This window comes from Hahella sp. HN01, assembly GCF_018986435.1.
Lineage (GTDB): Bacteria > Pseudomonadota > Gammaproteobacteria > Pseudomonadales > Oleiphilaceae > Hahella.
In genome coordinates this window covers 57,672-276,193 of the sequence record NZ_JAHMIN010000003.1, presented here as the reverse complement: position 1 = coordinate 276,193, position 218,522 = coordinate 57,672, and the positions used below count along the sequence as shown (strand labels likewise).

Sequence of the window (218,522 nt, the reverse complement as noted above, 5' to 3'; positions counted from 1 at the left end):
AAATAAATAACCGCAATTACCCTAATCCACTTTTAATTGGCCTCGTGTCTCGTGTCTCGTGTCTCGTGTCTCGTGTCTCGTGTCTCGTAATAACGACTATACTTAACGCCACAATGAAAACGCTTTCACAAAATTCATGAAAATCAGATTGCTTGAACAGAGAGTTAATAACGGATTAACAAGGAGGCAAGATGGAGATAACTATTTGAAAATAAATATCAAAAAAGAAAAACACCGCCAGTTCCGTCAACGCTTCCATTTGGCATGAAGGGAAATGCTAGTCCGGATTACCGATTCATCTCACCGCCTGAGCGTTGTATAAGCCTGAACTGGCCAATACCAAACAGGGATAGCTTTAGATGTATGCGCTTTCCTTAAGATAAAAATGGTAACGCTTTCATAAAGAGACCGCCTATGAAAACTAAAGACTCCGTCATGGACAAGCTGCTGACCACTCTACTGCTGCTTTCAGGAACCGCCTACGCCGCTGATCCCGGCGACCCTCGCGAGTTCACGCAAACACTACAGATGAATGGCGGCTCAGCCATGCTGCGCTTCCACTCCCCCCAAGCTCTCAATCTGCGCTCCCCCACGGAACGGGTATATATCAACTACCGCATCAATGGCTCGCAAATACAGGTTGAAGAGTTGACGGAAACTGCCTCGCAAACCGATTTTGAAGCCCAGATTTCCGGATTAAACGATGGCGACCGCATTGAGTATTACTACACCCAGGTGCTGGACGCCCAGTTCGCAGAACTGCCAGTGGATAGCGGCTGGTTCAAATACAGAGTCGGCGAAGGTTTCTCAAAGCCCGCCTACCCTCTTACCTTTACCTTCGGCGGTCGTTTTCGCGATCGACACGAGGGCGAAGGCCGCTTTGATCACTATGTCGCCGGCTACACCAGCGGCACCAGTTATATCGCCACCTTCAAAGACTGGGGCGACCGCCTGGAAATGACAGTCGTGACCGACGATCCTACCGATAACGGCGATATTCGTTGGAGCGACCACATCGGCGTACCTGATCCGCTGAACAAGCAGGATGTGTGCTACCGCGCGGAGTTCGATAAAGGCGGCGACATGGAGCAGGTCAACGCCAACACCTGGCGCTATGTCATTAATGACGTCACAGAGGGCCAACTGATTGATCTGGAGTGGACCTTCAAGCGCGCCAGCACGGATCAGCAGTACTACAACGATATATTCCGCATCCGCATTGGCGAGGGACGTCTCTCTCAGGAGCGCCAGCATCCTTATTTCTCACCCGGCGGCTCCACCACGCCGAACATCATTCAGGACAAACAGTTTCTGTTCGCCCAGCACCTGGTCAATATCGGCGGCCAGGAAATGAAAAACTTCCTGGCGGGGAAAACGCTGTTTGACACCGACTTCGGCGAGAGCAATCCAGATATCGCCTTGCATGCGCCTCAGACCAAATACGATTGCATCGGCGACCAGCCCTCTCCCAAGCAATATATCGACTTCCCTCAACGGGCGCGCACGCCAGTCACACTGGCGAACCAACTGGGACCTCAGTTCAACAACAGCTCCTGTTTCGCCTGCCACACCAATGACGGCCGCGGAACGCCGCCAGAGCCCGGCCAGCCGATGCAGTCCATGCTATTAGCGCTCAGCATTGAGGGAACCGACGCTCACGGCGGCCCCGTTCCGCATCCTACTTACGGTGGGCAGCTACAGGATAAAAGCGTAAATGGCGGAGCCGGCGAAGGCCAGGCGACCGTGACGTACCAAAACATTGTCCGCAACCATATTGGCGGCGGCGCTTATACCCTGCACAAACCTGTTTACGATTGGACGCTGGACTCTCCCATCAATAGCGGCGACATTCTGTTCTCACCGCGCATTGCGCCGCAGCTGACCGGCATGGGTTTGATCGACGCCATCTCCGACGCCACCCTACTCACTTTCGCCGATCCCGATGACGCCAATGGCGACGGTATTTCCGGCAAAGCCAACTATGTGTGGGACAGGCGGTCGCAAACCATGCGCCTGGGCAAATATGGCTGGAAGGCCGGACAACCCAGCGTCTTACAACAGACCGCCAAGGCGGCCCATGAAGACATGGGAATCACCAACCCCATCTTCGGAAACGGCGCCGAGTTCTCCATGGAGGATTTACATAAGATCGAATCCTACGTACGTCATCTCGCCGTGCCGCCCAACCTGGAGTTTTTCGCCGACGAGGCGTCACAAGCCAGCAAGCTAAGGGGTAAAGAGCTGTTCAAGGAAGCTAACTGCAGCGGCTGCCATATTCCCACCATGACCACTTCACCGGACTTTGAAGTCGTCTCGCTCCGTAATCAGGTTATCCAACCCTTCTCCGATTTCCTGTTGCACGACATGGGACCAGAACTCGCCGACAAGCGCCCGGAATACGCCGCTACCGGTTACGAGTGGAGAACGCCGCCGCTATGGGCCATCGGGCACTTCGCGGAAGTTAACGGCGCCGCCCGTTATCTGCATGATGGTCGCGCCACCTCCATAGAAGAAGCAATCATGTGGCATGGTGGCGAAGCCGCCGCCTCTCGCGACGCCTTCTCAGCCATGTCGCCCGCGGAACGCGAAGACCTCCTCGCCTACACCCGCTTCCCGTTTGTTGACCCTGTCGCAGACGGCGGACCTGCCGTGAAAACGCCATCCGCGTCAATTGTCTCCCCGGCCCAGGGTAGCCAGGTAGAGAGTAATTTCGATCTGGCGTTCACGTTACGCAACTGGGAAATGAACGTTGACGGTCGTCATCTGCATTGGTTCGTGGATGGCGTCGACCAGGGTGAACGCTATGACGCCTCCCCTATCGCGATCTCAGGGCTCTCCGACGGAGAACACACTATCGCCGTGAAGCTGGCGAACGCCGACCATCAGTTTGTAGGCGGAGCGCAGGTCAATGTAAAAGTGGGCGGCGACGCGCCCGGACCAGATCCGCAGCCGCAAGGCATCACAAAGAACGCGGATGGCAGCGTCACCTACTCCATCACGCTTACGAACAGGATGGAGCGCGTGCAGTTATTTGTGGAGAAAAACGGCGGCCCCGGTTATTTCTGGGCGCCCTTGTTGAAGGCGGATGGCGGCTTACAGAACGGCGCACAGGAGACCGCTAACAGCGATGGCTCGTACCGTTACAGCATCACTCATCCGGCATCGCATTATGCGCAAGTACAAACGTTGCGCCATCGTTTCTACGCTTACAGTCCTGCGGCGGGACAGCTGTTTCAGCCAGGCCCCGGCGACGCGCTGGGTGAGGTGTTCAACTACTGAAGCCAAGCATGAAACGCTCAGTATAAAACTGTCGCAGACATTGCAGACAATAAAGGGGCGCTAGCGCCCCTTTTTACGTTCTACGTTTTTTATAGCCCTCAGGCCAATAAGGCGAGAATCTCCGTGACAGCCTCGTCAATTCCCGTCAAAGCTGGAGGCTTCATAGGCGGCGCGGCGCAGATCTGATTCAGCTCATCGACAATCGCGCCACTGAACAGTTGCTTCTGATCGATTTCCTGGCATGGGACATGTTGTTGCAGCCATTCAATCTGATAAGGCTCTTCCGGCCAATCCCGCCGCGGCAGATACAGCACCGGCGTCTGATTCACCGCCGCTTCCGCCAGCGTGCCGTAGCCGGGCTTGGTGACGACGGCGTCGCAGCTGGCGAGAAGATCGATATGCGGTATTGGGAAATCTTTATAGCAGATAAAGTCACCCCGGCCGTTTACCGGCTCCCCTGTCAACCAGACCAGCCCCGGTGTGGTTGGCCAGTCGTGAAAAGGAATGGCGTAAGGCATGCCGCCCATAGACACCAACACGAATCTGTCCGCGTCCGGGCGCTGCAACGCCTCACGCAAATCGCTTCGGACACCGGACCGCGATATCGGCCCGATTGGCTTCACATGGGCCATGCCCGTCATCGGCATCCCAGGAGTCACCCGCAAAAACGCCTGGGCCTGATTATAGGAAGCGCATAACCACGCGTATATTTCCTGACTCCTGGGCCTGTCGCCACAGTAGGAAAGAAATATATCGGCCCAGTTCAGCGAACAGAAGTGCATGGAGGGAATACCCAGCTCTCCCGCTGCGGCGGATAATCGATAGCTGATATTGGTCAGCACCAAATCCGGCTTCTGCTCACGCAAGTGCGCGGTTTCCGTCGCCAGCGTCTCCGCCCACGTCTCATATTCATTCAGGTACGCATCATAAGTGGCCTGAACATTGACCTTGAGAGCGTCGAACATGGGCATGCCCAAATCCGTTTGCCTGATGACATGACGAAACGGACACTGCAGCCAGGTTTGCAGGATCGACAGCGGCGCTTCGCTTTGGATGATCAATTCGATATCCGACCGCTCACGCATCAGGCGATTCAGCACCGGCGCTACTTGCGCCAGATGCCCGAAACCATGAAAGGAAATCGCGCAATAGACGGTTTTCATCACGCTCCCGCTTCGCCCAAACTCAGTTCAACGCCCAATAGCCGACCGGCTTCAGGTGCTTGGTGAAAAACGCCTTGGTCAGCTCGACCACTTTTGCGTCATTGAAACGACCATGTTGTCCGCCTTTTACCGTATAAAAGGACACCGGCACTTCCGCCGCTTTCAACGCCGCCTCCAACAGTTGGCTTTGATGATGAGGAACGATGGGATCAGCGTCGCCATGCACAATCAGGAAAGGCGCGTCGCCTTCGTTAACATAGGTGATGGGATTCGCCCGCTCAACTTTGTCTTTGTTGTCCTGTATTGCGCCGCCAATCAAACGGGATTCGGGAGAGCCCGCTTTGTCGTGAGACTCGCTGGCGGGCAGACGGTTCTCATCTATTTGAAGAAAATCCGTGGGGCCAAAGTAATCCACCACCGCCTGCACCCGGCTGGAAACATTCAGATTTTCACCCACGTCAAAATCCTCCACGTCCCCCGTCGTTCCCAGCAACGCGGCGAGATGACCACCGGCGGAAGCGCCCCACACGCCAATACGCTCAGGGTCAATGTCATATTGCCCTGCGTTGGCGCGCAACCAGCGCACCGCCGCCTTAGCGTCTTCTAACTGCGCGGGAAATTTGGCCACATTACTGAGCCGATAGTTGATGCTGGCGACAGCATAGCCTTCATCCACGTAGTCGATGGGAACGCCCTGGGTTTTATCGCCATTCATCCAACCTCCGCCGTGAATCCAGATAATCAGCGGGATATTTTTACCGGCGGAAGGAAGGTGCAGGTCCAACTTCTGTTGCGCATGGCCGTTACTCACGTACGCCATGTCTCGGTGCGAAATAACGCCCTGTTCCGCAGGAGGGATAAATCCGGAGTCCGGGGGCGGCGCCGACTTTTCCTGCGCGGGCGACTGCGCAGGCGCGGGCGTCGCCTCAGGGGCACTCTCGGTCGCCGCCACTGAAACACTTACCATAAAAAAGGAAGCAATGAATGCTTGAAGCCGCATCTGACTATCTCCTTTCGATGCAGTGACCACGCGCCGGTTTTAAGCACATCCTTTTTCCATGCGCGCTAAAAGCATAGGCCCGCGCAGAAAAAGCGCCAGAAAATCCGACGACGCCAAATGGCGCTGAACATAACATGCGGAAGAACGCAGTGACAACCGAGCTGGTTTGTCGCTGAACGAGGAGAGAAAGAGGGGAAGCAAAGGGCCGGGTATGCGCCCGGCCCTGTTCAGCAGAATAAAGAAAGTAGCGTTATTGCAGCGTTACCGTTGCGCTATCTGAAGGCGACACTGGGGCGGAACCATCGTCATCCACAACGGTTGCGGTGACGGTATTGGTATGAGTCGCACTGTTCACCCAGGCCTCGAAGCTACAGGTGTAACTGTCTCCAGGTTGCGCGGCGGGCTGCAGTTCCTGCGGCGTCACACAGGTCGTGTTGTAGAGATCGCCCTGAACCACCGTGACGTCGCCGAACATATCATCCACCAGAGCCGTGACCGTCAGCGCTTCAGCATCGGAGGTATTGGTCACTGTCACTTCAAACGTCACCAGCGCCCGCGTCGCGGTTTTGGTGAGCGTCGCCGCCGGCGGCGCATTGATGATGTCGACAGTGGCGTCGCTCATGGCGCTGAGCACCTGTCCATCATCATCCACGCCAAGCGCCAGCACCACGTTGGTGACCGAGGTATTGCCATTGCCGCTGACAAAGGTGGTCACTGAACAGGTGAAAGATTGTGAGGAGTACAGGATTTGCGGCAGCGCGCAGTCGCCCATGCCGTTCAAATCGCCCAGCTTGTCGTCGTCCAGGTTTTCAATGGTCACTGCATCGACGGTGGACAGGTTGGTCACGGTATAGGTATAGGTGACATTGCCTCCCGGCTCATCGACCTGCTCTGGATCGGCGGTTTTGGTCACCGAAATTTCCGAAGGAACGTTAACGATCACCACCGTTGCGGAGTCGCTGGCGCTCACCATATTGCCCTCGTCATCCGCGCCGGAAGCGGTGACAGTATCCGTCTCCGATTTGCCCGCGTTGCCCATGACATTGGTGGTGAAGGAGCACAGATACTCCTGCCCCGGCGCAATGACAAGCCCGGACTGGCAGTCGCCTTGACCATTCAGGTCGCCATGGATGTTATCCACTAATGAACTCAGCGTAATGGGATCGCTGGACGCCGGACTGGTGTTTTTCACGGAGACGGTGAAAGTGACAGGACCGCCGGGCTCCAACAACTGTGTGGGCGAAGCGGTTTTGACCACTTCCAGCACCGGAGGCGAATCCAGAATGGTGACGCTCGCGCTATCCTGCCCCGACAGTGAGTAACCATTGTTATCCACGCCGCTGGCGGTGACCGTATCGGTCTCCACAGTGTTGGCGTTCGCATTGATCTGCGCGGTGAACTGACAGCTATAGGTGTCCACGCCGCCAGGATTGCGATCATCCGCCGGGATAGTCTGCGGCGTCGCGCAAGTGGTGCTGATTATGCCGTCATGTCCCGCCATGGTGATGTCACCGTAGATATCGTCGGTCAACGTATTCATCGTCACCGAGTTAGACGGATCGACTCCCACGTTAGTGATAGAAATGGAGAACGTCACCGTCCCGCCCGGCTCCGTCAGCGTAGTCGGTGAGGCGGATTTAGACACCAGCAGTTCCGCTGGCGGCACATCGATTGGCACATTGAACCCTTCGTCACACTTACACTTCGACGGCGATCCTGGGAAAGCATCCGTGGGAGTCACGCAAAGCTCATTAGCCCCCGCCTGCCGCCAGCTGGTGCAATAAGGCAGGTTCAACTTACCATCGGCATCCGGGTCAATACACACTGCAGTGATAGTGATGGTCGGATACAACGGATTATGCCCGGGCTTGTCGATATCGCCACAGGTATCCTGCACCCCTGACGGCCCTGATGTGCCAGGAAAAGGATCGTTAGTTCCGTCCAAGTCCAGCCAGGGAGGGTCTGGTTGAAACGGCAATGTGGAAATTGCGCATGAACCACTGACGGCACCGTCCCCTTCCGGGTCTCCGTCAGTGACGAAGTAGATGCCGATATCGTGTCGCTCTTTCGCCGACGACACCAACTCAAACGTAGCGGTGAACTCAACCGTATCTCCCTGATAAGCGCAACCGTCATCCAGTATTTCAAGTTGCGGCGTTCCATCCGGGTTCGTGGCGACGCCGGCTATCTGAATATCGTTAGCCGAACATTGCACATTGAAACCCGCGGTTTCCTCCATACAGCCCGCTTCCACCAAGTTCTGCGCAAACACTGGCGAGCTTATAAGCATGGCCGCGGCCAGCGCCGCCATGCCACTCACCTTTCGGCGCTCCTTTCTCGTACCTGATAATTTCGCGTTAACTGACTGCATATCCTTTTTTTCCTTTGTGATTGATTTTCACTCTGGCCCCGCGCAAACCGACAAACCACAGGGCCTCCAGCAGGATAAAGACTAGTCCATTACGCATAGTTCATATTTTTAATTTAACGTCCGCATGTAACCCAACGTTTGAGGGGCGGGGAAGTTCACCGGTTATAGAGAGAGTGTGTATGCCCTCGGTGACATACTTTTGGAGATCAGGGGCGGAAATCGAACACAAAAGACAAGAACACTGCCATTTGTCACTAGAACCAGACACATGAAAGAGTGATATATCGCATCGTTTTTCTTGTCTTATGTTCTGCTAAAAGAGGTAAAACATTGTTAGGAACGCAAGTAGCAATCATTGTCATAAAGAGCGTTCTAATTTTTGCTGTCGATGGTTTCATACAATTCGCGAGCGGCCTCGCCAAGAGCGCGAGAGAACAGGTTGAATACGGCGGAACGAGGCTCTGAGCGTTCAATCACGCCAATACGCCGATAAAAAACATCACCCTTTAATTCAAAAACACGCACTTGGCTGACATCCAATCCCGGCGAGATCGGCAACAAGGCGACGCCCAATCCTTCCTCCACCATTTTGACGATCCCTGTGAGCTCATCCATCTCGGCGCAGTCATTCACATGCAGACGATGCCGGCGTAGAAAGCGTTCCACCAGGCGACCGCCAAATGCGCCGCGGTCATAGCGGATAAAACGATACGCCGTCAGTAGCGCGCGCCAGTCGCTTTCCTGCGCGTCATGGGGCGCGACCAACGCGTAACGCTCATTCGCCAGGGGCGACCAGTTCAACTCACGAGGCAAGGCAAAAGGCGGCTCTACTAATATGGCCGCATCAATTTCGCCGCTATCGACCAGCGCCAGCAGCTGCAACGATGAGCCGGGGATAATCCGCAGCGATATCTCGCTTCCCGCGCGACGCAGATGAGACATCGTTACCGGCAGCAGACCAGCCTGCGCAGTGGAAACCGCCCCAAGCCGAACCTCGCCGCGCACAGGTCTTGGCTCCGCCCCCTCGCACATGCCGCCGAACAGGTCGAGAATCTGTTCCGCTCTACCAATCGCCGCCCGGCCCTCCGGCGTCAGTTGCGCCGACCTCCCTGCGCGTTCAAACAATGAGTAGCCCAATGCCTCTTCCAGACGCTGCATCTGCGCGCTGACCGCAGACTGGGTCAAACCGATGCGATCGCCGGCGGCGGCGAATGTGCCGCACTTAGTGACTTCCAGAAAGGTTTTAAGCTCTCTCAACATCGTCGATTGGCCCTCTGTAGCTATGTAGATAGACAGCGTCGGATAAACGAATTAATCAATAAAATTTGATAATAGGCTAAAAATTTATTGTTTTAAATTCCAAAAATTAATCAATAAAGTGACTCCGCTGATGTCCAGAAACATACGGAGAAATACGGTGTCCCTACCTTTAACCAACGATGGCGCGCAATGGGTGAAATCCATTCAGGGCGGCGAATGCACAGCGGAAGAAGTATGTGAAACATTGATCGCTCAGGTTACTCGCTATGAGCCGGACATCCGCGCCTTTGCTGCATTCGATCCACACAGAGTTTTACAACAGGCTCAGGCGATAGACTCCAGCCCCAACAAAGGAAAACTGAGCGGGCTCCCCATCGGCGTAAAAGACATCTTCGACACGGTCGATTTCGCTACGGAATATTTCTCACCTATCTATCGGGATCACCGCCCCTCGCGAGACTGCTCCGTGGTGGCGCGACTACGGCGAGAAGACGCTATCGTCATGGGTAAAACGGAGACTACAGAGTTCGCCTTTATGCATACCGGACCGACCCGCAACCCACATGCGCTGGATCACACGCCAGGCAGCTCCAGCGCTGGTTCCGCCGCGGGGTTGGCGGCGGGCTTCTTCCCGGTGGCGTTGGGTTCGCAAACGGCGGGCTCCTTGCTCAAGCCCGCGTCCTATTGCGGTCTGTTCGCTTTCAAACCGACTCGCGGAATTGTCTCTCTGGAAGGCGTCAAACCCCTGGCGCCCAGCTTCGACACCGTCGGCTGGTACGGACGCAGCATGGATGATTTGCAGTTACTCGCGGAGGTCCTGCTGGAGCCTTACTTATCGCTGCAGACGCCTCCTATCAACAGACCTCTTCGACTGGCCTGCGTCATTGACGAGTTTTGGTCTACAGTGGAAACGCCGGTCAAGGAGGCATTGCTCACCAGCCTTTTAACGCTGCGCTCCCAAGGACATCACATTCAAAATACCTCCACGCCGTTCAGCCTGAAGCAGTTGGCCGACAGTCATAAAATCGTGAACGACAGGGAGGGCAGCCGCGCGCTGGCTTACGAATACGCCAGCCACCGCAACCAGCTCAGCGCCTCAACGCTGGAAATGATTGAGAACGGCTTACGCCTGACCTTCGCCGAAGAACTCGCGGCTAAAACCACAATCACCGCCGCCGCAAACGCCTACTCTCAATTCATGGCCGGATACGACGCCATTATCACTCTCAGCACGCCCCACTCCGCCCCGGAGGGCCTTCTCAACACAGGCACATCCGATCTGATCAAAGTCTGGAACGCCCTGGGCGTCCCTCAACTCAACCTCCCTCTCACCCTTCCCGGACGCCTGCCAGTAGGACTACAAATCGTCGGTATACAAGGCGGTGACGGATGGTTGTTGGAGGTAGGCAGAGTGATCGCTAGCGCGTTAGGGGTACGATCCTCGATGGTGACCAGTAAGCCCGGTGAAAAGTAGAGATTAGATATTCATCGGAATGCTATCTAACTATTTTCACATTAGAATTTTCGCCACTCTACTCACTGATGCCGAGAAACAACTAAATTGCGAAAAATTCTTATTCCTCTGACATTGCTCCTGACCGCCTGCTCGCAGGCTCAAAATCAGCCGGTGCCGAAGGCCTCGCCAGTGATTTGCGCATTTGAGTCTGAGCAGATAGATACCTGTCACTTTGAAGACGGCGGCGATGAAATATCCGCAACGCTGCCCCCCATCTCAGTGATGACGGCGAGCTTCATATCTCTGCGATCAACATTTCTCGGGGCAAGCGCCGGCAAACTCTGACCCTGTCGCCGGATGCATTACTATTGCCGGGAGACAGAGGGTATATCTCGTTCGAAGATATTAACTTTGATAACCATGCAGATATCGCCGTCACTACCAGCTTAGGGGCCGCCAATCTTTATCTGGATTACTGGGTCTACTCGGAGGAGCAGAAGCGTTATGTGAAGGTTGGAAACTACCCTGTATTCAAACTCCAACCCGATACGCAAACGCTCACCACAGAAGTCCGCCTCAACGCCGCGCAATACGATAGAAAAGCTTACCAATGGCGCGGATTAGAACTTGTGGTGGTTGAATAGTTGATTAAACGCCAAACGCCTTAGCCCTTACAGACGAATTGCCGTTGCGGCGTCTCGCGCTTAGCATAAATGCGCCCGGGAAACGGGGAGTCATTAATGTGAGTACGACTCCTCTATGTGACATCAGACGCTTAGGGCGTCTGACTCTTGCTTCGACGAGAAGGACTTTTTATGCGACGCGTTGCGCTTCTTCTATTTCCCATCATTACGTCATGCGGCGTTTCGCCGCTTCAATCCATATCTAAAGACGGAGACGCCTGTCTGTTTGGCGTCGGCCGCATTCCAACCTGTGAGCATGCGTCTGCGGCGCTTCAGATCAAGGCTTCGCCGATGCTCGCGCCGCTCGCGGATGATCAGGTATTGCTGCAGGCCGTGGCGGCTTCCATCAATGGTCAGGAGCAACGTCTGGAGATCGCCCCCGACACGGTGTTCTTCGCTGGCGACATCGGCCATATCGCCTTCGACGATATCAACTTCGACGGTTTCCCCGATTTGGCTATCACCACCTCGGCAGGCGCCAAGCATGTTTTTCTGGATTATTGGCTGTACTCCCAGAACGCCAAGCGCTTCGTGAGGCTGGGCAATCTGCCGGAGCTGACCGCCGATCCTGCGACTCAAACTCTCAGCTTGCAAGTTCAAGTCAGCGAAACGCAGTATGAGAGAAAGCGGTTGAAGTGGGATGGCTCAAACTTGATTCCTATCGACTAGGAAATCAGCTCAGAACAAGCCGATCTGTCCGCCGGCGATATCCTGAAAGGACGCATTCATAAAACGAAGGATGCCGTCGGCGATAGGCTCGATCTGTCGCTCCACGTAGAGGTCATAATCCAGCGCGGAGCGTCGGTACTCCAGAGGCTCCGGCCCATTTACCGTCACCACGTATTCAATCCATCCTCCGCGCTGATAACGGGGCGCCAGCCCCTGCTCTTCGCGAATGCGATCCGCCGTACGCGCCGCCTGCACATGCGGCGGCACATTGCGTTGATACTCATCGAGCCGGCGACGCAGACGCTTACGGTAGTAGAGCTGATCGTCTTTTTTGCCTGCGCGAATATCACTGACCAGGTCGCGCACGTAATCCTCGTAGGGCTCGTTATGAAAAATGCGACGATAAAGTTCTTTCTGGAAAGTACGCGCCAGAGGCGTCCAATCGGTGCGCACCGTTTCCAACCCTTTGAACACCATTTCCGGCTCGCCTTCGCCTCTGGCGGCCAAGCCGGCGTACCGCTTCTTGCTGCCCTTTTCGGAACCGCGAATGGTCGGCATCACAAAGCGCAAAAAGTGAGTCTCAAACTGTATTTCTAGAAAGCTCTCAATGCCGTATTCCTGCATCAGATAATCCCGCCACCACTGATTCAGCGTTGCAGCCAGTTGCTTTCCAACGCTATCAATCTCCGCCGCCGCGCTTTGCCTGTACTCTTTCAACCAGACAAACACCGAGTCGGTATCGCCATAGATGACCTGATGGCCCTGTTGTTCAATCAGCTCCTTGGTGCGGTACAGAATCCGGTGCCCGCGTAATGTGATAGAGCTGGGCAAGCGATGGTCAAAGAAGCGGCATCCTGGTGTGCCCAGCACGCCATAGAATGAGTTCATCAGAATTTTTATCGCCTGCGACATCGCCGCATTTTTGTGGCGTTTCGCTTCATCCCGCGCCGCCCACAGCTCACCGATTATATCCGGCAGGATATTATGTTCTTTGGAAAATACCGCGCCGTTAAAGCCAGGAACCAGTTGCTTGCAGTCCGCTTTTACCGTTTCCTGCTGATCCCACAGATCCTCACGCAGCACGTCCTGCCCGCGTTCAATTTCAATGCCCTTGATACGCGCCAGCGGATCAATTTTGAAGGTGCGGATGATACTGGGATACAGGCTTTTAAAATCCAGCACCAGCACGTTGCGGTAAAAGCCCGGGATTGAATCCATCACATAACCGCCGGGACTGCCCACGCCGACCGGATTCTGCGACAGCATCGGCGCCACGTACCCTGCCCGATGTAAACGCGGCAAATAGCGGTTATCAAAAGAGGCGACCGAGCCGCCGAAACGGTCCAGCGCCAGCCCGGTCAATTGCGCCCGCTCTACGGCGAACTCAATCAACAGGGCGTGTTGAAACACCTCCCACACCAATTGGCAGTCTTCCAGATTGTATGCGGCCAGCCTGGGCTTATCGTGTAGAAACAAATGCGTGATCTCATCGCCCCGGTTATCCGGGTCATGAATCAGCTTGCCTCGCCCCAACAAATGCTGGGCGACATACTCCAGAGAAAAACTTTCAAAGTTGTAGGTGGCGGATTTGAGCGTATCAATGCCATCCAGCACCACACGGCCAGGAATGCATAAAGTGAAATGCTGGTCGTCGCTGCGCGACTGGCGCCAGTCCATGGGCGTCCCGCCTCGTCCCGGGTGAAAGGAGAGGTTCAGATCATCGGCTTTCTTTTGCAAGAAACGCAGATCGAAATTGATAACATTCCAACCGATCAGAATGTCCGGGTCAAACTCGTCAAACCACGCGATAAAGCGCCGAAAAACTTCCGTTTCGTCAGCGCAGTAAACCAAGTATTCCGGGCTGTCTTCCGCATTATCACCCACCATGAACACGCGCCGCTGCACGGCGCCTGCGCCGACATCCGCGCCATAAGAAGTCGCCACCAAACCGATGGAGTATAACTGCGCCCCATCCATGGACGTCTCAATATCCAGCGACAGTACCTTGAAATAAGGCGCATAGGGCGCGGGCTTGATGCGTGGATTGTGGAATTCCAGCACCCCATCCTTTTCCACCGCCTCGCCATGAACCGCCAACGAGCCGGTCACAAAGCGCTCCATCAGGAAACGGTCTGTAGGATGAATATCCGCCTCCATTGGCGTGAGGCCCGCCTGCGTCAGCAAGTCACGCACGCGATAAAGGTTGCGTTGCTCGCGCAGATACACCCCATGCACCTGCTGCCCGCCAAAATCCTTCAGCTCAAGCTCTTTTTCATACCAGGGAGGGCGCTCGCCGCCTCTGTCGCCGAGCAAGTTGGTCAGAATGCGGCGCGCCACAGGCATCGCCGAACTCTCAAGAAAGCACACCGCGTATTGGTCACTGACAGTCAGTCGCGCCGGACCGCGATCCGTTAATATCCAGTACTGCAGCGCCAATGATTTGGTGAGTCCGCCCCGCGCCTTGTCCTGCTCAGGGACGAGATCATCCCATTGTCGGGTCAGCAGAAACCCTCTCAGCGGCGCGGACATCGATATTATTCAGCCTCAGTTTTGCGATCGCGACAGGCGAACAACGCCACACAACCGACTATTTCCATTTCGACGCGATTAAAATACCGTCGTAAAACGTCATGAAGCGCCGTTGCGCAATCCTCTTCGTTACAGAAAACGCCGGCTTTGTTCAGGCTGCTCATACAAAGTCGGGTGAACATATCTTTCTCTACCCCGACGCTCAGCACCGTAGAGCCGAACAGGACGCCGTCATCATTCAACAATTGACTCAAATGCCCGAACGCCTCGCCTTTGCGTTCGAAGTGCCCGGGCACGCAATGCATGACATAGTTCACTGCGATGGAATCAAAGCCCGGGGCGTCAATCTCGACAGGTTGCAGTATATTGCGACGATAGCATTGTGGGTGATAACGGGTGAGCCTGCGTGAGGTTTTCTGGAGGCAGCTTTCACTCAGATCCATCAACGCCAGCCTCGGCTCCTTGGCGGGGAAAGTTGAGTGATCCAGCAAATAGCCCGAGCCAACGCCGACTTCAAGATGATTGGCGCTGAGATGATCGCGATAATGGCGCAATACCCGCTCAGTTGGACAACCCCAGGCGTACTTATCGATGAAACCAAACAGCGCCAAGTCATAGACCGCCAATGTCAGCGGGTTAAAGTAGCGTTGCGACAGCTTTACTCTGCTGTCTACAGGTCGGGAAACTGTTTCCATCTATAACATCTCCTGGAGGCCGACCGTCGTTTCATCCCTTTCCCTGCGCGGGCATCCACAAAACCCGGGCGCGCCCGGCAAGACAAAACAACATGTCTGAATTGAGTTTTAAGGCATCCTAACACCGAAACTCTGTTTTCGCCGCTACTATTTGCTTTATAAAAGACTGATTGATTTATAACTAACAGCTTGATTTATAACTAACAGCTTGATTTATAAATGACAGGCTGATTTATGACTGACAGATTGACTTATAACTAGCGGATCAAATATTTGACGAGAATCTCTATGTCCCTTCAAACGCTGCAGTTTTCCAATATCATTGACTTAAGCCACCCCATTGACGCCAATATCCCCCTGTGGCCGGGAGACCCGACGGTTCATTTCACCGACGAGGCCAGCATCGCAAAAGACGGTTACTTCCTGCGCAGTTTCCAGATCGGCGAGCACAGCGGCACTCATATGAACGCCCCCGCCAGTTTTTTTGAAAATGGGATGACTATCGACGAATACTCCCCTCAGCAACTAACGCCGGAGGCGGTGGTGATTGATGTCAGCGCCCAGGCGCAGGAGCAACCGGACTACGCCGTCACCATGCAGGACATACATCACTGGGAGCAAAATCATGGCGCCATACCCACCGGGTGCGTAGTTCTGTTCTATACCGGCTACCAGCATTACTGGAACACGCCAGAGCGCTTTTTTAATATGGACGCGCAGGGCGTCATGCGCTTTCCCGGTCTGGCGGCGGAGACAGCCAAATACTTGCTGGAAGAAAGACAGGTCGGAGGATTTGGGATAGACACCCACGGCGTCGATCCTGGGGCCAGTGTGGAACACCAGGTCAATCGCCTGACGCTGGCGCAATCCGGCATTGTGCTGGAGTGTCTGACCAACCTGGACCGCCTGCCGCCAAAAGGCGTCACATTGGTGATCGGCCTGCTGCGACTACGGGGCGGTTCAGGATCGCCAGTCTCTGTTCTGGCGCTCATACCCTGAGCGCCGGGGGCGTTACCACATCAGATCGTCGGGAATCTGGTAAGCGGCGTAAGGATCATCTTCGTCGGGCTCAGCGTTTTTGTTATCGTTGAGCACCACAACAAACTCAGGCGCGCGCTCGCGGATTTTCTCCGCCACTTTCCTGCTGATCACTTCGTAAGCGTCCCCCATTCTGGCGATGGCGAAACGACCAGAGGCCAAACCATCCTGCAGCTCCTGGGTGACGTAGATTTTCTTGACCTTGCCTTCATCCGCAAACTGATAGCCAACCTCGCCTTTATTGCGGTTGATGCGATTCATCTCGATCAACTGCTTAACCTGCGCCTTCAGCGCTTTACGGTCGGCCTCTTCCTGGCGCTGACGGTTCATCTCACGATCCCGCTGCGCTTTTTCCTCACGCGCCTGCTGCGCGCGCACCTTGGCCTCGTCCTCGACCTGATGACCTTTCGGCGTCTGTTTCGCCTGCTTGCGCTTTTCCTGCTTTATCTGTTTCGCTTTTTTCTGATCAACCAGCCCTGCCTTGAGGAGCTGCTCTTGAAGAGACTTAGCCATTATTCGCGTTCCAAACCATTAGTTAACTGAAATGGATTTTAACAAATCCCGCGCCAAGGTTTCAGCGCTCTTTTGCGCCCGTCTGCGCGTTCTCAATCCTGGCGATCGCCGCCGCCAGGTCCTGTTGCCCCTCGTAAACCGGCCGCTCAGGATCAGGAGATACTTTGCGTATATACACTGCCGCAATCCTATCAGCAAAACGCGCCTGAATATCCCGGTAAATCTCCGGGTCGCGCTCGCCGTCATCACCGAGCAAAACAAAATTCACCCTTGGAAAACGCCGCAGCAAATCTTCAATGTGGGCGGTTTTGTAGGCGGCCTGATCCAGCCAGGGCTCGCTGTCGGACTCATTCGACACTTTCTTGGCGACCACCACGCCGCGAGGAAAACCATTGTGCTCCAAGAACAGCGTAATATTACCGTACAACTGCCGTGGCGACGCGGACAAATAGAAGACCGGCGACGCATCCCATTGCGCATTATCGGCGATAACACTGGCGATAAATGCGGAAGCGCCCGGAACCGCCTCACGCTGAAGCGGATTCTTCAAAAATGTATTTTTCAACAATGAGGTCTTCGCCGTCACCTCACTGATCATGAGTGTATCGTCCAGGTCGGAAATCACCCCCAAGCGATTTTCAGAAGGCGCCATATAAACCCCGCCTTCGACAGCTTTCGCGCTTTCCGCATGCGCTGTCACCGTCAGCCAGCCCGACTGTTTTGCGTCCGCCAGTTCACCGTCGAGCCGAAAGTAGCCTTCCTCGTCCGTCTTCACTCGCCAATGCTGGGCGTCAAGCTGAACGCGCACCTCAACATTTTCCTGCTCGGCGTTGAACAGTTGCGCCAGATTGCGGCGTAGATTGGTCGCACCGCCGTCTTCCGGCGCTGCGCCCGTCGCATCTTCGTCCAGCTCAATGACGCGCCCCTCCAGAGTGAATTTACCTGCGGAGCCGTAGCCAGCGTAGAGGATCACCGCCAGCGAATCCTCTTCTTCCGCGCTGGCGAAGCCACAAAAACATAGCCATCCCAAAAAAACGACAGTCCAACGCATAAAAAGCTCCAAAGCCTCACATATCACACCGGAGGTATCGTCAAACAATACTCCCCGCAAAAAAGTTCAATACGTTTAACGCCTGAGTGAGCATGCCTCCAGGCAGCCGCCAAAATCTAACAACTCATCACATTAATCTTCGGCGGCGTTCTTCCCAATAGCAAAGGTGATTGCATATGTTAAATGGAAAGGCCGGACTAGCATCTCTCTCCGCCTGCGTCTTAATGTTATCCCTATCCAATCCTGACGCGGCGCAAGCGGCGGGATTACTCAAACCCCACGGCGGCAGTTTACCAGACCTGGATTTACGCTCCCAAGACGTCAACGTCACCATCGAAGGCGAATACGCCATCACCACCGTCGACCAGGTTTTCTATAATCCCAACGCCCAGCCTCTGGAAGCTATCTACTCATTTCCAGTACCGGAAAAAGCCGCCGTCTCCCAGTTCACTTATTGGATCAACGGCGCGCCGGTTCATGGCGAAGTCGTCGCGAAAAAACAGGCCAGAGAAATCTATGAGCAGGAAAAATCGGAAGGTCGCAATGCAGGTCTGACCGAACAGGACGCCTATAAAACGTTCGACATCTCCATCAGCCAGGTCTTACCGCAACAGGAAACCAAAATACGCCTGGTGTATTTGCAGCCAGTGCATGTGGACACCGGAATCGGCCGTTACGTCTACCCACTGGAAGAAGGCGGTGTGGATGAGGAAAAACTGGCTTTCTGGACCGCCAACGAGACAGTGAAAGAACGCTTCAGCTTCAATCTTGATTTACGCAGCGGCTATCCGGTGGAAGCCTTGCGTTTACCCGAGCATCCACAGGCGCAGATCGCGCGAATGGACGAGCAGCGCTGGACAGTTTCCCTGCAGTCAGACGCTCAAAGCCAGGCAGCCGTACAGGAAGACGCCGCCAATGCGCCCGCTTCCGCTCCCAGCGCTTACAAGCTGGATAAGGACATCGTGGTCTACTGGCGGCAACAACAGAATCTGCCAGGCTCCGTCGACTTGATCACCTATAAAGAACCCGGCAAAGACAAAGGGACCTTCATGCTCACCGTGGCGCCCGGAGACGATCTGCCTGCCATCACCGAAGGGCGCGACTGGACGCTGGTGCTGGACCGCTCCGGCTCCATGTCAGGCAAGTTCTCCACCTTGTTGGAAGGGCTGCGTAAAGGGTTCGCCAAGTTCAACAGCAATGATCGCGTTCGCGTCATCATGTTCAATGACAACGCGACTGACATCACCAACGGATGGGTGCAGGCGACACAGGAGAATCTGCAGCAGGTAGTCAGCGCCGTTGAGAATGCGGGTCCCAACGGAGGCACCAACCTCATGTCAGCCATTCAAGGTGCGCTCACCGGACTCGATGCAGAGCGCACCAACGCTATCTGGCTAGTCACCGACGGCGAAGCCAATGTCGGCGAAACCAAACAAAAGGCGTTTATTGAACTATTGGAGAAAAAGGATATTCGCCTGTTCACGTTCATTATGGGCAATTCCGCCAACCGTCCTCTGCTGGAAGCGATCACCAAGCATAGTAACGGCTTCGCCATTAGCGTCAGCAATAGCGACGACATTATCGGTCAGCTCATGCTGGCCGCCAGTAAAGTCGACCACGCCGCCCTGCATGGCGCCAACTTGAAGATTTCCGGCATCAAAACCGCAGATGTCTTCCCCAAACAAATCGGCAGCGTTTATCGCGGCCAGCAATTGGTGATGTTCGGTCATTACTACGGTTCCGGGCAGGCGAAAGTGGAGCTGACAGGCAAAGTCTCAGGGTCGCCTATCCGCTATCAGACCCAGTTCGAAGTCAAAGACGGAACCCTGCATCCTGAACTGGAGCGTCTCTGGGCCTTCGCACAGATCGAAGATCTGATGGATCAGCAGCAGGATTATGGCGAGGATGCAGACCGTAAACAGGCTGTCACGGATTTAGCCGTCGAGTACGGTCTGGTGACCGACTACACCTCGATGCTGGTGCTCGATGAGGGACGCTTTGAACATTATGGGGTGGACCGCCGCATCGGAGATCGCATCCAACGCGAAGAGTCCGCCCGCGAAGTACGAGCGCAGCAGCCTGCGCAATCTCACCGGGTGGACTCGCAACAGCCGATGTACACCAAGAGCCGTCCATCATTTGGCGGAGGCGGCGGTGGCGGGGCCATCGACGGATTCATGCTGGCGCTGCTGGGTGCACTGGCCATCGCCGGACGTTGCTTCCGACCTCGTAAGCGCTAACTTCGGGAAACAGCAAGAGACGGAACCTTCCGTCTCTTTTTCTTTTTAAGACAATGACATAAATGTCTACTGCCCAGCTTGATCGGCTCAACGGCGCTGGTATAGCATGGCCGGCCAATCGCGCCATATCCCATAGAAGGAAAACCGACGCTAAATGGCTAATTTTAATACACATCTGCTCGGCGGAGCCGCCGCATCCGGCGTACTGACCTCTACCCTGCTGTTGACCGGATTATTCACCCCCGGGCAAGGCATGGCGCTGTGGGTAGCGGGAACTCTGGCGGGCTTGGCGCCAGACCTGGATGCAGACACCACCGCCATATTAAAAGGACTGTTCAGCGCTCTGGGCGTGATGGCTTCCTTTGTCGTACTGTTTACGTTCCCCGACCTGCCTCTGTTGCCGCTATGGGGCGCCATGCTGGTGGCGTTTCTTACCGTTCGTATCGGCGTGTTGCAGGTGTTCGCTCACCTCACTGAGCATCGAGGGTCTTTCCACTCACTGTTGGCCGCCGCCAGCTTTGGGCTGGGTTCCGCGTTTTTATGCTGGCGCTTCATCGATCAAGGCGTGGACTTCGCCTGGGCATTGGGAGCCATGGTGTTCGCTGGCTATATCGTCCACCTTATTCTTGACGAGTGTTACGCGGTTAATCTGGCGGATATGGAGTTCAAGCGCTCATTTGGAACCGCGTTGAAGCCGGTGAGCATCGATAACTGGTGGGCCAGCGGACTCTTTCTCGCCATCGCCATCTATTGCGCCATACAACTGCCACCGCCGCACAAGTTGCATCTTGAGGTAGTCAGGCTGGCCACTCTGGATCATATATGGCTGTCGCGCTCCTAAAGGCCGTTTAAAATTTATGCCAGTAGGACTCTGCAATAGCTTTGACCTTATCGCTTAGATAGGGATTATCGATATAGAAGGTCTGCCGCTGTTCGGGATGGATAGCGGCGACCATCTCCTTAATGGCCGGATGGGAGTTAAAATTCTTTATAAAAGCGCCGTTCTCATAGGCTCGCCGCAACCCCAGAGTAAGGATGCGATAACGCTCGACATCGTCTTTCCCCAGATAAAGGAAATAGTCGAACTTGTACGCAACCATCAAGCGCGACTCGATCATCAATCCTTCCCCCGCATGCTCACCGAGTTCAATAACCGCCTCGTGAACGCCGCGATTAAAGCCGTCAAAACGCCCCCGTTTTAACATCAACCAGAGGCTGGCGTAAGTGGACTCAGTCACCGTAAAGCCTGCGGAGCGCAATATGTCCGTATCCGGCCAATTCACGCCCGACCCTATCGTCAGCGCCTGTAGATCCGCCAGCGAGCTGACTTGGGAGAACTTTTCCGCATGATCTTCACGGATCATGAACACCCGATGCCCCAACAGTCCTCTCGTCAGGGGCACATCGACCTGTAAGAAGCGCTCTTCCCGAGTGCGGCTATATCCAGTGAAGAACACATTGAGAATGTCTGAACGCCGATGCAGTAGATTTAGGATACGTTCCTGAGTGGCGTCCCCCATAGACACCACTTCCAGGGTATGCTCACCCGGCGCATAGTTAAGCGCCAACTGCACGACACTGATTTCGTAGCTGAAAATTTCAGCGTCGCCATGCAGCAGGCCCAGCTTGAAATCCGCCGCCTCTGATCGGCTGCATAGGGTGACAAATATAAAAAGCAAAAAGATACGAATCGCCATAACGCGGGTTGTCCCAGCATGGGGGCGGATATCTGCAACCTAATCACAAACGGCTTTATAAATAGTAGACCAGTTCGGACTTGATATAGCTTCAGTTCAAACTGCTCTATGCGGAGCCCTATTGCGACATGGATTTTAACGTGACCAGGGAAATTTCTGGAGGAACCCGAAAGCGCACAGGAAGAATACTGGTCCCTACTCCCGGGGTTACAAACATCTGGCGACCGTCCTCATCAATATGCCCAATGGCGAATCGCTCGTCGTATTGAGAAGGCACAATGGGCCGACCAATCAATGGCAGGTTAACCTGACCGCCATGGGTATGACCGGCGAAAGTCAGGGATACGTGGCGAGGAATGTCGTAGAACACATCAGGGTTGTGAGTGAACGCCAGTACAGGCGCCTCCGCGGGGATGTCGCCAAGGGCTTTGCCGATATCATGCGCGCCTTCCCAATAATCGCTGATTCCAGCCAACCAGAACTGGCAATCCCCCTGGGTCAGCTCTTTGGACGCGTCTTCCAAAAACTCGATATGGGTTCCCGTAAAGGCGTCGAGGATCAATTGTGGGCCATGCCACCAGTCATGATTACCCATGACGGCGTACACGCCCAGGCTGGCTTGCAGCCGGTCCAGCTCAGTGGCGATGTCGCGCGGCTCCGCAAACTCGCCGCCAATCACGCCCTGAATTACAAAATCTCCCGCCAGCAACACCAGGTCCGGCTTCAACGCATTGGTTGCGTCAACCAGCTCCCTCAGCCGGGATAGACTATTGTGCGGCGACCCTACATGCAGATCGGCCATCACCGCCACCTGTAACCCATCGCAGGACTGCGGCCAGGGATGAATGGCGATACTGACTTCATTTTCAACCAACGACGCAGGCTCGATCCAAAACGCCCAGACGCCGAGCGTGATGCTCAACACAGCCAGGCCCATCATAATACGACGAAAAATTATCACTGCTTTGGGCTCCCGACCGCCTCTCGTTTATTCAACTTTCCACGCTGGATTTTTTGCGCAAGTGGTAGGTCAACGTCATGGCGATACAATGACGCAACGCCTCCACGGGAATATCGTCCGCCATATCAAACAGAATGCTGCGATTTCCCTCAAACCGAAACTCATCGCCATAGATGCGCCGAAACGTCTCCACCAAGTTGGTCTGGCAGTGGAAATAAACCGCATATCCAGAGGACGGGGACTTTAAGCGATCGATTCTGAGGGTACTGCCGCTTTTCGTCTTTGCGGTCAGGTAGCTGGGCTGCCCCCATTTGAGCGTTTCTTCCAGCTCGCCCACGCCTTCAGTGCTTCTCGCCACATCAAAAATCAAATCACGCAGGAACAACAACTTTGCTCTCACTTCATCCGGGTATGCGGCGAATGTCGCCTGTACGCGCGCATCAGCGAATTCAATATTGGCGTCGCTCATTTGGCTTCCTTCAATCAGAACCGGCGAGAGAAGAAAACTCGCCGTGTTTAAGTTGGGGTCAGCGTCTCAGCGTAGGGCGCTTGCAACGCCCTGACAACGCACCGTTAACAATTTATTGCAACACAGCCTTTAAAGCGCGCTGCGCGGGCGGTTTATAATCGGTCTTTTGGCTCTCCAGCGCACTTTACGAGGACGTAATTTTTAGATGAAAAGATGGTTGCTGCAATTATTGGTGGTTGTCGCGCTGGTTCCCGCAGTCTGGTTTATCTCTACGCCGGATCAACGCAGAACCTATCTGAACGCCCTGAATCTGCCGCAAGATCCCTCATGGCTGCACGAAGCTAATTTACTTGCCCTGCTGGGTAAAACACCGCAGCAACCGCCCGAAGCAGAATCGTTGACGGATAAGACACCCATGCCTGACGCGCCAGCATCATCGCCTACTTCATCAAAAGACGCAGCGCCCAATGTCATGAGCGCTTTGCGGCAAATGGCGCACAGCGCTCTGCCTCAAACCATGTGCGRAAAAACCGCCACTCGCGACATCCGGGACGTGGAAACCCCACAGATTTACAAATGGACTGACGCCAATGGACGCGTCCATTTTTCTGACAGCGCCCAGAACAAAAGCGCGCAGTTCGTGGGCGAAAGCTACGCCTCACAGAAGAAGTATTTCGATTTCAAGTTGACCAGCAAAGGCATGCCCCGCAACGGCCTGGTGGAAGACAAGATCCGAGCCGCCGCCCAACAGGTTTATACACAACTGGAAGCGTATCTCGCGCCTGAACGCCGCAGACAGATCATTCTTAACCTGGAGCTTTACGGCGATCGCGCAGAGTACGAAGCTCTGCGCAAAAAAGTGTTCCCCGGTTTCAACGCCGCCGCGTTCTTCTCCCACGGGGCCAACACCATTTATATGGTTAACGAGGACCAGCTGGAGACCACGGTCGCTATCGCCAAGCACGAAGTGGTTCACGCTGTTCTGGCGGGCCTGGTCGGCCCCATGCCTACATGGCTCAACGAAGGCATGGCGGAATACCTGGAACACGGCGGACTGCCCTACAAGGCGCTCCCCATTGATTTGAGCGAAAACGCCATTAACCAGCTGCTCGCTACGGAGCATCAGGACTTTTATAACGCCAGCGCGGAAAGCAACTATATGGCGTCACATAAATTGGTCGCGTACCTGAACAGCTCTGGCGAAGGTCGTCGCGTGATTGCAGACATTTTTAATGGCCTTGCCGAATCGCCCTGCAGTCAGGTCGATAGTCTCGGAGCCGTCACCAGCGCGATGGGGGATGTGGGGCATCTGGCCAAATTGCTCTGATCTCAGGCTCGTCGCTATTGTGCGCCGCTCCCATCAAGGGACCATTGCCAGAACCGCTCCCTGGCGTTGCCGGGGCGGCTATTAGTCATAAATAAGCCGACAGTCCGGTATCGCGGCTCCACCTCAATGTCCCCATGCAGACAAGCGGCGGAGCGTGGCGGATTGACCAGTGCAGAGGCCGCCTGCATCCAAACAGGATTCTTTGCTTCACCAGCCTTCTGACTGAAGCGAAGCATGTTATAGGGCGTCGGGAATGGCAGCGTCAACCTGCCCTGCTCTTCGTCCAGCCTGTAGTCGCTGGACAGGGGAGCGTCCGTGTCGACGCGAATGGCGCTTTCATTGCTGCTGTATGGGTCAGAACTCCAGATATAACCGATGGCGACCTCCGACTCCGCTGGAGTAACGATATGCAGCTCGTCATCCAGCCAGCATGCATAGGTCACCGCCAGATGCTCAATATCCTCATAGCGCTTGCCATCCAACTCCAGGTTCAAGCGCAGCACCTCTGTTCCAGCAGGCTTTTGTAAAACGGCATGCCTGATCATCTCGCCATCAGGCATGCGCCATACTTCATTTCCCACCCATTCAATAACGCCGTCAGCCGCCTTTGGGGAAGCGGTCAAACTCCGCCTCGCATCCCACTCTCCCTGAATAAAAATACCGGACGTCCCCTCCACTAACCAGACTGGCGTCGCCCCCAATATCAGCATACGAAACAGCAACAAAGCGATATGCGCCATGGAAACGCGATAAGCGGCGGAGAGGCCCCATACAAACAGGGTCAATATGGCGGGCGCCAGCACCAACACGCACAGATAGAAGACGCCCAATCCCTCCATACCAGAAACAGTGGAAGGAAGCAGAATCGTCGCACCGACGGCGCCCGCGAGGCCAATAGCCAGGATCAGGTGCACGCCAATGGCGCTGAACCAGTCCAGAGGATAGTCTGGCCTACGACGAAGCCCGTTGCGGCAGGCGAATAAAAGAAGGACGGCTAAAGCCAATACAAAAAGGATTTTCAGGCTGGGCAGGATATATAAGTAAAAAATCGCCGTCACGGTACGTCTCCAGAAAGGGAAAGGTATCTGAAAGCCTAGCTTTCACAGTAACCCATAACCACATCAGCGATAAAAGTATCGCATAGCGAGACGACAAGACGTAACGACGCCCATACACGCTCAGACAAGCACCCCGACTCAGTTAACGCTGCAATAAGTTCTCGCAGCGTTAACTGTAGTCCGCCGTCGTCACTGACGAGAGGCTTCGTACTCTTGAATCGCCCACAGAATTCTACGCGCCCCTTTCATCACTGTTTCTTCATCAGGATGAATGCCATCGCCGCGATGTTCGAACGTACGCCAGGGATTCACCAGCAGTGCGCCTTCAAGCTCATCATGAATCCGGCGGGCATATAAGCGGCCAAAGAATTTAAAATCGTCATTGCTCATCGCCCAGGTCAGTCCGGATAAATTGGCGAAAAGAGACAGATCAAGATCATCCGGATTCGGATAAAGGGGATATACAGGGGTGAGGCCCAAGTCCAGTACTTGTTGGCCAATAGCAATCAGGCGACCCACCGCCGCATTCATTTCCGCATTGCTGCACAGGACAGTTTTAGACTGTTCGATACCGAATGAATCGGAATGCAGGCAGTCGTTGCCAATACTAATAATCACATAATCCGCGTTGTATCCAGCAAAACCAGATGGGTCATATTGCGCCACCCGCATTAACGCTTTTTTCAGTTGCGTCTCGTAACTGTCCCAGCGCGCAGAGCCGCACTCCGGATTACAACTGATACGGCTGAATGTGGTGGCCCCCGCTTGCGCCTCGCTTTTGACTTTCACCCCATATCGCATCAATGCGTTACCCAGGTCGACATAATCTCCTGAACCAACCGATATCCCCGACAATGGTCCCTGCAGGTCGGAGTTTAGAGGCGTATCGCCACTGGCGTAGGAAGCGCCTATCAGCAACACGGGCTTATCGATCGCTGCGACGGAAGTGGTCAGGAAAATTCCTGTGGCGAGCAGTAGTCTCACAATCAGTTGTAATGCGTTCACTATTCTTGATCTCCATGTGGTTTAACCAGTACCTCACCCTCTAGCCATCCGGGACACCTGCCGCCGGGACAAACTTGGCGACAGTTCGCTATCAGGATGTAACGCATTTATAACAACTCCGAGCACATTGAAAAACGCACGATTGTTACATGGCGGAACGTAACAAAGCATATATGCTGAATAATGTTTGTTTTCAGAACATTTCAAAAAGCAGAGCGGTAGAATCATGAATGCGGAATTTTTCCACCAGCCCCGCCAATTTCGAAAAAGCGACTTTGCCCTGCGCCTGAAAGAGCTGCGCAGTCATTTCGGCTACACCCAGCAAAAGGTGGTGGATGGCGTCAATGAGCTTCTGCCCTTAATACAGCACCGCCCCCACCCGCTTTGTCGCAGCCGATACGCCAAGTGGGAATTGAACAACCGCACAGAAATGCCGGACTATCCAGAGCTGCTCGCCTTGTGTCACTACTTCGAGCAGGAACCCTACTACCTGCTCACTGGCGTCAACGGGCCTCGCAAGTCCCGCAATAGTCAGCATGCGCTGGACACCCTTTATAGCCGCTGGGAAGAAGACATTCACTTCAAGTACGTCGTAAAAATGTTGCTGGAGCGCACTCCCGAAGCCACTCGAAGATTAGCGGAATTAATCGACGTGCTGACGTTAGGCGACCGCAGCCTGCTCAATAATCACAAAAACAGGGCGAACTGATATCCCGCAGAGCGAAGCAACTTTTTCCTAACTTCCAACCTTAGGGTAAACCCCATATTGCCCCTCTGCTACGGAGCCTGCACACTGCTTACTACCCTAAGCATCAGAAACAAAAGGATATTTTATGAAGTCCGCACTAGGAGCCCTGTTTGGGTGCGCGCTTTCCAGCGCCTGTTTCGCCACCAATTTGAACATCGTCGACTACGGCGCCACGCCGGATGACTACAACGATGATGACGCCATCGCTATCAACGCCGCCATCAACGCCGCCCGCGAAGGGGACGTCGTCATCGTTCCTGAAGGGACATTCCATATTCGCGAAACGATCAACCTGAAAAGTAACGTCAGCCTGAAAGGAGAGGGCTACGCCAAGTCAGGCATTGCAGCGTTATTTGAGGGGGATGATCCAGAAGATATCGTCCTTAAAGGTAAGAACGTCACTAAAGTCACCATTTCCGGCTTGCGGCTTAAAACCAACTTGAGCGGCGGCGTTAAAGCGCTGGTTTATATCAAGAACTCTTCCGACGTCACTATCGACGACGCCAGCTTCCACCGATTCAAACGCCACGGCGTTTACTTCAGTAACACCGTGAACGGAAAGGTTCTGAACTCCAAGTTTCAGGAAGCCACCGAAATTAATACTGGCGGTTATGGCTATGGCGTGGTTTACACCGATGGATGTGAAGGCGGCCGAGTAGAAAACAGCGACTTTAATGGCCCGGATATCCGTCACGGCGTCGTCGTGCAAGGCGGAGACGCCAACGGTCCCAGCCACGGCGTCGTGATCAGGGACAACCGCTTTGTGCATACCGCTCAAGACGCCATCGACCTGCATGGTTACGGCGAGTACGGCAACTATGTCATGTACAACACCATCCAAGGCGACCCGGACAGTGACACTATTGGACGCGGAATTGGCGTCGGCGAAGACGTTCACGGCCCCTCAGGAAGCGGTAACGTCATCAAATACAACGTTATCCGCGATACCCGTTACGGCATTCATGTACTGACCGGCTCCCCCAGCGTCACCATCCGATACAACGAAATTTACGACTGCAAGCGCTACGGTATTTACATCCAGAATGGTCCCGATGCGGATATTCGCGACAATAAAGTCGAGGGCTGTGAAAAATGGGGCATTTACGTAGAAAAAGGCGACAACACCGTCATCCGTAAAGCGGAGACAGGCAACCAGGTCCATAACAACGGACTGGGCGGCTCAAGCTTTGGGGGCGTGCGCGTTGATGCAGACAATTCAGGTCTGGATATTCAGGACAACGATTTCTGCAACAACGAAAGCAAAGGCGGCGTAAACCTCTCATTTGAAGGCCAGGGCACAGTAAAAAACAACCTTTGCCAATAGCTTTCTTTGGGTCCTTGAAATTGCAGGACTACAGCCTGCCGCCCCACCAAGGTCAGGCAGGCTGAACTCGCGTCAACTTTGACCGTCATATGCCTGGCGTCAAACCCCAGACTTCCAAATTGCGCTTCCGCTCTGCGGAGTCAGACGCACTAACCACCCTAAACATCAGAAACAAAGGATATTTTATGAAATCAGCACTAGGAGCCCTGTTTGGGTGCGCGCTCTCCAGCGCCTGTTTCGCCAACAACTTGAACATCATCGACTACGGCGCCACGCCAGACGACCACAGCGACGATGACTCCATCGCCATCAACGCCGCCATTAACGCCGCTCGTGATGGCGATACGGTCATCATCCCTGAAGGAACCTTTCACACCCGCGAGGAAATCATACTGAAGAGTCGCGTTAACTTGAAAGGCGCCGGGTACGCCAAATCGACGATTACTGCGGTATACACCAGTAAGGACAATGACGACGAACATAAAACCTTAATTAAAGGCAGGTACCTGTTTTCGGTCACCATATCCGGGCTGAGACTGAAAACCATCCATCCAGAGGGAGTCAATAAGCTGATTTCCATCATAGATTCTGAAAACGTCAGCGTTAATGAAAGCAGTTTTCACCGATTTGAAGAGCATGCCGTTTATTTTTATAACACCGTCAACGGCAGAGTCGCCAACTCCCGGTTTCAGGATGCAACGAATACGATCGATGGAGGACATGGCTATGGCGTGGTCTACACAAGCGGGTGTAATGGAGGCAGAGTGGATAACAGTTACTTCTATGGCCCCGATATTCGTCACGGTGTAGTGATTCAAGGGGACAAAAAAATAAACCGCCCCAGCCACGGTATCACTGTAAACAGCAATTACTTCAAAGACACAAAACAAGACGCCATTGATCTACATGGGTCAGGCGAGTACGACAACCTCGTCATAAACAATACAATCGTGGGCAATCCCAACGACAAGGCGTTAGGCCGAGGAATTGGCGTTGGCGAAAACAGGCACGGACCTTCTGGCAGCGGAAATGTCATCAAAAACAACGTCATTCGTAATACTCTGTACGGCATACATGTCCAAAAAGGTTCCCCTGACGTTAAGATTAAAGGGAATAAAATCTACGATTGCGATCGCATGGGTATATTCATTGAGGGAGGACAAAATGTGGATATAGAGGCCAACACAATAGAAGGGTGTGAATGGTGGGGGATTTATGTGGAAGACGGCGACAATACCACCATTTCTTCAGGAAGCGAGGCTACAAACGAAGTGCACGGCAACGGCTGGGGCTCCAGTGGAACTTGGCGTGAACCCAAAGTCTATGGCAACGGCGGCGTACGCGTAGAGAGTCAAAATACTGGGATGAATGTGCGAAATAATAACTTTTGCGATAACGAGAGCAATGGCGGCCCCAACTTCCAGTTTGAAGGGCAAGGTACAGTCCGGAATAATCAATGTCAGTGAGGCGAACTAACTCCTCTCACATATGATTAATGCGTCACCAGGGCAGCTACAAACTGCCCTGGCCGCTTCCCTCTTCTTCAGTCCTAGCCCAAACATCGCTAATACTCCGTCTTGGGAAACTCATTTTTCGATAACCAGTAATAGAAGATAGAGTAAATGGTGTCGTAAAAGTCCTGTATTCCATATTCCATTCTTTTGCTGATCAAGCTGGATGCGCCCGATTTATAACACTCAATCGCTGTACGTTCATGGGTGGATTCCGTCAGAACGACAATGGGCGTAAAACGATTATGATCCGATTTACGGATCGCCTGCATGACTTCATAGCCGCTGGCGATTGGCAGCCCCAGATCCACCAATATGAGATCAAAGTGGGCGTTGTGAACCTTGAACATCGCCTTGGCGCCGTTATCCACAAACTCGCACTGGCATCGAACCTCCCGACGCTCCAGAACCCTGCGCATGAGGTCCACCGTGTCCTGATCGTCCTCAATCACCAGAACCCTGCGATTATGCGATGTGCTGCTTTCCATTAAACGGTAATCTGCATAAGACACGTTTTTCCGCTCCTTATGAAACCTGCTATTCAACGGTTCGCTCAGAGATTGACGGCGGGAAGGTCGCGTTTCTGCGAGACGCGGACAATGGGTAAACATAAACGGACATCGGGCTGATCATAACCCGCCAGATGGACCGCTCCCTGGCGATTAGTCGATTTAAGCATAGTTTAAATCGAGAGCTAAGATCGAGCTTGCCCCTGAAACGAAAAAAGCCAGCCTTCACAGGCTGGCTTTTTCAGCAAATGCAGCTGGCGATTAGCCTTGCATTGGCACCAGTTTCAGCTCAACGCGACGGTTGGCTGCGCGGCCTTCAGTCGTGCTGTTAGTGGCCACAGGATAACGCGGACCGTAACCGATAGTTTGCACACGTGAACTCAACACGCCCTGGGAGATCAGGTAACGACCAACGCTGCCGGCGCGCTGCTCGCTCAGACGCTGGTTCAGGTCCAGGCTGCCGGTAGAGTCGGTATGGCCGCTAACCTGAATGATAGTCTTATCGAACTCTTTCAATACCAGACCAACTGAGTCCAGCGTGTCGTAGAAGTTCGCCTTCACTTCCGCACGACCGGTATCGAAGGTGATGTTGCCAGGCATAACCAGGGTAATCTCGTCGCCGTTACGCACTACGCGCACGCCAGTGCCTTCCAGACGGTGACGCAGCTCAGACTCTTGCTTGTCCATGTAGTAGCCGATGCCGCCGCCTACAGCGCCACCCGCAGCTGCGCCGATCAGAGCGCCCTTGCCGCGATCTTTCTTACTGGAAGTGGCCGCGCCAATTGCTGCTCCAGCAACCGCGCCGATCACAGCGCCGGTAGTTGCGTTAGCGGTTTTCTTTTCCCCAGTGTAGGGATCGTAGGTTTGGCATCCAGCGGCCAGGGAACCCGCTACTACAAGAGCACAAAGCTTAAATTTCATTCTCTATCTCCAGATTTATCAGAGTTGGCGGTAATTGTAGTTTCATTTTTCTTAACAGAAGCTGAACGCTGACCAGCGATAGCTCTGTCAAAAGCTTCACTGATCCAGCCAAAGACCCTTGCCCGGATCTCTGGCGACTCGTTTACCAGTTGATGACGTCCCGTCTCCAGATATTGCACTTCCGCATTCGGCAACAGGCGCTGTAATTGCGGAACATTATGGCGCCAGTCCACGGTAGTGTCTTCCTTACCTTGCACAATGGTGACAGGTTGCTCCAGCGGGTCCGTGCTTTCAATACGTTTTACCCACCGTCGCAACGCGCCCACCCAGTCAATGGACACCGCCCTCGACTGCAAAGGATCTTTGTCTTTGAGAAACTTAATAAATTCGGGGTCGTTGGAATTGACCATAAATACCCGACGCCAAGTACGGATAAAAGGTCCAAACAAGGTATGCAGCATCACCACGGAGCGCCACCCCTGCGGACGCACCAACGGCGCCAAAAACGCCCAATGCAGGAACGGGCTGCTTTCAGGCGTGAACCGGTTACTGAACAGATACTCTATTAAAACCGCCCCGCCCGTGCTTTGCCCCACGGACATCCAGGGTTTCGGCATATGGCCGTCGCACAGCATCAGACAGGCTTCCAAAATAGACTGATATTGAGCGAAGTTCTTGATCGAAACGGTCTCTCCGCTGGACAGTCCGTGACCGGGCAAGTCATATGCGACCACCGCGTAGCCATCGCGTAACAAATGCTCAACCAAATGCCCAAACAGTCCCACATGGTCAAAGTAGCCATGAAACACAAATACCGTACCGCGCGGCCGGGGAGGCGTATACATATGGCAGGCCAGTCGATAACCAATGGCCTCAAAGTATCCCAGTCGATGCGCTACGCCAGTAATGCGGGTTTCTTTATCGATGCGATAGTAACTGCAGTAGTGTTTTTCTATCTCAGTCAGATGGGGCGCGTCTTTAAATGAAATCGGACGCAGTTGCTTGCGCAGGAGTTCTCTGTCCCAGAATGGCGTCATGAAAAAATCAAACCTTAATTTCAGGTCGGGCCGGCCCGCCCCAGATTCCTTTTGGCGAAGCACTCATTGCCGCCGCTATCTTCGCGCCGGATATCACACCGACGTCTGTTCAGCATAGACCAATCACGGGCTCGCGGTCGGGGCTAATTTAGCATGATCCGACTTGCGCCAAGATTAACAATAAAAAAGGGAACACCCGTCGCATTATCTGCGGCGGGTCATTCCCTTCCTTAAGGTCTTAAGCGGTCAGCGGATCAATTGATCTTCTGATCAAGTTCGCCACGAGAGTAGCGCTGGAACATGGCTTCCAGCGACATCGTCTTGATCTTGCTGGCCTGACCGGCGGCATTGAACGCTTCATAACGCGCCACGCAGATTTCCTTCATAGCCTTGGTGGCTACAGCCAGGTATTTGCGAGGATCGAATTCAGACTTGTTCTGCCCCATGAAACGACGGATCGCGCCGGTGCTGGCCAGTCGCAAATCGGTGTCGATGTTCACTTTACGCACGCCGTACTTGATGCCTTCCTGAATTTCTTCAACCGGCACGCCATAGGTTTCCGCAATCTCACCGCCGAACTCGTTGATGATCGCCAACCAGTCCTGAGGAACGGAGGATGAGCCGTGCATAACCAAGTGCGTGGTGGGAATACGTTCGTGAATCGCTTTGATGCGATCAATCGCCAGAATGTCGCCTGTAGGCGGACGGCTGAATTTGTAGGCGCCGTGGCTGGTGCCGATAGCAATAGCCAGCGCGTCCACCTGGGTCTTCTTGACGAAGTCAGCCGCTTCATCAGGATCAGTCAGCATCTGATCGTGGCTGAGAACGCCCTCAGCGCCAATGCCGTCTTCTTCGCCCGCCGTGCCGGTCTCCAAAGAGCCCAGACAGCCCAACTCGCCTTCCACGGAAACGCCGCAAGCATGGGCCATTTCCACAGTGCGACGAGTGACGTCGACGTTGTATTCATAGGTAGTCGGGGTCTTGCCGTCTTCCCCGAGGGAGCCGTCCATCATGACGGAGGAAAAGCCCAGCTGAATGGAACGCTGGCATACTGCCGGCGAAGTGCCGTGATCCTGGTGCATCACTACCGGAATATGAGGAAACTCCTCAATCGCCGCCAGAATCAAGTGACGCAGGAACGGAGCCCCGGCGTATTTGCGGGCGCCCGCAGACGCCTGCACGATCACAGGGCTGTCGGTTTGGTCCGCAGCTTCCATAATGGCCCGCATCTGCTCCAGGTTATTGACGTTAAATGCAGGAACGCCGTAACCGTGTTCAGCCGCATGGTCCAGAAGCTGGCGCATGGTAATCAGTGCCATTTCTCTTCCCCTTAGTGTTCAATTTTTAGTTAATTAATCTCTCGCATCGACCATCGCGACGGATACTTGGCCCGTCGCGTTTTCTGAGCCGACAATCTGACTACAGTCTGTCCCCAAAACTTACTCGGCGGCCCGCTTTTGCAGCATGGCCACAGCCGGCAGGGTCTTACCTTCCACAAATTCGAGGAACGCGCCGCCGCCGGTGGAAATGTACGAAATCTTATCAGATACGCCATATTTATCGATCGCCGCCAGGGTGTCCCCGCCGCCGGCGATGGAAAACGCATCCGATTCAGCAATGGCTTTGGCCAGGGTTTTGGTGCCTTCGCCAAACTGGTCGAATTCAAACACGCCGACCGGACCATTCCACAGAATCGTCTTAGCTGACTTAAGCAGCTCCGCCAAGGCGGCCGCAGACTGAGGTCCGATATCCAGAATCATATCATCGTCCGCCACCTCGGCAATCGGCTTAACGGATGCTTCGGCGCTCTCGCTGAACGCTTTCGCCGTGACAACGTCGGTCGGCAACGGAATTTGCACCTTGGCCGCAATGCTGCGAGCGGTATCCAGCAGATCCATTTCGCACAGAGATTTGCCGACTTTGTGATCGGCCGCCGCCAGGAAGGTGTTGGCGATGCCGCCGCCAACGATCAATTGATCGCAGACTTCCGACAAAGAGTTCAACACGTCCAGCTTAGTCGATACTTTGGAGCCCGCCACGATAGCGACCATGGGTCTTTGTGGTTTATCCAAAGCCTGACCCAGCGCTTCCAGCTCCGCCGCCAGCAAAGGCCCGGCGCTGGCGACTGGCGCGAATTGGGCGACGCCATGGGTGGAAGCCTGCGCACGGTGCGCGGTGCCGAAGGCGTCCATGACAAAAATATCGCACAACGCCGCGTACTTCTTGGACAGCTCTTCGTTATCCTTGCCTTCGCCGACGTTGAAGCGCACGTTCTCAAACAGAACCAGACCGCCCTCTTCCACCTCGAAATCGCCGTCCAGATAATCACGCAAGACTGGCGTTTCGCGTCCTAACAGGCTGGAAAGATGAGCGCCCACGGGCTGCATGGAGTTTTCTTCGGAGAACTGTCCTTCTTCCGGACGCCCCAGATGAGACATCACCATCACTTTGGCGCCCTGCTCCATCGCCAGTTTGATAGTGGGAAGCGCCGCCTGGATACGCGCGTCGGACGTCACTTTGCCGTTTTTGACCGGCACGTTCAGGTCTTCACGGATCAACACTCGCTTGCCGCGCAAATCCAGATCCGTCATTTTAATCACAGACATAACAGTTCCTCATTTCAACAAAACAGTTGTTATCGTTTAAAACCCTTCCCTATGGCGTCGGCAGGAAAATCCCGGCGAGCGCCGCGGCGGCCGGGATCTGGCGCTATAGACTCAGCCAATGCGCGGACGTATCCAGCATGCGATTGGCGAAGCCCCATTCGTTATCGAACCAGGCCATTATTTTTATCAGTCGTCCGCCGCTGACTTTGGTTTGATTGGCGTCCACCACCCCACTGCGAGGATCGTGGTTGAAATCACAGGAAGCCAGCGGCTCTTCGGAAAAGCCAAGGATTCCAGTGTAAGCGTTCTGTGAGGCGGCCTTGAGCAAGCCGTTAACTTCCTCCATATCCGTCTCACGGGATACGCACACCGTGAGGTCCATCATGGATACGTTGATAATCGGCACCCGCACCGCGTTCGCTTCAAATTTACCGACCATGGACGGCAACAGTCTTTCGATGCCTTTCGCCAACCCCGTGTTCACCGGAATGATGGACGCCATCGCGCTGCGCGTGCGGCGCAGGTCATGATGGTGGTAGGCGTCGATGACCGGCTGGTCGTTCATGGCGGAATGGATAGTGGTGATCACCCCACGCTCCACGCCAAGATTATCGTCCAGCACTTTGATGATGGGGACGATGCAATTGGTGGTGCAGGAGGCGTTGGAAACGATGCGATGACTTTGCCGCAGTCCGTCGTGATTGATGCCGTATACCACGGTGTAATCCACGTCGGCTTCGGCCGGTTGAGAAAACAGCACGCGGCTGGAGCCGCTGCGCAGATGTTTTTCTGCGGTCATGCGGTCAGAAAAGGCCCCGGTGCATTCCAGCACCAGGTCCACTCCGATATCCGCCCAGGGAGCCCTGGCCGGATCTTCTTCACGCAGGATGCGGATTCTGTCGCCATTGACCATCAGTTGCCCGTCCCGTAAAGACACCTCCCCACGGAAACGACCGTGGGTGGTGTCATAACGCGTCAGGTAAGCGATGGTTTCCGCGTCCGCCAGTTCATTGACGGCGACAATTTCCATGGATTGGCGATAGCCGGATTCGTACAACGCGCGCAACACGCTTTGCCCGATCCGGCCATACCCATTAATGGCAATACGATGGGTCATACCGCTAAGGCGTTCTTCTGTTAGTAAGTGGATTTATGCATCCAGCGAGTCTAACAGATCTTGCGCCTGGGCCACCACGTTATCCACGGTGAAGCCGAACTCTTCGAACAGCAGGTTCGCAGGCGCGGACTCGCCGAAAGTGCTCATGCCCACGATGCGTCCGTCCAGGCCAACGTACTTGTACCAGAAGTCCTGGTGCGCCGCTTCGATTGCGATGCGAGCGCTTACTTCCAACGGCAGCACTTGCTGGCGGTAATGGAAGTCCTGCTTGTCGAAAACGTCAGTGGCCGGCATAGACACAACGCGCACTTTGTGGCCCTGCGCAGTCAACGCTTCAGCAGAGGCGACAGCGAGGCCGACTTCAGAACCGGTCGCGATCAGAATCAGGTCAGGCTGGCCTGCGCAATCCTTCAGGATGTAGCCGCCTTTCTCGATATTCGCTACCTGCTCAGCGTCACGGGGCTGATGCGGCAAATTCTGACGCGAGAAAATCAACGCGCTTGGGCCATCTTCACGGGTGATCGCGCTCTTCCAGGCGACAGCGGATTCAACCGCGTCACAAGGACGCCATGTGCTCATGTTTGGCGTGGTGCGCAGGTTGGCCAGCTGCTCGATCGGCTGGTGAGTCGGACCGTCTTCGCCCAGACCGATGGAGTCGTGGGTGTAAACCAGGATGGAGCGCTGCTTCATCAGCGCAGCCATACGCACCGCATTGCGCGCGTATTCCATAAACACCAGGAAGGTGGCGCCGTAAGGAATGAAGCCGCCGTGCAACGCCACGCCGTTCATGATGGCGGACATGCCGAATTCACGTACGCCGTAATAAATGTAGTTGCCGTCAGCGTCGTCTTTGCTAACGCCTTTGCTGCCTTTCCAGATAGTCAGGTTGGAGCCCGCCAGGTCAGCGGAGCCGCCCAACAGTTCCGGCAGCAGCGGAGCGTATGCGTTGATGCTGTTCTGAGAGGCTTTACGGCTGGCGATGGTTTCGCCTTTGGCCTGACACTCGGCGATATAAGCGTCCGCTTTGGCGGCGAAGTCTTCCGGCAGTTTGCCGGCGCTACGACGCAGCAGTTCTCCCGCCAATTCAGGATGCGCTTGCTGGTATGCAGCGAATTTCTCGGACCAGGCTTGTTGCAGCGCTGCGCCTTTTTCTTTCGCGCTCCAGGCGGCGTAAATATCTTCGGGAACCACGAAAGGCTCGTGGGTCCAGCCCAGCGCCTGACGCGCGCCAGCGATTTCATCATCGCCCAGAGGCGCGCCGTGACACTCTTCTTTACCTTGCTTGTTGGGAGCGCCGTAACCAATGATGGTTTTGCAGCAGATCAGCGTCGGCTGCGAGGTATTGCCGCGCGCTTGCTCAATCGCTTGCTTGATGGCGTCGGAGTTGTGTCCGTCCACCCCTGGAATTACTTGCCAGCCGTAAGCTTCGAAACGCTTGGGCGTATTGTCGGTGAACCAGCCTTCCACTTCGCCATCAATGGAGATGCCGTTGTCATCGTAGAAACAGATCAGTTTGCCCAACCCCAGGGTGCCCGCCAAAGAACACACTTCGTGGGAGATGCCTTCCATCAGACAGCCGTCGCCCAGGAATACATATGTGTAGTGGTCAATAACGTCATGGCCGTCGCGATTGAACTGGCCCGCCAGCGCTTTTTCCGCCAGAGCCATACCCACGGCGTTGGCGATGCCCTGACCCAGAGGACCCGTGGTGGTTTCTACGCCAGGGGCGTAGCCGTATTCAGGGTGACCTGGCGTTCTGGAGTGCAGCTGACGGAAGTTTTTCAGGTCTTCGATGCCCAGATCGTATCCGGACAGGTGCAGAAGGGAGTACAACAACATAGAGCCGTGACCGTTGGACAGAACAAAGCGGTCGCGGTTAATCCAGGAGGGATCGGTCGGGTTGTGGTTCAGATAATCGCGCCACAGCACTTCCGCAATGTCCGCCATACCCATCGGGGCTCCGGGATGTCCTGACTTGGCTTTTTGCACAGCATCCATACTCAACGCGCGAATCGCGTTGGCGAGTTCTTTACGAGATGGCATTCAGCTCACTCCCTCTCAGATCGAGTTTTGGTTTGTGATTAGGGGGGTCAAAAACGAGAGCGTATTTTCATACATTAAAGAGGTATGAGCAAATTTCATCGCCCCAATCCCCATGTTTACCGCCCGTTCACCCCTCAAGCCCGTCTCCAAGGCGGTGACGCCGCCTTGTCCTACTGTCATTCACTGCAAAAAACAGCCCATTTTTTGCGCCAGAGAAACTATATCAAAATTTTTTGATATAGTTCTTGTGCGCATTTTTTGATGTTGCTAAACTTTCGGCCTATGAATGATTCCATGCTCCCACACAGCGACGGCGCGGATACTGAAGCCGCTGCGGACTACGCAGAACTGGCTGGCGTTTATAAGGCCTGCGGCGATGCGTTGCGTCTGGAGATATTGCGTGTCCTGGAACGGAACGCCTACGGGGTGCTGGAATTGTGTTCGATATTCGACGTCAAGCAATCCGCCATGAGCCATCACCTGAAAGTGTTGGCCAAGGCCAGGATGGTGGAAGCCCAGCGGGAGGGCAACAGTATTTTCTACCGACGTCCTATTCTGGCCGGCGACGACAGCGCCGAGCTGGCGCGGCTGCAGTTGTACAGCAATCTGGACCTGATGCCGTTGACCACGGACACCCGCGACCGTATTGGCAATGTAGGAGAGCAACGCGCGCAGCAAAGTCAGGCGTTTTTCTCCCGGTACGCCGAGCATTTCCAGGCGCACCAGGAGTTGATTGCGGAATATCCGTTATACGCCACGCCTGTGCGGGATATGTTGCAACAACAGTTGGCCGGCGAGAAGGTCAGCACGCTTCTGGAAATCGGCCCCGGCGAAGGCGCCTTTCTGGAAGATCTGTCGACGATGGCGGATTCCGTCATCGCCTTGGATAACTCCGAGGAAATGTTGCAAAAAGCACGCGATTTTGCGGACGCCAGACAGTTGTCGAACGTGCGCTTTATCGTAGGAGATACGCGAGGCGCCCTCGAACAGGGCGTCAGCGTTGATGTGATTGTGATGAACATGGTGTTGCACCATGTGGCGTCGCCGGCGGACATGATTCGCGATTGCGCGGCCTTGTTGCGCCCCGGCGGCATGTTGATTTTGAGCGACTTGAGCCGCCACGATCAGTCCTGGGCCAGAGAGTCCTGCGGCGATTTGTGGCTGGGCTTCGACAGCACTGAAATCTCCCGCTGGGGAGCGCAGTCGGGCCTGGCGGAAGGCGAAAGCATTTATATAGGCGTGCGCAATGGGTTTCAGATCCAGGTGCGCCAATTTTTATTGCCCAAAAACGGGAGCCGAACGCTGACCGACGCAACCGCATGTCAGTCCGAAGGTTCCGCAACATCAACCCACCCCAGTCATTGTAATCTTTAACCATAAGGACGCATGCGATGAGCGAATATTCCATTTTTACTTCCGAGTCAGTATCTGAGGGCCATCCAGACAAGATGGCGGATCAGATTTCTGACGCTATCCTTGACGCCATCATTAAAGATGATCCGAACGCGCGAGTGGCGGTTGAAACTTTAGTGAAGACGGGCATGGCGGTTATCGCCGGCGAAGTGCGCACCAACACTTACGTGGACCTGGAAGACATCGTCCGCGGCGTCATTCTGGATATCGGTTACAACAGCTCAGACGTTGGCTTTGACGGCGCGTCCTGCGCAGTACTGAACGCCATCGGCAAGCAGTCTGGCGACATCGCCATGGGCGTGGACGAAGCCAGCGAAAAAGATTTGGGCGCCGGGGACCAAGGGTTGATGTTCGGTTACGCGACCAATGAAACTGACGTGCTGATGCCCGCTCCGATTTATTACTCCCACCGTCTGGTGGAAAGACAGGCTTACCTGCGCAAAAACAGCATCCTGCCCTGGCTGCGTCCAGACGCCAAGAGCCAGGTGACTCTGCGTTACGAAAACGGCAAGCCGGTAGCGGTAGAAGCGGTGGTGCTGTCCACTCAGCATACCCCTGGCGTGAAGCAGTCCGACATTCGCGAAGCGGTGATGGAAGAGATCATCAAGCACGTGTTGCCGGAAGAATGGCTGCACAGCGACACCCAATACCACATCAACCCAACCGGCCAGTTCATCATCGGCGGCCCTGTGGGCGACTGCGGTCTGACCGGTCGTAAGATCATCGTCGACACCTACGGCGGCATGGCTCGTCACGGCGGCGGCGCGTTCTCCGGTAAAGATCCGTCCAAGGTTGACCGCTCCGCAGCCTACGCAGGCCGCTACGTAGCCAAAAACATCGTCGCTTCCGGTCTGGCGGCCAAGTGTGAAATTCAGGTGTCCTACGCAATCGGCGTATCGGAGCCCACCTCTATTTCCGTGAACACGTTCGGCACTGGCAAGATCAGCGACGACAAAATCGCCACTTTGGTGCGCGAGCACTTCGATCTGCGTCCACGCGGCCTGATCGACATGCTGGACCTGAAACGTCCGATCTATCGTCCGACTGCGTCTTACGGACACTTCGGCCGCACTGGCGACAGCTTCAGCTGGGAAAGAACCGACAAAGCCGACGCACTGCGCGCCGCAGCCGGTATCTGATTCCCATAGCAAAGAGCCTCCCCTGAGGCTCTTTTTGCAACAGACCGAGACTTCCGGCGGGCTCGCCCCGCCCCCCTCATTAGGATCAGCAATAGGACACCAAACATGGCTCAGTTACAATCTGTAGATAACTTCAGCGACTACAAGGTCAAGGACATCAGCCTGGCGGCATGGGGACGTAAAGAAATCAACATCGCCGAAGGCGAAATGCCTGCGCTGATGACGCTGCGTGAAAAATACCGCGCGCAACAGCCCCTGGCCGGCGCCCGCATCCTGGGATGCATTCACATGACCATCCAGACTGCGGTTTTGATCGAAACCCTGGTGGCGTTGGGCGCAGAGGTGCGCTGGTCCTCCTGTAACATTTTCTCCACTCAGGATCACGCAGCGGCGGCGATCGCAGCGGCGGGCATTCCCGTATTCGCCTGGAAAGGAGAAACCGAAGAAGAGTACGTCTGGTGCATCAAGCAGACCATCACCAAAGACGGTCAGCCCTGGAACGCCAACATGGTGTTGGATGACGGCGGCGACCTGACTGAAATTCTGCACAACGAATTCCCGCAAATGTTGGATCACATCCACGGCATTTCCGAAGAGACCACTACTGGCGTTCACCGTCTGCTCGACATGATGAAGAAAGGCGAGCTGAAAGTGCCTGCGGTCAACGTCAACGACTCCGTCACCAAGAGCAAGAACGACAACAAATACGGTTGCCGTCACTCATTGAACGACGCGATCAAGCGCGCCACCGACCACCTGCTGGCGGGCAAAAAAGCCCTGGTCATCGGCTACGGCGATGTGGGTAAAGGCTCCGCAGCGTCCCTGCGTCAGGAAGGCATGATCGTCAAGATCAGCGAAGTCGACCCGATCTGCGCCATGCAGGCCTGCATGGACGGCTATGAAGTCGTGTCTCCCTACATCGATGGCGTCAACACCGGCAGCGCAGAAGGCGTTAACCGTGACCTGCTGGGCCACACCGACCTGCTGGTCACCACCACCGGCAACGTCAATGTGTGCGACAAGTATATGCTGCAAGCGCTGAAATCCGGCGCGGTCGTGTGCAACATCGGTCACTTCGACAACGAAATCGACACCCGTTTCATGCGCGACAACTGGGAATGGGAAGAAGTGAAGCCACAGGTGCATATCGTGCACCGCAACAAAGATCAAAACGATCACCTGTTGCTGCTTTCCGAAGGTCGTCTGGTAAACCTGGGCAACGCCACGGGCCACCCTTCCCGCATCATGGACGGCTCTTTCGCCAACCAGGTGCTGGCGCAGATGTACCTGTTCGAACGCAAGTTCGCAGAGTTGCCTGCGGATGAGAAGCCCAAGAACCTGTACGTACGCGTTCTGCCCAAGCAATTGGACGAAGAAGTCGCGCGCTACATGGTGCAAGGCTTCGGCGGCGTCATCACCAAGCTGACGCAACCGCAAGCCGAATACATCGGCGTGGAAGTGGAAGGTCCGTACAAACCAGCGGACTACAAGTACTGATCGACCGCCGGTCTGGCGCGGTTCGCCGCGCCGCCGGTTGTCCAGAGAGATTCCCTAAACCGGAGGCAATACGCTAATGGAATCCCAAACTCAGTTTAAACGGCGTTTCAGTTTTGAATTCTTCCCTCCCAAAACCCCTGAGGGAATGGAAAAACTGCAGGCTGTGCGAGACAAGCTGGCCAAGCGCAAGCCGGATTTCTTTTCCGTGACCTACGGCGCAGGCGGCTCCACCCGCGAGCGCACTATCGACACCGTGCTGACGCTGCACAGACAGGGCATTTCCACCGCGCCCCACTTATCTTGTATCGGCGCCACCAAGGAATCCATCGGCGAATTGCTGGACCTGTACCGCTCCAACGGCATTCAACGCATCGTTGCGCTGCGTGGCGACCTGCCTTCCGGCATGGGCGCGCCCGGCGAACTGCGCTACGCCAACGAGCTGGTCAGCTATATTCGCGAGCGCACCGGCGATCACTTCTCCATCGAAGTAGCGGCTTATCCTGAGTTTCACCCCCAGGCGCAAAGCGCCGAAGCGGACCTGAACAACTTCCGCCGTAAGGTCGAAGCCGGCGCCACCAGCGCCATCACTCAGTATTTCTTCAACGCCGACTCCTATTTCTATTTCGTGGAGCGGTGCGAAAAAGCAGGCCTGAACCTGCCTATCGTGCCCGGCATCATGCCGATCACCAACTACAGCAATCTGGCGCGTTTCAGCGATATGTGCGGCGCGGAAATTCCGCGTTGGGTGCGCAAACAGTTGGAAGCCTATGGCGACGACTCAGCCAGCATTCGCAAGTTCGGCGAGGAAGTGGTCACGCGTCTGTGCGAACGTCTGCTCGCCGCAGGCGCTCCCGGCATCCACTTCTACACATTGAATCAGGCCGAGCCAAGTCTGGCGGTCTGGGACAATCTGAATCTGGGCGACAAGATTTCTTTCTGACCCGGACTCAAACGTCGACGCAATAAAAGGGCCTGCCTGGACTATCCGGCAGGCCCTTCGTTTATCCTGCCGCGCCCCTGTTCCCATACTATTTTTCAACGCGCCTTCCTGCTCTCCGGCATTTTCCACGTCGATAAGCCTCCGTGTTTTTAGTTATTCTCTTATCTGCTTCGCAGGGGTTGCGCCGCAACGCTTGGTGCTTCGCCAAATACCCGGCCATTACCTATACTGAATCCATAAACCAGGGGGCAGGCTAATAATGAAGTTGGGGGCTACCGCGGGCAGACTCGCAGCGCTGCTGATTATTCTCATAGCCTGCGTTGTACTGATCCTGCTTGATTACCGCGAACGCACGCGCAATTACTACCAATCCATGCAAGTGGAGCTGCAGCAGACGCAAAAGAACGTCAGCGCCTCCACCCGTCGCATCATGGAGCATATCGCCATTCTGCGCCGCGCAGCGGAAAGTTATTTTCTGAACCATCACGAGGATCATCTATACAGCGAGCTGTCCGCCAATATCGCCTATGACTCCACGCGCAGTCTCTTCGCCATGGATACCCTGCAACCGCCATTCTCCACGGATCAGGTAGGCAACCTCACCGGGCTGGGAGACATACAGGGACGCCAGCCAGACTACTACCGCGAGATGGAAATGGCGCTGTCGTTGACGCCGATCTTCCGCGCCACCAAAGAGAATCTGCCGGAGTCCAACTGGGTCTACTACATCTCCCAGAATCGCTTTCTTTATATCGCGCCCTGGATTGGTTCCGATAAGTTCGCTTATACCAATGAATCCCTGTCGCTGGAATTCTTTACCATGGCCCTGCCCTATCACAATCCCGAACGCACGCCGTTCTGGACCCGGGTGTACGTAGATGAGTTTGGGGAGGGACTGATGGTCACCGCCGCCGCCCCCATCTACGCAAACGAGGTTTTTCACGGAGCGGTGGCCATTGATATTACTCTTGATGTGCTTAAAGGGTTTGTGCGCAGTCCCAACTTGTCAGCGGGAGAGCTGTTTATCGTCAATCAGTCGCACCAGTTGCTGGCGCATCCGACTTTGACCTCATCCCATGCGAAAACCGCGGCCACTTTTCCTGAGGCATTACCCAAAGGCGTCGACAATTTTATTTCTCATCCCAAGGACATCCCCACCGATACCTTCCTGGAGATAAAAGGCTACGCTCTCATTCGCACCAATATAGATGAAACGCCCTGGTATTTGCTGCTGAGCGTGGAGCAGTCCGCCATCCGCAGCGCCATCATTGAGCAAATGACGCCGGAAATGGCGCTGGCGGCGCTAATCGTTCTTTTTGCCGCACTCATACAACGTTATTTTCTCACCGCCGGACAACTGGAAAGCAGCCAGCGCCGCTATCGGCAAATGTTTGAGCACTGCGACGCCGTGCAGATCATTCTCGACCCTCTGAACAACAAGGTCATCGACGCCAATCCCGCCGCCTGCGACTTCTTCGGTTTTTCCAGCGAAATGATGGGAAATATCTCCGCCTCGCGTTTATTTCTCTCTGAAAACAATGAAATGCTGGATGAGAGCTGGCTGCCTTCCCTGCAATCCGGCAAGACAGTCATCGCCGCCCGCCGCGGCGACAACCGCTCCAGTCTGGTGGAAATGTACGTTTCCGAAGTCAAAGACAGGGCCAGCTCCTATCTGTATTTGATCGTCCATGACATCACTGATCGTAAACGCAGCGAGGAGCAGATCCGCCTGCAGGCCTACTATGACCCTCTCACCCGACTGCCCAACCGCAGCTATCTGTTTGAACACCTCAATTCCCTGATCGCCAGTCATAAGCGGGAACATGCGCGTCTAGCGGTGCTGTTCATCGACCTGGATCGCTTCAAACAAGTGAACGACAACCTGGGACATGGGGTGGGAGACAAGCTGTTGCAGCAGGTGTCCAACCGGCTCAAGTCGCGGCTCAGAGAGAGCGACATGCTGGCGCGCCTGGGGGGAGACGAGTTCACCGTCGTCCTGCCTCACTTGCGGGAAGAAACCGACGCTATCCATGTCGCCAAAATATTGCTGCAGCAACTGGCGGAATCCTTCAGCGTCGGCGACTACGAACTGAACATCGGCGCCAGCATCGGCGTGACCCTGTTCCCCAAAGACGGCGAAGACGCCTCCACTCTGATCAAAAACGCCGACATCGCCATGTACAAGGCCAAGGACAACGGCCGCAATCAGTATCGTTTCTTTGAAGAACGCATGAACGAAGCGGCCGCCAGTCGCCTGATGCTGGAGGGCGATATCCGAGAAGCCACGCAAAATGAACAATTCCATTTAGAGTTCCAGCCCATCATCGACCTGAAGAACATGCGCCTGGCCGGCGCGGAAGCGCTGCTACGCTGGCTGCACCCCCGCTTCGGCGAGCTGCATCCCAGGGAGTTCATGTCCATCGCGGAAGAAACCGGCAATATTGTCCAGATCAGCGAATGGCTGCTGAAAAATGCGCTCAACCTGGCGGCGGAGTGGCAGTACTCCCGCCCCGCCGATCAACAGCCGTTCATCGCCGTCAATATGTCCCGGCGCCAGTTGATCAATTCGCAACATATCAAACGCTGGCGCGACATCATCCGTCAAAGCGAAGTGCCCCCTGGTTCGCTAGTGCTGGAGTTGACCGAGCATAATCTGCTCAATGAATTTGAAGAGAGCCGCCGCAGTTTGATGGAATTGCATCATATGGGCGTCAGATTATCTCTCGACGACTACGGCCACGGCGCGTCTTCCCTCACCTTGCTTAAAGAGCTGCCCATCTCCATGCTGAAGCTGGACGGCTTGCTGATCCGTAATCTCGGCCGCAAAACCAAGGAAGAAGTATTAATGGACGCGCTGGTGAAAATGGGGCGCGCCATGGATATGAAAATCGTCGCCGAGGGCGTGGAAACCCCACAGCAACTCGCCGTACTCAGGGAGTCCGGCTGCGATTACGGCCAGGGGTATTTGTTCAGCCCGCCGGCGCAGCCCCGCGAACTTTCCATGATGCTGGAAAAAGTGTTCAGCGTGCAGACCCAGGACGATTAAGCCTTTGGTCGACCTGCCGCCGGGCTCCACCCGGGCGCCGCCCTATGTCACAATAGGCGGCGAATTTACCGGACATAATTAGGAGCCTGGAATTGACTACCAACGCAGAACTGCGGGAACGCGATCTCAAGCGTGTGTGGCACCCCTGCACCCAGATGAAGGACCATGAGTTTCTCCCCCTGATTCCGATCAAAAGCGGCAAGGGCGTCTGGCTGGAGGATTTCGATGGCAATCGCTACATCGACGCCGTCAGTTCCTGGTGGGTGAACCTGTTCGGCCACAGTCATCCCTATATCAATGACGCCATCAAGTCCCAGTTGGAGCAATTGGAGCACGTCATTCTGGCCGGCTTTACCCATGAACCAGTGGTGAGACTGTCAGAACGTCTGGCGGAAGTGACGCCCGCCGGCCTCAACAAATGTTTCTATGCCGACAACGGCTCCTCCGCGGTGGAAGTGGCGCTGAAAATGAGCTTCCACTACTGGCGCAACAGCGGCAAGCCGAACAAAACCCGCTTCATCAATCTCAGCAACAGCTACCATGGCGAAACCCTGGGCGCACTCGCCGTCGGCGACGTCGCCTTATACAAGGAAACCTACAACGAGCTTCTCAATCCCGTCATCAATGTTCCCGGCCCGGATTGCTTTCACCGCGAAGCTGGCGAATCCTGGGAAGCGTATTGCCGTCGCCAGTTCGCGCATATGGAGGAGACGCTGCAGAAGCACGCCCATGAAACTGCAGCGGTGATCATCGAGCCGTTGGTGCAGTGCGCCGGCTCCATGCGCATGCATCACCCGGTGTATCTGAAGTTATTGCGGGAGGCCTGCGACCGCCATGGCGTGCATTTGATCGCGGATGAGATCGCCGTTGGCTTCGGCCGCACCGGCACGATGTTCGCCTGTGAGCAGGCGGATATCTCGCCCGACTTCCTGTGTCTGTCGAAAGGCCTGACCGCCGGCTATCTGCCCTTGTCCGTGGTCATGACTCACGACTTCATTTATGACGCTTTCTACGACGACTACGCCACCATGCGCGCCTTCCTGCACTCGCACAGTTACACCGGCAACCCGATCGGCTGCAGTGTGGCGCTGGCGACCCTGGACATCTTCCAAAATCAGCCCGTGATCGAGCAAAATAAGCGCCTTGCCGCCTGCATGCGCGAGCATACCGCGCATTTTGAGGACCACCCCAACGTGGCGGAAGTCCGCCAGACGGGAATGATCCTGGCGATTGAAATGGTGCAGGACAAGGCCTCGCGCACGCCCTTCCCCTGGCAGGAGCGGCGCGGCATACGGGTCTATGAGCATGCGTTGAAGAACCAGGCGCTGCTGCGTCCTCTGGGCAATGTTATCTACTTCATGCCGCCTTATGTGATCAGCGAAGACGAGATCGCTCATCTGGCCAAAGTGGCCTGGGATGGGCTGCATCTGGCGGTTAAGGACTGAACTTGAGAAACAATCGAATCTTTATCGACCAGCCTCTTGATGGCCTCAGCCAACTGACGCTGACCGGCGATCAGGCCAATTACGTTGGGCGCGTGTTGCGCATGCGCCCCGGCGACGCTTTTCATCTATTCAGTGGAGACGGCCGCGACTTTCCCGCCAAAGTCCTGGCGGTGAGTCGCAGGGATGTGGAAGTGGCGCTGTCAGAACCGCTGACGATCGACGCGGAGTCTTCCCTTAATGTGCATCTGGGACAAGTCGTGTCCCGGGGCGAACGCATGGACTACGCCGTGCAAAAAGCCACGGAAATGGGCGTTACGGCGCTCACGCCGCTGCTGAGCGAGCGTTGCGAAGTACGCTTGGATGGAGAGCGCCAGGACAAACGCTGGCGTCATTGGCGACAAGTGTCGATCAGCGCCTGCGAGCAATGCGGACGCGCCCGCGTTCCCGACATCGGCGACGTAACGCCGTTGGAAAGCTGGCTGCAAAACGTGACGGCGGACCTGAAGCTGATCCTGCATCCCGGCGATGCGCGCGCCTGGAGCCCGGCGCAGCGTCCCGCCAGCGTCTGTCTGCTGATTGGCCCCGAAGGCGGCTTTACGGATGAGGAAGTGGCTCTGGCGGAGCGTCATGGCTTTGTGCATGCGCCGCTCGGCCCACGCATTCTACGCACCGAAACCGCCCCCGTGGCGGCGCTGGCGTTGATGCAATGGCTATGGGGCGACTTTGGCGATTCTACGCCAACGTAAATCCAACTCCCTTTACAGCAAAACGCTAAAGAGAAAGCGGGCGCTTACATACACTTCTTCAAGCGCCCCTGAGCACGCCGATATTTCGTCCTAAAACGCCGCACAAAAAATGGGCGCCCTGTGGATAACTTTGTGGAAAAGCGGCTTGACCGAGCCGCTTTTCGCCGCCATTTCGACAAATGTGCAGCGGTCCGTATTTTAGGGCTTTCTTTTTCTTTTATTTTTCAGTCTATTATTGACTGCCTCCGAAAACGGCGGGCATGTTTCAAAACTTTGACGCTTCAACGCCACGTTCAATTAGTGTGCATAACCTATGACATTTTAATGACAATAGCGCGCCCACCTTTGCAGAGAGAGTGAAACGATGGATTGGCAGTGGTTACAGAACCCCGAGTTTTGGAAGTACCTGAGCATCCCCCTGGTCGCCGCGCTGATCGGTTGGAGCACCAACTGGCTGGCGATCAAACTGACCTTTTATCCCCTTGAATTCATTGGCTTTCGTCCCTTCCTCGGATGGCAGGGCATCATTCCTTCGAAAGCCGAAAAAATGGCGGTTATCAGCGTGGACTCCACCATCTCCAAGCTGGGAGCGGTGGATGAGCTGTTCGAGCAGATCGACCCGCAAGCGCTGGCCGGCCACATTGTCGCCGGCATATTGCCCCGGGTGGAGGAATACGTTGACGAAATCATGCTTTCAGAACACCGCACGCTGTGGGAAAACCTGCCGCAAGCCGTGAAAAACAAGGTCTACGAGCGCGTCCGCAAGAATGCGCCGCGCCTGATCGACAATCTGGTGAGCGACATTGGCCGCCAGATTGAGGAACTGCTGGACCTCAAGCACATGGTGACGGAGCGGCTGGTGGCGGATAAAGAGCTGCTGAATCGCATCTTTCTGGAATGCGGCGCCGCCGAGTTTCGCTTTCTGATCTACAGCGGCCTCTGGCTGGGGTTCGGCTTCGGCGTCCTGCAAATGGCGCTGTGGTACTTCTATTCCGTTGACTGGGTGTTGCCGGTATGCGGCTTTCTGGTGGGCTGGGCCACCAACTGGATCGCACTCAACCTCATCTTCCGTCCTCTCAACCCCGCCAAGGTCGGTCCAGTGACCATTCAGGGCCTGTTCCTGAAAAGGCAGCCACAGGTGGCGGCGACCTTCTGTCGTATCGTCACCCACGATATTCTGACCGTAGGCAACATCGTCAACGCCATGCTCAACGGCCCCAACGGCGCACGCACCCGCGCCCTGGTGAAGAAACACGTCAAACCTCTCGTAGACGTGACGACCGGCGTCGCCAAACCCATTACTCAAATCGCTTTCGGGCCTACCGCGTTCGCCGAACTAAAAAAGAAAGTCGGCGAAAAGGCCCTGGAGATATCCAAAACGGCTTTCAAAGACCCGCTTTTCAACGAAGAGCGCGCCATCGTGGTGGAAAACATCATGCGCACCCGCATGGAGGCGTTATCCCCGGAAGAGTTTCAGGACCTGTTGCGTCCCTGCTTCCAGGAAGATGAGATCAAATTAATCGCCATTGGCGGCGTATTAGGAGCGTTAGCCGGGCTGGCGCAGGTATTTTTTGTGTTCACTTGATCAAATTAACGCCAAAAACGAGAGGCGCACCACAAATTTATTAATACTTTTGGCCTATTACTTTTGACAAGTAATGTTATTTATCTACAATTACGCAAAAAGTAACAGAGTGTGACATTCATGGCGATCAATAACATTCCAACAAAGTTATCGCACAACGCCAGCTCAAAGGACCGACTGGAAAGACAGCTGTTCAGAGACGTACAGCGACTCATCCGGTACCTGGACAGCCGGAAGTCGTGCGGCTCCAGCAATCCTGCAATGGTCGAATCCTATGAAAGGATGATCCTTGAGCGTTGCGACGTGCTGGGCCAAATCTCGCGCATGTAAGCGCGCAAAAGGCTCAATGCCAACGGATGGCGTATTTCCCCTTGGATAGCCGCGCAGGACTGGCTAAACTTTCCGTAACCTTCTGACACGACTCGGCTTTCGGCGTTTACCCGCCTGCAGGTCGAAGACGGCGGGCGACGATTAAGAAAGACTCCGCTATTGCGCGGGAAGCCACGAAAAAATACCAAGGGCGCCGATATGCAGCGAATCATCCGCAGAACGTTAATTGCTCTGTTGAGCATTCTTTGTCTGTTGATTCTGGGGATATGGGGGCTCGGCCCCTACGTCGCCAAAGACGCGCTCACCAAATACTTCGCTGAGCACAACGCAGAGTTTTCTGCGGAATCCCTCTCCATCAATCCCTTCACTTCCGAGATCAACGGCCGTGGCGTCAAAGTCACGACCCCACGAGGATTAGAACTCAAGTTCGAAGCCCTGCAGGTCTCCGCGCAGTTGACGCCTTTGTTTGAAAATACCGTGGTCGTCGACAAAATCGCGCTGGACGGCCTGCATCTGAATATCGCCCAGGAGCAGGAAGGCTGGCGCGTCGCCGGAGTGCTGTTCCCAACGGGAGCCGAAGAGTCTCCGGCCCCTGCCCAGGAATCAGCCGGGGAAGACTGGACGATCAGCCTGCCCTCTATTCAGTTGCGCAATTGCACACTCAATATCAGCCGACTGCCGCCAGCGGGCGCCGCCGATCAAGCCCCCTTACAAGACGAGATTCGCCTGTTCAGCCTCAACCTGAAAAACATCAAAGGCAAAGGCGCGGAGTGGAACGGTTTCGCTGATGTGATGACTCAGGTGAACGGCGCCGATATCGTTCTCGCCACCGAGTTTCGCGTCGGCCCGGACAAGTTCGTGCAGTGGCTGGACATCAGTTCGCTCAAGGCCAGAATGCAGCAGTTCGCCCATTATCTCCCCGCCGATCTGCGCGACAGCAACGCCAGCCTGGACCTGAATGCGGAAATCGTGGTGGATTGGCGCAACGGCGCTCTGACCCTGACCACAACCACCAAAAAGCTGGATATATCTCAGGTCGACGTGAAGCTTAAAGATATGACCATCGAAAGCGACATCACCAGCATCGATCTGAACCCACTACAAATCAGCATCGCGCCGGAAGGCGAACCGGAAATCGCCTTCAACGGTAAGATCCACAGCGGTAAAACCCGCGTCAACGACAGCGCCGGACGCTATATCCTGGCGGGCTGGGACAAACTGGATCTAACGCCGGTCTCCTTCAGCATGGACGAGGCGCTTAACGTCAAGGTGGATCAGATCAGCTCACAGAATCTGGTGCTGTCGCGCTCCGCCCTCGACAACGAAAAGCTGCCGCCGCTATTGCAGGCGGGCACCCTGTTTGTGTCGAATGTGGAAGCCAGCGACAAACGGGCGTTTATCGAAATGGTGGAGTTGAGCGACATCCGCTCCAATGTGCATCTGGATAAAGAACGCAATCTGATTACCCTGGCGCCGCTTTCGGCGAACGCTCCTGCAGAAGAAGAGGCGTCGCAAACGCCGCAAACCGAGGCACAAGCCACCGCTGAAGCGCCCCCTGCCCCTGCGGACGATGCGCCGGAAAGTTCGCCATTCAATCTGGTGATCAATCAAATCTCCGTCAAAGGCGACTCCTTGCTCAGCTTCACCGATGAAGGCGTGAAGCCGCCTTTTCAGCAGGATATCCGCATCAACTCTCTGGTCGCTGAAAGCCTGACCACCGAGAACCCGGAACAGGCGTTCCATATCACCATGGAGGCGCAGACTGACCAATACTCCAAAATTCAGTCCGACACGCGCATCTGGCCATTCGCACCCAAGCTGTCCCTCGACACCCGCACCAATATTGCGGAAATAAACCTGCCGCCGGTATCGCCTTACCTGAGCGACGCCTTGGGTTATGACATCAACAACGGACAGTTTGATATGAACCTCGCCATGACCATTGATGAGGGACGCATCAGCGGCGACACCAAAATCATGCTGCGCGGCATGGATCTGGGGGCGGACAAAAACCCTGACGCCAGCACCGTTCAACAAGGCGGAGCCATACCCTTAAACGTGGCGCTGGGAATGCTGAAGGATGGTAATGGCAACGTGGAACTCGCCATGCCGCTGTCCGGGGACGTTGACAGCCCCAGCTTCGGCTGGAGCGGATTTGTCGCTCTGCTTGCGCAGAAAGCGATATTCGAAGCCGCCAGCGGCTATCTCATCAAAACCTTCGTGCCCTACGCCAATGTCGTCACGGTAGTGAAGTTCGCGGGCGAGCAGGCGCTGAAAGTCCGTATTGAGCCACTGCCCTATCAGGCTGGCCAGTCTGACGTCGGCCCAGAGCAACAGGCGTTCGTCAACGAATTCCGCCAATTGCTGCTGGACAAAGAGGACATGCAAGTGAAAACCTGCGCCATCGTCGCCCCCGCAGAACTGAACTATCCGTCCGACACGAAAGCCCTGACGGTAGAACAACTGAAGACGTTAAAACAGTTGGCGGAGGATCGAGGCCAGAAGTTCAAAGCGAAGGTGCTGGAAGGCGGAAAGATCGCCTCCTCCCGCATCCTGCTGTGTAATCCTGAAGTGGAAAAAGACAGCGACGGCAAAGGCCGCATCGAATTCGAAATCTAAGGGAGCCTCAGGTTGTTTTCAGAGATCCCCTAAGGTAAAGGGCGCTAACGCGCCCTGGCTTAACTCGCCGCTCTCTCCGGCGGCGTCGCCTCTCTGACGACAGTTTCCTCTCCCCGCACCCAGGACGCCAGGGTCATCTGTCCAAGCGATGCTTCCATCGCCGCCGTCACGCCCTTGGCGATAGCGTCCACGGACTTATCCGAATAGAGTGAAGCAGGCAGACTGTGCTCCGGCGAACGCAGCACGTGCATCAATTCCGCCAGGGTAATGCGGTCCAAAGGCCGGGCGGGAATCAGAGAATCCGCTTCGTCTCCCATAATGGCCAATACGCCCTTCTTCAACAGTTTGTCGATGATGCGCTGAATAGTCTCAGGGCCTACCGATAAGGTGTCCTCCAGGTCAGAGATGCTCTCGCCTCCTCCCTGCTGATCGAACTTTTTCGCCACCTTATAAACCAGCGCCAGTCCCGTACGCTCGTCAATCACCGCACAGGGACGCACCCTGCGCTGCCGGGTAATCTGATGAGAATGCTGGGCGTAAAACGCCACCGCCGCCCCCATCAACAGGATCAGCCAGGAGATGTACAGCCAGATCAGGACCAGAATGCCCACCGCAAATCCCGAGTAGATCGCTTCATAGTTGGAGGTGCCGACCACAAACTTGGCGAACACATAGCCCGTCGTCTGCCAGGCGATCCCCGCGCCTAACCCACCAATAAACGCATACCGGGTGCGCACTTTGGTATTGGGGATAAAGCGGTACATAAAAGTGAACAGCGCCACGATGATGACATAAGGCGCCATCCGGGTGGCGAGAGAGAACAAACGCCCAAAAGGTTCGATGCTCAGGACGGTTTGCGCCACGTCCGTGCCCACCAAAGTCGCCGTGGCGCCCATGGCGGAAAACGCCAGCAACGGACCGACGACGATGACGCTGAGGTAAGAACTGAAGCGCTGCGCCAAAGAGCGGATCTGCGACACTCGCCAGATTTCGTTAAAGGAACGCTCCACTTTCTGCACCAGAGAGATGACCGTGTAGATCAACAACCCCAGGCCTACCGACCCCAGCACGCCGACTTTGACGTTATCGACGAACGCGAGCACGTTCTGCACCAGTTCCGGGCCTTTTTCCCCAAACGCCTGGAAAACATTCTCCAGCAACGGCTCCAGCTGATTATGGACGCCAAATCCTTTCAATACGGAAAAGCTCAGCGCCAGCAACGGCACAATGGAGAGCAACGTCGTGTACACCAGTCCCATGGCGTGCAGCGTGATATGGCCGAATAACACATCGCGCACCACCGCAAACAAGACGCGCGCACTGTGCCACAACACTCGCATCATGCCGCCTGCGGCGCCGCCGGTTTCATTTTCCCAAAGCCAGCGATCCAATCGCGACACCCAGGTTTCTATCGTCGCTTTACTCATAGTTGTTCTCATTTTGCGCCGAATTCAGACATATCAGGTTGTTCAAAAGCAGCCATCCTGTGTTTGTTCTCTCCAAATTGTAGCCGCCGCCCCGCGCACGCCGCCATGCAGGCGCCGCTCGCCATTGCATGGCGTACGTATGACATAAAAATGGACGTCTTGAAAGGCTTGTCGGAAAAGCCCGGTAAAAACATTGTATATCAATGAGCTGGTTCGTATGTACGCCAAATGTCCTGCTTTCAATGCCAGGATGTTCGCGACGTGATAGGGATGGGATAAGGTTGTGTGGCGCAGGCTAAAACAGGAAAAGGGCGCTTTCTGGTAGCGCCCAATTTTCAAATCACAGTTGCGGATGAAACGGCCGGATTAAAACTGTTTCGCAGCCTCCGCTTCGATTTCCACCCGCCAACGTTCATCGAACAACCCTTGCACAAACAACAGGGTGGTCGGTAAACCGCCAACATCGAAAGGCAGTCTTTGCTTGGCCTTCTGATAGTCCGCCAGGTCCTCGCGGCGGATCAGGTAGAGTCTCACGCTCACCAGATCCTCCATATCCATGTGGTTGGCCTGCAAAACACCCCGCAGATTTCGCCACGCCAACACAATCTGCTCCTCCGCGCTCTCAGGGACCTCTCCCTTTGCGTCAATGCCCAGCTGCCCCGCGATATGCAGATGCGTCGAGCCTCGGGGAACCACTGCGCACTGGTGATAGTTGGCGGCGGGAGGAGGAACCGAATCCGGGCTCCAGATAATGTTCATCAGACTTCCCTCGTCAGCATGGTTATGGCGGGGGATTCCGTCAGCATGGCGTTCAGACGGCCAAAGTCGCCGATGTCCTTACGCCACAAAATGTAGGCGTCAAAACGTTCTGGGTGCGTCCACTCCTCCAATAGAATCAACGTAGTCTGAGTCTGATCTTTTTCATACAGATGCGTGGACAGATTACCTGCAAACGTACGCGTGGCGGGAAGAATCTCTGCAAAGAAGTCCTTTACCTTCCGGGCATTTCCGTCTGCCGGCCGCAATTCAAACTGCACTAATATCGCCACTTTTTTCTCCTCGTTTTATGCACTCACACTGGTTGGGAGAAAAGTTTAATTACTTTATAAAATCGATAAATAAACTAATATTTCAAAGATAGTCTTATAAAAAAGAACAATTAAGTCATGAAAACAGAATTTCACCGCATGCAGGTCTTCGCTCAAATTGTTGAATCCGGCTCCATCACCAAAGCCGCTGAGCAACTGGATGTTTCAAAATCTGTGATCAGTCACCACCTGCTGGGATTGGAGCAACATCTGGGCGTCAAACTACTGACCCGAACCACCCGCAGGCAGTCTCTTACGGAGGCGGGAAAGCGCTTCTACCAACGCTGCCTGGAAATGAAAAAGCTGATGTCCCTCGCCGAGGAAGAAGTGCGCGAATCCAGCGCGGACCTTGCGGGAGTGATCACCGTTACGTCGCCCCACACTCTTATGACTCACTTAATTGGGCCCGCCATGTGCGAGTTCATGCAACGCCATCCGCGCATCGAGCCCCATTTGCTGGCCAGCGATATGCGCCTCAACCTGATCGAGAAATATATCGACTTGTCAGTGACTGTCGGCGAATTACCCGACTCCAGCGCCAGAGCCGTAAAAATCGGCGAACTGGAGCAAGTGCTATGCTGCGCGCCGGCGTATATGCAACGCCAACGGATATCTCCTCCAATTGCGTCAATGGAGTTTCAAAATTTCGACTACATCGCCAATCAATGGGAGGGCGTCAATGTAGAGCGCAGATTCTTTGTCGGTAAAGAACAGAACCTGACTTATCGTTTCCGCTCCACTCGGGTCGGCGACAGCGTTCCCACTATTCGCATGATGACGCTGGCCGGACTCGGCGTCGCCTGCCTGCCCAGGCTGGCTATTGAGGAGGAATTAAAAAGCGGACGACTGACTCGCCTGACGCCGGAAGGCATGACATTGAAAGCTCCGCTATGGATTGTTCATAACTATGGTTTACAGATGCCGACGCGAATCAGGGCTTTCATTGATTTCGTGAAAGCCAAAGCGGAGACACAGACTTTCTGACATGAAGGATACGGCCGTTATATAAAGCAGGCGCACTTAATAGAGCGACTATTGTCTATTACGCTCTATTCGCCCCAAATAGTCGCCACCACTTTCCTCACTCCGCCATGATTACGGTGTTCACATAGATATATACCTTGCCATGTTCCGAGATTAAAACGTCCATCGGTGATCGGCAAACTAACGCTGCACCCCAACAGGCTGGATTTAAGATGAGCCGGCATATCATCGGAACCTTCATCGAGATGACGGTAATAGGGTTCATTTTCTGGAACTGCGTGATTGAAGTAGCTTTCAAAGTCCTGGCGAACGGTTGGGTCCGCATTTTCATTTATCGTCAATGACGCGGATGTATGCTTTATAAAGAGCTGCATCATCCCAACTCTGAATGTCTTGAGTTCTGGAAGTTCTCGCGTAACTTCATCAGTGATCAAATGAAATCCCCGTTGTCTGGGCTTCAAGCGTATTTCTTTCTGCAGCCACATATATCCGCCATCTCAACTCGAATTGCTTCAAATGGGAACTTTACCACAGGCCAACAGCGAACGCCTGAGGTTCCTTGAGCATTACCGTATTGCGTTTTTTACAAGCTCCAGTTCTGCTACATATACGGTTCCTTCTATATCAGAAGCAGTCTTCAGCGGTATGCTGGTTGGATTCAGGATCAAGATATTGGGGGAAACAAGCTTTCCGGTTTTCAACTTGGATAGATTAATCCAATTCGCCTTTTTCTACGTAAGCTGACGCCCGGTGTAAATGGCGTATTGCAACGCCCCTACATAAATTTGAAATCTCACTGAAGGCTTCTCTCAACAATACAGTCCATATAAATCTCAGAGATTATCTGCGCACACCGTCCTTCGCCACCTGCGCTATCATCCGACACAATGACGCCTCTAACCTAATGCCACGCCTGGATTTTTTTAGCGCCACAATAGAGAGATCACTCTAATTTAAAACCACCTGAACATGAAAATCAGAGCCCCGACAGCAGCGCTTTGCGACGAAAGAATGAGACAGTGGTCATGTACTTTTAATATTTACGACGAAAGTTATTTGCCTCTTATTAACATTCGATAATAATATTTCTTATAATTTTCTGGAAATTTAAACTGTTAACGACTATAAAAACCAGAACGCCGTTGTTGCATTAACCAGAGGAGATAAGAATGAAAAAACTAAACGCTTATAATTCCGCAAAAGCTGAGCTTGAGGCGCTGCAAAAAAGGATCGAAAGCCTGGAAAAAGACGAAGGCCTTAAGAAAGAGCTGGAGTTTAAAAAGAAGCTTGAAGATCTGATGGCCAAATACGACGTCAACTTGGACGATGTATTGAAGATGTACGGCAAAGAAAAGACTTCGCCGAAGCAAGACAAGCGTCGTGGCAGCCGTCCTTTAAAAGTGTATAAAAACCCAAAAACCGGTGAAGTTGTTGAAACCAGAGGCGGCAATCACAAGTTGCTGAACGAGTGGAAACAAAAGTTCGGTAAAGAGAAAGTTGAAAGCTGGCTGGTCGCATAATTAACGCCAGTTATATTGCCGGCCCTAAGCGTCGCGCAACAGCGTAATAACAATAAGGACGTACTATTTACCGCTAATCAGAATGATTGAAGTCGCTAGCCCGGAATGCGCTGGCGATTTCTGACGTCGCAACTTTTATAAAGCTGCGACGTATCCTTCCAGAGCTGTATCTCTACTTGCTATAAACGCACTTGCCGTTCTTCACGATGGGCGAATGCCGCAATATTGTCTCCCGTTTTATCCACCAGTCGTTGTCTCGCTTCCCGACTGGCCCAGGCGCAATGCGGCGTAATAATCAGATTGGGAATATCCTGCGCCAATAATAGATTGCCATTAACCGGCGGCTCTTCCGTCAGCACATCAAACCCGGCGCCGCCAAGACGACCGTTACGCAGCGCATCCGCCAGCGCCGCCTCGTCCACCAGGCCGCCACGAGCCGTGTTAATCAACAGAGCGTCAGACTTCATCAAAGCCAACTCCACAGCGCCAATCATATTGCGCGTATCTTCGGACAACAGGCAGTGAAGACTGAGCACATCCGACTGAGACAACAGTTCCGCCATCGGCAGATATTTCACGCCATCCCTGACGCCAGGCTCAGTTCCCGGACGGGCGCCGACTTTGACTTCCATGCCGAAGGCTTGCGCCACCGCGCCGGCGGCCCGCCCCAGGTCGCCGTATCCGACAACGCCGAATACTTTGCCGCTTAGCTCGCGAATAGGGTAATCCATCAGACAAAATTGTCGGGCTCGCCCCCAATCTCCCCGCTCCACCGCGGCAGTGTAGCGCAGCAGGTTATTCGACAGCGCCAGCACCATGGAGAACACATGTTGAACAATGGTGGCGGTTCCATAATGAGCGACATTCCTGACTTCCACGCCATGCTTCTTCGCCGCCGCCATGTCTATGTTGTTCACACCAGTGGCGGTGACGGCGATCAGCTTTAATTCAGGGCTGCCAACCATGTGCGCTTCATTCAAAACCACTTTGTTGACAATAACGATATCCTTGCCGGCAATGCGTTCAGCCACTTGCTCCGGGGTGGTCGCCGCGTAGCTGTCAAAGGTGGTCACATGTTCTTTTAATGAGTCCAGACTGACGTCCGCGCCCAGACTTTCGGCATCCAATATCACAGCTTTCATGAAGATAAGTCTCCCCTTTCCGTATTCCGGCTCTACAGGATTCGATAACATCGGCTATAAATTGTAAGAACAATGACAACAATACCCATCGAGCGCGGGAACTTTTCAAAATCGTGAACTTTATACGCTCTTTTCGGGGGCTTATTCAATGCGCCCGCCAGCGCCGCCAGCATGGAGCGGCTTCACCCCTTCTTCGCAGCGCAGCCATGTGCGGATTATTCCTGCTGTGCGCGCAGGCTTTTGCTTCGACCTATAACTCCATTCAACTCACTTCCCGCCAAGAACGTCTGGAGGTCGCCCCTTATCTCTGGTGGGTGGCGGAAACCCATGGGGTAATTAAAATCCAGGATATTCTGGAGCGCAAAACCGCCCCGATGGGATGGCGGCAAAACAGCCGCTTCGATCCTAACTTCGGTCTCGATGTATCGCCGCACTGGTTTCGCTTCAGCGTCACCAACGCCGGCGCCGAACCCGTGGAGCGCTGGCTGGAAATCAGTTATCCGGTGTTGGACGACATCAAGGTCTATCTGACGGAAGAAGAAAAAATCGTCGAAGCCTATCACAGCGGCGACACGCTCAATTTCAGCGAGCGCCCCGTGTTTCACCGCAACTTTATTTTCCCGTTCAAATTCAAGCCGCACAGCAAGTCGACGGTTTATATCCGCATCGACACTCAGGGCGCGCTGGAATTACCGGCGGATCTCTGGTCTCCTACCGCCTTTGTACAGGCGGACCAGTGGAAGCTCGCCGCCCAGTTCCTCTTCAGCGGCATCATGCTGGCCATGGCCGCTTACAATCTCGCCCTGGGATTCGTTATCCGCGATCTGACCTTCGTCCATTACGTGGGTTATGTTGTGTCCATCGCGATTGTGCAACTGGCGCTGCATGGCACGCCGTTTCAATTTATCTGGCCGCATTCGCCGCAATGGAATCAGATCAGTCTGGTATTTTTCATAGGCTGTAGCGTCACCTTCGCTTCATTGTTCGGCTATCGATTTCTCAATCTCAACGTGCGCGGGGGAGTCCTGCCGTACATCGGCATCAGTTGCGCCTTTTTCGGTCTGGTCTGCTGTGCGCTTGCGTTCTCCGCCAGTTACGCCACCGGCATCAAAATAGCCGTGCTGGCCACCGGGGTGGTGTCGATAACCTGGCTGGTCATCGGCCTTCTGCAATGGTCGCGCCGCGAGCCCACCGCCGCCTACTTCACCTTAGCCTGGGCTGTCTTCCTGTTTGGCAATATCGCTATTTCTCTGGAGAAAATCGGGCTGATTCCGAATCTGACGATTATTGGATTCATGCCACAGATAGGCGCCTGCCTGGAAGTGATGATTTTCTCCCTGGCTTTGGCGCAACGCATCAATATTGAACGCCGTCGCCACATCTCCATGCGCGAGCTGGCGCTGCATCGCGAACGCAGCGCCCGGGAGGCGGAGCAGTCAATGCTGATGGCGCAGCAGCAAGCCAACGACGAGTTGGAGCGCCGCGTCGCCATCCGCACGGAAGAACTCAATGAGGCGATGAAAAAGCTGTCTGTCGCTCATGAGCAGCTCAATGAAATCGCCACGTTCGATCAGCTCACCCAGTTGAAGAACAAGGCCAGTTTTGAACGCGTGCTGATGCAGGAGTGGAGCCGCTGCTCCCGCTCTATCTCCGCGCTGTCACTGGTATTTATAGATATCGATCGCTTTCAGAGAGTTAATCAGCAGTTCGGGCAATTCGCCGCCGACACCTGTCTGCAGGTTATCGCCAAGTTGATCAGTTCGATGGCGCGCCGCGCCGGAGACAGCATTTTCCGCTATGAAGGGGATTGTTACGTGCTGGTGCTGGCGCATTGCTCCGCTGAGGGCGCCCTGCAACTGGCGGAGCTGATTCGCTCACGCACGGAAGCCACCTTGATACAGGTGGATGAAGCCCGCTTCAGCGTCACTATCAGTATCGGCCTGTCCAGTGACATTCCCAGCCAGGGCTGGGAGCCGCAGGACTTGATGGAACGCGCCCGGGAAGCTTTGGCCGAAGCAAAAATGAACGGCGGCAACGGCGTCAGCTTCCGCATGTGACTAGCGCAGGCGGATCAGCGCTCCTGTAGCGCCTGCAACAACAGTTCGCCAACATCAATGCCATTGGTGGCGTGAATCACGGTATTACAACTGACCGTCCGTTCGATAGGCGCCGCCTGGATCGCGTGATAAGCGTCGTCCGCGAACACGGCGTGTACGCCAATGCAGACAGGGCGATGCAGACCCGCCGCCACCAGTTCCGCAGCGGCTTCAATCATAGTGCGCCCGGTGGAAATGATATCGTCCACCATCACCGGCGAATACTCCCGGTACTTCTCCGCATTCGTGGCGTCGATAATGACGTCTTTGTCGCCCAGGCGGGTTTTGCTGAACACCAGACGGTCACACCCCGCCAACTCCGCCACATGGCTGACCCACTGATCGCTTTCGCTGTCCGGCCCGACGATGACCGGCTTGTCCAGATGCGTGCGAATCCAGTCCGCAATCGCCGGCGCCGCCGCCAATGAGCGGGCGGGAATCGTGTAAAGATCGTCCAGTGAGTGATAACGATGCAGATGAGGGTCAATCGTCAGCAGGCGATCAAAGTGGGCGGAAATCATGCGGGCGAAATAGCGCGAGGTCACGCCCTCGCCGGGATGAAAGCGAATATCCTGACGCATGTAGGGCAGATAAGGCGCCACCAGGGTGATATGCTCCACGCCCAGATCCCTCAGGGTGGCGGCGAATAACAAAACGGGCAGAATTTTCTGATCCGGGTTGGAAAGATCAGCGCACACAATCGCCTTTCTCGGTGTTTCCCCTTCGATGCGAATATAGGTTTCGCCATCGGGAAACTGTCGCATTTGGTAGTTACCGACGTCCATCCCGGGGGCGGCGGCGAGTCTCTCAGCCACCGGATGCCCCGGCGCCAGGTTGTAAAGCAACATTATAGACTTTCCTCTTCTATACGGATTTCATTGGGGTGATCGCGCAAAAAGTCCAGTGCGTACGCCAGTTCGCCAGGCGCTTCCGCATAGATGCTGAACAGCGGGTCTCCCACCCTCACCTTTTGCCCCAATTTAACATGGAAGTCCACACCCGCAGACGGGTTTGAGGGCGCTCCCGCAAGTTTCGCCAACTTGGACACGAAACGGTTATTTACGAAGGAAACCACTCCAACCCGATCGGCGGTGGCTTCATAACAGTGCGGCGCCAGCGCTGGCTCATGGAATCCCCCCTGCGCTTCGCAAATAGCCATGAATTTGTTTAACGCTGCGCCGGACTCCAGTGTTTCTCTGGCGCGAGCGACGCCGGCGCCATGGCTGGCGACGCCGCCTATCTCCAGCAAACGTCCGGCCAGCGTCAACGCCCGTTCGCGCAAATCAGACGGCGCTTCCGCCTGATTACGCAGCACCGCCAATATGTCCCGCGCCTCCAGGGCCGGCCCAATGCCTCGGCCGACCGGCTGCGCGCCGTCAGTGAACATCGCCTCTACCTGAATGCCCAGCTTCTCTCCGGTATAACGCATATGGGAGGCAAGACGCTCCGCATATTCCGGGCTGCGCACTTTGGCGGTCATGCCGATAGGAATATCTATCAACACATGGGTGGAGCCCGCCGCCACTTTTTTGGAAATGACCGAGGCCACCAGCTGCCCTTCGCTATCCAGATCCAGCGCCCGTTCGATGCGAATCAGCACGTCGTCCGCCGGACTCAGACTCACTGATCCGCCCCAGGCGATGCAGCCGCCTTCCTGCTCCACCACTTTCTTCATTTGCGCCAGAGAAAGGTTCACCGGCGCCATCGTCTCCATGGTGTCGGCGGTGCCCGCTGGCGACGTAATGGCGCGGGAAGATGTCTTCGGCATGCGCAGGCCGCAGGCGGTGACAATGGCGACCACAATCGGCGTGGTGCGGTTGCCCGGCAGACCGCCGACGCAATGCTTGTCCATGATCGGCGAGGTTCCCCAGTCGATGCGCTGGCCCACCTTCACCATGGCGCTGGTGAGCGCCGCCACTTCATCCTGGTTCAAACGACTACCGGCGCAGGCGGTGACAAACGCCGCCAACTGTACGTCTGAATACAGTCCGCCGGCGATATCTCTCACCACCTCGTCAGCGCTTTCCTGAGTCAGCGAGGCGCCATACAGTTTGCCGCGCACATGGCTCATCGAGTCCACCGCTTTGGTGTGACTGAAATAAGCCACCTCGCCGTCCTCCGCATCCAGCAGGCGCCAGGCGGCGTCGGACAAACCCGCCTCCTGGTGCGACAACCAGCCGTCGGTGACCTGATTAACCGTCGCAATGATGCTGCGCTTGTTAGTGGTCACCCGTACCCGAGAGTGCGCGTTGAAGCCTTCCGACCGACATACGTGGCAATCCTGCCGCATATACACCACCGGTTCCTGATGGGTGTTAATGCCGATCCGCTTAAGAAATAAATAATTAAGTTCGCGTTGCTGCATAGTGTTTTCCGCAAATTGTTCGAACTTCGCCCCGACAGGTCCGCGCTGGCTCCGCCAACTGTTTCATTGTCGATGGACTAAGATAATAACAGGCTACATCAGGGCGCATCTAAGACCAGTGTAATAAACACGAGTACGGCTTATCTGCGTTAAGTCAAAAACCCAAGCTCACTCCGCCATTACAGTAGACGGAATGCTTCTTTAATTCCTCTGGGAGTCTCACAATGCATCTAAAATTTCTCGGCGCGGCGGGTACGGTGACAGGGTCTAAGTATTTACTTAGTGAGGGCTCCGGAAAATTTTTGCTGGATTGCGGTCTGTATCAGGGAGTGAAAGCCCTGCGTGAGCGCAACTGGAAACCCTTTCCCGCCAAAGCGTCGGAAATCAAGTCGGTAGTGCTCAGCCACGCCCATCTGGATCACAGCGGCTACATCCCCGCACTGATGAAACACGGTTTCAAAGGCAAAGTCTTTTGCACTCCCGCCACCTACGCGCTGGCGAAGGTACTTCTGCCGGACTCCGGTTTTCTACAAGAAGAAGACGCCCGTTACGCCAACAAGCGCAAATTTTCCAAGCACAGCCCCGCATTACCTTTGTACACAGAGAAAGACGCCTGGGAAGCACTGAAGCATTTTGAAACCGTGGACTTCCATGAGAAGTTTTCCCCTATCCACGGCGTTACTGCGGAAATACATCGAGCCGGACATATCCTGGGCGCAGGTAGCGTACAACTGAGCGGCGCCAAAGGCTCTATCGTATTTTCCGGCGATCTGGGACGGCAGGAAGACCGCATCATGTATCCGCCGGAAACCATTGCGGCGGCGGACTATCTGGTGGTGGAGTCGACATACGGCGACCGTCTGCATGACAAAGTCGATGTGCGCGCGCAGCTCAGCGAGGCGATCAACGCTACCGCCAAACGCGGCGGCATCGTTTTGATCCCCTCCTTCGCCGTGGGCCGCGCCCAACATCTGCTTTACTTAATCCAGTTACTCAAGGCCGACAACAGCATCCCCGACCTGCCAGTATTCCTCAATAGCCCGATGGCGATAAGCGCCACCGAGATTTTCTGCCACTACCACAAAGAACACCGCCTTACTGCGGAGGACTGCGCCCTGATCGACCAGGGCACGCACTTTGTCCGCACCGTAGAGGAATCGATAGAACTCAATCGCAAGAAGTTTCCCTGCATCATCGTGTCAGCCAGCGGCATGGCCAGCGGCGGTCGGGTGCTGCACCACCTTAAGACCCTGTTACCCGACCATCGCAACACAATTGTGTTCGCCGGATTCCAGGCGCCGGGCACACGGGGAGACGCCCTCACCCATGGCGCAGAAAGAGTCAAAATTCATGGTGAATATTTCCCGGTGAAAGCGGAGGTGATCAACCTGGAAAGCCTCTCCGCGCACGCGGACTATGCGGAGATTCTGAGTTGGTTAAGAGGCTTCAAGCAGCCTCCCCGCCACACTTATGTCACCCATGGCGAAAGCGTGGCGTCGGATACGTTACGCTTACGCATCGCGGATGAGTTGGGCTGGCGCGCCTCAGCCCCGGAATATCTGGATGAGGCGCAACTGGAGATCTAGTCTTCAATCGTCCATGCGTCGCTTTACTCGCGTGGGCCTTCCGGCAGCGGAAGCAGTTTCGCCTCTTCCGAGGACACTATAGCGATGGCGACAACGTCATTGCTCTGCTCAGGGTGAAAACGACTCCAGTTATCCTGCGCCCTGGCGATGGCGATAATCTGCGACGGCGGCGTCTCTCGCGCATATTTGCGATTGAAGCTTTTCAGCGAATCGCAAAAGTAGCCGTTACAGATATCCGAACGCATTTCCCGTGGGAGACTGCAGCCTTTGTTTGTGTGATTGATGCATGAGCCGCGTATGGACTTGCCGGATAGTTTATCCAGATAAAGCTGTAGCACATGGCGAGGTCGCAGCTCGGGATTTTCCCGCATAAAACGCCGAATAACGCTGGCCGACAGATAAGCGTGCTCACGCCCACTGGTGCAACAGCCACCTTTGCACATGGTGCACAGATGCATGTTCATATTGGCCAGAGTTTCAGAGTGCTCCAAAGGCTTATTGTTGGCTTTAGAGCGCGCGCGGCTGGCGAGATCGTCGTCCGTATCCTTAAAGCCGTGCATGCAGGCTTCACTGATGATTTGCGTCAGGAAATCGCGGTACTGCCGAATACGATGTTTCGGCAACGTAGTGAGACGGGTCGGCGCAGTGGGAATAGTGACCGGGGCGCCTTCGGGGTCCAGGCCTTCCGACTTGGCGAGCTGGGCGTATAGCGCCTGATTCTGCTTCGCTTCCTCCGCGCTTTGCGTTTCTATCCGCCGTTGCTCAGCTTCTGCGATGACTTTTCTTTCCTGCATCCGCTGACGGTGAAATTTCACTTGTGCGTCAAACAAGGCTGGTGGGGTGGCCGCCCGGCGCTCAGCCAGACGTCGACATTCCGGGTTATCGCAAGTGAGTTCCGATGACGTCGCCGCGCCTATCACAACGCGCTGCACAGCCAGACCGCAAATAAAGCAACTCTTGGCGCCATGGCTATTTACGACGCCATGACTGTTTATGACGCCACAGTTGTTGGCGCCACCAGATTTGTTGGCGCCGCCATGCGTATTTACAAACGCAGCGCTGGGCAATGAAGACACGAACCACCTCCTACCGTCACACCGGGCGAATGCGACACCGGCCTGACATGATTATTGTGAAAATCCTCTAACAGTTTCGCGTTCAAATGCTGACGTCGCCGACAGCCGCGTCGATGCAAAACTGCACATTTGCGAAAACGCCTGAACTACATCTATACGCGGCAAAATAATGAATATCCAGTCACGGGCACAGTATTAAATCCGCGTTAGAGTCACCTTTATCGATATAGCGCCCCAGAGTACGCCTCCCTCGGAAAGTTATTGACCCGGGTCATACGCGCAAACACGGCATAAGTTATGCTCGGAAAGACAGGGATAGATACAGCGGAGTATGGAATATGAAGCTCATGATATGCAGCGCACGCCAACTATTGCGCGCACTGGTTAACTATCGCCAGGGGACGGATATTGCGCTGGAGCAAATTGACGCAGACGAAGGCGCAGTCAATAACGCAATCGCCGCATCACTGAAAAATGATCACGACCAAAGTCGCGTTTACCGATCCGCTGAACCCACCGCCGACCTCCTGTGCAAACGTAAACGGCGTCCACCCGGGCTGCGGTTAAAAATCAGGCTGGTTCGCTTCAGTTTATGCAGCGGCGTATCCCGCGCCGAGCAAGGCGTCAATGAGCTGTCTCGCGCCCAAAACACCCTCTCTGACTACCTCCGCGGGCTATAAAATGAAATGCAAACCCTGTCACAAAAAATTAATGGGAGCGTTTCCATGACAGGTTGGTGACAGCTTAGCTCTCTATATTCGGGAAGAAGCATCGCCCCTGCTTTTTTATTGATCAAAAAACAGGCGAAAAAGCGAGTTCGTGTTTACAGAAATCTCGTTTTTTCTCAGGCGCTTATACGTTATGCTCGATAAAAATAACAGGAGCAGACCATGAAAGCAGTATCTTCAAAATCTTCCACTCCCTGCGTATTTCCGCACGTTGCAAACACGCGTAACGGACAATACTCGCCACCGCGCGACTTACTCCTGTAATCCAGTTCAAATCTTACCTAGAATTTCAAGCACAGGAGGTAGACGCATATGCCAATATTTTTCAGGAATGTGAAAACGTTTTTACAAGCCGCCGCCCTTACGCTGGCGCTGGCTCCGACCGCTCATGCAGACGTGCAGAAGTTTCTCATCCCCGCTGGCGAAGGCGGCGGCTGGGACACCACCGCCAGAGAGACCGGCGCAGCGCTCACTAAAATGGGGCTCATCGGCGGCGCCAAGTATGTGAATTATTCCGGTGAAGGCGGCGGACGCGCATTGAACGCGCTGGCGACATCCAAAGATTATAAGGACGCCCTGATGGTGCAGTCGCTGCCGCTGATTCTGCGCAGCCTGTCGGGCGTTTACGAACGCTCGTTTCGGGACGTCACGCCCGTCGCCATGCTGATCGCTGAATATCAGGTCGTCGTGGTGAACAAAGACTCTCCCTACCAAAACATGAATGACCTGCTGGCGGCCATCAAAGAAATTGGCAAGCGCAAGCCTATCGTAGGCGGCTCCGCCAAAGGCAGCCTGGACCACATTACCGCGCTGGCGGTATTGGAAGCGGCCAACATGTCCTCTAAAAAGCTGCGTTACTCCGCCAGCGACGGCGGCGGCGACGCCATGCGTAAATTCTCCAACGGTTACGCCCTTGCGATGGTGACCGGCATGGGGGAAGTCGTAAAACAGATCAAGTCCGGCGAGCTGCGCGCACTGGGCGTCACCAGCGCCGAGCGTCTGGAAGGGTTTGATATTCCGACAATGAAAGAACAAGGCCTGGACGTCGTTCTCGCCAACTGGCGCGGCTTCTTCGTCGCTCCCGGCACCCCGGACAAAACCGTCACCAAATATGCGGACATGCTCGCCGCGCTGGACAAGTCTCCAGACTGGAAAACCGTCAGACTGAAATACGGCTGGGAATCTCTATACATCCCGACACAGGACGCCAAAGGCTTCCTGGAAGAGCAAGAAGTCACCATCCGCAGACTGCTTAACAGCATCTAAGCGCACTCGAGCAGATTTCAAACATCTGAACTTAACAAGGGGCTTCAATTTGGCGGCCCCTTTTTATTTCTACTCCCAACTTATTCATTTCAACTCCAAATTCCCAGACTCCAGCGCTGCGCCTCCTCCTAGAGCAATTTAGCGCAATATCCTGACGTTATTTTCATTCCGCGCCGACCTGGTCATATTTCAACCTCTCCGCCTGTAACGCTTATAGAACCCGGCGTACACGCATCCAGGCCTCTCAAATTATTACTTCTTACTGTAACTTATTTTTAACATTTACACGCCACAAGTGCCGCAAAATAGCGCGATTTTGTGGATACGACTGAAACACGCAAGAAATATTTAGTTTGTATTCTAAGTATCAACTGTATAGAATCCTCCACCCCATGAGAAACGAAATTACTGCTATGCACATTCCAGACAGGCGTCAGTCAGAGATTATTCTGCGTGCGCCCACCGCTGAAGACGGCCCTTCCGTTCACCAACTCATCTCACGCTGTCCCCCACTGGACGAAAATTCGGTTTACTGCAACTTGCTGCAATGCACGCATTGGGCGAATACCTGCGTCATAGCGACAAGCGTTGATGAAAGTGAAAATCAAAAACCAGGAGGATTTATTTCCGGATACCTCCTGCCGGAAGACGCCAACACCCTGTTCATCTGGCAGGTGGCGGTTGATAGATCCATGCGCGGAAAAGGACTGGCGGGACAGATGTTGCGCGCCATTCTTGCGCGGGACGCCTGTCGAAACGTATCGCACCTGCAAACGACCATTAATCCCAGCAACCAGGCCTCCTGGAAACTGTTCGAGAAACTAGCCCAGGAATTGGGAGCGGAGATGCAACGGCGCACTCTGTTCGATGCGTCGCAGTTTACTGACGATCACGAAGAAGAAGTTTTATTGACGATAGGCCCGTTCGACCCATCCTGTCTGCGCGATTGACGCGGACTTAAGCGATCCGGTCTCAGGACCTGTATCCGGAGCAAGGGAGTGCATCCGGATTTAAATCAGACGGCGGAGCATTTCGCTGTCGCGGGCTCACCGCACCATGCTTGACATTCATCAGCTACGACAAGGAGAAACCATGAATATTTTCCAAGAAGTAGAATCCGGCGTACAAAGTTACGCCCGCTCATTTCCTAAAATTTTCAACAAGGCCAAAGGCGTTCATCTGTATGACGTTGACGGCGAGAAGCATCTCGACTTTCTGGCTGGCGCCGGCACTTTGAACTACGGCCATAACAACCCTGCGCTAAAAGAAGCGTTGCTTGAATACATCAGCCAGGACGGCGTCGCTCACGGTCTCGATATGCATACCGACGCCAAAGCGCGTTTTCTGACTGAATTCAAAGAGCGCATCCTGACCCCACGTAAGCTGGAGTATGTGGTTCAGTTCACTGGCCCCACCGGCGCCAATGCCGTGGAAGCCGCACTCAAAGTCGCCCGCAACGTTACCGGACGGCACAATGTTGTGGCCTTTACCAATGGCTTTCACGGAGTCACTCTGGGCTCTCTGGCGGCCACTGGTAACAGCCACCACCGCGATGCTGCGGGCGTGCCGTTGAACAGTGTCACACACCTACCCTACGACGGCTATCTGGGCAAGGACGTGGACACCAGCAAACTCCTCGACAAGATGATCTCTGATAACAGCAGCGGCCTGGACCTGCCTGCGGCGGTCATTCTGGAAACGGTGCAGGGCGAAGGCGGCCTGAACGTAGCCAGTGAGCGCTGGTTGCGCAATGTTGAGGCGATCTGCCGCAAGCACGGCATTCTGCTGATCGTAGATGACATCCAGGCAGGCTGTGGACGCACGGGGACCTTTTTCAGTTTCGAAAAAGCCGGCATCAAACCGGATATCGTGACGTTGTCGAAATCCCTCAGTGGATTCGGTCTTCCCTTCGCCGTCACCCTGATCAAGCCTGAGTATGACCAGTGGAAACCCGGCGAACATAACGGCACTTTCCGTGGCAACAACCACGCCTTCATTACCGCCGCCGCCGCGATTCGTCACTACTGGTCCACCCCGGACTTCGCCGCAGAGATCGAACGCAAAAGCGAAGTTCTGCGCACCGAGTTGAACAAGATCGCCGATAAGCACGGCAAGACGCTCATGCAGGCGAGAGGCCGCGGCATGATGCGCGGGCTGAATTGTCGCGACGGAGAACTGGCCGCCGCTATCTGTAAGCGCGCGTTCCAGAAAGGCCTGATCATCGAGACCAGCGGTTCCGAATCCCAGGTAGTGAAATGCCTGTGTCCGCTGGTGATCTCAGAGCAGGAACTCAAAGAGGGACTGGCGACGCTGGCGCAGTGCGTGGAAGACGCATTGGTCCATGAAATCAGCAAAGCCAGCTGATAGACCTCTTGCGCCTTTTATCTTTGTACACAGGTATACCTTTATACATCCGTCACGAATTCAGACTTATTGCAGGAGTCAATTGCAATGATCGTTAGAACACTGGAACAAGCTCGTCAATCCGATTGCAGAGTGAAAGCGGACAACTGGGAAAGCGTCCGTATGCTGTTGAAAGACGACAACATGGGCTTTTCCTTCCATATCACCACCTTATACGCCAACAAGGAAACGCCGATTCATTATCAGAACCATCTGGAATCGGTGTATTGCATCTCCGGTGAAGGCGAGGTGGAAACCGTCGCCGATGGCGAAGTCTACGCCATCAAACCCGGCACCCTTTACGTGTTGGATAAACACGACAAACACCTGCTGCGCGCCTTTAGCGAAATGACCGTCGCCTGTGTCTTCAATCCGCCGCTTAACGGCAAAGAGACCCACGACGAGAATGGCGTGTACCCCCTGGAAGCAGAAACCATAATGGAGTAGAGCAAAACCATGAACATGATTCTTGATAAAGCCCACCTCACCCCACCGGACCCCTATCCTTCGCGAAAAAGTTCGGAAGTCTGCATTCTCAAGCGCTGCGACCCGGTGGTTTACAGTGAGTACGACGCCGACTGCCCTCTGACTCAAGAGCAGGTGGAAAGCTACGACAAAAACGGCTTCCTGATGCTGCCCGAACTGTTCACTCAGGAAGAAGTCGCGCTGCTAACCGAAGAAATGGAGAGAATGCGCCGCAATCCCATGATCGCCAAGCGCAAGGAAACCATTACAGAGCCGGAAAGCCAGTCGGTGCGCTCCATATTCAGCGTACACCAACTTAGTCCCCTGTTTTCCAGACTCGCCACCGACCAGAGACTGATGAACATCATTCGTTTCATCCTCGGCGACGACCTGTATATTCACCAGTCCCGTCTGAACTACAAGCCCGGATTCCGCGGCAAGGAGTTCAACTGGCACTCCGACTTCGAGACCTGGCACGTGGAAGACGGCATGCCGCGCATGCGCGCCCTCAGCGCCTCCATTACCTTGACCGAGAACTTCGAGTACAACGGTCCATTGATGCTGGTGCCCGGCTCGCATCAATACTACATCGCCTGCGTCGACGGCACGCCGGAGGATAACTACAAGACATCGCTGAAGCGCCAGGAGTATGGCGTTCCCGACGAGATCGCCCTGAGCACGCTGGTCAACGAAGGCGGTATCGCTACCGCCACCGGCAAACCCGGCTCCGTGATATTGTTCGACTGCAACACCATGCATGGCTCCAACAGCAATATCTCGCCTTTCCCGCGCTCCAACGCCTTCTTTGTTTATAACGCCTGGAGCAATCGCCTGGAGACGCCTTTCAGCGACCACCAGCCGCGCCCGGAATATATCGCTTCCCGGCAAGCGACTGCGCCGCTTAAGGCCGGATCACTAACCGATCCCTCCTGAGCCAGATCAGGTCTCGGCGCCCGACGACGGGCGCCGGCCTTATCCTTCAGACATTTCGCGCATCGCCCCGCGCAGCTCCGCCATCACCCTGTCCACCAACTTCGCCTTTACCGGTCGCTCACACAGACCGACGCCAAGCCTTAACAAGGTTCCCCGCCATCCAGCGGAAACGCCGCGCATTTCCGCCAGCGCCTGCGGCCACACTGCGTCGAGGCGATCCCGAATCCATCCTTCCGCCAGCGTCATTTCAGCGCGACTTAACGCGCCAGGCCACCTGGGCATGGCGCTTTCCATCGCCTCGCCTTCAAAAGGCTTACCTACGCTCGCCATTAAAGGCGCGATCTGGTAATGATCCCGACGAATGCGGGAGGTGAAACGTTCCCGCTCCACATCGCTGAGCGAAGCGTATCCATGCTGGATGATGGGGTTGGCGGCGGGTAAAACAAACCAGTCACGCAGGAACTTATAGCCGTTCAGCCGCCCAAGAAAGAAGTCATGGTGACGATAGGACTCTGAAAAGAAACCAAGAAAACCCTGTAATCCGCCGGCGGCGATATCTAACCCTCCCTTTTTACCTGGACGCCGAGGGGCCACCAGAAAACGGGAATAAATATCGCCAGCGTCCGCCAGTCGAATATCCTGGCAGTCAAACCGGGTCTGGTTTTTCAGGCCGCTCAGCAATCCCAGCAGGATGTGAGCCAGAGAGTCCTGACCCGCCAGTCCCGGCGCGGGCGCTTCAGGGAACGGGTCCAGCATGATAACCGCCCGATTCGCCGCAACGCCGGTGCGGGGATTACGCCCCTCCAAGCCCGACAACGTCCGCCGCGCCAACTGAAACGGCTCATTGTTCATCACGCCGCCATCCACATTGAGAAAGCAATAGGTCTCCTCTTGCTCCTCTTCCCGCCCCCACGCCGGCGTGACAAACCGATATACCCCTTCGTCATCACAGCGAATAAAACGCCAGTCGTAATCACGACGAGGCCTTCGCAAAGTTCTCGCCTGTAACGCAACGGGAAAGGCTCCCGCCGCCAGCGCTCCCTGAATCAGGTCACGCCAGGATTCATTTAAGAAATCCAACGGCAATGCGCGGTGATCCGGTGGAAAGTCCAACACCTGAACAGCTGCGCCAACCGGGACGGCGAAGCTCAGATGATCCTGATGCAGCCGCGAAAGGTGCCCGGTCAGGTCACGCGCCCCCGGCCCCTCTCCCTTTGCCGTGGAGAAAGCGAATGCGTAAGGAACGCCACGTAAGTTGGATACCGTAAAGTGCAGACTGAAGGCGTCTCCCATCCAGGGCCGTTGATATCCATCAGACGACTCAGCGGTGGCGTCCAGGCGTCGCAACAGCGATTCCGCCACTTGATCCAGGTGCGCGGAATTCAAGAGCGATCGTAACGCAGAGTCCTTGCCCAGACCGTCAGGACGCAGCAGGCGTTGGGCGTCAATATCTCGAACCCAAACCTGGTAAAAAGGATTGTTGAATAGATAGCCGGGCTCTTCCCTGGGGTGACGCCCATGTTTAAAATCCCGTCTGGCGAACAACGCCGCCAAGGCGCCGTTCATCGCTCCTGCGGAAGCGCCGGATACCGTTTTTAAGCGCACGCGATGGACGGGAACGCCAGTCTGTCCCCTCGTCGCCTCCCATGCATCCAGAGCCTCAAACAATACATCCATGAAACCCGCTGCGTAGGCGCCGCCGGACACCGCGCCCGCCAACGCCAGGGCGAATTCAAATGTATGGGAAGGCACGGGATTTTCCTGGGAAACGGAGCGGTCTTGCGGAAACCACCGTTTCAATTCGCTGACGTAGTCCGAATATTCATGGCGCTGAGAAATTGATTGCATAACAGACCTCCTTATCATCCGATGAAAAAGCGCGCATGGCGTCCGTCGGGAAGAGCGAAGACGTCATGCGCGAACTTAAATCAGGCCTTACTGCGCTATCCAGATTACTCATCAAAACGACCAACTTGGGCTCCATTTCCTCGCTGCGGCGGATCACTGCGCGCCCCATTTAAGGGCATATATGTACTTCAGGAAAGTAAAGGTTCAATATCGGTGCTTGGGTGAATCGCCGGTGACGCAGCCCGTCGCGGAATACGGCGGAAGTTTCCGAAACCTGTCCGGCTGGTCATAAAATTGCTTCTGCATCAGCGGCGGCCGCTGAGCATGAGGCTACCCGCCGTCAATAAACAAAAAAACACGATCCGGGAGCATACATTACGATGTTGAATGTCAGCATGACTGCGTTACTCAAAAAAGCCCGTCAACCTCTGATCGCCCTACTCGGCGCCGTGGCGCTGCTGGCGTCGTTCATCAGCCACGCGGAGGCGCCCTTTAAGGTCGGGTTTGTCTATGTCGGCCCTATCGGCGATCACGGCTGGTCCTATCAACACGATCAGGGACGCCAGGCGCTGGAGAAGCATTTCGGCGACAAAGTCAAAACCACCTATGTAGAAAATGTGCCGGAAGGCGCCGACGCGGAGCGGGTCATCCGTAATCTGGCCAAGTCCGGCCACAAGGTGATCTTCACCACCTCCTTCGGTTTCATGAACCCCACCTTAAAAGTGGCGGCCCAGTTCCCCAACGTTGTGTTCGAACACGCCACCGGCTACAAACGCACCAAAAACGTCAGCACCTATATCTCCAACACTTATGAAGGACGCTACGTATCTGGCTATGTGGCGGCGAAAATGAGCAAGACCGGCAAGCTCGGTTACATCGCCTCCTTTCCCATTCCTGAAGTCATTCGTGACATCAACGCCGTGCGTCTCGCCATGAACAAGGTCAATCCGGATTATGAGCTGAAGATTCTCTGGGTCAGCAGCTGGTTCGACCCGGCGAAAGAAGCGGAGGCGGCTAATGTCATGATTGATCAGGGCGTCGACGTCATTCTGCAGCACACAGACAGCCCCGCCGCCATGCAAGTAGCTGAACAGCGCGGCGTGTACGCCGTCGGGCAATCTTCCGATATGTCCCGTTTCGGCCCCAAAGCGCACTTGGTGTCGGTCGTGGATGACTGGTCCTATCACTACATTCACACCGTGCAAAGCGTCATGGACGGGACCTGGAAACCTCGTGATTATTGGGGCGGCATGGCGGAAGACATGATCCTGTTGCCAGAGTTCAACAAAGCCATTCCCGCTGACGTGGTGAAAGAAGCGGAATCCATGATCGCCGACATCAAGTCCGGCAAACTGAAACCCTTCACCGGTCCTATCTATAACCAGAAAGGCGAGTTAAAAGTCCCTGCCGGTGAAGAGCTCGCTCACGAAGAAGTCGCCGGCATGAATTGGTATGTACAGGGAATCAAAGGCGAAATTCCCCATTAAGAGATCGCATCAGGTAAGCGCGACGGGCCGCAAAATGCTATGTTTAAGGCATTAGCGGCCTACGGCCGAATCTCAAAAAAGATCGCAGGAATTTGATATGCAAGACTTTCTGAAAGGACTTCCCAAGGCGGAGCTACATTTGCACATTGAGGGCTCGCTGGAGCCGGAGTTGATGTTCGAAATCGGACGCCGCAACGGCGTCGCCTTGCCTTTCGCCAATGTGGAAGAAGTCCGTGCGGCTTATGAGTTCAACAACCTGCAGGAGTTTCTGGATATCTATTACCAGGGCGCCCAGGTGTTGCTGCATGAGCAGGACTTTTACGATATGACATTCGCCTATCTGCAGCGATGTCGTGAGCAGAACGTCATCCATACGGAAATGTTTTTTGATCCGCAAACCCATACAGATCGCGGCGTGGACATTGGCGTGGTGATACGCGGCCTGACCCGCGCTATGGAGGATGCGGAAGCGCAGTGGGGCCAATCCAGCAAGCTGATTCTCTGTTTCCTGCGCCATCTGAGTGAAGAAGCGGCGATGGAAACGCTGCGCCAGGCGTTACCTTATAAGCAGCACTTTGTCGGCGTTGGGCTCGACAGCTCTGAAGTCGGTCATCCCCCAGAGAAGTTCCAGCGCGTGTTCGAGCAAGCGCTGAACGCCGGCTTATTGAGCGTGGCTCATGCCGGTGAAGAAGGACCGCCTGAGTATATCTGGCAGGCGCTGGATTTGCTGAAGGTCAAACGCATCGATCATGGCGTGCGTTGCATTGAAGACGCGGCGCTGATGCAGCGATTGATCGACGAACAAATTCCGCTGACCGTCTGCCCGCTCTCTAATATCAAGCTATGCGTGTTCGACTCCATGTCAGAACACAACATTTTGCGTCTGCTGGAAAAAGGTCTGAAGGTAACAGTGAACTCGGATGACCCGGCGTATTTCGGCGGCTATATGAATGAGAACTTCATCGCCATGCAGGAAGCGCTACCCATGAGCAAAGAGCAGGCGGCGCAATTGGCGAGAAACAGCTTTGAGGCCAGTTTTCTGACCTCAGAGGAGAAAGTGCGTTTACTTGCCCGCCTGGACCAATATCTGCAAAATCACTGAGACAGAGCTCACTCGCAGCATTTTTTATTTTTCTTACCGCTGCCGCAGGGACATGGATCGTTCCTGCCGACGCTTAATGCCGTCCAGGTGGCGTCCCCATCCACATACAACCAGCGCCCCTGCTCTTTAGTGAAACGGGAGCGTTCCTGCAACTGCATCCATTTGTCCCCTTCCTGAAACGTGGCCCGAAAATTTACCCAGCCTTGTTCGCCTTCCGAGCCGCTATCCAGCACTTCCAAACGCTTCCACTGGATGCTTTCGTTCGGCTGTAAATCAGCCGGGCGATGCTGCGCGCACCACGTCTGCTGCAGGTACTCCATCAACCCCATCGCAAAGGCGGTATACCGGGATCTCATCAGCTGTTCCGGCGTCTCCGCCGCCTTACCGGAATGCAGCGGCTGGCAGCATTCTTCATAAGGCGAACCGGAATTACAGGGGCACAGGTTATTCATAACTACTCTCATTCAGTCAACAAAGGTTCGGATGCCCGCCCTTTTTTAGCGGAGCGCGCCTGAATCGCCAGACCGGCGACAATAAAACCAAGACCCACCAGGGTCAGCATGTGAATTTTCTCGCCCAGAATAAAGTGGATCAGCAGCAGAGAAATAAACGGCGATATAAATATTAGATTACTGATGCGACTGGCGTGGCGCGTATATTTCATCGCCATCAGCCACAACATAAAAGTCACGCCCATTTCAAACAGACCGACATAGACTGCGCCGCCCAACGCGGCGGGCGCCAGATTCAAAGGCCAGGCCAGCACGGCGGCGCAGGGCGTGGCGAATAAGAAGTTTTGAAACAACCCGATCACCGGATCGCGCTTGTCTCTGGAGTTCAAAATCCAATAGGCCGCCCAGACCAGGGTGCTGACCAAAGCCAGCGCAATCCCTATAAGATTTAAAGATTGTCCGCTGTCATCGCCGCCAAAGGAGATCACCACCACGCCGCTGTAACTCACCAACATGGCGATCACATCCGTACGCGTGAGCTTGTGGCCGAGAAAAGGCACAGCAAGAAACGCCAGCATCAACGCCCAGGTGTAGTTAATGGGCTGCGCTACCTGGGCAGGAAGCAGATCGTAGGCATAAAACAGAATGTGGTAGTACAGCAGCGGATTCAGTAGACCGAAACACAGCGCCCGCCAGCCGTTTTCCCGCAAAGAACGCATCGCCTCCGCCAGACGCCCCTGCCAGAGCAGCGCCGCCCCCAGGGCCAATACGGATGTCAGACTGGCGAAAAACACCAGCTGACTGACACTTTGCTGCGCCAGCGCCAATTTGAACGCGGTGGCCACGGTGGACCACAGCAAGACGGCGGACAAACCATAGCGCAACGCCAGCGACTCGTTAGTATTGCGCGAAACTTCCTGAGACATAGCTGCGTCCTGTACTTCTATCCTGACGACAAATATTGAAGATTTCGCCAATCCGCAATATTTGGACTATGTTTAAATTATGCCGCTGACGATGTCGTTAAAGCGACCCAACCCACATATCGCCACATCTCAGCGGCATTCCTTCATGCACTGCTGACGGGCGACCACAATGCGAGTCCATCCTCCGACTCTATTAATCCTTAGCATATCCGCCCTTGCGCTGATGACGGAACGGGGCGCTGCGACGGAGCTGTCCGCCTGTGAATCCGAAAGGGAAAAAATGACGCAAACATTAGGCGCCGTTTTCAAACCTTATCTAAGAAAGCACGAATCCCTGGCCAGCCAACGCGGCAATATAATCGACTTGAAAGTCAGCCTCAACGGCTGGGTGGAAGACATCGCGCAATGTTATCGCAATGTCTACGCAGAACGGGGCGCCCCGGAAGACGATAATGTTCTGAATAATGGTTTGCACTGGGCGGGAACCCTGACCGAATTTCATGAACTGGTGAAAACCCTGAACCGCCAGATTCAAACCGAAGCCCAGAAAAAAGCCGAATCTCTAAGCGAAAAAGATCCCGCCTTCCGCCACCTCCTGCAACAGGTCCTTCTCCCCAACTTCCCGCTACAAGCGGAAAGATCGGGGGGAGAGTTTATTTGAGCCAGGTTCCCGCCAACCTAGATAATGTTCTGGCGACCTCGGCAGAAGTCGAGTTAATCTGCTAATACTGATATCAATTAATGGCGCAGCAAGAGCACCAACGCCATGACCAAGGATATGCGATTAAGTTCGCTTGCAATCCGGCGTAGGACGCCGACTGCTTCGGGGTTGCGTTTTTGCATGCAGCTTCCCGCAAGATTGTTGTGGCTGCTCTATTTCGCTTTCTCCGTGTCTTTCCTCTTTTCGTCTTTCACCACAGAAACCCTTGCCGCAGAAACAAGCGGGGGGAATTCATCTCCCAAACATCCGCCACAGGTATGGACCCTTGATATACAGGGAGCTATCGGACCCGCCAGTGCGGATTTGTTCATGCGCGCTTTAGAGGAAGCGAATGAAGCCGGGGCGTCTCTTTTTCTATTGCGACTGGATACTCCTGGCGGCTTGGACAAGTCCATGCGCGACATGATTCAGGCGATTCTGGCTTCCTCAACTCCAGTCGCCGCCTACGTTTACCCCAAAGGAGCCAGAGCAGCCAGCGCCGGCACATATATTCTGTATAGCTCTCATATCGCCGCCATGTCTCACGCCACCAATCTGGGAGCCGCCACGCCGATATCAATCGCAGCTCCTTCATCCTCGCCAACAAAGCCTGACGACGACGCAGAAAACAACGAGAAAGGACTAAGCACACTGGAGCACAAGCAGATCAATGACGCCGTCGCTTATATTCAGGGCTTGGCGAAACTGCGAGGCCGAAACGCAGACTGGGCGGAACGGGCCGTGCGCGACGCCGCCAGTCTGAGCGCGGAAGAGGCGTTGCAAATGAACGTCATTGATATGATGGCGGATTCAACAGAGCAACTGCTGGCCCAACTGGAAGGAAGGCAGGTCAACCTTGATAACGGGGCGGTAACCTTAAAACTGTCTGGATATGAGTTGCATCCTGTCGAACCAGATTGGCGCAACCGCTTTCTGGCTGTCATCACCGATCCCAGCGTCGCTTATATCCTGCTGCTGATCGGTATCTATGGACTGCTGCTGGAAGCCTACAATCCCGGCGCCACCCTGCCTGGCATCCTCGGCACCATATGCCTGTTGATCGGCCTGTATGCATTACAGCTGCTGCCTATCAGCTACGCGGGATTGGGACTCTTGTTGCTGGGCGTCGCACTGATGACGGCGGAAAGCTTTGCTCCCAGCTTCGGCGCGTTGGGTTTAGGCGGAGTGGCCGCATTTATTCTTGGCTCCGTCATGCTGATGGACACGAAATCGCCCGCTTACCAGATCGCTCTGCCCGTTATCATTGCCGTCGCCGCCTTATCCGTCCTGGTGCTCAGCGTGCTACTGCATTTCGCCTTCAAATCCCGAAAACAGGCGGTGGTGTCCGGTGTGGAAACCCTTATCGGATCGCAGGCGGAAGCAATCGCCGATTTTGAAGGGAGCGGCCGGGTCGCCGCACAAGGACAACTATGGATGGCTTATTGCGATACGCCAGTAACGCAAGGCCAAAAACTCAGAATCACAGGAATACAGGGACTGACCCTGCAAGTGGAGGCTATCCCATGATCGCTTACGTTGTTTTGGCGCTGGTTATTATTGCGCTCGCCCTGCTGCTGACGATGTTTCGCGTCATGCGCGAGTATGAGCGCGCCGTGGTGTTCTTGCTTGGCCGCTTCTACAAGGTGAAAGGGCCTGGACTGATCGTTATCGTTCCCATCATTCAACAAATGGTGCGCGTCGATCTGAGAATCGTGGTCATGGATGTGCCGACGCAGGACGTAATATCCAGGGATAACGTATCGGTTAAGGTCAACGCTGTGGTGTACTACCGGGTGCTGGACCCGCAGAAAAGCGTGATTAATGTGGAGAATTACAACGAGGCCACCAGTCAACTCGCGCAAACCACATTGCGTTCAGTGCTTGGTCAGCATGAGCTGGATGAAATGCTTGCGTCGCGGGAGGAGCTGAATGAGGATATCCAGCGCATCCTTGACGTCCAGACCGACGGCTGGGGCATCAAAGTCTCCAACGTGGAAATCAAACATGTGGATCTGGATGAGCGCATGATTCGCGCCATCGCCAAACAGGCGGAAGCGGAGCGTATCCGGCGCGCCAAGGTGATTCACGCCACTGGGGAGCTGGAAGCATCGGAAAAATTGCGCGAGGCCGCCTCAATTCTCGCCAAACAACCGCAGGCGATTCAGCTACGCTACCTGCAGACGCTCACGGAGATCGCCAGCGATAAAACCAACACCATCGCGTTTCCACTGCCGCTGGAAATTCTCAAGGCCTTCGGCATCCAGGAAAGTGAGTCCAGCTGACCTCACCGTCAAGCTTAACTCGCCTCGGAAAACCGACTCAGGGCATGGATTCCGCACAGGGGTAGTCGGACAACTTCTGCAATACGCTGAGTTGCGCCGCTGTAGCGGTTTTTATCTGATAAGTCACTTGCAGGCCGCCAAAGTCAAACTGGGCATGGCCGGAGGTGTCCGACTCGGGCGTAATCCGCGCTTGCTCAAGGAACCGAAACAACGCCCACTCTCCAAAGAAGTCATACCGTTTACGGTCGCCGTTCAACGTTTCTACTTCCACGTATGCGTCCGGGTGGCTCGCCGGCCAGGCGAACTCGGACCAAAATCTCGGTCCGGGCACGGAAGCCGCCTCTACTTCACCGATTACCATTCGAATCCGTCGAATTGTTGATGGCATCGTCAAAGGCTTAAAACTCACTCTAAAACCAGCCTTTGGTGCGGTCTCCGAAGAATGGGCCGCTGGGCTCGCTATCGGGGATGTGGACAACGCCGCCACGACTTCGTCTCGATAGCATCCAACTTCTGCCGCCATCGCGTTCAAACAGCTTCCTGCAATCAGCGCAGCCCACGCAAACGCCTTCAACAGGAACCTCATTGACGCCCGCTTCTTACGCTAAAAAAGAGACAAAAAATCACCTATAAACCTCCCCATTGCCAAGCCCTCCGCAGGATAGCATTATTGGCGAATCGATTTCAGAAGCGGCGAAAATCGCCTCAAACAAAAAGCAGGGAAGCCCGTCACCACTACCTTCCCTGCCGTCATTCCTACAAAAAGTTATAACGAGAAAATTGCAATAATGACTACGAAAAAAACAGTTCTACTAAGCATGAGAATGCTTGTGGATATCGATAACAACGCTAAAGAAGAACAGGCGCTCAACGCTATTGAAGAAAAAGCTCAAGAGCTGTTTGGTGAAGCCAATTTCGAATTATTATTTAAAAACTCAAGCACATTGAACGAGAGAATCGATTGCGATAAATGCTGTGTCTGCGGCATTTGGGTTTATGACAAAAATGTACAATGGTCCGCCGGGGACCTTTATGATCTTTCTCCTGGCATCAAAATTCACTCGGATATGTTCTGCTCATTTTGTGAACCGCCACGTCCCCCGATGATTTCCGATGAAGGCGCCAATGAATGGACCTCAGAGCCTATAAGCATAGAGTGGGAAAATAGCTGGGGAAGACCCGTAAGAAATTCGCACAGCAGAGGCTGGGACAACGATGCAGACGGCGGGGGCTGGTAGAAAGTTGGCGTAGTGTGACGCTGAGGGGCGATTCGCCTCTCAGCGCTCAAACTTCGTCGATAACACAATCGACGACATGGTTTTTTCGATGCCTTCTATCTCACCAATGTGATCCAGCACTTCATCGATCTGTTCCGTGGTTTCCGCGCGGATCAGGGCGATGAAGTCGTACTGTCCATTGATCGTGTACAGCGACCGCACTTCGTCTATGCGTCGCAGCGCCGTTTCCACCTGCTTGTTCAGCTTCGGATTGATTTCAATCATCACCTGGGCGCTGATGCGCTTTTTCTCATATTCCTTGTCCAGACGGATGGTATAGCCGCGAATGACCCCTTCCGCCTCCAGCTTGGCGATGCGTTCATGCACTGCGGTGCGGGACAGGTTGAGTTTTCTCGCCAGTGACGAAGTGGCTTCTCGCGCGTTCGCCTGCAATAGGTCGAGCAAACGTTGATTTTTTTCATCCATATGACGATTTCACTACATATGTAGATATTTCGTCTAAATTTATCAGTAAATTCGTCACTATGACAGTTACAATCCGACATCTGCGCCTCCTATTATAGATTTATTCATCCAATAACAATTAGGAGAGGCACATATGAAACCCATCGTTGTTGTAGGCGCTGGTAAAATCGGCTCAATGATCACGGATTTCCTGAACAGCACTGGCGACTACAAAGTCACGCTGGTGGATCAGAATCAGGACGCGCTGGACCGCATCGCCGAAGAAATTCCCGGCATCTCAACTGTGAAGGCGAACGCCTCTAACCAGCAGGAAATGGAAGCCGCCTTCAAAGGCCACTTCGCCGTTATCAACTCCTGCCCTTTCGATATCAGCGCATCCATCGCTCACGCAGCCGCAGCGCAGCAGGTTCACTACCTTGACCTGACTGAAGACGTCGCCAGCACTCGTTTGATCAAGTCCCTGGCGAAAGACGCCAAATCCGCCTTCATCCCGCAGTGCGGCCTGGCTCCTGGTTTCATTTCCATCGTGGCTTATGATCTGGCGCGTAAATTCGACTCCCTGCACAATGTTCACATGCGTGTCGGCGCACTGCCCAAGTTCCCCTCCAATGCGTTGAAATACAACCTGACCTGGAGCACCGACGGCCTGATTAACGAATACCTGAACCCTTGCGAAGCCATCGTTAACGGTCAATTGCGTGAAGTGCCTCCCATGGAAGAGCTGGAGCATTTCTCCCTGGACGGCGACGATTACGAAGCTTTCAACACTTCTGGCGGCCTGGGCACCCTGTGCGAAACGCTGGAAGGCAAAGTGTCCAACCTGAACTACCGCACAGTGCGTTACCCTGGTCACCGCGACGTCATGAAGCTGTTGCTGAACGACCTGCGTCTGGGCGAGCGTCGCGACCTGTTGAAAGAAATCATGGAGTCCGCCATCCCTGTCACCATGCAGGACGTTGTATTGGTATTCGCCAACGTCAGCGGCGTGAAGAACGGCCTGTTCCTGCAGGAAACCTTCGCACGTAAGATTTACAGCCGAGAAATCAACGGTAAACTGCGTAGCGCCATCCAGATCACCACCGCATCCGGCATCTGCGCTGCGCTGGACCTGCTGGCGGAAGGCAAACTGCCGAACCAAGGCTTCGTACGTCAGGAAGATATCCGCTTCGAAGACTTTATAAACAACCGTTTCGGCCGCAACTATATGGAAGACGACGGGAAAAACCCTTCGGCTTCAGTGCGTCGCGTAGCCTGATCAAATATGGGCGCGGCGACCCCGCGCCCCGACATCAGGACAGGTAGCGAACCAGAAGCTCGCTACAAGGACAAGCAAACGCACTTACGACTCTTTACGGGAGGACCGCTATGAATATCCAAGAGATTTTTTCAGCCCTGGGCATGGACCAGGGCATTCTTGCTTCAGGGGACTACAAAATCAGCTCCCCGGTTGACGGCAAAGTGATCGCCAACCTGAAACTGGACAGCAAAGACGAAGTAGAAAAGAAAATCGCCGCCGCCGCAGACGCCTTCAAAGCCTGGCGTCGACTGCCCGCTCCTCAGCGCGGCGAGCTGGTGCGTCTTTACGGCGAAGAACTGCGCAAGCACAAAGAAACCCTGGGCGCCTTGATCACGCTGGAATGCGGCAAGATTATTTCTGAAGGCCAAGGCGAAGTACAGGAAATGATCGACATCTGCGATTTCGCCGTCGGTCTGTCCCGTCAACTGTACGGTCTGACTATCGCTTCCGAGCGCCCCAATCACGCACTGCGCGAATCCTGGCACCCAATTGGCCCAGTCGGCGTTATTTCCGCGTTCAACTTCCCCATGGCGGTTTGGGCATGGAACAGCGCACTGGCGCTGGTGTGCGGCGATCCGGTAATCTGGAAACCTTCCGAGAAAACGCCTCTGTGCGCCCTGGCCTGTCAACATCTGCTGGATAAAGCCATCGCTCGCTTCGGCGAAGCGCCAGAAGGCCTGTCCAGCGTCATCATCGGTGAACGTGAAGTCGGCGAACTATTGGTTGACGACAAGCGCGTACCTTTGATCAGCGCCACTGGCAGCTGCGCCATGGGCCGCGTAGTCGGTCAGCGCGTCGCGGCTCGCTTCGGCAAATCCATTCTGGAACTGGGCGGCAACAACGCCATCATCGTGGCGGAATCCGCTGATCTGGACATGGCAACTCGCGCCATCGTTTTCGGCGCAGTCGGCACCGCTGGCCAACGCTGCACCACCACTCGCCGCGTCTTCGCTCATGATTCCGTATATGACGAATTACTGGGCCGTCTGAAAGCCGCCTACAAGCAACTGCCTATCGGCAACCCACAGGAAGCCGGCACGTTGATCGGTCCGCTCATCGACGGACGCTCTTACGAACAAATGGAGCAGGCGCTGGCTGACGCCAAAGCGAAAGGCTGCGACGTATACGGCGGCGGACGCGCGCTGGAAAAAGAGTTCCCACAGGCTTACTACGTGAACCCCGCCATTGTGGAAGGCGGCAACGCGCTGACCAACAACGCTCACGAAACCTTCGCGCCGATTCTGTACTTCTTCCGCTATTCCGACCTGGAAGAAGCGATTGAACGTCAGAACGACGTGCCGCAGGGTCTGTCTTCCGCCATCTTCACTCTGAACATGCGTGAAGCGGAACTGTTCACCTCCGCGGTGGGCAGCGACTGTGGCATCGCCAACGTCAACGTCGGCACCAGTGGCGCTGAAATCGGCGGCGCATTCGGCGGCGAGAAAGAGACTGGCGGCGGTCGCGAGTCCGGCTCCGACTCCTGGAAGGCGTACATGCGCCGCTCCACCGCGACAGTGAACTATTCTTCCGAGCTGCCGCTGGCGCAAGGTATTAAGTTCGATCTCAACTAAGCCTTTGCTGAGTTGACTTGAAAGGAGAGCTTCGGCTCTCCTTTTAACATCCGCGCCAGGACGCGCGGTTCGACAGGTCAGGATTTTCCTTATTGGTTTAACACTTTATTGACATGGCAATAATATTGGCATGTTGATAAACAGGCGCATGGATGCGCCTGCGCGGCGGCCAGCCGCGGGAGACAGGGTCTGACATGTGCAGGCCCTGTCGTGGCGGACACAAATAGAAGGAAGCTATTTGTGTCCGCCTGATTAATATATACCGATGATGTACGGGAAGCTGTTTCCGACTGTGCGCCTGTAACCGGACTTCGACCGAAGCCGGATCTCCTCCTCTTCTTCCAGAACGCCTCAGGCGTCTGGACGCACGCCGGTCAGACGAACGTCAGTATTATTTTCAGGATTACGAGCCGTACCATGCAAACTACTGCGCTTTTCAAACTGTTGTCTTCGCTGACTGACGCCGCCAAGGCTCAGCAATTGCTTGATTCCGTTCAATTGCACCCCATTTTCGCCCAGCCTCACCATGACGACGAGCAGCTCAACCGCGCCGTCATCGCCCAGGCGATGAACATGATGCTGTTTGACGACCTGCTGGAGCGGGTGCCGGAAGGCAAGCAATACGTGGCTGAAAAACTGGCGTCTGGAGAAAAGGTCGTGTTCGACCATGGCGCGCTGCGCACTGTGGCCTGGGAAAATCAGGCGCTGCCGATGGGTTATAAAGCGTTTGCGCGCATCCTGGAGCCTCTCGGCTTCACCGTGGCCGGACAGTATCCGTTGCCCAAGCTGAAAATGTGCGGCTTCGTCTACACGCATGCGGACCTGCCCCACGATATCGCCCAGTACTTCGTCAGTGAGCTGTACCCGGAGCAATTCACCAAATCTTTCCAGGACGCCGTTGACCGAGTGGTTTCCGTGTCTTCCGATCCATTGACGCCGCGCTCTGCGGAGCTGTTGCAGAAGCTGGCCGCAAACGGCGCTCTGCCTCTGGCGGACGCGGCGGAATTGCTGCCTAACCTGCTGCAGTGTTTTGACCGTCAGCACGGCGTGCCCCACTTGCACGACTATCTGGCGTTGCGGGAAGAGTCCGCGGAAATGGCCTGGATCTCCACCGAAGGCAACGCTTTTAACCACGCAACCGATCGCGTGGGCGACATTCGTCAGCTGGACGCTCATCAGCGTGAGCTGGGCCGTCCGATGAAGGACGAAATTGAAGTGGCGCGCAACGCCAACATCATGCAGACCGCTTATCGCGCCACCAAAGTAAAACGCCAGTTCAAAACGGATCAAGGCGTCGAAACCCATGAGGTTCCCGGCTCCTTCTTTGAATTCATTCAGCGCAACGATATCGACGAGAGCGCTGAAAAGGGCATGGACCTGCGCTTTGACAGCAGCAACGCCCAAGGCATCTTCACCATGACTCGCGCCGTTGAGCAAACGGCCGAGACAGCGGAATGCTAACTCCAGCATATTGAAGAATTAGCGCACATCGTCGCTCCGGCCAGGCTTTGCAAGCCAGCGGCCTGGACCGAGGTTGGCCATGTGCGCATTTTTTCGCTTCTTTTCGGCCGGTCAGGCTATACTCCCCTCCTCGATTAACCCCGACAACGCCACGTTCACAGACTTCGCCATGCACGCAACAGGAATCGGCGACTCACGCCCATTGCTAATTCTCTACACCCCTCACCGTCCGCCCATGCCTCAGTATGAGCAGATGGAGGACTATCGTTGCGGCATTTCTGGAGAGACGGAAGTCATCATCAAAGAGACAGGCAATCATTGGCGCAAGATTTTTTCCATCTTCGCCAAGATAACGCAGGGACTGTTGTTTCCAGAGGAAGACTGGCGCGCGGTGCGGGACAGGCGTTTATTCACGGAAGGCGGCGCGACGGCGTTGTTGTTTCAACAACACCTGCAGGAGACGCCAACAGACCATCAGCCTCCTGTGCACGTTATAGGGGGACAGCAATTCGCGGAAGGGTTCTTAACGCTTCCCCAGACACCTCAAGAGTTGCAGGAAGACTGTCGCATCTTGCGAGCGGGAAACGTTTACCTGACGCCCTATCTGGACTACAGGCAGTTTCCCAACGCGTTGATAGCAACATTGCTCGCCGACATAGAGCGTCAGGGGCTTGTGACGACTAGGCCGTCGCCGCTTTAAGCTCCACTTTCAGGGGAGGAACTCCCAGCTTTTCTTCCTCCTGCAGACACTGCAGCGCCAGCTCTGAGATAGTGCGGCGATAAGCGTAACGCATCACCCGCAGACAGCGGTCGCTGATCTGGAAGATCGCGCCGGCGTTCAGCTCATCCAGCTTCTCCTCTGGATTCACGCCCCAATTCACGGCGAATTCCGCCAGAGTCTGCTCTTTGCTGGTGGAAAAACGCAGGTCGATATTGGCGGAGATCTGATGGAATTGACGCAGATATTCCCTCGCCAACTGCACATGTCGCGCCGCCGCCTGAGCGAAAAATTTAGGGCGCTCTTCTTCGTCCTGGCGATACAGGGCGTTAAGCCCCGCCATGCATAATGGCAGGCTGTCCCAGATATCCCGTAATAAGAACAGCTGACGGAAAGTGTTGTACAACGACTCCGCCCGCGCTTTGTCATCGGCGGACATCTGCGCCATCGCCAGATGCATGCGCTGCGCCACATAGGCGTCCAGACAGCGACTTAACTCGCCCGCCATCCGTTTCACTTCCGTACGTCGATCATCCAGACTGCGTTGCACAGAACTAATATCGCCAGCCTTCACGCCAAAATCAGCGGCGTCGATGTTATACCCCGCCTCCACATACGCCAGCCCGACCTGAGCCGCCTCCATATGCTGATAGGCTTCCCAATACAGCTCCATTTGCGCCGTCGCGCGCGGAATCTGGCCGCGCAGTTCAGTCACGGCCCCAGCCAGATCCACCTCCGTCGGCGTGGCGTTAAACGGCTTCATCAGGCGCATAGAGAACAGGTCGGCGAAGTAGCGCTTCAAGGCTTCTTCCGACTCATTCATTTTGGAGTGAACGTCTCTTATTTCCTCGAAGGAGCACAGGTACTGCTCGGGCTTCTCCAGCCCCATTGAGTTGTATATGCGCAGCGTGACGATTTTGCACAAAGCGTCAAAATCCGGCATCAACTCAGTGGCGGGAAATTCATCGGTCCAAACCGGCTCGTAACCCAGAGATTCTGCATGGGCGATGCGGTCGTTATCCGCCGGATGGGTATCCCAAACATTGGTCTGGCGCTCATCCATTTTCGCCCGCACTGCGTCGATTTCTTCCTGGGACAGTTCCGCCGCCAGCTGCGCAATGGTTTGCGGCAGGTTGTCGATCAGGCGGTCTTCGTTCCAGGCGGATTGCCAGATCTCGTCTCTGCGCTGCTGCGACATGGACATATTCCACAACGCCACCGCCGTACTCTGAAAGGTTTCGCTGCCCGCGACCCAGCTTTCGTATCGATCGGCGTCGTACTCCATCTCCCGGGACATCCAACGGGTGACGCGCAGATTGAATAAGAACAGGTATTTCAGAATCAGGCGCGTGCCTTTGATCATGCCCTGCGCGGCGATCAGCGCCACATCCAGCGCAAAAATCGGGGAATACTCACGCCATTTGCTCAAGCGACGATCCCAGGCGTCGGGATAGAAGGCCCGGCTCGCCATCCAGGCATTGGCGGTGTTGACGATATAGTTGGCGATCATGGCGTTGCGTTGCGCAAAGTGCCCGAACTCATGCCCCAATACGCCAATGAATTGCCGACTGTTCATGCCCGCCAGCAGAGGCAGGCCGACCGTCAGGGTCAAACGTCCCTGAAACAGGCTCAGCAGTCCTTTTTCCGGGGCGACGTGAGCATTGACCTCGCCATCCACGTAGATCTTCACCGGAGCAGGCAAGCCCATGCGTTCGGTGAGCAGCTGCACCAGCTGATAAAAGCGGCGATACTTTTTCGGATTCAGTTCCAAGGTGCGGTTTTCATGGTCGCGGCCAAAGAACGGCTTCAGCAGGAACAGCGCGAATACGGTTCCCAGTAGAACCGGCACGAACACCATCAATGTCCCCATCGCGTTGGTTTTACGCACCGCCAGAATATCCGGGATACTCATCCCGTACCAAATCGTTCCCACTATCGCGCAGATTGTCAGGCTGATGTAAATCAAAGGCGCTATCAGACTCAACAGGGTCACGCTGAACAGCCCCAGTTTATAGGCTGTGGTTACCGGTAATTTGGGAATAGGTTGATGCAGACGCTCCTTCGCCAGGGCAAGCACGTCTCTTTGTATGTCGGCGTCTTTGGCTGGCTTGGCGCGACTGGCTGTCGATGGGGCTGAGCTTTTGGCGGGCTGTGCGGCTTCTGTCGACGCAGGTTGCACAGGCTTCGTCGCCACCTCCTCGGAGGGACAAGGCTGCAACGTCACCGCCAGTCCCAGGCGAACAAATAAGGCCTGATATTTTCTGGCGTCAGAAGAAGACAAGGATTTCTTGATCACCACCGCCCCCGTCAACAGACGCTCGACTTGCGCGTTCGATAACTTCAAACGCGCAACGAGATTATCTCGCACCTGACGCTCTTCGAAACCGGAAAGAATTTTACCCTGGCTGATAACATTGAACTGGGGGGAAGCAGGTGCGCTCAAATCGACATCCTTTGTGGAGGCAGCAAAAGGCGGCAATTTTATGCGCCGAAGCTGATATTTTCTAATCTTTTTAGTTGTTTTTACGCGACGAAGTGTAACTGGCGCAGCCGGATTTATGAACACTAAGCCGGGTATTTCAGACAAGCATCGCTTGAGCTCTGATAACTGCGTCAAATCGACTATTTTTTCTTTAAGTCCTATTCATTGCGAACCATGCGGAAATTGTTCATGAAAACACCAGCGGCTTTCAGCGCTCTCTTAACATTACCTTTCTTGCTGACCGGCTGCACCGCTTCTCTGGAGGATGTCCGCGAGGCGCCCGCCAGCCTGCAGCTCTCTCCGTTTACGGAGGTTAAAACGGATTTCGTCCACCACTGGACGCAAAAGGTTCATCCTTTTAGCGGCGCGGCAGTGCTGGATGTTGATGGCGACGGCAAGGAAGAGATTTTTGTGGGCGGTGGCGAAGGACAGGACGACGCCTTGTTAAGCCTCAGGGATGGCGAATTACGCAATATTATTCAGAACACCGGATTATCCGCCTCAGCGGCCACCTATGGCGCGACTGCGATGGATATGAACGCCGATGGCGAAGTGGACCTTATCATCGCCCGCAACGACGGCGTCTATTTGTACTTAAACAACGGCGGGCGCTTCACGGCGCAAAAGCTGCCGGTTCAATTGCCGGACAATACGGTCTCTTTCGCCGTCACTGTCTCCGACATTGACCAGGATGGCGACGGCGACCTTTACATCAGCAACTTTATCTCCTTTGACGCCTTCAAAAGCGCCACCTTCAACGACCCCGCCCACGCCCGCGCCAACATTCTGCTGCGCAACGACGGCAATCTGCAGTTCACCGATATTACCACGCAGTCCGGAACCGCATCGCTGCAAAATACCTTTTTATCTGTCTTTGTCGACCTCAACGGCGATCGTCTGCAAGACTTGGTTGTGGCGCAAAACACAGGAGAGGTGGAGATATTCAAAAACCTGGGAGACGGTCGCTTTGAATCCGTTCCCACCCACTCCGGGTTTGGCTTCTGGATGGGGTTGGCGGTGGGAGACATTGACCGCGACGGCGACCAGGACCTGTTTTTCACCAATATCGGCAACTCCATCCCGGAGTTTCTCACCAGCGGCGACCTGCGCGATGACCAGCGTCAGGACAGCGAATGGTTGCTATTGCGAAACGAAGGCGACTTTCGCTTCACCGACATGACCGAACCGTACCAGTTAACCGGCTACGGCTTCGGCTGGGGCGGCGTGTTTGAAGACATCAACCTGGACGGCGAAATGGACCTGCTGGTGGCGCAGAACTACATTAAATGGCCGATTCACAAGGTCAGCAAACTGGCGGGCAAGGCATTTTTGCAACTGCCTACTGGAATGGGCCACGCCACCGGCTTTTTTCAGGCTGACGACCTGGAACTGGACAACCCCTGGTTCGGCCAGTCCCCCGTTATCATGGACCTGAATGGCGACGGCCGTCCGGATATCGTCTGGTTAAATATGGACGGGCCCGTACGGGCTTTTCTGAACACTACAGAGGCCAACTTCATCGCTCTGCAGCTGCCTGATTCACCGGAATGGTCTGGCGCCGAAGTCACAATCGAAATGGAGGATGCGCGCAGCTATACCCGACAAGCGACATCCGCCGTGGGCCTGATGACAGACCAAAGCCCCCGTCTTGTTTTCGGAATCGGCGCCAGAGAATCCGTCACCCGCATAGTGGCGTTGAAGCCCGACGGTAAGCGCCTGGAGTTGGTGGACCCGAAGATCAATACCGTGCTCTCTCTGAGCGAATAGCAATGCTTAACAGGCGGTCAGGCGCGGTATCTTCTCCGGGCCGCCAAACTCTTCCGCTATTCCTCCACTCTCAACTGTTGCCTTTTTGCAACTCGTAACTTATTGATATTTATGACATTGCCTGCATAGTCGTCGCCGCCGTCTCTTTTCTGCGACTTTCAGCCACCCTTTCACCGACCGCAAAATTCACCGAACAAAACTAATCTATTGTTTTTAAAGGAAATTTAAAAACTGGCGCCGAACTTGATATACCTAGGGCGAAACACGCTGAGGCTAAGCAGCCCGGCTACCTCACGAAGGGAGAGGTTAACAGGAGGAGTCTTGAATCCGCACATTCAGACCCGCCTCCTTAGAAATGGAAACAAGGACACCAACTTAGTAGGTATTAGAGTATGAATAAAGCACTCGCAATCGTAACCGCGTCATTCCTGGCAGCACTGACTGCTTGCTCTGACGAAACCAGCGTTCAAACCGAACAACCTGTGGCGGAGCAACAGCCTCAAACTGAAATGAGCGCCCCAGTGCAAATCACTGAAGCGCCTGCCAGCTCCGACCAATACGCAGGTCCAGCGGTAGAGCAGGTGTTTTCATACCTGGACACTGACCGCAACAGCGTCATCAACAAAGAAGAAGCCGCTGCAGACTCCAGCATCAATGAGTCATTCGCCCAGATCGATATCGATCAGAACGGCGAAATCAGCCGCGACGAATTCGTTGTGTACAGCGGTGAAGCCACTGCAGCCGGCTCCAGAGCTGGCCAGCTGTACCAAGCGGACCCTCAGCCTGAAATGGCTGTAGATCCAGCAGCGCCGGTAGATCTGGAAACCGCTCCAGCCGAATAATCGGCGACAGTTTCAGCCAAAGCGTGCGTCTATAAGTTAAATCCGGGCGCTACTTGACGCACGCTTTGGCTCCTTATCCCAGCCTCTTACCCTCTTCGTCCTCAATTTCCTGATTCAACCGCCCTGCTCACTTCTGAGCCTCTAACTCCACCACGACTTCCGTTTTCACTGAATTAGCGATAAAGCAGCTTTCATGCGCGCGATGATGCAATGCTTCCAGCTCCTCATGCGTCGGTCTGGCTGAGCCGGAAAATTCAACGCGGGGACGCAGCCTTACCTGAGTCATCATCATGACGCCCTGCTCATTTTTGGCCAGTACGCCGATGGCGGAGTCCTCATAGCTGTCCACCACGAATTTGCGCTTCGCGGCGTACGCCAGAAAAAACAACATATGGCAGCTGGAGAGTGACGCGACGAACGCTTCTTCAGGATCGACGTTTTCAGCTACAGAAAAAGGTAAGGGGACAATATGCGGAGACGCGGAAGCGGGAACTCGAACGCCGCCGTCAAACTCCCACTCATGCCCACGACTATATTGATTGGAGACAAAATCCTGTGCGCCTCTAAGCCAGCGCACAGTGGCGAAATACTCGGACATCCACACCTCCTTGAATCAGCCAAATGAAACGCGCGCCGAAACAACGGCGCGCATATGCCGTGAAGGAGAATGTTAACAGACTTTTTTCGATCGGCCGCTCTCTGGTCGCCACCACACATCAGCCTCCTCAAATATAGAGCACTTTTTATACGCCAATACGGCCAAACGAGACAATTAACTGGCGAAATACGCCATTCACCTCCTGATTTTTCAGGCTTTTTCTTTTTAGATACGTTAGTTACGTTCATTTGCAAAATGTGAGCAGAAATACACCATCCCCCTGCTATAACTGGGCTATATTTGAGCAATATTCGATCATCTCGCACGCGCCCCACACTTCTCAATCTCGTCCTGATGGCATGACGTCACATTCTGATTTCGGCAGGAAAACTGAAATGAAGCAATACGACCCGACAACGCCCGATCACTACACAAATCATCTAGCGGAGGTGAACGAGACCAATGCGGTAATCGCTACTGAGGACATATACAACAAGGACGGGATGCTGCTGGTTAAAAAAGGGCTGGCTATCAAGCCGGAGGTCGCGCGCAGACTGCTTAACCATAAACTGGTGAAGCCGCTTGAGGTGTCCGTCAATGTGGATGACGCCCTCTATGGGAAAGAAATTCACCGCGACATTCATCAAATGTTCGATCGTTTCGAAGGACTGCTGGAGATTCATTCGTCCATGCGTCTGGAAGCCAGCCTTATCGAAGTGTGCGAGAAGTATGGCGGCTACGATCTGCTGGTGCAGAAAGTCACCGTTCTGTGCAAGCGATTGCCGAAAGAGTATCAAAAGGGCCTGTTCTGCGCGTGGTTAAGCTTCGCCATGGCGACACGGCTGAACCTGAGCTTAGAAGAACGCGAAGCGGCGTTTATGGCGGGACTGGCTCACGACGCCGGCATGCTCCATATCGATCCGCAGATTGTCGCAAAAACCGGCGAATACACGCCGGAAGAATGGCGCGCCATGCAGAGCCATACTCTTATCGGCGACCTGTTTCTGTCCTATATCAAAGAGATTCCTGACGTCACCCGTCGCGCAGTCAAAGAGCATCACGAACGCGCTGACGGCAGCGGCTATCCCGCCGGTCTGTTTGAAGACAGCCTGTGCATCGTCGGACAGGTTGTGGCGATGGCGGATGAAACCTACGCCATCTGCGAGAAGCGCCGTTTCAATGACAAAATTCATCTCGGCGAAGTCATGCCGGTTTTTCAGATCGACAGTTCTTTCTTCCCTAATCAGGTGCACATGGCGCTCATGTCCGTGCTGCGTCAGGTGAATCACGCCGCCACCCAGCTGGCCATTTCCGGCGACCTGAGCAGCATGTCGACGCAGCTTATGGAGAAGCGTCAGATGCTGGAGAATGTAGTGGAAAGCATCTATGCGCTGCGGGAAACCCTGGCGGAGAGAGAGCATATTAAACGCATGCGCGTCGCCAAAGTGAAGATAGATCGTCTGTGGACCCTGGTCACGCGCTCCGGCATGCTGAGCGCGCCCCTGGGCCGCTGGTTGCAGCATGTGGTGGAGAATCAGATCATTCAGACCGTCAGCCGTGAAATCGTGGAAATGGACCTGATGTATCAGGAACTGCAGTGGCAGCTGAAACAATTGGGAAGAGTGTTGTATCTCTACCTGGAGGAAGAGAAGAAAATTACGCCCGAGCTCAAAAAAGCTCTGACTAACTCCATTAAGGTTCTCGACATGGGCGCGCCCAAGCCCATGGAAAAACAGGAAAAAGTCGCCTGACCCTGCTCCGTGGCGGGCGCCGCTTTAGCGTGCGTCCGCTGCGTCAATTTGAATCACCGCCCTGCTCCTTTGTCGCCCTCTTTTCGTTCCCTTTTTGCCCTCTTTTCACCCTCAGGCCGTTTTTGGGGCGCTGCCTCGCCAATATTCCTAGCGTTCCGCTAACACGCCCCAAACAGGCGCAAGGTCTGAAGAGTTGAGTGTCTAACGCGCATGACTAGGCGCAAAAAATCACCCGATAATCTCGATCAGATTAATGTGTCACCTAACGTAACAGAATGATATATAAAAAATTTTAATGAAACTAAGAAAATTAATTCCTATCCAATTGTATAGATCTGAACTATGCTAATTCATAAGCGGAATACTTCATGCAAGTGGTGTTGGGGCGCATTCAGAAACGTTTTCTCACATCTGTTCAGCGGAGACGCCCGCGGGCGCGCTGAAAAAATGTCAGGAAACTTGTCTGCAGGCCAGACGCAGCCGAAAGGGGCGCATATAAAGCTCCAAAGAGGCGCATGATGACCCTGTCTGAGCAAGGCGAAGCCGCCAGTCCACGATAGCCGGTCACTGATCATGTCGACGTTTTAGCGCCACTAAGCGAGCTATTCATCACAAGAGGGGGCCTATATGAGCATCTTCAGTCAATTCGCCAGTCGATACGACTCACGCAAGGAAGAAGAGTACACGTTGGAGGAGTATTTGGAGATCTGCAAAAAGGATCGCACCGCTTATGCGTCCGCTGCAGAGAGAATGCTTCTCGCCATCGGCGAACCGGAACTGGTCGACACATCCCGCGATCAACGGTTAAGCCGCATCTTCTCCAATAAAGTCATCAAACGTTACCCCGAATTTGAAGAGTTCTACGGCATGGAAGAGTGCGTGGAACAGATAGTGTCGTTTTTCAAACATGCAGCCCAGGGTCTGGAAGAGAAGAAACAGATTCTCTATCTGCTTGGTCCGGTCGGCGGCGGTAAGTCTTCCCTGGCGGAAAAATTGAAGAGCCTGTTTCAGAAACAACCCTTCTACGCCATCAAGGATTCCCCTGTTTTTGAATCGCCGTTAGGCCTGTTCGATCCGGCTGAAGACGGCAAGATCCTGGAAGAGGAATACGGCATTCCCAACCGCTACCTGCGCTTTATCATGTCGCCCTGGGCGGTGAAACGCCTGCATGAATTCAACGGCGACATCAGCAAGTTCAAAGTGGTCAAGCTGTATCCGTCCATTCTTAATCAGGTCGCCGTCTCCAAAACCGAGCCCGGCGATGAAAACAACCAGGATATTTCCGCGCTGGTCGGCAAGGTCAACATTCGCATGTTGGAGGATTTCCCTCAGCACGATCCTGACGCGTACTCTTTCTCCGGCGGACTCTCTAAAGCCAACCAGGGCATGCTGGAATTCGTAGAGATGTTCAAAGCGCCGATCAAGGTGTTGCACCCCTTGCTGACCGCCACGCAGGAAGGCAACTACAACACCACAGAAGGTATGGGCGCGGTGCCGTTTGAAGGCATCATCATGGCTCACTCCAACGAATCAGAGTGGCAGACCTTCCGCAACAACAAAAACAATGAGGCGTTCCTCGACCGGATTTACATCGTCAAAGTGCCTTATTGTCTGCGGGTGTCCGAAGAAGTCAAAATCTACAAAAAACTGCTCAAGCATAGTTCTTTAGCCGGTTCGCCCTGCGCGCCCGACACCTTGAACATGCTGGCGCAGTTCTCCTGTCTGTCCCGTATCAAAGAGCCGGAAAACTCCAGCATTTACTCGAAAATGAAGGTGTACGACGGTCAGAACATCAAAGACACCGACCCCAAAGCGAAATCGATTCAGGAGTACAAAGACTCCGCCGGCGTCGACGAGGGTATGGACGGCCTTTCCACCCGTTTCGCCTTCAAGATACTGTCCAAGGTGTTCAACTTCGACACGACCGAGGTGGCCGCCAATCCGGTGCACCTGCTGTATGTGCTTGAGAAGCAGATCGAACAGGAGCAGTTCCAGCAGGAGACTCACGACCGCTACCTGCGCTTCATCAAAGAGTCTCTGGCGCCCCATTATGTCGAGTTTATCGGTAAAGAAATTCAGACCGCGTATCTGGAGTCTTACTCCGAGTACGGCCAAAACATCTTCGACCGTTATGTCACCTACGCCGACTTCTGGATTCAGGACCAGGAATACCGCGACCCTGAAACCGGCGAAATCTTTGACCGCGCGGCCATCAACGACGAACTGGAAAAAATTGAGAAACCCGCCGGCATCAGCAATCCGAAAGACTTCCGCAACGAGGTGGTCAATTTCGTTCTGCGGGCGCGGGCCAGCAATAACGGCAAAAACCCGTCCTGGCTCAGTTATGAAAAACTGCGCACCGTGATTGAGAAGAAAATGTTCTCCAACACGGAAGACCTGTTGCCGGTCATCTCGTTCAACCCGAAAGCGTCCCAGGAGGACCAGAAGAAACACCAGGAATTTGTGCGGCGCATGATCGAGCGTGGCTATACTGAAAAACAAGTGCGTTTACTTTGCGAGTGGTATCTACGGGTTCGCAAGTCGCAATAAAGTGAGGGTCCATTATGGGTATGACCCACATCATCGACCGTCGACTCAATGGCAAGAACAAGAGCGCTATCAATAGACAGCGCTTCCTGCGCCGCTATCGCGAGCATATCAAGAAAGCGGTGGCGGATGCGGTCAATAAAAGGTCCATCACCGACATTGACCGCGGGGAGAGCATTTCGATCCCCAGCAAGGATATCGGCGAGCCGACGTTCCGACACGGTAAGGGTGGCCGACGTTCCGTCACCCATCCCGGCAATAAAGAGTTCGTCACCGGAGACAGCATCCCACGGCCGCCAGGAGGCGGCGGTGGAGGCGGCTCCGGTCAAGGTAAAGCCAGCAACCAGGGCGAAGGCATTGACGACTTTGTTTTTCAGATCTCCCAGGAAGAATTTCTGGACTTCATGTTTGAGGATCTGGCCCTGCCCAATCTGGTGCAGAAGCAACTGAAAGACACCTCCAACTACAAATTCGTCCGCGCCGGTTACACCACTCACGGCACGCCGGCCAAAATCAACGTCATTCGCAGTATGCGCGGCGCCTACGCCCGCCGTCTGGCCCTGTCCGGCAACACCCGCAAGAAAATTTCCGACATGCAGGAGCAACTGGAAGCGCTGAAACGCACGCCGGAAACCCCGGACCCCGTATTCAGCAAAGAAGACCAGATCCGCGCGCTGGAAGAAGAGATCAAACGCCTGAAAGGCCGCGTACAGCGGATTCCTTTCATTGATGAGATCGATATTCGCTATAACCAGCACGTCAAACAACCACAACCCGCCACTGCGGCGGTGATGTTCTGCCTGATGGACGTGTCCGGCTCCATGAGCCAGACCCACAAGGATATCGCCAAGCGTTTTTTCATCCTGTTGTACCTGTTCCTGAAGCGCAATTACGAGAAGATCGAAGTGGTGTTTATCCGTCACCACACCAGCGCCAAAGAGGTGGACGAAGAAGAGTTTTTCTATTCACGGGAAACCGGCGGCACCATCGTCTCCAGCGCATTGCAGATGATGCGGGAGATCATGGAGGCGCGCTATCCCACTGACGACTGGAATATCTACGCCGCGCAAGCCTCCGACGGCGACAACTGGAACGACGACTCCCCCCGCTGTAGCAAACTGCTGGCGGAGTCCATCCTTCCCTACGTGCAATATTATTCTTACATCGAAATAACGCCCCATGAGCATCAGATGCTCTGGCATGAGTATGAAAAGCTCACCGAAGCCTTCCGGGAACGCTTCTCCATGCAGCAAATCATGGATGTAGGCGATATTTACCCGGTATTCCGCAAGCTGTTCCAAAAGCAGGTGGACTATGCCTGAAGCGATTGAACATACCGAAGCCGCACCGCCTGCGGGTCGCAGGCCTATATCCGAAGGTTCCGAGTGGACCTTTGAGCTGATCAACCGTTATGACGAAGAAATTCGCAAATGCGCGGAAGAGTTCGGGTTGGACACCTATCCCAACCAAGTGGAGATCATCAGCGCCGAACAGATGATGGACGCTTACTCTTCCGTGGGCATGCCAGTGGGATATCACCACTGGTCGTTCGGCAAGCAGTTCCTGCAAACAGAGAAACTCTACAAACGGGGCCAGATGGGTCTGGCCTACGAGATTGTCATCAACTCCAACCCCTGCATCGCTTATCTCATGGAGGAAAACACCGTGATGATGCAGGCGCTGGTTATCGCCCACGCCTGTTATGGGCACAACTCCTTTTTCAAGGGCAATTACCTGTTCCGCACCTGGACTGACGCCAGCGCGATCATCGATTACCTGATCTTCGCCAAGAATTACATCGCCCAGTGCGAGCAGCGGCATGGCGTCGAAGCGGTGGAGCAGATTCTGGACTCCTGCCACGCCATCATGAACCATGGAGTAGACCGCTATAAACGCCCGGCGCCTATTTCCGCCGCGGAGGAAGAGCGTCGGCAACGGGATCGGGAAGAGTACATGCAGAAACAGGTCAACGACCTGTGGCGCACCATTCCTTCCAAACAGGGAGAAAAAGAAGCCCAAAAGACACGTCGTTTTCCCTCCGAGCCCCAGGAAAACATCCTTTATTTCATTGAGAAGAACGCCCCTCTGCTGGAGCCCTGGCAACGGGAGATCGTGCGCATCGTGCGCAAGATCGCGCAGTATTTCTATCCACAACGCCAAACTCAGGTTATGAACGAAGGGTGGGCCACTTTCTGGCACTACACCCTGCTTAACACGCTGTACGACAAAGGACTGGTGACCGACGGCTTTATGCTGGAGTTCCTGCAAAGCCACACGTCCGTGGTGTATCAGCCGCCTTTCGACAGTCCCTGGTACAGCGGTCTCAACCCCTATGCGCTGGGCTTCGCCATGTTCCAGGACATTAAGCGAATTTGTCAGGAGCCCACGGAAGAAGACAAAGCCTGGTTCCCGGATATCGCCGGTTCAGACTGGCTGGAGACGCTGCACTTCGCGATGCGCAACTTCAAGGATGAGAGCTTCATCCTGCAGTTCCTGTCGCCGAAAGTGATTCGCGACTTCAAGTTCTTCAATATTCTGGATGACGAGATGGACAGCGAGTACCACGTCACCGCCATTCATGACGACAACGGCTATCGCGCCGTACGCGAACAATTGGCGCGGCAGTACAACCTGAGCTATCGCGACCCGAATATCCAGGTGTGGGATGTAGACGTGCGCGGCGATCGTTCGTTGACGCTGCGGCATACGCCCTTTGATCGCGTTCCTCTGTACGAGAAGGACGTGTATGAAGTGCTGCGTCATGTCCACCGCCTATGGGGCTTCGACATCCACCTGCATTCCGTGGACGGCGAAGTCACACTGCGCAGCTTCAGTTGCCCACAACATGGCGAAGATGACGAGGACGATTCTCATGACTGACGCCGCCGACAGGCCAGCCTGGAGCCGGCGGCCATGAACTTCCATTTCTGTCCCCTCTGCGGCGAAAACCTCACTACCCGCCAGATAGACGGCAAAGCGCGGCGTTGCTGCGCTTCCGACGGCTGCGACTATGTGCACTGGGATAACCCCACGCCGGTCGTGGCGATGCTGGTGGAGCACGAAGGCGACATCATCCTCGCCCGCAATAAAACCTGGCCGCAAGGCATGCTGTCCATTCAAACCGGTTTTCTGGAGTCCGGGGAGTCGCCCGAGCGCTGCGCCTTGCGTGAAGTCTCCGAAGAACTTGGTTTGACCGGAGAAAGCGCCAACTTTATCGGCTATTACGCCTTCCATGAGCAAAACCAACTGATCCTGGCGTTCCATGTACGCTGCAACGGAGAAATCCAACTGGGCGACGAACTCGCCGAGTACAAGCGCATCCCGCCGGAAAAACTCAAACCCTGGAATTTCGGCGCCGGACTCGCAGTGCGCGACTGGTTAAGCAAGCAGGGATTGCTGGCGCTCTAACCCCCCTCTTTCTCATCACTCTTTTTGAACACTCGGTATCGGCGGGCCTTAAGCCCGCCTTTTGTGCGCTATGTATCACTGACCAGTCACTAACGTCATATTTTTACAATCCCGCCGTTCTCGCCCTCCCTATCATTGGAAGCGCTGAAACCCAATCGAGAGATCGTTCACTAGCCGGCGGCGACCGGCTGAGACATCGACGATTGATATCTTCATTGCTTAATTTAGGGAATCATTATGCAAGCACGCTCTTATAAAAACGCGGTTGGACTACCGCTGAAAATACTTGTTTCATCCATGCTCCTTGTCGGCCAGGCTAGCGCAGACCAGCTGACCGACTTCTCCATTCCTGTGGGAGAGGGCTTCTATAAAGACGTCCTGATCGACGGCGGTCCCGGTATAACCGCGTCCCCCACCAGACACTTCGAGTCTCTGGGATTGTCCTATGAAAGGCTCAGTTATAACGCCTACGACATTTTGACCGGTGAAGTGGACGAGGAAGACAGACAAGAGTTCTTAGAAAAATTCACCGGCTCGGATATCGACCTTAACGGCCGTCTTCTGTATCCCGATGGAGCTCCCCGTTATCGCATGTTGAATATCGGCGCGGCCTCGTTCTTGCGCACCTCAACAACACCGAGCGGCGGTAGCGTGCACATGGGCATACTCAACGAAATCTGGAATCCCGCTCAACGTAGCGGCGCCCAGAATATCCGGGACTTTGTGAAAAACGGCGGCGGGTATGTCGGCTTTTGCGCCGGCGCCAGTATGGCGGGATCTTCCGTACACGGACTGCACTTATATCCTGGTCAAACCTTGCCTTTGCCTGACTCCTCGGAGACGGTATACCTGACGAGCAGCCTTACCGATGTTCTCGGATTTAGGGAGGTTCCGTATGTTATGAGCAAAGGCGGTGGTTACATATATAAATCACAGTCCAACCAGTATCCTGAAGGTGTAGAAATCCTGGGGCGGACCGACCGATATCCAGCAGTCTGGAGCTGGCATGACCCAAGCAATCCTCATAGTGGAACCTTGGTGCTGAGCGGCCGACATCCTGAACTTAGCCTTGAAGAAAAAGCCGAGGAATTGACGAAAGCCATGTATGCGCTGGCGATCAAAGGCAGTCTGGACGGGAGCTATACGCCCCAAGTGCGCATCAAAGGCGATCTGGAAAACGGTCGCACCCGCTATATGGATGAGAACACCGGGTACTACGACGCCAGCCATATCAAGATCGGCGACAAGCAGTATCACCACTTCAAGATCAACGTTGAAGATCCGCGTAAGAAGTACCTGACCATTGAGCTGAACGGCGAGTATGGCTACGACTTTAACCTGTACCTGAAGAAAGGCGAGCCCGCCTTCGCCAGCAACGCCGATGTGGCGCTCACTGACGTCGGGAACTACAAGACGCTGCAGATCGATAATCTGACTTACGGGGAGTGGTACGTCAGCGTTGAAAACGCCACTTCTGTCACGGCGGACCGTTCCACTAACTCGGAATATTCCGGTCAGTTGGACGTGCTCAATGGCGTCGCCTACGACATTACCGCCACCTGGGACAGAGAACCGCCCTGCCCCACCAGCATCAGTGACGTCAGTGCGGCGAATCCGGCTTTCGTTGGACAAAAGCTGCCGATCAGCTGGCGCGCCGAGTGCTTTGACGCAGGCAGCTACGCTACCGTAGATCTGGTCAAAGCCAGCAGTGAAGCCAAAATTAAGACGATCACGTCCAGTGGCGGCCTTAACAACGGCGTCAACACCCTGGTCTGGAACGCGACCTACAACCAGGTGGGCGAGTACAAAATCCGCGTCAGCGACAACCTGAACCCGGGTAAAAAGAGCCTGAGTCCTGCTTTTGAGCTGAAAAAGCCAGAAATGCTGATCGTCCCTCCCGTCTCTTTCGGAGAGAAGCTGAGCGTGATCTGGCGTTGGACTGGCGAGAGCAGTCATGTAAGCCTGGATTTATACCAGGGCAATACTCTGGTCACCAATCTGACGCCCAGCTACGCTCAGAAGAGTGGAACCAACTCGCTGGAGTTCGCCGCGACCTGGACCTGGAAGCCGGATGTAACCTACAAAGTTCGCATCAGAACCCGGGATCGCGCCAGCAACCTGGCGCTGTTCAGCCCTGAATTCAAACCGACTCTTAGCTCGAAAGTGACGGTTGATGGATTAGACGTAAACAGCGCCGGCGTAGGTGAAGTCATGCTGGACGGGTGCAATCCCGGTATGAAATGCAGCCGCACGCTGACGTTCGCCAACCAGGGCGGCAAGAGCGCCAACCTCGCGCTGCAACTCAGCTATGTGGATGAGATTATCGGTAAAAGAAGCTGGGGGACTTACGGCCTGTCGTCGACTTGCATCAGCAACGCGAGTAACGGCCAATACGCCATGCAGTTGCCTCCCGGCGGCGCTTGCGACGTCGACCTGACCTACTCCTGGCCGACAGGCATTTCCAACGCCAGAGGCGGATACTTATCCATGAGTTCTTCCGACAGCGATATTGAGCTGCCCTCTCCAGGACAGAAAGGCGTGCTGCTCTGCGCGGACTGTCGCTAAGCTTACTGACACGCGGCGCCTAAGGCGCCGCTTTTAACAACTCGTCCGTCGGCATCTGAGTATGATGCTTGTCGTAAATTTTCCTGATCGCCCCTTCCTTCCACATCTCCGACAGGTTTTTGTTGAAGTTCGTCATAATGCTCTCCGCATCAGGACGTCGGCGGGAAATGATGAGATGCAGCCCGTTGACCTGCAAAGGCTTGGACAGCACCCGAAAATGCTCCGGGTCTCCAAACAGACGCTCAATGGTGGAGCGCCCCACTCTCACTCCAATCGGCACCAGGTGCACCCGCTTGCTTTCCAGCAATTGAAAGCAGGTTTCCAGATCATTGGGAGTCCAGAGTCTGACGACGTCCTTATCCAACAACGGTTGTACGCTCTCCAGGCTGTAACCCAGGGGACGGCATAGCACCAGTCCTGCAAGATCCTCATCGCTCGTATACTTGATTTCCTCGTCGCGACGAACGAAGAACAGCTCCACTGTCACATACAAAGGGGAAGAAAAGTAAAACGCGTCCACACGGTCGCGGTCTTTGACATAGGGGAATGTGCCCAGCACGTCGCCGGCTTCCGCCAGGCGAAACCCCCGGTTCCAGGGCAGGTACTCTATTTTAACGCCTGCGCCGCTGCGCTCCAGAACGGCTTGAATAATCTCCGTCACCAGTCCGCCATTAGGCAGGTCTTCCCCACTGAAAGGGGGATAAGAGTCCTTTCCCGTCACCAGGGTATATTCCACCGCCTCGGCCCAGCCGCTGAGCAGAATCAGGCATAAGGCGCATCCTAAAGCTTGGCGCGCCCTTGTCAAATACAACGACATTTAGCCGGCTCCGTTGGTCGGTCTCAGGGTCTGAGAAGAAATACCTTAAGTATAGTCTCATGCAGACAGCCCGCCACGCAGGGTGCTATCGTTGCCTTGGGGACGCTTTTAGGGACTATTCGTTTAACTCTGGAAATCAAACTCTTATGCGTTATCAGACGCGTTTCGACAAGCCGCTGGAACAGGAGTTACAGCGCTATCTGGAGAGCCTGATCAATGACCTGGCGCTGGAACTGATCAGAACCCGTTTCGACTTTGACTCCGCCGTGCACAACGCCCGCAAGCTGATCAAGGAGCTGCGCGCACTGTTGCGACTGCTCAAGCCCGCCTGCCACGAAGCCCACGACAACCTGCTGCAAACCCTGAGGACTACTGCTCACGCCCTCGCGCCCTATCGCGATTGCTTCGTTATGCTCAATGCCTGGACGCGCTTCGCCGCCGCTCTGCCTTCGCACCCGGATATCGACAAAATCAGCGCCTTCATTCAGGAAGAGGCCGAGCGGGCTCCAGCGCCCGATCGAGAGCACACCCAGAAGCTACTGCAAGAAACCAACTGTGAGCTTTTGAAGCACAAAGACCTGCTGCAACAGCGTCCCTGGTCCGCCGAGATTGACGCCGACTGGCTCAGCTCGCGTCTGGCGCGCCTCTACAGGCGAGGACAAAACGAGTTCCAGCGTGTGCAGGGCGGCATCGACGCAGAAGATCGCCACGAGCTGCGCAAACGCCTGAAAGATCTGATGTACGCACTACGCGTGATCAAGCCCGCATGGAACAAATCCCTGCGCCGTCTTCACAATGGCCTGAAGAAAGTCACCGAAGGCCTGGGCGACGCCAACGACCTGAATCTGCTGGAGCATGCCGTTGCGGATACAGACGTCAGCGGTCGCGAACAGATACGCCTGGAATTGTGCGCCGTACAGCAGGCGTTATGGGAAAAAGCGGACCAGCAGGCGGCCCGACGTTTCGCCGACACCGACGCAAAATTCAAAGACTTGATACACAAGCGGGTTTCCTGAGCTGTCACATCCCTGCAACGATCACCGCCTACACTGACTCCAACAGTGGCCGGAAAGGAATTCCACGCGGTTCGGCCACTGAGAAGAAGGCTCTGTAAAACATTCGGCTTCCTTAAACAGCGATCACCAAGTTTTAGAGCGACATTCAGGCTGCCTTTGCAGCCTTTTTTTATGCCTTTGACCCGTCCTGAATAGAGTTGACACATTCCAGCCCTAACTTTGGGAGAATGTGATGAATCAGCGAGTTAAGCGAACACAACGGGACTACACTCTGACTTTTAAACAGGCAGTGGTGGATCAGGTCGAAGGCGGAGAGCTGACTTATAAACAGGCTCAGGCCCGCTACGGTATCCAAGGCCGTTCGACGGTGCTAACGTGGTTGCGTCGATATGGCAGCCAGGACTGGAGTCCTGGCGTCACCTCCCACCGTGTGAACAGGAGTCCCACCATGCCGAAGTCCCCACCTACCCCGGAACAGCGGATCAAGGAGCTTGAGGAGAAGCTGCGTCTGGCCGAACAGAAAGCTGAGTTCTTCGAAGCGATTGTCGATGTGATGGAGAAGGATTACGGGGTGTGCGTAAAAAAGCGGCCCGGCAAGTCCTCACGCAAGAACGCGGAGCCGGATTGACCGTCAGCAGGGCGTGTCGTCTCTTGGGGATTAGCCGGCAAGCTTGGTATCAGGCGGAACGAGCRCAGCGAGCCAGGGAGGATCGTGAGCAGCGGGTGGTGGACTTTGTCCGGACTGTTCGTCTCCGTCAGCCCCGGATCGGCGCTCGCAAGCTCCGGCATCTTCTCCATGAGCAGTCGGATCACACCCTTCATCTGGGGCGGGATCAACTGCTTCAGGTGCTGCGTAGCCGGCGCCTGTTGGTTCCCYKACGCCGGCTTACCACAAGACCACGCACAGTCATCACCGCTTCCGACGTCACCCAAACCTGCTCAAGCCGGGTCCAGAGCAAGTCGTGGCCTGCCGGCCTAACCAGGTCTGGGTGGCGGATATCACCTATCTGCCGACACGCTCTGGCATGAGCTACGTGAGTCTGGTGACCGATGCTTACTCCCGTAAGATCGTGGGTCATCATGTACATGAAAGCTTGCGCAGCGAGGATGTGGAACAGGCCTTGCGCAAGGCCCTGCGTGAACGGCCGGGGCGGCAGCCATTGACCCACCACTCCGACCGAGGTGTCCAATACTGTTGCGACAGCTACCAGAAGCTGCACCGTCAACACGGCATTCAATGTTCGATGACCGACGGGTATGACTGCTATCAGAATGCGTTGGCGGAACGGGATCTTGAAAACGGAGTTCCTGCTGATGCGACCGGGGAATCTAGGGCAGGCTCGAACGATGGTTGATGAATTTGTGGATATTTATAACCGAGAGCGGCCTCATCTGGCCCTGAAATACAAAACGCCCGACGCAGTGCATCGGGCGTTTGAGACGAAATAGGTGTCAACCTATATCAGGACTAGACAACTATATAAGAATCAGCATCCCAGCTTTGCCACCGTTTTCACCACGCCAACAACCTCATCGATTTCACTGGCAGTTATTCCCTCATGGCATGGTAAAGTTAATAATCTATCCGCAAACGCCTCTGCTACCGGAAAATCATCCTCGCCATTTTTTACTCGCGCCTTAACCCCTTCAATTTGCGGCAAAGGGACCCGATAAAACGCATTGGCGCCATACCCAAGCCTATTCAGCTCCAACTCCACATGATCACGCATCGCTCGGGAAGGAGCCAGAATTGGAAACCTCAGCAAGCCCTTTCGTGAAGCATTATCTGCCTCTCCACCCAGCAAAAGCTTCCAACCAGCATCCCGAAGCTCCGCCAGCCCTCTGGCATATGCTGTCACTTGAGCTTCACGAATAGCGTAGAAATGCTTAAGCCCTACTGAGACAAGCTGATCCATCCCATCCCTCACTTCAATGTACTGAAGAGGATGATAGGTCGTGGCGCCAATATTCAGGAAAGGCATACGCTCCAGCAAGCCATACGGATAGCGCATTATCAGAGTATTCACGATGAGCGCTTTTAGCTTCCACGCCCAGTTAACGACAAGCTGCGAACGTACAAGAGTTTTCGTAATACTCGAAATAAGCCCGGCATGTGCGGGCTTAAACAATAGTGCACCACCGCCCATCAGGTTTACAGGCTTTCCCCTACCGTAACTGAGTATGGCGAAGTCCGCATATGCTGCTTTAGCGGACAGAGGAATAGGAGTCTGAGCTGAATCTTCAATTAACATAACGCCTTCGGCGTCAGCAATCTCTCTCAACTCGGGCAACCGCTCATACATGCCCAGAAAATTAACAGCAATGATAGCAACCGTATTACTAGTCACCGCCTCCTGAAGCTGCTCAAGATTCAGGAAGAAAGAGCTCTCTTCCAAATCAACCAAAACGGGAGACGCCCCCTGAGCAATTATCGCCGCCACCAAATCCGGGCAGGCATAAGCTGGCAGAATAACCTCAGGAGCGCCAACAACTGATGACGCTTTTGCCTGCATCGCAGCAGCAACCGCCAGAGATAAAGCTGCAGTGCCGCTATTGGTATAGATATGCTGATAGTTTGCTTTCCATGGAATATCAACTGGCGCATTTTGCGACAAATAAACCTTGCCACCTACAGGTCTTACTTTAGCTAACACGTCCGCCTCCTATCGCTTGGATGGCGTCCACACGGTCATTCTTGTCCCCTTGAAGAAATCAATGGTAGCTTTGGCGATCGCCAAATTTACCTGGACAAAGAAGTAAGGAATCTTCACGTATACTTTTTCGCGCAAGTCCGGCTTGAAATGGCCAGTCAAGACCAGCAAGTAAAATGCAATCTGCCCCAGCAGCACCAAAGAATAGATTCCTCCCTGATAATTCAGCAGTAAGCTAAATACAAGCAACGCCGCCAAAAACCAGGGCACTGCCCAGCGCATTACCTTATGACTCAATATCTGAACTGCAAACCAGCCAAACTGGACAGGACTTAGTACTTGAGGATGACGCGACAAGGCGGTAATTCCTCTGATAATTGTCCGCACCTTGCGCTGATACTCTTTCTGCGGATCAGCAACATCTTTATAAAAGCCCAAGACATCAGGCGCTGTCACAGCAACCAGATCTTTTTTCGCGCAGTTAAGGGCGGTATTAAAATCACTAGGAGAGTAGATATCCCATTCTTCGCATACCTTCTTTCTCGCAGCGAAGAAAGAACCGCTCAATCCAACCAAACCAAAACGCTCAGATTCCAAGCGGCGCAACCACATCTCATATTTGACATAAGCGCCCTCTCCTGCAACCTGATCATCGTTAGTAATGAAACGATCCTCACTAGACACAGCACCGACTCTTTCATCTGCGAAATAGCTTTCCAACTTTTTAATCGCATCCGCTGGAATCTTGGTCGCAACATCCGAAAACACAAGTATCTCTCCAACGGCAATAGTAATTGCCTGCAGCTGAGCGTACTCTTTGCCTTTACGTTCATCGGCCCTGGCCAACCGAACCCCTTTATCCGCATACTCTCTGACAATATCGTCCGTTTCATCAGTAGAGCAGTCCGACGCCACAATAATCTCCATATCCGGATAGTCCAGCTCCAAACTGTTCTCTATCTTCTCCCTAATTCGATCTCTCTCATTATGAGCCGTTATGATGAGCGAAACTTTTCTTGCGGCCGATCCATCCGCCCTAACCATTCTTCTTTTGGGCAGCAGCTTCAAAATCAAAGGATATAAAAAGTAGCTATATACTGCGCCAAACAACGCCACCCAGAATAGTATCTTGAGCATGGGTCACCTATTCAAAATTAAGCAGAAATTCTTCTCAAATCCCGTCCACATACATTAACGCCACCTCATAATAACTGAGCATCGCGTCAACACTGCATTTGGCGCAGGATATTAGCATATCGCCGACTTCAAGTTGGAAATTTTAGCTTTGGATTCAACCGTTAAAAAGGGAAAAACAATGGCGTAAGCAAGACCACCATGACACCGTATACCAACGCCACAGGAGCCCCCGCTTTGATGTAGTCCAAAAACCGGTAGTTACCAGCGGAATAAACCATCAAGTTTGTTTGGTAGCCATAAGGCGAGAGAAAGCTTGCACTCGCAGCGTAAGCAACCACCATAAAAAATGGTTTTGGATCGACATTCATACTCTGCGCCGCCGCCAAGGCAATAGGAAAAGCCAGCGCAGCGGCGGCATTATTTGTTATTAGCTCAGTTAACAACCAAGTCGCCAAATATATACCCACCAAGGCCCCCCAAGGACCTAGCCCACCAAAAACAGACATAATTCCAGTAGCGACAACATCAGCCAAACCGCTATGCGTCATAGCCTGAGCGATGCCCAGCGCAGCGCCGATTATCAAAATCAGCTCTATTGGCAACTTCCTGAACAACTCATTTAGACTGATGAAGCGCATCGATATATAGAAGAGGAGCAGAAACAAGGCGCCATCAAAGAGTGAATAGGCTCCCATTGCGCTTCCAAGCAGCATCCCCAAAAAACCCAGAACAATTAAGGCGCTATTAAGTCCTGAAAACTTTTGATTAGTGCGCAAACCTCTAACTACTAACAAATTAGAGGCCAAGTTAGGCATATTCATAAAGTCGTCGCCCACAGCCAAAACCAGCGCATCTCCCGGGAAAATCCGGATTTTTCCCAACCCTCCCTTTAAGCGCTCATCTCCCCGACGGATTGCAACGACCCCTGCATCAAACATCGCCCGAAAGTTAACCTCTTTCAGAGTCTTCCCTTTCAGTTGCGACGACTGAGTTACAACAACCTCAACTAAATTTCTTTCAACCAAATCCTGCTTATCATCAAATGGCTCCAACCCTGGAAAGTGACTAAGCAACTGGACCTGCGAAATATCGCCTGCAAAAATGAGAACATCATTAGGCTCAATTAATTCAGAGGGCGTCACCGGCGTAATCAGGTGCCCACGCCGTATGATCTCCACGAGAAAAAGCTGCTCCAAATTCCTAAAGCCATTTTCAGACACTGTCTTACCAATAAGAGGAGACTGGGGCAGCACGGTATACTCAAGGAAATACTCTGACTGCAATGCAGATTTTGTCATGCCATTCTTAGGCAAAGAACGCACGCTCAGAAAGACAATACACGCACAACCACATATAAAGACCGGCAGCCCAACCCACACAAAATCAAGCAACGCCAACGGAGGATAGCCAGCCTCTCGAACAAAACCATCCACAATAAGATTCGTAGAAGTTCCAACAAGAGTGAGCACACCACCAAGAATTGAGGCGTAGGAAAGAGGAATTAACAGGCGCGAGGGTGAAATAAAGTTATTATTCTTCAGTGGCGCAATAAGGGAGCTAACTACCGCTGTATTATTTGCAAAGCTGCTTACAATTCCTGCAACTCCAATAGTCTTCAGCAAACTACTTCGCTCTGTACTTCCAACAATCCAGCCAGCAATACGCGGCAACAACAGTGTCTTCTCCAGTGCAACGGAACACAACAGCAGCAAAGCCAGCGAAGCCAGCGAAGTGTTGGTAAAGTTCGCCAGCATCTTCTCTCGATCCACCAACCCAAAAACATACAGAGTGACGAGACCAAAGATAAATACCATTGCAGGACGCAGAGATGTAACTGCCAGCGCAACAAGGATTGACAAAACCACCAGCGCAGATAACCAGAGGCCCGATTCGCCGAACACGCTATCTCCTATATTAACTTAACCCGCTAAAACGCACATTCCACCACACCTTTGCAGTAGCTGCAATTTCAGCAACATTAATAACAGACACATCTTTCTTATTAAGTTGGAGAGAGACCGAATAGGCCTCACAAAAAACAAGACGGGTAGTCTAGCCTTAGTCACAACATGCGAGGAGTTCGGTTCTCAGCTTCGGTAGACAGGCCAGTAAACACTCAAGCTTAAAGCACAAGAAGCGGAGACTTTGCAAAATTTTTGCCGCGATAACTATCGACATACAAAAGGGGCGTAAAGAAAACTTTACACCCCTTTCGCTTAAAACTTCAGACTAAACTGATTAAGCTTTCTTACGACGAGAAAGACCCAAACCAACCAAGCCCAAGCCCAACATCGCCAGAGTACCTGGCTCAGGAACATTGTAACCGCCTTCGATAACGTCGTTAGCGCAAGTCATAGTCCAACGCAGGCCCAGAGCAGTAGATTTGCTCAGATCAGTAATACCCAGGTCAGCCAAAGTGATAGTAAAGGACAACACACCCAGATTACCAATAGTGTTGCTTGCGCCACTCAGGTCAGCACTGGAAGTTTCACCAGCAACCAAACTTGCTGCGTCAGTTTTCACGCCTACTTCTTGATTTACACGAACAGAACCAGGACCAGAAAGTACTAGCTGAGACGCGTAGTCTACTTCTGACAGGCTGTAAAGATCGCCAGTTGTAGAATCAAGTGCGTATTCCCAATGCTCGCCGTTGCTAACATCGTCAGTACCGTAGCGGTTTGCTGCAGTGCCGTTAGGATTCCAACCGTTAGTGCTGATGAACAGATCACCAAACTTGTGACCTAAGCTATCAGCGCCTTCAAAGAAGTTTGTATAAACATTTACGTAAAGATTGTTTGCGTCGTAGGAAACTTCCATACGATCTACTTGGTAAATGTCAGCATTTCCAAAAACGTCGCCATTGTAAGAAAGGCCCGCGCCGTTGTAACCATCGTTGATAGTAGCAGCATTTGCAGAAGCCGCAGCGACACCGATAACCAAAGCCGCCAAAGTTGACTTAGTGAAAGAACTCATAACCGATTCCTTTTTTCTTTTGAAAGAAAGTGATGATAAACCCGACGCTAATAAAGCACACCCTATGCCAATATTTTTTTATCATTATTTTTCAATGCATTATAAAAATACCCCCCCCCCACTGCCTCAAGCAAATGTAAAAAAAGCTGACAAGAAGGTTGCCAGGGTATAAAACCAGTTGATCTCCGTTTTTATTCTTCTTTATAGTGCGCAATCACTGAATTTTAGTTGTGCGATCAATGCCGTCAGAGTTAAAGAGATTCAACCTAACCACAATTTCACTTGTGCTACTGACCATTTCCCTAGGTTACTGGCAAGAGTGGTTATCCCTATTCCAGTTGTGGAATGATTCCTACGACTACACACATGGCTTTCTGGTCTTTTTTGTAACCCTGTGGCTTCTCTATACAAAACGCCACGACGCCATGCTCCTTAAGCCAAATGGCTGGTGGATCTTTTTACCCGCACTATTACTGACAGCCGCCGCCCATCTTTTAGCAAAAGCAGCAGATGTCAAAACCGTCGCCACACTCAGTTTGCCTTGCTTTATCTTATTCTCTGGCATGTTTTTGTATGGAAAACAATTTTTTATAAAAATTACTCCAACACTCTCTTTGCTGTTCTTCGCCCTCCCTGTGTGGGATGACATCGCGCCATTACTGCAGCGCATCACCGTATTCACCAACCAGATACTACTTAGTGCTTTTGACATACCCGCTATAATAAGGGACCTGTACATAACAATCCCCCAAGGAACGTTCTTTGTAGCGGGCGGATGCAGCGGCTCCCGTTACTTACTCGTCGCCATGTTTATCTCTAATGTCTACGGAATACTTTATCTCAAAGACATCAAGCGAAGCCTTTTGCTCTTCTCTTTTAGCATCTTCTTTTCAATGCTTGCGAACTGGATTCGTGTATTTGGCATTATCTACGCTGGCTATCAAACAAATATGCAGAGCTCGCTCGTTAACGATCACGAAGTTTATGGTTGGATCATTTTTGCTGTTGTGTGCCTGTTACCAGTGTTTATTACCGCACACTTCATTGAAAAAAGCGCACCAGACGCAATTAGCGAATCCACCACCAGTTCGCCAAGCTCCACCCATGCCACTGCTACGCCATCGCTCACTCCAACCTATATTCGCCTCGGCATTGCTGTAGCAATTATGCTGATATCACCAACTTGGATCTCGCTCCTTTCCCTAACTCAGCCTTCAGAAAGAAGCGTTTTAACTTCCAATGAACTACCTGTTGGCAATGGAACCTGGAAGGGACCCCTTCTAAAGGAGACTGCTTGGAAGCCTAGGTTTCACAACGCAGATCTGGAGGCCACCGGCGTTTACATAAACTCAAATGGAGATAACCTGCAACTTAGCGTCAACTGGTACGTCGAACAACATCAAGGCAAAGAGCTGGTTTATTATGATAATCATCTGTTTGATGATAAAGAGTGGACGTTGATAAGTTCAAATGCGGCTCCAGCCTCCATCCAGAAAGGAATCGCTGCAAAAGAAACGATACTGAGAAGCAAGTCAAATCAAGACAACTTCGTAATTATCTACCACTGGTACCAAATTGGCCCATTCACAGCCAATACAGACCTGAAGGCTAAATTATTTGGTGCAATTGCTAGACTCACAGGAAGAGATTCCAGTGGATTACTGGCTATAGCAAAATATTGCTCATCTATTAGCAGCTGCCAAGAATATAGAGAGGAACTCCTCTCTCTATCAGTAATCGCGCACAATTCTTTTAAGTAAACTGGCACGCAGTTGCCTAATCGCCAAAGCTATGAAAGCATTAAAAAACGCCGTCAAATATGTAGTTCAATCCATTAACTACACACAGTTCAAGTTAAAAGCGAAGTCTTTTAACAAACCAACGCTGTATATTCTTACCTATCATCGCACACTACCTTTAGACGACCCTCGTCGAAATTTTGAGCAGCCAGGTATGATGATAGCCCCCGAACACCTGAAAAATCATATACACTGGCTAAAAGAGGCGGGAGGTAACCCCATATCCCTGACAGAATGGGGAGATAAGAGGGATACACTCAAGCCTGGGCTCTATTTTGCTGTAACATTTGATGATGGCTGGAAAGATAATCAAGAGTACGTTACCAGCTTTTTAGCAAGCCAAGAAATTCACAGCACAATCTTTTTAGTCGCGGACTACATTAGTACCGACTTCATTTTTTGGCCGGAAAAGCTGCTATACCTTCTTAAAACAACGGCGGCCAACAAGCCTGAAGCGCTATCTCACCCTCAATTCAACTGGCTGCGCGAGCTGGGCGCAAAACTTGACTGGTCAAGCCCTCCAGACACTGAAGAACTGGATCCCATTATCAACCTGTGCAAAAGTTTAGATGAAGTCACCTTGTACCAAAATATAAATGCGACTATATCTTCCACTCTCGAAAGCAGCGCCTCTTTACCTATAACACACCAGTTAGTCAGTGACTGCGACATCAAGCAACTGCTAAGCACAGGCTTTATCCAATTTGGCTCTCACACGTGTCGCCACTCCCGCTTAGATAAACTTCATTCAAAAGATGAATTAAAGTACGAGGTTGTCGAGTCAAAAAGAAAAATATCTCAACTAACAGACACGCCTACTGACATTTTTTGCTATCCAAATGGAAGTATGTCTAATGAGTCGCAAGCATTAGTTGACGCGAATTACGTAATAGCGTGCACCACCGTTGTAGGCAACAATCAGGCGACGACTCCCCTACTGCGCCTAAAAAGACACAACCTTCATGACGGAAATGCCGGCACAAAGCTTAGCTTTTTTTCCACCCTCAGTAAGGGCTGACTTTGTCTATGCAAAATCCACCTCATATAACCCATATTGCTTCTGGCGATATATGGGCCGGAGCAGAGAAGCAACTCTACGAACTATGCAAAGCTCTGGTTGCCTCCAAGCAAGTTAAAGTTTCAGCCATAATTTTTAATGAGGGCGCCCTTGCTGACAAACTGAAAGCCTTAGGAATGCCGGTGACCATTGCTCCTGAAAGTCAGCTCTCCTTTATGCAGTTGATTTTCAAGACAAGATCCCATCTTCTCGCCCAGAAGGCAGACCTCATACACACACACGGATTCAAAGAAAACATAGTTGGCTCTCTCGCCCGTATCGCCAGCAAAACCATGAAATCCGTCACTACTATCCATGGCAACCAAGAAACCCAATTACCATGGACTAAGCCTCACAAATTAGCGATATATTACTTAGACAGACTCCTTACCAGATTTTATCAAGACAGAATAATCGCTGTTTCAACACAGCTGGAGCAATCTTTAAGAGCCTTGTATTCAAACAAAGTTGTTAAGATCTTTAATTTTATCAACAGCTCAGAGATTCAAGAGCTGCGAAAACCTGAAACTAATAGAGAGCTATATACAATTGGTTTCGTTGGCAGGCTTGTCGGCGTCAAGCGAGTAGATTTGTTTATCAAAGCCGTTAAAGCTCTAACCCAACGCCTCCCCCAGCTAAATATTAGAGCCAAGATTATTGGCGATGGACCGCTTCGACTGTTAGCGGAAAAGCTCGTCATCGAACAGCAGCTTGATAATGTTATTGAGTTCACCGGCTTTATAGACCCATCCACACCAGAAATAGGAAAGCTTGATATCTTAGTTATGCCGTCAGATCACGAAGGGCTTCCCATGACCTTACTTGAGGCGCTAGCTCTTCGCGTACCTGTTGTCGCCCACAACGTAGGGGGCATACCAGAAGTACTAGATAATGGAAAAGCCGGGGTGTTAGTTGCAGATCATTCGGAGCAGGGTTACGCCAATGCACTAGCCAAATTGGTTTCAGACCCAAGGCAATTATCACTCATAGCCGAACATGGCTACAGTCATCTGGCAAAGAACTTTGACGCATACGCCATCACCCCTAAGTATTTGAAACTTTATTTTGAACTAATATAGCCAGGAGGAATTCTGAATGGTTGACACCAATATTGTATGGCAGGATTTTAAGCTGCAACGGCAGGACCGCGCCAAAATTAAAGGACAGAAGCCTTGTCTTATATGGTTTACAGGCTTGAGCGGATCAGGAAAGTCGACGTTATCGAATGCCTTAGACATTGAGCTTCATAAGAGGCGTTACCACACCTACGTACTTGACGGCGACAACGTAAGACACGGACTAAATAAAGACCTAAGCTTTTCGGATAGCGATAGAATAGAAAACATACGCCGTGTAGCTGAGGCTAGCAAGCTCCTCGTTGATGCGGGAATTATAGTAATGACCGCATTTATTTCACCATTCAAAGCAGATCGCGACATGGTGAGAACCTTATTTGCTGATGGAGAGTTCACAGAGGTTTTCGTCAACACCCCTCTCCACATTTGCGAACAACGCGACCCTAAAGGCCTCTATCAAAAGGCGAGAAAAGGCGACATCAAGAATTTTACCGGTATAGACTCACCCTACGAGCCTCCTGAGCACCCTAACATCGTCGTAGATACAAGCAAAGAAAGCACAGAAGAATCAATTGCGAAAATAATTTCTTACCTTGAAGAAAGGAAATTTATCAACCCGCTCAGAAACCTTGAAAATGAGTAAAATACTGATTTTGTATCATTGCGAGAGCAATACGGGATATGCAATCGGCTCTTTAGAGCGAATATTTTGGAGAATGGGCTTAAATTTAGTTAATTCTCCCAACAACATCCACCTTTGCTACCCTAGCTTCACAAAAGGAATACCAACTTACCCCCCTGGTGGCTACAACAATTATCTCGAATTTTCGGACAAAGAAGCAGACGCCGTCAGGATAGCGGAATTCGCCAAGTATATAAAAGACAACGACATATCCATCCTGTTTGGGTTTGATCAACCGCTGTCCCTACCTTACTACAAAGCCGCCAGAGCCGCCGGCATAAAAGCATTTATATCCTATTGGGGCGCCCCTATGAGCAGCCTCAACTCGGGAGTCAAGCTAATACTAAAGAAACTTGACGCATCAAGGTACCGGCAGGGGCCAGATCTATACATTTTCGAGTCAATTGCGATGCAAAAGTCAGGTTATCTGGGCCGCGGCATAAGCAAACGCAAAACCGCCGTGTGTTATCTCGGCGTCGACGTAGGCAAATACCGTCCAGACAGTAATGACCGGTTTTATGCACACGACCTTTACAACCTGCCGCGAGATAACAAGCTTTTCTTCTACTCGGGCCATTTTGAAGAAAGAAAAGGCGTCAGAGTTATCGCAGAAGCAGCCAATATCATCGTGGAACAAAGAAGCGATGTGACATTCCTGTTGTTCGGAAACAAAGATGACGAAGCCTCACCTTACGAAGCAGTTCTAACAGAAAAGGCAAAAAAACAAGTTATCTTTGGAGGGTATCGCGATGATCTTGAGAGGATACACAGAAGCTGTTTCGCAGGAATAATCGCCTCTGTCGGCTGGGACTCATTTACGATGTCATCTATAGAAATGCAGGCCTCTGGACTCCCGCTGATCGTGTCAGATCTTCAAGGACTTAGCGAAACGATCATTGACGGCAAAAGCGGCTTTCTATTCCAGCCAGGCTCTTCAGAGCAACTGTCATTAAAAATACAAGGTTTGCTATCTTCCAATAGCCAGAGGGATACAATGTCCAGCTATGCAAGGGAGAGAATCGTTGAAGCTTTTTCAGATAAAGCACAGGTTTCAAAATTGACAAGCCTCGTCAACCAATTCCTGTAGCCCAGTGAAGTTGGGGAGAGACTCTCCAACTTCACTCACATATCGTGAAACTATTGCAACTCAGCTGATGGGGCGCTAGGAGGGTTGACGCCAGGGATTTTATCCAATGTAATCATTAAGTTATCCATGTAAAAGGCAGTATCGGCACTATAACCACTATTAGCCCATCCTAAAAAGTAGCCTTGATCCAAATAGTTGCCATTATCGCCATTAATGTCTGTCGCTGACGAATAATTAGCCAGCCCCGTTACATTAAAAAGCGTATCCCCCCCTTTTTTAACCGTAATAAATCCGTCAGTAGCCCCGGGGGCACTTGCAAGCTTTATATCAATTCTGTAGTTGATCCACTTTCCTCGATCAGCCGCTGCGAACACTGGAGTAGCGGAGGGAATTTTATGCCCCCAGTCACTATCTCCAGGCCCTAAGTGGTATGACAAAACCGAGTCTCCTTCCGCCCCTCCTTTGACAGTAGCAGGCCAGTATTCAAAAGCTACTGAGTTGAGGGATGCTCTTGTGCCGTAGTCGCCAGACCACAGGACAAGAAATTTATTGTTCGCTGTAGAGGATTGCGTTCTATGTGTAAAATTAGTGGGTATAAAAAGGTCAAACGTTATACTTAAAACTGACACTTGGGGCTTAAGTATACGAAAGCGCTGTTCTACAGATGAGTCCTTACCATCGGCGACCCCCTTAAACAGAAACTTAAGGCTCTTTTTCTGACCCGTATTAACCTCACCATTGATATCGACAGCCTTATACTGCTCGCCACTTACAGTGCCACCAAGCCCCCACCACTTGAATATCGGCACACTGCTGGCCGCAAACTCGTCATATGACAGACTTGTCCCAGCAAAGTTCTCCTTATAAACATATTCCGCCGTTTCCGCTAACGCGGACGTAGTGAGCATCGAACAAGAAAGCACTAGCCCAGCCGTAAATCCTGGAATTTTTTGCATGCTTTTAAGTTTCATGTCTGTAAAACCCTCAAAAAACTCTTAAAATCAATGCAGACAACTGCCCACTACAACGTAACTACCAAATACGCCTTATATAAGAATAGCAAGGTTTTGGAGCACAAGCGCAGTTTTTGCCAACATCTCGGAGCCGCTCTTTCTAGGAATCGGCCGTCTTTAACAAAGATAACCTTCTAGCGATCAGAAAACTTGAGAATCAGTCAATGAAATACAATTTTCAAAAAATTTTGAAAAAGGCTTACACACGACTCACGAAGTTTATCTTAAGCCGCAAAAAAGGCTTGATAATCGGAGAAAACGTAACCTTTAAGGGGCTTCCGAGCATCATGCTTCACCCCTCCGCCAAGGTTGTCCTCCATGACAACGTCACGGTTAACTCTTTGAATAAAGGTTACCATATCAATATGCATTCTTCTGTAAAACTTATGGCCGATATGCCCGGCGCAGTCATAACTATTGGAAAAGACACAAGAATTCACGGATCGTGCTTACATGCCTATCAATCAATAGAGGTAGGGGAAGGCTGCCTAATTGCAGCAAACTGCCAAATAATGGATTGCAGCGGACATAACATTTGCCTAACCGCCCCGCATGAGCGCCTTAACACAAAAGGAACCCCCAAGCCCATAGTCATCGGCAACAATGTATGGATAGGCGCTAACACCATCATTTTACCCGGAGTCACCATCGGCGCCGGCAGTGTAATTGGCGCAGGAAGCGTCGTTAGAAACGACATCCCTGCTGGCTGCATCGCAGCAGGGAACCCAGCCCAAGTTCTTGCACAGCAGCCCCCCAACTAAAAGGCCCTAATGGATTTGGCCAGTTATACAAAGAGCCGCTAAGCATGAAAGCTTTAGCGGCCATAGGCAAGAATCACCACCAAGACTGGTCGCTAGAAAAAGGAAGTCTAGAGCTTTGAGATCACTCCTTTCACTTTACCGCTTTTGGTCTTTTCCAGTTCTTGGACTTTGGTCACCTGAAAAGTAATAGACTCTCCTAATCGTTCTTTCAGGTTCTGAATTAACTCAGCAACACCGTTATCAGCAGACTCTCCTTGAGGCACTATCCTCAACTCAATTTTGTCGAGCGCATGTTGCACAATTTGGCATCCTCCAATTCCAACGACTCCTTTAAATGCAGGGTCCAATCTACCGATCCTTTTGCCCTCAGGAGTTAAAACTACATCATCCTCCCTGCCAACGATCTCGCTGATCTTTAGAGCATGACTCCCGACAAACGCGTCTTCAGAATTCGCCACTGTTACATTGTCACCTATCTTATATCTTATCAAAGGCATGTAAGAGTTTATGAACCCCGTCAGCACCAATGCTCCTGATTCGCCAGGCATAACCTGCCTCCCCTCCTCATCAAGAACTTCCACCAGACCATAGAAGGGATTTGCCGTATATAAGGACTCAGAGTTGTATTGCGCCAAAGTCCCTCCCATCTCTGCCTGCCCGTACTGGTCATATACCTTACATTCAAAGAAGTCTTCAATCTCCCGCCTCTGATACGAGAACAATGTTTCACTTGAAGTCACTATACATTTTGGCTTGTTATTAAGCACCAACCCTTTTACTTTAGCTAAGCAGGCTAACTCGTAGACTGCTGAGGGATAGGAGTCGATATATATTGGGGCCCAGTCATTCAGTTCATTTATATAACTGGCAACATTCTTTTCACTCAAATGATACGATGAACACAACAAAGTATTCATAGTGAAATTTTTGCGGCAGAAAGGAGCCCCGGAGTCAGAGCTTAAAATCTTTCGCCCAGCAAAAGTTGCGCTACGATCAAAGCTGTTAACGCCATTTGAATTTAAAAAATATTCAAAATGGGCGTAGTTTTTCTGCAGCGCAGATCTCGTACATGCAATACTCAAAGGCGACCCTGTTGACCCACTTGTGTTTATGGTAACAATGTCCTTACACTTTTCTTTTGATCTAAACTCAGAGCTTCTGCTCTTTAATGTAGACTTATCAAGAATGGGGACCACAGATGAGAAGTTATCTAGAGTTATTTCACATTCATTCGGGAGTAATCTATAACACTCTGAATAGTAAGGAACATTTTTTTTAGCGTAGCTGACCAACTCTCTTATTTTGGAAGCTTGAAACGCCTTCACTATGTTTACGTCCCCCATGGACGCCATATACTCATCCAGCTCTTTTTTATAGCCAGGATAAATACCGCCATATCTCCTCACTTTTAGCTGAAGTCCATACATGCTTAGCGCAATATTCTGCATGAATGGGGGCATAAGTTGATAAAGACTATCCACCAGAATTATCCTCCATTATCAAGAAGGCTAAAGTATTTCTCGGCCATATCATCACCAACAGCCTTAAAGGAATAGCGTCGTTCAATGAGCTCTCTCCCAGCCCTCCCAAGATCAATTCTTAATGACGGTTTATCCAGTAAATACAATATCTTATCAGCCATAGCTTCTGGTGTTTCAGCAAGTACGACATTCTTGTCCTGCTCAACGTCTATGCCTTCACACGCTATCGGGTGCGCCACCATAGCCTTACTCATTGATAATGCGTCAAGAACTTTAAGTTTTGTTCCACCGCCAACAAAAATGGGGCATACGTATACGCTCGCTCTCTCAATATATGGTCTTACATCGTCCACAAAGCCAGTTATCTTGATCGCCGCTTCCGCTCCAACGAGCGGGCGTAGTTTATCCCCACCTCTTCCGACTATAGTTATATTTATTGTTGGTCTTCTTTGTTTAAGCAATGGCCAAACTTCTTTAATAAAGAACTCCATAGCCTGAAAATTTGGATACCACGTCATCCCTCCAGCAAAAATGAGAGAATCATCAACCTCTCTTTCATTAAATGAGGAGGAAAAATAGTCTGTATCCACTCCATTTGGAACGACATGAGTATCAACATGTAGCTTATCAACAAGTCTCTCAGCATCCAAATCTGAGCAAACAATATTCAAATCAAATTCATGGCAATATCGTTTCTCCAAGCTATATATTTTCATTGCGTCCAAATAAAAATACAGCTTCTTTAATATGTGTTTTTCGCCCTTAGCCCTTCGATACTGCATATGAGATTCGATATTATGATGATTCAAAATCTTTTTAGCTGAAAGCACTTCCTTTGCATAGCGCGCGACACCAATCGTATCACAATGAACAAGATCATAGCTGTCATTCCCACCTATATCCTTTAACCTAGCCAATAGCTCGTCAGATTTTAGCCAGTACTCTATATAAGGGGATGAGGACAGACCTGCCTTTATGGCGGTAAGCGCCTTATTTGGCTTATTTTTTTCTGAGTTAATATAGAAAAATTCAATTGAGCTTGTGTACTTCGACAGTTCGTTCTTACAAACTTTAATCCCCTCTTCAAGACTTCCAAAGTTTTCTTTAACAGGAAAACTTTGCACCAAAGAAAACAAGTCAATATCAAAATATCTACTCGCCTCCTTTAGCAAATTAAAGCTACGCTGCAGAGCCCCGCCTTTGGGCGGGTACGGTATAAAATGTGAAAGCCATAACAGTTTTGGCTTTTTTGAAGGTGATCTGTTCCCCATACTATTCCCACAATAGATAATTATAGCCTTAGCCTAATGATAACAATCTCTATTATAACTTGCTGTAAAGTCAGGATTTCTAGTGATCAAAAAAATCGAAACCTAATCCATCTGACCTAACCTTACTCAAACTCAACCTTTTCGCGCCGTAAAATCTTTACTACTAAGTTAACAGAACCATAGCACAACAGTTAAAAAAACGTAGATAACTGTGTAAAATACCGCCTTTTTAAACGTCCACCTTCTACCCCCTTTTCCAGAGGTTGCTGTGCTTCGCTATAGACCAGACATTGATGGCCTTCGGGCGCTTGCTGTTGTTCCCGTAATTCTATTCCACAGTTCAATACAAGGATTTTCCGGCGGATACGTTGGTGTAGATATATTTTTTGTCATTTCTGGCTTTCTCATAACCAGCATTATCTATGCTGAAATGGAGAAAGGTGAATTTTCCATTCTTACATTCTATGAGCGGAGAGTTAGACGGATCTTCCCCGCATTGTTCACAGTTATCGCTTTGACGCTGGTGGCAGGATACCTGATTTTATTGCCGAATGAATATGAGAACCTGGGTAAAAACGCATTATCAGCAACTCTTTTCTCTTCGAATCTTTACCTAATGACAGAGATTGGCTACTTCGCAGCCCCAGCAGAAACCAACGCACTATTGCACACTTGGTCTCTTGCAGTCGAAGAGCAGTTTTATATCTTCTTCCCTCCTCTCTTGTTGGTTATATGCAGCTTAGGCCGCAAGAGAATTTTTCTTTTGCTTGCATCAATTGCTTTATCGTCTTTGGTGTTGGGCGTAGTTCTCACTAAGAGCCACCCAGAATCGTCTTTTTTCTTCACTCCCATACGCATTTGGGAACTGATGATCGGCTCTATTTTAGTTTTTATCCCTAGAGGTGAGCTGTCACGACCTACAGCAAATATTATCTCTCTTGGTGGGCTTAGCCTAATCGCGCTCAGCATTATCACTTTCACACCCGCAACACCATTTCCTGGTTATGCCGCACTTGCCCCTTGTGTTGGCACTGCACTAATCATTTATGCAGGGCAGTATGAAGGCATCTATGTTTCTAGGTTACTATCCCTATCACCAGTCAACTTTATAGGAAAAATTTCATATTCCTTGTACCTATTTCATTGGCCAGTGCTGGTTTTTCTGAAGCTTTATATAATCACCCCTATAACAGACTTACACCTAGCCTTTTACTTTGCATTAGTATTTTCTCTTTCATATTTGAATTGGAGATACATTGAGACGCCATTTAGAAAGAAAAAGCTTCTTTCGAAGCGAACGCCAACCCTAATAACAAGTGCAGCAACTCTGTCACTCTTTAGCATCATTTCCTTCATAACCATTACCTCACAAGGACTACCCTCTCGAGTAGATGAGAAGATATCGGTTATCGCAGATGCGGCAAATGATAAACCAGACCTATCAGCATGCCTGAAAGACAACCAGGCATTCGGCTCCCACTCCCACCTCTGCAGCCTGGGAGCCGATAGCAACAATGATGCATCAGTGTTATTGTGGGGCGACTCGCACGGAGAGGCTTTAATGCCAGCGCTTGATAAGGCCCTAAGTAAACTGGCGCTTAAAGGTGAGTTTGTCGGAAGAGGCGGCTGCATTCCTTTACTCGACGCTTATCAGTCGGCGGAGGGCTTCTCAGAGTGCCCACAAATAAACGAGGCTATTTTTTCACACATAGAAAACATGCCCAAAGTAAAGACCGTTATACTTGCCTCCAGATGGAGCTTGTATGCAAATGGTCTACGTTACGAACACGAGCACGGTTCAACAGTGTATCTGCGAACCTCTGACACCGCTCACACATCTCTTGAGCATAATAGAGAGGTATTTAGAAGCTCGTTTTTCAGGACCTTAAACAAACTAAGGGCTAAGGGAGTCAAGGTATTTGTAGTAGAGCAGGTTCCAGAAATTGGATTTGATGTTCCAGAGAATATTGCTCGCTCAAAGCTACTAAACGTTGACATTAATATAGAACCAAAAGTTGATGACTATAATCGGCGTCAGGAGTTTGCAAGAGAGATATTTAACGAAGCAAAAACTAACGGCTTAGTCAATGTCATAGCCGTCCAACCACTATTCTGTGATGAGTTTAGCTGTGCAGCGACAAAAGATGACAAGCCAATTTATAGAGATGGAAATCACATAACTCGCACGATGTCCGAAAATATCGCATATATCTTTATCAAGCCACTATCAGCAGCAGAAAGCTACAATTAGACAAACTATTAGTTAAACTTTTTTGAACTTATACTCCATGAGAAGACATATGGAAAAAAATAACTTTCACGTGCTTCATGCTCACGCCTCAAGAGAGAACGTTGGGGATGATGCGATAGTTATCGCGATCCAAAAGATATTGAGCAGTGCCCTTCCAGATCACAAACTGACTTACACCACTCTATGCTCGGACAATAGAAGCCGAGAAGAGTCTATTACAGGTTACATGCACCTTTACACTTTGCATTATCCAAAGAACTGGAGCCATTTGCTTAGTGAGTTTAGAAAAGCAGATCTCGTTGTTATTGGTGGCGGTGAACTCATCTGCGGCGCTCTGGAGTATTTAATGCTACTCCCATTAGCCAGAATTTTTAAGATTCCTGTGGTGTTTTTAGGTGTTGGTGCAGACCGACATGGAATGTCATTTCTGACAGAGAGCTACACTCGCCATACATTGAAGCTTGCCGACAAGTTACTGGTTAGAGATAACTCCGCCTACGAAGTCATTAAGTCATTCAACACTCCACCTGAAAAAACCGAGGTGACGGCTGATGTTGTATTTGCTCTATATAAAGATCGCCCCGTTGAGCCTATAAAATCAGGCATCGGAGTTTGCTTACGCTCAACACAGAGAGACGATAGAGCGCTAACACTCGAAAGATTGGAGGTACTAGCGCAATACGTTTCTGAACAGTCCAAGCAACTAAACTGTGATATACACTTATTTCCTTTCATTCCCTATGCTACAGACAAAAACGGCGACAAGCTGGAGATTGATAAGGAGTTTAAGTTTGGCCTTCCTTATTCAGATCAAGCCATAATGGATAAGCTATACGAGCTTCTACCGGAAAAAGAAAGGGTTATTATGCACACGCCGCTGGAGCACCCTGAGGAGATAGTTGAAAAGCTTGCCAAGCTTAACTATATAATCTCGATGAGACTACATGCGCTAATTTTATCAGGCCTTGCTGGCACTAAGTTTATAGCCGTAAATTATGCCGACAAAATAGCTAGAGTAATGACTGAATTAGGCGTAGGAGGCCAAGTAGTACCGATAGATGCGCTAGATTCATTAGAGAAAGTCGGCGCAACCATTTCAAACCTCCCCCCTCTGGACTCAGAGAGTCTAAAGTCCTCTCTGGTCAGCCTAAATAGCAAAGCATTGAAGAATGCAGATATCATAAAAGATATTATCAAGCACGCCCCAAGAAAAAGAGCGCACTTAGCTAGCTACGCATTAGCCATTCCGTTTCTGCTTATTAATGCCTGTTACTTTTGGCTTGTCGAAAGTAAAAACCCAACGTTAATTAAGCTCATTAAGCTATTCAGGGGCAAATAGCCATTTGAGCACTAACATAGACTCCATGTTAGTGCTCAGTTCTTTACAGTGACCAAATAGAATAATCACGCCCCGTCACTTTCTCTAACTCCAAAAGCTTTTCTTTAAATATTGGGGTTAGCAGCTTATAGACTTCATCACGCTCCTGACTCGACAATTTTTCAGCACTCACCTCTTCTGACAACTGATTACCAAACTTCTTGAGAGCCTTAGGAATCAGGGGAGACACCTTATCCCACACTTCGCTATGCCTTAGTTTATTCAAATACCCTTTTCCTTTAGCCTTCACATACACTTCTGGAGCCTTATTGGAAACCAGATTTTCCTTTGGCTCTACCATATCGACATCAAGCCATTGGTATAGCTGGCTCAGCCCGGAAAAAACGTCTTCCTTGAATTCCTCAAAAACAAGCGTATATACACTCTCTTTGCCAAAGGCGGCATAATAAGGCGCCAGCTGATACGCATAGTCTGAATAAGCTATATAGTTTGGATCTTCCTTAATTGCAGAGAAAATATCTCTAGTTTCTCCGGCTCCTTTTAAGTTCCTTACGGAGTGGAAATAATGACTAATGGTTCTCTCAATAGGGTTTCGCATTATGTATATAAACTTAGCATTAGAATTATAGTCCTTTATTCTCTCTACAACCCCTTGAAACCTAGGAAGCTTTGTATAGTGCGTACTCGACTCCCCGATGTATCTTTCTTCTCGAGCTCTCGCAAATAAAGCCGAATACTCACTGTCATCACGTCGCCCCCAAAGCTCTGGCACAAAGAACCCTGGCTCCTTTTCCTCCGACATGAAAATTTGTGGGTGTTGCGCTAAATAGTCATGCAGAGTGGTAGAGCCTGATTTCATAGCGCCAATTAAAAATAAGTTTGCTTTAGCCATAAATCACGCGCCCGCCTTCTTCGCCACAGTTGAGTACACAGTTTTCAAATCCGAAACTTTCACAATTTTCAGAACAAAGAGCATTATTAAGAACAGGAAGCAAACTAACACATTAGACAAGAACAAATTACCTGTATTAATCACTCCGATCTCATTAACCCAAAAAAGAACAGAAGCCAAACACAAGGAGCTAACTGCTGGGTACCAGTTAAGCTTCATATTAAATCTCGCTTTCGCTAACTTATGTATAACAAAGAAGCGAACAAAGAAAGCTATAGCTGTAACCACGGCCGCCCCCATCAAGCCATATGATGGAATAGCCAACCAATAGGCAACCAAACAAAACAACGCGGTAAACATGGAGCTAACACCAAATACCTTGGTGTTGCCAGAGGTAAATATCCCCAAATTACAATACCCTGTCCAAGATAAGAAAACATAACCCAAAATAATCACTGGAACATATTCGGCAGCAGGCCAAAACTCCTGGTCAGACATGAGCTGTAAAAAGTAACCTATCCATATAGATAAACCAAAGGCCATAAAAACCAAGAGCACTGACATAAAACTGAATATTGCGGGAAACAAATAGTGCTGACTTTCCTCCTTGTATATACGATATCTTTCAGCCTCCCACATTGACTGAAATGGCTGCCAACCAATTGCATATAATATAAAACCAAACTTGTAGGCCAGCGCATATATCCCAACATCAGACAAGGTCAAATATGTTCTTATAAAAAACCTGTCACCGTATGTAATAAAGAACATACTGACCGCGGCGAGTATAATTGGCCAACTAAATCCCACCAATTTTTTAGCCATCTCCTTAGACAAAATAATTTTGTTGCTCTTGATACAGTACAGAGTAAGGAGAACCGCAACAGTTCCCTGCGCCAAAACAGAGGCTAACGCAGCTCCCATAACCCCCCATTCAAGGTACACTAGAAGTCCAACGCAAAGAGAAATTTGTAACACTAGCTTAGCTAAAGAAAAAAATAGGACACTCGCCGCTTTACCGTTAGCACGCAGCCAAGCAAGAGGTATTTCAGACATACCTCCAAAAAGCAAATTCAACGAAAAAACAACTAGAACGGCATGGTATTCCTGCCCACCAAATAATAGCGCTCCTATTGATGTGGAAAAAACAATAAGTAGTACTGCGCCAACAAGGTGCGTAAAGCTCAGCAGAGAGAACGAGGTTGAAAACACCTCACTTTTTTCTTTTTCATTACTGGCAAGGCCATAATATCTTAGAAAGGACTGCCCAACTCTTGCGCCAAAAAATATAGCGGCAAAATCTACCGTCATCGATAAGAGCTCTATAACTCCATACCCCTCTGTAGATAAATACCTTGTATAAAGAGGCAGCAAGATAATACTAGATAAAGAGCGAGCAATTATTGCAACGCCATATATCAAAGAGTCACTAAATAACTTCTTAACTTTTGAGGATGACATCTTTTATTTATTTCTCAGGTGAAATAGCCTGATCGTATATCTCACACATACGATCAGCATATTGCTTTGGCAAGAAGTTTTCTTTAACGCTTATTTTAGCGCTCTGAGTTATTAGCTTCCTGAATGCCGCATCCATGACCACTTTCTGAATCGCCGTTGAAAACTCGGTCGAGTTTCTAGGGTCAACCAAAAGCCCTGTGACCCCATCATCGACCAACTCCTCTGGAGCGCCTAGTTTGGAGGCGATAATTGGTACGCCTGAAGCCATTGCTTCTGTGACAACAAGTCCAAAGGGCTCTGGCTCTATGGAAGAGTGAAGCACCAGATCCACATCCTTGTATACCTCATGAACATCACGAACAAATCCAGCCCAGATTATATTCTTCTCAACTCCAAGTAATTTCGCCTGCTTCTTGATTTCTTCAAGATAGGCATCACCAAACCCCTCGGTTGAGCCCCCTACCAGGACCAAATATACCTCATCCCCCAGCTTGGCCTCAGCAAATGCTTTAACCGCCTCAAGCTGCCCTTTCCATTCGATTATTCGACCAAATACAGCAATTAAAAAGGCATTTCCGGCTAACTCATACCGCTCACGCAAGTCTGAGTTTCGGCTTTCATTACTTAAAGTACAGCCTTCCTCAATAAACTGGTCACCAACAGGATTCCAAACAGTCACCAGTTTGCCTTTAGGATAACCATGCTTCGCTGCCGAATCACTTACATAATTAGAGATAGCCAAATAACATGAAACGCTTGGTTCTAAGAGCCTGTGTAGAAAAGATCGCTTTTCTTCAACCACGCCATGTATATGCCAAACACACGGAGTGCCAGTTATTGCAGCCGCCATCAGCACATAAACGCTATTATTTATATGTACAACGTCTATTTTTCTCTTCTTTATAATTTCACACAAATCCAGGACATACCTTAGATTCACAAAAAACTCATAAATCGAGAGCATATATACACTTAACTTTCTAACAACCCTCGACCTAATTTTCCGTATCTTTTCATATGCACTGAATCTATTCACATATGTAAATGCAGGTTTACGCGACAAAACCTCAAAATCGCCACCAATATCAATCCACTTGGATATGTCGCCATCAATTGCCGAAACAATAGTTGGGTTATACCCAGACTTCAAATTTTTTACAATGGAGACCAATACTACTAAAGCGCCGCCGAATGATACCCCTTGATCAACCAAAAGAACGTTTTTCCCTCCAACGAGATGGGAGTCGACAACATCACTTGCGCTCATTTTTTAATTTCACCTTGACATTCCATGAATTATGCATTGTTGATGTGAGTGCAAAATGAATCCAGAGGAAAGGATAGTAAAGAACAGTCACAAATGAAGCGCTTATCAGTAAGCCGACCAAACCTAGGTCCATGCCATAGCTTAAGTAGTAATAGAATTTATCATCATATTTGTCCGCTTGCTTTCTGACAGTCCTATTTGTTTTAAAGGAAGTAAAAAGAAGCAAAAATAAAACAAGAAGCCCCGAATAACCTAACTCGCTTCCACATTGAACAAATATATTATGGACTAACTTACTTCCCTTCTCTTCTGGAGTAAAGTTTCTTGGGTAGAAAGTAGTCCACGCATCATGCCCAACCCCCAGGAGAGGGTAATTATTTAACGTCTCCCAACCATGTCGCCACCGTTCCATTCGGTGTAGCGACGTTTTATCTTCGCCGGAGGACTGGAACCTTGCTTTTGATTCATCAGGAACAAAGTACCATATAATACTACCCAAAATCGAAACCGCCACGAGCGTTCGTATTAGATATTTCGTTTTGCTCAGAGCCATAAGTCCACTGGCGGCCAACCCAACCAATGCTCCACGAGAAGATGAAGCTATGATGGTTGCAGTTCCACTAAAGGGCATGAAGTAGAAAATAAACTTCCACACTTTATTCCAGTGCCCCTTAAGCGCCATAATAAAGGCCACTGCGAGTGGAACGTATATCGCCATCTGAATGCCGACTTCACCACTATTATGAAACCAGCCTGGCGCCCCCGTTACACCCCAGCTAGCAAAGCCAAACCCTCTGGAGGCCCAGCTTATAAAGCCATGTTGAGACATTTTCAAGGAATATATAAGATACGATAGGAAAAATATAAAAAATCTCTTTGGCGTATTAACTATTTTAACAATAAGAAAATATATAATAAACCAATCACTAAACTTCCATAAGTTATCAAAAGAAACAGATGAGTATTGAGAAAAGACGGATGATAACAAAACCACAGCCAGATAAGTGACCATTAGCTTATTTAAAGGATGCGCGGTCTTTATCTTCTTTTTCTCAAATAGAAGAAGCCCCATGATAGCGGTCAATAGGCATAACGGAACCCAAGGTAGAATATCTAACCAGTCGTATATAGACTGAGGTCGAACATATTCAAAAAACAAGTAACCACAAATACCAATAAAAGCGATCCCTTCCGCCCGAATAGTATGGTAATAGTACTTTAAGTCCATGGAGTAGAGCCTTTCCATGTCCGAGTCTATGGAAGTCTCCACTTTCTTTTTAGGGAAAGCGCCACCAGGGCTCTCAAGCTGAGGAAAATTCATTACAAGCTTTTCTGCAGAATAGCGAGCTTCAACTCAATTGTGTCGAAGACCTCGTTAAAAACTGGCACTTCCTTACCGTAAGGGTCTGGAATGTTCGGCGTTCTATTTTCGCCTAACATTCCCAGAATTATAATTTGAGATTCGCCACCACTCTTTTGATAAGGCTGTAGTGCTTTCACCATGTATGGCTCCATCACCACCAGCAAATCACTATCTCTCAGCGCTACATCCTGAATCCGAGTGCTTTTGTGCCCTTGAAGATTAACCCCTCTGTTGGCGGCGACATCTTTGGCGGTTGGATTAGCAGGGGTGTCGCCATCAGTAGCCAGACCACAACTTATAATTTCGACCCTGCCAGAAGAATCATTTTTTGACAAAATATCTTTCAAATAAGCTTCTGCATATACACTACGGCATACATTCCCTTTGCAGATAAAAATTATTCGTTTTGGAGAAAATCCAGAAGGAATATTCGAGTACCTTTTATATAACCCCACCATCATACAAAGATATTCAGTCATATACTTCAATAGTTTTTTTAGCTTACCCAAATGATTCACCTTCTTCTAACGCCGGGCGCATTTAGCTCCACGAGCGCGATTATAGAGACTGTGCGTGGTTATTCAAACCACAGTGGACAACTTTTGACAGTTCAACACATACCCAATTACTATCACTGGCATTTCAGCAACGAAACCTTACTCAATTTCTAAGTGACTGACTCACAATGACCAACATTCGCGCCCTAATACTAGACGCCAATCAACGCTCCGCTCTCGCCGCCACCCGCTCTTTAGGCGCCCAAGGCATTTGGGTCATGACCGCAGATGAAAGCCTCGAAACGCTGGCAGGAGCCTCCCGCTTCTCACTAGACAAGGAGGTGTACGCCTCCCCTTACACCAAGCCAGCTAACTTCTTTAACGATATTTTGAAAATAATATCCGAGAAGCAGATCAACTTCCTTCTGCCCGTTACTGAAGCCTCGACTTATGTCATCCTGGAAAACAGAGAGAAGTTGCCAAAAGGCTTAATTCTGCCATTTTCAGAAGCGGAGTCGATAGAGCATTTGGCCAACAAAAATCGCTTGTTTCAGCTTGCCCAGTCTCTAGGGCTACCAACTCCACACACTCAGTATATTGAAAGTATAGAGCAAGCGCAGAGCGTATTATCCGACATTACGGAGTACCCTATCGTATTAAAGCCTTTTAAGTCGCGCATTCTTACGGATCGAGAAATTATCAGCACTACTGTAATCATCGTTCACTCCCGAGCTGAGGCCGAGGAGGCACTCAAAAAGCGCTATTTCCGTGATTATCCCTTCATGATTCAGTCTTACATTAAAGGAGAGGGTCAGGGCTTATTCGCTCTTTATTCCCAAGGAAGCCCTGTTTGCCACTTTTCCCACCGCAGACTTAGAGAGAAACCCCCATCTGGAGGCGTCAGCGTGCTTTGCGAGTCAAAAGAAGTTGACTCTCGCATGAAGCAAATTTCTGACACCTTACTCCATCATGCAAATTGGAATGGCGTAGCGATGGTGGAATTCAAGGTAGCGGATGATGGCACGCCATACCTTATGGAAATCAACCCCCGATTTTGGGGCTCTCTCCAACTCGCCATCGATTCCGGCGTAGATTTCCCTTATCTCCTTCTAACTTCCTTTGTAAACGGCGCCGCCACTCCTGTCGACTCATTCGTAGTTGGGCAAAAAATGCGTTGGCTGCTTGGCGACCTGGATCGCCTGTACCTAGTTTTAAAGTCCCCATCTCGCCAATATTCAATAGGACGAAAGTTGCTTGAATTACTTCGCTTTTTTCTTCCCAATGGCAGAACCAAGCATGAAGTCAACAGACTATCCGATTTCAAGCCATTTATATTTGAACTAAAGAAATACTTACGCGATTTACGTAGCTAAAACTTCGCCAAAGTACTGAGAACATCGCACATTCATCTTGCCCAGTCTTAAGACTGGGCAAGACCGCTATTGCAAAGCTCCTCTAGGAAGACTATGCAGTGAGTTTGTCGTATAGGCCCTCATAGTCTCGCACCATGTTTACTAGAGAAAACCTCTCTTTTGCAGAGCTTAACGCCGCCTGACGCAATTTATCCGCATACTCTTTATCCCTGAGCTTGAGCAAAGCCGTTTTAACTGCTTCCGAGTCTCCTACGGGAATCAATTGGCCTGAAACCTCATCTTCAATGATTTCCTCTGGCCCACCACTTCGAGTCGCGACAACTGTCAAACCTGCCATCATGGCTTCAACTGTCGCTATGGAAAACCCTTCACTTATAGAAGTTAAAAGAAAGATATCCGCTTGCCCCAGTAAATCCTTTACATCTGAACGAAAGCCAAGAAAGTGCAGATTAGGCACTCCGCCATGGGACTCAACTCGCCTCAACAGCTCCTCATAGAGACTCTTTTTCTGATCCCCTACAACGACAAAGTGGTACTCCTGGGCCCCCTTCATCTTGGCGGCAGCATCCACCAAATGCTCATAGCCTTTTGCGGGGCGTATATTACCCACGGAAAGCACAACAATCGCGCCGTCAGGCAAGCCAAGCTCGCTCTTCAGCGTCCCGCCTCGCCGCGAAAAGAGCCCAGGATCAACACCATTGTAGATGAGCTTTAACTTACTACTCTCAAGCTCCCCTCTTTGCTTTAACTCTTCTTCCAGCTTCTTCGATACAGAAACGATAGAGTCCGCCCCTAGGCTTATTAACTTAAACTTCAGATTCAACAACCTTTCCTGCTTCGCCACATCAACACCTCCATGAAATGTGGCTATCATCGGCTTCCGCGTAAGCATGGCGACAAGAGCACCATATACATTCGATCCCATTAAGTGCGCATGGATCACATCTATCTTCATTGATCGGACAAATTTCACCAGCGCCCAAGCATAACCAAGATTAAAGCTCCCTTTAGAGTCGATAAATACAGGCTCCAGGCCCGACTCTCGGACTTGATCCGCAACCCATCCATCTCCACGCAGAATAACGTAGTGTCGATATTTGTCTTTGGACAAATTTCTCAATAATTGGATGAAAACAGTCTCTGCGCCGCCAGGACCAGTGGTGTCGATTAAATGCAATACGTTCTTCATATAAGTTAGTTACCAACCAATCCTCTCGACACTTTATTCTTGCTCACGAAGAAAGCCAGCGAGCACACGTTTTGCTTCATCTGACTCCAGAAACTGAGCGTGCTCCGCGTCCACCGTTTCTACCTCGACTCTCCCCGTAAGATGCCTCTCCCAACCCAACCATGGAAAACTGTACGCCCCCGCTTTTTCCATTGGCAAACGCAGCAAAATCACGCTGCCGCCATAGGTTCGTTCGTGGTGTCTATCCATGGCGATTCTATTAGCCCTACGAACGTCGAAGATTCTCAATGTTTGAGGCAAGCGAAGATTAAAGGCGCGATAGAGACTTAGCTTAGCCACCTGAAGATAATATTTAGATCGCGCAGAAAAACTTTGCATCGCCTTCTCCCAAAAGCCACGCCTATCTACCTCTGCACTCTCACGCTCATTTTTTGCCAACGGACCAATCGTATCAAGCAGGATAACCCAATCAACTTTAAAGCCTTTAGCCAAAAGTTCATTGGCCAATTCTATAGCTATAGTTCCCCCCATAGAGCCCCCCAAGAGACAAACATGCTTTTTAGCAAACGTTTGTTCTACCTGGACTGCATAATACGCCGCCATTTCCAAAATAGACTCGAATGGCTTACTAGCGCCATCCAGTCCTGTCGACTGTATTCCATATACCGGTCGATTCAGTCCTTCAAAATCAATCAACGCCTTGTACGCCAGCACATTCCCGCCAATAGGGTGAACACATATCAGTGGCGTTTTCGCCCCTCCAGGCGACAACGTGACAATATTACGCCAGTGGGCGCCCTCTCCTTCCTGCGACGGAGAGTATGCATCAACCTCTTGGGCATTATCATTCGCCACCAAAATGCGCCCCAACTCTTTCGCCAGAGACTTTGGCGTTGGCGCTTTAAACAGCAGCGCTAAAGGCGCATTAATTCCACATTTCCGATGCAACTGGTCAAAAATCTGTAGCGCCTTTATAGAATGACCGCCAACTTCAAAGAAGTTAGCATCTGCATCAAGACTGTTTAGCTCCAAAACCTCTTTCCATACTCCAATTACTTTTTCTAACAGAGCTTCGTTCACCATCAGGTCGGTCGCCAACTTGTCTGGATCAAAGCCTTCCGCCGGAGAAGCCTTACTAGCTATGTAGCCAGCTTGTCCTTCTAGCTTCAGTTCGGACTTACCTGCTTCCAAACTATCTATCAAGTTGGTGAGTGTATGAGTAAAGTCGGAGATCATGAATTTTGAGGTTTGCTCGGTGAAAAGCGCCGTGCTGGTCTGGAATCTGAACGTAAAATCCCTTCCATCAAAGTCTACAAATAGAAATATCTCACCTTGGGTATAGCCAGCATCAACATGAAGCGGCCGCAGAGCGCCAGCATTTTTTACCGCCCTTTTACGTTGAGAAAAGTCATTAAACGTAATATAAGCCTGAGCCAGGGTCGGCCTGGATGGGTCTCGATCAGCATGCGCCGCAGAAACTATTTTATCGAACGACAGCTCACCATGCAGGAGCGCCTGATTTAGAGTTTGCTCAACATACTTAACTTGCTCAAAAAGACTCTTTTCCTGTTTATACAGCCTGAGCGGTATCGTATTAAAGAACATGCCTATCGCATCATGGAGCCCCGCCTTGGAGTCTCTACCGCTTGTAGCTGTGCCTAGTACTATATCTTCTCCACCAGAAGCTCTTTTCAACCATGCCGCATAGGCGCAAACCAATATAACAAAGGGCCTGGTGCGAACTAAGTGAGCAGCGGCAATTAAACGCTTCGCAACATCCTCACCGAGAAGCGCAGAATATTGTCGTCCCTTAAAATCAAAATATTCCGGTCGTGGATAGTCTGTTGGGAGACTTAAGGCTGGCAAGCGCCCTTTTAACTCCTGCCTCCAGAAGTCCACACTTTCTCGTAAATCATCTCCACCTCTCGCCAAATTGACGCCATCCCACCCCACTGCCGGCTGAGCTTTAAAGTCCGCCCCCCCTATCAATTGTTCGTATAAATCAAATAACCGATTCCATACCAGCAATTGAGAGACTCCATCCAATAAAATATGATGGGTAATCATCTGTATTGCGATCAGTTTTCCATCAGCCTCATAGGCTACAAAGCGGACTAATAACTCCTCACTAAAGTTAAACTCCCTTTTCGCCTCCTGATGTAGGTAGGCATCAAGAGCGCCTGAATCCCAATATAAATCCCGAACCTCCAACGGCGTCTCAGGCTCTTCGCGCAACTCCCAGCTCAAATCATCAACATTTAAATGCAGCCTTATCGCTGGCGTAGCTTTCATTAAGGCATCTATCGCAAGCTTTAACTGATCAACTTCCCAGACGCCCTCCAGCATGAATGCCTCAGACTCGTTGAAAACACTACTGGAGCCTGCCAACTGACATATAAACCAAATACGTTTCTGTCCATCGGTCAAGCTTCTATCGTTATTTGCCGACTCGTCCAGCCTATTACCATCTTCGGAGAAAGAGGCGACTAATTCACACTGCTCCATGAAGAGTGGATGAGCGATCAAAAGATTAATGCTTAGGAATTTGCCAAACTCTTTCTCAATCTCCACCGAGAGACGAGCAGAGGCCAACGAATGCCCCCCCAATTCATTAAAATGGTCATAGGGACTTTTAGGCTCGGCGCCTAAAACAGCCCCCCATACTTTCGCAAGCCTAAGCTCCGTATCTGTGGCAAAGCTTGCCTCGACGCCATCAGCCGTCGATAGACTCGCTTCAACGTCCTTTTTTAGCGCTTTTTTATCTATCTTTTTGTTAGGCGTCTGAGGAAAGCTTTCATAGACTCGCCACAATCCCGGCGTCATATAAAACGGCAGCGTATTCCGCAGATCTTTTTCAATAACTGGAAAAGCAAGCTTTTCGCCGGCAAACCGAACACAACCTACCAGGACGTTATCGCCTACCGCATTAGATACGGCGACAACAGCTGCATCCGCGATTCCCGGGATCTGCTGCAAAGCGGCCTCAATCTCTCCCAATTCAATTCGAAAACCGCGTATCTTTACTTGATTATCAAGGCGATCCAGATAACGCAGACGCCCATTTTGCCTCTGCTCGACCAAGTCCCCTGTGCGATAAAAAGCTTTGGTTTGACCATTTTCAACCAAAGATATAAATCGATCAGAATTTAATTCAGGGCGTCGAAAGTAACCTGGCGATAGACACTCTCCGCCGATTAACAGCTCCCCTGAGCCGCCGGTGCAAACTGGCTGCAAGCTCTCATTAACGACACGTAACTCGATATTAGCGTATGGTTCGCCTAAGGGTATAAAGCCAGCCTCGATGTCTTCTGAGCTAACCTTATGGCTAGTTACCCAAACTGTGGCTTCTGTTGGACCATACATATTCCAGACTTCACCAGCGCTGCTGAGCAGCTTTGCGGCCAAGTCTGACGGGAAGGCTTCGCCTCCACATAATATTTTCTGATCTTGATTCGGCTTCCAGCCCAGCTCCAACATTAACCGCCAGGTAGCTGGCGTGGCCTGCAAGACGTTGATGCGATTATCTTCGATTATTGCAGCCAGTCGATCTGGAGAAAGCGCATCCCCTTTCTTACAAACATATACGCAGCCCCCCAAAACTATGGGAAGAAATAGCTCCAACACGGAGATATCAAAAGATATCGTGGTTAGACCAAGAAACCGGTCGCCATCTTGCGTTCCGATCTTATCGTCGACGCCATATAAAAAGTTTATCGCCGCCCGATGCGTAATTGGGACGCCTTTAGGCCTTCCAGTGGAGCCTGATGTAAAAATAATATAAGCAAGCAATTCCGCCGTATTGGTTCGGCGTTCAGAAATGCGCAGATATTCACTTCTAAGTTCATCAAAAGAACGCAGAGCGTCTCCCGGCGGGTTCAGGTCATATCTATCAAGCAAAAGTACATTTTGCGTACTTCCAACCAGAGGTTGCGTAGAGGGTTCATAGATAGCGGCCGATACATCCGCGTCTTCAAGGATAATTGCAATTCTCTCAGCAGGGAAAGCGGGGTCCACAGGGACATAAGCAGCGCCTAACATCCCTACTCCCAAAAGCAGAGCAGAAAGGTAATGGTCTCGATTAACACATACAGCCACCCTATCGCCTGACTTTACGCCCAAGATCTTGAGGCGCTCCGCCACGAGCAAGGAGTGACTTAGTAACTCTAAATATGTGAATTGACCATCTTCAGACTTGACTGCGCTACAGTCAGGGAAGCGCTCGGCTGCAGCAATTAGAGCTTCCGGCAACCCCCACTCTTTTTGCCTGGCGGCGGCAAACAACTCTCGCCTCCACCCTCTATTCCCAAGAGTGCTACTCATTACTTTACTCTGCAGTTTAGGTTCGACGCGGCGGATAAGCCTATCAACCGCCTATGGCAAGTACTTAACCAGCAACGGGCCCACTGTATTAGTAAGCCAAACAGGAAGCCTCTTCCAAACTGCTATAACCAACTTGAACTTCGGATTATCCGGGTTCAATTTGGGCGCGTCCCTACCTTCCGCCAAGCCGTAATCCCAATGCAACCTGACAGGAGTCGCCCCCCACTGCTGTTTAAACTTATAGGTGCCGCTACCTTCAGTGCAGCGCCCAAAATCAAATATCTGATACTTCTGATGAATGCTGAATTTGAGTATTTCCCAGTACATCAGCATATTAATTCCAGAGCTGTTAGCTTCCTGCAACGTAGAAGCCCAGGGAATTTCCATGCGACGCCCGTAGCCAATTACAATTGCGCATGCAACTACAGTCTTATTTAACCTGCCTATGACAACTCTAGCAGATTCTCCGTATGAGCTAAGGAAACCATGAAAAAAGTTTTTCCCATAAACTGGCGTACCAAGATCCCTCATATTCCTTGCGAAAACAGCATAGAAGTCATTCAACAACTCGGCGCCGCCGATAGTGATTTCCGCACCTTCCTTTTGAGGACGCTTAATTTGCGCTCGAGTTTTGGGCTTGAAGCTTAACCACAATTCTTCTTCTCGCTCTGGCAACGCAAGCCAGAATGTCAGCTTCTCAGTACGTTGCGGCAATCCCAGATTGGATGTCGTCAAATGTCTCAGCTCAATGTGACTTGCTCCCACCTGATCGCGCCAACGTACTGCATCGGCGAGCAGCATTTGTGCGACCTGTTTGCTGTCAGCCAGAATTCCGCCATAGTTAAAATACGGCGCAGAAACAATAAAGTTTCCAAATAGGCGGCTATTCAATTGAGTAAGAGGCAGAATACCGACGACTCTATTCGATTCATCAAGCGCACAAATAAATCGACATGGATGGCCATACACCGACTCGACAAAAGATTTCACCCATAACTTGTGGTACGGGGAAGCCTGTAGATGTTGGTCGACGTATTCCTCCCAAGACGCTCGCAAACCTGGTTCGGAGTCAACTTCCACGACGCGAAATGCTTTGACTGCGAGACCTAAGATCTGAGGCGCAGAAGAGACTTCCTCAACAATCTGTTGCAGCTTCTCCGCCTGCTTAGCCTTATCTGGCGGACCATCCGAAAGCACATCGCTCGATTGTCCGACCGGCTGGCGCTGCGCCTTCTTAAAATCCTTAATCTTACCCGTTACTTCCTTAAACTCGGCTGATACTACCCCCATTTCAACAATGAGCTCACCCGCATCGGAGCCATTTTTCTTAGCCTCGCCAATTAAGCGCGACAGTTCGCCCTTGCGTGCCTTAAGCTGGTCTTCCCTTAACTTCAGGCTGTCTAGATTGTTAGCATCATTCATAAAAGGCGTTAAACCGCAACTGGAGCAGAGTCTATAGACTGAGACCTGAGCACGTCTGAAACCGTAGTAAAGGAAAAGTCATCGAGCAACGCCTCTAACCTGGAAAAGCAAACATCCAGATTGTTGTAATGCCTAAATGTCGACAACATGCTGGCCTTGACTCGAGGCTGCTTCGGATCAATTTCCCATGGATGCAAGTAAAAAATAAAACTGCGACCCAATCTATTGACCCGCCCTAACCCCCAACGCGTAAGCCAATAGGGAAACAACCTGAAATAGCCGCCGCCAGCGATAGGAAGCCTGTATTTGCCAATAGGGCAAGTAGTTAAGGGAAACTCCACAATCTGTTTGCCATTTGGCGCTTGTAGAAGATAAGGGTCTTCCGGCGTGTTCGGCATCCCATAGCGGTCATGCCTTACCGGAAAAATACTTGAGTCCCACTTAAATCCTAAATCACACAAAATATCCAACGCCCACTTGGACTTAGCTGTTATTGAGTAACTTGCCGCCCTATACCCTTCCACTGGCTGCTGGATGATATTCTCCAGAATATCTTTGGATTTAGCGGTTTCTTCCCTGAATACTTCAGGAGTCTGCGAATAAACCAATTGGTGGCTGTAGCCGTGTGACGCCACTTCGTGACCCGCCTGATGAATCTCCGTGACAATATGAGGATATCTTTCCGCCACCCAGCCCAAAACAAAAAAAGTGCCTTTTACACCTTTCTTATCAAACAACTCGAGCAAGTCTCGCGTATTTTTTTCAACGCGACACTCCCGACTCGTCCACTCATCAACGCCGATTGATTCCGCTAGCGCTGCAACGTGGAAATAGTCCTCTACATCTATAGTCAAGGCGTTCTGCAAGACAACCACCTGTATGCTGAATGATTAAAAGTTGGGGACGTAGTCGACGCCGACTCCAACCGTCAGCGCATCGAATTCATTTACTCCATCCGAAGAGTCTTTAACTTCATACTCCGCGTAGTATCGAGAGCTGAAATTTTTAAACCATTTATGGTTTAACCTAAGTGTATGGTCATACGAGTCTTCGTCCGCGTTGCGAGCGCCAACCTCTTTATTTGTATACTCCGACGAAGCAAACCAACTCCATTTAGAGTTGATTTTATGAGACCAACTAACGGACAAAGAGTGTTCTTTATCTTCAAAGCCAGCACCTTCGTTGTCTTCTGTACTGCTAACTCCTGACAACTGAAAAGTATCTCTGGCATTCGGACTATAATTTGCTCCAGCAACATGCTCCTGCAATAGAACGCTGTCACTGGAACCAAACGATATAGGTCTTTCAAAAACCTGAAAAACAGTTTCTGAAGCACTATCAGTCAGTGTACGTTTGTAAGAATAAAAAAGCCCTAAAGCCGCAGTAGCTTGATAATTGGCATTAAATGAGCCTGTAACATCTTCTGACTCATTGGTAACGTTAGCGCGCTCACTTTTCAGCTTGGTAAAACCAACCGCCAAACTAGTAGTAAGATCATTATATTGCTTACTAAAACGTACCTCAGACTCCAGTGTTTCAAGGTCAGTATCATTATCTAACTTTGCCCACTCACCACTGTTACTCCAGGTAAACGTCAGTGCACTGGCGAAGCGGTGTATATAATCAGCCGTCGCCGTTTGTCTCTTGCTATCAACGGCGGTATTGCTATCAAAGTCGATTTGTTTGTAATTAGCGCCTAAAACCAAGTCGTCCTCTGAGGTCATCGCAACTCGATAACTTGGGCCAGTAGTAAGAACATTCTTACGCACTCTTGAATCCGGCGTGGTCGGTGTACTGCTATTCAGGACAGTTTCGGTAAGCTCGTCTTTAAGAGACCATGAAAGCGCAGGGGAAAAGTTATATTTGCCACTATAGGTGGCTTCAGTAGTGACCTCATCGCCAAATGTGTCCCCCCAATAGTGCTCAAAACCAAAGTCAGCTGATAACGAACTTGAATACACTCCTTTTGAAAGAGTTTGACCCAAATTGATCCCTACTTTAGTTAGGGTGTCATCTTTTTTTTCTTTAGTCTTCGTAACATTATCTGAGTATTCTTGCGTGGCGCTAAGACGAACCTCCAGAGGCTCCGCACGAAGGGCCAACGGCGCGCACAATAGGTTTACGCCAACCAGAGCAAAGAGCGTTGGCTTTTTCTTAAATGGAACAAGGTAATCCATGAAGGGACAGGTCCTTATGGTAGTTACATGAAATAAGACAGATTTCTTAGGCCCAAATTAGCCATTTATTAGGACTCCAGCGCATTTCTGCGAAGGAATCGACGACACAGCGGATACAATCTGACTTTCTGTAACCCTTCCATGAGGTACGACAACCAATGTCAAATCACACAGCTCGGAAATGATCCGCGCATCTGGCGACACTGCAATCGAAGGTGTGTCCAGAATAATAAAGCGATCAGGGTAACGCTTTCTTAACGAGTGCAGAAACTGCCTCATGCGAAAAGAAGTAAAGAATTCTCCTGAAGATTCTCTTCTACTACCGGCTGGAATCAGCCGCAGTCTTTTGATTCCCGTCGGATATATTACCGACGCTATATCCATATCCGGGTCTTCAATAAAGTCAGTAACGCCCAGATCTGGCATAAGATCGAGAATATTGTGCAACGAGGGCTCCCTCAAGTTGCAGTCTATAACCAATGCCGTCTTACTGCTATCCAACGCAAATGCGGCAGCTAAATTTACAGCCGCAAAGGAAGCTCCACACCCTTCAGTTACACCCGTAACAGCCAAGGTAAAGTTATTTCCCTTACTGATTTCCAACAGGCGTGTACGAAGCTCCCTAAACTTATCGATAATAGCGCGATCCGGAGACTCTGGATGAATTATGCGCTTTTGATTCAGGTCGTCCACCGACAAGAGAGAGGGCTCTCTCATTTTGGCGATTTGCTTGCTAATAACATAGCGCTCTACGCTACCTGATTTAACCTCCAAAGAGCTCGGAACTAAAACTCTGTCCGCAGACGCATTCTGAGCCTGGTCCTGAGGTCGAGTCACGCCCTTATCAATATCATAGATATTTTTGGTGTTCTCCTGCTTATCACTCACAAGACGACTCCCGCATAACGCATCCACCCGTACAATAAATAGACACCAATACTCAACACAGCCAAAAATAAGATGACTTTCGTACGACGCCGGTCAATTCTCCGTTCCAGTGGAGTGGAAATATAAGGGATGGTCGCCAACACAGGGATACCCGTATTTTCCTGCAAAATAGATCCTGTACGCACTCTTGGATCAACTTGGCAAAATGCAATAGCCAGACCGAAAGGGGCCAACATGCCTAAAAAAAGGCCAACCATTGCAAAGTGCCGAAATGTGAAGCCTGAAGGCTTCAAAGGGTACGCAGGGGCCTCATGTATCTTATAGCTAAGGCCATGCCCTTCAACGTCAAGCCTCATTGAAACGCGTGCTTTCTCACGTCTTTTGAGCAGATCGTCATATATGCTCTTGTTGACCTCATAATCCCGAGTAAGCTCAGAGATTTTTGCCTCATTTTCCTGAATCCGCTGCATGCGGGTACGCTCTCTTTCCAACAAGGCAGTTAGAGAGCTTTGACGCGTTCTCAGCGTGTCAATATTCGCCAGAGCCTTAGACAATTCACTCTGCAACTCTTGATAAATTGGGTTAAAAGAAGACTCTGAGCGAGAACTAGAGCCGCCGCCGCTAGATAAAGCCTCGGACCTCTGTCTTTCCAGCTCCGCAATTTGTTGTTTGAGCGCGATAATATCTGGATAACTATCTAGATAAATTAATCTAAGCGAATCCAGCTTCTTGTTTAGCTCCTCGATTCGCGTTTCGTATGCGTCTCCCGCTACTTCTCTGCGAACGATTTTAGACTGACCGGAAAGTTGCGACTGAAGAGCGTCCCTTTGCGCAATAGCCTCCTTGATGCCCAATTCGGCCTCTTCAAGCTGACGCTCAAGCGAGGAAATCCTAGACCCAACAGTGTCCGCAGTACCATCAACATTCTCTTGTAAGAAGTTTTTCAGCCGCTCTTCAGAAGCCTGCAGTTGCGTTTGATACGCTTTAACCTGCTTATCCACGAACTCGTAAGCGTTACGACTTTCTTCCCGCTTACTACTTTCAGTCTCATCAATAAACAGTTGACTCAACTCCCGAGTAACATCGAATACTCGTTGAGCAGTTGAGTCCTTATATTCGATCTCAATAAAGTTGGGGGCTCCCGTTTTCTTAACGGCGACATTATTTCTAATTTTGCTGATAATGCCTTCTTTCGCAGCTTCGGTTTTAACCGGACCCCAAATTTCCTCCATTTCAGCGAGCCGCGTCAGAACTCTTCTCGACAACATGACTTCTTCCACGGAAGCGACGTGATCCTTAACTTTTGTGGTCAGTGCCGAGCCTTCCATCAATGGCCGGATAATGTTCTGATCATCCACATAGATAACGCCACGCGACGTAAACTGCTGCGGCCAAAATGCGCCCACGACAAGCGTTCCGAAGCTGACAGCAAGAAAAACAAAGAACGACAGCCATTTCCGGGAGCGAATCTCCCTGAAGGCTTCTTTTGGTAGCTGATCTAAAGGAACCGCCATATCATTGCACCAGCATAGTCATAAGAGAAAAGTTCTGTCTCAAATTCAATTTCGCCCCCAACTGCGTCGTATTACAACACCTTCTCAGGCACAGTAATTATATCCCCAGGGTTCAACTCATAGTTGGTGGTCACGTCGCCTTCCTGAAAGATTTCATTTAATTTTACAGGAATGATAACGGTCTTCCCTTGATACTGCCTGTACAGCACGCCGCCGTCGCCGCTAGCGAAGTCATTCAGCCCGCCGGCTGTCAATACGACATCCATGACAGTCATACCATGACGATAAGGTATTGAAATCGGCGACTTCACAGCGCCAGTAACGCGCACCCTACTGGAAAACTCATAGCTCTGCATTCCGGTGACAACAACGCTTACCTGAGGCTCACGAATATAAACCGACAGCTTTTGCTTGATTTCCTCAGCCAACTGAGCCGGAGTTTTGCCGGACGCTACGATATCGCCAACCAGTGTCGTAGACAATTTGCCATCCGGCCTAATTGGCACTCCTCCAGACAATTCAGGGTTGCGCCAGACATTTATGTTAACCACATCGCCAGGCCCTAGAATATACGACTCCAGCATCTTCGGCCGGTCTTTCAGAGCGGCGCTAACCAAAGCATTGTCGGAAGGCTTAACCGTGCTGCAGGCGCTAAACAGCACAGCCAGCAATGCTAGAACGCATATTTTCAAGGCGTTAATTTTCATCATTAGTATCCCAAGTTAATCAGCAGTTGAATCCAATGCGACTCTTCAGCAGCCAGGTTTTTCCGGATAGTTTTCCAACATTACGCCCTGCCAAATACTTCAAAACAATGATGCCAATGTTAAAAACCCGAGCGCCCGCTTACCGGGAGCCTTTCTTAAACAAAATAACCTCAACGGTCTGAATTAATACAATCAAATCAAGCAGTAGGCTCTGATTTTTAATGTAGTATAAATCATACCGCAGCTTCTCCTTGGTGTCCTCCTCACTATCGGCGTAAGCGAAACAGAGTTGCGCCCAACCGGTAATACCGGGCTTCACTCTATGCCTTTCGTTATAGTAAGGAATCTTTTCCGAAAGCTTTTCCACAAAAATAGGTCTTTCCGGGCGCGGCCCGACTACAGCCATATCTCCGAGCAAAACATTAAAAATTTGCGGCAACTCGTCGATACGCACTTTACGAATAAAGCCGCCAATACGGGTCACACGAGTGTCATTTTTCTGCGCCCAGACAGCGCCATGCTTTTCCGCATCAACCCTCATGCTACGGAACTTCATAACAGGAAACGGCTGACCGTTTAGCCCCACCCTCTCCTGCTTGTATAACACCGGAGCCGACCAGCCTTCCTCAAGCTTAATGGCGAGCACCGTCAATAACATAATAGGCCAAGTCACGAGCAACAGGCTTAGACTGGATAAAATATCAAAGCCACGCTTGGTGATGCTGCGGGTGGAAACAGCCCCAAACCCGTCTGCGAAAATCATCCAGCTAGGCTGGATCAAGTCCAGCGCCACTTTGCGTCCTTCGCGCTCCAGGAACGTGGGGGCATCCACAATATGCACCCCCTCCATCTTGCATTCCAGCAGATCATCCAAGGGCAATTTTTTCCTGCGGTCATCCAGCGCGATAACAATTTCATCGACAGGATGCTGTAGAACGTACTCTTTCAACGTTCCAGGAATCGTCAATACTTTCTGATGAGGCACCTTGACCTCTTCATCAAGCCCAGGCACGAACCCCATCAACTCAACGCCTCGACGGTCCAGAGGCTCTTTTAAGTCGTCATAAAGGTTACTCGCACGATTTCCTGCGCCGAGCACTAAGACATTGCGCTTGAAGCTTTGTTCATTGGCGAAAAATAGGAACAGACTACGAGATATTCCCAGGATAAAAATCGCCAGGACGGACGAAAGGGCCAAAACGCCCTTGCCGAAGTACCACAACCAGGATTCGGTTACATAAAATAGGAATGACAAACCTGCGGCGGACATGAGAATCGAGAATATCGTTCTCAACATCATGCCCGACATCCCCTCTTGGGTTTTGGCGGGATAGACCCCCATCGCGATCATGATGATCAGATTCACCGCCGCAAAGGTCAGCGCCTCGGGGAAGGCGACTTGATAGTTATCAAGGAAAAAATTAATTTCGCCGAAATAACGGAAGAAAACGCCACAGTAAAATACTGCGCCTAAGACCACCAGGTCCGCGGCGCCCATGATAATGTAGGGCAAATGTATGTAATGCCGGAATATACGTACGTGGGCCAAGCCTTTTCTCCTTACCAACACGGACTTGCAGCCTAGACTTGAGGGCCGCTCATGCTATCAAATTTTTTTGGACAACTTAAGTTAAGCAAATACAAAAGAGTATTGTTAAACTAAATTCAAATATCTTGGCGCGTATTTTCCGATATACTTGCGCGGCGACGCGCTTTGGCTAAATTTCTCAAGAGTTCGCTTGATATTGTCGCAATGGTCGAGACGCGCACATCAGCCCAAACGAAGTCTTGAATGATTTAGCCTTAAGCGCATGATCCAATCATGGATGCGCGGGCTATTTCCTGAGTTTCCACGGAATTGCCAAGGGCTTCCGCGGAGACCGTCTAACGACGGACGCTCATTATAGTTCGATTTTTTAAATAAAATACTACTACTATCTCGCTTAAAGGGTTTCCAATGACAGATTTGAGGAACGCAAAAATTGCAGTTGTGGGCCTGGGTTATGTTGGCCTGCCACTGGCCGTCGAGTTCGGCAAGAAGTTCTCTACCGTTGGCTTTGACATCAATGCCGCCCGTATCGAGGAGCTGAAATCCGGTAAAGACAGCACATTGGAAGTGGAACCCGAACTACTTGCTGAAGCCAATAAACTTTCCTACAGCAACAAACTTGAAGATATACAATCCTGTAATGTTTACATTGTCACCGTCCCAACGCCTATCGACGACTTCAAGACACCCGACCTAAGACCCTTACAGTCAGCCAGCCGCACAATCGGCAAAGTACTGAAAAAAGATGACGTTGTTATTTACGAGTCCACCGTTTATCCCGGGGCAACGGAAGAAGTCTGCGTTCCAATACTTGAAGAAATCTCCGGATTGAAGTTCAACCAGGATTTTTTCGCTGGCTACAGCCCCGAGCGAATCAACCCAGGGGACAAGGAACACAGAGTCATCAACATTCTGAAGGTCACCTCCGGCTCCACTCCTGAAATCGCCCAGTACGTAGACGAACTCTACGCATCCATCATTGTCGCGGGCACCCACAAAGCGAGCAGCATCAAAGTTGCTGAAGCGGCCAAGGTTATCGAGAACACTCAACGAGACGTCAATATCGCCTTGATTAACGAGCTATCGCTGATTTTCGAAAAGCTTGGCATCGACACACTGGAAGTACTGGAAGCGGCCGGCACCAAGTGGAACTTTCTCCCCTTCCGCCCTGGCCTGGTTGGCGGTCACTGCATCGGCGTCGACCCTTACTACCTGACTTACAAAGCCCAGGCGGTTGGTCACCATCCAGAAATTATCCTGTCCGGCCGACGCATTAACGACGGCATGGGCGAACATGTGGCGGAACGTGTCATTCGCATGATGACGCAACGCAAGCAACATGTGGCTGAAGCCAACATTCTTGTATTGGGATTGACGTTCAAGGAGAACTGCCCCGACATCCGCAACACTCGCGTAGTCGATGTTATCAGCGCCTTTGAGTCGTACAACGCCAACGTTGATGTCTACGACCCCTGGGCCAGTCCTGCGGAAGCGGAGCACGAATACGGCATTCGCGTTATTCCAGAACTGAAAGCAAACCATTATGACGCCATTATTCTTACTGTGGCTCATAAGCAGTTCAAAGATATGGGAATAGAAAATATCCGCAAACTCGGCAAGGACAACCACGTCCTCTTCGACGTCAAGTATGTTCTTCCGAAAGACTCGGTGGATGGACGCCTGTAGGGCCAACCAGAAACTGAACAATAAAAAAGCGCGGATATCCGCGCTTTTTTATTTTTACGCCGCCCTCCTGAAAAAGAGGGCGTCAGATCACAAGCATCAGATAACGAATAGATCCATAAACTCGTTAACTGGCGTCGCCTCCAGCGTCTTCTGATCTTTACACAGAGAAAAAATATCATCGCAGCGCTTACCAGGGAAACGCGTCGCCAAATTGGCGCGGAATTTTTTCTCTAACAAAGGAATACCCTCCTCGCGACGGCGGCGATGGCCAACCGGATACTCTACTTCAACTTTATCCGTGGACGTTCCGTCTTTGAAGAACACCTGCACCGCGTTGGCGATGGAGCGCTTGTCCGGCTCGTGATATTCCTGGCTATAGCGCTTATCTTCTACGATTTCCATTTTGTTGCGCAGTTCATCAATAATCGGGTTCGCAGCATGGAAGTCATCTTCATAATGTTCCGCCACCAGATTACCGAACGCCAACGGCACAGCTGTCATGTATTGCAGACAGTGATCGCGGTCCGCCGCATTCGCAAGAGGGCCAACTTTAGAAATAATACGGATCGCAGATTCATGAGTCGTGATAACGATCTTATCGATATCCTGCAACCGGTCTTTGACCTGTGGATGCAACGTAACCGCCGCTTCCGCCGCTGTTTGAGAGTGGAATTCCGCAGGGAAAGAGATCTTAAACAGTACGTTCTCCATCACGTATGAACCATAGTCTCTCTGGAACTTGAAGACCCGATCTTCGGGCGCTTTAACCTTCTGGTCGGCTACGGTCTTGCTGAAGGACACGTCATAGAAACCCCACTGTGGAGCCGTCAGAACGCCCGGAATTCCCATCTCACCGCGCATGCTGATGTCAGCCAGACGCACCGCCCGAGAGGTTGCGTCGCCCGCCGCCCAGGACTTACGTGAACCGGCATTCGGCGCGTGGCGATAAGTACGCAGCGAAGAGCCGTCGACCCAGGCCTGCGAAACCGCCGCCATAATCTGCTCTCTATCCCCGCCTTTCAGCTTGGTCACCACAGCAGTGGAAGCAATACGCACCAATAGCACATGACACAGACCCACGCGGTTGAAGCTGTTCTCCAGAGCAATGACGCCTTGGATTTCATGAGCCATGATCATGGCTTCCAGAACATCCCGCATGGTCAAAGGCTCTTTCCCAGCTGCGACGCGCTTCTGAGACAAGTAGTCCGCCACCGCCAGTATACCGCCCAGGTTATCGGAGGGATGCCCCCATTCCGCCGCCAGCCAAGTATCGTTGTAATCCAGCCAGCGAATGATACAACCGATATCCCATGCCGCCTTAACAGGGTCCAGACGGAATTGCGTACCTGGAACGCGAGCGCCATTGGGCACGACCGTGCCTTCCACAATCGGGCCTAAGTGCTTGGTGCACTCAGGGAATCTCAACGCCAACAGGCCGCACCCCAGAGTGTCCATCAAGCAGTTTCTTGCAGTATCCAGCGCTTCCTGGGATTCGATTTTGAAGTTCAGGACATAGTCAGCAATATCCTGAATGACCTTGTCATAATCAGGACGATCATTCAGATCTACATTCGCACCCATTCTCTTTCTTCCTCAATTTGGTTATTCGTATTAATGACGCTGTTCAATCGGAGTCCATTCAGCGGACTCTGGACCGGTATAGTCCGCCGAGGGCCGAATAATGCGATTGTTCTCACGCTGCTCTTTCACATGCGCAGCCCAACCAGTCAGGCGCGACATAACAAAAATCGGCGTGAACAATTCGGTGGGAATGCCCATGAAGTGATAGGCTGAAGCATGGAAAAAGTCTGCGTTGCAAAATAGTTTTTTCTCACGCCACATGACTTCTTCACAGCGCACGGACACGGGATAGAGCACCTTGTCGCCCACTTCTTCCGACAGCTTTTGCGCCCACTTCTTAATAATGGCGTTGCGGGGATCGGATTCACGATAGATGGCGTGCCCGAAGCCCATAATTTTTTCCTTGCGCTCCAGCATGCCCATGATCTGCTCTTCCGCATCTTCGGGGCTCGTGAACTTTTCAATCATCGCCATCGCCGCTTCATTGGCTCCGCCGTGCAAAGGGCCGCGTAGCGAACCAATGGCGCCGGTAATGCATGAATGAATGTCCGACAACGTAGAAGCACACACCCTGGCCGTAAATGTCGAGGCGTTGAACTCATGTTCCGCATACAAAATCAGAGAAGCGTGCATCACTTTTTCATGCAAAGCGTCCGGCCTGCTTCCATGCAGCATGTGCAGGAAGTGCGCGCCGATGGAGTCATCGTCAGTTTCCGTCTCGATACGCACGCCATCCTGACTGAAACGATGCCAGTAACAAATGATGGACGGGAAAAGCGCCAGCATGCGGTCGATATGATCATCTTGCTGCGAAAAATCAGCCTCCGTCTCCAAAACGCCCAGCATGGAACAGCCGGTTCTCATCACATCCATTGGATGCGCATCGGCGGGAACTCGCTCCAAGACTTCCTTAAGAGCCTGAGGCAATGACCGCAGCGACTTCAACTTCGCCTTGTAGGCGCTCAGCTCCGCTTGATTGGGCAGTTTGCCTCGCAGTAGCAAATAGGCCACTTCCTCAAATTCAGCTTTATCGGCAAGCACCTCAATGCCGTATCCCCGATAGGTCAAACCATGCCCTGACTGACCTACCGTGCATAGCGCCGTCTGTCCTGCGACCTGACCTCTCAGGCCCGCGCCTCCAATATTTTTTTCCGCCATTGCTAATTCTCCTCTTGCATCAGACTGTTTTAAGAGTTTCGCCAGGGCGAAACCTCAATGCTTGCAGCGACTTATGCGTTATTTGTTTTTCCTCGCCGCAAACAGCGCATCCAATTTCTTTTCGTAATCGTGATATCCCAGAAAATCGTATAACTCCATACGAGTCTGCATGGAATCGACCACCTCTTTCTGATCGCCTTTACTCAAAATACTTTCATACACATTCAAGGCTGCGCGATTCATCGCCCTGAAAGCGCTCAATGGATATAAAACCATCGCCACGCCGACGCCAGCCAGTTCAGCCTTGTTGTATAACGGGGTTTGCCCGAACTCAGTAATGTTGGCCAAAATAGGCGCGCTCAGCGCATCCGTGAAGGCCTGATAATGCTCCAGCTCCGTCACCGCTTCAGCGAATATGCCGTCGGCGCCAGCCTCCAGACAGGCGCCAGCGCGGTCAATCGCCGCCTGCAGCCCTTCCTGGGCAAACGCATCCGTTCGCGCCATGATGAAAAAGTCTTTGTCCGTGCGCGCATCGGCCGCGGCCTTTATCCGATCCACCATTTCTTCCTGGCTGACAATCTCTTTATTAGGCCTGTGCCCACAACGCTTTTGCGCCACCTGATCTTCAATGTGTACCGCCGCAGCCCCGGCGCGGATCATTTCTTTGACTGTACGCGAGATATTGAAGGCGCCGCCCCATCCAGTATCGATATCGACCAACAAAGGCAGCTCCGACGCCGCTGTAATCCTGCGTACATCTTCCAGGACGTCATTCATGCTGGTCATTCCCAGGTCAGGAAGTCCAAATGACGCATTGGCCACGCCACCACCTGACAAGTAAATAGCCTGGTGCCCCACTCTTTCCGCCATCATCGCGCAATAGGCGTTGATAGCCCCGACAATTTGCAGCGGTTGGTTATCTTCTAGCGCTTTGCGAAAGCGACGTCCTGCTGACATATAAGCCCCCTGTTGCAGACCATTGAGAGACGGATGATTCACAGCGTGCTATAGCTGCAACTCTCCATCGCGATACTTCCTGATTAAATTGTTTCTCGCAGCGGAAATGTGTCGCCGCATCAAGAGTTCAGCCAAGTCGCCATCCCGCTCTTCAAGCGCCTCGATAATACGCCAGTGCTCATGAAACGCTTTTTCGGGTCGACCGCTGAATGTGCTGAGACGATATCGATATAGCCTCAACAAGTGATATAACTCGCCTGTCAGCATATTGCTGAGCTTACGGTTTTTACTGCCGGATATAATTCGGAAATGAAAGTCGAAGTCGCCTTCTTTTTGGTAATAGGCGAGTCCTTTCTCTTCCTTGATTTGCTCAGCATGAATATCCATCAGCCGCTTCAAATCGTCTATTTCTTCTTGCGACATGCGCTCTGACGCCAATCGAATCGCCATCCCCTCAAGGGATTCACGCACTTCATACAACTCAATCAGCTCTTCGAAGGTCAGCGCCACCACTCTGGCTCCAGAATGAGCCTTGCGAACAATCAGCCCTCTGCCTTCCAATCTGTGCAGTGCTTCCCTCAAAGGCCCTCTGCCAAAGCCAAATTTTGCAGACAGCTCCGCCTCACTAATTTTCTCTCCTGCTCGAATGTCGCCTTTGACAATAGCAGTTTGCAGGCGCTCAAAAGCTTGGTCAGCAAGAGTTCGGGAGTCAGGCGCAGCCATATTGTTTACAATTTTCTCCTGTATCGCGCCAACACAACCATTGCGCCGGCGCACGCCAAAGGATTGTAAACAATTTTGCCAACAAAGAGAAAGAGGCTTCAAGCCGTTTTTTACAATAGCGGAATACCCTTAAAGCAAGCTCTGCCTGGCCGCTCAGAATCACAGATATTTATAGAAGAAGACAAAATCCATTTTTTTCATGATGTTATATGAGATTTTTGATAGCCCGACACTAAGATCCAAATAGTGTATCCGAACTAACTACAGATGCAGAATGAATGCAAAACAAGGCGGAAGAAGAAGGAAGCGCCACTCACTTAGCCAACAGCAAGCCAATGGCGCATAGATTGTTTACAAAATGAGAGGCTCGACTTCCAGAGACACGCCAAAGCGCTCCTCAACAGAGGCCTGTATTCTGGAGGCGAGCAACTTCACTTCAGCACCCGACTTATGACCGGGGTTAATAAGCACCAAAGCCTGCTTGGGATAAACCCCAACGCCATTTTCCAGGAAGCCCTTCCAGCCACAAGCCTGAATCAACCAACCCGCCGCCAGCTTCCGAGAACCGTCCGTGAGCGGGAAAGAAACAATATCAGGAAATTTCTCGCTGAGAGCAAGAAAATGCGCGGCAGACACAATAGGGTTTTTGAAAAAGCTGCCAGAATTAGGCAATTGCGTCGGATCAGGCAGCTTTTCCGTTCTAATAGCCTCCACCAATTTGGCGACCGCTCTGGCGTCACAGGGAGCGCCCTCCAGCTCCCAGCGCCTTTTTAGCTCTGCATATTCGAGAACCAGTGGAGTTTCAGCCGACAGCCTGAAAGCCACCTCCCAGATCAGCCATCGCCTTCCCGACTCCGACTTGAAGAAGCTGTCGCGGTAGCCGAAGCGGCAGTCAGACAGAGAGAACTCCCGCTCCTCAAGCGTATCCATGTGAATCGCCCACACGGAGTGCAACCGATCCTTAAGCTCCACGCCATAGGCGCCGATATTCTGAATTGGAGCGGCGCCCACGGTACCCGGAATCAGAGCCAGGTTTTCCAGCCCTATGTAGCCTTGCTCCAGCGTCCACCAGACAAACTCATGCCAGTTCTCGCCAGCGGCCGCCCGCACAATATCGCCACTGGAATCCGAAGCATCCACACTGACGCCACGGTTCCCCATATTGATGACAACACCTGCAAGATCACGGGTAAAAACAACGTTACTGCCACCGCCAAGCACAAAAGCAGGGACAGATGTAGATATCAGCTCTGACAGCACGCGACGAATATCATCAATATTCGCCACCGTCACCATGCGCTCCGCCCGAGCGGGACACCCCATGGTGTGGCGCATCGCCAAGTCCGCATTCAACTCCCAATGCATATCAGCCACGATGTTTTAGTTGCCCTTGAACATGTTCAACAAGCCCTTCACAGGCGTCTTCCACCAAGTCCAGTACATGCTCAAACCCCTGAGGGCCGCCGTAATAGGGGTCCGGCACTTCACGCTCATCACTGGACGAAGCAAAGTCCAAAAACAACTTCACTTTAGATTGATGCTTCTGGGGGCAGATGTGTTGCAAGTTCGCGAGGTTGTCCCGATCCATCGCCAATACCAGGTCAAACTGCTCAAAGTCATCTGCGGTCACCTGTCGAGCTCGAATGTGCTCAAGAGAATAACCACGCTTACCGGCAAACTCACGCGCCCGACGGTCAGGCAGCTCACCCGCATGCCAGCCGCCCGTGCCGGCGGAATCCACCTCCACGCAGTCCGTCAGCCCTGCACGCTGCAGAAACGCCTCGAAAACGCCATGCGCTGTGGGTGACCGACAGATATTACCCATACACACAAACAAAATATTGATCATGATGTCTTGGCCATCATCGCGCGTACGCGCTGCAAATCAGCTTCCGTATCCACACCCGCCGGCGGAGCCTTCGCCACCACATCCACATGAATGGGCACGCCGCGCCACATGGCGCGCAGCTGCTCAAGACTTTCAATCCCCTCAAGCGGACAACTTCCCCAGGTGACATAATCCCGTAAAAAGCCAACTCGGTAAGCGTAGATGCCTATGTGGCGATAAAAGTCATAAGTAGGAGGCAGCCCAGCGCTTGGATCGGCAAAATAATCCCGCGCCCAGGGAATCGGCGCCCGGGAGAAATACAACGCCATACCCGCTTCACTTTTCACAACCTTGACGGCATTGGGATTAAATAAAGTTTCCCGGTCGTGAATTCGCTCGCACAGCGTAGCGATTCCCGCCTGCGGATTCGCCGTCAGATTATTAGCGACCTGACTAATCAGTTCCGCCGGCAGCATCGGCTCATCCCCTTGCACGTTAACGACGATTTCATCATCGTCCAGCTCGAGAATATCCGCGCACTCCGCCAAACGATCCGTGCCTGAAGGGTGGTCCGTACGAGTCATCAGAACAGAGCCCCCGAAACCTTCCACCGCCTCAGCAATTCTCGCATCGTCCGTTGCGACATAAATACGCTTGGCCAGACTTTCCTGCGCCCTCTCGTATACATGCGCAACCATAGGCCTGCCAGCAATATCCAGTAAAGGCTTGCCTGGCAGCCTGGAGGAACCGTAGCGGGCGGGAATAATAACGGTGAACACGCTCATATCAGCTCAACCGCTCATCAGTAGTCAGTGTGCGCGCTTCTTTCTCCAGCATCACCGGAATGCCGTCGCGGATAGGGAAAGCCATACCGTCGTTCTTACAGACCAACTCCTGCTTCTCCCGGTCATACTTCAAGTCGCCCTTACACACTGGGCAGGCAAGGATGGCCAATAGTTTTTTATCCATCTTTTTTGTGACTCCGCAATTCGTTTAGTCTGACGTCGATCCTCTCATAAAACGTAGAGTTGAGCTCAGCGCCAACTTCCAGGTACCAAGCGTTTTCAAGATTGAACGACTTACACTTGACCGCATCTTTCTCCGTCATCAAAACGGGAAGATCATCGTTGAATTCTATATCCTTCTGGGCGTAACTGTAATGATCAGGAAACGCATGCTGAATGGAGGCGACATCCAGATCCGCCAGGGTTGCGAAAAAGCGCCCCGGATTCCCGATCGCCGCAACAGCATGCGCAGTGCGCCCAGCAAAGTAATTAGTACTTTTTTCTTCCTCGCCAGACACTTTTTTCCAGCGCACAGGACGTAACTGCATTGCGTAATCAGCATTGACCTGCGCATGCAAACCATTACTGACGACCAGATCCACAGACTGCACGCGCCTGACCGGTTCCCGCAAAGGGCCTGCAGGAAGACAAAGTCCATTGCCCCACCCTCGCTGCGCATCCACCACAACAATTTCCATATCCCGCGGCAATGCCAAGTGCTGCAATCCATCGTCGCTGATCACCACATCGCAATCATATACATCCAGCAGTTTTTGCAGCGCTTCCGCCCGCTTAGGCGCCACTACAACGGGACACCTCGTGCGCATGTGAATCAGGGCAGGCTCATCGCCTGTTATTCTGGGGTCAGGATTTCGCTCCACCAGAACAGGATATGATTCGCTCACACCGCCATATCCCCGACTTACAACGCCGGGCCTCAGTCCTCTACGCTGAAAGTACTCCACCAGCGCTACCACCAAGGGAGTTTTACCAGCACCCCCCACCGTCAGATTGCCCACCACAATAATCGGCGGACGCATAGACGTAACACCCGCGGCGGAAGCCGGGGGCTTTGCCATGGTGAAAATGGTTTTTCTGATTGCAACGACCAACAGGTAGAGCCATGACAACGGCCACAGCAGAAATCTCCAGCGCGACTTACCGTACCAGACTCCCTCGATCCATGCGCTCATGCGTCGGCTTCACTGAACTGCAGCTTGTGTAAAGCCGCGTAAGCGCCATCTTTTTCAATCAACTCGCGATGCGTGCCGACTTCCACAATACGCCCCTGATCCATGACTACGATCTTATCGGCGTTCTCAATAGTGGAAAGCCTGTGGGCAACCACCAATGTGGTGCGGCCTTTCATCAAGGTTTCCAGCGCGCTCTGAATATTCCGCTCCGCGTGAGTGTCCAGCGCGGACGTGGCTTCGTCGAGAATCAGTATCGGAGAGTCCTTAAGCAGCGCCCGCGCTATAACCATGCGCTGCCGCTGCCCTCCAGACAAACGCGTTCCATTTTCGCCCAGCAGCGTGTCGAAGCCTTGCTCCAGCTGCTCGATAAAATCCAACGCGTCTGCAGATTTCGCCGCTTCACGCACCTGATCAGGCGTTGCATCAGCCAAAGCGCCGTAGGCAATATTGTTGGTGACCGTATCGTTAAACAACACAACCTGCTGAGTCACAATGGAGATTTGGCGACGCAGAGACGTCAGAGTGAAATCTTTGAGCGGTTTTCCGTCCAACAGAATTTCGCCAGTTTCATAGTCATAAAATCTGGGCAGAAGACTGACCAACGTGGACTTCCCACTACCGGAACGCCCAACCAGCGCAACGGTCTCGCCCGGCTCGATTACGAGGTTAATGTCCTGAAGCGCAGGCTTGCCTTCATCACCGTAACTAAAGCCCAATCCTTTGAACTCCAATCGGCCTTGCACTCGCTCCGTCGTAAATGCGCCTTCGTCTTTTTCAATCGGCTCATCCAACTGCATGAATACATCCTGCGCCGCGGAGATCCCTCGCTGAATGACGGCGTTAACCTCAGTCAACTGCCTGATGGGCTTAGCGCAGGTCGTCGCAGCAGTGATGTAGGCCAGAAACTCGCCAGTGCTCATATTGCCGCGAATTTCAGGACTAAGAGCCAGCCACACCAACAGGGCGATAAAAACGGAGATAACCAGCTGAATGATCGGCGTTGACAGCGCCTGCGTGAGCGACATTTTCAGCGCCTGCGCGATGTTGTACTCACTGGCTTTCATGAAGCGATTGAATTCGTACTCCTCGCCGCCAAAAGTCCGCATCACGCGATATCCGCCAATGGATTCCGAAGCCACATGAGTAACGTCTCCCATGCTGCTTTGTATGCGATGACTAATACGCCGGAATCGCTTGGAAACGTAGCTGATAAGGACACCGATGATCGGACCAAGGACAAGAAACAGAAGCGTCAACTTCCAGCTGACAAAGATCATGTACCCCATCAACCCAATGACCGTAAATCCTTCTCTCAGGACAACCGTAATCGCATTGGTGGCGGCGCCTGTCACCTGGTCCACGTTATAGGTAATACGGGAAACCAGATGTCCGGTTGAATTGGAGTCAAAGAAGCGACACGGCAATACGGTCAGATGGCGAAACAGCTCCAGGCGCATTCTGTGAACAATGCCCCTGGCCACACGCGCCATGAAATAGCCACCACAAAATGAACCCAGGCCGCGCAGGGCGAATATGCCGATGATCAGCATGGGAACCAGGAAACGCCCTTCCGGGCTTGGAGTTTCGATCGCCGCGACGATGTACTTGGTTGCATCCGCCATCCCGGCGCTGGCTAATGCGTAAATCACATTACCCAGCACCGCTAGAGCGAAGACCTTCCATAACGGCTTCAAATAAGACAGCAGCCTGCCGTACACTTGCGCGCCGGCATACTGCTTTGCGACTTTTGACATGTCAGCCCTTAGTCAGGATAAGGTTATTCGGCTTCGGTGCGTTGAGTGGTAATACTCAACTTCTGATACCCGAGCTGACCGGCGACATCCATTGCCCGGACCACGAATTCGTGGGGGGTTTTGGCGTCCGCCGTAACGATGAACGGAAGATCGTTCTTGCCCTTGGACAATTGCTCCACCGCCCTTTTCAATGTAGCGATCTGACTATTGATCAGTACTCGCTGATTAACGGTGTACTGACCGTCTTTATTGATCACGACCTCAATTTGATCAGCCAGGCTTTCAGACGCTTCGCCTGAGGACTTCGGCAGCTCCACCGCAAGACGGCTTTCCTTGGTGAACGTGGTTGAGACCATAAAGAAGATCAGTAGCAGAAAAACAACGTCAATCAGAGGCGTTACGTTTACTGACAACTCTTCTCTGGATTGGCGCCGGAATTTCACTTGCTTTTCACTCCGCTCATGTCGACGTCACGATCGCCGTGCACGACTTCAACCAGCTTCAACGCCTGCTGCTCCATCTCAACCACCAGCTCATCCACACGACGCTGGAAGTAACGGTGAAATACCAGTGCAGGAATAGCGATAGTCAAACCCACCGCGGTAGTAATCAGCGCCTTGGAAATGCCGCCCGCCAATGCTTGCGTATTGCCAGTGCCGGCAATTTGAATTTCGGCGAACACGTCGATCATACCGATAACCGTACCCAACAGTCCCAACAGGGGAGCAATCGCCGCCACAGAACCCAACGCCGTCAGGAAACGCTCCAGTTCATGCACAACATGACTGGCTTCTTCCTCGATACTTTCTTTCATGATCTCACGACCATGTTTGGCGTTGATCAGACCGGCGGCGAGAACGCGCCCAAGGGGAGTGGATTGTTGGAGGTCTTTCAGGGTTTTGCCATTAAGTTCTTTTTTCTTAAGGCGCGCCATCAAATCGTTAACGATAGAGCGCGGCGCAACTTTTTGCGGACGCAGAGTCCAGAATCTTTCAATAATGATCGCTAGAGCCACCACTGAACATAGCAAAATAGGGATCATTATCAAGCCGCCGGCCTTTAACAACTCGTACACGCATCTGTCTCCTCAAAAAAATTGCCATACTTTACCACAGCCTATAAACAAACCGTAACAGCAAAAGCTTATCGGTAAGTAATCTTAGTCCTTTAAAAGCACGGGGTTGTTCACAGAATCAGCGATTCTTATCCAACGCCATCAGAACCTCGCCCCAAGGTCCGCCAAACTGTATTTTTACCGCGCCGTCGCCCTCTTCAATCGATATCTGCACAGCGCCCACCTCGGCCGTGTTATAAAACGCTGCGCCTCTGCGCTCAAACCAATCACGCACCAGCTTATGTGGATGCCCAAAGGCATTGAGATAACCTGCTGAAGCAATGACAACCCGAGGCGACACAGCGGAAGCGAACTCGGGCAAAAAGCTGGAGGCGCTACCGTGATGCGGCGAGACCAGTATGTCAGACGCCAGCTTGTCTTTGGCTTCAGTTAATAGCGCCCGCTGCGCCGACGCCTCAATGTCTCCAGTCATCAGTATGCTAAGCCCCCTCACCGTCAAACGTATTACGCAGGAACGGTTATTACCTTTCCCTCTCGCTCCCTCCAGAGGCCAAAGGACCTCCATTCTCGCCACCCCGACCTGATAGTTGGCGCCGGCGATACAGGGTTTAGAGCTTTCCACTCTGTCCGGTTCACCAGAAAGCGCGGACGCCACGATGAAATTTGTGCGGACATCGCCCCAGCCGCCAGCGTGATCGCTATCTCCATGACTAATAACCGCGTACTTCAATCCTTTGACGCCAATAGACCGCAAGTAAGGATCGACCACAGTTGCCCCAGCACTCCACCCATCCGCGAAGCCAGGGCCCGCGTCATACAAAGCCGTTTCGCCACGACTTTCTATCACTGACGCCAATCCCTGCCCAACATCCAACAAGGTAAAACGGAACCAAACCTGCTCATATTGCTCACGCATCCCTGCCCCAATTAGCGCCAGCACTCCGATAAACCAGACAGCGCCGGGCATCCGCATCGCCCCCGCTACACAGATTCCGACGATGACGAAGCTGACTGACGCCAGCGTCATCTCCAGAGGCGTTTGCAGAGCAGGACCTAACGAGGCCAGCTCGGCTACCCGCCAAAACCCATCCAGACAGATATCCGTCATCCGCAACAACATCTCACCGCCGGCCGGCCAAACCAAAGCCACAGCAAGCGCCATCAGCCCCAAGGGAACCACAATCAGCGTCACCAATGGCGTTGCGACCAGGTTCGCCAATGGAGCCGCCGACGGAATCTGCTGAAAACTTATCGCCAGAATTCCTGCCAGACCAACTGTCAAAGCCATTTGCGACCGCCACAGCGATCCTGGTTTCGAAAAGGATTGCAGCGGTCGATGACCAAAGGTCACAAAGAGCAGCCCCACCGCCACGAAAGACAACCAAAAGCCCGCGCTCCAGGGAGCCAAAGGGTCCAGAAGCAAACTGCAGGTGAGAACCGCAATAAAGAAAGTCGACGGCAATATCCGTCGACGCAACCTCAGCATAAGCAGCGCAAGAGAAACGGCCAATGCAGCGCGCACCGCTGGCAGACCGTAATCGATCAGAGCGACATAGGAGAGTATCGCCAATATAGTCAACCCACACGCAACCCAGTCGGCGAACTGCCGAGGGAGCCAACAAAACGCCCAACGCAAGGCGAACATAACCAGAATTGCTATCAAACCAATATGGAGGCCGGAGATAACCAATAAATGCGTCAGACCGGAGCGCCTCAGCACATCCCATTGCGACGCACCCAGCTCTGTGCGAGCGCCCAGAAATAGCGCCAGGAAACTTCGTTGATGCGCCATCGACGCCGTCGTCGAGCGAACCAGACCCCGAGTCCGAGACCGAAACTCAGCCAGTCTCCCCATAAGCCCCTCAGCCCGTTCCATTGCCCACAACTCAACAGAACCCTGGGCAATGGAACCTCTGGCGTACAAACCTGACCGCCACAGCTTTTGCCAACCCCATGGATCATGAAAGTTTTGTAATGGCCAAAGGTCTTTTAGCTTCGCCTGCAGGGAATAACGTCCGGACTCGTGCAACTCCACGTCACAGTAGTAGCAGGATAAACGGATGGTCTTGCTCGCCAGCTCTGGCAGCAAAACGCCATCCACACGGGCCTCTGCGACACAAAAGGAAAAGGACTGCACATTACCGGCGCGCACGGAACTACATATCTCACCGCGCAGTTGCAGGGGTTCGCCAAGCAGTGACGGCGGCAAGGATTCCGCAATATTTTGTAATCGAATTCCGGCGAAAATGACCCCAAACAGAAACAATGCCGGGGTATAATAGCGACCTCGGCCGCTGAGACTCCCCGCAATAACGCTCAGCAAAGCTAAAATGCTTAAAAGGGGGAAAATCCAGACATACTGGGAGACGAATGAAAGCCAATGATGGCCGAATAAAAAAACTGTTAGCCATCCGGCGGTTAGCGCGAGCATCCATGTGCGCATCGGTTGTTCCCTAAATTTACATTACACTCTAATATATGGCGGCTTTTTTCGGAGCAGCACTCTATACGACTTTCACGCGGTTGTAATCAGCAAATGCCTAAAGATTTCATCAAGAAGTGGATGCCAAATCCACACAAGCTCAAAGAAAACAAGTCTCTGCATTTTTTAGGCGACATCTTACATGAGCCCAACCTCTGGCATATCAACCGCCATGCCATCGCCAAGGCCGTTCTGGTTGGCGTGTTCTGCAGCTTTATTCCCATGCCTTTCCAAATGGTGGTGGCCGCATTCATCGCGGTCTGGGTAAATTGCAATCTGCCACTGGCCGTCGCACTCGTATGGATTAGCAACCCTGTCACCATGCCGCCTATTTTTTATTTCAACTATCTGGTTGGCGCACACATTTTAGGCATGCCGAAAGTTCATTTTGAATTTGAGCTCAGTTTCGCCTGGCTAGGAGAAAAGCTGTATCAGATTGGTTTGCCGCTCTATTTCGGCTCATTCATTTGCGGGCTATTCTTCTCCGTACTGGGCTATGTTGTCGTCGAGTACCTGTGGCGTCGTAAAATCAGACATGACTGGCGCAAACGACAGGAAAAGCGCGCAGCCCGACGCGCGTCGGGCATGACCTGCCAGAATACCAAAGCTCAATAAGGAACATCGTCGCCCGCGGCGAAAAAACAAGCATCGGACCCCGTCCGCCTCAAGAGTCCACCCCTACTTCAGGAAACCGCTATGCTGATCATTCTTCACCCTGACACAGATATTTCCTCAGAAGCTTATAGAGAAACCTTGAACTTTATTGACGCACTGCCGGGCGTCTCCAGCAAAGTCCATGAAATTCAGGGCCAGCAGCAGAAGTTGACGGAAATCTATCTTCTTGGCGACACCAAGAAGCTGAACGCCGAAGAGTTGGAAGCCTTACCCGCTGTTGAACGAGTCGTTCGCATTTCTGAAGAATATCGCATTCTTGGCCGCCACGCGGACAGCAAGCGCACTACAGGATTTCACTACAATGGACTGACCTTCGATCAAGAGAGCTTCCATGTGTTCGCAGGCCTTTGCGCAGTGGACAACCCGACTCACGTCGAAGAAATGATGCGCGCCCTGAAAGAGAACGGCCAGCAATGCACCCGCATGGGCGCCTACAAGCCACGCACCAATCCCTATACATTTCAAGGTCACGGCAAAGACTGTCTCCCCTACGTCTTCGAGTTGGCGGGCAAATACGACATCAAAGTCATCGCCATGGAGATTACTCACGAGAGCCATATCGAGGAAATTGATGAGTGCCTGGAGAAAACCGGCCGCCCTACTGGCGTCATGCTGCAAATCGGCACCCGCAATACACAGAACTTTGAGCTGCTCAAAGCCATCGGCAGACAAAAAGAGTATCCAGCGCTGCTGAAAAGAGGCTTTGGCATCTCACTGAATGAATCTCTCAATGCTGCGGAGTATCTGGCGAGCGAAGGCAACGCCAATGTCGTCTTCTGCCTGCGAGGCATGAAAACCGACGGCGGAGCGCCTCACCGCAATCTGGTGGATTTCGCTCATGTCCCTGTCATCAAACGCCTTACCCGGATGCCAGTTTGCGTTGACCCGTCACATTCTGTCGGCAATCACGAGCGCGCGCCCGACGGCATACTGGAAGTTACTCACGCCACTGCCCAGGGGATCATCGCGGGCGCCAATATGGTTCTGGTGGACTTCCACCCTCACCCATCCAAAGCCCTGGTAGATGGCCCGCAGGCGCTGACCATGCCGGATTTGCCAGCATTTCTGGAAGATGCGAATTTATGCAGGGAAACCTATCTTAAACGCCAAACAATCTACAAAAAGGCCAAATAACGGAAACTCAATATGATTATTGTGGGTCATCGGGGCGCCAAGGGCGAAGCACCGGAAAATACCGTCGCCGGCTTTGCTCATCCCTACCAGGAAGGCATCCGCAATTTTGAGCTGGACCTCCAGCTCAGCAAAGACGGCCACTTGATGGTCATTCATGATAAAACCACTAATCGCACCACCGGCCACGCCGCCAAGGTCGCAGAGCTAACTGCGGCTGAGCTGGGCGATTTGGACGCAGGACTGCATGTTCCACCTTGGCATGAGCCAGCTCCGGTGCCGACGCTACAGGACATCCTGGCGGTCTGTCCTGAGTTTCAGTCGATACAGCTGGAAATCAAGACTGACACCAAGCCCAGGCTAAACATTCTTTGCAATCGACTGGTAGAACTGATCCAACACGAAAAGCTGTTTGGACGCGTCGTCGTTACGTCATCCAACTCATGGGTGCTGCAGCAGATCAAGCGACTGAATGGCTCCATCGATACGGGATATGTCGCGGAGAAACGCTTCCCTGGACCAATACAAACCGCACTCAAGCTCAACTGCCGAATGCTGGTGCTGTATTACAAGCTGGCCGACGAGGAGCTGATGACAGAAGCCAGAAAGGCGGGACTGGAAGTCTCCACCTGGACGGTAAATATGATTCCCGATGTATTACGTCTACAGGAGCTGGGCGTGCACAGCGTCATCACCGACTACCCCTGCCACGTCCTCAAATATCTGAAGACCCAGCAACCGCACCTGACTCACGCGCAGTAGTCGCTTTCGCGACAGCAGGCGAACGGGACGCAAATCCCGCTCGCCTAAGCCCGATTAGAATATCCGATTAAGTCCGTTTAACGCCGCCACCCGATAAGCTTCCGCCATCGTGGGGTAATTGAAGGTGGTGTTAACAAAATACTCGATGGTATTCAGTTCACCAGGCTGATTCATGATGGCCTGCCCGATGTGTACGATCTCGGAGGCCTGATCTCCGAAGCAATGAATGCCCAGCAACTCCATTGTTTCCCGATGGAATAGCAGTTTCAGCATACCCACCGTGTCGCCGGTAATCTGCGCGCGGGCCAAATCCTTGAAAAACGCCTGCCCTACTTCATAAGGCACCTTGGCCTCAGTCAGTTCTGCTTCCGTGCGACCGACAGAGCTAATTTCAGGAATCGTATAAATCCCGGTAGGCACATCGGTAATAAAGCGGAAGAAATCATCCTTAACTATCTCTGAGGACGCAGAACGCCCTTGGTCATAGGCGGCGCTTGCCAGGCTGGGCCAGCCAATCACGTCGCCCGCCGCGAATACATGCGGGATCTTGGTGCGGTAGTGATTATCCACCGCCAACTGGCCGCGAGCGTTGGGCTCCAGCCCAATATTCTCCAGCCCCAGATTATCTGTGTTGCCGGTGCGCCCGTTACACCAGAGGAAGGCGTCGGCGCGAATACGCTTGCCGGATTTCATCGTCAACACAACGCCATGATCATCCCCGACCACGCTATCGTATTGCTCGTTATGGCGCACCAGCACCCCGTTATCCCTCAGGTGATAACTCAATGCGTCGGAAATTTCTCCGTCAAGGAAAGACAATAAACGCTCGCCGGGATTAATAAGGTCCACTTTAACGCCCAACCCGACGAAAATGGAGGCGTACTCACAGCCTATCACCCCTGCTCCGTAGATAATCAGGGTTCTAGGCGTATGACTCAGCTTGAGAATACTATCGCTGTTATAGATACGACGATGAGTGAAGTCTACGTCTTCAGGCAGATAGGGCCTGGAGCCTGTCGCGATAACGACCTGCTTGCCATACAAGACTTCTTTACCGTTCAGACCGCCCCGCACTTCGATACGATTCTCATCAATGAAACTGGCGCGACCGCGATACAGGTCTACTCTGTTGCGGGCGTAAAACTGCGTACGAATTTTGACCTGCTTACCAATCACTCGCTCCGCATTCTGCAAGACTCTGGGGAAAGAAAACCAGCGCGGCTCCCCGATATCCCGGAACATAGTATTGGTATTGAACTGGATGATTTGCTTGACTGCGTGACGCAACGCTTTCGACGGAATCGTCCCCATATGGGTGCAGTTGCCGCCAACCTGACTCTTATCCTCAATCACTGCAACGCGCTTGCCGTGCTTCGCAGCATTCATCGCCGCGCCTTCGCCAGCCGGCCCGGCGCCAATTACAACCACATCATAACGATATTCAGCCATGCGCTGTCGGTCTCCTGAAATCCTATCCCGCCGGATTGCAGCCGCCGCAGGCCGCCAGACGGAACATCTTTATAATTTAATACTTAAGTCGCGACGTCAGATAAACGCACCGTCGCGTGCGACAACTCAATCACAATCCGCAGAACGCCATCGAGACATTCGCGGACTTGCTTCTATAAGGTAAGAGCTCACCCCTTACGGGTGGCGTCGTATGCGAGATCTTCAGCCTGCGCCTGAGATTGCTTGGCGGCAGCTTCCGTCTCTTTTTCACACTTGTTTTTATCGCCTCCGCAAATATCGCAGGCGACTTCCATTCCCAAGGCGCTCATACCGCCGCATGAACCTGAGATGGGCTTGCGGCCTAGGATAACGCCGATGGACATGGCCACAACGATGAGCAGCATGACGCCGAAAACAACAAGAAACACATACATCGCTCTACTCCTCCAATCGTTTGATACGTTTCAAAAACGCGGGGGACGTTTCTTCTACAAACTTACCGTCCCGCCGGACAATAAACAACACAGCGATATCGTTTTTGACCGCAACATCCATACCTTGTTCCGGCCCCATTACCATAAAGGAGGTCGCCAACGCGTCCGCGCGCGCCACCGTATCGTCGATAACGGTTACCGAGGCGAGATTGTGGTCAATCGGCTTGCCAGTGCGGGGGTCAATGGTATGGGAATAACGAACGCCATCTTCTTCGAAGTAATTACGATAGTCTCCGGAAGTGGCTACCGCGCCCCTGTCCATTTCCACCACGTTTTGCGCCCGCCTTTCGCCCACTACCGGCGATTCTATGGCGATCCGCCATGGCTGACCATCAGGCTTGTGGCCACTCAGCATGACTTCGCCGCCAACCTCGACCAGATAATCAGTAACGCCCTGCGACTCCAGGTATTTAGCAGCCAGATCAACGGAATAGCCTTTGGCGACGGCGGAGAGATCAACGTACATCGCCGTCTCTTTGAGAACCTTATCGCCGTCCGCCTGGTATTTGAGGTGCTGGTAGCCGACTTTGGACAACTCGCTGGAAAGCGTGGCGTCATCCGGAATCTTAATTGGACGAAGATCAGGACCAAAGCCCCACAGATTCACCAGCTTACCCACTGTGATATCAAAAGCGCCGCCACTGATATCGCTGACGCCTTGCGCAATTTGAAAGACTTCAAATGACTCAGGCGAGAAATCAAACCAGCTTCCAGGTTCAGATTGATTAAAGCGGCTTAATTCCGATTCGGGCTTATACGTCGACATCAGGCGATCAACCAGCTGCAATTGCGCCAATACGCCCTGCGCCAGCTCCTGCTCCGACTTGCTCGAATCAGAAGCCCATTTGACATGATAGGTCGTACCCATGATTTTGCCCTCAGAAGAGTGCAATTCCGGGCCAGAATGAAAGCAGCCCGCCAATGCGAGACTGCTGGAGAGCAGTAAAGCACTGGCGGGCTTTCTGATTTTGAGGAACGCAGAAATAATATTAACCACCAAAGTCGTCTAGCAGAATATTCTCGTCCTCAACACCCAGGTCTTTCAGCATTTTGATAACCGCCGCATTCATCATGGGCGGTCCGCACATGTAGAACTCACAATCTTCCGGCGCTGGATGCTCCTTGAGATAGTTTTCATACAACACGTTGTGAATGAAACCTTTGTAGCCCGTCCAGTTGTCGTCAGGCAGCGGATCGGAAAGAGCCACATGCCATTGGAAGTTGTCATTCTCCGCAGCCAGACCGTCAAAGTCGTCAACGTAGAACATTTCACGACGGCTACGAGCGCCATACCAGAAGGACATTTTACGACTGGTCTTAAGACGCTTCAGCTGATCGAAAATGTGCGCACGCATTGGAGCCATACCAGCGCCGCCGCCAACGAACACCATCTCCGCATCAGTCTCTTTAGCAAAGAACTCACCGAAGGGTCCGTATACCGTTACCTTATCGCCTGGCTTCAACGAGAATACCCATGAAGACATTTGTCCGGGCGGGAAGTTGGTGCCTGGAGGAGGCGTCGCGATACGGATGTTGAACTTCAGTACGCCGCGCTCTTCCGGATAGTTCGCCATGGAGTATGCGCGAATCACCGGCTCTTTAACGACAGAACGGAAGCGCCACAGGTTGTGCTTGTCCCAGTCTTCGCGGAAACGCTCTTCGATTTCAAACTTATCGAAGGTCACGTCGTAAGCTGGCGTCTCAAGCTGAACGTAACCACCCGCGCGGAAGTCAACAACTTCGCCATCCGGCAGTTTCAATACAAGCTCTTTGATGAAAGTAGCGACATTATGGTTAGACACCACCTCGCACTCCCACTTCTTGACGCCGAAGACTTCTTCCGGCACTTCAATTTTCATGTCCTGCTTAACAGCAACCTGACAGGACAAGCGCCAGCCTTCCTTCTCTTCACGACGCGTAAAGTGCGCTCTCTCCGTCGGCAACATGGAGCCGCCGCCGTCGAAAACCTTACATTTACACTGCGCGCAGCTACCGCCGCCGCCGCAGGCGGACGACAGGAACACGCCCTCTCCAGCCAAAGTTTGCAGCAACTTGCCGCCAGCTGGCGTTTTGATTGTGTGATTGGGATCGCCGTTCACCTCAATGGTGACGTCGCCCGAGCTGACCAGTCTTGCGCGCGCCGCCAAGATCACCGCCACCAGTGATAGCACTATGGCGGTGAACATGACTACGCCCAATATGATTTCAGTGTTCATTTGTTATTAACCTTCACCTGTTCGGACCGATTACAGAGAAATGCCTGAGAAAGACATAAAACCAAGCGACATCAGACCTACGGTGATGAAGGTGATGCCCAGACCACGCAGACCTTCAGGAACGTCACTGTATTTCAGCTTCTCTCTAATACCGGCCAAAGCGATGATCGCCAACGCCCAGCCCAGCCCAGCGCCGAAACCGTACACCAGACTCTCTCCGAATGTGTAATCACGCTCAACCATGAACAGGGAGGCGCCCATGATCGCACAGTTAACGGTAATCAGCGGGAGAAACACACCCAGCGCGTTATAGAGCGCGGGGAAGAATTTATCCAGCACCATCTCCAGTATCTGTACGATAGCGGCGATAACGCCGATGTAAGTCAGCAACCCAAGGAAACTCAGGTCAACATTAGGCAGTCCCGCCCAGCTCAATGCGCCTTCGCGCAACAAGCCATTATAAATGGCGTTGTTAACAGGCACGGTCACAGCCAGTACGACGACAACCGCAATACCGAGACCTATAGCCGCTTCCATCTTTTTGGACAAAGCCAGGAACGTACACATCCCCAGAAAGAAGGCCAAGGCCATGTTTTCAACGAATACCGCCTTGACAAGGAGGCTCAGATAATGTTCAAACATGCTTAAAACGCCTCCTTAACTTTGTGCGCGGACAGTTTGTACTCCGCCGCTTCCACCTGATCCTTCTTCCAGGAACGCAGCCCCCAGATGATCAAGCCGATAATGAAGAACGCGCTCGGAGGCAGCAGCAACAGGCCGTTTGGCTGGTACCAGCCGCCATTAGCGATGGTGGGAAGAATTTCCACACCGAACAGCTTACCGGCGCCCAGCAGCTCACGCACTGTAGCAACGGTAATCAAGATAGCGCCGTAACCTGCGCCGTTGCCGATACCGTCAAGGAAGCTCAGTACGGGGCCATTCTGCATGGCGAAAGCTTCCGCACGTCCCATTACGATACAGTTGGTGATAATCAGTCCGACGAATACAGACAACTGCTTGCTGATTTCGTAGGCGTAAGCTTTCAACACCTGATCAACCACAATTACCAGCGACGCAATGATGGTCATCTGTACGATGATCCGGATGTTGCTTGGTATCTGTGAGCGTATCAACGCGATAAAGAAGCTGGAGCTCGCTGTTACCAACGACACAGCGATCGCCATTACGATGGACAGCTTAAGGCTGGTGGTGACAGCCAACGCGGAACAGATCCCAAGAATCTGCAGCGCAATCGGGTTATTGGAGAGAATAGGCTCTAGAAGAACTTTCTTCGGCGTTACGTCAGACATTTCCTGCCTCCCCGGATCTTACCTTTTCCAAATACGTTTTGAATCCGCTCTCGCTCAACCAGTAGTGCAGCAGATTTTCCACGCCGCGGCTGGTGAGGCTGGCGCCAGACAATGCGTCAACAGAGTACTTGGCGTCAGATGAAGAAGGATTCACACCGCCCTTAACGAGACGCACTGCAACATCAAAGTTGTCATCGTACACCTCTTTACCAGGCCATTGCGCTTTCCAGTTAGGGTTGTCGACTTCACCGCCCAGACCGGGGGTTTCGCCGTGCTCGTAGAAGCCCAGCCCCACTACGCTGTCGCCATCCGCTTTCAAAGCCAGGAAACCGTACAGCGTCGACCACAGGCCATAGCCTTTGACCGGAAGGATCACGCGAGTCAGCGCGCCATTTTCCTTGACCAGATACACTTTCGCGTAACGCTCGCGACGCTTGATGCTCGCCAGGTCTTCAGAAGAATCCAACACTTTGGACAGTTTCGGGTTCTGCGCAGATTTCTTTTGATCAAACGCGTCTACGCTTTCAAAACCGATGTCCTTGGGCTCCACGTACAAACCAGTATCCAGATCGACAATTTTCGGCGTTATCTGAGCAAACTTCTCTTCCACTTCTTTTTTAGTGGGAGTCGCGCTCAACATGCCCGCCGCGCGGAGAATATTCTCTTTCAGGTTCAGTGTTTTATTCTGAATCTGAACCGGCTTCAGCAGTACGACCGAAGCGGATACAAAGATAGAGCAGACGATACACAGCGCCAGCGCGACGATGACCGTCTTTTGAATTGAATCGTTTGACTTAGACACGCGCCAGCCTCCGTTTGATATTGGCTTGAATCACCAGATGGTCGATAAACGGCGCAAACAAGTTGGCGAACAGAATGGCCAACATGATGCCTTCAGGGAACGCCGGGTTAACCACGCGAATCAATACGGTCATCAGGCCAACCAATATACCGAACGCCCACTTACCGGTATTGGTCATGGATGCGGATACGGGGTCCGTCGCCATGAACATCATACCGAACGCGAAACCGCCCAATACGAAATGCCAGTGTGCAGGCACCTGGAACATCTGGTTAGTGTCGGAACCGATAAAGTTCAACAGAGTTGCAGTCGCGGCCATACCCAGGAAAACGCCAGCGACGATACGCCAGGACGCAATGCCCATGATCAGCAGTACAGCGCCGCCCAACAGAATCGCCAGCGTAGAGGTTTCACCCACACTGCCCTGCTGGAAGCCAAGGAACGCGTCCATCCAGGAAATGTTGGCTGTCAGCGCGTTCAAGCCGCCGGAAGCCGCCACACCCAGAGGCGTCGCGCCACTGAAACCGTCAACAGCGGTCCAGACCGCGTCACCGGAAATCTGCGCAGGATAAGCGAAGTACAGGAAAGCGCGCCCAGTCAACGCCGGGTTCAGGAAGTTTTTACCTGTGCCGCCGAATACCTCTTTACCGATCACTACGCCAAAGCTAATGCCCAGCGCCACTTGCCACAATGGAATGGTTGGAGGACAGGTCAGCGCGAACAGAATAGAGGTTACGAAGAAACCTTCGTTAACTTCATGCTTTCTGATCGTCGCAAACACCACTTCCCAGAATCCGCCCACAGCAAAGGTGACCGCATAGATAGGAAGGAAGTAAACCGCGCCATAAATGAAATTATCCCAGATGCTGGCGGGGTTATTACCGGCGAGCATGGCGATAATCGCGCCGTGCCAGTCCATATCCATGGTCAGGCCATTAGCCGCGAGGTAGGTGTTGGACTGGTAGCCCACGTTGTACATGCCGAAGAACATGGCCGGGAATACGCAGAACCACACCGTAATCATGATGCGCTTCAAGTCAACGCCGTCACGCACGTGCGTGTTGGCGCTGGTTACTTTGGAAGGCGTATAGAAGATGGTGTCGACGGCTTCGTACAGCGCGTACCACTTCTCATACTTGCCGCCTTTTTCAAATTGCGGCTCGATTTTGTCAAGAAATTCTCTCATTCCCATGCATCAACCCTCTTTCTCAATGCGAGTGAGGCTATCGCGAAGAATAGGACCGTATTCATATTTACCCGGACACACGAAGGTGCAGAGGGAAAGGTCTTCTTCATCCAGCTCCAGACAACCCAGCTTTTGCGCCATTTCTGTGTCGCCGACAATCAGAGAGCGCAGTAGTTGTGTTGGAAGAATGTCCAACGGCATCACCTTTTCATACGAACCAACGGGGACCATGGCCCGCTCGCTGCCGTTCGTAGTGGTGGTGAAGTTGAACAACTTGCCCGGGTTGAGCTTGGAAAGATAAATATTCAACAAGGAGAATTTATTGGAGCCCGGTGACAACCAGCCCATAAATTCACGCTTGTAGCCTTCTTCAAGGCAGGATATTTGATTGGCGTAACGCCCCAGGAAAGCCACGCTGCCTTTCGCGTTACGTCCACCCAGTACGGAACCGGAAATCAGACGCACATCGGAAGACTTCAGTTCGCCTTCAGTCAGCTGGGTTAGCGATGCGCCCGCACGGGTGCGCAGCAGGCGAGGCTTATTGACCATAGGGCCAGCCAATGCAACCACTCTCTCCACAGACTTACGTCCGGAGGTGAACAGGCGACCAATAGCGATTACGTCCTGATAACCAATGGTCCAGACAAACTTGGACGCGTTCACAGGATCAAGGTAATGGATATGGGTGCCTGCCAGACCAGCGGGGTGTGGGCCGTCAAACTGTTCCTGCACGGCGTTGGAGCCGTTAGGCAGATCGAAGCTGACGCCAGCGCGGGCGCAGACGAAGACTTTGCCGCGGGTCAGTTTGCCCAGAACAGTCAAGCCGTTTTTAAAGTCGGCCTTGGCTTCGTTGATAATGACCGCCGGATCAGCGCTCAATGGGTGGGAGTCCATCGCCGTTACGAAGATGGAGTGAGGCTCAGCGTCAATGGCAGGAGCCTTGCTGTACGGACGCGTTCTCAACGCAGCCCAATCTCCAGAAGCGATCAGGTTTTCAGCAACCTGCTCGCGAGACAAATTGGGCAGTTCCTCGGGGCTGTATTGAGCAAACTGCTCATATTCGTCCCCTTCAACGTCGATAACAATCGACTGAAACACCCTACGTTCGCCTCGGTTCACCGCTGACACTATACCGCTCGCTGGCGAAGTGTAACGGACGCCTTCCGTCTTTTTATCAGTAAATAGAAGCTGGCCGCACTTAACACGATCGCCTACCTTTACTTCCATGGTAGGTTTCATGCCGTTGTAGTCAAATCCGATTAAAGCAACCTGGTTTACAGGCTTACCATCTTCAATGACCTGTGCAGGCGCTCCGGCTATCGGAAGATCCAAGCCTTTCTTGATCTTGATCATCAGCCCCGCCTAATCATCAGAATAAATTGATTTACAGCCACCACGAATGCGCTCTTGTGATTGGAATTTAGGATTGCCCTTGTTGGAGGGATGCACAGGATGGCCGACCAAAAAACGCCATAATTATAGTGACGCAAATCCGGATTTTCTACTACGCCGGGCGAGCTTATACGGCCAATCCCCTATTTTTTCAGCGAATTCAGTCATTCAGCGGCCCCGCTGCGGTTTATTACCATCGGATTACAATTATTCAGGCGCATTTCCCAGGAAATACGGCCCCCACACATCCTTAGACTTTAGTATTAGAGCGCTCGCTCAACCGCTCAATATTTCCGCACCAACAAAAAAGGCGAGCACATTGGCCCGCCTTTTAAACCAGTTGGTCAACCTTTCAGGATTGATCCGACAATGGCTCGTTTATCCCATTGTTTTGGGGTAGACAGCATAGGTAACGCCCGCCATCTGGTTCACAACGCGAACCACCTGCGCGCTATATCCAGCTTCGTTATCGTACCAAACATACAACACGGCGCGATTGCCATTGACGATAGTCGCCTGCGCGTCGACTACGCCTGCGCGACGAGAACCAACAAAGTCAGTGGACACCACTTCCGGCGAGTTGACGAAGTCAATCTGCTTCTGCAGATCAGAGTGCAGAGACACGTCACGGAGATAGCCGTTCAGTTCTTCCACTGATGTATCGCGACCCAAGTTCAGGTTCAGGATAGCCAGCGACACGTTTGGCGTTGGCACGCGGATGGCGTTGCCGGTCAGCTTACCAGCCAGCTCAGGCAGCGCTTTGGCGACAGCCTTGGCGGCGCCGGTTTCCGTGATAACCATGTTCAGAGGCGCGCTGCGTCCGCGGCGGCTGCCCTTGTGGTAGTTATCGATCAGATTCTGGTCGTTGGTATAGGAGTGAACGGTTTCCACGTGGCCGTCTTTGATGCCGTACTCGTCATTCAGCGCTTTCAGCACCGGCGTGATGGCGTTGGTCGTACAGGAAGCCGCGGAAAGAATACGATCTTCCGCAGTGATCAAATGGTTGTTGATGCCGTATACGATGTTCTTGATGGAGCCTTTGCCCGGCGCAGTCAACAACACGCCCTTGACGCCTTTGCACTCCAGGTGACGGGACAGGCCGGCCTCATCGCGCCATACGCCTGTATTGTCGATAACAATCGCGTTATCGATGCCATACTGGGTGTAATCCACTGCATCCGGGTTATTCGCGTAAATAACCTGAATGTAGTTGCCGTTAGCGATGATGGCGGATTCTTTCTCGTCCACGGTGATCGTGCCCTGGAAGGAACCGTGTACGGAATCGCGACGCAGCAGGCTGGCGCGTTTTTCCAGATCATTGTCCGCATTGCCTTTGCGCACGACAATTGCGCGTAAGCGCAGGTTCGCGCCGCCACCGGCTTTCTCGATAAGAATTCTCGCCAACAAACGTCCAATACGTCCGAAACCGAACAGCACGACGTCTTTGCTTTCTCCGGAAGTCCCCATACTTCCTTCGGCGGTGCATTTCCCAACTACTTCATCCAGCTCGCTGCGCACGAAATCTTCCAGCGCAACTGTATCTTTTATTTTTTCATATTTAATAGCGAGCTTGCCGATATCTACGTGAGCGTGCCCAAGTTCCAGCTCGTCCAGCAACTTTAATATAGGATAAGTGTTGTGCACGGACAGTTCATGATCAGCTACCTGACGCACAAAACGGTGCGCTTTTAACAGGCCGATCACTGAACGGTTGATGATTGGGCGACCATATATGGATGTGATGACGTTATATTTTCTGTACAGTCTTCCGATAAGGGGAATCATCGCTTCAGCGACGGTTTCGCGTTCCTTCCATTCCCCAAAACAAGCATCCAATTTTTCTTGACTCACTTTTATGCACCTCTCGTCTGCGCAAATCGGGCGCTCATTATCCCTTTTCAAAACATCCGAAGCAATTTAGGCTCCTTGATTTTTAACGCTTTCCAAGGCGTTTCAGGGCCCTTACACAAGTGGACTGGCTATCACGTTTTCGGGGTTTGGTTGTGATTTTACGAAACAATTGTAGAATGCCCCTTGACTTTAAGGTGGAGATATAAAGTTGACAGAGCGGCGCCAACTTCCTTCAAATTCAACGACTATCAAGTACTGGCCTCAGGCCGTCGGACAGTCAGACGCTTACATTCTGGCGCAGGCGCTCAAAGAGCAAAAACGCCTGTTGGTGGTAATAACACCAGATATGCCCTCGGCGGATCAGCTCGAATCAGCGGTGAAATTTTTTTTAGGGGACGTGAAAAAAAATGAGAACACGCCCCCAATTTTGACCTTACCGGACTGGGAAACCCTTCCTTACGATACTTTTTCGCCTCACCAGGACATTATTTCCCAGCGTATTCAGACCCTGCATAAACTACCGACCTGCGCCAGCGGCCTGCTTATTGTCCCGCTCAGCACCATCATGGTGCGTCTGGCGCCAAAGGAGTTTGTGCAACGCTCCACCCTGATCCTGCGCAAAGGCCAGCCGCTCAGGATAAACAGTTATAGATCCGAGCTGGAGCAAGCGGGTTACCGCTGCGTCGATACGGTTTATGAACACGGGGAGTTTGCCGTCAGAGGGTCGATTTTCGACATATTCCCGATGGGCTCCAAAGCGCCTTATCGTATTGACCTGTTTGACGAAGAAGTCGAAACCCTGCGCCAGTTTGATCCAGAGACTCAGCGCTCCGCCGGACAGGTGGATGAAATCAGTCTGCTGCCCGCACACGAGTTTCCACTTAACGACGCATCTATCCAGTTATTCAAAGACAACTTCTACGAGAAGTTTCCCGGCGCGTCCCGCAACATTCCTTTGCTGCAAGACATAAGCCGAGGCATCGCCACGCCCGGGCTGGAGTACTACCTCACTCTATTTTTTACTGAGACCGCCAGCCTGCTGGATTATGTGGCCAAAGACGCCTGCTTCGCCCTTTATGATGGGCTGCACGAAAAAGCGCTGCATTTCTGGAAAGACCTTGAGCAGCGTTACGAAGATTTGCGTCACGACATTCAGCGGCCCCTCTTACCGCCAGCGGATATTTATCTGCGGGTTGATGAGCTGTTTGAGGGACTGAAGCAATTCCCGCGCGCGCAATTCAGCGCCAAGTCCGAGGAAACGGACAAGCCGTTCTCTCCCCTTCCCCACCTGGCTCTGGACGCCAAAAAGGAAAACCCGTTACAGGCTATTGACTGCGCCCAGCAGGACAGCGGTTACAAGATAGTCTTGTGCGCGGAGTCCGCCGGTCGCCAGCAAGCGCTGATGGATACATTCAAGGAGCACGGCAGACCACTGAACTTGTTAGAGTCCTGGGAAGCATGCCTGAGTTCCACCGACCAGTGGAATATCACGGTGGCGGAGCTGGCGAAAGGGTTCGCTGACAACGAAAACCGGATTCTGGTCGTAGCGGAAGCAGACCTGTATGAAGGCAGGGTCCTGCAGCGGAGACGACGCAAACGGACGCAGGAAAGCCCGGAAAACATCATTCAGAACCTGACCGAGCTGAAGCTTAATGCGCCGGTTGTTCACATCGATCACGGCATCGGCCGCTATAAAGGCCTGCAGTCGCTTGAAGTGGATGGCCAGAAGCAGGAGTTTCTGGTGCTGGAATACGCCAACGAAGCCAAGCTTTATGTACCAGTATCCTCTCTGCACCTGATTTCCCGCTATGCCGGCCTTGACGACAATCTGGCGCCGATTAACAAACTCGGTACGGATCGCTGGTCCGCCGCTAAGCGTCAAGCAGCGGAGAAGATTAAAGACAGCGCGGCGGAGCTGCTGGATATTTACGCCAAGCGCGAACTGCACAAAGGCTACGCCTGCCCGCCGCCGGATGAGCATTATCGCGCCTTCTCCGCCGCCTTCCCATTTGAGGAAACGCCGGATCAGGCCACGACGATCAACGCAGTCCTGCAGGACATGATGAAGCCACGCCCCATGGACCGGCTGGTCTGCGGCGATGTAGGCTTCGGCAAAACGGAAGTCGCCATGCGCGCCGCCTTCCTCGCCGCGCATGCAGGACGCCAGGTGGCGATACTTACGCCTACCACGCTGCTTGCGCAACAGCATTTTCAGTCCTTCCAGGACCGTTTCGCCGACACCGCAATCAATGTCGAACTGATTTCCCGCTTCCGCAGCGCCGGCGATATAGAAAAAGTCAAAGACAAACTATCGGAAGGCAAGGTCGACATTCTCGTCGGCACCCATAAACTGCTGCAGAAAGACATCCAGTTTAAGAATCTCGGCTTGCTGATCATCGACGAGGAGCATCGTTTCGGCGTGCAGCAAAAGGAGAAGGTTAAATCTCTGCGCGCCAACATCGATATACTCACACTGACCGCCACGCCGATACCGCGCACCCTGAACCTTTCCTTTCAGGGCGTCCGCGATTTGTCGATTATCGCCACCCCGCCGGAGAAGCGCCTGTCCGTCAAAACCTTCGTACAGGAACACAGCAACAGCATTATCAAAGAAGCCGTGCTGCGGGAAATTTTACGGGGCGGCCAAGTGTTCTGCCTGCACAATGAGGTTAACACTATCAACAAAGCCGCGGCCGAGTTACAGGAGATGGTTCCGGATGCGCGCGTGGCTGTCGCCCATGGCCAGATGCGTGAGCGTGAGCTGGAAAAGGTCATGTCGGATTTTTACCATAAGCGCTTCAATGTGCTGATGTGCACCACCATCATTGAAACCGGTATCGACATCCCCTCCGCCAACACCATTATCATCGAGCGCGCGGATAAATTCGGCCTGGCGCAGTTGCACCAGCTGCGGGGCCGGGTCGGTCGCTCTCATCACCAGGCATACGCCTACCTGTTGACTCCTCCGCCACGCAACCTCACTGAGGACGCCAAGAAAAGGCTGGACGCCATCAGCAGCGCCCAGGATCTCGGCGCCGGGTTCACCCTGGCCACCCACGACCTGGAAATTCGCGGCGCAGGGGAATTGCTTGGCGAAGAGCAAAGCGGGCATATCCAGAACATTGGCTTCACGCTTTATCTGCAATTGTTGGATGCAGCGGTCAAAGCGATGCGCGAGGGCAAAGAGCTGGATCTGACCCAACCTCTCGATCAAGGTTGTGAAGTCAATCTGCGTTTGCCCGCACTGATTCCCGACGACTATCTACCGGATGTTCACAACCGTCTGATCCTGTATAAACGCGTCGCCAGCGCCAAGGATGAGGACGCATTGCAGTCTCTGCAAATTGAGATGATTGACCGCTTTGGCCTCTTGCCTGACGCAACCAAAAATCTGTTCCGCCAGGCTCGTCTGAAATTGACCGCCGACAGGCTGGGCATCGCTCGAATTGATATCGGCGCCAGGGGCGGCGTGATCGAATTCAACGCGAAGACCACCATCGAACCGATCAAACTGGTCAATCTCATCCAGCGTGAACCCAAGCACTACAAATTGGACGGAGGCTCCAAGTTACGCGTCACTCGCTCACTGGAGGACAAGGAAGACCGTATGCAATTCGTGGAAAAACTCCTGAAGTCCTTCGCTCCCGCCCGCGCATAACCCTGCCGGGCGGCCCCGGCGCCAGGGAAATGTAGTATACTTTGTGAGGGTTTGTTGATGGATGGCCACTTCCCCATTGGCGCCATCAACCCGCCCTAGCTTTTATTCCCTGGCGCACGCCTTCCAATCACAAAACAAAAGAAGTTGTCCAAATAAATGCTATTTTGCCGAACACCTCAACTTTGCCCTTTCTCAGCGCGAAGCATTGCACTCTTTCTCACGCTGTTTCTTGGGCTTATGTCTTCCAGCCTGCGCGCCTATGCAGGGCTTTATCAAATCGACCTCATCATGTTCAAAACCCCCGTGCCGGAAGGGGAAGAAAACTTTGAATACTATCCCGTCGATTACAATCCCGAAGCGCCGCTTCTGGTGGATTTCACACCGCTGAGCAGTCTGCAGAAACAGGCGCTCGGCGCAAACCAGACATTGTTAAAGTGGATCGCCAACAACCTTGACCGTCGCTCTGGTTATCAGGTTGTCTGGCATAAATCCTGGGTGTCGAATCTCGCGTACAACCAAGATACGCCCGTGCGTATTTTTGATACGGAAAGATTGGGCGAAGGCTACAGCATAGAGGGCGTGGTGAGCCTGTCACGCACTCGTTACCTGCACACCACGATTGATTTATCCCTGGTGGAGTGGAGGCAAAAGCAGCCAGGCGGCGCCATGGATGACATGTTTACGCCCTTCCCCGAGCAAACGGGCGCCGCCAATGCGCTCACGCCAATGCCGCAAAACACGCCGGAAGCAAAGGTAACCGCACCCGACAGCGAGGAGCCGTTCATGGAAGAGGCCTTCAGAGGACTTGAGCCTGTCGCCCGCTACCGCAACCGACAATCACGCCGCATGCGCAGCGGCGAGGTCCACTATCTGGATCATCCTGTCGTAGGCGTACTGGTGAAAATTATCCCGGTCCGCAATGTGCGCATCCAGACTTCCGTCGACACCGCAGAAGGCAACCTGGCTGGCGAGGACGAGAAAGAGTCGGAAGAAAGCGAAACCGACAGTCCAACGGAAGACTGATATAACACACCGAAGTTAGACGGCTTTGAGCATCCAATAAAAAAAGCGGGGTAATTTCCCCGCTTTTTTCATTCAACGATCAGCATGTATAACGCACAACGCTGAAGATCAGCTCTCTGCAACCAGCGCCGCCAGCAGCTGCTTCACATACCCCATCCCCTGATCAATCGCCTCATGGATTTCTTCCATGGTGATGATATTTTCGCTGACGCCCGCCGCCGGATTAACGACCAGGGAAATACAGGCATAAGGGACATCCAGCTCGCGCGCCAACGCCGCTTCCGGCATTCCAGTCATACCTACGATGTCACAGCCGTCTTGTTTCATGCGGCGGATTTCCGCCACCGTCTCAAGGCGCGGTCCCTGGGTAGCGCCGTAAACGCCAAAGTTGCTGTGCTTAACGCCCAAGGCGGTCGCCTTTTCACAAATCAGTTTGCGCAGCGCTTCATCATAGGGGTAGCTGAAATCAATATGGGTGACATGCTCGATATCGCCCTGAAAATAAGTATGCTCGCGCCCATAGGTGTAATCGATCACCTGGTCAGGGATGCACACATGGGTCGCCCCCATATCCGGATGAATGCCGCCTACGGCGTTTACCGCCAGGATGCCTTTGGCGCCCGCTTCTTTCAACGCCCAGATATTAGCGCGATAATTCACTTCATGAGGCGGAATTCGGTGCGGATTGCCGTGACGCGCCAAAAACAGCACCTCTTTCCCTTGCAACTGCGCGCGTACGATATCCGCCGAGGGCGCGCCCCAGGGCGTATCAATCTTGTCCTGCCCCTTGATTTCCAGACCTTCCAGCTCAGTCAGTCCAGTGCCTCCAATAATGGCGTACATGTCATTCTCTCCGATCTTGTAAACTTTCTGCTTCTTTCAACACTTTCAGTTGGTCCGGCAAATGCACCGTTTGCGTTGGAAACGCCACTTCCGCGCCGTGCTGCTGAATAATGTCCATCACTTTGATCAACACGTCCTGCTTGACCTCGTGGTACTTGATCCAGTTGGTGGTCTTGGTGAATGTGTAGATAAAGAAGTCCAGAGATGACGCCGCAAAGGCGTTGAAATTGACAATCATGGTCTGGGTTTCATCTATTTCATCGTGCTCCGCCAACATGGCTTTCACCTGCTCCACAATCACCGGCACTTGCTTAAAATCGTCATAGCGAACGCCGATAGTCTCGTAGATACGACGGTGAGTCATTCGGGAAGGGTTCTCCACAGAGATCGTAGTAAAGGTGGAATTGGGCACATACAACGGACGCTTGTCGAAGGTGCGAATACAGGTCAGACGCCAACCGATCTGCTCTACTGTTCCCTCAATGTTTTTGTCTGGAGAACGAATCCAGTCTCCCACAGAGAACGGACGGTCCAGGTAGATCATCAGGCCGCCGAAAAAGTTGGCCAGCAAATCCTTGGCGGCAAAACCCACTGCAATGCCGCCGATACCCCCAAACGCCAACACCCCGGATACGCTGTAACCCAGGGTCTGCATGATAACCAGCGCCCCGGTGATGATGATGGATGCGCGCAGCAGCTTGCTGATCGCCGACATGGTGGTCTTGTCCATGGGCTGTTTCATCTTGTCCGGCGACACCAGAATTTCTTCCGCGCCTCTGACGAAACGGATCAGGAACCAGATAATCAGCACGATGACGCCGATAGCCCGGATAATATCCACCGCCTCAAATACGACCGCACCGGTTTCCCGCTGCGCCACTTCCGCCGCCCAGGAAAGCCCGATCAGCCAGATGAATACCCCAAGCGGCTTGGCGCCGGCGTCCAGGAGCGTGTCATCCCATAAGTTCCGGGTTTTCGCCAGCTGACGCGCAATTCGCGCCGTTATTTTATGGCACAGATAATTGGCGACCAGGGTTACGAAGACGATGAGAAACACCCGCACAATCCAATGCATGGAATCGTCGGCAAACCCCAACCAAGAACTCGCTTCACTCCAGGACACAACTTCCCCCTATCGTTACGTTAGTATGCTATTTCATCGCGTTTATTGACGCAGGCTTTGCGCCAGCTCACGGGCTCGGGCCAGCCTCGCCTGGCCCACCGTCCCTAAAGGGCGTCGTCGCATACTGTCGCGACGGCGCAGTGAATCCTCCGGGAATAATAGATCCTCAGGCAGGGCCTCCAATTTATTGGCGACCTTGAGTAAGCGCTCAGGATTGTTGCACGCCATCAACAAATCACAACCCGCCTGCAGCGCCCTGACAACGCTGGCGCTTTCATCCTCCTCGCCATCCAGATCCGCCCCCTGCATGCCCATATCGTCGCTGATAATGGCGCCCCGATATTGCAAGCGCTCACGCAACACCTGGGTGAGCCAGAAAGCGGACTGACTGGCGGGTGAGGGGTCGCAGGCAGGATAAATGACATGAGCAGGCATCATCGCCTCAACGCCGGCTTCAATCATTTCGATGAAAGGCCGCATGTCCGCGTCCAGTAATTCTTCATAGCTGCGCAAGTCGCGGGCGCTCTCCACATGCGTGTCTTCCGCCACAAAGCCATGTCCTGGGAAGTGCTTGCCTACACCTGCGCAGCCAGCCTCCCCCATCCCGCGCCAGAAGGCGCGCGCCAACGCCGCCGCCATTGCCGGCGTATCACCAAAAGCGCGGTCGGCGATGACTTTGTTTTTGCCATAATCTACATCCAGCACGGGCGCGAAGCTGAAATCCAAGTCAAACTCTCTCAGCTCTATGGCGGTGAGCCAGCCCAGCTCTGTCGCCATTGCCTTGGCTTTAGCGGGGTCTTCTTGGTAGCTTGCGCGCAGTTTTCCTGGGGCCGGCAATAAAGTGCGCCCTTCCCGGAAACGTTGCACCCGACCGCCTTCCTGATCCACACATAAAAGCAGTTCTGGACGTATCGCGCGGATTTGTTTGACCAACGCATCCAGTTGCTGTGGATCGGTGTAATTACGTGCGAAGAATATGACGCCGCCCACGACAGGTCGGCTCAGTAAGTCCTTTTCCTCCGCGCTAACATCCAGCCCTTTAAGATCGATAATCAAAGGACCCAGTTTTGCTGTCTTGCTCATAAGAAATCGCGTATCTGGCTGATTGGATTGAGGCCGCGCGCAGTTTAGCCGTTGATGAGAACGGGAGTTCCAAGGCCGACGCGGTCAAAAAGCCGGATAATATCTTGATTTCGCATCCGAATACAGCCATGTGACAACGGCTCGCCCATAGGCTCGGAGTCTGGAGTTCCATGTAGATAAATGTAGCGACGCATCGTGTCCACATCGCCGCCGCGGTTGAAGCCCTTTTGGGTCCCGCTCAACCACAGAATGCGAGTGAGAATCCAGTCACGTTCAGGGTAGGCCTCAGCAAGCGCCGGGGAATAAGTTTCACCGGTCCAACGGCGGCCGCGAAACACAGCATTAAGCGGCGCCTTTGCGCCAATTTTGGCGCGAATGATATGTTCGCCCCGTGGCGTTTGTCCGCTGCCGTTACGTTCGCCAACGCCCGCTCTGGCGGTGGAAACGGTGAAAGTCTCCACCGCTTTACCTGAATCCAGCAGCGTTAACGTTTGCAATGGTACAGAGATGACAATAGAAAGCGACATGAGGCTCCAGGAGTTGATTGGCGACTGCCCCCAAGGATATTACATCCTCGCCGGGTTTACAGCCGCTCCTGACTTACCCTGCGCTGGCGGCTTCCGTAGAGGTGTGACGCGACTCGTCCGAGGGCGCATTGATGCCCGCAGCCAGGAATGGCACCAGCTGATTGACGATGCCGATCACAGGGGTTTTTACACCCAGTTCTTTCTCGAGAATGCTGCCCAACGCTTCTGAGGAGGACATGGTGAACGCTGTGGCGCCCAGCATAAACTGAATACGCCAGAAACGCTCCACCGCATTCAGCTCTGGCGTAGCGTCCTTCAACAGGCGCATGAACAAACGGAATTCTGTGGAATACTGTTGCTCCAGATACTTGCGCAAATGTCCCTGAGATTGCGTGTAAGCCAGCCCGAGCAGACGCATGAAAATTGAAAGACTCTTGCTGTTCCTGGCTGGAATGTCGATAACGGAGGAAGTAACGATCTGCAGCAGTTCCTCCAGTTCGACTTTGCGACTTTCCGCAACGACGCCCTGAAGTCTATCTCGCAATATGCGGGTGAATGGATTAATGAAGCGTGCGAACACGGCTTGAATCAGCGCGTTCTTGGAACCGAAATGGTAGTTTACCGCAGCCAGATTGACTTTGGCTTTGCTGGTTATCTGCCGCAGTGATGTTTCCGAGAACCCCCGTTCCGCGAATAACTGCTCTGCAGCATCTAAAATCCGATCAACTGTATCTGACTGAGACATGTTTATTCTTCTGACGTACCGCTCCAAACAAGTGTTTGAAACATACGTTTGATAGGCTGGAATGTCAAGTCTGACAACGTTTTATATTGTGCAATTATTGCACACACGATTTTAACGAACCAGATCAGCGGAAAGGACGGTCAAGTTTGCGCTGAATGCAGATAAATTAACAGTCGGAAGTTCCCTTATGCGCCGGCGGGCGTGACTTGCAGCCTCATACCCGCCGGAACCCGAGAGCTCAGTCCATACTGTTGGCGCCAATGCGATGAATCGCCAAGTCCGCTCCCTGATATTCCTCTTCTTCTGATAAGCGTAGTCCAGACAGCTTTTTCACCGCGCCATAGACGACAAATCCGCCTACAAACGCCAGCGCCGCGCCAGTGACCGATCCGACCAGTTGCGACAGGAATGTGACGCCGCCAAGGCCCCCAAATGACTGCAAACCGAAAACGCCCGCCGCCACGCCGCCCCACAAACCACAGACGCCATGTAAGGGCCAAACGCCCAATACATCATCCAGTTTTCGCAGGCGTTTTTGCATGTACTCAAACAGGAAGACAAATAACGCTCCCGCCACTGCGCCGGTAATAAGCGCGCCAATCGGATGCATAATGTCAGATCCCGCGCACACCGCCACCAGCCCGGCCAAAGGGCCGTTGTGTATGAATCCAGGGTCTTTACGTCCTACCAGCATGGACGTCACGATGCCGCCCACCATCGCCATCAGGCTATTAAGCGCGACAAGCCCGCTTACGCCGCCCAGCGTCTGCGCAGACATCACGTTGAAGCCAAACCACCCCACCGTCAGTATCCAGGCGCCCAGCGCAAGAAAAGGAATGTTGGATGGCGCGAAGGCCATGAGCTGACCATTGCGATAGCGGCCGTTTCTCACTCCCAGCAGATACACCGCGGCGAAGGCGATCCAGCCGCCCACAGCATGTACGACGACAGACCCTGCGAAGTCATGAAAAGTTGCTCCAAAACTTTCTTGTAAGAAGTCCTGAAAGCCGAAAGCGCTGTTCCAGGCCATTCCCTCAAATAAGGGATACACCACGCCCACACAGATTGATGCTGCGATTAGCATGGGGTAAAACTTGGCGCGTTCTGCGACGCCTCCGGAAATAATGGCGGGAATCGCCGCGGCGAAAGTCAGCAGGAAGAAGAACTTCACCAGCTCATAACCATTGTTGACGCTCAATTCGGTGGCGCTGGAAAAGAAGTTGACCCCATAGGCGATCTGATAGCCAACGAAGAAGTACGCCAACGTAGACGCGCCGAAATCCGTCATGATTTTCACCAGGGCGTTTACCTGGTTTTTATGGCGCACGGTTCCCACTTCGAGAAATGCAAAGCCGGCGTGCATCGCCAGCACCATAATGGCTCCCAAAAGGATAAACAGGGTGTCGGCGCCTTGCAGCAAGGTCTCCACCGCATTATTCGTATCGTTCATTCCATCTCCTGTTACGCTCTTGCATGGTGCGCCGCTCATCACGACGCACACAAATAGTGCTTTTTATCTTGTTATTGTCGATCCGTCTTAGAGTTAGGCAGTCCCTTGTTTTGGTTTGTTTTTCGCTGAGTTACGACCAAGCATCACATTTACCAGCCGCAACTCGCCGACTAAATCAGCAAATTCCAGACCAAAAACGCACCAACTTAGCACGGCGCACTTTAATGAGACAGAGGCAAATAGACGTTGAAAAACACGCAATAAAAGCGCGCGCACGAACACAGGAATCTGCTCCCTACTTCAGAGAGCAAAGTCTATGGGGAGAGCCGTAGCAGGGATTGAAAGTGAATTTGAGGGAGTAAGGGATAAGTGATAGAGGAAATGAACGACGACGGTCATCAAAGAGCACAGAAAGGCCCACACTCAGGCTTCAGCTAACGCCAGATCCGCAAACTCCGTCTTAATTTTGGCGCTGGCTTCCATGTATTTATTCTTGGTGATCTCAAAAGCCTGCTGAGCCTCCAGCAGGTATTGCAGATAGAGACGAATCGCAGCGACCGTCCGCATGGCTTTGATTAACTGCCCTTGCTGACTCAAAGTGACAAGACGCCGATAGCGTCTGTCCAGCAGACTCTTGCGGTAGGTTGACATCATCAGACATTGATACGCCAAACCGTTGGAGCCTTCCAGCATACGGATGTGGGTGATCGCGCGAAATTCCAACTCTTTTCTCTGACGCACTAACTCACCGTACCCTGCATTCTTGATGAAAAGACGCCGCAGGGGTGGAATAGCCAAGGCGGATAAAGCGACAAAGAAACCAAAAGCGATACCAGCAATCCAGGCGTTAAGCCCACCCTGCCAGCCAATCAGGAATACCGCGAAACTAAGCAGACAGGATAAAAGCCAGAGATCCCTGCGCCGCCGGGCGCTGATCAAATCAATCGTCTGCGGATAGTGCTTGATCGCCAACACGTCATAGTTCATGACTTCAAGCGCCTCACACTCCCGGAGAATCTGAGTAAGTTGATTACGCTGCGCCACGGTCTCCCGATAGCGGCGCTTACGATCCTCTTCACTCTCCGCCGCATCCGCCTTTTTCTGCTCCGCTTTTTTGGCGCTCTGAGCGGGTGGCGCAACGCCGTTGCTTTTAGCCTTAGCTATGTCTTTATTAGCGCGCGGGTCCGACGGCGGCGCTGCAGGTGTTTTTGCAGGAGACTTCGCAGCAGGTTGAGATTCCTTGGCGGCGGGTAGCGTATTGCTCCGGTGTTCCTCCACCGCACGCCGCACTGGGTCCATATCACCGCGCGCCAATGAGCGCAGCGTCTTGGGATCCAGATCAAAATCATTAGGGTTATGTATCTTCATATCGAAAACTATAGAGTAATAACGAGGACGGGTCACCAGCGCCCACTGCGCCAAAACCTCGTCAACCTCAGAGTATTTAGCAATAGACGCGCCAGTCACCTGAATTCATTAGAAAAACCTGCACATTGCTGCGATGCGAGACTTAGCTAGATATGACATACGCCGAGTATTTGGCGAATACGCCCTCCCCTTGCGACAAAACATACCGCTGGGCCGCCTCTTTCGACTCAACAACCCAGAGAAATACGCCTGAAAAGTTAGAAAATACAGCCATGGACGCTTATTATGGCCACCTGCATAAAAAGCATTTACCTCAGCGAAAGGATCAGTCCACCGTGTTTACAGGAATCGTTCAAGGCAAAGCCACACTGCGCAAAGCCGTACGCCGCGAAGGTCTCTACACCTACGATTTTGAGTTCCCTACCGACCAATCTTCAACAGAAACAGGCGCCAGCGTCGCCATCAACGGGACCTGTTTGACGGCGGTGCGCATTGATGGGGCCTACATCGCCTTCGACCTTATGACAGAGACATTGCGCCTGACCAACCTTGGCGATCTCAATGAAGGTGATGAAGTCAATTTCGAGCATGCCGCGCGAATTGGCGATGAAATTGGCGGCCATCTGATGTCAGGGCATATCCATGATGTCGCGGTGCTGACTCATATCGAGCGCACGGAAAATAACGTGGCGCTGGATTTTCAGTTGCCCCTGGAACTGCGCAAGTATGTTTTCGACAAAGGCTTTATTGGCGTTAATGGCGCCAGTCTGACCGTCGGCTCTGTCAGTAAGGACGGGTTCAGAGTGAACCTGATACCGGAAACGCTGCGTGTCACGACTTTCAGCGCCCTGCAACCGGGCGACAAGGTCAACATAGAGGTCGACCCGCAGACGCAAACGCTAGTGGACAGCTTGGAGCGAATGCTGCCCCGTTATCTGGAGAACCTGACTCCCGGCGCCTGATCGCCAGCATTGGATGCGCGCCGCAGTGGCGCGTTTCCCGCTTATCTCCGATAATTATTTTCTATGACTTTTCAATCCGTTCCTTGTGCTTTCCCTGTAGGTAGTTAGAGATCCAAGATGCTGATTATTCCCGCTGAACAGACCATAAACTGGCGCAAGCCCCCGGTCGCCACACTGCTGTTGATCTTCATTAATTTCGCCATATTCTTTTACCTCAGCGGCAAAGATAATCGAGTCTGGCAGGACGCCGCCCATTACTACGAACAAAATCAGATGGTCAAACTGGAGGCGCCGGAATTCGCCGACTATCTGCAGCGCCATATCGGCCTGGGACAAGACAACCGTTTTGAGCTGTCGGCGGCGGCGCGTAAAGCCGTCAACGAGGGACGCGGCGACGAACTGATTCCCTACATGCTGACCGATAGAAAGTTCGTTAACTATCTGATGCAGAACGGGCAGGAGTTCATTGAGCCGGAAGCCTTTGAAACCTGGAAGTCCCAGCGCACTTACCTCCAGGAGCACTATCTCAGCCAGCTCAGTCATCTACAGATGGGGCTTATTCCTGGGGAGATGGAACTGGCGGACTTACTCTCCTATCAATTCCTCCACGGCGGCTTCGGGCATGTTTTCGGCAACATGGTGATGCTGTTTTTACTCGGATTCGCTATTGAACGCATTCTTGGCGCTGCGCTTTATGTCATGGCTTATCTGTTCTGCGGCGTGGTTTCAGGCTTTATTTTCAGCATGGTGGAAGGCGACAGTCTGACGCCGCTGGTGGGCGCATCCGGGGCTGTGTCAGGTCTGATGGGGATGTATGTGGCGCACTACCGGCTGCAGCAAATCCGCTTCTTCGCCTTCCTTTATGTCTACTTCAACTACTTCCGCGCGCCAGCGTTAATCATGCTGCCGGTTTGGGTAGGCAAAGAGCTTTACGAGTACTTCACTTACGTCGACTCCAATGTCGCCTATGTCGCTCACGCCGCGGGACTGGTGGCGGGGGCCGCCATCATCTTCCCCCTGGATCGCCTGGCGCCGAGGGCTGCGCAGGAAATCACTCATTCCCCGGAAGAACAGGACCAGTCCATGCGAGAAGAACTGGCTCGCGCCATGGACGCCGTTGGGCGAGTCGACTTTCAACGGGCTCGGGAACGCTTCAAAGCGTTATGGGAAAAACACCCTGACCACATTGGGATTCAAGAGCAGCTTTTCCATTTATACAAAGTGAAACCGGACACCCAGGAAAGCCTGCAGTTCACCATCACAGTGCTTGAGCACGCGTTAAAGATGCAGGACTTTAATCATGCCTATTTCATCTGGAGCGAGTATCAGAAGTACGCCAAGGAAAACTCTCGTCTGGAAGACAAATATCATTTCCGTATTCTGAACACCTGCCTCAACAACAACCTGATCAAAGAAGCAGAGCAGGTATTTGGCGTAGTGGTGAAAAGCATCAGCAATCCAGAGCTGGTGCGAGAGTGCTACCGCACGTTGATTCAGGCGCTCAAAGCACGGCAAATGGACGTCAAAGCGCAGAAATATGAGCGCGAACTAAAGCAGCTTGAAGGCTAAGAATCTTAAGAACCTGCCATAAATGGGCGCGCAACCCGCGCCCTTAGGAAGATAGTCCAAACTTGGCGACCGGCTCCGGCAGCCTGCCATTCTTCGCCATCGCTTCAATCCATGCAGGAATTTCCGGCACAGCGGAATGGTCCGGGTAATGTTTCTGCACATAAAGCAAATATTCCTTGGCCTTATCCGCTCGGTGCAGCCCATTCGCCAGGGTTCGCGCCATGACAATGATCGCGTCTGCGGCGTGCGCGGATTCTGGAAACCGGGAATTGAACCCCTGCAGCAACTTCAAGGTCAGCCTGAAGTCGCCGGAGTGATACAGACTCTGCGCCACGTTGTACAACAACGTCTCATCGTTGATCGTATAGTCCGGGAAATGTCCATAGAGCCCTCTCAGCACCAGCTTCAGCTCATGAATCCTTCCTGCGTCCGCCAACATCTGCAAAACAGGCTTTGACGTTTTCAAAAGCTCTGGCCAGGCGCTGGTCTCCAGCAGCAGTTTGTACAGCCGGTCCAGCACCACCAAATCATGCGGTTTGCGCTTGTACAAGTTGCGCAGCAGCCCAGCCGCCGCCTCATAACGCCCTTCCTTAAGGTTTATGTCAATTTCCGCCATCGCCAGCTTATCATTCCGCTGCGCCAGCGCTTCTGGATTCTGCGGCGGCGCATCAAGAGCTTCATCCGGCGCCAGGCCAAGGCGATGCTGATACTGAAACAACAGATAACCCAGCATATTGAAGATCACCAGCATGAAGTAACTGGAAATAAAACCCGCTAGTGGAAAGCCCAGGGTTTGGGAAAAGTTGCTCAGTACAAAATCCTGCGCCGCGCCTAGCCCCAGAAACAGCAGAAGCAGATAGCCATAAAGAACGAAATACGGCCAGCCAATGCTGGAGATGAATCCGATCAGACGCGTCGGATGCAAGGCATCCACCACATTGCCTTCAATCGCCAGCAGCATGATGCTGGCTGGCAGAACCAGGGCTGAAAACGCAACCGCCAGAATCATCAGAAAAGAGCCGCCCCATATGCCGGAAACGACAATGAGCGCGCCGAAGGCAATGAAGATCAAGGTCTGCTGAATGACCAGCAATAACCCGCCGCCGCTGAATGCGGACAACAGCTCAGGCGGCTTCAACACGCCTTTGGAGGTGGTCTCAATCACGCTATACATGTATTTGACCTGCGCGCAAAACAGGGCGATAGCGATGATCAGCGATATCAGGTCTTTACCCAACGCCAGCGGCACCAGGGTGCAGATGGCCACCAAAATCATGGGGTCCCTGGCCATGGGGTAGGCGAAGAAGTCGTTCAACCGCTGCCAGAACGGCGTGACCTCCGCCGCGGAGCCTTCCGCGGAATACCGCATGACTTGCTGACACAGGGGACAGGTCGCGGCGCCTTTGCCCGGCTTGACCGGAACGCAGCTACCGCAGAGTTGAACATGGCAACCCAGGCACTGCCAGTTGGCGCCATGGGTGGGATGATATCTGCAATAAACATCCACGCGCGTATATTTCCTTTTGCTAACTTACTACTTAACTCGTTTTCCAGACTCCTGTTAAAGGAGCGTATGACAACTCATTTTGCGACCGCATTGTCGCTGACACAAAGCCGTCAGACATGACCCACTCGGTAGAGGCGATTATTTCTTGCGCTTGCGTACGCGCTTGTTCGCCAATAACCAGCTTTCCAACATTAATTGTGGGTTCAGGTTGCGCTGCTCCACCAGAGATCGCTTTATTTCGATCAGTTCAGCATAGAGTGAAACCAGCTGCTGCGTATCCAGACGCGCGCCTACGCCCGCCAACGTCGCTTCCGTCTCGCTCCCCTCGCCCGCACTTACCTGCGTGGCGGTCAGCAATTGTTTCAGCCAGATAGCCAGCCAATCCGCCAAACGCTCAAGATCGAGCTTGCTCCAGGTTTCCGCCAGGGTGAACGCATCCACGCGCCCTTCCAGGTAGTTGAGCCAGTCCGCCAAGACTTCCGCCCGTAACTCCAGTATGTCCTGACTGTGCCATGCCAATGCGGTCAAAGGGCGACCGCCAGCGCTTTCCGTCAAACTATAGGCGCGCTCTTTCGGCACATCCAGTTGAGTCAGCCAATTCACCACAGACTCTCTATCCGGCGCAGCCAGCGTATATATCTGACAGCGGCTGCGAATCGTCGGCAGCAGCAGGCTGATTTGTTGCGAAACCAGCAGAATGACGGCGCTGGCGGGCGGCTCTTCCAGTGTTTTCAGAATGGCGTTGGCGGAATAGGCGTTCATCGCCTCCGCCGGGGTCAGCACACAGATTCGGCGACGGGAGATTTGCGGCTTGGCGTAGATAAAGTCTCCCAGTCCACGCACCTGGTCAATTTTTATGGCTTTGGCGCCGTCCTCTGGAGCCAGCCATTGCAAATCAGGGTGCGTCCCTGCTTCTATCAGCTTACAGGAACGACAATCGCCGCAGGGACGTTCAAGACGCTGAGCCTGCTCACAAAGGAGGAATTTGGCGTATTCAGAAGTCAGGCGATTCTTGCCAACGCCGCGTTGTCCCGCCACTAAAATAGCGGAAGGCACTTTATCGTTGTGCGCCAGCCCCACCCAGTCGCGCCAGGTTTTGTTGAGCCAGGGAAGTTGATCCAGAGATATTTCCGTCGATTCGGACATTAGTACTCGATATTTGGTGCTATTCAGTTTTTGTTTATCGGGCAGACAAGTAGCGTCTAGCTGACTGCCACCTACCTGGAACAGCAGTACCTGTAGATATCAGGCCCGCCTCCCGCGGCATGCCGTCGCGCAGGCGCAAGCATGTGCGAGACTATTAATCACGCCGACCTCGTGAAGGTCGTTTCGGCGACTCAAGGATTCAAAGCCAGTTGCTTGATATCCCGTTTCAGGCGGCGCACTCTGTCTGGACTGCCGCCCGCGTCATCCGCATACAGGTTTTGCTCAAACTCGCTGAAAATCTGCCGTAGCAATTTACGCTGCCGCGGCCACTTTTTAATCGCCAGGGCCAATGCCTGCCCAGGCGTCAGGCCCGCATCCAGCAACAACCCCTTCTTGTTCATTCTATTCAGCAGAGATCGATACAAGCGCACCATGGGATCGCCTTTATTCCGCCGCCACTCCGCCTTAAGGGTCAGTAATGACAGAACGAGAAAGACCATCATGGAGACGCCTGCGAGTATCATCAGCATCGTCTTCATGTCGCTATCGCCAAACCAGCGTTTGAAGAAACTGCTTTGCTTCTCCTGATCGTAGTTGACGACCCATTTCTGCCACATGTAATTCATGTATTCCAGATTATTGGTCGCCCAGGCGAAGACGCCGATATGGTTATATCTGGCCAGGGACAACGGCGTATTTTGCAGGAATGTGCCCTCTTCCGCGACGGCGTCTCTAATGCCCGACTCCACCCTTTGCGGCGCCACCGCCGCCGTCGGATCGACACGCACCCAACCGCGTTCAGGCAGCCATGCTTCCACCCAGGCATGGGCATCATACTGATGCACCACCAGAAAGCCACCCTGCTCGTTCCACTCTCCGCCCTGATACCCGGCGAGCACTCGCGACGGGATATTGGCCGCGCGCAAAATGAACGCCATCGTACTGGCGTAATGCTCGCAAAAGCCGCGACGCGTGTCGAAGAAAAACTCATCGATTCTATTCGGCGAGGTCAACAGCGGCGGCGATAGCGTATAGGCGTAGGGTTCCTGATTAAAACGCGTCAACACCGTCTTTATAAAGGTTCCGGCGTCAGGCGTCGTCTCACGTAATTGTTTGGCCCATTCAGCAGTACGGGGATTGGAGCCCTGCGGCAAACTGCTGAAACGGGCGAAGCTTTGGGCGCTTTCTCTATATTCCTCAGCTTGATTGATGACGCGATACCACTCTGGCGACTTCACGTCTCGCATAAATCTCACCAGCTGGTCCGGCGTTGAGAAAGGCGCGCCCCGCGCCACCTTGGCGTCATCCAGCGCAAAGCCCCATTCACGATTATGGGGCTCCAGCAGCACCTCATAATCCCATTGCTCAGTCTGAGTTCTGGCGCCCGGTCTGACCGCGCCTTGGCGGTCGCGATTGGTCTGACTGAATGACCGCTTCCAACTCGTACCGTCGTAGCGATCAAGGATCAAAGCGCGCCAGTATAGGTCCCGGTAGGCCGGTCGCGGTCCATTAAACACAATCCGAAACGCTCGCTCGCCTGACTGGGCAAGATTCGCCACATCTCCCGGCGACATGGTTTCATCAAGCCCAGTAAACGCGGTGGAGCTCTTCAGCGGCATCGCCCACAAAGGACCAAAGCGGGGAAAGAACAGATACATCACGATCAACAACGGCGCTGCAACCGCCATGGAGCCATACACGCCTTTAAAAGTAGCGCCAATGGAACGGGATTTAAGCGACTGGTTCACCGCCATCAGAGCAACAAAGCTCAATCCCATGGCGATGAATATATAGAGACTGACGAACAGGGACTGGGTGAACAGGAAGCCGAGGCAGAGCAAAAACAACGTCATGAAACTGAACAGGAAGGCGTCGCGCCGCTGGTTCAGCTCCAGCAACTTCAGCGCATAAGCCAACACAAAAAAGCCGACCGCCGTCTCCACCGTAAACTGCGCCTGCGTCGAGAACACATAGGCGACGGAGGTCACCACCATGACTCCGCCTTTCACCCAGGTCGAGGGCGCAGGCCATTTCCCCTGATACACCCGGGTGCGCCAAAACACGGACACACATGCGAATCCAAGCAGCCACACCGGCACGTGATTCCAGTGCGCGCCTGCGGCGGCGGCCAGAGAAAACACCATCCATACCAGCGCCCGTGTATCCAGTGCGGGAGACTCATCAAAACTTCGCTTAAACATGATCAGGATACTTCGCCAGCGCAGTCAGACATTTATTGCGATGCTCAAGACCTGAGCCAGGCCCGCACGCCCAACCGGGCATGCGTAATCCGTAAGGCGTCCCTTTTTGCTCCAGCTCCAAAATCTGGGCGCACAGCGTAGACAGGCGCAGCTCCGTCTCCATCCCCTGGTAGGCGTCAAAATCAATCCAATCCGGGTCTAATTCCGGCTGACTGAATTCCTTACTGTATAACTCCCCTTGCTGCGCGTACTTCTTCCAGGCGATACGGGTTAACGGCTCGCCGGGAACATAAGTGCGCAGGCCTGCGAAGTCCTCTTGCCCCACGATGTGCGAATCGCCTTTGCCTTCGCCCTCAGCCAGGGAAGCGCTCCACTTAAACTGAGGTTGCGTCGCCGGCCTGGGATAGACCAGCGCCTTGGCGTTCAGGTCCTGCCAGGACCAGGCGCGAATCAGCCCCATCGGATAGGTGGACGTAATCAGCATACGCCCCGGCGTCAGCCAGCCTCGTTTGCGACAGCGATACTCAATCACCGCGCGTCGCTGCCCATTCTGATCCAAGTCCAAAGTAACATAGCTGTCAGGCGTCCAACCGAGTTGCACCGTGGCCGCGCCATGTTCCGACGCCGACACCAGAAACTCAAACCCGGCCAGTTCGTCAGAGAAGCAGGAAGCCGCGCGATGAAAGCGAATAACCAGTCCCGACATATTGCGGTAGGCGATGAGGATATTGACCACGAAAATAGAAATAAGAAAGAAGCCTACGGCCAGAATCATGGAGTTCTGATAATTGATCCCGGTAAGAAGAATCAGTCCCGCCAACATCAAAAAGCCGACGCCCCAGCGCGTAGGCAACACAAAAATAGCCCGATGCGACAGCGTGGCTTCTTCTACCGGCGGCAGCCGCTTTTCCACCCACTTATCAATGCGGCGTCCGAGTTGACCGCCGATGCGCGCTCCTGATTTTTGCCGAATGCCGGTTGTCATAACACTACTACTTAACTTCTGTCCTTGTCTTTTGCAGGCCAGGGAAATACAGGCTTACAAAAATTAATCAAAATTCGCGCGATACAGTGGCTTTTGCGAATCAATCGGTTGAAAATGTAAGTATACGCAGTAAAACTGGATTCCACCTAAACGCTTGTGGCCGAACGCAATTATTTTTTCTCCACGCATGCTTTCGGCAGCGGGCCCATGAGAATCGGTTGTTGGAAAATTTACGTTTAACACGAAATTGTAAAACACGGCGCTGCTATGAACTACTCAAGGATTTTGCTCGGATTGGCCGCCACCGGCCTTGTTCTGACCGCCCGCGCGGAAGTCAAATCAATGACCAGCGGCGAGTTGACCGACACCTATATTAAAGATTCCACCATCATCGTTACCCCTGCTCCCAAGAAGCCGGAGAAAAAGCGGGTCGTCACCTACACCATCGGACCCGGCGAGCCCGTGAAAACAGAAGCTGAAGAACAGTCAGAACTGAACACCGCGTTGACGGTGGATCAGCAACAGTTTAAAGACTCTTCAGAAGCCGCCGCCCAAGTGATAAGAGAGCTTGCGTTTATTCCCTATACGCAACCAGGGCTGGCGGCACTGAGCGAACGTCCGCTGCCTCATCCAGATTTGGTGATTCCAGACGGAGCCTTCACATTCCAGCAGGTTCTATCGCCGTTGAATCCGGATATGGCGCAACTGCCCTACGGCGACCAGTTGAACCTGCAATCCAATGGCCAGCAGTTAACCATCACAATTGGAAACAATTTACCCGGCGTCGATAACATCATCATCCCTGAACGAATCCAGGGCGGCATGATTGATTTAGTTCCACGGGACAGCGGTGGGTTTGATCTGACGCTGACAATGCCTCAGCAGTAAAAGAGAAGCACAGAAGGCTCGCTAATACAGCGAGCTTTTTTGTTTGCGGAGTCATAAGAAACACCAGCCGGATGACAGATACTAACCGCTTCGGCAGATTATCAAAGCAGGCGCGCCAGACGCGGGCTTCCATCCCGGCCTAACGCCATCAGACATTTTCAGAACATCTTTATCGGCGACAGCTTATACGCATCCGCGCCGACATTAATAATATCCGTATTGATCGGGGCGTTGAGAATCACCAGCCCCTGCTTGGTAAGAAAAACCTGATCATCTATGTTCACAGAGGTATCGCTCTGCTGAATATCCAGCGGCATAAATCCTGTGCCAAACCCTACATTGGGCTGAAAGCTGAATATTGCGGCGCCACGGTCTTCAACGCCATCTCCGTTGGTGTCGATCTGGCCATAACGCAAAGGTAAAACGGCCGTAAACAGGTCAACGAGCGTCCCCGTGCGCGGGGTTCCAAAGGTCATCCCCTGCAGGGAGACATTATCATCGTGAACCGCCCCGTCGCTGGACGTCTGACCAGGATAAATAACTTCCCGCACCCCATCGGGGTTGGTGTAGGCGATCGCCTCATAGGTGACTTGACCGTTTATTTCGATAACGGGAGCCGCCTGCCCCACAACTTCGCTGAGCTGCTGATCGTTAATCGGTTTTAATTCGGCCATTACCGCCGTGGAGAACATCGCTGCGCAAACAAACACAGTCTTTTTCATACTCCCCTCCACACTCCTTACATCTCTAGAGCTGTTGTTACTGCTGGCGCTTAAGAGCCTTTCGCTCAGCGCGAGGCAGACGCGACGCTGTGCTCACTGAAGCCGTTGCGTGTATCGTCTGTCTGAGAAAGGATGATTTTTACTGCAGAACAAATAGATGCTTAAGAGATATTCACAAGAAAAGGCATCTCGAACGATGCCTTTTCCATCATCAATCGACCGACCGTCAGGTCCGCCCGGTATTAGTTACCGTGAACAACCAGCTCAAGGCCGTCCAGGTTCATACCGATGATTTCAACAGCGCCCATGCTGTTAACTTGACCCAGACCAGTCTGGTTCAGGTAAACACCCATGTCGCCTACGCGCATGTTGATGTCGGAGTTGGCGAAGGTGATGCCGATACCGCCCAGGTTAGTAGTGCCCAGAGTGGCTGCGTCAGCCAGGGCGTCGATAGTAACGTCAACGCTACCGTTGATTGAGATGTCTTTCGCGATGAAGCCGCCCAGTGCGCCAGTAGAAGCGCCCAGAGTAGCGTTAGAAGCGGAATCCCATGCTTCTACGTCAACTTCCCATTTGAACGCGTCGATGTGGATGCCAGCGTCAGTATCCCAGTCGCTGTCAGCGATTACAGCGATGTCTGAGTAAGTCAAAGAACCGAAGCCGGCTTCGATGACCAATCCGCTTTGACCGGAAACGTCCGCCAGTACAGCGTCGTCAACTGCTTTCAGTTCAGCTTGCGCAGCCAGAGGAGCCGCAGCGATAGCAGATACCAAAACTAATTTTTTCAGGCCTTTCATTAAAATTCTCCTAATGTTTATTTTTTTAATTTCAGGAAACTCTCGTGAGCTTCAGATTACCGCTCAATAATCAAACAAATTGTTTGACAACCGACCGAATAATTCTGAGCGATTGTTAATTTAGTTTACGCTTCATTGGTTTTCCGTGATTACTCTCACAGTTTCCATATTATTAATATGCGTCTAGAATTCCATTTAAAAACAAACAATTAGCGACTAAGTACAACCGCCTGAGCATCGTGAAACGTTTCGTTTTTGTTTGATTTGTGTTTCACAATCACGAGGCCAGTGTAGGGTTGTGTAACCGGCGAATCCGTGAATGAAATCACAGAAACCAGGCCGTTTGTTAAGAAGTGTTAACGGGTAGACACTATTTGGCCATCTGGCCTATATACGGTCCGACAAGGCCGCCAAAAAGCGCATCACAATAGATAAACATCCTTTTAAATTTCCTGCCAAGAGCCAGCCAAACGGTTAATTGCGACCGAACTGGAGGTCCAAACGCCGCCGCCAGCGACTTAAAAACGTGAGCAACTTCAAATATGCGCTCGCTAACACTACAATTCCGCAGTCTTTTGAGACCTCTCAAGCCAATAGACGTAAGACAATAAGAAGTCCGGCCGCGAAACACCGCCGTCCGAGCGCCTGAAAAATGGAAGCCGGAAGGTTAAAATGTCGGATTAATAAGCCAATGGCGCTTAGCGAGCGCCGAAAGAGGCGCTTTTTAACCAGGCCAATATTTGTTGATGTCAGTTTTCACCATTCCCTACGCAGACTATAACGCCGTCATTCACTTGCTATCTTCCCGTCCTGGCTTCTGTTGGCTGGACAGTCGAACTCAAGAGGGGCGCGCCTTTGAAATTATCGCCTGTGATCCGGAATGGATAGCCCGCAGCCAGGGTAACACCCACTTTCTCTCCCGTCCCGGCGAGACAGAGACGCCCATCTCCTATGCCGACCTGCTGGCGCTTGCTCAGCAACCCCGCGCCGCCCTTCCGACGCCCTGTTTCAAAGGCGGCCTGATCGGATTCATCAGTTATGAGTTTGGGCGCAACCAGTTGCTAGGCGACCGCAACTGGCGTCGCGATGCCATATTTCCATCCGCCTGCATTGGCGCTTACGACCATTACTTGGTCGTAGAACATGATAAAAAGACGATCACCGGCTTCGGAACGCCCGCTTTCCAGAGCCTGCTGCAACAAAACGCCCCCGCCACAGAAGCTTTCAACGTCACTCGGGCGATTGCTCCGGACTGGAGCTACGAGCAGTACGCAACCGAGTTCGACAGAATCAAGGAGTACATTCTCGCTGGAGATTGCTATCAAATTAACCTGACGCAACGCTTTTCAGGCGCTTACGCAGGCGATCCTCTGGAGGCTTATATAAATGTAAGGCAGGCGGCCAAGGCTCCCTATTCCGCCTTTTTCCGCAGCGGTCTTGGCGATCTGCTTTGCTTTTCGCCGGAGAAATTTCTGACGGTGAACGGTCGCGATGTCGTCACCAAGCCGATCAAAGGCACCCGCCCGCGCGGCGCCAGCGCCGCCGACGATTTTCGCCACATTGAGGACCTTACCTCCAGTCCCAAAGATCGAGCGGAAAACGTGATGATTGTGGACCTGCTGCGCAATGACCTGGGTAAGATTTCCAAAATCGGCAGCGTCAAAGTGGAAAAGCTCTGCGCGCTGGAGACCTACAGCAACGTTCATCATCTGGTCAGCACAGTGACATCCACCTTGCGCGACGACGTCTCACCTTTCGCAGCGCTGATATCCTGTTCACCGGGCGGGTCAATTACCGGCGCTCCCAAGAAGCGGGCGATGGAAATTATTGATGAGCTTGAGGGTCACGCCCGCAGCGCTTACTGCGGCAGCGTATTCTACCTGTCCAATGATGGCCGTATGGACAGCAATATCGCCATCCGCACCATGACCTGCAGACAGGGCGACATGCATGTATGGGGCGGAGGCGGCATCGTCGCGGACTCCAATTGCCTTGCTGAATACAATGAGTCTGTCGTAAAAATCAGACACATCGTCGAAGCCCTCGGCGGAGAGCTTCCCGGCAAACGCGAAGATTAGTCCGTCACCAGGCGACTGGCTTTGATAAATTCCGCTCGCAGCTCATCGTAGGTAAACACCGCGGGAAACTGCGGAAATTCAGTTATCACATTGTCAGGCGCATTAAACAGAATACCGGCATCGGCCTCCGACAGCATCGTGGTGTCGTTGTATGAGTCCCCCGCAGCGATAACACGGTAATTCAGGCCATGAAACGCCTGCACCGACATCCGTTTTGGGTCTTTCTGGCGCAGCACATAATTCGTCACTCTACCGCGCTCGTCGACTTCCAGGCGATGACATAACAATGTCGGCCACCCCAGCTTCTCCATCAATGGCATTGCGAACTCGTAAAATGTATCGGACAAAATCATCACCTGAAACCGACGGCGCAGCCAGGCGACAAATTCCTGGGCTCCAGGAAGCGGTTCCAATGTGGCGATAACAGCCTGGATGTCCGGCAGCCCATAGCCATGTTCATTAAGGATTCTTAATCGCTGCCTCATCAACACATCGTAGTCCGGGATATCCCGGGTCGTCGCACGTAAAGCGTCTATCCCAGTTTTTTCCGCGAAAGCGATCCATATCTCGGGTATCAACACCCCTTCCAAATCCAGACACGCTAGTTCCACGACTCACTCCTGTCATCTTTATTCGATTGAAAGTTACAGAAACAAACGTCTACGCCGCTCGTTTCAGGCGTGACGCAGCGCCCTACAGCAGCCCAGGCCAGTGCTGCTTTTCCTAAAAATCGCCTTAATCATAAGGGTTTAGCAGGGGGTTGCATATTCGATGAATAAAGCTAAAATCGATTAAAGATGTAAACAAGATTTCACATAAGTTTACGAAAAAAATAACAAGATCAAACTATAGAGGAGAGTCCGATGTACATCAGCGCAAAAAAGCTGGCTGGTCTGGTTGCGTTTAACGCGTTAGGGTTAACTCTGACGTTAGTTTTGGCGAATCAAATACTTTAAATCACCTCTAACTTGAATAATTAGTCACGTCCCGGTTTGCAGTCCGGGACGGCTGCCTGACGTCCCGAATCTATTGAAGACGCCCTCTCTTCTACTACCTATCTCATTCTCGCCACACGGCATTTAACTGAATTGCTTCGCCAGCGGGTATATCTTTGACCTGTTTGTGAACCTGGCCAGTTATAGAAAAGTGAACCTCTATATCCGCAAGTTCAAAGTTTTCCGCCACATAGTCGCCTCCCAGCACGGGCAGTTTTTTTGAAGCTATACAACATCCCAGGTTTTAACACCAAGCCTTGTTCCTTGAGCTGCGCGACGATAGCCGCCAAAAAGCACTCATTAACCAGATTCGTATCTCGCAGCTTATGACGAAAGTCCTCGTAGGAATCCGCCACTTTCTCATAGGTCCCATCGCCTGTGGATAACAAAAATACCTCTCCGTTGCGTTCCTGGAGATAAGCGTCGCCTGTGGAAGAAATCAAAATGGGTTGCGCGGCGTCTCCCACCAACCAACGCCAGTCACTTATGAGACAGCTCTTATCAAGGCGCTCGATATTTACTGTCAGATCATTCCAGGTTATCGACATATGACTTCCTTTATTATTGAGGGTTCAGTTACAAGTCTTTACAGTTAAACATGCAGACATAGTTAATCCAAATGGACTATACTAATTTTACGGTGGTGATAAACCCTTGCAGAAGCAGCCACCGACCGAATTAGGAGGCCATGAACGCCTCCTTTTTTCTTTTTAGCGTCCCCTCACTGTCTTATCCCACAGCATCGAGCCTTAAACATCATAAGTATTGGGGCGCAGTCACACCTCACCACATCCAAACGTAAAGTTGACTGTTTTCATGAGGCATTATTTTATTCTTGGTCTACACTTTCTCTCGTAGTGACACAGACCTGTTGTGTCAACAGCTTAGAATCAAATCTTGGGAGGTCTCTTGACCTCCTTTTTTTGTTTTCGTTCTTTAGATATAAGTCTTTATTATTTTTAGCACTATCAACAATTTGTTAGCCTACAGGCGTCTAATTTCTCTGCTACAAGGCGCTAGGTGATGATACCCGAATATGATGTAAAGGAACTCGCCAAGGAGATGGAAGAGTGGAGCCCCAAGGAAGTGATGCGTAAGGCGTTGGAGCTTTACGACAATATCGCAATTTCGTTCAGTGGCGCAGAAGATGTGGTTCTGATAGAAATCGCCAGCAAACTAAAGAAGAACATCCAGGTGTTCACACTGGATACAGGTCGCTTGCATCCCGAGACTTATCGATTCATCGAAAAAGTACGCGATCACTATAATCTGCAAATTGAAACCCTATCCCCTAATGCAGAGGACGTGGAGCGTCTGGTCAAAGAGAAGGGACTTTTCAGCTTCTATAAAGATGGCCATTCTGAATGCTGCGGCGTTCGCAAAGTGGCGCCGCTAAGGCGTAAGCTCGCTAACGTCGACGCCTGGATCACCGGACAAAGAAAAGACCAAAGTCCCAGCACACGTAATAAAGTGGCGTTAGTGGAAGAAGACGCCGCGTTTGGCGCGCCGAATCATCCTTTGGTCAAGTTCAATCCTCTGGCGAATTGGACGTCGCAGGACGTATGGAACTACATCAGGATGTTCGATGTTCCATACAATGAACTGCATACAAAAGGATTCATCAGTATCGGCTGCGAACCTTGCACGCGCCCCGTGCTACCCAATCAGCATGAGCGTGAAGGACGCTGGTGGTGGGAGGAATCCACCATCAAGGAATGCGGGCTACATGCAGGCAACCTCAAAAGCTGAGCCCCACGCGCCTGCCCCGCAGCAACCTCTAGTACGTGGGCAGGCTGATACTCTCGAAAAGTTCTTCGATTTCCGCCTTGGTGGCCTTTTGAGACGCCTGATCCACCAGTTCTCTGGTGAGATGGGGTGCGAAGCGCTGGATAAATTCGTACATGTAACCGCGAATGAACGTCCCACGCCGAAAGCCGATTTTCGTCGTGCTGGGACGAAACAGCTTGCTGGCGTCCAGGGCCACCAAATCAGAGTCCGCCACCGGGTCATACGCCATGCGAGCGATGATGCCAACACCCAATCCCAGTCGCACATATGTCTTGATAACGTCGGCATCCGCCGCGGTGAACACCACTTTTGGCGTCAGCCCTTTTTCACTGAAGGCTTCATCTAATTTAGAGCGCCCAGTGAAGCCGAACACGTATGTAACAATGGGGAACGCCGCCACATCTTCTATTTCAAGCTTCTTCTTCTCGGCCAGAGGATGGTTTTTCGGCACCACTACACAGCGGTTCCAGCGGTAGCAGGGAATCATGATCAGATCCGAAAAGTGCTCCAGCGCCTCCGTGGCGATGGCGAAGTCCACGGTGCCGTCCGCCGCCATTTCCGCGATCTGCATTGGCGTGCCCTGATGCATATGCAACGAGACTTCCGGATATTCCTGAATGAAGCTGCGAATGATGGAAGGCAGCGCGTACCGCGCCTGCGTGTGAGTCGTAGCGATGCTGAGGTCGCCTTTACGCTGATTGCTGAATTCCTGCGCAATCTGTTTGATGCCGTCGACCTTACGCAGAATCTCACCGGCGACTTTGATGATGGTCTCTCCCGCTGGCGTCACCCTGGTCAGGTGCTTGCCGCTGCGAGAGAAAATCTCCACGCCCAGTTCATCCTCCAGCAGACGGATTTGTTTACTGATGCCGGGTTGTGAGGTGTAAAGACTCTGAGCAGTGGCGGACACGTTGAGATCATGATGGGCGACTTCCCATATGTATCTCAGCTGTTGCAGTTTCATTGAATTGTCTCCTTGCAGCCCGGCGTTATTATAATTGGAGATAAAAATATAAATAAATATTCTTTTTAAGAATAGATAAATCTAGCTAGATTGGCCAAATAATTCTTGGCTTATTACGCATTTGTTAGTTTAGACCATCTCTATGGAAATTCTTTTATATATTGTCGCCGGGGCCGGCGTTGGTTTTTTGGTCGGTTTGACAGGCGTTGGCGGCGGTTCTTTGATGACGCCGCTACTGATTCTTTTCGGCTTTCCCGCGCATACGGCGATCGGCACCGATCTGCTCTACGCCGCTATCACCAAGTCCGGCGGCGTCGTCACTCACGCCCGCAGCGGCACGGTAAACTGGAAGCTGGCGGCCACCCTCGGCGCTGGCAGTATTCCCGCGTCGATCATCACCACCCAAGTTCTCGCGCACTACTTCCCTCACCCGGAAGCGTATAAACACCTGTTGACCACCAGCCTGGGCTTGATGCTGATCGTCACCGCCGCCGTGCTTCTATTTAAAGACCGGTTGCTGCGCGCCAGCTCCGGAGCGACAGTCATGAGCGACGAGCGACGCGCCGGGGTCACCGTATTTATGGGCGTCATCCTGGGCGTGTTTGTGACATTGTCCTCCGTCGGCGCAGGCGCTATCGGCACCGCCCTGCTCATGTTGCTTTATCCCGCTTTATCTTCGTCCCGCGTCGTCGGCACGGATCTCGCTCACGCCGTTCCCCTGACCTTCATTGCGGGTCTCGGACACATGCAGTTAGGGAACATAGACTACTATCTGCTCGGCAGCCTGTTGATCGGCTCTCTGCCAGCGATCCATTTCGGAACCGCCTTGGCTAAACGGATGCCTTCGGCCGTGCTGCGCCCCGCCTTGGCGAGCATGCTGTTGATCATCGGCGTCAAATACGCATTTTTCTGATAATTGACGCAGACGGCTAATGTCTCTATTCATCCAGCCCCCCGGTAAAGAGCCCGCTCTAACGGGGTATGACGTGCATATTTCATTGATTTAATTGAGTTCAGTTGACAAGTTTTCAGTTTCCATAAAGACTGAAACCCGCTTTTGGCCATACTGACTGCACTCTGCGCATGATCGTTCTCGAAACCAAACTTTTCCCGCTTCGCCTCGACGACAGCCTGTTAACGCGGCAGCGTCTGCTTGCCCGCATCGGCGAACCCGGCAGCGCCCGCTTTATTGGCCTCGTTGCGCCCGCCGGCTTTGGAAAATCCACGCTGGCGCGGCAATGGACGCAGTCTCATCATGCGCTTACCAGTTGGATCTCGCTCGATCCTGCCGATAATTCCGCCACTACATTCTGGAGCTATGTCGTAGAAGGGTTGCGTCGTAACGGCTTGGACGACATCGGAGAGCTGCGCGCGCACTTGCAGGAAGCGGCGCACACCAACGTCAGAGTGCTGGTGACTGCGCTAATCAACCAGCTACACCAGTATCAGGATCGCCACTTTGTGCTGGTTCTGGACGACCTGCATCATATCGCCAACAAGGACATCTTCGACGGCTTAACCTATCTGGTGGACTTCGCGCCCGCCAACTTCACCTTGCTCGTCACGTCCCGTAACGAGCCGTCGTTTCCGCTCGCTCGCTGGAAGGTAAAACGCTACGCCAAATTGCTCTATTCCGCAGACTTGGTGTTCGACTCGCAGGAAGTCGCAGACTTATTCGCCCTCGCATTGGACGTCAAAGTCAGCCCGGAAGCTGCGGCTCGCGTCGTCGGCTCCACCGGCGGCTGGGCGGCGGCGTTGCAGTTATTGTCGCAAGCGGATTTGAAACGGGCGGACGGCGCCTTATCGAACGACAAATTTGAGCAGGCGCTAGCCCAGGCCAAAAAAGAAATCGACGACTACGTCGCCCAGGAAGTACTGGACGATCTACCGTCCCATCTGCGTCAATTCATTCTGGAAATGGCGGGAGCTCCCCGCTTTGACGCACCGCTATGCGATCAGGTCAGAAGCGCTCAGGACAGCCATCAGATATTGCAGGAGCTGGAAGCGCGCAACCTGTTTCTGATTCCTCTGGATGACGCTGGCCAATGGTTTCGTTTCCATGAGCTGTTCCGTGATGGCGCATTGCACTACTTGAGACAACGCCAGCCGGAAGTTCATCTACAACACTGCCGCAATGTCGTGCGAGCCTGCCTGGAGCGCAGACTTTATTTGGAATCCGTGCAATTGATCATGCACATTCAGGCCTGGGATCTGCTGCAATCCACCCTGGAGAGCATCGGCAACCAACTGGTCCGGCAGGGATACCACCTCTACATCATTGAATGGCTTAACGACGCCCCGCAAGAGCTACTTGACCAGTCACTGCGTCTGCAACTGCTGAAAATATGGTGTCTGCTTTACGACAACCAGTTCGCCGCCATTCCCGACCTGGTGGAAGCGGTGAAGAAGCACCCGTTGCTGCCCGAGCAGGATGATACGGTGCGCCATGAGTTGCGCCTGCTGGAAGCCTACGCCGCGCGGAGCCGCAAGGACATCCAGACCGCCAGCGCGCTGACGCAGTCCGTCTTACAGGATCTGCAGCAGATCAACGCCCCAATCAAGTCCCTGGCCTACTTCGGTCTGGGCAACGACTACTACGGCCTGGGGCGACTGGATGACGCCATTGCGGCATTAAAGGAAGCCGTCACGCTGGGCAAACTGGAGCAACGCTTCTCCACCGTGCTTTCCAGCCTGGGCCTGCTGTTATGGATCATGCAAATCAAGGGGGAGTTTCTGCATGCGATCAATTTGTTCCGACAAACGGAACTCTGGGTGCAGAGTTATCATAAGGACGGCCCTGAACCCAATATTGTCTCATGCTGGCTGAACAGCTCGCTGGTGCTGATCCATTGCGCCTTGGGCAATCAGGAACACGCCGAGCGCTTTCTCAAACCAATGCTGTCATTCGTGGATAACGCGGAGCCGCAACAGAAGCTCATCACCTATTACACCTGGGCGGAATTCAACCGCCATTGCGGCGATTACCCGCAAGCGCTGCGTCATTATGAGCAGGCTCGCGAACAGTTGGAGTATAACCAGCGCGAACTGGCTGCGTTCGCCCCGCCCGTTCTGGCCGGCAAGTTGCACTGCCTGCTGGATAAAGGCGACATGGCCAGTGCTGAATCCCTGTGCGCCCTTATTTTAGGCAAAAGCCTCACAGAGACTTCTCCTTTTGAGGCCATGGAAAACCTGTCTGCACAGGCGCGTTACTTTCTACGCAAACAGCAATGGCGCAATTTGCAGGAAACCGCTGAACTTATACTGGCTCTCGCCGAAAACCACGGCTCTTCCCGTTATCAGGCGCAGGCCAAATTGCTGCACGCCGCCGCTATGGGAGGACAAAATCAGTCAGAGGCCGCGCAGCGGCTGATAAGTGAGGCATTGGCGCTGGGTGAAAGCAACGATTTCGTCGCCATGTTCCTGGCGGACGACGCCTACCTGAGGCCGTTATACGCCAACCTGGATATCGCCGAAACAAGCCCGGCTTACCTGGAAAAGCTGCAAGTCACCTCATCTTCCCAGAATGCTGCACCGACAAGGGAAGAAGAGCCGCAGACCCAGACAGAAGGTTTACTGGAAGAATTAAGCAAGCGGGAAATGGAAGTGCTAACGCTGATTTACGAAGGGCTCCCCAATAAAAAGATCGCGGACCGATTATTCCTGGCGCCCGCTACCGTAAAGGCGCACATTCGCAATATCTACGGCAAAATCGGCGCGGCGAGCCGCACGGAAGCATTGGCCCGGGCCCGTCATCTAGGCCTGTTGTGATCCATTACCTCCTTTTTACGCCCTATGGACGATGCGGCTACGCCCCCTCATTTTTTACGCTAGCCCTATGAATCGAATTCGACAAAGCCTTTCATTTCGAATTCTCTTGCAGGGCTTGTCCCTGCTTTTTTTGTCTCCTTAAGAGCGCAGGAAGTTTCATCTCCTGTTTTGCGCTAGCGGCGATGTCTGGCTATGCAGCTTCGAACTCGCCGCCCCTTTTTCCGGCCGCTTCGGCATTTTCAAACAACGTCCATACTCTTGCGCAGTGCAATATGCCGTTGTTTCCTGCTTATATAACGATGACGTGGCTCTTTATAAGTTATAAGCCTAGGATTCACTGGCGGTGGGCTGACGAATATCCGCCGAGACCACTTTGTAAGGCGGCAACGCGTTGAGAATGATACGGCCGTAGGAGCGCGTCCACAGACGACGATCCATAATCGAAATCTTACCGCTGTCCCTCTCGCTGCGCAGCAAGCGTCCACATGCCTGTAGCAAACGCGTGATCGCGTCAGGCAGCACCACCTGATTGAACGGATTGCCGCCCTTGGATTTCAGCCACTCCGCGTAGGTCGCCTCCACCGGGTCATCCGGCACGGCGAAAGGCAGCTTCGCGATAATGACGTGCTTGAGATAATCTCCAGGCAAATCCAGACCCTCTGCGAAACTGGCCAGACCAAACAATACGCTCCCTTTGTTTTCATCCACGCGCGAACGGTGATTATCGATCAGCTGGCCTTTATTGCCTGAGTCCTGAGTGATGATCAGACTCCCCAGTTTGGTGTCCGTCAGGGCGCGGGCGGCGAACTGCATGTGCTTCCTCGCGCTGAACAGCACCAGTGTGGCTTGCTTTTCATCGATGATGCGCAGCAGCGCCTGGCTCAGCATTTCCAGATAGCTTTCGGAGTCTTGCGGGTCGCGACCAAGATCGCACAACTCCAGAGTACAATTGTTGTTGAAGTCGAACGGGCTGTGATGAATCGCAAAAATACTCCCGTCGGGAAGGCCCACCTGTCCCGCCAGGCGATCAAAGCGCCCCGCCACACTCAGCGTCGCGGAAGTCAGCACACAGCCAAACGCTCGCGACCACAGCCGCTTGCGCAGCAGATGCGCCGCATTGGTGGGGCTGACATGCACGACCACATCGCTATCCGTTTCTTTAGCCCAGGTCGTCAGCCAGCGGGCGGTTGGCGTGTGGCCTGCCTGGACTTCCTCGCCCATGATTCGCCATACGTCTTCCAGATTCTCCACTTGCGACTGATACACCGACAGCGCCATCACCGCCTGATCATAGGCCTGTCGCTGCGCGCCGCCCTGCTGTTCTTTTTCCGCAAGATCCCGCAAGCGCTTGAGCACCGCCTCCAGTTCCTTATTCATCTCGGCGACCTTATCCGCCATCGCCGCTGACAGCTTGCGCAGCTCCTCGGGAATCACGCCCATGGGATAACGGTATTGAAAGGTGGCGCGCTCGTCGTTTTCTTCCCACTCTATGGTCTCATTCAGAAACCGGCCGACGGCGTCGAGATGGTGATGCGTTTCCTGGGACAACGCCGCCATTGGGCTGACCCGGTTGGTGATCTGCTCGTCGTAGGCGAATACGCTTTGCCCTTCCACCAGGGCGCGGCTCAGTCCACGCAACATTTTCTGCGAGGATTTCAAACCGGCGCTGAAGGCGAAGTGATTCAACGCCTTATCCGCCATGTGGTGGGCTTCGTCAAAGATGTAAATGGTTTCTTCCGGCGGCGGCAGAACAAAACCGCCGCCTAACGCCAGATCCGCGAACACCAGATCGTGGTTCGCGACGATAATTTCCGCCTTTTCGGACTCCATCTTCGCCTTGTAATAGGCGCACTGAGTAAAGAATGAGCAACGCTTATTCAGGCACTGGCGATGGTCCGTGGTCACCGTTGACCAGATCGTCTCTTCGATGGGCTCCGGGGCGCTGTCCCAGTCTCCGCTCCACCCTTTGTCCACCATCCAGTTCATGAACCGTTGGTAGGCCTCCGCATCTACATCCTGCCCGCCGCTCTCCTGCGGCCCATCCAGCAACAGGATGCCCTGCTCTTGACCAGCCAGATAGGAATCAAGCTTATGCAGACAGATATAGCGCCCGCGCCCTTTCGCCAGCGCGACTTTGAATTCAAGATCCGTGTGCTCCGCCAGCAACGGTAATTCACGCTGCACGACTTGCTGCTGCAGCGTCACGGTGGCGGTGGAAATGACGATTTTTTTGCGCAACGCGGCCGCGAACGGAATGGACGCCATTAAATAGGCCAGGGTTTTCCCTGTACCGGTCCCCGCCTCCACAACACAAGTGGTGGCGTCGTTGCTACGGCGAAACTCGCCGTCCAGTTCGATGGAGGACAGATAACGCGCTATCTCAGCGATCATATGCCGCTGCCCGGAGCGAGGCTTGATGTTACGGGCGGCGATATACTTTCGATAGGCGGACTGAATCTGCTCCTTTATACCTTCACTTACCATGCTCGCCTAACTTTCGGGAGCCCAGTTACGGATGACGGGAATCCAGAATAACTGGCCGCCTTTATCCAACACTACGCCGTTCTCGGTAATCTGATACACCTTCAGGCCGGAAAAACGCTGCCCTTCCCGAAGATAGTTATTGTTGATCATGATTCTACGGTCATCCGGACTGGCGCTGTAGATATGACTATTGAACTCCATCGCTGGAATCTGCTGCTGGAAAGCGACGCTCAGCTCAGAAATATTTGGATACTGTTCTTCCACGTTCTGAGCCGCTTCCGCCGTTCCGGAGCCGGGGATGATCATCGCCCTGCGTGAAGCGCCACTGGAGGGTGCGATAAGCATACCCCCATCCGCATTGACCGACTCTTCCTCCTCACCGCCGAGGTCCACATAGATATCTGTGTTCGAAGCGGTATCCAGTGGCACCTTATCAACCATAAAGTCCGAGTTATTCGCGCTCATCGGTTGTACGGGAACCGTCTGGCTCGGAGCGTTCGCGGCAGTTGGCTGCGCTGACTGGGGTTGCGCCGGCGTCGCAGGAGCGGTCGCCGCCGAGGCTGTAGATGAAGCAGGAGCGGCGTCAGCGGAAACTGTTTCCACTGGCGTCTCTTTTTCGAAAGGGCGATTCATAAAAAAGAAAATCGCCAGGGCGATGGCGTTGAGGCTCAGCAATAAAATGAGAATCAGCGCCCAGGGCGCGCGCTTCTCTTTACGGGGCATCATGAATGCGCCGCCTTGCACCACGTCAGGCAGCTTTTCCTGATATCTTTCTGATTCGGAACGTCTCAGGGCTTCAAGTATATAGGACATGTCGTTTTCCTATGAGCGCTTGATCGGAATAAGCAGAGGCGCTGTGCTGTCAGTCCAGCTATTTAACATGATCAGGGTGATGGCGCCGGGAATGCCGTCCGGCAATATCCCGACCTCCTGCTGAAACCAACGCACCCGGTCTTTCAATGAGGTGTCAGGCAACGGCTCCAGTGAAGGCATTTCGCCTTGCGACAGCCAAACCTCATTCACCCGTTTGATCTTACCGTCAATCCACTCATTTTCATCCTGCACTTCCCCTGGCTGAATCACCATGGACGCATAAGGAGGCACTTTCCACAAAATACTGTAATCGCCCTGCCAATGCCCATCCAGTTCCGCCAAAGGAATAGTATGACGTTCCCCATCCAGTTCAATCACCGCCGACTGATCCGCCGATACGGAGATTAGCGCAGCGCTGAAGGTTTCGCCGGTATTATTCATCAATTTCAACACGGCTGGACGATTCAGCTGCAGAAGGCTGCGCCAGTTGCCCTGTCGATGCAGACAGCGCAGCCCGCGAGTCTCTACGAATTCACACACCAAACCGCGAGCGCCGGCGTTGTCGGCCAGTCCCCAGATATGCATCACGGACTGATAGGCCTTACGCGTATTGTCGCCCTTGGGCCGATAGGAACCCAGCACCTTGGAAGCTGAGGCCGCCACTGGCGATACCCAGGCGGCGGGCTGTGCGGCGGCGGTTGCAGTCGCACCGCCGACGGAAGCTTCTGAAGCCGCGCCTTTCTCATCGGAGGGTAAGGCGGCGTCTTTAAGCGCGCCCTCATCCCGCTGAATCTGGCCTCCGCCTTTGCTCGCATCCGATAAGGCGGACGCCTGCGCAACCGCGCCAATGGCCTTTTCCGGCTGGCGGCGATCCTGATTGAGAGACAAGCCCAGCACCAGGGTCAAACCACCCGCTAACGCCCCAGCGGCGAAGCCTTTGACGATCCAGTTGTCCAACCATTTCACGGTGGTGCGTTTGGCGTTAAGGCCAATTTCTTTGCCCGCCATCTTGACCAGCGCAGGGGTCACCACCTGGCTGTTTTCCGAATAAGCGCCTAACAGCGCCCGGTCGCAGATCAGGTTGATAATACGAGGTATGCCGCGACTGAGCTTATAAACCTTATTAATCGCCGCATTACTGAACAGTTCTTTGCGACAGCCTGCAACGGACAGGCGATAACCGATATAGGCGCGCACATCCACGGGAGAAAGCGCATCCAAGTGATAACGGGCCGTTATGCGTTGCACTAACTGACGCAACTCCGGCCGCTGCAGCAGCTCTTTCAATTCCGGCTGCCCCAGCAAAATAATCTGCAACAGTTTCTTTTTTTCTGTTTCCAGGTTGGTGAGCAGTCGCAATTGCTCCAGCACATCCGAAGACAGATTCTGCGCTTCGTCAATCACCAGCGCGGTATGTTTGCCGGCGGCGTGCGCTTTCAACAAATGCTTGTGAATAACGTCGATAAGGATCTTGATGGAGCATTGGGCGGGATAGGCGATGTGCAGCTCATCACAAATCGTGGCCAGCAGCTCTCTGGCGGTAAGTTTCGGATACAGGATGAAAGCGATGTCTGTGTTTTTCGGCACCCGCTGCAAAAAGCAGCGACAGGTGGTGGTCTTACCGGTGCCGACTTCACCGGTCAGCAGCACGAAGCCCCCTTCCCTTTCAATGCCGTACAACAAATGCGCCAAAGCTTCTCTGTGGCGTTCGCTCATGTAGAGATAACGGGGATCAGGCGCGATGGAAAATGGGCTTTCTTTTAAACCGAAAAACGCTTCGTACATGGAATCCAAAATTGCGCCTGTTGGCGCGGGCATAGTTACTGTCAACGCGCTAGTGTAACGCGCCGGACGACGGAGTTAAATTATAGAAACGGCAAATTTCAGGGATTCGTCCATGAAACACATAAATTCTCCGTCAGCGTCGCGGCTGCGCTCCATTATGTCTATTTGGTAACGTTCACCACCCGCAATTCCGCCTTGCGTCCCTGCAGCCGGTTTTTCAATCGTTTGATTCCTTTTTCCAATGTCAGACTGATCTTGGAGTGCGTCCGAATCATGGATATTTTTGGCCAGGTGGCGCGCTCGCCTTCCAGCGCCAGCCGCTCGACGACATCCGGCGAGGGATTGGAGAGCATCCGTCGGAAATGCCAGAAGCTATAACGAGGCGCAATGGTGACATCGCCATAATAGCGTTGCGCCAAAACCGTATAGGCTTGCCCGCACAGCTGCCGCAGCAGTTCCGGCTCTGCCTGTTTCCGCAAATAATCGAACGCGCCCATCCCGTGAAACTGCATTTCCGCCTTGATCACCCGCAACGGCAGCGACGCCAGACTGATTTTCTGGTCGCGTTTCTTCGCATTCATAAATGGAACGATATGCGGATTGGTCTGGCTCACAATGGAAAAGTTAATGTCATACAGATGCTTGAGTCGCTCTATAGGCAGATCGCTCACCACTGAGCCGTCCACCCAGCGGAGTTTCGGCATGTAGGGAACAATGCCGCCGTTCTCATCCTTGCGCATCAAACGCACGGGCGGGAACACCGCGGGAACCGCCGACGACGCCAGCGCAGCGCTCCATACCAGGAGATAAGGCGAGGTATAGCCGCTAAGCAGGCGCTCCTTCTGGTGATGATGCACTGGCGAGACAGAGATATTAATGCTGCGGCCAGTGCGCTGATAGGCCTCTAAAAAGGAATACTCGCCAATATTCGAACGCAGACATTTCTCCAACTGGCGGATATCCATAAACCCACGCCCGCGCAGCCCGTTGAACATCCCCATCCAGCGCCAGGCTTTCAGATTGTGGCGATGGGGCTCCAGCATTTCCGGAATTTCCGCATCAGTATGAGTCCCCAACATGGCCGCAATGACGGACCCGACACTGGAGCCAGCGATCACCTGAGGCAGCAGGCCGCGCTCCCACAGCGCCTTAATCACGCCAAGATGAAACAAGCCCAATGTCGCGCCCCCGCTCAGCAATAACGAAGGCCGGCCGAAGCTGATCGACGTATCTTTGAAAAACTCCAGTTTCTGCCTTGGCGGCAGCTCGGGAATATCATTGTCACAGACGTAATTGAGCGCATCGCAGACTTGATTGACGTACTCCTCAATCAAATGCTTGGTGCCGATATAACTGTGCTGATACAGCAACGCATTCCCCATATTGCCGAGGTCATGGTGCAACCCTTCGCGCAAACTGCGGATCAGCTTGGAATGATCACGCCCCTGCATCGCGTTGCGAAGCTCCATCAGGCGGTCATAAATCAGCTCGTAATTGTATAAATCGCTGGCGAATGACTCCTTCCACTCCACATGCCCTTCCAGATAGTCCAGCTCCAGCGCGGCGTCACGCCAGGTGGCGTAATCTCTCGCCTCGGCCATCGCCTTACGGTACTTGTGAAGCTTCGTGTTCAAATATCTCGACATCATTCCCACCCAGCTATCAAATCCTTAGATTAAATATAGCTTATCGGACAGGGAGGGCCGCAAGTAGCTATACGAGTGAAGGACGGGAAGAGACGTGGCGAGAAAAAGGATGAGAATGAGAAGGCGGCGGCGAGAGACTGGCTCCCGCCTGACAGGATCAATAGTCTTCGTCGAAGTCGTCGGAGGTAAAGGGATCTTCGATCTTACCATCGTTGATCAGGAACTCACGCTGCTGCAGATAAGCGTTTCTGACGAAGGTATAACGATCGCCCTGGATCAAATTCTCCGCCGGAATAATATCGGCGCGTTTGTCGACAATACGGGTCGCGCTGGCGATGTATCTTTCCGGCTCAGAGAACAGATACCCTACCGGGTCCGCATAACTATCAGGAATGCGGCCAATGGTGTCGGTAATCGTGCCTGGCCCCAGGAACGGCAGCATCAGATAGTTGCCCTGGGGTACGCCCCAATAACAAAGCGTCTGACCGAAATCCTCTTTGTCCACGGAAATATCAAAGGCTGTCGCCACATCGAACAGACCGCCAACTCCCCAAGTACTGTTAAACATGATGCGGCTGGCCGTCGCGGCGGCCTCGTGATGCTTCAACTGCAGAATATTGTTGGCCAGCGTGACGACATCGCCAAGGTTGCCAAAAAAGTTCGTAATTGAGCGATCGACGACTTCCGGGGTCACGGCCCGATAGCCTTTGGCGACGGGGCGCAGAAAGTAGTCGTCGAGAAATTCGTTAAAGGCGAAAACCTTTCTATTGTAAGATTCCCACGGGTCCTGTGGGTGAGAAGCCATCGCCCCTGCGGGTGCGGCCATTGACAATAACAAAACGGCGGACAAACGCCTTGTATGCTGCGGTTTACTCGTATCCATAAATCCCACTTAAGCGCCTTGGGGGGCTCTCTGTATTCTTCAGTCTGGCTTAACTTCGGCGGTATTCAAGACTCTCAAAGCTTCCGTCTTCTTGCGGCGACCTCTCAATGTCGTCGCTACGCGGAATGCTGAACTGGCCGCGGGCGCTTATTTTTATTGGATATGGCGGCAGGTTGGCTCAAAGGCCCGCTTAATATGCGGGCTAACTCACATTTTTGCAACGGCCGAGCAGTCTACCTGACAAAGTGTCCACTTCAAAGTAGGTATTCCTCTGTAGCCCTGGCTTTATGGTTCGCGACCCCAGCTTGCGTCCTTCAACTCAATTCCCGTCCGAGAGTCTGTCTCAATATGACACTTATGAATAGTTACAGTTCAATGAAACGGGTTGCGCTGGCTATCCAGAAAAAGAAGGAGTCAGGCTCAGAAATGAAAAAGCCGCGACGCATTCGCCACGGCCAGAGAAAAGAAAGTTCAGGATTTCAGACTAAATCAAACCTTGCGGACAATAATGCTGCCTGCTGAATAGCCCGCGCCAAAAGAGCAAATCACGCCCAGTGCGCCGCCACTCAGGTCCTGCTTGTTCAGGTGAAATGCGATGATGGAGCCGGCTGAGCTGGTGTTGGCGTAGGTGTCCAAAATGGTTGGAGCCTCTTCCGCTGTCGCCTCTCGTCCCAGCACTCTCTTTGAAATCAGCTGATTCATGCTCAAGTTCGCCTGATGCAGCCACATGCGATTGAGCCTGGAGGCGTCGATATCGTTGCCGCCCAAGTGCTCCACAATCATCTCGGAGACCATTGGCACCACTTCTTTAAACACCTTGCGCCCATTCTGGACGAAGAGTTTGTCTGGCTTGCCAATCCCGGACTCATCACAACGGTTCAAGAAGCCGAAGTTATTGCGGATATTGTTGGAGAACAGTGTCTTAAGCTTGGTTCCGATAACTGCAAACTGGTGCTGGCTGGTCGCTGTCTCCGCCTTCTCCAGAAGGATCGCCGTGCATGCGTCGCCAAAGATAAAGTGGCTGTCGCGATCCCTGAAATTCAAGTGGCTGGAGCAAATTTCCGGATTCACCACCAATACCGCGCGAGCGGAACCGGATTCAATCGCGTTGACCGCAGCCTGAATGCCAAACGTAGCGGAAGAACAGGCGACGTTCATGTCGTAGGCGAAACCGTCAATGCCCAAGGCGCTCTGCACTTCCACCGCCACTGCGGGATAAGCGCGTTGCAGGTTTGAACAGGCGACAATGACCGCATCAATGTCCGCCGGGGTCTTGCCCGCTTCAGTCATGGCTTTTTTCGCCGCATCGACCGCCATTTCACACTGCACGCTTGGCTCTTCGTTGCTGCGCTCTGGGATATAGGGATGCATACGGTCTACGTCCAGTACGCCCTCTTTGTCCAGAACGTAGCGACTTTTGATGCCGGATGCTTTGAGGATAAAATCAGCCGAGGATTCTTGTAGCGCGGCGACTTCCCCTGACTCGATTTTCTCTTTGTTCTCTTCGTTAAAACGTTGCACATAGGCGTTAAACGAAGCCACCAGCTCTTCATTGGATATGCTGTAAGCCGGGGTAAACAGGCCCGTGCCGCTAATGACTACAGAACTCACGATTCAGCCTCTACTTATTTAATTAGTTATTGCACTCGCGTATTGACGAGAAATCTTAGCACATAACAGCGCCGGGGCTGGATGAATTTGCCCCGGCGCGCCCAGAAGAATGTGACCATTATGTTAAGAAGCAGAATTAAATTCGGACTTTTTCCCATTGCTTCTGAAGCTTCTTCTCAGACACGCTCATGAGGGTGCCTAGCTTCTGCGCAAAATAGGAAACCCGATACTCCTCCAACATCCAGCGGAAATTGGCGAGCTCTTCATCCACATAACCTTCCCGTTGGTGCTTCTCTTTTCTCGCGTTGTATTGTGACCATAGCGTCTCGAACATCAGTTGAAACTGGCGCTCCTGAGTGATCTGCCGTGGCATCTTGTCCAACCGCTCCTCGATCGCGGCAAGGTAGCGCGGATATTGCCGCAACCATTCCAGCGGCGCTTCCGTGAGAAACCCGGGGTACACCAAGTGCTGCAGCTGCCGCTTCACATCTCCCAAAAACATCGCCAGCGCCAAAACCGTGTTTTTGCTCAGTGCTTTGGTTATGCGGTGATAGGCCTGCAAAATTTCATGCAGCAACAACGCAAGCTCTTCCGCTTTGGGAATTAAATCCGCCTTATACTGCTGCACCCGTCGAGTGAACTCATCTGCGTTGGCGATGGCAGGTTTGTCTTTAAGAAAGACCTCGATACAGGCCGTCAAGGCAAGCTCGTCCACCAGACCATCCAGCTTTCCGGTTGGCGCATAGTACAATCCAATCTCTTTCAGCTTGGGCAGATTCTTCTTCAGATACTTCACCGTATCCGCCAGCCTCAGCATGATCAGCCGCGCCATGCCGAGACGGTGCTGCGCCTGCGCGAACCCCGCGTCGAACGCCGACTTTAACGCTACGGACGTTCCCTGATCCTGCAAATAGGGATACAGGAACAGACTGGCGCCCGCCTGGCTGACGGCGACTTTCTCCTGCATGGCGCCGAAGCTCCATTCAGTCAGCCCTGCCTGCTCTTTGAACAAGGTTCCGGATTCCTGCGCCAACTTTTCCAGGCGTCCTTCAAGCCTTTTAACCAACTCATGATAATCTCGTCCCTGGTCAATCACGCCGCCCTGGCTGTCCACTACCTGGATATTCATGCGCAGATGAGGCGGCAGCAGGGATTCATCCCATTGCTCAGGAGCGACCTGCATGCCGGTCATTTTGCGCAACTGCTCACCCAACGCCAGAGACATGGGATGGTTATCCGGAACCATGGCGTCACTGGCCGCCTTAGCGAAATCAGGGACAGGCACAAAGTTTTTCCGAATCGCCTTCGGCAGCGAGCGAATCAACGCCTCGCACTTCTCTTTACGCATTCCCGGGGCCAACCAGTCCAGAAGACCCACTGGCGCCTGCGCCATGGCTGCGGCGGGCATGCGCACCGTCACGCCATCTTCTTTCGCGCCCGGCTCAAACTTGTAGCTCAGCTGAAATTGCTGCCCATTCCACAATAATGCGTCGGGAAACTGCTCTTCCAGCTTCACCTCCGGCAGCACTCGCAACAGCGCTTCCGGCGATAACAGCAACGCCTTTTTGTCACCCTCCGACAAGCGCTTGTACCAATACTCCAACCCTTTGACGGTGGTGATGTCCGCGGGCAGTTGCTCATCGTAGAACTGGAACAACACTTCGTCATCAACCAACAGGTCGCGACGACGGGCTTTGGCTTCTATCTGCTCCACTTCTTCCCGGCATTCCGCATTGTGCAGAATAAACGGCAGGCGGCTGTTGATCTCGCCTTCAATAAGCCCTTCCCGGATCAACGCCTCGCGACTGAACTGCGGATCAATGCGGCCGTAGCTCACTTGGCGACGCGGCACCACAATCAGGCCATACAAAGAGACCTGCTGAAACGCCAGCGCCTCACCTCGCTTTTTCGACCAGTGCGGCTCCAGATAACTGCTCTTCAGCAGTTGCGGCGCAACCTTTTCT

174 protein-coding genes and 1 pseudogene (1 of these 175 only partly in view) are annotated in these 218,522 nt (G+C 52.7%); 72 read left to right on the top strand and 103 right to left on the bottom strand.

The genetic code is table 11. The annotated features are described in order from the left end of the window. Positions 1–414: 414 nt before the first annotated feature. Positions 415–3,279 (top strand): di-heme oxidoredictase family protein, encoded by a 2,865-nt coding sequence (locus KP814_RS04945; protein WP_216735706.1) that lies wholly within the window; start codon positions 415–417, stop codon positions 3,277–3,279. A gap of 98 nt (positions 3,280–3,377) precedes the next feature. Here the strand turns inward: KP814_RS04945 and KP814_RS04940 are convergent, their stop codons facing one another. From KP814_RS04940 to KP814_RS04925, 4 genes are all read right to left on the bottom strand, one after another. After that, entirely contained in the window at positions 3,378–4,442 is a 1,065-nt protein-coding gene (locus KP814_RS04940) for a hypothetical protein (protein WP_216735705.1), read from the bottom strand. A 22-nt stretch (positions 4,443–4,464) separates the two neighbouring features. After that, a complete protein-coding gene (locus tag KP814_RS04935) occupies positions 4,465–5,442 on the bottom strand; it encodes an alpha/beta hydrolase (RefSeq protein WP_216735704.1) in 978 nt (325 codons plus the stop codon). Between the two features lie 250 nt (positions 5,443–5,692). Then, the gene (locus KP814_RS04930; protein WP_216735703.1) at positions 5,693–7,753 is read right to left on the bottom strand and encodes a hypothetical protein; all 2,061 of its coding nucleotides are present in this window, start codon (positions 7,751–7,753) and stop codon (positions 5,693–5,695) included. Positions 7,754–8,185: 432 nt separating this feature from the next. Beyond that, positions 8,186–9,073 (bottom strand): LysR family transcriptional regulator, encoded by an 888-nt coding sequence (locus KP814_RS04925; protein WP_216735702.1) that lies wholly within the window; start codon positions 9,071–9,073, stop codon positions 8,186–8,188. Between the two features lie 157 nt (positions 9,074–9,230). Between KP814_RS04925 and KP814_RS04920 the strand changes: the two genes are divergently transcribed. The 3 genes from KP814_RS04920 to KP814_RS04910 all read left to right on the top strand — a co-directional run bounded on the left by KP814_RS04920 (position 9,231) and on the right by KP814_RS04910 (position 11,881). After that, positions 9,231–10,547: an amidase gene (locus tag KP814_RS04920; protein ID WP_216735701.1), complete on the top strand. Its 1,317-nt coding sequence runs from the start codon at positions 9,231–9,233 to the stop codon at positions 10,545–10,547. 350 nt (positions 10,548–10,897) lie between these two features. Continuing rightward, the gene (locus tag KP814_RS04915; RefSeq protein WP_216735700.1) at positions 10,898–11,173 is read left to right on the top strand and encodes a hypothetical protein; all 276 of its coding nucleotides are present in this window, start codon (positions 10,898–10,900) and stop codon (positions 11,171–11,173) included. Between the two features lie 171 nt (positions 11,174–11,344). Further along, entirely contained in the window at positions 11,345–11,881 is a 537-nt protein-coding gene (locus tag KP814_RS04910; protein ID WP_216735699.1) for a hypothetical protein, read from the top strand. Between the two features lie 9 nt (positions 11,882–11,890). Here KP814_RS04910 and KP814_RS04905 read toward each other — a convergent pair whose 3' ends face one another. Both KP814_RS04905 and KP814_RS04900 read right to left on the bottom strand, forming a co-directional pair. Continuing rightward, complete coding sequence (locus KP814_RS04905) at positions 11,891–14,410, bottom strand: DNA polymerase II (RefSeq protein WP_216735698.1); 2,520 nt, start codon at positions 14,408–14,410, stop codon at positions 11,891–11,893. Between the two features lie 5 nt (positions 14,411–14,415). Further along, positions 14,416–15,105, bottom strand: a complete 690-nt coding sequence (locus tag KP814_RS04900) for a class I SAM-dependent methyltransferase (RefSeq protein WP_216735697.1) — start codon at positions 15,103–15,105, stop codon at positions 14,416–14,418. Between the two features lie 288 nt (positions 15,106–15,393). On the opposite strand from KP814_RS04900, the gene KP814_RS04895 reads away from it, so the two are divergent. Then, a complete protein-coding gene (locus KP814_RS04895; protein ID WP_216735696.1) occupies positions 15,394–16,104 on the top strand; it encodes a cyclase family protein in 711 nt (236 codons plus the stop codon). Between the two features lie 12 nt (positions 16,105–16,116). On the opposite strand, the gene KP814_RS04890 is transcribed toward KP814_RS04895, so the two are convergent. Together KP814_RS04890 and KP814_RS04885 are read right to left on the bottom strand one after the other, a co-directional pair. Next, positions 16,117–16,656, bottom strand: coding sequence for a DUF2058 domain-containing protein (locus KP814_RS04890; RefSeq protein WP_216735695.1), 540 nt, complete (start codon positions 16,654–16,656; stop codon positions 16,117–16,119). A gap of 61 nt (positions 16,657–16,717) precedes the next feature. After that, positions 16,718–17,707 (bottom strand): phosphatase domain-containing protein, encoded by a 990-nt coding sequence (locus tag KP814_RS04885; RefSeq protein ID WP_216735694.1) that lies wholly within the window; start codon positions 17,705–17,707, stop codon positions 16,718–16,720. 176 nt (positions 17,708–17,883) lie between these two features. On the opposite strand from KP814_RS04885, the gene KP814_RS04880 reads away from it, so the two are divergent. Together KP814_RS04880 and KP814_RS04875 are read left to right on the top strand one after the other, a co-directional pair. Then, positions 17,884–19,947 (top strand): VIT and VWA domain-containing protein, encoded by a 2,064-nt coding sequence (locus tag KP814_RS04880; protein WP_216735693.1) that lies wholly within the window; start codon positions 17,884–17,886, stop codon positions 19,945–19,947. A gap of 154 nt (positions 19,948–20,101) precedes the next feature. Then, positions 20,102–20,788 carry a metal-dependent hydrolase gene (locus KP814_RS04875; protein ID WP_216735692.1) on the top strand — a complete coding sequence of 229 codons (687 nt, stop codon included), beginning with the start codon at positions 20,102–20,104 and terminating at the stop codon, positions 20,786–20,788. Positions 20,789–20,795: 7 nt separating this feature from the next. On the opposite strand, the gene KP814_RS04870 is transcribed toward KP814_RS04875, so the two are convergent. From KP814_RS04870 to KP814_RS04860, 3 genes are all read right to left on the bottom strand, one after another. Then, complete coding sequence (locus KP814_RS04870) at positions 20,796–21,644, bottom strand: hypothetical protein (RefSeq protein ID WP_216735691.1); 849 nt, start codon at positions 21,642–21,644, stop codon at positions 20,796–20,798. A gap of 118 nt (positions 21,645–21,762) precedes the next feature. Then, complete coding sequence (locus tag KP814_RS04865) at positions 21,763–22,605, bottom strand: metallophosphoesterase (RefSeq protein WP_216735690.1); 843 nt, start codon at positions 22,603–22,605, stop codon at positions 21,763–21,765. 31 nt (positions 22,606–22,636) lie between these two features. Then, on the bottom strand, positions 22,637–23,074 hold the full coding sequence (locus tag KP814_RS04860) for a DUF1801 domain-containing protein (RefSeq protein WP_216735689.1): 438 nt from the start codon (positions 23,072–23,074) through the stop codon (positions 22,637–22,639). Between the two features lie 205 nt (positions 23,075–23,279). Between KP814_RS04860 and KP814_RS04855 the strand changes: the two genes are divergently transcribed. Then, a complete protein-coding gene (locus tag KP814_RS04855) occupies positions 23,280–24,401 on the top strand; it encodes a DUF4124 domain-containing protein (RefSeq protein WP_216735688.1) in 1,122 nt (373 codons plus the stop codon). Between the two features lie 14 nt (positions 24,402–24,415). Here the strand turns inward: KP814_RS04855 and KP814_RS04850 are convergent, their stop codons facing one another. Next, entirely contained in the window at positions 24,416–25,459 is a 1,044-nt protein-coding gene (locus KP814_RS04850; protein WP_216735687.1) for a hypothetical protein, read from the bottom strand. 189 nt (positions 25,460–25,648) lie between these two features. Continuing rightward, positions 25,649–26,464, bottom strand: coding sequence for an SGNH/GDSL hydrolase family protein (locus KP814_RS04845; protein ID WP_216735686.1), 816 nt, complete (start codon positions 26,462–26,464; stop codon positions 25,649–25,651). A 226-nt stretch (positions 26,465–26,690) separates the two neighbouring features. Here KP814_RS04845 and KP814_RS04840 point away from each other — a divergent pair, with 226 nt between their 5' ends. The 3 genes from KP814_RS04840 to KP814_RS04830 all read left to right on the top strand — a co-directional run bounded on the left by KP814_RS04840 (position 26,691) and on the right by KP814_RS04830 (position 30,002). After that, on the top strand, positions 26,691–27,173 hold the full coding sequence (locus tag KP814_RS04840; protein WP_216735685.1) for a helix-turn-helix transcriptional regulator: 483 nt from the start codon (positions 26,691–26,693) through the stop codon (positions 27,171–27,173). Between the two features lie 124 nt (positions 27,174–27,297). After that, complete coding sequence (locus KP814_RS04835) at positions 27,298–28,536, top strand: nitrous oxide reductase family maturation protein NosD (protein WP_216735684.1); 1,239 nt, start codon at positions 27,298–27,300, stop codon at positions 28,534–28,536. A 185-nt stretch (positions 28,537–28,721) separates the two neighbouring features. Further along, positions 28,722–30,002, top strand: a complete 1,281-nt coding sequence (locus tag KP814_RS04830) for a right-handed parallel beta-helix repeat-containing protein (protein WP_216735683.1) — start codon at positions 28,722–28,724, stop codon at positions 30,000–30,002. Between the two features lie 98 nt (positions 30,003–30,100). Here the strand turns inward: KP814_RS04830 and KP814_RS04825 are convergent, their stop codons facing one another. From KP814_RS04825 to tkt, 7 genes are all read right to left on the bottom strand, one after another. Continuing rightward, entirely contained in the window at positions 30,101–30,559 is a 459-nt protein-coding gene (locus KP814_RS04825; protein WP_216735682.1) for a response regulator, read from the bottom strand. A 258-nt stretch (positions 30,560–30,817) separates the two neighbouring features. Next, on the bottom strand, positions 30,818–31,477 hold the full coding sequence (locus tag KP814_RS04820; protein WP_011395471.1) for an OmpA family protein: 660 nt from the start codon (positions 31,475–31,477) through the stop codon (positions 30,818–30,820). Further along, a complete protein-coding gene (locus KP814_RS04815) occupies positions 31,474–32,514 on the bottom strand; it encodes an alpha/beta hydrolase (protein WP_216735681.1) in 1,041 nt (346 codons plus the stop codon). The genes KP814_RS04820 and KP814_RS04815 overlap by 4 nt, the downstream gene beginning before the upstream one ends. Before the next feature lie 254 nt (positions 32,515–32,768). Next, complete coding sequence (gene fba / locus KP814_RS04810) at positions 32,769–33,833, bottom strand: class II fructose-bisphosphate aldolase (RefSeq protein WP_216735680.1); 1,065 nt, start codon at positions 33,831–33,833, stop codon at positions 32,769–32,771. Positions 33,834–33,953: 120 nt separating this feature from the next. After that, a complete protein-coding gene (locus tag KP814_RS04805) occupies positions 33,954–35,120 on the bottom strand; it encodes a phosphoglycerate kinase (RefSeq protein WP_216735679.1) in 1,167 nt (388 codons plus the stop codon). A gap of 103 nt (positions 35,121–35,223) precedes the next feature. Next, positions 35,224–36,237, bottom strand: coding sequence for a type I glyceraldehyde-3-phosphate dehydrogenase (gene gap, locus KP814_RS04800; RefSeq protein ID WP_216735678.1), 1,014 nt, complete (start codon positions 36,235–36,237; stop codon positions 35,224–35,226). Between the two features lie 33 nt (positions 36,238–36,270). Further along, complete coding sequence (gene tkt / locus KP814_RS04795) at positions 36,271–38,280, bottom strand: transketolase (RefSeq protein ID WP_216735677.1); 2,010 nt, start codon at positions 38,278–38,280, stop codon at positions 36,271–36,273. Positions 38,281–38,574: 294 nt separating this feature from the next. Here tkt and KP814_RS04790 point away from each other — a divergent pair, with 294 nt between their 5' ends. The 9 genes from KP814_RS04790 to KP814_RS04750 all read left to right on the top strand — a co-directional run bounded on the left by KP814_RS04790 (position 38,575) and on the right by KP814_RS04750 (position 53,040). Beyond that, complete coding sequence (locus KP814_RS04790) at positions 38,575–39,654, top strand: metalloregulator ArsR/SmtB family transcription factor (RefSeq protein WP_253938162.1); 1,080 nt, start codon at positions 38,575–38,577, stop codon at positions 39,652–39,654. A 17-nt stretch (positions 39,655–39,671) separates the two neighbouring features. Further along, a complete protein-coding gene (metK, locus tag KP814_RS04785; protein ID WP_216735675.1) occupies positions 39,672–40,832 on the top strand; it encodes a methionine adenosyltransferase in 1,161 nt (386 codons plus the stop codon). Between the two features lie 105 nt (positions 40,833–40,937). Continuing rightward, positions 40,938–42,329, top strand: coding sequence for an adenosylhomocysteinase (gene ahcY, locus KP814_RS04780; protein ID WP_216735674.1), 1,392 nt, complete (start codon positions 40,938–40,940; stop codon positions 42,327–42,329). A 76-nt stretch (positions 42,330–42,405) separates the two neighbouring features. Continuing rightward, on the top strand, positions 42,406–43,269 hold the full coding sequence (gene metF, locus KP814_RS04775) for a methylenetetrahydrofolate reductase [NAD(P)H] (RefSeq protein ID WP_127972960.1): 864 nt from the start codon (positions 42,406–42,408) through the stop codon (positions 43,267–43,269). A 259-nt stretch (positions 43,270–43,528) separates the two neighbouring features. Further along, positions 43,529–46,315 carry an EAL domain-containing protein gene (locus KP814_RS04770; protein WP_216735673.1) on the top strand — a complete coding sequence of 929 codons (2,787 nt, stop codon included), beginning with the start codon at positions 43,529–43,531 and terminating at the stop codon, positions 46,313–46,315. A gap of 92 nt (positions 46,316–46,407) precedes the next feature. After that, positions 46,408–47,760, top strand: a complete 1,353-nt coding sequence (locus tag KP814_RS04765; RefSeq protein ID WP_216735672.1) for an adenosylmethionine--8-amino-7-oxononanoate transaminase — start codon at positions 46,408–46,410, stop codon at positions 47,758–47,760. A 2-nt stretch (positions 47,761–47,762) separates the two neighbouring features. Beyond that, positions 47,763–48,506, top strand: a complete 744-nt coding sequence (locus KP814_RS04760) for a 16S rRNA (uracil(1498)-N(3))-methyltransferase (RefSeq protein WP_216735671.1) — start codon at positions 47,763–47,765, stop codon at positions 48,504–48,506. 364 nt (positions 48,507–48,870) lie between these two features. Beyond that, positions 48,871–50,091, top strand: coding sequence for a hypothetical protein (locus KP814_RS04755; protein ID WP_216735670.1), 1,221 nt, complete (start codon positions 48,871–48,873; stop codon positions 50,089–50,091). Positions 50,092–50,619: 528 nt separating this feature from the next. Beyond that, positions 50,620–53,040 carry a DUF748 domain-containing protein gene (locus KP814_RS04750; RefSeq protein ID WP_216735669.1) on the top strand — a complete coding sequence of 807 codons (2,421 nt, stop codon included), beginning with the start codon at positions 50,620–50,622 and terminating at the stop codon, positions 53,038–53,040. 59 nt (positions 53,041–53,099) lie between these two features. On the opposite strand, the gene KP814_RS04745 is transcribed toward KP814_RS04750, so the two are convergent. The 3 genes from KP814_RS04745 to KP814_RS04735 all read right to left on the bottom strand — a co-directional run bounded on the left by KP814_RS04745 (position 53,100) and on the right by KP814_RS04735 (position 55,516). Further along, positions 53,100–54,467: a YihY/virulence factor BrkB family protein gene (locus KP814_RS04745; protein ID WP_216735668.1), complete on the bottom strand. Its 1,368-nt coding sequence runs from the start codon at positions 54,465–54,467 to the stop codon at positions 53,100–53,102. A 366-nt stretch (positions 54,468–54,833) separates the two neighbouring features. Then, positions 54,834–55,226: a RidA family protein gene (locus KP814_RS04740; RefSeq protein WP_216735667.1), complete on the bottom strand. Its 393-nt coding sequence runs from the start codon at positions 55,224–55,226 to the stop codon at positions 54,834–54,836. Next, positions 55,226–55,516: an antibiotic biosynthesis monooxygenase family protein gene (locus KP814_RS04735; protein WP_216735666.1), complete on the bottom strand. Its 291-nt coding sequence runs from the start codon at positions 55,514–55,516 to the stop codon at positions 55,226–55,228. The genes KP814_RS04740 and KP814_RS04735 overlap by 1 nt, the downstream gene beginning before the upstream one ends. A gap of 117 nt (positions 55,517–55,633) precedes the next feature. Here KP814_RS04735 and KP814_RS04730 point away from each other — a divergent pair, with 117 nt between their 5' ends. Further along, positions 55,634–56,539 (top strand): LysR family transcriptional regulator, encoded by a 906-nt coding sequence (locus KP814_RS04730; RefSeq protein ID WP_216735665.1) that lies wholly within the window; start codon positions 55,634–55,636, stop codon positions 56,537–56,539. 65 nt (positions 56,540–56,604) lie between these two features. Here the strand turns inward: KP814_RS04730 and KP814_RS04725 are convergent, their stop codons facing one another. Then, positions 56,605–57,024 (bottom strand): secondary thiamine-phosphate synthase enzyme YjbQ, encoded by a 420-nt coding sequence (locus tag KP814_RS04725; protein WP_216735664.1) that lies wholly within the window; start codon positions 57,022–57,024, stop codon positions 56,605–56,607. Positions 57,025–57,708: 684 nt separating this feature from the next. On the opposite strand from KP814_RS04725, the gene KP814_RS04720 reads away from it, so the two are divergent. Continuing rightward, positions 57,709–58,059 (top strand): histone-like nucleoid-structuring protein, MvaT/MvaU family, encoded by a 351-nt coding sequence (locus KP814_RS04720; RefSeq protein ID WP_127972969.1) that lies wholly within the window; start codon positions 57,709–57,711, stop codon positions 58,057–58,059. Positions 58,060–58,238: 179 nt separating this feature from the next. Here KP814_RS04720 and KP814_RS04715 read toward each other — a convergent pair whose 3' ends face one another. Beyond that, on the bottom strand, positions 58,239–59,201 hold the full coding sequence (locus KP814_RS04715) for a D-2-hydroxyacid dehydrogenase (RefSeq protein WP_216735663.1): 963 nt from the start codon (positions 59,199–59,201) through the stop codon (positions 58,239–58,241). A gap of 206 nt (positions 59,202–59,407) precedes the next feature. On the opposite strand from KP814_RS04715, the gene KP814_RS04710 reads away from it, so the two are divergent. Then, positions 59,408–61,258: a 7TM diverse intracellular signaling domain-containing protein gene (locus KP814_RS04710; protein WP_216735662.1), complete on the top strand. Its 1,851-nt coding sequence runs from the start codon at positions 59,408–59,410 to the stop codon at positions 61,256–61,258. Between the two features lie 14 nt (positions 61,259–61,272). Here the strand turns inward: KP814_RS04710 and KP814_RS04705 are convergent, their stop codons facing one another. Together KP814_RS04705 and KP814_RS04700 are read right to left on the bottom strand one after the other, a co-directional pair. Next, a complete protein-coding gene (locus KP814_RS04705) occupies positions 61,273–62,145 on the bottom strand; it encodes a ribose-phosphate pyrophosphokinase (protein ID WP_216735661.1) in 873 nt (290 codons plus the stop codon). Then, positions 62,145–63,662: a thymidine phosphorylase family protein gene (locus KP814_RS04700; RefSeq protein ID WP_216735660.1), complete on the bottom strand. Its 1,518-nt coding sequence runs from the start codon at positions 63,660–63,662 to the stop codon at positions 62,145–62,147. The genes KP814_RS04705 and KP814_RS04700 overlap by 1 nt, the downstream gene beginning before the upstream one ends. 224 nt (positions 63,663–63,886) lie before the next feature. Here KP814_RS04700 and KP814_RS04695 point away from each other — a divergent pair, with 224 nt between their 5' ends. Next, a complete protein-coding gene (locus KP814_RS04695; protein WP_216735659.1) occupies positions 63,887–65,248 on the top strand; it encodes an MBL fold metallo-hydrolase RNA specificity domain-containing protein in 1,362 nt (453 codons plus the stop codon). Between the two features lie 23 nt (positions 65,249–65,271). On the opposite strand, the gene KP814_RS04690 is transcribed toward KP814_RS04695, so the two are convergent. Further along, positions 65,272–66,324, bottom strand: a complete 1,053-nt coding sequence (locus KP814_RS04690) for a hypothetical protein (protein ID WP_216735658.1) — start codon at positions 66,322–66,324, stop codon at positions 65,272–65,274. A 338-nt stretch (positions 66,325–66,662) separates the two neighbouring features. Here KP814_RS04690 and KP814_RS04685 point away from each other — a divergent pair, with 338 nt between their 5' ends. The 6 genes from KP814_RS04685 to thpD all read left to right on the top strand — a co-directional run bounded on the left by KP814_RS04685 (position 66,663) and on the right by thpD (position 72,119). Then, complete coding sequence (locus tag KP814_RS04685; RefSeq protein WP_216735657.1) at positions 66,663–67,004, top strand: hypothetical protein; 342 nt, start codon at positions 66,663–66,665, stop codon at positions 67,002–67,004. Between the two features lie 360 nt (positions 67,005–67,364). Further along, the gene (locus KP814_RS04680; RefSeq protein WP_216735656.1) at positions 67,365–68,318 is read left to right on the top strand and encodes a tripartite tricarboxylate transporter substrate binding protein; all 954 of its coding nucleotides are present in this window, start codon (positions 67,365–67,367) and stop codon (positions 68,316–68,318) included. A gap of 392 nt (positions 68,319–68,710) precedes the next feature. Further along, complete coding sequence (gene ectA, locus KP814_RS04675) at positions 68,711–69,268, top strand: diaminobutyrate acetyltransferase (RefSeq protein WP_216735655.1); 558 nt, start codon at positions 68,711–68,713, stop codon at positions 69,266–69,268. 142 nt (positions 69,269–69,410) lie between these two features. Continuing rightward, on the top strand, positions 69,411–70,682 hold the full coding sequence (ectB, locus tag KP814_RS04670) for a diaminobutyrate--2-oxoglutarate transaminase (protein WP_216735654.1): 1,272 nt from the start codon (positions 69,411–69,413) through the stop codon (positions 70,680–70,682). An 87-nt stretch (positions 70,683–70,769) separates the two neighbouring features. Further along, on the top strand, positions 70,770–71,168 hold the full coding sequence (locus KP814_RS04665; protein WP_216735653.1) for an ectoine synthase: 399 nt from the start codon (positions 70,770–70,772) through the stop codon (positions 71,166–71,168). A gap of 9 nt (positions 71,169–71,177) precedes the next feature. Continuing rightward, positions 71,178–72,119, top strand: a complete 942-nt coding sequence (thpD, locus tag KP814_RS04660; RefSeq protein WP_216735652.1) for an ectoine hydroxylase — start codon at positions 71,178–71,180, stop codon at positions 72,117–72,119. A 39-nt stretch (positions 72,120–72,158) separates the two neighbouring features. On the opposite strand, the gene KP814_RS04655 is transcribed toward thpD, so the two are convergent. Beyond that, the gene (locus KP814_RS04655; RefSeq protein WP_216735651.1) at positions 72,159–73,967 is read right to left on the bottom strand and encodes a patatin-like phospholipase family protein; all 1,809 of its coding nucleotides are present in this window, start codon (positions 73,965–73,967) and stop codon (positions 72,159–72,161) included. A gap of 380 nt (positions 73,968–74,347) precedes the next feature. On the opposite strand from KP814_RS04655, the gene KP814_RS04650 reads away from it, so the two are divergent. Beyond that, entirely contained in the window at positions 74,348–75,454 is a 1,107-nt protein-coding gene (locus tag KP814_RS04650) for a BMP family ABC transporter substrate-binding protein (protein WP_216735650.1), read from the top strand. Between the two features lie 97 nt (positions 75,455–75,551). Further along, complete coding sequence (locus tag KP814_RS04645; protein WP_216735649.1) at positions 75,552–76,556, top strand: adenosine deaminase; 1,005 nt, start codon at positions 75,552–75,554, stop codon at positions 76,554–76,556. Positions 76,557–76,564: 8 nt separating this feature from the next. On the opposite strand, the gene KP814_RS04640 is transcribed toward KP814_RS04645, so the two are convergent. Continuing rightward, positions 76,565–77,008, bottom strand: a complete 444-nt coding sequence (locus KP814_RS04640; protein ID WP_253938161.1) for a YchJ family protein — start codon at positions 77,006–77,008, stop codon at positions 76,565–76,567. 8 nt (positions 77,009–77,016) lie between these two features. Beyond that, positions 77,017–77,934, bottom strand: coding sequence for a DMT family transporter (locus KP814_RS04635; RefSeq protein WP_216735647.1), 918 nt, complete (start codon positions 77,932–77,934; stop codon positions 77,017–77,019). Between the two features lie 169 nt (positions 77,935–78,103). Between KP814_RS04635 and KP814_RS04630 the strand changes: the two genes are divergently transcribed. The 3 genes from KP814_RS04630 (at position 78,104) to KP814_RS04620 (ending at position 80,916) form a co-directional block, all read left to right on the top strand. Further along, complete coding sequence (locus KP814_RS04630) at positions 78,104–78,595, top strand: hypothetical protein (protein WP_216735646.1); 492 nt, start codon at positions 78,104–78,106, stop codon at positions 78,593–78,595. A gap of 369 nt (positions 78,596–78,964) precedes the next feature. Next, positions 78,965–80,161: a nodulation protein NfeD gene (locus tag KP814_RS04625; protein ID WP_253938160.1), complete on the top strand. Its 1,197-nt coding sequence runs from the start codon at positions 78,965–78,967 to the stop codon at positions 80,159–80,161. Continuing rightward, positions 80,158–80,916 carry a slipin family protein gene (locus KP814_RS04620; RefSeq protein ID WP_216735644.1) on the top strand — a complete coding sequence of 253 codons (759 nt, stop codon included), beginning with the start codon at positions 80,158–80,160 and terminating at the stop codon, positions 80,914–80,916. The genes KP814_RS04625 and KP814_RS04620 overlap by 4 nt, the downstream gene beginning before the upstream one ends. 37 nt (positions 80,917–80,953) lie before the next feature. Here the strand turns inward: KP814_RS04620 and KP814_RS04615 are convergent, their stop codons facing one another. Beyond that, positions 80,954–81,439: a type VI secretion IcmF C-terminal domain-containing protein gene (locus tag KP814_RS04615; protein WP_256445961.1), complete on the bottom strand. Its 486-nt coding sequence runs from the start codon at positions 81,437–81,439 to the stop codon at positions 80,954–80,956. 307 nt (positions 81,440–81,746) lie between these two features. Here KP814_RS04615 and KP814_RS04610 point away from each other — a divergent pair, with 307 nt between their 5' ends. Further along, positions 81,747–82,154 carry a hypothetical protein gene (locus KP814_RS04610; RefSeq protein WP_216735642.1) on the top strand — a complete coding sequence of 136 codons (408 nt, stop codon included), beginning with the start codon at positions 81,747–81,749 and terminating at the stop codon, positions 82,152–82,154. A gap of 39 nt (positions 82,155–82,193) precedes the next feature. Here the strand turns inward: KP814_RS04610 and KP814_RS04605 are convergent, their stop codons facing one another. Further along, positions 82,194–82,619: an Lrp/AsnC family transcriptional regulator gene (locus KP814_RS04605; protein ID WP_216735641.1), complete on the bottom strand. Its 426-nt coding sequence runs from the start codon at positions 82,617–82,619 to the stop codon at positions 82,194–82,196. Between the two features lie 133 nt (positions 82,620–82,752). On the opposite strand from KP814_RS04605, the gene KP814_RS04600 reads away from it, so the two are divergent. The 4 genes from KP814_RS04600 to KP814_RS04585 all read left to right on the top strand — a co-directional run bounded on the left by KP814_RS04600 (position 82,753) and on the right by KP814_RS04585 (position 87,648). Then, positions 82,753–83,874, top strand: a complete 1,122-nt coding sequence (locus KP814_RS04600; RefSeq protein WP_216735640.1) for a saccharopine dehydrogenase family protein — start codon at positions 82,753–82,755, stop codon at positions 83,872–83,874. 110 nt (positions 83,875–83,984) lie between these two features. Beyond that, positions 83,985–85,487, top strand: coding sequence for an aldehyde dehydrogenase family protein (locus KP814_RS04595; RefSeq protein WP_216735639.1), 1,503 nt, complete (start codon positions 83,985–83,987; stop codon positions 85,485–85,487). Positions 85,488–85,904: 417 nt separating this feature from the next. After that, positions 85,905–86,948: a DUF1338 domain-containing protein gene (locus KP814_RS04590; protein WP_216735638.1), complete on the top strand. Its 1,044-nt coding sequence runs from the start codon at positions 85,905–85,907 to the stop codon at positions 86,946–86,948. 79 nt (positions 86,949–87,027) lie between these two features. Next, a complete protein-coding gene (locus tag KP814_RS04585) occupies positions 87,028–87,648 on the top strand; it encodes a hypothetical protein (protein WP_216735637.1) in 621 nt (206 codons plus the stop codon). On the opposite strand, the gene KP814_RS04580 is transcribed toward KP814_RS04585, so the two are convergent. Continuing rightward, positions 87,629–90,109, bottom strand: coding sequence for a M48 family metallopeptidase (locus tag KP814_RS04580; RefSeq protein ID WP_216735636.1), 2,481 nt, complete (start codon positions 90,107–90,109; stop codon positions 87,629–87,631). The genes KP814_RS04585 and KP814_RS04580 overlap by 20 nt on opposite strands. 228 nt (positions 90,110–90,337) lie before the next feature. Here KP814_RS04580 and KP814_RS04575 point away from each other — a divergent pair, with 228 nt between their 5' ends. Further along, complete coding sequence (locus KP814_RS04575) at positions 90,338–91,915, top strand: CRTAC1 family protein (protein ID WP_216735635.1); 1,578 nt, start codon at positions 90,338–90,340, stop codon at positions 91,913–91,915. A 392-nt stretch (positions 91,916–92,307) separates the two neighbouring features. Next, the gene (locus KP814_RS04570; RefSeq protein WP_253938158.1) at positions 92,308–92,757 is read left to right on the top strand and encodes an EF-hand domain-containing protein; all 450 of its coding nucleotides are present in this window, start codon (positions 92,308–92,310) and stop codon (positions 92,755–92,757) included. A 127-nt stretch (positions 92,758–92,884) separates the two neighbouring features. Here the strand turns inward: KP814_RS04570 and KP814_RS04565 are convergent, their stop codons facing one another. Continuing rightward, positions 92,885–93,355: an OsmC family protein gene (locus KP814_RS04565; protein ID WP_216735634.1), complete on the bottom strand. Its 471-nt coding sequence runs from the start codon at positions 93,353–93,355 to the stop codon at positions 92,885–92,887. A 395-nt stretch (positions 93,356–93,750) separates the two neighbouring features. Here KP814_RS04565 and KP814_RS04560 point away from each other — a divergent pair, with 395 nt between their 5' ends. From KP814_RS04560 to KP814_RS04535, 6 genes are all read left to right on the top strand, one after another. Next, positions 93,751–95,106, top strand: a complete 1,356-nt coding sequence (locus KP814_RS04560; protein ID WP_216735633.1) for an HD-GYP domain-containing protein — start codon at positions 93,751–93,753, stop codon at positions 95,104–95,106. Positions 95,107–95,733: 627 nt separating this feature from the next. Continuing rightward, complete coding sequence (locus KP814_RS04555; protein WP_216735632.1) at positions 95,734–97,656, top strand: PrkA family serine protein kinase; 1,923 nt, start codon at positions 95,734–95,736, stop codon at positions 97,654–97,656. 20 nt (positions 97,657–97,676) lie between these two features. After that, the gene (locus KP814_RS04550; RefSeq protein WP_305858122.1) at positions 97,677–98,975 is read left to right on the top strand and encodes a YeaH/YhbH family protein; all 1,299 of its coding nucleotides are present in this window, start codon (positions 97,677–97,679) and stop codon (positions 98,973–98,975) included. Further along, positions 98,968–100,533, top strand: a complete 1,566-nt coding sequence (locus KP814_RS04545) for a SpoVR family protein (RefSeq protein ID WP_216735630.1) — start codon at positions 98,968–98,970, stop codon at positions 100,531–100,533. Before KP814_RS04550 ends, KP814_RS04545 begins: the two co-directional genes overlap by 8 nt. Positions 100,534–100,566: 33 nt before the next feature. Next, a complete protein-coding gene (locus KP814_RS04540; protein ID WP_216735629.1) occupies positions 100,567–101,061 on the top strand; it encodes an NUDIX domain-containing protein in 495 nt (164 codons plus the stop codon). Between the two features lie 237 nt (positions 101,062–101,298). Continuing rightward, entirely contained in the window at positions 101,299–103,626 is a 2,328-nt protein-coding gene (locus KP814_RS04535; RefSeq protein WP_216735628.1) for a hypothetical protein, read from the top strand. Positions 103,627–103,645: 19 nt separating this feature from the next. Here the strand turns inward: KP814_RS04535 and KP814_RS04530 are convergent, their stop codons facing one another. Next, the gene (locus KP814_RS04530; RefSeq protein WP_253938157.1) at positions 103,646–104,443 is read right to left on the bottom strand and encodes an ABC transporter substrate-binding protein; all 798 of its coding nucleotides are present in this window, start codon (positions 104,441–104,443) and stop codon (positions 103,646–103,648) included. 146 nt (positions 104,444–104,589) lie between these two features. Here KP814_RS04530 and KP814_RS04525 point away from each other — a divergent pair, with 146 nt between their 5' ends. Both KP814_RS04525 and KP814_RS04520 read left to right on the top strand, forming a co-directional pair. Beyond that, a complete protein-coding gene (locus KP814_RS04525; RefSeq protein WP_216735627.1) occupies positions 104,590–105,459 on the top strand; it encodes a CHAD domain-containing protein in 870 nt (289 codons plus the stop codon). A 232-nt stretch (positions 105,460–105,691) separates the two neighbouring features. Beyond that, positions 105,692–106,908 (top strand): annotated as a pseudogene (locus KP814_RS04520) (IS3 family transposase). 38 nt (positions 106,909–106,946) lie between these two features. On the opposite strand, the gene KP814_RS04515 reads toward KP814_RS04520, so the two are convergent. From KP814_RS04515 to KP814_RS04500, 4 genes are all read right to left on the bottom strand, one after another. Further along, positions 106,947–108,113: a DegT/DnrJ/EryC1/StrS family aminotransferase gene (locus tag KP814_RS04515; protein ID WP_216735626.1), complete on the bottom strand. Its 1,167-nt coding sequence runs from the start codon at positions 108,111–108,113 to the stop codon at positions 106,947–106,949. Positions 108,114–108,122: 9 nt separating this feature from the next. Further along, complete coding sequence (locus KP814_RS04510; protein WP_253938156.1) at positions 108,123–109,247, bottom strand: glycosyltransferase; 1,125 nt, start codon at positions 109,245–109,247, stop codon at positions 108,123–108,125. A 161-nt stretch (positions 109,248–109,408) separates the two neighbouring features. Further along, complete coding sequence (locus KP814_RS04505; protein WP_216735625.1) at positions 109,409–111,148, bottom strand: SLC13 family permease; 1,740 nt, start codon at positions 111,146–111,148, stop codon at positions 109,409–109,411. A gap of 337 nt (positions 111,149–111,485) precedes the next feature. Beyond that, positions 111,486–112,220 carry a PEP-CTERM sorting domain-containing protein gene (locus tag KP814_RS04500; protein ID WP_216735624.1) on the bottom strand — a complete coding sequence of 245 codons (735 nt, stop codon included), beginning with the start codon at positions 112,218–112,220 and terminating at the stop codon, positions 111,486–111,488. A gap of 239 nt (positions 112,221–112,459) precedes the next feature. Here KP814_RS04500 and xrtA point away from each other — a divergent pair, with 239 nt between their 5' ends. Genes xrtA through KP814_RS04475 form a run of 5 tightly spaced genes read left to right on the top strand, consistent with a single transcriptional unit; the run spans position 112,460 to position 117,921 of the window. Beyond that, the gene (gene xrtA, locus KP814_RS04495; protein WP_216735623.1) at positions 112,460–113,980 is read left to right on the top strand and encodes an exosortase A; all 1,521 of its coding nucleotides are present in this window, start codon (positions 112,460–112,462) and stop codon (positions 113,978–113,980) included. 31 nt (positions 113,981–114,011) lie between these two features. Then, positions 114,012–115,037: a polysaccharide deacetylase family protein gene (locus KP814_RS04490; protein WP_216735622.1), complete on the top strand. Its 1,026-nt coding sequence runs from the start codon at positions 114,012–114,014 to the stop codon at positions 115,035–115,037. A gap of 8 nt (positions 115,038–115,045) precedes the next feature. Continuing rightward, complete coding sequence (locus KP814_RS04485; RefSeq protein ID WP_216735621.1) at positions 115,046–116,155, top strand: glycosyltransferase family 4 protein; 1,110 nt, start codon at positions 115,046–115,048, stop codon at positions 116,153–116,155. A gap of 16 nt (positions 116,156–116,171) precedes the next feature. Beyond that, positions 116,172–116,795 (top strand): adenylyl-sulfate kinase, encoded by a 624-nt coding sequence (gene cysC, locus KP814_RS04480; protein WP_216735620.1) that lies wholly within the window; start codon positions 116,172–116,174, stop codon positions 116,793–116,795. Next, positions 116,788–117,921 carry a glycosyltransferase family 4 protein gene (locus KP814_RS04475; RefSeq protein WP_216735619.1) on the top strand — a complete coding sequence of 378 codons (1,134 nt, stop codon included), beginning with the start codon at positions 116,788–116,790 and terminating at the stop codon, positions 117,919–117,921. The genes cysC and KP814_RS04475 overlap by 8 nt, the downstream gene beginning before the upstream one ends. 50 nt (positions 117,922–117,971) lie before the next feature. Here the strand turns inward: KP814_RS04475 and KP814_RS04470 are convergent, their stop codons facing one another. Further along, positions 117,972–118,892, bottom strand: coding sequence for a hypothetical protein (locus KP814_RS04470; protein ID WP_216735618.1), 921 nt, complete (start codon positions 118,890–118,892; stop codon positions 117,972–117,974). Positions 118,893–119,098: 206 nt separating this feature from the next. On the opposite strand from KP814_RS04470, the gene KP814_RS04465 reads away from it, so the two are divergent. Continuing rightward, positions 119,099–119,695: an acyltransferase gene (locus KP814_RS04465; protein ID WP_216735617.1), complete on the top strand. Its 597-nt coding sequence runs from the start codon at positions 119,099–119,101 to the stop codon at positions 119,693–119,695. 107 nt (positions 119,696–119,802) lie between these two features. On the opposite strand, the gene KP814_RS04460 is transcribed toward KP814_RS04465, so the two are convergent. Both KP814_RS04460 and KP814_RS04455 read right to left on the bottom strand, forming a co-directional pair. Beyond that, complete coding sequence (locus KP814_RS04460) at positions 119,803–121,176, bottom strand: phenylacetate--CoA ligase family protein (protein WP_371824031.1); 1,374 nt, start codon at positions 121,174–121,176, stop codon at positions 119,803–119,805. A gap of 5 nt (positions 121,177–121,181) precedes the next feature. Next, on the bottom strand, positions 121,182–122,447 hold the full coding sequence (locus KP814_RS04455; protein ID WP_216735616.1) for a glycosyltransferase family 4 protein: 1,266 nt from the start codon (positions 122,445–122,447) through the stop codon (positions 121,182–121,184). A 268-nt stretch (positions 122,448–122,715) separates the two neighbouring features. On the opposite strand from KP814_RS04455, the gene KP814_RS33325 reads away from it, so the two are divergent. Together KP814_RS33325 and KP814_RS04445 are read left to right on the top strand one after the other, a co-directional pair. Then, entirely contained in the window at positions 122,716–124,698 is a 1,983-nt protein-coding gene (locus KP814_RS33325; protein WP_216735615.1) for an acyltransferase family protein, read from the top strand. Between the two features lie 49 nt (positions 124,699–124,747). After that, complete coding sequence (locus KP814_RS04445; RefSeq protein ID WP_216735614.1) at positions 124,748–126,037, top strand: polysaccharide pyruvyl transferase family protein; 1,290 nt, start codon at positions 124,748–124,750, stop codon at positions 126,035–126,037. Positions 126,038–126,080: 43 nt separating this feature from the next. Here KP814_RS04445 and KP814_RS04440 read toward each other — a convergent pair whose 3' ends face one another. The 5 genes from KP814_RS04440 to KP814_RS04420 are packed head-to-tail and all read right to left on the bottom strand — an operon-like array spanning position 126,081 to position 131,529. Next, positions 126,081–126,929 (bottom strand): sulfotransferase, encoded by an 849-nt coding sequence (locus KP814_RS04440; protein ID WP_216735613.1) that lies wholly within the window; start codon positions 126,927–126,929, stop codon positions 126,081–126,083. 3 nt (positions 126,930–126,932) lie between these two features. After that, positions 126,933–128,390: a lipopolysaccharide biosynthesis protein gene (locus tag KP814_RS04435; RefSeq protein WP_216735612.1), complete on the bottom strand. Its 1,458-nt coding sequence runs from the start codon at positions 128,388–128,390 to the stop codon at positions 126,933–126,935. A 7-nt stretch (positions 128,391–128,397) separates the two neighbouring features. Next, a complete protein-coding gene (locus tag KP814_RS04430; RefSeq protein ID WP_216735611.1) occupies positions 128,398–129,657 on the bottom strand; it encodes a glycosyltransferase family 4 protein in 1,260 nt (419 codons plus the stop codon). After that, positions 129,644–130,978 carry an O-antigen ligase gene (locus tag KP814_RS04425; RefSeq protein WP_216735610.1) on the bottom strand — a complete coding sequence of 445 codons (1,335 nt, stop codon included), beginning with the start codon at positions 130,976–130,978 and terminating at the stop codon, positions 129,644–129,646. Before KP814_RS04425 ends, KP814_RS04430 begins: the two co-directional genes overlap by 14 nt. Continuing rightward, positions 130,978–131,529 (bottom strand): hypothetical protein, encoded by a 552-nt coding sequence (locus KP814_RS04420; RefSeq protein WP_216735609.1) that lies wholly within the window; start codon positions 131,527–131,529, stop codon positions 130,978–130,980. The genes KP814_RS04425 and KP814_RS04420 overlap by 1 nt, the downstream gene beginning before the upstream one ends. Before the next feature lie 176 nt (positions 131,530–131,705). Between KP814_RS04420 and KP814_RS04415 the strand changes: the two genes are divergently transcribed. After that, entirely contained in the window at positions 131,706–132,890 is a 1,185-nt protein-coding gene (locus KP814_RS04415; RefSeq protein WP_216735608.1) for an ATP-grasp domain-containing protein, read from the top strand. 91 nt (positions 132,891–132,981) lie between these two features. Here KP814_RS04415 and KP814_RS04410 read toward each other — a convergent pair whose 3' ends face one another. The 9 genes from KP814_RS04410 to KP814_RS04370 form a co-directional block, all read right to left on the bottom strand. Continuing rightward, on the bottom strand, positions 132,982–134,079 hold the full coding sequence (locus tag KP814_RS04410; RefSeq protein ID WP_216735607.1) for a glycosyltransferase family 4 protein: 1,098 nt from the start codon (positions 134,077–134,079) through the stop codon (positions 132,982–132,984). A gap of 33 nt (positions 134,080–134,112) precedes the next feature. Further along, a complete protein-coding gene (locus tag KP814_RS04405) occupies positions 134,113–138,360 on the bottom strand; it encodes a non-ribosomal peptide synthetase (protein ID WP_216735606.1) in 4,248 nt (1,415 codons plus the stop codon). Between the two features lie 90 nt (positions 138,361–138,450). Next, on the bottom strand, positions 138,451–139,821 hold the full coding sequence (locus KP814_RS04400) for a FemAB family XrtA/PEP-CTERM system-associated protein (protein WP_216735605.1): 1,371 nt from the start codon (positions 139,819–139,821) through the stop codon (positions 138,451–138,453). Positions 139,822–139,829: 8 nt separating this feature from the next. Continuing rightward, positions 139,830–140,696, bottom strand: coding sequence for an XrtA system polysaccharide deacetylase (locus tag KP814_RS04395; protein WP_371824030.1), 867 nt, complete (start codon positions 140,694–140,696; stop codon positions 139,830–139,832). Between the two features lie 15 nt (positions 140,697–140,711). After that, the gene (locus tag KP814_RS04390; protein ID WP_216735603.1) at positions 140,712–141,998 is read right to left on the bottom strand and encodes a hypothetical protein; all 1,287 of its coding nucleotides are present in this window, start codon (positions 141,996–141,998) and stop codon (positions 140,712–140,714) included. A gap of 57 nt (positions 141,999–142,055) precedes the next feature. After that, positions 142,056–142,886 carry an XrtA-associated tyrosine autokinase gene (locus KP814_RS04385; RefSeq protein WP_216735602.1) on the bottom strand — a complete coding sequence of 277 codons (831 nt, stop codon included), beginning with the start codon at positions 142,884–142,886 and terminating at the stop codon, positions 142,056–142,058. Continuing rightward, a complete protein-coding gene (locus tag KP814_RS04380; protein WP_216735601.1) occupies positions 142,883–144,400 on the bottom strand; it encodes an XrtA system polysaccharide chain length determinant in 1,518 nt (505 codons plus the stop codon). The genes KP814_RS04385 and KP814_RS04380 overlap by 4 nt, the downstream gene beginning before the upstream one ends. Before the next feature lie 71 nt (positions 144,401–144,471). After that, the gene (locus KP814_RS04375) at positions 144,472–145,110 is read right to left on the bottom strand and encodes an XrtA/PEP-CTERM system exopolysaccharide export protein (RefSeq protein WP_216735600.1); all 639 of its coding nucleotides are present in this window, start codon (positions 145,108–145,110) and stop codon (positions 144,472–144,474) included. Between the two features lie 136 nt (positions 145,111–145,246). After that, a complete protein-coding gene (locus KP814_RS04370) occupies positions 145,247–146,605 on the bottom strand; it encodes a TIGR03013 family XrtA/PEP-CTERM system glycosyltransferase (RefSeq protein WP_253938174.1) in 1,359 nt (452 codons plus the stop codon). 459 nt (positions 146,606–147,064) lie between these two features. On the opposite strand from KP814_RS04370, the gene tviB reads away from it, so the two are divergent. Next, the gene (tviB, locus tag KP814_RS04365; protein WP_216735598.1) at positions 147,065–148,342 is read left to right on the top strand and encodes a Vi polysaccharide biosynthesis UDP-N-acetylglucosamine C-6 dehydrogenase TviB; all 1,278 of its coding nucleotides are present in this window, start codon (positions 147,065–147,067) and stop codon (positions 148,340–148,342) included. A 96-nt stretch (positions 148,343–148,438) separates the two neighbouring features. Here the strand turns inward: tviB and prpD are convergent, their stop codons facing one another. The 13 genes from prpD to KP814_RS04300 form a co-directional block, all read right to left on the bottom strand. Then, positions 148,439–149,923 (bottom strand): 2-methylcitrate dehydratase, encoded by a 1,485-nt coding sequence (gene prpD, locus KP814_RS04360; RefSeq protein WP_216735597.1) that lies wholly within the window; start codon positions 149,921–149,923, stop codon positions 148,439–148,441. A gap of 30 nt (positions 149,924–149,953) precedes the next feature. Further along, positions 149,954–151,081: a 2-methylcitrate synthase gene (gene prpC, locus KP814_RS04355; protein WP_216735596.1), complete on the bottom strand. Its 1,128-nt coding sequence runs from the start codon at positions 151,079–151,081 to the stop codon at positions 149,954–149,956. A 78-nt stretch (positions 151,082–151,159) separates the two neighbouring features. Then, entirely contained in the window at positions 151,160–152,038 is an 879-nt protein-coding gene (gene prpB, locus KP814_RS04350) for a methylisocitrate lyase (RefSeq protein WP_216735595.1), read from the bottom strand. A 48-nt stretch (positions 152,039–152,086) separates the two neighbouring features. Further along, positions 152,087–152,761, bottom strand: a complete 675-nt coding sequence (locus tag KP814_RS04345; protein WP_253938155.1) for a GntR family transcriptional regulator — start codon at positions 152,759–152,761, stop codon at positions 152,087–152,089. A 351-nt stretch (positions 152,762–153,112) separates the two neighbouring features. After that, the gene (murB, locus tag KP814_RS04340; RefSeq protein WP_216735711.1) at positions 153,113–154,126 is read right to left on the bottom strand and encodes a UDP-N-acetylmuramate dehydrogenase; all 1,014 of its coding nucleotides are present in this window, start codon (positions 154,124–154,126) and stop codon (positions 153,113–153,115) included. Between the two features lies 1 nt (position 154,127). After that, positions 154,128–154,610 (bottom strand): low molecular weight protein-tyrosine-phosphatase, encoded by a 483-nt coding sequence (locus KP814_RS04335; RefSeq protein ID WP_216735594.1) that lies wholly within the window; start codon positions 154,608–154,610, stop codon positions 154,128–154,130. Next, entirely contained in the window at positions 154,607–155,374 is a 768-nt protein-coding gene (gene kdsB / locus KP814_RS04330) for a 3-deoxy-manno-octulosonate cytidylyltransferase (RefSeq protein ID WP_216735593.1), read from the bottom strand. The genes KP814_RS04335 and kdsB overlap by 4 nt, the downstream gene beginning before the upstream one ends. 1 nt (position 155,375) lies before the next feature. Continuing rightward, positions 155,376–155,558 (bottom strand): Trm112 family protein, encoded by a 183-nt coding sequence (locus tag KP814_RS04325; protein WP_127971510.1) that lies wholly within the window; start codon positions 155,556–155,558, stop codon positions 155,376–155,378. Then, positions 155,551–156,567, bottom strand: coding sequence for a tetraacyldisaccharide 4'-kinase (gene lpxK, locus KP814_RS04320; RefSeq protein ID WP_216735592.1), 1,017 nt, complete (start codon positions 156,565–156,567; stop codon positions 155,551–155,553). Before lpxK ends, KP814_RS04325 begins: the two co-directional genes overlap by 8 nt. Then, positions 156,564–158,321, bottom strand: coding sequence for a lipid A export permease/ATP-binding protein MsbA (gene msbA, locus KP814_RS04315; protein ID WP_216735591.1), 1,758 nt, complete (start codon positions 158,319–158,321; stop codon positions 156,564–156,566). Before msbA ends, lpxK begins: the two co-directional genes overlap by 4 nt. A gap of 23 nt (positions 158,322–158,344) precedes the next feature. Beyond that, entirely contained in the window at positions 158,345–158,764 is a 420-nt protein-coding gene (locus tag KP814_RS04310) for a biopolymer transporter ExbD (RefSeq protein WP_216735590.1), read from the bottom strand. Further along, positions 158,761–159,396, bottom strand: a complete 636-nt coding sequence (locus KP814_RS04305; RefSeq protein ID WP_127971518.1) for a MotA/TolQ/ExbB proton channel family protein — start codon at positions 159,394–159,396, stop codon at positions 158,761–158,763. The genes KP814_RS04310 and KP814_RS04305 overlap by 4 nt, the downstream gene beginning before the upstream one ends. 118 nt (positions 159,397–159,514) lie before the next feature. Next, positions 159,515–161,719, bottom strand: coding sequence for a DNA internalization-related competence protein ComEC/Rec2 (locus KP814_RS04300; protein ID WP_216735589.1), 2,205 nt, complete (start codon positions 161,717–161,719; stop codon positions 159,515–159,517). 213 nt (positions 161,720–161,932) lie between these two features. Here KP814_RS04300 and KP814_RS04295 point away from each other — a divergent pair, with 213 nt between their 5' ends. From KP814_RS04295 to KP814_RS04285, 3 genes are all read left to right on the top strand, one after another. Continuing rightward, complete coding sequence (locus tag KP814_RS04295; RefSeq protein WP_216735588.1) at positions 161,933–162,493, top strand: DUF2062 domain-containing protein; 561 nt, start codon at positions 161,933–161,935, stop codon at positions 162,491–162,493. An 81-nt stretch (positions 162,494–162,574) separates the two neighbouring features. Next, a complete protein-coding gene (locus tag KP814_RS04290; RefSeq protein WP_216735587.1) occupies positions 162,575–163,687 on the top strand; it encodes a 3-deoxy-7-phosphoheptulonate synthase in 1,113 nt (370 codons plus the stop codon). Between the two features lie 12 nt (positions 163,688–163,699). After that, on the top strand, positions 163,700–164,446 hold the full coding sequence (locus KP814_RS04285; RefSeq protein WP_216735586.1) for a glycerophosphodiester phosphodiesterase: 747 nt from the start codon (positions 163,700–163,702) through the stop codon (positions 164,444–164,446). 54 nt (positions 164,447–164,500) lie between these two features. On the opposite strand, the gene sthA is transcribed toward KP814_RS04285, so the two are convergent. The 10 genes from sthA to KP814_RS04235 form a co-directional block, all read right to left on the bottom strand. Then, positions 164,501–165,895, bottom strand: coding sequence for a Si-specific NAD(P)(+) transhydrogenase (gene sthA / locus KP814_RS04280; protein WP_216735585.1), 1,395 nt, complete (start codon positions 165,893–165,895; stop codon positions 164,501–164,503). Positions 165,896–166,083: 188 nt separating this feature from the next. After that, positions 166,084–166,329 (bottom strand): (Na+)-NQR maturation NqrM, encoded by a 246-nt coding sequence (gene nqrM / locus KP814_RS04275; RefSeq protein WP_216735584.1) that lies wholly within the window; start codon positions 166,327–166,329, stop codon positions 166,084–166,086. Between the two features lie 4 nt (positions 166,330–166,333). Further along, positions 166,334–167,257 (bottom strand): FAD:protein FMN transferase, encoded by a 924-nt coding sequence (locus KP814_RS04270; RefSeq protein ID WP_216735583.1) that lies wholly within the window; start codon positions 167,255–167,257, stop codon positions 166,334–166,336. A 121-nt stretch (positions 167,258–167,378) separates the two neighbouring features. After that, positions 167,379–168,605 (bottom strand): NADH:ubiquinone reductase (Na(+)-transporting) subunit F, encoded by a 1,227-nt coding sequence (gene nqrF, locus KP814_RS04265; protein ID WP_216735582.1) that lies wholly within the window; start codon positions 168,603–168,605, stop codon positions 167,379–167,381. Positions 168,606–168,635: 30 nt separating this feature from the next. Then, positions 168,636–169,247 (bottom strand): NADH:ubiquinone reductase (Na(+)-transporting) subunit E, encoded by a 612-nt coding sequence (nqrE, locus tag KP814_RS04260; RefSeq protein WP_127971532.1) that lies wholly within the window; start codon positions 169,245–169,247, stop codon positions 168,636–168,638. A 2-nt stretch (positions 169,248–169,249) separates the two neighbouring features. Further along, on the bottom strand, positions 169,250–169,915 hold the full coding sequence (locus tag KP814_RS04255) for an NADH:ubiquinone reductase (Na(+)-transporting) subunit D (RefSeq protein ID WP_127971534.1): 666 nt from the start codon (positions 169,913–169,915) through the stop codon (positions 169,250–169,252). Continuing rightward, a complete protein-coding gene (locus tag KP814_RS04250) occupies positions 169,908–170,717 on the bottom strand; it encodes a Na(+)-translocating NADH-quinone reductase subunit C (protein WP_127971536.1) in 810 nt (269 codons plus the stop codon). The genes KP814_RS04255 and KP814_RS04250 overlap by 8 nt, the downstream gene beginning before the upstream one ends. After that, the gene (locus KP814_RS04245) at positions 170,710–171,909 is read right to left on the bottom strand and encodes an NADH:ubiquinone reductase (Na(+)-transporting) subunit B (protein WP_127971538.1); all 1,200 of its coding nucleotides are present in this window, start codon (positions 171,907–171,909) and stop codon (positions 170,710–170,712) included. Before KP814_RS04245 ends, KP814_RS04250 begins: the two co-directional genes overlap by 8 nt. A gap of 3 nt (positions 171,910–171,912) precedes the next feature. Next, on the bottom strand, positions 171,913–173,256 hold the full coding sequence (locus KP814_RS04240) for a Na(+)-translocating NADH-quinone reductase subunit A (RefSeq protein ID WP_216735581.1): 1,344 nt from the start codon (positions 173,254–173,256) through the stop codon (positions 171,913–171,915). A 417-nt stretch (positions 173,257–173,673) separates the two neighbouring features. Then, complete coding sequence (locus KP814_RS04235) at positions 173,674–175,146, bottom strand: glyceraldehyde-3-phosphate dehydrogenase (RefSeq protein WP_216735580.1); 1,473 nt, start codon at positions 175,144–175,146, stop codon at positions 173,674–173,676. Positions 175,147–175,354: 208 nt separating this feature from the next. On the opposite strand from KP814_RS04235, the gene mfd reads away from it, so the two are divergent. Continuing rightward, complete coding sequence (mfd, locus tag KP814_RS04230; protein ID WP_216735579.1) at positions 175,355–178,804, top strand: transcription-repair coupling factor; 3,450 nt, start codon at positions 175,355–175,357, stop codon at positions 178,802–178,804. A 156-nt stretch (positions 178,805–178,960) separates the two neighbouring features. Further along, entirely contained in the window at positions 178,961–179,827 is an 867-nt protein-coding gene (locus tag KP814_RS04225) for a peptidoglycan binding protein CsiV (RefSeq protein WP_256445954.1), read from the top strand. Positions 179,828–179,935: 108 nt separating this feature from the next. On the opposite strand, the gene KP814_RS04220 is transcribed toward KP814_RS04225, so the two are convergent. The 7 genes from KP814_RS04220 to KP814_RS04190 form a co-directional block, all read right to left on the bottom strand. Then, positions 179,936–180,670: an S-methyl-5'-thioinosine phosphorylase gene (locus KP814_RS04220; RefSeq protein ID WP_216735577.1), complete on the bottom strand. Its 735-nt coding sequence runs from the start codon at positions 180,668–180,670 to the stop codon at positions 179,936–179,938. 1 nt (position 180,671) lies between these two features. Then, the gene (locus KP814_RS04215; RefSeq protein WP_216735576.1) at positions 180,672–181,793 is read right to left on the bottom strand and encodes a mechanosensitive ion channel family protein; all 1,122 of its coding nucleotides are present in this window, start codon (positions 181,791–181,793) and stop codon (positions 180,672–180,674) included. 42 nt (positions 181,794–181,835) lie between these two features. After that, positions 181,836–182,876 carry a beta-N-acetylhexosaminidase gene (nagZ, locus tag KP814_RS04210; RefSeq protein ID WP_216735575.1) on the bottom strand — a complete coding sequence of 347 codons (1,041 nt, stop codon included), beginning with the start codon at positions 182,874–182,876 and terminating at the stop codon, positions 181,836–181,838. Positions 182,877–182,920: 44 nt separating this feature from the next. Beyond that, positions 182,921–183,403, bottom strand: a complete 483-nt coding sequence (locus tag KP814_RS04205; protein WP_216735574.1) for a L,D-transpeptidase — start codon at positions 183,401–183,403, stop codon at positions 182,921–182,923. Positions 183,404–183,476: 73 nt separating this feature from the next. Then, positions 183,477–184,148, bottom strand: coding sequence for a TetR/AcrR family transcriptional regulator (locus KP814_RS04200; protein WP_216735573.1), 672 nt, complete (start codon positions 184,146–184,148; stop codon positions 183,477–183,479). A 238-nt stretch (positions 184,149–184,386) separates the two neighbouring features. Beyond that, positions 184,387–185,598 carry an ammonium transporter gene (locus KP814_RS04195; protein WP_216735572.1) on the bottom strand — a complete coding sequence of 404 codons (1,212 nt, stop codon included), beginning with the start codon at positions 185,596–185,598 and terminating at the stop codon, positions 184,387–184,389. A 423-nt stretch (positions 185,599–186,021) separates the two neighbouring features. Beyond that, positions 186,022–187,065: a hypothetical protein gene (locus KP814_RS04190; protein ID WP_216735571.1), complete on the bottom strand. Its 1,044-nt coding sequence runs from the start codon at positions 187,063–187,065 to the stop codon at positions 186,022–186,024. 173 nt (positions 187,066–187,238) lie between these two features. Here KP814_RS04190 and KP814_RS04185 point away from each other — a divergent pair, with 173 nt between their 5' ends. After that, a complete protein-coding gene (locus KP814_RS04185) occupies positions 187,239–187,928 on the top strand; it encodes a riboflavin synthase subunit alpha (protein ID WP_253938154.1) in 690 nt (229 codons plus the stop codon). A gap of 117 nt (positions 187,929–188,045) precedes the next feature. Further along, positions 188,046–189,497, top strand: coding sequence for a rhomboid family intramembrane serine protease (locus tag KP814_RS04180; protein WP_216735570.1), 1,452 nt, complete (start codon positions 188,046–188,048; stop codon positions 189,495–189,497). 43 nt (positions 189,498–189,540) lie between these two features. Here the strand turns inward: KP814_RS04180 and KP814_RS04175 are convergent, their stop codons facing one another. The 4 genes from KP814_RS04175 to KP814_RS04160 all read right to left on the bottom strand — a co-directional run bounded on the left by KP814_RS04175 (position 189,541) and on the right by KP814_RS04160 (position 195,336). Further along, positions 189,541–191,004, bottom strand: a complete 1,464-nt coding sequence (locus KP814_RS04175) for a hypothetical protein (RefSeq protein ID WP_216735569.1) — start codon at positions 191,002–191,004, stop codon at positions 189,541–189,543. 138 nt (positions 191,005–191,142) lie between these two features. Continuing rightward, positions 191,143–192,150 carry a DNA polymerase III subunit delta' gene (locus tag KP814_RS04170; protein ID WP_216735568.1) on the bottom strand — a complete coding sequence of 336 codons (1,008 nt, stop codon included), beginning with the start codon at positions 192,148–192,150 and terminating at the stop codon, positions 191,143–191,145. A gap of 191 nt (positions 192,151–192,341) precedes the next feature. Then, a complete protein-coding gene (locus tag KP814_RS04165) occupies positions 192,342–194,351 on the bottom strand; it encodes a DUF3488 and DUF4129 domain-containing transglutaminase family protein (RefSeq protein WP_216735567.1) in 2,010 nt (669 codons plus the stop codon). Next, on the bottom strand, positions 194,344–195,336 hold the full coding sequence (locus KP814_RS04160) for a DUF58 domain-containing protein (RefSeq protein WP_216735566.1): 993 nt from the start codon (positions 195,334–195,336) through the stop codon (positions 194,344–194,346). Before KP814_RS04160 ends, KP814_RS04165 begins: the two co-directional genes overlap by 8 nt. A 267-nt stretch (positions 195,337–195,603) precedes the next feature. On the opposite strand from KP814_RS04160, the gene KP814_RS04155 reads away from it, so the two are divergent. Further along, positions 195,604–196,224: a hypothetical protein gene (locus KP814_RS04155; protein ID WP_216735565.1), complete on the top strand. Its 621-nt coding sequence runs from the start codon at positions 195,604–195,606 to the stop codon at positions 196,222–196,224. A gap of 158 nt (positions 196,225–196,382) precedes the next feature. Here the strand turns inward: KP814_RS04155 and KP814_RS04150 are convergent, their stop codons facing one another. Beyond that, on the bottom strand, positions 196,383–196,946 hold the full coding sequence (locus KP814_RS04150) for a DUF6160 family protein (protein ID WP_216735564.1): 564 nt from the start codon (positions 196,944–196,946) through the stop codon (positions 196,383–196,385). Between the two features lie 242 nt (positions 196,947–197,188). Then, positions 197,189–197,743, bottom strand: a complete 555-nt coding sequence (locus KP814_RS04145; protein ID WP_127971576.1) for a DUF6160 family protein — start codon at positions 197,741–197,743, stop codon at positions 197,189–197,191. A 746-nt stretch (positions 197,744–198,489) separates the two neighbouring features. Here KP814_RS04145 and pabB point away from each other — a divergent pair. Next, on the top strand, positions 198,490–199,821 hold the full coding sequence (pabB, locus tag KP814_RS04140) for an aminodeoxychorismate synthase component I (RefSeq protein ID WP_216735563.1): 1,332 nt from the start codon (positions 198,490–198,492) through the stop codon (positions 199,819–199,821). Here the strand turns inward: pabB and thrH are convergent. Next, positions 199,818–200,432, bottom strand: coding sequence for a bifunctional phosphoserine phosphatase/homoserine phosphotransferase ThrH (gene thrH / locus KP814_RS04135; protein ID WP_216735562.1), 615 nt, complete (start codon positions 200,430–200,432; stop codon positions 199,818–199,820). The genes pabB and thrH overlap by 4 nt on opposite strands. 557 nt (positions 200,433–200,989) lie before the next feature. Next, a complete protein-coding gene (locus tag KP814_RS04130; protein ID WP_253938153.1) occupies positions 200,990–201,364 on the bottom strand; it encodes a hypothetical protein in 375 nt (124 codons plus the stop codon). 475 nt (positions 201,365–201,839) lie between these two features. Here KP814_RS04130 and KP814_RS04125 point away from each other — a divergent pair, with 475 nt between their 5' ends. Further along, a complete protein-coding gene (locus tag KP814_RS04125) occupies positions 201,840–202,565 on the top strand; it encodes a phosphoadenylyl-sulfate reductase (protein ID WP_216735561.1) in 726 nt (241 codons plus the stop codon). Between the two features lie 28 nt (positions 202,566–202,593). On the opposite strand, the gene cysB is transcribed toward KP814_RS04125, so the two are convergent. Beyond that, complete coding sequence (gene cysB, locus KP814_RS04120; RefSeq protein ID WP_216735560.1) at positions 202,594–203,568, bottom strand: HTH-type transcriptional regulator CysB; 975 nt, start codon at positions 203,566–203,568, stop codon at positions 202,594–202,596. Between the two features lie 142 nt (positions 203,569–203,710). Between cysB and KP814_RS04115 the strand changes: the two genes are divergently transcribed. Both KP814_RS04115 and KP814_RS04110 read left to right on the top strand, forming a co-directional pair. After that, positions 203,711–204,481, top strand: a complete 771-nt coding sequence (locus KP814_RS04115) for a sulfite exporter TauE/SafE family protein (RefSeq protein WP_216735559.1) — start codon at positions 203,711–203,713, stop codon at positions 204,479–204,481. A gap of 170 nt (positions 204,482–204,651) precedes the next feature. Then, positions 204,652–207,336, top strand: a complete 2,685-nt coding sequence (locus KP814_RS04110; protein ID WP_216735558.1) for a LuxR C-terminal-related transcriptional regulator — start codon at positions 204,652–204,654, stop codon at positions 207,334–207,336. Positions 207,337–207,663: 327 nt separating this feature from the next. On the opposite strand, the gene dinG is transcribed toward KP814_RS04110, so the two are convergent. The 7 genes from dinG to hrpA all read right to left on the bottom strand — a co-directional run. Next, complete coding sequence (gene dinG, locus KP814_RS04105) at positions 207,664–209,820, bottom strand: ATP-dependent DNA helicase DinG (RefSeq protein WP_216735557.1); 2,157 nt, start codon at positions 209,818–209,820, stop codon at positions 207,664–207,666. Positions 209,821–209,826: 6 nt separating this feature from the next. After that, on the bottom strand, positions 209,827–210,633 hold the full coding sequence (locus tag KP814_RS04100; protein WP_216735556.1) for a general secretion pathway protein GspB: 807 nt from the start codon (positions 210,631–210,633) through the stop codon (positions 209,827–209,829). 9 nt (positions 210,634–210,642) lie between these two features. After that, complete coding sequence (locus tag KP814_RS33225; protein WP_216735709.1) at positions 210,643–212,418, bottom strand: ExeA family protein; 1,776 nt, start codon at positions 212,416–212,418, stop codon at positions 210,643–210,645. A 161-nt stretch (positions 212,419–212,579) separates the two neighbouring features. After that, positions 212,580–214,052 carry a DUF3336 domain-containing protein gene (locus KP814_RS04090; protein ID WP_253938152.1) on the bottom strand — a complete coding sequence of 491 codons (1,473 nt, stop codon included), beginning with the start codon at positions 214,050–214,052 and terminating at the stop codon, positions 212,580–212,582. A gap of 169 nt (positions 214,053–214,221) precedes the next feature. Further along, positions 214,222–214,947: a VacJ family lipoprotein gene (locus KP814_RS04085; RefSeq protein ID WP_216735554.1), complete on the bottom strand. Its 726-nt coding sequence runs from the start codon at positions 214,945–214,947 to the stop codon at positions 214,222–214,224. 489 nt (positions 214,948–215,436) lie between these two features. Continuing rightward, positions 215,437–216,558: a beta-ketoacyl-ACP synthase III gene (locus KP814_RS04080; protein ID WP_216735553.1), complete on the bottom strand. Its 1,122-nt coding sequence runs from the start codon at positions 216,556–216,558 to the stop codon at positions 215,437–215,439. 136 nt (positions 216,559–216,694) lie between these two features. After that, positions 216,695–218,522, bottom strand: the end of a protein-coding gene (hrpA, locus tag KP814_RS04075; protein ID WP_216735552.1) for an ATP-dependent RNA helicase HrpA. It continues 2,045 nt past the right edge of the window; only the last 1,828 of its 3,873 coding nucleotides appear in the window; the start codon falls outside the window, past its right edge; the stop codon is at positions 216,695–216,697.

What these genes read in the sequence shown, in the direction of transcription:
- KP814_RS04910 (WP_216735699.1), top strand. Translation starts at nt 11,345, where the DNA reads ATGCGACGCGTTGCGCTTCTTCTATTTCCCATCATTACGTCATGCGGC.
- KP814_RS04440 (WP_216735613.1), bottom strand. Translation starts at nt 126,929, where the DNA reads ATGGCTAAAGCAAACTTATTTTTAATTGGCGCTATGAAATCAGGCTCT.
- KP814_RS04695 (WP_216735659.1), top strand. Translation starts at nt 63,887, where the DNA reads ATGCATCTAAAATTTCTCGGCGCGGCGGGTACGGTGACAGGGTCTAAG.
- KP814_RS04835 (WP_216735684.1), top strand. Translation starts at nt 27,298, where the DNA reads ATGAAGTCCGCACTAGGAGCCCTGTTTGGGTGCGCGCTTTCCAGCGCC.
- KP814_RS04170 (WP_216735568.1), bottom strand. Translation starts at nt 192,150, where the DNA reads ATGTCCGAATCGACGGAAATATCTCTGGATCAACTTCCCTGGCTCAAC.
- cysB (WP_216735560.1), bottom strand. Translation starts at nt 203,568, where the DNA reads ATGAAACTGCAACAGCTGAGATACATATGGGAAGTCGCCCATCATGAT.
- KP814_RS04535 (WP_216735628.1), top strand. Translation starts at nt 101,299, where the DNA reads ATGCAAGCACGCTCTTATAAAAACGCGGTTGGACTACCGCTGAAAATA.
- nqrM (WP_216735584.1), bottom strand. Translation starts at nt 166,329, where the DNA reads ATGTATGTGTTTCTTGTTGTTTTCGGCGTCATGCTGCTCATCGTTGTG.
- KP814_RS04620 (WP_216735644.1), top strand. Translation starts at nt 80,158, where the DNA reads ATGATCGCTTACGTTGTTTTGGCGCTGGTTATTATTGCGCTCGCCCTG.
- KP814_RS04435 (WP_216735612.1), bottom strand. Translation starts at nt 128,390, where the DNA reads ATGTCATCCTCAAAAGTTAAGAAGTTATTTAGTGACTCTTTGATATAT.
- KP814_RS04700 (WP_216735660.1), bottom strand. Translation starts at nt 63,662, where the DNA reads ATGCAGCAACGCGAACTTAATTATTTATTTCTTAAGCGGATCGGCATT.
- KP814_RS04125 (WP_216735561.1), top strand. Translation starts at nt 201,840, where the DNA reads ATGATACCCGAATATGATGTAAAGGAACTCGCCAAGGAGATGGAAGAG.
- KP814_RS04150 (WP_216735564.1), bottom strand. Translation starts at nt 196,946, where the DNA reads ATGAAAAAGACTGTGTTTGTTTGCGCAGCGATGTTCTCCACGGCGGTA.
- KP814_RS04840 (WP_216735685.1), top strand. Translation starts at nt 26,691, where the DNA reads ATGAATGCGGAATTTTTCCACCAGCCCCGCCAATTTCGAAAAAGCGAC.
- KP814_RS04160 (WP_216735566.1), bottom strand. Translation starts at nt 195,336, where the DNA reads ATGACAACCGGCATTCGGCAAAAATCAGGAGCGCGCATCGGCGGTCAA.
- KP814_RS33225 (WP_216735709.1), bottom strand. Translation starts at nt 212,418, where the DNA reads ATGTACGAAGCGTTTTTCGGTTTAAAAGAAAGCCCATTTTCCATCGCG.
- lpxK (WP_216735592.1), bottom strand. Translation starts at nt 156,567, where the DNA reads ATGAGCGCATGGATCGAGGGAGTCTGGTACGGTAAGTCGCGCTGGAGA.
- pabB (WP_216735563.1), top strand. Translation starts at nt 198,490, where the DNA reads ATGTCAGTTTTCACCATTCCCTACGCAGACTATAACGCCGTCATTCAC.
- KP814_RS04510 (WP_253938156.1), bottom strand. Translation starts at nt 109,247, where the DNA reads ATGCTCAAGATACTATTCTGGGTGGCGTTGTTTGGCGCAGTATATAGC.
- KP814_RS04860 (WP_216735689.1), bottom strand. Translation starts at nt 23,074, where the DNA reads ATGAGCGACGCCAATATTGAATTCGCTGATGCGCGCGTACAGGCGACA.
- KP814_RS04295 (WP_216735588.1), top strand. Translation starts at nt 161,933, where the DNA reads ATGCCTAAAGATTTCATCAAGAAGTGGATGCCAAATCCACACAAGCTC.
- KP814_RS04455 (WP_216735616.1), bottom strand. Translation starts at nt 122,447, where the DNA reads ATGGGGAACAGATCACCTTCAAAAAAGCCAAAACTGTTATGGCTTTCA.
- KP814_RS04085 (WP_216735554.1), bottom strand. Translation starts at nt 214,947, where the DNA reads ATGGATACGAGTAAACCGCAGCATACAAGGCGTTTGTCCGCCGTTTTG.
- KP814_RS04655 (WP_216735651.1), bottom strand. Translation starts at nt 73,967, where the DNA reads ATGCAATCAATTTCTCAGCGCCATGAATATTCGGACTACGTCAGCGAA.
- ectB (WP_216735654.1), top strand. Translation starts at nt 69,411, where the DNA reads ATGAATATTTTCCAAGAAGTAGAATCCGGCGTACAAAGTTACGCCCGC.
- KP814_RS04555 (WP_216735632.1), top strand. Translation starts at nt 95,734, where the DNA reads ATGAGCATCTTCAGTCAATTCGCCAGTCGATACGACTCACGCAAGGAA.
- KP814_RS04725 (WP_216735664.1), bottom strand. Translation starts at nt 57,024, where the DNA reads ATGTGGCTGCAGAAAGAAATACGCTTGAAGCCCAGACAACGGGGATTT.
- nqrE (WP_127971532.1), bottom strand. Translation starts at nt 169,247, where the DNA reads ATGTTTGAACATTATCTGAGCCTCCTTGTCAAGGCGGTATTCGTTGAA.
- nagZ (WP_216735575.1), bottom strand. Translation starts at nt 182,876, where the DNA reads ATGAGCAAGACAGCAAAACTGGGTCCTTTGATTATCGATCTTAAAGGG.
- KP814_RS04885 (WP_216735694.1), bottom strand. Translation starts at nt 17,707, where the DNA reads ATGCGTTGGACTGTCGTTTTTTTGGGATGGCTATGTTTTTGTGGCTTC.
- sthA (WP_216735585.1), bottom strand. Translation starts at nt 165,895, where the DNA reads ATGGCTGAATATCGTTATGATGTGGTTGTAATTGGCGCCGGGCCGGCT.
- KP814_RS04930 (WP_216735703.1), bottom strand. Translation starts at nt 7,753, where the DNA reads ATGGCGGCGCTGGCCGCGGCCATGCTTATAAGCTCGCCAGTGTTTGCG.
- KP814_RS04470 (WP_216735618.1), bottom strand. Translation starts at nt 118,892, where the DNA reads ATGAAACTTAAAAGCATGCAAAAAATTCCAGGATTTACGGCTGGGCTA.
- ahcY (WP_216735674.1), top strand. Translation starts at nt 40,938, where the DNA reads ATGGCTCAGTTACAATCTGTAGATAACTTCAGCGACTACAAGGTCAAG.
- KP814_RS04335 (WP_216735594.1), bottom strand. Translation starts at nt 154,610, where the DNA reads ATGATCAATATTTTGTTTGTGTGTATGGGTAATATCTGTCGGTCACCC.
- KP814_RS04585 (WP_216735637.1), top strand. Translation starts at nt 87,028, where the DNA reads ATGTGCGCATTTTTTCGCTTCTTTTCGGCCGGTCAGGCTATACTCCCC.
- KP814_RS04890 (WP_216735695.1), bottom strand. Translation starts at nt 16,656, where the DNA reads ATGGCTAAGTCTCTTCAAGAGCAGCTCCTCAAGGCAGGGCTGGTTGAT.
- KP814_RS04595 (WP_216735639.1), top strand. Translation starts at nt 83,985, where the DNA reads ATGAATATCCAAGAGATTTTTTCAGCCCTGGGCATGGACCAGGGCATT.
- KP814_RS04195 (WP_216735572.1), bottom strand. Translation starts at nt 185,598, where the DNA reads ATGAACGATACGAATAATGCGGTGGAGACCTTGCTGCAAGGCGCCGAC.
- KP814_RS04720 (WP_127972969.1), top strand. Translation starts at nt 57,709, where the DNA reads ATGAAAAAACTAAACGCTTATAATTCCGCAAAAGCTGAGCTTGAGGCG.
- KP814_RS04180 (WP_216735570.1), top strand. Translation starts at nt 188,046, where the DNA reads ATGCTGATTATTCCCGCTGAACAGACCATAAACTGGCGCAAGCCCCCG.
- thpD (WP_216735652.1), top strand. Translation starts at nt 71,178, where the DNA reads ATGAACATGATTCTTGATAAAGCCCACCTCACCCCACCGGACCCCTAT.
- KP814_RS04240 (WP_216735581.1), bottom strand. Translation starts at nt 173,256, where the DNA reads ATGATCAAGATCAAGAAAGGCTTGGATCTTCCGATAGCCGGAGCGCCT.
- cysC (WP_216735620.1), top strand. Translation starts at nt 116,172, where the DNA reads ATGGTTGACACCAATATTGTATGGCAGGATTTTAAGCTGCAACGGCAG.
- KP814_RS04245 (WP_127971538.1), bottom strand. Translation starts at nt 171,909, where the DNA reads ATGGGAATGAGAGAATTTCTTGACAAAATCGAGCCGCAATTTGAAAAA.
- KP814_RS04605 (WP_216735641.1), bottom strand. Translation starts at nt 82,619, where the DNA reads ATGGATGAAAAAAATCAACGTTTGCTCGACCTATTGCAGGCGAACGCG.
- KP814_RS04590 (WP_216735638.1), top strand. Translation starts at nt 85,905, where the DNA reads ATGCAAACTACTGCGCTTTTCAAACTGTTGTCTTCGCTGACTGACGCC.
- KP814_RS04200 (WP_216735573.1), bottom strand. Translation starts at nt 184,148, where the DNA reads ATGTCTCAGTCAGATACAGTTGATCGGATTTTAGATGCTGCAGAGCAG.
- KP814_RS04565 (WP_216735634.1), bottom strand. Translation starts at nt 93,355, where the DNA reads ATGTCCGAGTATTTCGCCACTGTGCGCTGGCTTAGAGGCGCACAGGAT.
- nqrF (WP_216735582.1), bottom strand. Translation starts at nt 168,605, where the DNA reads ATGAACACTGAAATCATATTGGGCGTAGTCATGTTCACCGCCATAGTG.
- KP814_RS04430 (WP_216735611.1), bottom strand. Translation starts at nt 129,657, where the DNA reads ATGAGCGCAAGTGATGTTGTCGACTCCCATCTCGTTGGAGGGAAAAAC.
- KP814_RS04500 (WP_216735624.1), bottom strand. Translation starts at nt 112,220, where the DNA reads ATGAGTTCTTTCACTAAGTCAACTTTGGCGGCTTTGGTTATCGGTGTC.
- KP814_RS04905 (WP_216735698.1), bottom strand. Translation starts at nt 14,410, where the DNA reads ATGTCCGCGCCGCTGAGAGGGTTTCTGCTGACCCGACAATGGGATGAT.
- KP814_RS04225 (WP_256445954.1), top strand. Translation starts at nt 178,961, where the DNA reads ATGCTATTTTGCCGAACACCTCAACTTTGCCCTTTCTCAGCGCGAAGC.
- KP814_RS04165 (WP_216735567.1), bottom strand. Translation starts at nt 194,351, where the DNA reads ATGTTTAAGCGAAGTTTTGATGAGTCTCCCGCACTGGATACACGGGCG.
- KP814_RS04485 (WP_216735621.1), top strand. Translation starts at nt 115,046, where the DNA reads ATGCAAAATCCACCTCATATAACCCATATTGCTTCTGGCGATATATGG.
- KP814_RS04220 (WP_216735577.1), bottom strand. Translation starts at nt 180,670, where the DNA reads ATGTACGCCATTATTGGAGGCACTGGACTGACTGAGCTGGAAGGTCTG.
- KP814_RS04615 (WP_256445961.1), bottom strand. Translation starts at nt 81,439, where the DNA reads ATGGCGGCAGAAGTTGGATGCTATCGAGACGAAGTCGTGGCGGCGTTG.
- KP814_RS04550 (WP_305858122.1), top strand. Translation starts at nt 97,677, where the DNA reads ATGACCCACATCATCGACCGTCGACTCAATGGCAAGAACAAGAGCGCT.
- KP814_RS04645 (WP_216735649.1), top strand. Translation starts at nt 75,552, where the DNA reads ATGCAAGACTTTCTGAAAGGACTTCCCAAGGCGGAGCTACATTTGCAC.
- fba (WP_216735680.1), bottom strand. Translation starts at nt 33,833, where the DNA reads ATGGCACTGATTACCATGCGCCAGCTTCTGGACCATGCGGCTGAACAC.
- KP814_RS04820 (WP_011395471.1), bottom strand. Translation starts at nt 31,477, where the DNA reads ATGAAATTTAAGCTTTGTGCTCTTGTAGTAGCGGGTTCCCTGGCCGCT.
- KP814_RS04155 (WP_216735565.1), top strand. Translation starts at nt 195,604, where the DNA reads ATGAACTACTCAAGGATTTTGCTCGGATTGGCCGCCACCGGCCTTGTT.
- KP814_RS04665 (WP_216735653.1), top strand. Translation starts at nt 70,770, where the DNA reads ATGATCGTTAGAACACTGGAACAAGCTCGTCAATCCGATTGCAGAGTG.
- KP814_RS04390 (WP_216735603.1), bottom strand. Translation starts at nt 141,998, where the DNA reads ATGGATTACCTTGTTCCATTTAAGAAAAAGCCAACGCTCTTTGCTCTG.
- KP814_RS04640 (WP_253938161.1), bottom strand. Translation starts at nt 77,008, where the DNA reads ATGAATAACCTGTGCCCCTGTAATTCCGGTTCGCCTTATGAAGAATGC.
- KP814_RS04570 (WP_253938158.1), top strand. Translation starts at nt 92,308, where the DNA reads ATGAATAAAGCACTCGCAATCGTAACCGCGTCATTCCTGGCAGCACTG.
- KP814_RS04600 (WP_216735640.1), top strand. Translation starts at nt 82,753, where the DNA reads ATGAAACCCATCGTTGTTGTAGGCGCTGGTAAAATCGGCTCAATGATC.
- KP814_RS04940 (WP_216735705.1), bottom strand. Translation starts at nt 4,442, where the DNA reads ATGAAAACCGTCTATTGCGCGATTTCCTTTCATGGTTTCGGGCATCTG.
- KP814_RS04880 (WP_216735693.1), top strand. Translation starts at nt 17,884, where the DNA reads ATGTTAAATGGAAAGGCCGGACTAGCATCTCTCTCCGCCTGCGTCTTA.
- KP814_RS04100 (WP_216735556.1), bottom strand. Translation starts at nt 210,633, where the DNA reads ATGTCCTATATACTTGAAGCCCTGAGACGTTCCGAATCAGAAAGATAT.
- KP814_RS04770 (WP_216735673.1), top strand. Translation starts at nt 43,529, where the DNA reads ATGAAGTTGGGGGCTACCGCGGGCAGACTCGCAGCGCTGCTGATTATT.
- ectA (WP_216735655.1), top strand. Translation starts at nt 68,711, where the DNA reads ATGAGAAACGAAATTACTGCTATGCACATTCCAGACAGGCGTCAGTCA.
- KP814_RS04870 (WP_216735691.1), bottom strand. Translation starts at nt 21,644, where the DNA reads ATGGCGATTCGTATCTTTTTGCTTTTTATATTTGTCACCCTATGCAGC.
- gap (WP_216735678.1), bottom strand. Translation starts at nt 36,237, where the DNA reads ATGACCCATCGTATTGCCATTAATGGGTATGGCCGGATCGGGCAAAGC.
- KP814_RS04545 (WP_216735630.1), top strand. Translation starts at nt 98,968, where the DNA reads ATGCCTGAAGCGATTGAACATACCGAAGCCGCACCGCCTGCGGGTCGC.
- KP814_RS04400 (WP_216735605.1), bottom strand. Translation starts at nt 139,821, where the DNA reads ATGAATGATGCTAACAATCTAGACAGCCTGAAGTTAAGGGAAGACCAG.
- KP814_RS04925 (WP_216735702.1), bottom strand. Translation starts at nt 9,073, where the DNA reads ATGTTGAGAGAGCTTAAAACCTTTCTGGAAGTCACTAAGTGCGGCACA.
- prpB (WP_216735595.1), bottom strand. Translation starts at nt 152,038, where the DNA reads ATGTCAGCAGGACGTCGCTTTCGCAAAGCGCTAGAAGATAACCAACCG.
- KP814_RS04375 (WP_216735600.1), bottom strand. Translation starts at nt 145,110, where the DNA reads ATGATGAAAATTAACGCCTTGAAAATATGCGTTCTAGCATTGCTGGCT.
- KP814_RS04715 (WP_216735663.1), bottom strand. Translation starts at nt 59,201, where the DNA reads ATGAAAGCTGTGATATTGGATGCCGAAAGTCTGGGCGCGGACGTCAGT.
- KP814_RS04685 (WP_216735657.1), top strand. Translation starts at nt 66,663, where the DNA reads ATGAAGCTCATGATATGCAGCGCACGCCAACTATTGCGCGCACTGGTT.
- KP814_RS04270 (WP_216735583.1), bottom strand. Translation starts at nt 167,257, where the DNA reads ATGGGTACGACCTATCATGTCAAATGGGCTTCTGATTCGAGCAAGTCG.
- KP814_RS04575 (WP_216735635.1), top strand. Translation starts at nt 90,338, where the DNA reads ATGAAAACACCAGCGGCTTTCAGCGCTCTCTTAACATTACCTTTCTTG.
- KP814_RS04145 (WP_127971576.1), bottom strand. Translation starts at nt 197,743, where the DNA reads ATGAAAGGCCTGAAAAAATTAGTTTTGGTATCTGCTATCGCTGCGGCT.
- KP814_RS04815 (WP_216735681.1), bottom strand. Translation starts at nt 32,514, where the DNA reads ATGACGCCATTCTGGGACAGAGAACTCCTGCGCAAGCAACTGCGTCCG.
- KP814_RS04415 (WP_216735608.1), top strand. Translation starts at nt 131,706, where the DNA reads ATGACCAACATTCGCGCCCTAATACTAGACGCCAATCAACGCTCCGCT.
- KP814_RS04650 (WP_216735650.1), top strand. Translation starts at nt 74,348, where the DNA reads ATGTTGAATGTCAGCATGACTGCGTTACTCAAAAAAGCCCGTCAACCT.
- prpD (WP_216735597.1), bottom strand. Translation starts at nt 149,923, where the DNA reads ATGGGTGCGAATGTAGATCTGAATGATCGTCCTGATTATGACAAGGTC.
- KP814_RS04830 (WP_216735683.1), top strand. Translation starts at nt 28,722, where the DNA reads ATGAAATCAGCACTAGGAGCCCTGTTTGGGTGCGCGCTCTCCAGCGCC.
- tviB (WP_216735598.1), top strand. Translation starts at nt 147,065, where the DNA reads ATGACAGATTTGAGGAACGCAAAAATTGCAGTTGTGGGCCTGGGTTAT.
- KP814_RS04380 (WP_216735601.1), bottom strand. Translation starts at nt 144,400, where the DNA reads ATGGCGGTTCCTTTAGATCAGCTACCAAAAGAAGCCTTCAGGGAGATT.
- KP814_RS04635 (WP_216735647.1), bottom strand. Translation starts at nt 77,934, where the DNA reads ATGTCTCAGGAAGTTTCGCGCAATACTAACGAGTCGCTGGCGTTGCGC.
- tkt (WP_216735677.1), bottom strand. Translation starts at nt 38,280, where the DNA reads ATGCCATCTCGTAAAGAACTCGCCAACGCGATTCGCGCGTTGAGTATG.
- KP814_RS04445 (WP_216735614.1), top strand. Translation starts at nt 124,748, where the DNA reads ATGGAAAAAAATAACTTTCACGTGCTTCATGCTCACGCCTCAAGAGAG.
- prpC (WP_216735596.1), bottom strand. Translation starts at nt 151,081, where the DNA reads ATGGCGGAAAAAAATATTGGAGGCGCGGGCCTGAGAGGTCAGGTCGCA.
- dinG (WP_216735557.1), bottom strand. Translation starts at nt 209,820, where the DNA reads ATGGTAAGTGAAGGTATAAAGGAGCAGATTCAGTCCGCCTATCGAAAG.
- KP814_RS04115 (WP_216735559.1), top strand. Translation starts at nt 203,711, where the DNA reads ATGGAAATTCTTTTATATATTGTCGCCGGGGCCGGCGTTGGTTTTTTG.
- msbA (WP_216735591.1), bottom strand. Translation starts at nt 158,321, where the DNA reads ATGTCAAAAGTCGCAAAGCAGTATGCCGGCGCGCAAGTGTACGGCAGG.
- KP814_RS04805 (WP_216735679.1), bottom strand. Translation starts at nt 35,120, where the DNA reads ATGTCTGTGATTAAAATGACGGATCTGGATTTGCGCGGCAAGCGAGTG.
- KP814_RS04630 (WP_216735646.1), top strand. Translation starts at nt 78,104, where the DNA reads ATGCGAGTCCATCCTCCGACTCTATTAATCCTTAGCATATCCGCCCTT.
- KP814_RS04790 (WP_253938162.1), top strand. Translation starts at nt 38,575, where the DNA reads ATGCTCCCACACAGCGACGGCGCGGATACTGAAGCCGCTGCGGACTAC.
- KP814_RS04345 (WP_253938155.1), bottom strand. Translation starts at nt 152,761, where the DNA reads ATGGCTGCGCCTGACTCCCGAACTCTTGCTGACCAAGCTTTTGAGCGC.
- KP814_RS04325 (WP_127971510.1), bottom strand. Translation starts at nt 155,558, where the DNA reads ATGGATAAAAAACTATTGGCCATCCTTGCCTGCCCAGTGTGTAAGGGC.
- KP814_RS04945 (WP_216735706.1), top strand. Translation starts at nt 415, where the DNA reads ATGAAAACTAAAGACTCCGTCATGGACAAGCTGCTGACCACTCTACTG.
- KP814_RS04110 (WP_216735558.1), top strand. Translation starts at nt 204,652, where the DNA reads ATGATCGTTCTCGAAACCAAACTTTTCCCGCTTCGCCTCGACGACAGC.
- murB (WP_216735711.1), bottom strand. Translation starts at nt 154,126, where the DNA reads ATGCATTGGGAGTTGAATGCGGACTTGGCGATGCGCCACACCATGGGG.
- KP814_RS04540 (WP_216735629.1), top strand. Translation starts at nt 100,567, where the DNA reads ATGAACTTCCATTTCTGTCCCCTCTGCGGCGAAAACCTCACTACCCGC.
- KP814_RS04475 (WP_216735619.1), top strand. Translation starts at nt 116,788, where the DNA reads ATGAGTAAAATACTGATTTTGTATCATTGCGAGAGCAATACGGGATAT.
- KP814_RS04130 (WP_253938153.1), bottom strand. Translation starts at nt 201,364, where the DNA reads ATGTCGATAACCTGGAATGATCTGACAGTAAATATCGAGCGCCTTGAT.
- KP814_RS04465 (WP_216735617.1), top strand. Translation starts at nt 119,099, where the DNA reads ATGAAATACAATTTTCAAAAAATTTTGAAAAAGGCTTACACACGACTC.
- KP814_RS04680 (WP_216735656.1), top strand. Translation starts at nt 67,365, where the DNA reads ATGCCAATATTTTTCAGGAATGTGAAAACGTTTTTACAAGCCGCCGCC.
- KP814_RS04895 (WP_216735696.1), top strand. Translation starts at nt 15,394, where the DNA reads ATGTCCCTTCAAACGCTGCAGTTTTCCAATATCATTGACTTAAGCCAC.
- metF (WP_127972960.1), top strand. Translation starts at nt 42,406, where the DNA reads ATGGAATCCCAAACTCAGTTTAAACGGCGTTTCAGTTTTGAATTCTTC.
- KP814_RS04710 (WP_216735662.1), top strand. Translation starts at nt 59,408, where the DNA reads ATGTGCGGATTATTCCTGCTGTGCGCGCAGGCTTTTGCTTCGACCTAT.
- KP814_RS04900 (WP_216735697.1), bottom strand. Translation starts at nt 15,105, where the DNA reads ATGGAAACAGTTTCCCGACCTGTAGACAGCAGAGTAAAGCTGTCGCAA.
- KP814_RS04410 (WP_216735607.1), bottom strand. Translation starts at nt 134,079, where the DNA reads ATGAAGAACGTATTGCATTTAATCGACACCACTGGTCCTGGCGGCGCA.
- KP814_RS04740 (WP_216735667.1), bottom strand. Translation starts at nt 55,226, where the DNA reads ATGAACATTATCTGGAGCCCGGATTCGGTTCCTCCTCCCGCCGCCAAC.
- KP814_RS04560 (WP_216735633.1), top strand. Translation starts at nt 93,751, where the DNA reads ATGAAGCAATACGACCCGACAACGCCCGATCACTACACAAATCATCTA.
- KP814_RS04745 (WP_216735668.1), bottom strand. Translation starts at nt 54,467, where the DNA reads ATGAGTAAAGCGACGATAGAAACCTGGGTGTCGCGATTGGATCGCTGG.
- metK (WP_216735675.1), top strand. Translation starts at nt 39,672, where the DNA reads ATGAGCGAATATTCCATTTTTACTTCCGAGTCAGTATCTGAGGGCCAT.
- xrtA (WP_216735623.1), top strand. Translation starts at nt 112,460, where the DNA reads ATGCCGTCAGAGTTAAAGAGATTCAACCTAACCACAATTTCACTTGTG.
- KP814_RS04205 (WP_216735574.1), bottom strand. Translation starts at nt 183,403, where the DNA reads ATGTCGCTTTCTATTGTCATCTCTGTACCATTGCAAACGTTAACGCTG.
- KP814_RS04530 (WP_253938157.1), bottom strand. Translation starts at nt 104,443, where the DNA reads ATGTCGTTGTATTTGACAAGGGCGCGCCAAGCTTTAGGATGCGCCTTA.
- kdsB (WP_216735593.1), bottom strand. Translation starts at nt 155,374, where the DNA reads ATGAGCGTGTTCACCGTTATTATTCCCGCCCGCTACGGTTCCTCCAGG.
- KP814_RS04750 (WP_216735669.1), top strand. Translation starts at nt 50,620, where the DNA reads ATGCAGCGAATCATCCGCAGAACGTTAATTGCTCTGTTGAGCATTCTT.
- KP814_RS04730 (WP_216735665.1), top strand. Translation starts at nt 55,634, where the DNA reads ATGAAAACAGAATTTCACCGCATGCAGGTCTTCGCTCAAATTGTTGAA.
- KP814_RS04755 (WP_216735670.1), top strand. Translation starts at nt 48,871, where the DNA reads ATGGATTGGCAGTGGTTACAGAACCCCGAGTTTTGGAAGTACCTGAGC.
- KP814_RS04705 (WP_216735661.1), bottom strand. Translation starts at nt 62,145, where the DNA reads ATGTTGCTTTACAACCTGGCGCCGGGGCATCCGGTGGCTGAGAGACTC.
- KP814_RS04185 (WP_253938154.1), top strand. Translation starts at nt 187,239, where the DNA reads ATGGACGCTTATTATGGCCACCTGCATAAAAAGCATTTACCTCAGCGA.
- KP814_RS04875 (WP_216735692.1), top strand. Translation starts at nt 20,102, where the DNA reads ATGGCTAATTTTAATACACATCTGCTCGGCGGAGCCGCCGCATCCGGC.
- KP814_RS04290 (WP_216735587.1), top strand. Translation starts at nt 162,575, where the DNA reads ATGCTGATCATTCTTCACCCTGACACAGATATTTCCTCAGAAGCTTAT.
- KP814_RS04255 (WP_127971534.1), bottom strand. Translation starts at nt 169,915, where the DNA reads ATGTCTGACGTAACGCCGAAGAAAGTTCTTCTAGAGCCTATTCTCTCC.
- KP814_RS04525 (WP_216735627.1), top strand. Translation starts at nt 104,590, where the DNA reads ATGCGTTATCAGACGCGTTTCGACAAGCCGCTGGAACAGGAGTTACAG.
- KP814_RS04935 (WP_216735704.1), bottom strand. Translation starts at nt 5,442, where the DNA reads ATGCGGCTTCAAGCATTCATTGCTTCCTTTTTTATGGTAAGTGTTTCA.
- KP814_RS04625 (WP_253938160.1), top strand. Translation starts at nt 78,965, where the DNA reads ATGCGCGCTTTAGAGGAAGCGAATGAAGCCGGGGCGTCTCTTTTTCTA.
- KP814_RS04285 (WP_216735586.1), top strand. Translation starts at nt 163,700, where the DNA reads ATGATTATTGTGGGTCATCGGGGCGCCAAGGGCGAAGCACCGGAAAAT.
- KP814_RS04425 (WP_216735610.1), bottom strand. Translation starts at nt 130,978, where the DNA reads ATGAATTTTCCTCAGCTTGAGAGCCCTGGTGGCGCTTTCCCTAAAAAG.
- KP814_RS04370 (WP_253938174.1), bottom strand. Translation starts at nt 146,605, where the DNA reads ATGGGCGCCGCGGACCTGGTGGTCTTAGGCGCAGTATTTTACTGTGGC.
- KP814_RS04490 (WP_216735622.1), top strand. Translation starts at nt 114,012, where the DNA reads ATGAAAGCATTAAAAAACGCCGTCAAATATGTAGTTCAATCCATTAAC.